Raw genomic sequence first — 230,686 nt, 5'->3', positions numbered from 1 at the left:
CGAGAACATGACCATCCTCGACGCAGGCACCCTGTACGTCGCGGTGCTCACCGGTGACGCACCGGACGCGATCGACGGCAGCGGGACGCTGCCGCCGTCGGGCAAGTTCGCCGGCAAGGGCGAGTGGATCCCGCTGCTGCGCACGGGCGAGGACGGCAAAGGCGAATCTCTCGTCGACGGTATGTCTGCCGAAGAGGTTGCCGTGTTCACTCGCCAGGCAGGTGACGCGGTCGGCGCCACCAAGATGGACCGCCCCGAGGATTTCGAGCCGAACCCGGTTACCGGCAAGGTCTACGTCGCGCTGACCAACAACTCGAACCGCGGCGCCGAGGGCAAGGCCGGTGCCGACGAGGCCAATCCCCGCAACAAGAACAAGAACGGTCAGGTCCTCGAGATCGAGGACGATCACGCGGGCACCACGTTCGTCTGGAATCTGCTGATCGTCGCCGGCGATCCGAACGAGGCCGACACGTATTTCGGCGGCTTCGACAAGACACAGGTCAGCCCGATCTCCTGCCCGGACAACCTTGCCTTCGACTCCAAGGGCAACCTGTGGATCTCGACGGACGGCAACGCTCTCGAATCCAACGACGGCCTGTTCGCCGTCGTCCTCGACGGTGAGCGTCGCGGCGAGACTCGGCAGTTCCTGACGGTTCCGGCGGGCGCCGAGACCTGCGGCCCGATCATCCAGGACGAGCGCGTGGTCGTCGCGGTGCAGCACCCGGGTGAGTTCGACGACGCGTCGGCCGACGCCCCCGGCTCGCACTGGCCCGACGGTGGCGACTCGCAGCCGCGTCCCTCGATGGTGGCGGTCTGGAAGTCCTGATTTTCCGCCCGAAAAGGCGCGCATAGCCGGTGGTCTACGGCTGTGCGCGCCTTCGTCGTTGTTAGGTTTCATTCAATCGATCGACCGCGTATGTGACTTTTCCGCATGCTCTCGGTCAGCCGCTCGAGCTGGTTGACCGGTGGTAACGGTTGTGTAAACCTCGGAAAAGACAGACCTGGCGGTCAGGACCTTCTACCACTGGGCGGGCGGCGCTTCGGGCAGCGCACGCGTCGCCGAGTCCCCACGTTGAACCGCCGGGACCGCGCTCCTTCGATCGAGAGCGAATTGTGGAATCGGCTGAATCAGTGACCTTGAGTGAGGACGACCTAGGCCAGGAGTGGGGCCCACGCGCACTCACTTCCGACGCGTTTCCGCTCACGGCGGCACAGCGTGGGCTGTGGTTCGCCCAACACCTGATGCCGGACGTCCCGATCACTATCGCGAACTACATCGATGTCCGCGGCGAGCTCGACCCTGTGCCGATGCGCGACGCGGTCCAGCAAGCGGCCGATGAACTTGGCGCGGGATCTCTACGCCTCGTCGAAATCGAGGGTGAGCCCTACCAGTACATCGATCGGTCCGCCCGCGAGGATTCCGATCAGCTCGACTTCTCGGGGGAGGCGGATCCCGTTCAAGCCGCGATCGACTGGATGCGCGCGGCGTACTCGACACCTACCGATCTGATCACCGGTCCGTTGATCAGGGCGGCCACGCTCCGGATAGCCGCGGATCGGACGTTCTGGTACTCCCACGTCCACCACATCGCGCTCGACGGCTACGGGGCGGTCCGGTTGATGAACCGGGCTGCAGAGATCTACACCGCTGTCTCGGCCGGCCAGGAACCGCCGCCGTCGAAGGCTAGCCCTCTCGAGGATGTCTACGCTGCCGAAATCGACTACCGACAGTCGTCACGATTCGACAAGGACCGGCAGTACTGGCTGGGCAAGACCCGCGAGCTGCCCCTACCGGTCAGCCCGACGGGCATCGTCGCGCCACCGGCAGCGCGGTCCCGGATCTGCGGTGGACCTCTACCGGAGACGATGGAACGGGCGTTGGCGCACACCGCAGCCCGGCTCGATTCCGCGTTCGCGCCCATCGCTGTCGCGGCGGTCTCTGCGTTTCTGGCCAGGCTCACCGGGGCCGACGACATCGTCTCGAGTCTGCCGGTGGCCGGGCGGACGACAGCAACACTCCGTCGCTCGGGTGGAATGGTGTCCAACGTTCTGCCGATTCGAGTGCAGATCGACGACGGCACGACTGTCGCGAGCCTGGTCGAGAGCGTGCAGCTGGAGCTGACCGGGGCGCTACGGCACCAGCGCTATCGCGCCGAGGACATCAGACGGGATGCCGGGGCGTCGCAGGAACATCGTGGCTTCTTCGGCCCGGCCGTCAACATCATGGCCTACGACACCGAGGTGCAGTTCGCAGACGTGACAGGGCATTTCAACGTGCTCTCCACCGGACCGGTGGAGGATCTCTCGGTCAACATCTACCCGCCGGTCGACGGCACTGGATCTCGCATCGATTTCGAGGCCAACCCCAACGTCTACAGCGCCGCGGTCTTCGAGGATCTCTACCGACGATTCATCCGCTTGTTCGCGGAGTTCCTCAGCAGCGATTCCGACGTCGCAGTGCTGACGCTGGGCATTCTGAATCCCGCAGAGTCCGAGGCCATCGTCCCTGCGCGGGGCGGCGCCGATGCCGCACCGATGCTGCTTCCGGACATCCTCGCCAGCGGAGTCCGAAACAATCCCGACGGTCTCGCCCTCGTCGAGGGCGATCGCACCATGTCCTACCGGGAACTCGACAGCGCGAGCAACGCGGTGGCCCGGGCGCTCATCGCACGCGGAGCCGGTCCCGATGCCGTCGTCGCGGTCGCGATCCCGCGGTCCGTCGAATCGGTCGTCGCGTTCTGGGCAGCTGCCAAGTCCGGCGCAGCGTTCGTGCCGATCGACCCCACGTATCCGGCCGAACGCCTCGCTCACATGCTGACCGACTCCGGCGTCCTGGTGGGTCTTCGCAGCGTGACGCTCAGCCAGTCGCTGCCCGATCGAGTCGAGTGGCTCGGGATCGACGACCCCTCGTTCGTCGAGGAAATATCCTCCTGGTCAACCGAACCGGTCACCGACGCAGATCGACGAGGATGTCTCCAACTCGACCATGTCGCGTACATGATCTACACGTCCGGCTCGACCGGAACTCCCAAAGGCGTGCTCGTCACGCATCGTGGTCTCGGCGTCTTCACTGCCGAGGAACGCCCCGAGCTCAAGCTGTCGACCGATTCACGTGTTCTCCGGTTCTCCTCGTCCAGTTTCGATGCTTCGGTATTCGAGATGCTTGCGGCATTCAGCGCGGGTGCAACGATGGTCGTCGCACCTGCGGACGTCTACGGCGGACGCGAACTGACCCAACTGATGCAGGAGCGCGCGGTCACCCACGTCGTGACCGCACCCGCCCTGTTGACAACGGTCGAGGTCGAGAAGGTCGACTCGCTCGAATCGGTCGTCGTCGGCGGCGATGTCTGCCCGCCGGATCTCGTGGAGAGACTGAGCGGACGAGCCGATCTTCGAAACAGCTACGGTCCCACCGAATCCACGATCGTCGTCACCATGTCGGATCTGCAGACCGATCCGCGAGCCATCACCATCGGCACTCCGTTGCAAGGTGCGTCGGCCGTCGTACTCGATCGGTGGCTTCGACCGGTACCGATCGGCATGACGGGCGAACTGTACGTCGGCGGCGTCGGTGTGGCTCGCGGATATCACCGAAAGCCCTCGCTGACCTCGGTTCGCTTCGTCGCCGACCCGTACGGTTCCGGCACCCGGCTCTACCGCACCGGTGACATCGTCCGCTGGCGCGTCGGGCATTCCGACGTCGCCGAGCTCGAATTCTTCGGACGCAGCGACTTCCAGGTGCAGCTCCACGGCCTCCGCATCGAACTCGGCGAGGTCGACGCGGTGCTGTCCTGGCATCAGTCCGTGGATTTCGTCGTGTCGAACCTTGTACACCGAGGCGACCGATCGTTTCTGGTGTCCTACGTCAAGATCAAACACGGGCACGAGTTCGACCAGGGCTCACTCCTCGCCCTCGCCTCCGATTTTCTTCCCTCACACATGGTTCCGTCGCACCTTGTCCAACTCGACTCCGTACCGATCACCCCGTCAGGCAAGGTCGACCGCTCGGCGCTGCCCGACCCCATCCGCGATATCGACGCCACTGCGTTCCGCCGTGCAAGCGGGCCCGTCCAGCAGGTCATCGCCGACGCCATGGCCGAGGTGCTCGGGCGTGAGTCCGTCGGCGTCGACGACTCGTTCTTCGCCCTCGGCGGTGACAGCATCGTCGCCATCGCGTTGGTGTCGAGGGCCAAGGCGTCGGGAGTGGTGTTCACGCCTCGAGATGTCTTCGAGCGCCGAACCGTTGCCGCTCTCGCGGACGTTGCCGTCAGCGGAAAGGAACGCGTCCGCCTCGACGAGTTCGACGGTGGCGGCGTCGGACGGATGCCGTTGCTCCCCATCGCACATAGCGTTCTGACCAGAGCCGAGTACCAGTCGGACGTCGATTGCTTCTTCCAATCGATCACCGTGCACGCCCCTGCCGACGCCACCCGCGATCGTATTATCGACGCTCTCGCAAAGGTTTTCGACCACCACGATCTCCTGCGAGCCACACTCATCGACGATGTGTTGGAGGTTGCTCCTGCCGGAAGTGTCGACGTCGGCGCGCTCGTGACCGAAGAAACGACGGATGATCCGAACGAGGTCGTCGCCCGCGCAGGCGCTCGACTGCGGCCACGCGAGGGCGTGATGCTTCAGGTCGTGCTCGTCACCTCCTGGGATGGTGCACGTCTGGTTCTGGTGCTGCACCACCTGGTGGTCGACGGGGTGTCCTGGCGAATTCTCCTTCCGGACTTGGCAAGCGCCTATTCCGGAGTTCCTCTGCAGCCGGTGGAGACGTCGATGCGGCGCTGGGCGCATGCCGTGGACGACCTCACAGTCGAGAGCGGGGACAAGTGGCGGACCATGGTCGGGGACGCAGATGCCGACCTGGGCGCTCGGCCACTCGATGCTCGCGACACCGGAGCAACCAGACAGCGCGTCGAACTGACTGTCCCAGCGCACGAGACCGAGGGGCTGCTCGAACGGCTCACCACCGAGTACCGCATGGGCCCGGAGGACGCACTCCTGACGGCTCTTGCCGTGGCGCTCGATCGGTGGCGGGATACACCCTCCCACCTCGTGTCGGTCGAGAGTCACGGACGCGACGAGGACGCCGTCGCCGGTGCCGATCTGACTCGTACGGTCGGATGGTTCACGACTGTTCATCCAGTGCGGGTGACCCTTCCTCGTGACGCCGATCCTGCTGCCGCGATCAAGGCCGTGAAAGAACAGCTCAGAGCCACACCGACTCCCACGCTCGGTTACGGAGTTCTGCGCGCGCGAGGCGACCTCGACGGTGTTCCGACGGCACAGATCAGCTTCAACTACCTGGGCAAGCTGCCCGAGTCGATGCACGGTCAACCGTGGGGTCCAGACTTGTCGGTGACCGCCGATGCAGGCAGTGGCCACCGACTCCGAACTCACGCGGTGCTCGAGATCGATGCGGCGGTTCGCGACGGCTCGCTGTACGCACGAATCGGATTCCCGACGGGGGTGCTCGACGAGGGTGACGTGCGCGCCCTCGCCGATCATTGGTCCGATGCGATGACCGAGCTCGCCGAGCACGGTAGATCCGAGGACGCGGGCAACCTGACGCCGAGTGACGTCCCACTCGTCACTGTCGATCAGTCACGACTCGATCAGTGGCAGAACACATATCGGTCGGTCGACGACGTGTGGCCACTCACTCCGCTGCAGCGCGGGTTGCTGTTCCATGCCGATCTGACCCGAGACGGGGTGGATCTCTACACCGCACAGATCGCGTTCGACCTCGGTGGGGATGTCGACGGAGAGCGTCTGCGCCGCGCAGCCCAGCGGCTGCTGGATCGGCACGCGAACCTGCGGACGGCGTTCGCGCACGATGCGCGCGGAATCCCGGTGCAGGTGATCCTGAGCCACGTCGAGGTTCCCTGGCGTGAAGAACGCACCGAGGATTTCGGCGCACAGAGGGCGGTCGAACGCAAGCAGCGGTTCGACATGGAATCGGCGCCCTTGATGAGATTCGTACTCCTGCGTGGCGCGAACCGCACGCAGCTGGTGCTCACCAATCACCACATCTTGTTCGACGGCTGGTCGATGCCGATTCTGATCAAGGAACTCCTCGTCTCGTACGCCGCCGACACGCACATTCCGCTGCCCGTCCGGCCGTATCGCGACTACCTCGTGTGGCTGGCAACGCGCGACACCGACGCGGTCTCGCGCTGGTCGGAATACCTCTCCGGCGCTACCGAACCCACACTGCTCGCCGGTGCGCCCACATCCGGCACGCGGCCGCCGGTGGATGTGTCCGTTCCAGTCGACGAGCTGGCCCTAGGTCCACTCGCCGAGACGTTGAACGTCACGGTCAACACCGTGGTCCAGACCGCATGGTCGATCATGTTGTCCGCGGTGCTTTCTCGCTCGGACGTCGTGTTCGGCGCCACCGTGTCCGGTCGGCCCGGTGAGCTCGCCGGCGCCACCGACATGCTCGGTCTGTTCATCAACACGCTTCCACTGCGGGTCCGCGGCGACGTTCGCGATACCGTGGCGGATCTGGCAGGACGCATTCAGCAGGAGCAGGTCGAACTACTCGACGTCCACCACGTCGGACTTGCCGAGATCCACGCTGCCGCTGGCCCAGGCGCAGGATTCGACACTCTCGTCGTGTTCGAGTCGTACCCGGTGGACCACAACGCACTCGACTCCACCACCGACATCGCCGGAATGCGTGTCCTCGGTATCGAGGTCGCCGATTCGACCCACTACCCGCTGACTCTCGTGACGGTGCTGGAACCGACGCCCACCATGACGTTGCGCTACTCACCCGACGCGTTCTCACCGAGCCAGGTCGCAACGTTCGCCGAGCGACTGCTGCGAGTGCTGGTCGCGATGGCAGCTCGTCCCCACGGCCGTGTCGTCGACATCGATGTTCTCGGCGAAGTGGAACACCGGGCCCTGAACCACGACTGGATCGCGACGTCCGTCGACTGCGGGTCGGACACCCTGGTGGACCTGCTTCGATCCGGAGCACCCGAGTACGGCAGCAATACGTGTGTCGTCTTCGACGGGCATTCGTTGACCTACGACAATTTCGCCGCTCGGGTGCAGTGTTCGGCACGGTTCCTGATCTCGCGCGGGGTCGGGCCAGAATCGGTGGTCGGCGTCGCACTGCCGCGGTCGATCGATCTGCTGGTCGCAGTGCATGCCGTCGTCCATGCAGGCGCTGCGTATCTCCCGCTCGACGCGTCCCTTCCCGCGGCGCGTATCTCGTCCATGATCCACACCGCCTCGCCGGTACTGATTCTCGGCTCGCAGATCGAGAGTTCGGTACCCGTCGTCGACCCACGGACGCTCGATCTGTCCGGGTTCGCCACGGGCCCCATCGCTCGGCATGAGCGTCGTACTCTCGTTCGCCCCGACAACACCGCGTACGTCCTGTTCACGTCGGGTTCCACCGGGAGCCCCAAAGGTGTTGCCGTATCGCATGCGTCGATTGTGAACAGACTGCTGTGGATGCAGAACACCTATCCGATCGACGAATCCGACGTCGTTCTGCACAAGACTCCGACGACGTTCGACGTGTCGGTGTGGGAATTGTTCTGGCCACACCTGGCCGGGGCGAGCACCGTGATCGCCGAGCCCGAGGGACACCGCGACCCCAAGTATCTATCGCGGCTCATCGGTGAAACAGGAGTAACCACTGCGCATTTCGTACCGTCCATGCTGGATCTGTTTCTCGAACACGGCGACAGCGCGGAATGCGGATCGCTTCTTCGGATCTTCGCCAGTGGCGAAGCCCTCACTCGCAGAACGGTGCAGCGCACGCACGCCGCGCTCGATGCTGAATTGCACAACCTGTACGGACCGACCGAAGCAGCAGTCGACGTCACGTATCACCGGACCGACGCCGCCGACTCCGGCCCGGTTCCCATCGGGGCGCCAGTATGGAACACCGCGGTGCGGGTGCTGGACGAATCGCTCCGAACTGTCCCGATCGGCACTCCCGGCGAGCTGTATCTCTCCGGTGTCCAGCTCGCCCGTGGCTACCTGGGCAGGGCAGGACTGACATCCGAACGGTTCGTCGCCAGCCCGTTCGGCGACGGCAGCCGCCTGTACCGGACCGGCGACCTGGTCCGCTGGACGGACGACGGCGAGCTGCTCTATCTGGGACGCAACGATTTCCAGGTCAAGCTGCGCGGTCAACGTCTCGAGCTCGGTGATATCGAGGAGTCGCTTCTGCGCTTGAATGGCGTGACCAACGCGGTGGTGACCGTACACGGCTCCGAATCGAACTCTCGACTCGTCGCCTACATCTGCGGATCGGCCGATCCCAGCGATGCTCGCGCCCACGCCGAGAGCGAGCTACCCGCGTTCATGGTTCCGTCGGTATACGTTCCGCTTGCTCGTCTTCCCCTGGGTCGCAACGGAAAACTGGATCGGTCCGCACTGCCCGAACCGACTGCGTCGCCGTTGGAGGACGTACCGCCCGAGGGAGACTCGGAGGTCACCGTCGCCCAGATCTTCGCCGACGTCCTCGGCGTCAGCGACGTCGGAGCCACCACCACATGGTTCGAACTCGGCGGCAACTCTCTCGCTGCAACGCAGGTAGTCGCCCGCATCAACGCCGAACTCGGCGGAAGGCTCGGCGTGCGGGATCTGTTCGAGGAACCGACGGTCCGCGGGTTGACCGCCCGGATCGTTGCCGGTCCGACGGGTCCGCCTCTCGTGCAGGCGGATCGACCCGCGTCGATCCCGCTTGCACCGAACCAGCATCGGATGTGGTTGCTCAATCGATTCGATCCGACTTCCGGTGCGTACAACATCGTCGGTGCAGTTCGGCTGACCGGCACACTCGACGCCGACGCCCTGGTGGAGGCAGTGTTCGACGTCGTCGACCGGCACGAGGCCCTCCGCACCGTCTACCCGGATTCGCCCGACGGGCCGCGACAAGTCGTCGTCGATTCGGACTACCTCGACGTACGCGTCACCGACACGACCGAGTCGACGCTCACCGGCGCACTCGTCGGCCTTGCCGCGCGCGGCTTCGATATCACCGACCGGCCTCCCGTCCGGGCGTCGGTGTTCCGCCTCGCGCCGGACAGGCACGTCCTGCTCGTCGTCACGCATCACATCGCGGCCGACGGCTGGTCGATGCGTCCTCTGGCCCGCGACGTCATGGTCGCCTACACGGCACGTGCGGCAGGTGCGGTACCGACATGGTCGCCGCTGGACGTGCAGTACGTCGACTACGCACTGTGGAAGGCCGCTGTCCTGGGTTCGGAGTCCGATCCCGTATCTCTCGCCAACCGTCAACTCGACTTCTGGACAAAGGAACTCGCCGCTCTACCCGACGTCCTTCCGTTGCCGACCGACCGAAAGCGCCCGGCGGTGGCGTCGTACCGCGGTGACGCTGTCGCGTTCTCGGTTCCCGAACCGGTCCACAGTGCGATCGTCGAGCTCGCTCGACGCACCGGCACCACCGAGTTCATGATTCTGCATGCTGCCCTTGCAGTGCTGCTCGCTCGGATATCCGGCGAGCGAGACATCACCGTCGGGACTCCCGTCGCGGGGCGTGGTGAACGTGCACTCGACGAACTCGTCGGCATGTTCGTCGGTACGCTCGCGCTCCGGGTTGCCGTCGACGCAGCAGCGACATTCACCGACACTCTGGCGCGAGTACAGGACCGCGACCTCGCCGCGTACGCACACACGGATATCCCCTTCGACCGAGTCGTGGAAGAACTCACTCCCGAGCGCTCGACCGCACACCATCCGCTGTTTCAGGTGATGCTGACACTCGACGAGCCCACGCCGTCGGTCGAACTACCGGGTCTGACTGTCGAACCCCTCGCCCCGGTCGGAGCCGTCGCCAAATTCGATCTACAGTTCGGTCTCGATTCCGTCGACCTGAGTGGAACTCTCACCTACGCAACGGATCTCTTCGATCGGGCTACCGCGCTGCGCTTCGTCGAGCTGTACGTGACGATTCTGGAGGCCTGCGTCACAGATCCCGCAGCGGTCGTCGGGGATGTTCCTCTCCCGGCGCCGAGCGCGCTTCACGGAACGCATGCCCTACGCCAACGCACGCTCCCGGATATCCTGTCCGCAGCCGTCGTCCTGTCGGCGGGAGGGACTGCGCTCGAGTTCGGGGAGACGAGCGTGAGTTACCCCGATCTCGACGACGCGTCCACTCGAATCGCTCGGCAATTGATCGCTCGAGGAGCTGGACCCGAGAGCTTCGTCGCGATTGCTCTCGGCCGGAGCGTCACCTCGATCACGATGCTGTGGGCAGTAGCCAAGACCGGCGCGGCATTCGTACCGATCGACCCTGGTTATCCGGCGGACCGAATCGCGCACATGCTCGACGATTCGGGCGCCACGCTGGGTATCACCGATACCCTGAATATCGGTGAGTTGGACTGGATCCATCCCGACGAGCTCGATCCCAAGTCCGGTTCGGCGTTCCCGATCACTCCCGACGAACGAACCACTGAGTTGCATCCAAGACATGCGGCGTACGTGATCTACACATCGGGGTCGACCGGCGTACCCAAGGGCGTCACGGTCACCCACACGGGTCTGGCCAACCTCACCGCCGAATTCACCGAACGCTTCGGACTCGACAACTCCAGTCGCTGTTTCCATTTCGCATCCACCAGCTTCGACGCCTCGGTCCTCGAACTACTGGTCGCCCTCGGTGTCGGTGCCACCATGCGTATCGCGCCCCCGGACATCTACGGTGGAGCCGAGCTCGTGTCGGCCCTCGCCGGCGTCACCCACGCATTTCTGACGCCCGCCGCTGCCGCCACCGTCGATCCTGATTCTGTGCCCGAACTGCGCACACTCATCGTCGCCGGTGAGGCCTGCGGACCCCAGTTGGCACACACGTGGGCACCTCGTGTCGCACTGTTCAATGGATACGGGCCCACCGAGACCACCATCGTGACGACGATGTCAGGCCCGATGTCGGCGTCGGATCCGATCGTGATCGGCGGCCCGACCCGAGGCGTCGACGCGTACGTGCTGGACAACAGACTGCGCCCGGTTCCGATCGGAGTTGTCGGCGAGCTCTACCTCGGCGGCGACGCGCTCGCACGTGGTTACCACCGCAATCCGGGCAAGACCTCCGCAGCGTTCGTCGCCGATCCTGTCGGCGGCAGAGGGGGACGGCTTTACCGCACAGGCGATCGGGTACGTGTCGTCGACGACGCTCTCGACTACCACGGTCGTGGGGACAACCAGGTCAAGGTCCGGGGTTTCCGCGTCGAGCTGGGTGAGATCGAGGCAGTGCTGACGAGACACCCGGCCGTCGCACACGCCGTCGCCGATGTACGCGAGGGCAGTGTTGTCGGCTACGTGGTGCTGCACCAGCACATGGACGTCGCTCTGATCGTCGAGCACGCGCGAACAGCGTTGCCGGCGCACATGGTTCCGCGGGCGGTGACCGTCATCGACGCGGTACCGATGACGCGGTCGGGCAAGACGAACCGCAAGGCGTTGCCGACCGCAGTGTTCGCGGCCGCCGAGTACACACCGCCGCGCACGAGCACCGAGGAGACCGTCGCCGACGTTTTTCGCATCGTCCTCGACATCGAGCGAGTCGGCGTCGACGACAACTTCTTCGACCTGGGTGGCAACTCACTCGTCGCCACCAGGGTCGTGGCACGGATCAACGAACAGGCAGGTACTGCACTGCCGGTACGCGCGCTGTTCGAGGCGCCGACAGTGGCGCAGCTGGCCGTCGCGGTCGAGAGCGCAGAGTCGACGTCACTGCCTGCCCTTCGACCCGGCCCGCGCCCGGACATCATTCCGTTGTCCGCAGCCCAGCGCCGAATGTGGTTGCTGAATCAGGCAGAACCCAGTTCCGCGGCGTACAACGTCGCGTTCGCAGTACGGCTGAGCGGATCTCTCGATGTCGACGCGTTGTCCCTGGCCGTCCGAGACGTCCTTGATCGGCACGAGACGCTACGGACGGTCTATCCAGTCGCGGACGAACCGCACCAGGTGATTCTTTCAGTCGACGACGTCGAGCTCGACCTGGCACCTCGAGACGTCGCCGAACAGTCCGTTCTCGCCGAATCTGCACGCGTCCTCAGCCGAGGATTCGACGTGACCGCCGGTGTACCGCTGCGCGGCAGTCTGTTCCGTACCCGCCCGGACGAATACGTGTTGTTGCTCGTCGTGCATCACATCGCCGCCGATGGCGTCTCGATGGGACCCCTCGCGCGTGATGTGGTCGCCGCATATGCGGCCCGCCTACACGGCGCTCCGACGCCGTGGGACCCACTTCCAGCGCAATACGCAGATTTCGCTCTGTGGCAGGTGGCGGTTCTCGGATCTGCCGAGGACCCGAGTTCGATACTCTCGCGTCAGCTCGAGTTCTGGCGAAGGACGCTCGACGGGCTCCCGGACGTACTCGAATTGCCCACGGACCGTCCACGACCCGCATTCGCCTCCCAGCGCGGCGCCCAGATCGACTTCGACATCGGCTCGGAGCTGTTGGCGGCCGTCCGCTCGCTCGCACACCGTCACAGCGCATCGGTGTTCATGGTGATGAACGCGGTCTACTCGATACTCTTGGCCCGCCTGTCCGGGTGTTCGGATATCGCCGTCGGAACCACCGTCGCCGGGCGTGGCGCGGGTGCCCTAGACGATGTCGTCGGTATGTTCGTCGGAACAGTCGTGCTGCGCAACGACGTTCAGTCGTCGATGCCGTTCACGGAGTTCCTGACCCAAGTACGGGAGAACAATCTCGACGCACTCGAACATGCGGACGTTCCGTTCGAGCTGGTAGTGGAAGCGGTTCGACCGACTCGCGCGACCTCGCACTCGCCGCTCTTCCAAGCTCTGCTGGCGTACCACCCCGCGCGCCCGAGTTCTATCGAGCTCCCCGGCCTCACAGTGTCCGAGTTCCCGTACGAACCTGGGGTCACTCGCTTCGACTTGGCGATGACGCTGACCGAAGCGAGCGACGGGCTCCACGGCGCGCTGCGATACAGCACAGATCTATTCGACGCCGCAACGGTGTCCGGTTTCGCCGAACGCATTCTTCGCATTCTTGCTGCGGCAGTATATGATTCGCTGCAACCCATCGGCGACATCGATATCCTCGCCGCGGACGAGCGCCGCAGACTTGTCCCGGTCGATGCCGTCGGGTCGGTGCCGGCGCTGACCCTGCCCGAGCTGATCGACGCTGCGGTACGGCAGCACCCGGACGGCGTTGCGCTGCGTTGGGACGGAAGGGACTACACATACCGAGAGGCGGACACGAAGTCGACGCAACTCGCTCGGGTTCTGCTGGGGTACGGCATCGGGCCGGAGACCATTGTTGCGATAGGACTGCCGCGTTCATTGCACTCGGTTCTCACGGTGTGGGCGGTCACCAAGACCGGTGCGGCATACGTCCCCATCGACCCGGCATATCCAGCTGAACGGCTCGAACACATGGTGCACGACTCGGGCGCCGTCATGGGCATCACCGACGCCGAACACCGCTTGGCCCTGCCGGGAGCCATCACATGGCTCGAACTCGACGACGAGGACAATCGAGCCGAGATGGATGGTGCCTCGAGCCAACCGGTCACGTCCCAGGAACTCAGCGACATCGTCGATCTCGACAGTGCTGCGTACATGATCTACACATCGGGCTCGACGGGTGTGCCCAAGGGCGTCGTCGTCTCCCACCGCGGTCTGGCAAACCTCGCGGAATCCAGGCGCTCACTGCACCGCGTCGGGAGATCTTCTCGGTTCCTACACAACACTTCCCCGAGCTTCGACATGGCCGTCGGTGAGATGGTGTCGGCATTGTCCGCCGCCGCAACGCTGGTGATCTCGCCGCCCGAAATCATCGGCGGAGACGAGTTGACGAGTTTCATTCGGGCGGAGGCCGTCACGCACACGCTGACGACACCCTCGACACTGTCGAGTCTCGATCCGACCGGCCTCGATGCTCTCGAAGTCGTCTGCGTCGGCGGTGAGGCGTGCAGCCCGGAACTGGTTTCTCGGTGGGCGCCCGGACGGATCATGCTCAACGGTTACGGCCCGACCGAGGCCACGGACATCTCGACGCTCGGCGAACTCTCACCAGACACGCCGGTAGACATCGGAACGCCCATAGCCGGACTCTCCGCGCTCGTTCTCGATGCGCGACTGCATCCGGTCCCCACCGGCGTTCCTGGCGAGCTGTACGTCGCGGGCCCCGCGCTGGCGCGCGGCTATCACGGGCGTCCTGGCCTGAGCGCCGGTCGCTTCGTTGCCAACCCGTACAGCGGTGGTCGCATGTACCGGACCGGTGACATCGTGCGATGGACAGCAGACGGCCGACTGCGCTACAGCGGACGCGGAGACACACAGGTCAAGATCCGCGGGTACCGTGTCGAACTCGGTGAAATCGACGCCGCGCTGTCGACACACCCGTCAGTCGACTTCGCAGTCACTGTCGGCCACACGGGAGCGGTTGGTCAGCAGGTCCTCGTGTCGTACGTGCTCGGCGACGCCGAGGGGCTTCGCGAGTACCTGCGTTCGCGTCTTCCCGGTTATATGATTCCTGCCGCCGTGACGGCACTGGATGCGGTACCTCGCACCCCGACAGGCAAACTCGACCTCGGTGCGCTTCCACCACCGAACTTCGACCGCCTTCGCGGCGAACACAGATCCCCGTCCACGACGACCGAACGGCTCGTCATCGAAACATTCTCGGAGGTACTTGCAGTGAGCGACATCGGAGTAACGGATGACTTCTTCGAGAGTGGCGGTTCGTCGCTGACGGCCCTGAAGGTCCTCAGCACGCTACGCACGGCGACGGGAACATCTCTGCCCCTACAGTCGTTACTAGCAGACCCGACGCCGGAATCGATTGCATCCCTGTTGGATTCCGGGACGGATTCAACCAGCTCGTTCGACATCGTGTTCCCCATCAGGACGGACGGGGAGGGTGCACCGCTGTTCTGCATCCACCCCATCGTCGGACTGTCGTGGTGCTACAACGGATTCGACAAGTACACCGACCGTCCGATCTACGGAATCCAGACCCCTGGCCAGTCCGATCTGCCGGACACACTCGATGCTCTCGCGCAGCGGTACATCGACGAGATCGAGAAGATCCTTCCCGATGGCCCTTACAACTTGCTCGGCTGGTCGCTCGGCGGAACCATCGCCCACGCCATGGCCGTACGGTTGCGGCAGCAGGGAAAGCAGGTCGATTCGCTCGTTCTGTTGGACAGCCATGCCGTCCAACGGGAGAACGTCTGGGACGCCGAGCTTCCTGCAGCAGACCTGCTCGATGCCGTCGGCATCACCATGCCCGGAATCAGCGGGCAACGCATCACCCTCGAGTCCTTGCCGTCCCTCGTTGCCGGCTCGGGCGTCATCGAGACCCACGAGGTCGAGCGACTCATCGCGGCGGCTCGCCACAACCACGAACTTGCCGTCGGCCACGTCCCGGGCGTCTACGACGGGGATGTGCTGTTCGTCGGAGCGGAGCACGAGGAACTGTACGGACTTGCCACCTGGCACCCTTACATTCGTGGTCAGATCTCGACTTACACAGTTCCGCAGTCACATTGGCAGATGACCTCGGCATCGGCGTTGCGTGCTGTCGGTCCGCTCGTCGCGCGGCACCTCGGGGCGTACAGGTGAGGTGGATTCACCGGGTTCTCGTCGTCGTGACTGCTGCTCTGCTGCTCGCACCGAACACTGTTGCGTTCGCGCAACCCGGCACAGGTTCCCTGGACCACATCGACAAGACGACCGATCGTCGGTGGGATGTCTTCGTCTACTCACCGTCGATGGTCAAGGTGATTCAGCTGCAGGTACTGCGGCCCGCCGATTCCTCGGTTCCGCGGCCCATTCTCTACATGCTCAACGGTGCGGGCGGCGGCGAGGACGGAGCGAATTGGCTGCGCCAGACCGACATGCCGGAGTTCTTCGCAGACAAGAACGTCAACGTCGTCATCCCGGTCGGCGGTTACCTCAGCTACTACACCGACTGGGAACGCGACGACCCCAACCTCGGGCGCAACAAGTGGCAGACGTTCCTCACCGAGGAATTACCCCCAGTCCTCGACGAGGCCCTCGGAGCGAACGGCGTCAACGCCATAGGTGGACTGTCGATGTCGGCGGGATCCGTCCTCGATCTGGCGATCCAGGCGCCCGGCCTGTACCGCGGGGTGGCGTCGTACAGCGGGTGCGCGCAGACGTCCGATCCGATGGCACGCAACTTCATTCGCGCCCTCGTCGCCGTCCGTGGCAAGGGGAACACCGACAACATGTGGGGTCCCGACGGTGACCCCCGCTGGGTCGAGCACGACCCGTACGTCAATGCAGAGAAGCTTCGGGGGCTCGAACTGTTCGTCTCCAACGCCACCGGGCTTCCGGGGCCGCACGAGATGCCGAATGCTCTGCGGCCGGCGGGTGCGCCGCCACTCCAGGACCAGATCGTCGTCGGCGGAGTCATCGAGGCAGTGTCGAACGGATGCGCAATCCGGTTGCAGGACAGACTCGATGAGCTCGGGATACCTGCAGAATTCGACCTCGGGTACGCGGGAACGCATTCTTGGTTGTACTGGCAGGATGCACTGCGATCGTCCTGGCCGACGTTGGAGCGCGCCTTGGATTCCTAGGGATTTTCAAGCTGGGGACTCCGTCCCCAGTGGCACGGTTAAGTGCATCAGAGTGCACTCAACCGTGCCACTGGGCCGGAGGCCTACCAGCGCGCGAGCCGCCTGATATCCCCGCCGGCCCCGCTGTAGTAGTTGATGTCGGTAGGGGCGTCGATGCCCGGGATCCGGCCGTTGTCGGTGTACTGCCAGAACAGCCACGTGGCCCATCCGCCCGGGAGTGGCCCGAGGGTGTCGTTGTAGTCCGCGATCCACAGCGGGTAGTGGTTGAACTCGTGGGTGTCGGCCATCGCTGTCCGCCAGAAGTTGGGGTATGTGTAGATGATCGGCTGACGTCCGGTGAGCGCCTGGACGGTGTTCAGGTACCTATGAGTCCAGTCGATCAATTGCTCCGGCGGCAGACCGTGCGAGTGTTCGAGGTCCAGCACGGGCGGAAGATCACCCGGACCATTGATTCCCAGTACGACGGTGGAGTAGAACGCGGCCTGCGCTTCCGGTGAAAGTCGGACGTCTGCATAGTGATACGCCCCGCGAGCCACACCGGCTACCCGCATGACGAGGCAATCCTGAACGAAGTACGGATTGATGTAGTCGAGCCCTTCGGTGGCCTTGACCATCGCGTAGTCGTGGCCCGCGCTGCGCACCTTGTGCCAGTCGATCTTGGTGCCGTCGATGTGTTGCCACGAAGACACATCTGGCCCCTGCGGGTTGGCCGACGCCATCGCCGGGAGCCCGGTTACGAGTACGCCGGCGAGGAGGAACGTGATGAGAACGCGTTTCATTGCCACCGGCCTGACGGTAGGTAGCCAGGGGCGACCCGTAAATGGTGAGTCTTCACAGGATTTGCGCGCGGGCGTTCGGCCGGTGGGCCCTTCGGACCAGTGGCACGAAAGAGCGCCCCGGACGGGCTGTTGCAAAATCAAATCCAAGCCTGAGAATCACGACTGTTGGCCAATCGACGGAGAGTGATTTGATCCCTCGAACCACTCTCCGTCGATCTGAGAGCGTTAGTTCGCGGTCCTCAGAACCGGTTGGCTTCAAAAAGCAACAGCCCGCGGAGTGCACTTAACCGTGCCACTGGGGCCGAAGGCCTCAGCCCAGCCAGTCGAGAACCGCAGCCGCCGTCCAGGATTGCTGCATGCTTCCGAGCGGTTCACCCGTGAACGGTTCGTAGTACTCGGCAAAGCTTCCGTCGCTCGCTTGGCGCAGACCTTCCTCGCGCAGGTTCAGCGATCGTTCCGCCCAGCCGCGCCGCGAGAACGCCCACGAGAACAACCACGTGATGACTGGCCAGACCGGTCCGCGCCAGTATTCGCGAGGCTTGAAGTCCCGCGACACCGGTGAGGTCGACGGTGGGACCGCGTATCGCAGATCTGGATGTCCGCAGAATCTGGTCCCCTCGAACAACCGAAGCAGTGTCCGTTCCTGCTCGCGAGCCAACCCCCCGCACAACAGTGGTGCGAACATGGCGATGGTGTCGGTCGTGATCCATCGGCCCGCTCGGAGGTCGTAGTCTCGTGCAGCGCCGGAGCGTGCATCCGTCGTCGCGATGACGCCCTTGCGGAACTTGTCGGCCCAGCCGCGGAGTTCGCGGACGTCGGAGTTCGGTTTGGAATGCTCCTCGCCGATCGTGGCCAGCACGTCGCATGCCATCGCGAAGATCGCGCTGACGAACACGTCCTCCACCGCGAAGCTCATCTTCTCGGCGAGGGCGGCGTCGTCGTATCCCGCTTGTTTCATTTCCTCGACCAGCCAGATGTAGCGGTCGTACTCGAGATTGGTCGGCCGCTGCGAGGCGTCGGTGATGACGGCATCGTCCTTGCGCACGTACGCCGGCATCGCACCGGCCACGACGCCTCGGTACGAGGCATCCCAGCGCGGGGAGTTGTCCATGCCGGACTCCCAGCCGTGGAACAGCGTGACCCGTCCGTTGCCGGCGATGTCACGTGCCTCGGCGAGCCAGCGGTGCCATCGGACCAGGCTGTCCCAACGCCGATCGAGAAACTCCTCGGCCACGGCACGCGTTGTCCTGCCGTGCCGTCGCGAATGATCGAGTATGCGCTGCACGGCAATGGCGTGGACCGGCGGCTGCGTGATGCCCGAGGTCTGCACACCCAACGGCGCGTGCACCGCCAATTCGGTCGTCTCCCACCTAGCCGGACCGGGAAAGTAGCCGTCCACACCGTTGGCGAACACGATGTGCGGGATCATCCCGTTCTTCCACTGCGCAGAGAGCAAAGTGTCGAGTTCGACGACGGCACGCTCGACGCTCAGCGGTGCCAGACCGACCGATACGAACGCGGCATCCCAGCTCCACATATGCGGGTACAACCGCGGCGCGGCGCTCGTCATCGTGCCGAGGTCGTTGCCGCGCAGTAGGTAAGCAGCCCGCGCAGCCAGCTGTGTCGAGGTGAATCCACGGTCGCCCATGCGTCTAGTTTGCGACCGTTCGCGGCTTTCCGCCTATCGAGGGTTCACAGTTGACCCAGAATTGATCTTTATCGAGGACCGAAGTTGTCCGCAATCGTCCTTAGAGTCGGTTCGACACCGACGAAAGGGACCTCGAGATGACACTCACCGGTGAGAAGGCCGACATTCTTCGAATGCTCGCCGAACAGCGCAAGAACTTCCTCATCACCGTCCAGGGCATCACGGACGAGCAAGCGCGGAAGCGAACCACGGTCAGCGAGCTGACTCTCGGCGGTCTGCTGAGCCACGTCGTAGGCAACGAGCGCGGCTGGATGAAGGTCATCGCGGACATGGACGAGACCGCCGAGTTCGACATGTCCGCCATGGCCGAGGAGTACGTCCTCAGCGACGGCTCTACAGTCGCGGGACTCGTCGAGGAGTACGCGCGCGTTGCCGAGGCAACCGAGGCGGCGGTGGCCGAGATGGATCTCGACGTCCAGGTCCCGCTTCCGACTGCGCCGTGGGCTCCGGAGCGCGCATGGCAGTCGGCGCGATTCACGCTGCTGCACATCCTCCGCGAAGTGTCCCAGCACGCCGGGCATGCCGACATCATCCGCGAGGCCCTCGACGGCGGGAACACGACGAGGCAGATGGCGATCGATGCCGGAATGACCATCGGTTAACTTGGCCGTATGACTTCAACGGCTTTGGTGACGGGTGCCAGCCGAGGCCTCGGTGCGGCGATTGCGCGTCGACTGGCACCCGATCATCATCTCTACCTGGGCGGACGGTCGTCGCAGTCGCTGGCCTCGATTACCGCGGAACTCGAAGATTCGACGCCGTGGCCGGTCGATCTGACCGATCACGACGCCGTCGCCACTGCTGCCCGCGGCATCGATTCTCTGGACGTACTCGTTCACAATGCAGGCGTGGCGGCGCTCGGCACGATAGAGGAGTCTTCGATCGACGACTGGCGAGCACAGTACGAAGGCAACGTTCTCGCTGTCGTGTCGTTGACGAAGGAATTACTACCCGCTCTACGACGGGTAGGCGGGCACGTAGTGCTTATCAATTCCGGTGCCGGTCTGCGGGTCAATCCAGGCTGGGGTGCGTACGCGGCGTCCAAGTTCGCGTTGCGGGCGTTCGGCGACGCCTTGCGCCAGGAGGAGCCGTCACTGCGCGTCACGTCCGTTCACCCCGGGCGGATCGATACCGACATGCAGCGAGCCATCGTCGAGCACGAGGGCGACGTCTACGACGGGTCGATGTTCCTGCAAGCCGATACGGTCGCTCTGGCCGTCCGCAGTGCCATCGACACTCCCGCTGATGCGCACCCGACGGAGATCGTGCTGAAGCCCCGAAAATGAGGACTGAGACCGAAGTCGGAGAATGGTCGAGTGCTGCTCCGTCGTGAACTTCCCGCAGACCGACCCGCTGTTCTTCGGGTGATTCACGACGCGTTCGCCACGGACGACACCGTTCCGATCGAAGTCGGACTGACCGAAAAACTCTTCGACGACGGGTATATCCCGGAGCTGTCACTCGTCGCGCTCGACGGCGATCTGATCGCGGGGTACGTCATCGGGTCCCGGGGTTTCGTCGGCGACATCGGAGCTGTTGGCATCGGACCGCTTGCCGTTCTGCCCGAGTACCAGGGTCGGGGCGTCGGGACGGCGTTGATGTTCGCCTTGGTGGGTGCGGCCGAGGCGGTGCACGAGCGACTGCTCGTCCTGCTCGGCGAGCCGGACTACTACGGCCGGTTCGGATTCCGGGCCGGGTCGCAGGTGGGCGTCGAGTCTCCCAACCCGGGGTGGGGTACGTACTTCCAAGCCCTCCAACTCTCCGACGGCCCGGTGAACGGCACATTTCGATACGCGAAACCCTTCGACGAGCTGTAGGAGACGACCTAGGCTGGCTGTATGCCACTGTCGAAGTCGGAGCGTGAAGAGTTTCTGTCCGAGCCACACATTGCGGCCCTGTCGGTGTTCGCCGGTACCGATCGAGGCCCGCTGACGGTACCGGTGTGGTACCAGTACGCACCGGGCGGTGAAGCCTGGGTGCTGACGGGCAAGAACTCCAAGAAAGCCGAGTTGATACGCGCTGCAGGCCGTTTCAGCCTGATGGTCGAGCAGGTCCAGCCGTCGATCAAGTACGTAGCGGTCGACGGCCCGATCAGTCGGGAGGAGCCGGGCACCCCGGAGCACCTACGGGAAGTGGCCGAGCGGTATCTCCCAGCCGCGAAGGTCGACGGCTACATCCAGTTCGCCAGCGCTGATCACGGGGAACAGACAGTGTTCTTCCTCCAGACCGAGCATTGGCTGTCCTCAGATTTGGGCGCGATCTAGCCCGGCACCGAGGGTTGCTCAGATCTCCCAGACATGGTTCGGATCGTCGAGGGCGTTCCGGATCTGGCTCAGGTCACCGGCATTCGCGAGCGGCGATGATTTCGCGATGTCGACGATACTGTCGAGAACGGCGCTGACGACTTCGCTGTTCCCCTGGTCCAACGCTCTGTCCAGGTTGGCGAAGAGTTGGTCGAACGTCGCGCGACGCTCCGTGAACGACTTCTCGAAGTAGTCCTTCAACACGGTCTCGGCCGTCTTGATCTTGGCCAACTCGACCGAAGCGTACGTCTCGATCCGTCGTTGCTTGGTGTTCTCCGTCGCGTGGATCGTGATGCATTCGCGGGCAGCGTCGACCAACTGATTCAAGGCGGCGAACCCGTCGAGCGCGGATACTGTTTTCTTACCAGACCCAAGAACTTCACCCTCGTACACCTTGCGCTCAGCCATTGTTCTTCTCTTTCGTCATCGTCCGGTACTTCACGGTCACAGCTGAACTCTCGTCCGACAGTTCACCATCGCTGTCGAGAATCGTGGCCGTAGCTACTTCACTGACTGCCTTCACGAACAAGTGCGCTTGCTGGAAACGCGGTGCATGCTCGACGGGCAGAAACGGCTCGAACTCGAGGAGGTCGAGGGCGTCTGTTGCTTGCGCGACCAGAGATTTCAGGATCGACCGCAACTCGTCGACACGGTCCTCGACGGCGTCGAGGATCACCGCAGTAGCGTCCAGTTCCGCAACCGCGACGTCGACTTCTGCCTGCTTGGCTGCCGCCTGTGTCAGCGCTTTTCGGCCCTGCCCGCTGGAGACGAGCCCTCCCAGCAGCAGCGCAGGACCAATGGTCACGAAATTCAGCACCAAACCCCCGAGTGCGACACCACCACCACCGGCGGACAGTGCGCCACCGCCAAGCCATGCCATCGTGGCGCTCTGCGCTGCGGCGCCCGACAGACCCGAAATGGCGGCACCGGTGCTGGCAGAACCAACGGCTGTCGCGACAGTCACCGCTGCAACATTGGCACCACCACTCAGCGCCGCTGACGTGACCACTCCACCGATCCAGGTCAAGGAGTCGACATTCACACCGCCCGGATCTATCACCCGTTCGGCTCCGGCCTCCAAGCCGTCGACCAAGAGCCGTTCGTTGTCCTTGACTTGCCTGGCGTGCCGGCGGAGAAAATCTACGAAACGTACGACGGTGGTAGTGAGCGCGGTTTCCTGCTCCAGTCGCCATTTCTCGAGCAGGTCGTTCGTCTCGGCGACCGCTTGCTCGCTCGCTTCCCGGCGCAAACCTGTAATAGAGGTGAGAGCCTTTGATGCGATCGTTCGCCCGCTTCAAGTCGAGCGCGCCCTTACCGCCGAGCGCCAAACCACTCCCACCCGTCAACGCACCCACCGCGATGACTGCGACGGGTATCAGCGGTAACACCATAAGGACTCCTTCGGACGTTTCGGACATTGTGGCATCACACGCCGACAGATCGTGCCCGGGCAACGCATGTGGTGACTTCGCACTAGTACGGGTCGTACTATGCATCCACCCCGCCGGACTGCTTCTTCATCAGAAACTCGCGGGCGTGCACCTGAGATGGTTAGATGGACTTGATCGAACGTACATGGCGCTCCTGAGGTTTGTGTGGGCGCCATTTCTGCTGTTCAGGGTGGGTTGTGTTGTTGGACGCAGTGTTCGGCGAGTTGCCGGTGAGATGAGGGACGCGCACGTGCTGGGCCTCTAGATTTCGGGGTTCCTACACCAACCTCAACCCGGAGGGCCGCTACACGTGCGCGTCAGTACTGCATTTAACCGTCTGCTTCAGATTCCCGGTGCATCGGTATCGGATGTGTCGATCACAGATAGCTCCGTCGAGGTCGTGTTGCGGCGTCGTGCGCGGCGGTCGAAGTGTCCGTGCGGGTACACCACTGCCGCATCGTACGACCAGGCGCCCAGACGGTGGCGGCATCTCGATTTCGGTCGCCACAAGGTGTGGCTGGTCTACTCGATCCACCGAATAGAGTGCCCGACCTGCGGCGTTCGAACCGAGGACGTGCCGTGGGCAAGGCCGAGAGCACGACACACGCGGGACTTCGAAGACACAGTGCTGTGGCTGGTGACGCGTACCGATCGCACCTCGGTCTCGACGTTGATGCGCTGTGCGTGGCGTACGGTCACCTCCATCGTCACGCGGGCGGTCGATGCGTTGATCGATTCGCGTCGGCTCGACAGGCTGTATCGGATCGGTGTCGACGAAATCTGCTATCGGCATCCGCACAAGTACCTCACCATCGTCGGCGATCACGACACCGGCAAGGTCGTGTACATCGCCGAGGGCCGAGGGCGTGAGTCGTTTTCGGAATTTTTCGAGCAACAGTCCGCCCGGGAACGAGGCGCGGTGCAGGTGGTGTCGATGGACGGGTCTCCGGCTTTCCGGGCCGCCGCCGAACATCACGTCCCGCGCGCCCGCCAATGCATGGATCCCTTTCATGTCATGCAGTGGGTCAACCGTGCTCTGGACCGAGTGTTCTCCGATGCGGCGTCGGTTCGTCGTACGTTGACGATGCAGGCGCCCCAATGGCGCAAGGCTCGAACAGCGTTGCGGCTGGGTAAGAATCGGCTGACCAAGACTCACAAGTCGCTGCTGCGAACGGTCATCAATGCCGACACCGAAGTCGGGACTGCGTGGCGTTTGAAGGAACAGTTCCGCGATCTCTACCGCAAGGTCGCGCCCTCCAATGCCGTGCGTTACTTGCGGCGTTGGATCGAGGAAGCGCGGTCCTGCGGGATCATCGCGTTCGTACAACTGGCCCGCATGATCGAGAAGAAAGCGGAGGCGATCTGTGCGGCAATCGAGCTAGGGATCTCGAATGCTCTCATCGAGGGAATCAACTCGAAGATCAGGCTGATCAACGCCCGTGGTTACGGTCATCATTCCGCTGAATCACTCAAGGCGATGATCTACCTGAACCTCGGTGGAATCGAGGTCAAACTCCCCACACAAACGTAAGGAGGGGCACGTACATTCGATCTAGGAGGTGTGGTGGCGGACAAATCGTCGATCGAGTGGACCGAGGCAACGTGGAATCCCGTCACAGGCTGCGATCGGGTGTCTTCGGGTTGCGATAACTGCTACGCGTTGACTCTGTCGAAACGCCTCAAGGCAATGGGCGCCGAGAAATATCAGAACGACGGCGATCCTCGAACATCCGGCCCTGGATTCGGAGTCACCACGCACCAGGGAGCCCTAGATCAGCCTCGCCGGTGGCGTGCGCCCCGCGTCGTGTTCGTCAACTCCATGAGCGACTTGTTCCACGCGAAAGTGCCCATTGCGTTCGTAAAAGACGTGTTCGACGTCATGCGCGAGACGCCTCAGCACACTTATCAGATCCTGACGAAGCGTTCACTTCGGCTGTCACGCATGGCGGAAAAGTTGGACTGGCCAACGAATGTCTGGATGGGTGTATCGGTTGAAGATGCGTCAGCGCTGGAACGCGTAGACCATCTGCGGACCGTGCCGGCTGCCGTGAGGTTCCTTTCGTGCGAACCCCTCATCGGACCACTCGACGGAATCGATCTGCACGACATCGGCTGGGTCATCGCGGGTGGCGAGTCCGGGGCCAATTACCGTGTCATGGACATCAACTGGGCTCGGGGCATACGTGACGACTGCCGCGACGCAGGAGTTCCCTTCTTCTTCAAACAATGGGGCGGCCGCACTCCGAAGCAACTCGGTCGCGAACTTGACGGCAGGCTCTGGGACGAAATGCCCCGCCGCGCTGTTTAGTCACCACCAAGGACGGGTCGACGGATCCCAGTGGGATTCGGGTTGCCACAGAATTTCACCGCTTACCTTCGGTTCGGAAGGCTCCAGTTCGAACAAGCCCTCCTGTCCAGACTTCTCAATTCGCTCTTCCTTGGCACGGAGGACCGCCTGTTCCATCATTCCGGGCTCGCGCTGTGCGGCCTTCTTATAGAGGTGCCGCATGATGTTGTCGCCTGCGTGGTGGTCCGTCGCGAACACCATGTCGTAGATCTCGGTCCTGTTCGGCATAAGCATCGGAATCCGGTGGGTGTAGCTGTAACCGAGGTGCTCGGCTAGCCGGTAGCGAATCAAATTGACCATCTCGGCTCGATACTCCTTCGGAGTGATCAAACGTCGTTCCTTGGCGCGTTGTATACGAAGCCAGTCGTCGGTGCCGTACAACTGCGTAACGCGTTTGCGCACCATAGCGTTATTCGTTCCTCGCGTTCCCCGTGCAATCATGACCGGGGACATCAGGATCCATTGCTTTGCTTTCGTCCCGTAAGACTTGAATTCGGCCAGTTTCTGCAACGTGGTCCAGTGAACCTCCGCCGCTTGCTGGTCGATGAAGGCAAACGTCGGCGCTTTGGAAAGACTCTTGTAGCGCGACAAAGTCACACCGATTGTGTCATTGCAATCACCGGGTACAACCTCGAACGTTGCGCGCGGGAAACGGGCTCGCAAGTCCGCCTCGAGCTGGTCCGCGTTCTGTGGCAACTCGCAAAAGATGTTCCGGGTGAAGCCCGGGCTCGTCTCCAGCGCCCGCCGAGGCGAGCCTGCAATCTCCTCCCCGGTCGATCGCGAAATGTTCTGCGCCCGTCCCGCCATGAGGTCGATGTAGATACGTTCATGTGATTTCTTCGCAGCGACGTTGAAAGCAGGCAGATACTCGCTGAGTATCTGAAGCTTGTTCTCCGTCCAGTACGACCACTCTCGCGGCGTGTTCCTCGACATCCGACCCCACCCCTATCAGTTGACGATGTTCCCCTCCTGGAATGTATCCAGTAGGTCCGACATCCGTACCCGGATGTCAGTTACAACGAACGGCAGAACGTCCACCCCTCGAAGACGTTCTGCCAGAGTTCTCCTACAGTCCCGCCGAACCGGTCCAGGGCATCGGCAGAGGCGCGGGGAGCGGTGCAGGCGCTGGGGCCGCCTTCGGAGCGGGTGCGGGGGCCTTCAACGTCCAGGTGCCGCAGTAGTCCGGGATGAACGCGACATCGGTCGACTTGATCGTGACTACGGCCTGACCGGATTCGGGGCTCACGAAGTCGTTCGCGATGATCGAGTCGAAATCGCCGTAGAAGCTGGATGCGCGTTCCCAGTAGCAGCCGTACTCATCCGTTGATCCGGCCGAGACGTAGGTGCCCGGAGCGATGTCGCTTCCCACTGCCCATGTGCCGTTTCCGAATGAGGTGGCAGGTGCAGCCGACGCAACGCCGGCACCGAGCAACGTAGCTCCCGCGAAGACGGCAGCGGAAATAAAGGACTTCGTGAACATGGTCGAGCCTTTCGGGTGAAGTACTCCGGCCCGGTTGGGCCGAAGGTGCAGGAACGAGGACGCTCCTACGCAGGCTGGACAGCGATCTTCATCTGTCCCATAATGCTTCGATTGATCTGGTCTTCGACGGACTGACCCGGGCTTCCTTGTTGCGCCGGGCGGCGACTGCGAGTCGATCGGCGATCTCGTTGAGTTCGTGTCCCGCGTGACTACGAACCCAGCTGTAACGAACGCCGCGTCCCGCGGTTCTGCGCTCGATCACGTCGACGATTTCGACGATTTGGCTGGTCCGCTTGTCGAGCAACCTGGCCCTGGGCATGGTCAGGCTCGCAAGAGCCGGCTTGCTGTCGGTCAATACATGCAGCCGACGCTCTGGAAAGGTCTTGACGGCCAGGGCTATTGCGAGAAGCTCACCTGCAAGGACAGTTGCGACATCCGAGTAGGCCTTGCTCGCGAAGCCGCCCTCTGCGCTGACGCATGCGACACCGACTCCCCGTCGAGATAGTTTGCTTGGAAGCCGGGGTGTTTTTGTCCCGGCGTTCGCGCGTCACATTGCGCGACCCGGTGCTGTCGCGCTATCCAATCGTTGAGGACGACCTGGATCTGCGGCGTGGTGACGGTGTCAGCAGCGACTGTACGGACGGCTACATGATCAGCCGAAGACCCGGCCGCATAGCCGACGACAGCCTCGATTGGTTCCGACTACATGCAGGGATGGACACATCCGATGGGATCAAGTGCTCACACAAATATGTCGACCCGGCATACATTCCCGACGCCGGTACCGAGCCGCGAACTCAGGAACTGCACGCCGAGGGCCAGACTTGGTATCAGTACTGGAGCGACGGCAACGGTTCGCGCATAGATCGCCTTCTCCGTGCATCAGATCCTGAGGACACCTCCACCGCTGAGACCTACCATCACACTCATGGTTGGATCCGATCCGACGACGCTCCGGGCACGCTCATGCGGGCGCGAATATTCGGCGACTGGGATCGGATAACGGAGGACGAAGCCATGCGTGCGATCAAGATAGAGCATCGTCCTGAGACTTGGCATCAGAACAAGTCCTACCGACGCGACGCGGTCTCTCGCTGCTGTTCGGACATCCGTCGATAGTCCCGGAGGGACGTCAGCGGTTGCTCACCCGCGTCATCCGCATACGTCGGAACCGCGAGTCCCGCCTACTGATGTGCGCGAACCACATCTTGCAACGTCAGTTGCTTGCTTACGAAACTTACAGTAAGTATTGTAAGCGCATGGGAGTGAGCGCACGGCCGCTGTTGGACAACGCGGTAGACACAGAGCTGTTCGTCGGTCGGTCAGATGAAGTGATCGCGATTTGGTCAGCACTGAACTCCGGCCTCAACGTGTTGGTGACAGGGGATCGAGGGATCGGGCGTACGTCGCTCATGAGGTTCGTCCAACTGGATAGTCGCGATCCCCGGTCGGGTACGCGCCGTGAAGGTGACTTTCCTATGTTCTTCGTGCGCGTCGAAGGGGTCGCAGACGGCGCTCATTTGTTGCGGCGAATCGTGGAGGTGGTCACCGGTGAACCTCACGCCAAGGAATCGACGATCGACTCCGACGCTCTACTGTCACGCTTAGCCGACTTTCGACAGGACCTGATCGACCGGACCGTCGAACGGTGGAGACGCGAAAACGACGACGACTCCATCACGGGCGACCGTCTACTCCCTGTCATCATTGTGGACGACGTCACCGCTTCGGCCGGGCACGCGCTGTTCGGCCGGTACCGAGACGAAGTGTGGGAAACAGGATTCCTGTGGCTGGTCGCCGTGCGATCGAACGACGTCGGAGGTCTGTTGACCCCGCCCGCTGACACGTTCTTCGAGAAGCAAATTCAGCTCGGGCCTCTAACCACAAAGGAGAGAGTCGACCTTGTCGATCGCCGAGGCGGCCGCGAGATGTCCCCCATCAGCGAAACCTTGGCCGAAACTGTCGGTGGCAATCCGCGAGACCTCGTCGCTGCGCTCAGGAGCACGTTCGAGAACCCAGATGCCATCGAGCAAAACGTGAACGCGCTCAGTTTCAGAGACACGCTCATTTTTTCACTGGGACGGTCCGCCTCGATGCTCGCGGCGGAACTGAAAGTGCGGGGTGCAGTCAGTGCGTCAGACAGCGAACTTCTTGCATCCCTGGGGTGGACGCGACCTAGAGCTGTGCAAGTTTTCAAGCAGCTCGACGACGCCGGGCTCGTAGTCAGCCGTGAAGTTTCCAGCGGACAAGGGCGCCCACGACGAATGTTCGAACTAACCCCTGCGAGTGAAATACTCAAACGGCGAGCGGAGTCGAAGAATTCTCATGACGAGTGATCTCCTCCGCAAACTCCACGCGTCACGAGCGTTCGATCCGACGCCGTCCCGATCGCAGATGGCCGAATTGCATGTACCGTTCGATCTTCTCTTGGGATCAACCGACTACGAATCCCGGTTCCGCCAGGCGGTGATGCGAGGTGACCGAATCGCGTTGATCGGAGCCAGTGGCGCCGGAAAATCGTCGACCACCGAGTTCGTACTCAATGGAACCAACGTCGGAAGCATCGCACCCCTGCGCATCCGCATGGGGATGCAAACCGATGCGATAGTCGCCGAACCGTCGACGTTCCCCAGCCTCCTCGTCAGCTCGATCGCCCGCCAACTCGACCGCGACAAGAAAGTCCGCAAAGCCGATCAGCTCGTCCGAGGTGGCACACACAAACGCCCTGTCACCCTCAGCCTTGGGGGTGGGATCAGCTGGCTCACGGGCGAATTGGCGCTCGAACTTGGCAGCGTCGTCACCGAACCACTGACCGGCGAGGACGTCGTCGAACAAGCGATCAAAGTCCTCAACCTGATCCGCCGACGCGGACTGGAACCGACACTAGTCTTCGACGACACCGACCAGTGGATCCGACGGCCAGGCATCGGGACCGACCCAGAACCTCGGATAGCGGCATTCTTCGGTCCCACACTGCGAATGATCGCCGATCGCCTGCCCGCAGCGAGTGTGATTGCCGTCCACACGGACTACGTGCAGAGCCCTCACTTCGACCAAGCGCACGACTTCCTGGACACGCGTATTACTTTGCCGAACCTGGATCGGTCACTGGTCGGAAAACTAGTCACACGCCGGGCTCGGAACGCCTGCGACGTAAGAGATCTTCGAACGGATCAGTTCATTCGGCGAAACGCGCTCGACCGCCTCTTCGACCTGTATCTCGAGAGAAACAGCGTCCGCCGAATGCTCAGAAACCTGAACGACGCACTTGTCCGCGCATGCGATGACGGTGCGAGTGCCGTGGAAACGGCGCATGTCGTGGCTGCAATCGCAGGGTGATGGCAACCCTGCTTTGCTAGCGTCCCACCGAGAGGTCGCGGACCACCCAGCGCGAGATGCGCCTCGAAATCACCGGTGGGCCTCGGGGCCTTCACCGAGGCCCCGAGGCAGTGCCAGCCCGTCCGTGGCCCAAGCGAAGTGCAGTAGTAGTCCGAATCGTGGACTGTACCGATCGGGAAAGGGCCTGCCCGACAACCGAAGACTCGGCTTGTACGACGGCGAATCGTCAATTATCGACGACCGGGGCGATCATCCTCACTCGCTTGACGGACCAGCGGCCGCGGTTGCGCGTCAGCCCACCAGACAACAGACCCGATCCCACAGTCCGTCAAGGGCGGACGCATCGTTCCGTAACTTTGCGAAGAGCACCATCCCCTCCAGCTGAGCGATGATCGCGGCAGCTATATCCGTTGAGCTGCGGTTTGTTTCGCGCGTTTCGCCGATACCCGCATCGTCGAGCACTTTTGCCAAAATCGAGATCTGTTCATCGTAAATCGCTTCCAGGTCAGACCGAATGACCGCGTCCTGGGCAGAGAGTTCCAGCGACAAGTTATCGAATAGGCAGCCGGTGATCGCGGCGGATACTTTTTCTGCGCGAACGTCGCCGCGTTCTGCTGCTGCCGAACATCTGGGCTTACGTGTCGCAACGACAGTGGCCAAGACCAAGGCTCAAAGGGAGCCGATACCACAGCCGCGGTTCGCCTTTAACGGCGTCCCTATGCTGGTCCGGCCGGGCGCGGTGTGAACCTCCGAGCGAACGCCCCACACGACGTCCATGTGGGCCTCACGTCCAGGGGTGGCTCACTCTCGCGAATACCGTTGCTGCAAGTACGCATCGACTGACTTTCGACTTGACCTCCAAGTTCCGTCGGATCCCTGGTGCGCGTCGAGTCGGCCCCTCCTGGCTGCCTGTCGCAGTGCGTTGTAGCCGATCTCGGGGACAACCAGAGCCTGCAACGGGACGAGACGAGCCGGCCCTGCGATGGACGGGACCACGAACCTGTGCAGGTTGTCGATCACCGATCGCGCGATGAGTTCGGCAAGCGGGCCGTACTCACCCTTGTCCGCGTGATCCAAGGCATCGAGGTACTTCACGCGGTCACGCTTGAACACAATTGCCGGCGGAAACCCGAGGCGGACGAGAATGAGGTTCAGGAGGAGCCTCCCGGTGCGGCCATTGCCGTCCAGGAAGGGATGAATCCGCTCGAATTCGCAATGGATCGCAGCGAGTCGGACCGGAATATCGCGCGGATCCAGGGCGCCCACGTCCAATGACGACAATTGGGCTGCAAACAAATTGACCTCGTCTACCCACGTCGACAGTCGCTCGGGCACCTCGATCCACGGTGGCGGTCTCATCCCACCGTCGAACGCACGAATGTCGTGCCGCCGAAAGCTACCAGGCCCCTCTTCCTGCGTGGCGTCGGGATGCGGGGCGACGTCCCACACCCGCTGCATGACTTGCTGATGCACCGATCGAACCTCGGTGATGGTCACCAAACCCTCGCCTGCGTACCCGTCCGGTGCAGTCGCCTGGGCGTACACCCACTGCGCCGCTTCGCCGTACCCAAGGACTTCCATGTAATCCTTCAGATCTTTCGCTCCCACAGCCTTACGCCGGTCGAGCAATGCCTCGACCTCGCGCAAGACGAGGGTGTTCCCCTCGATCGCGGTGGAGTTGTGGGCTTCGAGGTGCCAGATGTCATCCCAGATAGCGGACGATTCGGCGGGCAATGGCATGCCACCGAAGCGCTGCAGCTCACTCAGCGCCTCGGCAAACTGCCTGTAAATCGATTCGCGGCTAGGCCTGCCACGCGGCATGACAGCCCACCTTCAGAAGTTGTAGCACCTGCATGCCAGCCAAATGTACAGAACAACTTCGGAAGTTGATACACCAGCGAGCTAGCTAATTGAACAAAACAAATTCATGTCCTGCACGTCATGAGCGTGTGATGGCACTTCTGGCTACACAACTGCGAACTCGGCCACGAGATCGGACGCGATCTCGACGCTGCGGCAGGATCTCGACTATCTGGAGCGGGTACTCGCCAAGGAGTGACCCCCGTGATGACGCCCGAGTGGCAGCATCAGCGGCTTCCCCGACACCGGGTCGGCGATGATGCGGTTGTCCAGCCCGAAGACAGCGCGGACACAGTCTTCCGTCAGCACCTCCTCCGGCGTTCCCGAGGCGTGGATTCGGCCGTCCGCCAGCGCGATCAGATGATCCGAATACCGTGCCGCCAGGTTGAGATCGTGCAACACCATCACGATCGTAGTCCCACGAGTTCGATTGAGGTCGGTCAGCAGATCGAGCACCTCGACCTGATGGCTGACGTCGAGGAAGGTCGTCGGCTCGTCGAGCAGCAGTAAGTCGGTGTGTTGCGCGAGAGCCATTGCGATCCATACGCGTTGACGTTGCCCACCGGACAGTTCGTCGATCGCCCGGTCGGCAAGCTGGGCGGTCTGCGTGAGATCGAGCGCGTCGGCGACGGCTTTGTCGTCGTCCTTGCTCCACCGCGAGAACAGTCCCTGATGTGGGTGCCTGCCGCGCCCGACGAGGTCGCTGACGGTGATCCCCTCGGGTGCGATCGGTGATTGCGGAAGCAGACCGAGCATCCTCGCCAGCTGCTTGGGTGGCAGCTGATGAACATCCTTGCCGTCGAGGAGGACATGGCCCTTGTGCGGCTTCAGCAGACGCGACATCGATCGCAGCAAGGTCGACTTCCCGCACGCGTTCGCGCCGACGATGGAGGTGATCCTGCCGGCCGGTACGGACATATCGAGGTCGTCGATGACGGTTCGGTCCCCGTAGCCGAGCGTCAACTTCTCGATCGCGAGCGAGTGGTTCGTGGTCACAGTGAGCCTCCCACGCGGTTGGAGCGGATGATCAGATAGATGAGGTACGGAGCGCCGAGTACCCCGGTCACAATTCCGACGGGATATCGCGTGCCCAGTGCGTATTGGCCGACGAAGTCCGCGACCAGAACGAGAAGAGCGCCGACGAGCGCCGACGGAATCAACAGCGAACCGGCGTCGCCGACGATCCGCGCTGCGATCGGCCCGGACAGAAACGCCACAAACGCAATCGGGCCCGCTGCAGCCGTCGCGAAGGCGATCAGCCCGACGGCGGTGACGATGACGATCAACCGGGTGCGGCCCACCCGCACGCCCAGAGCAGGCGCCATATCGTCACCGAGCTGAGTGACCGCGAGATTTCGACTCTGACCGAGCAGGATCGGGGAGAGGACGGCCAGGGCGATCAAAACAGGAACGACCGCAGACCACGTCGTGCCGTTGATGCTTCCGGTGAGCCACCGCGTCGCTTCCTGCAGGTCCCACTGGGCGGCACGCGAGAGGATGTACGCGGTGACGCTGTCGAGCATGGCGGCGATACCGATTCCGACGAGGATCAGTCGCGTCCCGACGACTCCGTCCTTGAACGACAGAACGTAAACGACGAGGGCGACGACGAGACCGCTGACGATGGCGAAGATCGACACCTGGGTGGCGCCGAGGCCGAGGGTCACGATCGCGAAAGCCGCTGCGGTACTTGCACCCGCACTGATGCCGATGATGTCCGGGCTGGCCAGCGGATTGCGCAGCATCGTTTGGAACGTCACGCCCGCGATCCCGAAGCTGAGACCGGCCGCAATGGCGAGAACCGCGCGCGGAAGTCGTAGTCGGCCCACTGTGTAGCTTGCTCCCGCGACGTCCTGGCCGAGAATCACCCGGATCACATCGCCAGGTGGGTAGAACGTCCGTCCGACCATCAGGGTGACAGCCGTGCCCACGACGATCAGCGCCAGAAGGATCGCGATCGTCGTTCGTCGGCGAGCGGATCTTCGAGCCCGGCCGCGTACCACCATGTCAAGAGTCACAGAGTCGAGAGTCACAGTGCCGACACCTTCTGGCGTCGAACGATGTAGATGAAGAACGGGGCGCCGACGAGCGCCGTGATGATGCCGACGTCGATCTCCGCTGGCCGCGCGACAATGCGACCGAGAACATCTGCCGCCGTCAGCAGCGCTGCCCCACCGAGAGCCGAAAAGGGGAGGAGCCAACGATGATCCACGCCCACGAGCAGTCGGCACATATGCGGCACGACCAGTCCCACGAAACCGATGGGACCGGTCACCGCAGTCACCGCGCCGCAGAGAATCACCGCGCCCACTGCGCAGGCTCCCCGGACGAACGCGACTCGCTCACCCAGACCTGCCGCGAGGTCGTCGCCGAGGGCCAGGGAATTGAGCCCGCGAGCGGACAGCATGCAGATCGCGAAGCCGACGAGCAGGAACGGCAGCACCATCGAGATCCGGTCGAAGACTGCGCCGCCGACACCACCGATCTGCCACGACTGGATTCCACCCGCCAGATCGCTGCGCGGCAACGCAATTGCGCTGACGAAGGACAGCAGTGCTGCCGAGGTGACAGCCCCGGCCAGCGCCAGCTTCAGTGGCGTCGCACCACCGCGTCCGAGCGATCCGATGGCATAGACGAAGATCGCGGCCACCGCTGCGCCTCCGATAGCCACCCAGACGAAACTCGTCGCGGCGGCAAGGCCGAAGAAGGTGATTCCGCTGACGACTGCCAGCGAGGCACCCATATTCACACCCAGAATTCCTGGATCTGCCAAAGGGTTTCGCGTCACGCCCTGCATGACGGCCCCGGACACTGCCAGTGCCGCTCCGGCAAGGAGAGCAAGAACGGTTCTGGGCAGTCGGGCCGCAACCGCAGCTTGGTCGAACCCGTCCCGTGATCCACCGAGCGCCGCGAGGATGTCGTCGACGCCGACCTCGCGGGACCCGATGGTGATCGACGCGATGACAAGTCCGAACAGGACCACGACGAGGACAACAAGTGCGACCGGGCGAACCCACGTCGAACTTCTCGTCACCTCGGGTGCCTCGATGGTCGTCACTGCTATGCAGCGGCGGCTTTGTCGAGCAGGTCCAGATAGTCGTCGAGAACCCAAGAGATCGACAGCGGCGTCGGGTTCGACGCGGTGCCCAGGGGACCATCGCTCGGAAGCGCTACGATTGCCTTGTTTGCGACGGCCGGCATCTGGGACAGCAGGGGATCGGCCTCGAGTGCGCTGACCAGCTCGTCGCCGCCGTAGGTGACGATGATGTCGACGTCACCGAAGGCATCCGCCTGCTCGGCGCTCTGCTTCAGACTGAACTTGTCGGTGGTCGCCGACGCCGTCGCCACGCTCTCGGGCGTCGTCATCCCAAGGTCCTCGAAGAACATCGTTCGGGTGTCGTGTGTGGTGTAGAAGCTGACTTCGCTGAGGTTCGTGGTGTCGACGTGAGTCAGGAACATAGCGGACTTGCCGGTAATGCCGGGGCGCGCCGCGACGGCCTCCTCGATCTGCGCGTCGAGATCGGCGACGAGTTGCTTCCCCTCGTCGGCAAGACCGAGCGCCTCGCTGGAGACGGTGATCATCTCGCGCCACGGGGTTCCCCACGCTGTCTCCGGGTAGGCGACGACGGGTGCGATCTCGCTGAGCTGATCGTAAACCTCTTGTGTCAGGCCGGAATACGCCGCCAGGATCACGTCGGGTTCGGTGTCCGCGACGGCCTCGAAGTCGACGCCGTCGGTTTCGTCGAACAGCACGGGGGTCTCACCGCCGAGTTCGTCGAGCTTGGCGTCGACCCACGGCAGGATCCCGTCGCCGTCGTCGTCACCGAAGTTCGCAGCGGCCATGCCCACCGGAACGACCCCGAGGGCGAGTGGGACTTCCTGGTTGGCCCAGTTGACCGTCGCGACCCGCTCAGGCTTGGACTCGATCGTCGTTGTTCCCAACGCGTGTTCGACGGTGACGGGGGTCCAGTCTTTCTCGGGCTGGCCCTGGTCCGAGGACGATCCGGACGAGCAGGCCGCCAGAGCGACAGTGAGCATTGCGGCGGCGGACACTACCGCGAACCGTGACGCGTGAGACATGACTTCCTTCGGGTTTCATCGCGACAACACCCGGGGGATGATGCGGCAAAAATCTATGCAGGCAAGGGTTACCTCAGTCAAAGTAGTTGAAGCAGAAATACTTGGCAATCGAGCAATTCAGACGTTCGTTGGTGCAAAAGCGACAGATAGTGTCGGCTATCACACCGCTCGAAATTGGCCCGGCGTCATTCCAGTCACTCGGCGGAAGGCCGTGCCGAATGCACTGACCGACCGAAATCCGACAGCGGAGGCGACGTCCTCGATGCTCTCGCCCTGCGCCATCAGAGCGATCGCACGATGGGCACGTGCAGTGGAGACCCACCTGCTGAATCCCACGCCGGTCTCCTCCTGGAGCATTCGAGTGATCGTGCGCGAACTGAGACCGAGCCTGGACGCCCATTGGGCCAGGGTCGTCGGATCGGCGGGGTTCTGCAGCACCGCGTCGACGATCGGCGCCAACCGCAAAGATTCCGGAACACGAAGAAGTAGTTGCTGCTCGGCAGGCTCGAGGACATCGAGCACGAGAGCCTCCGTCGTGGCCCGCGAGGAAGGGGCAAGCGTATCCAGGCCCAGGCGGTCGAGCAGAAGCCTCAGCATGTCCGAGATATCTACTGCCACCGGCACTGTGGAGAGCGGCGGTGCTTCGTGGACACTGAACTGGGCAGCCCTTGACCAGGTTCCCGCAGCCATCCATCCCGTATGCGGAACTCCCGCCGGGATCCACAACCCGACCGACGACGTAATGGTCCACGTCCTCGACCCGACCGTTGCCGTCGACGCACCACGGGAGTTCCACAGCAGTTCGTGGGTGGGGTGCGAGTGCTCGGCCCAGCGGGTGTCCCGCGCCATCACCTCCGATGCGCCGGCGATGACGAACGGGACGTCGATCTCACCTGCGCTGTACAGCGGCAACGTGCGAGTGTCGACCGCTCCGCGATGGACGTCGCGGGCTCCGGTCGTGGTCACGAAAGCCAATCTACCGACATGCGCGATGTTACGTTTGCGGCTGTGAAATCACCTGTTTCCGATTATCTCCGGGAAGTACTCGACGACCTTGCCGACGACGCGGACGGTGCAGTTGCGGACTACATTCCCGAGCTGATGAACGCCGATCCCGATGTATTCGGTATCGCGCTCACCACCGTCGACGGTCGCACCCATTCCGTCGGCAACGACGAGGTCGAGTTCTCCATACAATCCATTTCGAAGCCCTTCGCGTATGCCGCCGCGCTGACCGATCGTGGATTCGATTCTGTCGCAGACGCTGTCGGAGTCGAACCGTCGGGAGAGGCGTTCAACGAGCTGTCGCTCGAAGGCGATTCCCGACGCCCGAAGAACGCCATGATCAATGCCGGTGCGATCACGACGCATTCACTGTTGGGCTCGGACACCGAACAGCGCGTCGAGCGGGCACTCGCCTTCTTCTCGACACTGGCGGGTCGCCGTTTGGTGGTCAGCGAATCTGTGTGCCGGTCCGAGCTGGACACTGCGGACCGCAACCTGGCCATCGCACACATGCTGCGCAATTACGGGATACTCGAAGAGGAGGCCCATGCCGTGGTCGAGGGTTATACGAAGCAGTGTTCCGTGAACGTGACGGCGCGTGACCTCTCGGTCATGGGAGCCACACTTGCCAATGCAGGCGTTCATCCGGTGTCCAAGGAGCGTGTGCTGTCGAGAGCTGTTGCACGCCAAACCTTGTCGGTCATGGCGAGCTCGGGGATGTACGACGCGGCCGGGCACTGGCTCACCGCCGTCGGAATCCCCGCGAAGAGTGGTGTCTCGGGTGGCCTGCTGGGCGCACTGCCCGGTCAGGCCGGGGTCGGCGTCTTCTCGCCACGGCTCGACAGCCACGGCAACAGCGTCCGCGGAGTCAAGGTCTTCGAGCGACTGTCCGACGATATGGGCCTGCACCTCATGGACGTCGAACCCTACGGTTCGTCGGTGGTCCGGGACATCCGCGTCGTCGACCGGGAACTAGTCGTCGAGCTTCAGGGCGTCATCCAGTTCACCGGGGCCGAGAACATCCTCGACGGGTTGGAGAACGACGACTCGGGCACCTCGACCGTCGTCATCGATGTGGGTCGAGTGGACAGGCTCAGCGACGTGGGTCGCCGCATGGTGCTCGAGGGCATGCGGCGCTTGGCGCTCGACGGACGGACCGTGGCGCTCGTGGATCCCGACGGTGTGCTCCCGGACCCCGACTTCGGCGACGGTAGGTACCCGGAGATTCGTTGGAGCATGGGGGCGAAAAGCTAATTACCGCAGTGTAATTCGAGGTCTCGATTTGACCACGAAGATAACGAGTGTGTGACGCGGGTAACACATCCGGCCTCCGCCGCGACATACTCGTCACGCGGCGCACACCAAGCGGGCGGACTGCACGCCCAGCACCAAGACTCGACCCCCGGAGGCTCAGCATGACCGTTGTCAATGATTACTCGAAGCTGGCCTTCGTCGACCGCACTGTCACCGCCTACACCACACCCGCCATCGTACCTATCGACACCGCGGGCACGCAGACTCCTGTCTTCTGCATCCACCCGATCGAGGGCCTGACCAGCTGCTACGCCGAGCTCGCCACACGCCTCGGGGCAGATCGCCCCGTCTACGGTGTTCAGGCGTCGCCGGTGGATGCGCGTCCGGCATCGATCGCAGCCCTCGCTTCCCACTACGCCGACGAGATCCTCGAGGTATCTGCGGCGGGGCCGGTCAACCTTCTGGGACTGTCGTTCGGTGGCCTACTGGCCCACGCCATCGCTGTCGAACTCCAGCGGCGCGGCGGCGACGTGGTCAGCCTCACCCTCCTCGGTAGCGATCCTCTGCACCATGACGGAGAATCGCCGCACGACATGCTGACGAAGATGGGCGACGACATCGATCGAAGCCGGGCCGAGGAACTCCTCGCCGCCGCTGCTCACAACGAGTCCCTCGCCGACCGTCACTTCCCCGGCGTCTACGTCGGCACCGCGCTGGTCGTCTCCGACGAGGACTCCGTCGGCGGGCCGGCGTGGCACCCGTTCATCAGTGGCGAGGTACTCAAGTACAGCGTGCCTCAGGTCGACGACTTTGCCGTTGTCGGAGAGCTTGTCGACCGCTTCATCTAGTCCGCCATGCGTCAGGGGACAGGGGTGGGAGCCAGCGAGTTGCCGACCGGAATGGTGGCGCAATTGCTGTGCGTCGGGCCGCCGGCGAACCGTTCCGTCAGGAACTGCAGAGCCTGAGCCTCGAAGGGTGGGAAAGCCATCTCGTGGTTCAAGCCGTCGTACTGGGCGTACTGCACATCGACACCGCGGCCGCAGTACTCGTGCGCGAGCGCCTGAACGTCGGCGGTGATCATGACGGTATCGCCGATGGGATCCGAGTGCCCGACCGCCAAGAACAGCGGAGCTCTCGGCGTCCCGGAGATACCCATGATGTTGTCGTTGATGATCTCGACCACAGCCGGAACGTCGAGCAGCGAGGTGTACGGCGCCTTCACCATGTCGGCGTCGGTCAGAGTGGGGTAGTCGTCGGCGAACTGGGCGATGCACTCCTGGTCGACCTGATCCATCACCTGTAGGCCGTAGTCCGAGACGAACTCGCTCGTGTCCAGACCGTACGCCCGCTGATAGGCGACGATGAGCGCTGGAATCACCCCTGCCCATTTCGGGCTGCCACTGACGTACGGGAGGTTGTGCGCAAAGTCGACGGGCACACCACCTGCAGCGACGCCGACGATGTTCAGCTCAGGTGCGTAGCGCGGCGCGACCTCGGCACCCCACTGCGTCGGTACGGATCCACCCGAGTAGCCGAGCAACCCAACCGGAGTCGACGACGGAAGCCCGAGAAACGACTCCGCAGCACGGACGCCGTCGAGAGCGGCGTATCCGGATTGCCGTCCGACCGTCCACTCCAGCTCTTCACCCTCGTAATCCGGTGCGACCACGGTGTAGCCGGCGGCAAGGTAACCGGCGATGACGGTTTGTTCGGCGCTCGCGATCGGGCTGGTCGCACCGCCGCTCAAGGTGTACGACGGGTCGCACTGAGATCCGAGCGCGTCGTAGGCCATGTGGTACGAAACGATCTTCGCCGGCCCGGGGATCAGCGGCCGCAATACCGTTGCGACAGTCACGACGCTCTCGCCCTGCTGGTCGGTAGTCCGATACAGCACCTGCTCGCCCTTGATGGGCGTGGTCAGAGTCGGCGTCGCGAAGGTCATGGGCCGGGTCCGCAAGACAGTTCCCGGAGCGACGTCGAGCGAACCGTCGTAGCTGTAGAACGGATCGTTCGCGGGGATCGGAGAGCCCGGACCCGGGTCTGCCTGAGCAACGTACGCGGTCGATCCGAGTACCAACGCGATCAGCGCAACCAACCGCACAAGAGAGCCTTTACCGATCTGTGACATGGCACAGATTAAAGCGCACGACGCCCGCTCGGAGAAGACGAATGTCCGAGTCTCATCCTCCAAGGATGGGTTCGATCTCCACGAATTCGACGACGGGCGGCTACTTGAGGACGATGTTGACCATCCGACCCGGGATGACGATGACCTTGGTCGGCGCCTTGCCGTCGAGCAGGGCCACGATCTTCTCCTCCGCCAACGCGGTCTTCTCGACCTCGTCGACAGACGAATCCGCGGGCACGGTGATGCGGCTGCGTACCTTGCCGTTGACCTGAATCGGATAATCGACGGTGTCGGCGACGAGCCACTTGGCGTCGACCCGCGGGAACGGCCCGTGCGCAAGCGAACGGTCGTGACCGAGCCGGCGCCACAGCTCCTCCGACAGGTGCGGTGCCATCGGAGCGAGCATCAGAACCAACGGCTCGACCACACCGCGTGGCGCGCCGTCGGGGTATACCTTGGTGAGGTGATTGGTCAGCTCGATGAGCTTGGCTCCGGCCGTATTGTCGCGCAGCGCGGTGTAGTCCGCCTCCACGCCGTCGATCACACGGTTGAGAACCCGCAGAGTGTCCTCGGTCGGCTTCTCGTCGGTGACGCGAACCGCGCCGGTCTCCTCGTCGAGAACCAGCCGCCAGACTCGCTGCAGGAACCGCTGCGCACCGACGACATCCTTCGTCGCCCAGGGGCGTGAGGTGTCGAGCGGTCCCATCGACATCTCGTAGACGCGCAAGGTGTCGGCACCGTACTCGGCGAAGATGTCGTCGGGGGAGACGGAATTCTTCAGGCTCTTGCCCATCTTCCCGTACTCACGATCGACAGGTTCACCCTGATAGAAGTAGCCACCGTCGCGCTCTTCCACTTCGTCGGCGGGAACGTAGACCCCGCGCGCGTCGGTGAAGGCATACGCCTGGATGTAGCCCTGGTTGTACAGGCGTCGGTAGGGTTCGCTCGAGCTGACGTGGCCCAGATCGAAGAGCACTTTGTGCCAGAACCGCGAGTACAGCAAGTGCAACACCGCATGTTCGACGCCACCGACGTAGAGGTCGACGCCGCCAGGATCGTTCGGTCCGTGGATCTCCGGACGTGGTCCGACCCAGTACTTCTCGTTCTCCGGATCGGCAAAGGTCTCCGAGTTGGTGGGGTCGATGTAGCGCAGCTGGTACCACGAGCTGCCTGCCCACTGCGGCATGACGTTGGTGTCGCGGCGGTAGGTCTGCAGCCCGTCGCCGAGGTCGAGTTCGACGTTCACCCAATCCGACGCCTTGGCCAGCGGCGGCGACGGCTCCGAACTCGCGTCATCGGGATCGAAGGAGACCGGCGCATAGTCCTCGACCTCGGGAAGCTCAACGGGCAGAACCGAATCCGGAAGAGCGTGTGCGTTGCCGTCGGAGTCGTACACGATCGGGAACGGCTCGCCCCAGTAACGCTGACGCGCGAACAGCCAGTCGCGCAACTTGTACTGAATCGTTCCGCGGCCCTTGCCGTCGTTCTCCAGGTGAGCCACCACGGAAGCTTTGGCATCCTCGACCGAAATTCCGTCCAGGAAGCCGGAATTGACCAGTAATCCCTCGCCGGTGTAGGCAGCGACGGTGACGTCGCCGCCGGCAATGACTTCGCGAATAGGCAAGCCGAACTTGGTCGCGAACTCCCAGTCACGCTGGTCATGCCCCGGCACCGCCATGATTGCGCCCGTGCCGTAGCCGGTCAACACGTAGTCGGCGATGAATACCGGTACCTGCTCGCCGTTGACTGGATTCTCGGCGTAGGAACCGGTGAAGACGCCGGTCTTCTCCTTGTTCTCCTGGCGCTCGAGATCGGACTTCGCCGCAATCGACGCGCGGTAGGCCGCAATGGCTTCCGCGGGGGTTGCAGCGCCGCCGGTCCACTCGTCCGACACCCCGCTGGGCCACTCGGACGCAACCAACCCGTCGACCAGTTCGTGCTCGGGGGCGAGGACGACGTAGCTGGCACCGAACAGAGTGTCCGGACGAGTGGTGAACACCTCGATTCCGGAAAACGACACCTGCGCGCCACGGGATCGCCCGATCCAGTTGCGCTGCATGGTCTTGACTTTCTCCGGCCAGTCCAGGTACTCGAGGTCGTCGATCAGGCGGTCCGAGTATGCGGTGATACGCATCATCCACTGCCGCAGGTTCTTTCGGAATACCGGGAAGTTGCCGCGATCACTGCGTCCGTCTGCGGTGACCTCCTCGTTGGCGAGTACGGTGCCCAGCCCGGGGCACCAGTTGACCATCGAGTTGGACTCGTAGACCAGCCTGAACGAGTCCAGGACCGAAGACCGCTCCGAGGCCGACAACGACGACCAGGAACGCCCGTCGTCCAATGCCCGCTCCCCGGAGGAAAATTCCGCTTCCAGCTCCGAGATCGGGCGTGCTTTGGACTGGTCGACGTCGTACCAGGCGTTGAAGATCTGCAGGAAGATCCACTGCGTCCAGTGGTAGAAGTCGACATCCGTCGTCGCCAGCGACCGTCGCCGATCGTGCCCGAGACCCAGCCGCCGCAGCTGGCGACGCATGTTCGCGATGTTGGCCTCGGTCGTCGATCGGGGGTGTGTACCGGTCTGCACGGCGTACTGCTCGGCCGGCAGCCCGAAGGCGTCGTAGCCGAGCGCGTGCAGAACGTTGCGCCCGTGCATGCGGTGGAAGCGCGCGAAAACATCCGTCGCGATGTATCCCAGTGGATGCCCGACGTGCAGGCCACTGCCCGACGGGTACGGGAACATGTCCTGGACGAAGAGCTTGTCCTTCGGAACCTCACCGGCAAGCGATCCGACAGGGTTGGGGGCGTCGAAGATGCCCTGCTCATCCCACAGGTCTTGCCACTGCTGCTCGATCCGCCCCGCCACATCCGCGGTGTAGCGATGCTCGGGGACGGACTCGGAAGGCGTTTCGACTGGATCGGTCACACCTACCAGCCTAAAGCGTGAGCTGGGGCGCCTGGTACCGCGGCCTGTACTCGACGTATCCTTACCTACCGTGATCGTCGTGTCGATACTGATGTTCGTGCTTGCCCTCGTCGTCGGCCTGGTAGCCGTCGCGAGCCTGGCGGGCAAACTGCCGCGCAACCGCTGGGCAGGGGTCCGGACAACCGAGTCGATGCGCGACGACGACACATTCGTCATGGCCAACCGTGTCGCCGGCCCCACCAACGCCGCAGCCGCCCTGCTCCTCTTCATCGGAGGCGCCGCCGCAGTGCTGCTGACCGGAGCTTTTGCCGTCGTCGCAGTCGTGGCATGCCTGATCGCCGCATTCGTGACTGCGGGTGTCGGAGGCTCGATCGGGGCCCGCGCCGCCGCTGCCGCACCCGTCCCCGAGACCGGTGGATGTGGCCACTCCTGCATTTCCTGCAGCCTCAAGGACACGTGCGCCCCAAGCTGACCTAGACCATGAAGCAGCGGACATTCGACCCGGCAGGCGTCGTTTTCGGCGTCGTCGTTCCAATTGCTGCTGCGGCTCTGGGGTTGACTGCCGTCGAGCTCTGGAAATCCAGACTTCCGGAGCAAATCGCAACGCACTGGTCCGGTACTCAGCCCGATGGCTTCATGAGCCCCAGCACGAGTGCGTGGACCCTCGCAATCGTCATCGTCCTTGTCGGCGGCGGGTGCAGTGCACTGGCGGCGCTCGCCCACGGCCTGCTCATCATGCGACGGACGATGCTGATGATCGGCCTCACCGTCGTCGGGCTCATCACCGTCCTTCAACTGGCCATCCTCGAGAAACAGCTCGACTTGACCTCGGTGGACAACGTGGAAGTGCCTGGGTGGGCGCTCGGCGTCGGTACCCTGGTGGGATTCTCCGTGGGACTCCTCGGGGCATCCCTGCTCCGCGACTACCGCGAGCGCACCGATGCCGAGTCGGTGCCACCGGCGTCCCTGCCCAGAGCAACCGACCTGGATCTTCCCATCGTCGAACCCCTGGGCGCCGGTAGGGTCGCACTCACGATCCTGTTCTCGATCACCGCAGCGGCTGCGGCATTGACCTGCTGGTTGTCGGAATCCTGGTGGCCGGTTGCGATTTTCGCGCCGCTCGCGGTACTGACGGTGTCCCTCATGCGCTACGAACTGATCGTCGATCGAGCCGGACTGCATGTGCGCAGTCTCGGGATGTCCGCGTTCGACTACTCGATCGGTGAGATAACCGGTGCGTCCGTACGTGAGGTGGATCCGTTCTCGGATTTCGGTGGATGGGGTTTACGCGCCAAAGGTCGCGGGAACTACGCAGTCGCGACAACGAAAGGTCCGGCGGTGTTCGTGACGTTCGCCAACGGACAACGATTGACGATCACGACAGCCAACGCAGAACACATAGCCGGCACCATCAACACGCTTTGTTCCCGGCTCTGATCGTCGGAAAACAAAACTGATTGCCGCTTTTTGTGGCTAGGCTGGTCGGACACAGGGGTAGCGACCGGAGGCCATGACGAACGACATAGGACCACCGGTAGACAGGCGGCAGGGGCAGGGCGCCAGTCACCGGCGTCCATCGACCGACACCGTGTGGACGGCACTGCAAGAGTGGTATCAGCAACCGTTCGACTACGAGTGGATCATCACGCACCGATCGACCCGGGGACTGCACCGCTCCATCCAGAATGTCTTCGGTGCAGCAACGCTGCTGTTCGCCGCTGCATCGATACTCATGTTGTTCAGTTCGCGCGGTCCACAAGGCATGTTGGCCCAGGCGTGGGTCGGACTTGTCCTGATGCTCCAGCTGGCCGTCGCGCTTCGGTGGTTCTTCGGTCCGCTGCCCACCCGCCGAGACTTCATCGGGTTCGCAATTTTCGGCGATGTCGGGCTTGCGTCGGTGCTTGTGCTGTACGAGCCGTTCGGTGGACTCATCGGTTCCGGACTCTTTGTCGTCACCGGCGCGTTGTGCACCTATTTCCTGAGTCAACGATGGCTGCTTGCCCACCTCGCCTGGTGCGCCGTCATCGTCTCCATCACTACGGTTCGGGCGTGCCTGTGGAGTGTCGAGGACAACCCGACGGCCATCGCCGGCGGGCTTGTCGTGTTCGCGATCAACTCGGCGATTCCCCTACTCGCTCATATCGCGTGGACGGCAATCGGCCGCGATGCCAGAAGATCTCTTCTCGATCCACTCACCGGGCTTCTGAACAGACGTGGAGTCGAGGACGCAGCTTCCGTACTCATGTCGAGTGGCCACGCGCTGGGACACTCGCTTGTCATCGTCGTGGTGGATATCGACAGGTTCAAGGCGGTCAACGACTACTTCGGACACGATGCCGGAGACGACGTCATCGTCACGGTGTCGCACCGACTGCGCGAGCTGTTCCAGCGCGACGGTGTGGTGGCGAGAACGGGCGGTGAGGAGTTCCTGATCGTGTTCTCCGGCCCGATCGAACACGCACACGATCTCATCTACGCAGTCGGGCGCTCGCTCTACCGTCCGTCGGATCCGATCCCGATCACCGTCAGCGTCGGTGCCGCCATCGTTTCCAACCCCTCGGACCGGTGGAGCGGAGGTCCCAGCATCATCACGAAGGCGACGAGAGCCGCCGACTCCATGATGTACCGCGCCAAGTACGACGGCGGAAATCGCACGGCAACAACACAACTGTGAATCGAGAATCGCCCGAGTCCGCCGCGATATGCGACGGACTCGGGTTTCCTACGTGCCACGGATGGCTAGGCTCGTTCGCCTACTCAGCCACCGGTGACCGGCGAGTTGAACGCGCAGGGAATTGCGTTGGCCGGAGTACCGACCGGATCGAGAGCATTCTTCACGATGCCGATCGCACGAAGCGATACTGAGATCGAGAGATGGTCGGACAGATCGATCCCACAGCCGTCCTGGAGCAAGATGTTCTTGACGGTCGCGTTGGGTCCGGCATCGAGGAACGTCGTCTTGTAGGGGGTGACAACCTCGTCGTATCGAGTCCCGAGCACGGTGTAGTCGATGCCCGGCTCGGTGTCCCCACCGACGGCCAGCGCCTTGACCAGGGGTGAGTCGATGACCTGATCGGACGCGGCAGGACCGGCAATAGCGCCGACGAGGCCGAGCACGTTCAGTCCGAGGTTGTTGATGGTGCGGCCGAGCGTGCCGATGCCGACGAGCGTGGTGCCGTGATTCGATCCGGCAACGCTGACGACCTTGTTGACCTTGTTCTGGCTCGGGTCCGAGGGGTTGGCTCCACCTTCGAAGCGGAGGTACTGACGGGTGACCAGACCGCCCTGCGAGTGTCCGACGATGTTCACCTTGCTGGCGCCGGTGCGGGCGAGAACCGCGTCGATGTAGGTTGCGATTTCCTTGGCGCTCTCGGCAACTGGGCCGGTTCCGCGAACGGACTTCACGTGGCTCAGGCCGCTGGCGTCACTGTCACCGTAATTGAGCGCGAACACGCAGTGTCCTGCTGCCTTCAGTGCAGGCGACATGCGAGAGAAGTTGTTGAATGCGTTCTCCCATGTTCCGTGCAGCAAGACGACCGGCTCGGGGTGCGTCGCGGTGGGCTTGCAGTTCCAGTCGTTCGCACCCTGCGGCGCGACGTTGGGGTTGACCACGTTGTAGAGGAACCCGGCGATGAAGTTGGTGAACACCGGTCCGTAGCCGGAGGTCTCACTCTCCGGGTCGTAGGTGCTGGAGGCCGTGCCGACCTGATCGACACTGGGGCGCTCGACGCCCTGGTCCTCGGCCTTGACGCGCTGCTCTTCGCTGCCCTCGGGCGGCACGACATCCGCGCCGTCCTCGGTGATCGTGGCCGGCGGGGCCGGTTCTACTACGGGCTGCGCTGTGGCGGTGACGGTTCCGGCGAGAAACAGTGCACAGGATATTGCTCCGATGGTCGCGGTCCACCGCGCTGTGCCGCCGGATCGGGCATGCTTGATCGACATAGGCCGTTCGCTTTCTTCATGTGGTCATCCAAGGACGCGACCACGAGCAATCGTGAGCGCAAAGATGCCGTTACTGCATCGATTCGTCGCATACCGAAACACACGACCTACACGAAAGATCGGTCCTGACAACGACCTTCGAGTTTCGCCTCCGGAAACCCTGCCTTCTCCGTGTGGCACAGCGTCGATGCTGTCAGCCGAGCCAGAAGGAACACTAAGTTCCCCGGAAGGGTTTTCCTATGTTGTTCGGCAAGTTCTGGAGAAGGCTATGCCATTCTTCGTCGTCGTTGGGCACCCTCACAAACGAGGTCCGAATACACCGCAGATGTCGTGAGCCAAGTGAACTATCCACAGAAATCGCCTGCGAAGGATGATGCGCACGCCCGCCGCGCGACGCTAGCGTCCAAGCGACCCCTATTGCCTTGGAGGAAAACGTGGCACGAATCGAGCACCCTGGTGGAGTAATCGCTGCGGCGTACACCGGTCGGTTGGCGACGAACCCGGTACCTGCGCTCCGGCTGCCGGAGGAGCAACTCGACCCGGAGGCCGCGTATCGCTTCATTCACGACGAACTGATGCTCGACGGTTCGTCCCGCCTCAACCTCGCCACGTTCGTCACGACGTGGATGGATCCACAGGCCGAGAAGCTGATGGCGGAAACGTTCGACAAGAACATGATCGACAAGGACGAATACCCCGCGACGGCGTCGATCGAAGAACGCTGCGTCAACATGGTCGCCGACCTGTTCCATGCGCCAGGGCTCGATCCGGAAGATCCGGGCAGCGCGACGGGTGTGTCCACGATCGGCTCGAGCGAAGCGGTGATGCTTGCAGGACTTGCTCTCAAGTGGCGGTGGCGTGCACGACGCGGTGACGCCGACACAAGTCGGCCGAATCTCGTGCTGGGCAGCAATGTTCAGGTCGTCTGGGAGAAGTTCTGCCGCTACTTCGACGTCGAGCCGAAGTATCTGCCGATGGAACCGGGCCGCTACATCATCACACCCGATCAGGTACGCGAGGCCGTCGACGAGAACACCATCGGCGTCGTTGCGATTCTCGGCACCACATTCACCGGGGAGCTGGAGCCCGTCTCGGAGATCTGCGACATGCTCGACTCGCTCGCGGCGGGTGGCGGCCCCGATATCCCCGTCCACGTCGACGCGGCCAGCGGCGGATTCGTCGTACCGTTCCTGCATCCGCACCTCGAGTGGGACTTCCGGCTTCCGCGCGTGAAATCGATCAACGCCAGCGGTCACAAATATGGATTGACCTATCCAGGCATAGGATTCGCGGTGTGGCGTACTCGTGAGGATCTACCCGAGGACCTGGTGTTCCGGGTCAACTATCTCGGCGGAGACATGCCGACGTTCACGCTGAACTTCTCGCGGCCCGGAAATCAGGTCATCGGCCAGTACTACAATTTTCTCCGCCTCGGTCGGTCCGGATACACCGATATCATGCATGCGTTGCGCGACACTGCAGTTCGGGTGAGCGGACATCTTTCCGAGCACCCGGCATTTCATGTCATCACCGACGGCAGCGCGATCCCGGTGATCTCGTTCGAGTTGACCGGGAAGCAGCATTACACGGTATTCGACGTCTCGCACGAACTGCGGGCCCGCGGTTGGCAAGTACCGGCATACACGATGCCCGACAACGCAACCGACGTCGCCGTGCTCCGTATCGTCGTGCGCGAGGGCTTCAGCGCGGACCTGGGACGTCTGCTGTGCATCGCAATCGGCGAAGTGGTCGACCAACTCGATGCGGCGGCAGCCGGGAAGGGCCATCCGGCGAGGACGCATTTCGCGCATTGATGCAGCTCCGCCGCAGTGGCGCGGTTAAGTGTCCTGGGATGCACTTATTCGTGCCACTGGGGGCGGAGCCCCCATCGGCACTGGGGGGAGCACCCATCAGTTCCGTTCTACATCGATCGGATGTGACGCCAGCATCGCCAGCGGCATCGGTTGACGCCGCAGTACATGTCCCCACAGATCTATCTTCGGTGGCCCGATGACGTCGGACGCGAGAGCGGACACCACCATCCAGTCGTCTCGTTCGAGTTCGCCCTCGAGTTGACCGAGTGTCCAGCCCGAGTAGCCGGCGAAGATTCGGAGACCTTCCACGAGCGGGGCAATATCGGCAGGGTCGGAATCCAGATCGACCATGACCACCCTCCCGTCCACGCGTCGTACCCCTGGAAGACCGTCGATGTCGACGCCGGTGCGAACGGTCGCCAGGCACAGCGCCGAGTCACGCTTCACGGGGCCGCCGACGAACAGAGCCTTCGGTCGGGCGGCGAGATCCGCCCACTTCGGCAGAACGTTCGCGATGGCGGTCTCGCTCGGCCGATTGATGACGACACCGAGGCTGCCTGCGTCGTTGTGCTCGATGATGTAGATGACGGTACGTCTGAACGTCGGTTCGACGAGTTCGGTCGACGACACCAGCAGGCTCCCTGGCCGTACTCCCTGGTCGACGGATGCCGTCTGGTCTTCAGGTTCTTCCGCGTGCGCCGCCATGGGAACATTGTGGCACCGCGCACAAGCGGATGTGACGTAAGGAATCGCACGAGTCGAGCAGGTGTCACTCCAACCCTGCTAGTTCGATCAGACATGCCAATTGGTACTCGAACAGGTCGTCTCGGCTGCTGAAGGTATCTGCACCGTACTGGTCGAAGACATCGAAACTCACCGCCCCGAACAGCGACGCCCACACCGACACTCCGCGGGCAATTGCCTCGTCGGGCAATTCCGTTCCCAATTCGTTACGAATCTCGGTGAAGCTTCCGTGCAACGACGCGAGCGACGACGGTGACGGTCGGTCGGTCAGCTGCCCCGACCGGAAGGCCGCATCGAAGATCGACACGAGCGTGACGACGACTCGCGTGCCCGGCCCGGTCGTCTGCTCGGCGGGCGCGTGGTACCCGGGAACCGGACTTCCGAACAGCAACGCGTATCGCGCCGGTTCGCTCAGACCCCACTTTCGGACGGCACGACCGAGGGCCAGGAACTTCTCGACCGGGCTCTCGGCCGCGTCGACCGCGGCATCGACCTCGTCGCCCAGTTCGGTGTAGGCGTCGACGACGAGGAGGGTCAGCAGTTCGTCCCGGCTCTTGACGTAGCGATAGACCGCCGAGGACACGACACCGAGATCACGTGCCACCGCCCGCAGGGACAGCGCTGCCGCACCATCGGCGGCGAGATGATCGCGACCGATACGCGTGATGTCGGCCAGCGTCTGCGCCCTGGCGCGCGCACGGGGAGTGGTCGTCATAGAAGACACAGTATCGGCGGGCTCATGAATCAGGCAGAAGACTCCTTGGTCCCGATCCTCGCGAAGGGGTCTATCGAGAAGATCACTTCGACCGACACCTCGAAGTACGCCGCGATCCGCAGCGCGAGATGGAGGCTCGGGCTGTATTCACCGCGCTCGAGATAGCCGACGGTCTGGTAATGCACACCGAGGGCGTCGGCCAACTCCCGCCTCGAGATCCCGCGCTCGGCACGCAGCATCGCGATGCGGTTGTAGATGACTTCAGTAGGCACGTGCAAGGGCCTTGTCTCGTCGCTCGTCCATCTTGCTTCCGGATTCGTTTCTGGCCATGCGTCCCAACACTATCGGTGCCAACACGAGTCCGACGAGGGCCCATGCCCCGAGCACACCCGCAGTCTCCAGGTGGCGCCACGACTGACCGATTTCGATGCTGACCGCGTCCGCGGGCAACAACGCCGATCGCAAACCCAGTCCGAGCCAGTAGCACGGCAGAACTTGAGCAATACTCTGCAACCATCCCGGCAGCGCGGTGATCGGATAGAAGATGCCCGAGACTCCGACGACCAGCATCAGTGGCATCGTCACGAAGAACAGTCCGCGCGCAGTCCCGACCACTGCCCCGAGCAACGCACCGAGCGGCAACGTTGCCAGCAGCCCCAGTACCAGAACCCACACGAGGACGATCCACGATCGGGCACTGTTCAAGGACACACCACCGACAATGATCGTCCCTGCACCCAGTACCGCCATGACCTGAACCAGGACGGCAGTGGCGTTGGTGCCGATACGCCCGATGAAGTACCCGATCATCCCGTTCGGAGTTGCCTTGGCACGCAACAGAGTTCCATCCTCGCGGTCGAGCACGAAACTCTCCCCGATGGTGTACACACCGTTGAAGAACACGATGGTCCCCATGACGCCGGGCAGCGCCAGCACCGCAAGTCCATAGCCGGTCGACTGAAAAGTCCCGTTGCGCATGAAGAACAACGCGATCATGATCAGTGCCGGGAAGAGGAACAGCGTAGCCAGACCCTGTGGGTCGGTGAACATCTGGCGGAGCTCTATTCGGGTGCGCCGCAACCCTGCTCGTACCGCTACGCCTTTCGCGCTCATCGAGTCACCGCTTCCACTGTGCGTGCAGCATCGATCGATGCATTGTCGTGTACGAGTGACATGTAGGTGTCCTCCAGGGTTGCGCGGCGAACTTCCAGGTCGACGACGCGGTCGCCGTACTGCGCGAACAGATCGTGTACGAACCTCGCCGACTGGGCGGTGCTGTGCACCGAGCGACTGCCGTCGACACTCCACCGCACCTCCGAATCCGAGGGCATGGTGCGGGCGAGGTCATCCGGTGAACCGTCGGCGATGATCCGGCCGCCTCCGAGAATGACGATTCTGTCGGCTAGTTTCTCGGCCTCGTCGAGATCGTGAGTCGTGACGAGGATGGTGGTGCCGTCCAGATCGGCCAATCTGTGTACGAGATCGTGGAATTCGCGTCGCGCATCGGGATCGAAGCCTGCCGTCGGCTCATCCAGGAAGAGGACCTCGGGCTTGCCGACGATTCCGATTGCCACATCCATCCGGCGCCGTTGCCCGCCGGAGAGCGAGCTGATCTTGCTCCCTGCTTGGTCGGTGAGTCCGACCAGTTCCATCAGTCCTCCGACGTCCCAGGGGCGGCGATGTTCCGCGGTACCGAATGGAACATAGAAGGAGCCGAGGTAGTCGAGCAGTTCACCGACCCGCCACCGCCCGTGATCACGCCAGGACTGCAGTACCACTCCAATGCGTGCCCTCCACAGTTCGTCCGCGTCGGCAGGGTCACTGCCGAGCACCTCGACTCGCCCCGAGGATCGCAGGCGAAATCCCTCCAGAATTTCCAGCGTCGTCGACTTGCCTGCACCGTTCGGACCCAGCATCACAAGGACTTCGCCTCGGTGCGCGCGGAATGTCACCCCCTTCAGAACATCGGTTGCCCCATACCTCATCCGCAAATCCTCGACGTCGATAGCGACGTCGCTCGATGTACTCACCCCGGCCTCCCAGCATCGTGGTTTGACGATGATTTGTAGCATAACTACTACATTCCGTATTGGCTATCCTTCTGGAGGAATCTGCCTGAATCCCTCGGACTACAGTCCCGTGAGTGAGCGACGAAACCTTCCTGGCACGGCTACGCAATTCGCCAGGAGCAGGCAAGCTCACCACCATCCGCTTCGCAGGACAGTTCGGCGACGGCCTCTTTCAGGCCGCTCTCAGTGGAGCGATCCTGTTCAATCCCGAGCGTGAATCCAACCCAGCCGCAATCGCTGCCGGATTCGCCGTGTTGCTCGTGCCGTACTCGGTGATCGGACCGTTCGCGGGCACGATGCTCGATCGCTGGGATCGGCGGGCCGTTCTGCTGTGGGCAAACGTGGTCCGCATGGTGCTCATCGTCGCCACGGCAGCGGTCCTGTGGACGGGCGGTGGAGAGACACCGCTCCTTCTACTCGCGTTGTCGACCGTCGGACTCAGTCGGTTCGTCATGGCAGGTGCATCGGCGTCCCTGCCGCACGTCATCAGGACGGCATGGCTCGTACCGATGAACTCGATCCTCGCCACCATCGGTTCCGGTTTCGCTGCAGCGGGTGCTGGAGCCGCCGTCGCCGTTATCGGTGTCGTGGGCGCGGGAGACCTCGGATCCGGCGTCGCCGTGGCAGTGTCGGCATCAGGGTCCGTCGTCGGGACGGTCGCTGCTGCCCGTTTTGCCCGAGGGTCACTCGGCCCGGCGACACTGACGGACCGTGATGATCGAGGTGCACTGGAGGCGTTCGCCGACATCGCCGCAGGCCTGAAATCCGGAGCCGTCGCAGTCTGGAAGTCGCCGACCGTGACCGCGGCGATGGCCGGGATCGGCGCGCACCGGATCGTGTTCGGAATCGACACGCTCGTCATGGTCCTGATCCTGAGAGAGACGACGTCCAGTTCGCTTCCGGGTGGTTTGGCCGGGTTCGGTATCGCCCTCGGTGCAACCGCCGTGGGAATGCTCGTCGCTGCAGTCCTGACGCCCTTTCTACTGCCCCGCCTTGGCCGTGTTCGTTCCATCGTCGGGGCGCTGACACTCGCCGCGGTGGTCCAGGTGACGTTCATCGCGGCCCTCACCCAGACGAGTCTGCTCATCGGCGCGTTCCTACTCGGCGCGGCCGGTCAGACCATCAAGCTGACCGGTGACGCGTCGATGCAGACCGACATCGACGACGATCATCGCGGCCGGGTCTTCGCGTTGCAGGACACCGTCTTCAACATCTTCTTCGTCGGCGCCCTCGCCGCGGCGGCATTCGCGGTGGGCCCGGCAAGATCCGATCTGGCGGGTGACGCGTCGGCCCACGTCGTCGTCTTGGCGGGTGGCGTGGTCTACGTGCTGGGACTCGTTGTCGTAGCTCTCAATGCCCGGCGCGCCCGGTAGCTCGTCCGGTGCTACCTTCTTTTACACACCGCACGGTACGAGAACTCTCCAACCAGGAGGAACACATATGCGCGCCAGATCGACTGTTCTGGCGTGCGCGCTCGCACTCACCGCGTCGAGCACCGTACTGGTCACACCTGCCTCCGCGGCGCCCGCTCCGCCCGTCAACGCATGCGGCGAAACCGGATTCGACCCGAAGGACTACCCGCCCGAGCCGCTGAGCCTCGATTCGCCTCCGGTGCTTCCCCCCATTCCCGACCGGTTCGTCATTCCGGTGCCGTACCCGTCCGTCGAGCTTGTTCCGTTGCCCGATCCAACACCGGACCGCACACGCGTCGAGGCCGAGCCACTACCGGACCCCTGCATGGATCCGTGCCCGGACCTCACGGACGATCCCGAGGACGTTCCGGACGGGACCGGCTCGGCCGAGCTCCCTTTTCCACGGATCGAGATCGATCCGCAGCCAGAAACGATTCCGATCCCTATCCCGGGCCCGCCCGGTGAGCCGATCGCTCCCGCGCCACCCGCCGCGGTGAATCCCGCGGAACCGGGCCCGGTCAGCAGCGCTCCGCCGCAACCGGCTGTCCGCGATGTCTCCGTCGTCTCGCAGGTCACCGGGCCCGGCTCCGACAACCGCACCGACAAGCGCTGGCAGGTCGACGGCACCGACCTCGGCATCATGTGGGAGAGCAAGCCCGGCGAGGTCGCCGTCGCGTTCGGTGACTCGTTCGGCAAGGGCTGGGAATTCGGCGTCGTCGGTGGGCCGGACTGGCGCAGCAACACACTCGGTCACAGCACCGACACCGATTTGTCCGACGGCATGTCCATCGACAGTATGGTGCAGGATTCACGCTGTCACGCAGCCGAATTGATCAGCAGCCGCAAGGTGAAGAACTGGGAGACGACAGTCATCCCGACGTCAGGATTCGCCGTCGGCGACCGTCAGTACATGTCGTACATGTCCATTCGCCGCTGGAGCACCGTGCCGGGAATGTGGTGGACCAACTACGGGGGTATTGCGTACTCCGACGACAACGGATCCACCTGGACGAAGGACCCGCATGCCCGCTGGGACAACATGTTCGGGCTCTCGAAATTCCAGGTCTCGACGATGGTTCCGCAGGGCGAGCACGTCTACATGTTCGGAACCGTCAACGGACGCGTCGGCACAGTCGGACTCGCGCGCGTGCCGAAGAACGACGTGCTCAACAAAACTGCCTACCAGTATTGGGTGAACGGTTCGTGGGCGCCGGTCGACTCCAACGAAGCAACTCCCATCGCCGACGGTATCGCCAGCGAGCTGTCGGTTCGCTACGACGCCCAGCGGTCGATCTGGCAGATGACCTACCTCGATCCGATCGCGGGCAACATCGTTCTGCGCGAGTCGGTTACACCACAGGGCCAGTGGACTCCGCCCACAACGCTGGTGCGCACCGCCGAGTACCCCAAGGCTTACGGCGGCTTCATGCATCCGTGGTCCAAGGACGGCGAGCTGTATTTCACCGTCTCCGAGTGGGACAGCTACAACGTGTATCTGATGAAAGCTGCTGTGTCTTAGGACCTTCGGGGGCTCCGCCCCCAGTGGCACGGTTAAGTGTCCTACCGTGCACTCTTTCGTGCCACTGGCCCGCAGGGCTCGAACACCCAGCTCACAGCGTTTTCCACCACTCCAGCAACGCCTTCTCGGCCTCCTCGCGGGGGAGTGGCCCGCGATCGAGACGCAGTTCCTTGAGGAACTTCCATGCCTTGCCGACCTCGGGACCGGCAGGGATCGACAGCAATTCCATGATGGCGTTGCCGTCGAGATCGGGCCGAACCCGGGCCAGATCCTCTTGCTCGGCAAGCGCGGCTATTCGCTCTTCCAAGTCGTCGTAGGTCGCTTGCAACGCTGCGGCCCGACGCTTGTTCCGCGTGGTGCTGTCTGCGCGAACAAGCTTGTGCAGCTTGGGAAGCAGATCTCCCGCGTCTGTTGCGTAGCGTCGAACCGCTGAGTCCGTCCACTGCCCCTTGCCGTAGCCGTGGAACCGCAGATGCAGGAACACGAGCTGGGACACGTCGTCGATCATCTTCTTCGAGTACTTCAGCGCGCGCATTCGTTTGCGCACCATCTTGGAGCCGACGACCTCGTGGTGGTGGAAGCTGACGCCGCCGCCCTCCTCGTGCCTGCGGGTGTCGGGCTTGCCGATGTCGTGAAGCAGGGCAGCCCAACGCAATACGAGATCGGGGTCGCCGTCTTCGAGGTCGATCGCCTGCTTGAGCACCGTCAGTGAATGCCAGTAGACGTCCTTGTGCTGATGATGCTCGTCGATCTCGAGTTTCATCGCGGGGACCTCGGGCAGAACGTATGTGGCGAGTCCGGTCTCGCACATCACATCGATTCCCTCGATCGGGAACTCACCGAGAATCAGCTTGTCCAACTCCACCTGCACACGCTCGGCAGTGATTCGCTCGATCTGCCCAGCCATCGCAGTGATCGCCTCGTGGACCCGAGGCATCAGCGAGAACCCGAGCTGCGACACGAAGCGGGCGGCGCGCAACATGCGCAGCGGATCGTCGCCGAACGACTTCTCCGGCGTCGACGGCGTATCGAGCAGTCCTTCGAGCAGCGCATCCATGCCGGAAAGGGGATCGACGAACTCCTGGGACCCGTCGGCTCCGAGACGTACTGCCATTGCGTTGACGGTGAAGTCGCGTCGAATCAGGTCTTCTTCGAGACTCGTGCCGTACTGCACCTCGGGGTTGCGCGAGACCTGGTCGTAGGAATCGGTTCGGAAGGTGGTGATTTCGATCTGCTGATCACCCTTGGCGGCGCTGACGGTGCCGAAAGCGATTCCGGTGTCCCACTGATTGTCCGCCCAGCCGGACAGCAGACGCTGCACGTCCTCCGGTCGGGCATCTGTCGTGAAGTCCAGATCGTTGCCGAGGCGGCCCAGGACGGCGTCGCGCACGCTTCCACCGACGAGGTACAACTCGTGGCCATCGGCTGCAAATCTCGCCGCCAGAGGGGCAAGCACATCGGAGAGTTTGTTCAGGGTCTTCGCAGCCGACGCCAACAGCCGACTGCGACGGTCGGCTGACTCGTCGGACGGTTGGGGGATCGGAGACTTCTCGGCCACGTCGAGAAAGCCTAGGCGGCGGGAGTGGAGCCTGCGGAACGACCCCATTCAAGGCGGGAGTGGAGCCTGCGGAACGACCCCATTCAAGGCGGGAGTGGAGCCTGCGGAACGACCCCATTCAAGGCGGGAGTGGAGCCTGCGGAACGACCCCATTCAAGGCGGGAGTGGAGCCTGCGGAACGACCCCGAATAAACCCGGTACAAAGAGTGCCCGCGGAACCATCACGGTGCGGCGAGGGGGATCACCGCTTCTTTCCATCTAGTATGGATTGGGTGTCTGCTGGCGAACGTGCGAACAGGAGCCGCCGCAACCCGCGGCGGCGGACTGCGCGCGCCGACAGCGACAAGCCGCGGCTGCGGACCGTGCGGGAAACTTCCGCTGGAGGCCTGGTCGTCGATGGTCTGGATGGTCCTCCCGCTCAGCGCTGCGCCGCTCTGATCGGTCGCACCGATCGCCGCGGACGTCTGCTGTGGTCGCTTCCGAAAGGCCACATCGAGCAGGGCGAGACTGCCGAGCAGACCGCTATGCGCGAGGTTGCCGAGGAAACGGGCATACGCGGTTCGGTGTTGGCGTCGCTGGGCAGCATCGACTACTGGTTCGTCACCGAGGGCCGCCGCGTCCACAAGACAGTCCACCATTATCTACTGCGGTTCCTCGGCGGCGAGTTGTCGGATGAGGACGTGGAGGTCACCGAGGTCGCGTGGGTTCCGCTCAGCGAACTGGCTTCACGGTTGGCGTATGCCGACGAACGAAAGTTGGCGGCGATCGCCAGCCAGCTGATCGAGGGTATGACCAAATCGGATCCCGAGACGCACGTCGGCGGGGAGTGATGGTGCGGCGCTCGAGATTCAGAGCGGCCACCATGACTGCTCTGATGTTCGTCCTGCTCGCGTCGATTCTGGTGCCCGGGTCGGCCGGTGCCCAGGAGACCCAGGACCCAACCGAGATCTCGTATCAGTCGGGCGACACCGACCTGCCGGAGACCACTCGGGGTAGCCAGTTCCTGCGGCTGTCCGTCGACGCCGTGGCACCTGGGACGGTCACGACCACCAGTGAACCGTTCGTCACCGTGCGAGCGACGGTGACGAACACCGGGGATCGTCGCGTCGACGACATCAGCGTCCGAATGCAAAGCGCCGACGCTGTCGATGCGCCCGAGCAGCTGCGCACGACCCTGTCGTTGGACCAGCAGGAGTACCTCAACGTAGGTGAATTTCAGAACGTCGCCGTGAATCTCGAGCAGGGCGCGAGCACGCAGTTCGTGATTTCGATGCCGCTTCGAAGCACTCAGGGCCCGTCACTCGGCATCGACAAGCCCGGTGTGTACCCGCTGTTGCTCAACGTCAACGGCACACCCGAGTACGGCGGAACTGCGCGGCTCGACGACGCTCGATTCCTCTTGCCGGTCACTGGGGTTCCGCGGGATCCGACCGCGATCGACCCGACGGCACCCGATGCACAGCCGTTGCCGCCCAACACGGACGATCCGGTGGCGACGACCGTGCTGTGGCCGCTGGCCGACAGGCCTCGCCTTGCTGCGGGAATCCCTGGTTCGTTGGACGAGAAAGTACGTCTCGTCGACGACGAACTCGCCGGCGAGTTGGCACCGGGCGGACGGCTCGACGAGCTGCTGCAAGCCGTCGAGTTCGCGACGACTGCCGAATTGGACCCGGAAGGACGCCTGGCCGAATCCCTGTGTCTCGCCGTGGACCCGGATCTGCTGGTGACCGTATCGAACATGACTCGCGGCTACTCGATCGTCGACGACCCCGCCGATCCGACCGGGCCCGCTCGCGAAGGTACGGGCCGCGAAGCGGCGTCGAACTGGTTGAGCCGACTGGAAACCCTGACGCAGTCGATGTGTGTGACTGCATTGCCGTTCGCGCAAGTCGATCTCGACACGTTGGGCAACGTCGGCGACGCGTCCCTGGTGTCGACCGCGCTCGAATCGCCGGCCGATGTGGTCGACGCCATCCTCGGAGTGTCCTCGGTTCGCGGCATCGTCTGGAGTCCGACGGGACAGCTCGGCGAGACCGGAGCTGCGGCGGTGCGGTCAAGCGGTGCACAGACTGCACTGCTCGCGGACAACAGCATCGCGCCGACTGCGTCCGGGGCCGTTGCCCGCGTGGTCGGTGGCAGCAGTGTCGACGCGGAACTGAATGCCACGGTGTTCGACGCTGCGACGTCGACCGCGCTGGCCGGCGTCGGGGACAACCCGACCACGCCTGCGTTCACGCCCGAGGATCAGCGCTACGACCTGACCAGCGATTCCAGGACCGCTCGGCTACAGGACGGGCTGGGCGCGATCGCGTATCACGCGTTGGCTCCGACAGGCGGTTCGCCGCGCACGTTGACGGTCGCTCCACCCCAGTACTGGACGGCTGGTGGCGACGAACCGGACGCCATTCTCGGAACCGTCTCGTCGCTGCTTCGTTCTGGTCTCGCGACGGCGCGACCCTTCGCCGAGCTTGCCGCGGCCGAGCCGACCGGACTACCTGTCGAGACCAGGACCGTCGATCAGGATGACCGTGACGTGAATCTCGAGGACCGCGTGCGCGCGCAGAGCAAGCGCATCGATGCGCTGCGGGGCTCGCTGGTCGAGGACCCTCAGTCCGCGCTGACACCGCGCCTGTACACAGCCCCGCTTCGGGAGGACTTGCTGCGTGCGATCGGCACCGCCGATCGTTCCGATGACGCGTCCAACGCAGCTCGAGTACGGATGGACGGCTCCGAGGCCGGCCTCGACGGCATCTTTCGATCCGTCACGGTCCTCGCCCCCGGCGGGGTCTACACGTTGGCGTCCGAACAGAGTCCGTTACTGCTGGTTGCCCGCAACGACCTCCCCGTCGGGGTCAACGTGCGGCTGCGGGTCGACGCCCCGCCCGAAATGACCGTCAGCGACGTCGGTGCCATGGCACTGCCTGCGCGGGGAAGCCGAACGATCACAGTTCCGGCCCAGGTCGACGACAGCCGCAACCTGACCGTCGACTTTTCCCTGACCACCCTCGACGGCCAGCAGTTGGGCGAAGCGTCGACAGTGTCCGTACGGTCTAACGCATACGGACAGGCTTTGGCGATCATCACCGCCTCCGCGGGGGTTCTGCTGCTACTACTCGCCGGCCGCAGACTTCTGCACCGGTTCAGGGGTCAGCCGGACCCCGCAGACGAAGGGTACGAACGGCCATGACGGGTAGCAATATCCCCCACTCGGGCGACATGCCCTACCGGGGGGATGGCCCGCGTACTCGGCTGCCTGCAGCCCAAGTGTTCAGACGCGTCGATCCGCCGCGTCAGGCGCCGTGGGAACGCGACGCATACGCACGGCCGCGCGAGATGCGCAGCTACCCGGCCCCACCGTCTCCTGACGGCGGGCCCGCACCGGACAATTCCGTCACTCAACTCATTCCCCGGTTCCGCGACGAGGACTACCCGCCGGTCCCGGACCAGCCGCAACCGACACCCGAGCCCGACACCCGCCCACCGGCGAAGCAGAAGAGCCTGCTCGCGTCGACTGGGTCGATCGCCGTGGCAACGCTGGTCAGTCGGATCACCGGATTCTTCAAACAGGTCGTCATGCTGGCGATCCTCGGCGGCGCGATCGCAAGCTCCTTCACGGCAGCGACGATTCTGCCGAACATGATTTCCGAGCTGGTCCTCGGCGCCGTGCTCAGCGCGATCGTCGTGCCGGTTCTGGTGCGTGCCGAAATGGAAGATTCCGACGGCGGCACGTCGTTCGTGCGCCGACTGTTCACGATCGCGTTCACGATGCTTGCCGTCGTCGCGGTGATCGCAACAATCGGCGCGCCGGTGCTGAGCCGAATGCTGATCGACGACGATGCCAAGGTCAGCAGTGAATTGACGATCGCGTTGTCGTACCTTGTCCTCCCGGCGATTCTGTTCTACGGCCTGTCCGGGTTGCTGACTGCGGTACTGAACACTCGACAGAACTTTCGACCCGGTGCCTGGGCTCCGGTGTGGAACAACCTGGTCGTGCTCGGGATCTTCTCGCTGTATTTCCTCGTGCCAGGCGAGATAACGCTCGATCCGGTCGAGATGAGCGACCCGCACATTCTGATCCTCGGTCTCGGCGTCACTGCCGGTGTGGTGACCCAGGTCGCGGCCCTGATTCCAGCTCTGCGGCGAGAGAAGATCGACCTGCGGCCGCTGTGGGGATTCGACGCCCGTCTCAAAGCCTTCGGCGGCATGGCTGCCGCCATCATCCTGTACGTCGTCATCAGCCAGGCTGGGCTTGTCTTCGCGACGAAGATTTCCGCCGGTGCCGACGAAGCCGGTCCGGCGATCTACTCGCAAGCGTGGATTCTGCTGCAGCTGCCCTACGGGATCCTCGGCGTGACGGTGCTGACGGCGATCATGCCGCGGCTCAGCCGAAACGCAGCCAACGGGGACACTCCAGCCGTCGTCGACGATCTGTCCGTCGCTACCCGAATGACCCTCGTCGCACTCGTCCCCATCGTGGTGTTCCTCACCTTCGCCGGTCCGTGGGTCGGTGAAGCTCTATTCGGTTTCGGCAACTTCGCCAGCGATGCGAGTCGACTCGGCGAAGCAGTCAGCTGGTCGGCCTTCACCCTGATCCCGTACGCACTGGTCCTGATACATCTCCGGGTCTTCTACGCACGAGAACAGGCCTGGACACCGACCTGGATCATTCTCGGTATCACCGGCGTCAAGATCGCGCTGTCCGCCTTGGCACCCGTCGTCGCACGCAACGATCAGCAGGTCGTCCTCTGGCTCGGCGTCGCGAACGGTCTCGGATTCGTCGTCGGAGCCTGCATCGGCGGATTCCTGCTGCATCGAAGCCTCGGCAACCTGCGGATGATCAACATCGGGAAGACCATATGGATGGTGCTCATCGCATCCGCAGCAGGCGGAACCGCGATGCTCGCCATCGACCGCATCGTCGGACTCGGCGATGTCACCGAACCGCTAGGAGTGATCGGAGCGTTGCTGCGCGTCGGCATTTGCGCCGTCCTCATGCTCGGGATCACCTTCGGAATCCTGTGGTTCGGCCGAATTCCAGAGGTTTTGGCGGTAACCGTCGCCGTACGCAAACTGGTCGATCGAGTGCGCGGCAGGACCGCGCCCGTCCCCGAAGCGGTCGAACCCGTCTCCACCCCGCAGACTGCAGCGATACCGGTCGTCAGCTCCGACGCTGCATGGGACACTGCACGCGACCGACTCCCGTACCCTGGACCTCGGCGAACCGGGACGCCGTCCCCGCCAAGTCCACCCGTACGGGGTGGCCGTGTGGGGCAATCCGGGGCAAATACGCGTGAAGGAGTGAGAGTGACCGACGACGAAGTGGCTGGGGGGCCGGCCGAGCCCGTGAAGAACGGAGCCGACCGAGCACCTGGTGGAGTCGAGGTGGACGAGCGCGCACACGTGCCCTCGGTTCCGCCGAAGACGGCTGCGCCCACAACACCGTCGTCCGACACCACAGACTCCGACGAGAACTCGACCGAGAAGACTTCCGTAGTCGAGGCCTCCGCAGGCAAGCCGGCGGCGGACAAAACAGCGGCGGACAAACCGGTGACGCAACAGCCGGGCGATCCCGACGAGACTGGCACCGACGAGACCCCTTCGGAGACAAGCACACTCGCCGCGGCCTCGGCGGACAAACCAACGGCACCCGCCACGCGCGACCAGGCTTCCGACGAGGCCGCCGGCGCTACGTCGAAGGTCGAGCCCGGTACTGCAGTCGGCGGCAAGACGGCTCCGCCCGCTGCAAGTGACACCTCGCGCGCCCTGCGCGGTCCCAAACTCATTCCGGGAGCATCGGTTGCCGGTGGCCGCTACCGGTTGTTGGCCCCGCACGGTGGTGCTCGCGGACTGAAGTTCTGGCAGGCACACGATGTGAAGCTCGACCGCGAGGTGGCGCTCACGTTCGTCGACGCCGACCAACGCGCCAGCGATGTCTCGGGGGCTGGACCGGAAGGTCCGCAGGCAATCCTGTCGCGCACATTGCGTCTCGGCCGTATCAACTCACCCGGACTTGCGCGCGTGCTCGACGTCGTGCGCGGAAGTTCCGGTGGCATAGTCGTCGCCGAATGGACGCCCGGTCGGTCACTGCGCGAGATGGCAGACACCGTTCCATCCCCGACTGGTGCAGCGCGAGCGATCAAAGCACTGGCGGGAGCTGCCGAAGCGGCTCACCGCAGCGGCGGCGCCCTGTCGATCGACCACCCCGATCGTGTGCGTATCAGCACGAGCGGAGACGCCGTACTTGCGTTCCCCGCGACACTCGCCGACGCCGACCCCGGTTCGGACGTTCGCGGGCTCGGCGCCATGCTCTATGCCCTGATCACCGCACGATGGCCCATCGTCGACGCAGCCGGCAACACACGTCCGGACGGACAGTTGCGTTCGGTCGGTGGAATGAAGCCCGCCGAGCGAGACGCCAACGGCAATGCCGTCGAGCCACGTCGGATTCGCTCCGATGTCCCGTTCGAAATCTCGGCTGTCGCCGTGCGAGCACTCGAACAGAACAGCGGAATCAGGACTGCGGCAACCGTCCAGCACGTCCTCGACCAAGCTGCAGTCGTCAACGACAAGACCGACCTGATGCCTGCTCTTCGCCTGGGACAGCGGGCTCCAGGAGCCAGCGGACATTCCCTCGCGGACCCGGAAGAGATTGCGGCACAACAGCAGCGATCGAGACGAACCAATATCGCGCTTGCTGTTCTCGGCGCTCTGACCGTCGTCGTACTCGGCTTTGCGGGCTACTGGCTGTTCACCACCATCGCCGGTGGCAGCTCCGACGAGCCGCTGACGCAACAGGATTTCGGTCTCACGACGCCGGAGACCGTGCCACCTGCACCAGGAGCTCCTGAAGCTGCGACCCCGGCCGCGACTTCCGTTCCCATCGACTCGGTCGAGGTGTTCTCACCGCAGGGAAGTGCCGACAATGCCTCGACGGCGTCCAATGCGACAGACGGCGATCCGTCGACGGTGTGGGCATCGGACTCGTACTTCCAGCCATTCCCGTCGCTCAAGGACGGCGTGGGCCTGCTCGCCACACTGCCGTCGTCGTCGGTGCTCACCAGTGCGTATGTGAACTCGCCGTCACCCGGCACAGTCGTCGAAATCAGGTCGGCCCCGAGCGATTCACCGAGCCTGAGCGACACAACGATCATCGGCGAGGCAACTCTCGGAAATGGTGTCACCGACATCCCTCTGCAGATGACGGAGCCGACGAGCCACGTTCTCGTATGGATTACCGGTCTCAGCACCGACAGTGGACGCAACCAGTCGTCGATCGCGGATTTCGGTTTCACCGGACAATCCTGATCACCGCCCTGTAGACATCCGTTTCACCTGCACAGTGCTTGAAAAGAAGATCTTTTCATACTGTGCGGTCTCTATGCTCTAGGCTCTCCAACAATGCGGTAACACGGGGGGAGCCGTTTTCGTATGGGGATTGCAGGTGTAAACGAAGGGGTCGGGGATCTGCTCGGTGGGCGCTCCGATGTCGAACTGTTGGCTGCGCACGTCGCAGGTGACAAGACGGCGTTCACGACGCTCGTCCATCGACATCAGGAGCACCTGTGGATGACCGCGCGCCGGACCAGCTACACGACCGAGGATGCTGCCGACGCGCTGCAAGAAGCCCTGCTGTCTGCACATCGCACAGCGGCGTCGTTCCGGGCGGATGCGGCAGTACGTAGCTGGTTGCACAAAATCGTCGTGAACGCGTGTTTGGATCGCATCCGACGAAATCGATCGAGGCCGACGGTGTCGCTACCCGACGGCGACTCGTTCGATCCTGCCGATTCGCGCGACCCGATGGCGACCGCGGAGACCTCCATCGAGGTGCACAACGCACTGATGACGCTGGCACCCGAGCAGCGCGCAGCAGTCGTGGCAGTCGACATGGAGGGGTATTCCGTTGCCGACGCGGCACGACTCCTCGGGGTACCGGCAGGAACGGTCAAGAGCCGCTGCGCTAGAGGCAGGCTCAAATTGGCGGTTCATCTCGAGTTTCTTCGGTACGACGGGAACCGATAGAACGCCGGCCGCGTCTTAACATGTGTAGGGAGACTGTGCATGGAAAGGAGATCGCGATGGCTTCACACGGCACCGACCCCCTTCCTACGCGGCCGTACTCTCTCGAACTCCTCGCCGATCTTCATGCAGGCGCACTTCCAGAGTCCGTCAGCGCGCAGCTGTGGCCTCTTGTTCGGCAGGATCCCGACGCCATGGATGTCCTCACCGCCCTCGATGCCGTCACGGCCCGCCTGGCAGCAGCAGGCCGTGGATCTGCCCAGGGAGAACCACTTCCCCCGGAGGTTGCAGAGCGAATCGATCGAGCCCTCGCCGAGGCGGCACATGAATCCGGCGCAGAAGCCACCAACGTCGTCACACTGGTTTCGCGAAAACGAGGTGTCCGATTCGCGATCGTCGCGGGCGTCGCGGCGACGGTTGCACTCGGCGTCGTGGTGACAGCGATCGTTGTGAACAGTGCAACGTCAAGTGACGAGGGTGCGCAGGATCTCGTCGCCGACGCTCCTCCAGCGGATTCACCGTCGCTGGTTGTCGACTCCGACAGCCTGGACGCGTCCGTCGCCTACGAGGTCATGGCGAATCGCGAAACCAATGATCTGCTCGAGTCCGGTGCGTTGCCCGGGTGTCTCGCCGCCAACGGTTTCGATTCCTCCACCTCTGTGCTCGGGTCTGCTCGAGTGGACCTCGACGGGCAGCGCGGTGTCATGCTCGTCCTACCGAAACCCGATCAGGAGACGGGGTTGACGCTTCTGGCCGTCGACACCGACTGCGGTCTCGGACACCCTGGCGTCCTGGTACGCCGGGATATCGATTGACGATGGCATTCCCGCCTGTTGGATACTCCGAGGTCGAGCCATACGAGCGGGAACAACACCCCTTACCCTGGTGTTGAACACACACGTCTGGAGTCGGCGACTACAGGCAGTTCGCCCTCGAACTTCAATCGGAAGGTCCGCATGACTACGCCCAAGGTTCACGATCTCATCATCGTCGGTTCGGGACCCGCCGGTTATACCGCTGGCGTGTACGCAGCCCGGGCCGAGCTCGAACCCATCCTGTTCGAAGGAACTCAGTTCGGCGGCGCGTTGATGACGACTACCGAGGTGGAGAACTTCCCGGGCTTCCGTGACGGAATCATGGGCCCGGACCTCATGGAGCAGATGCGCGAGCAAGCCAAACGTTTCGGCGCCGACATCCGCACCGAGGATGTCGAGGAGCTGGACCTGTCCGGTGAAATCAAGACAGTCTCGGCCAACGGCGAGACCTACCAGGCTCGCGCGATCATCCTGGCCATGGGTGCGGCAGCGCGGTACCTGAGCATTCCCGGCGAGGAGAAGCTGCTCGGCCGCGGAGTCAGCGCCTGTGCAACCTGTGACGGGTTCTTCTTCCGCGACCAGGACATCGCCGTCATCGGCGGCGGTGACTCCGCCATGGAGGAAGCCACGTTCCTCACGCGATTTGCCCGCAGCGTGACCATCGTTCATCGTCGCAGCGAGTTCCGCGCGTCGCGGATCATGCTCGAGCGCGCCAAACTCAACGACAAGATCACCTTCCTCACCGATACGAAGGTCCTCGAGGTTCTCGGTGACACATCGGTCACGGGACTCGCTCTCGAGAATGCGCTCACCGGCGAGAAGACGACCTTGGACGTCACCGGCATGTTCGTCGCGATCGGGCACGATCCCCGCAACGAGCTGGTCAAGGGTCAGATCGAGCTCGACGAGGCCGGCTACGTCAAGGTCGCATCTCCGACGTCGGCCACATCCGTCGCAGGAGTTTTCGCAGCAGGCGACCTGGTCGACCACGTCTACCAGCAAGCAATCACCGCTGCAGGTACAGGCTGCACGGCCTCGATCGATGCCGAACGCTGGCTTGCCGAGCAGGGCGACATCACCACCAACACCCTCGAACACGCCGACCAGCCGGTCGATGTCGTGTCGGCCTGACGCTCGACCGATCTCACTCACTCGAACCACTTCACCAACACAGGGAGCACAGCCAGATGTCCGATGACAAGAAGACCGTCACGATCACCGATGCATCGTTCGTCGACGATGTACTGACCAGCGAGAAGCCAGTTCTCGTGGACTTCTGGGCGACCTGGTGCGGCCCGTGCAAGATGGTTGCGCCGGTCCTCGAGGAAATCGCTGCCGAGCACGCCGACAAGTTGACCGTCGCCAAGCTCGACATCGATGCCAATCCACAGGCCGCACGCGATTTCAAGGTCATGTCCATCCCTACGCTCATTCTCTTCCAAGGTGGCAAGCCCGTGAAGCAGATCGTCGGCGCAAAAGGCAAGGCCGCCCTGCTCAAGGATCTCGAATCCGTTCTGTGACGTAACCGCCGTAGGACCGAGTCCACGCGAAAGACGGCGTGGATTACGGTCCTTCGGCCACTTTCTGCGACAATCGTCTGATGTGCTGGCACAGGGTCGGTACATCGACTTTTGTGTTCGACGACTGATTCTCCGGGGAGTTCCGTGAATCCCCAGGTGATGACGGCTCGACACGAAATCGTACTTTCTGCGAGAGGTCACGAGGTATGCACCGACTCAGGCACGGCGATTCCGGTCCCGCCGTCGCGGAGGTACGGGGCACCCTCATCTCCCTCGGCTTTCTACCGGATGAGCAGGACGACGACACTCGATCCGGCGATCCACTCCACTGGAGCGCGCCTGCCTCGGACTACGACTCAGCACTCGACGGGGCTGTCCGGGCATTTCAACAGCATCGGGGCCTACTCGTCGATGGCGTCGTCGGCCCGGCCACTTATCGCTCGTTGAAGGAAGCGTCGTACCGGCTCGGCGCACGCACGCTGATCTATCAACTGTCGGCGCCGCTCTATGGCGACGACGTTGCGACTTTGCAGACGCGACTCCAAGATCTGGGCTTCTACAGCGAACGCGTCGACGGCTACTTCGGTCCCAAGACCCACGAAGGCTTGTCCTCGTTCCAGCGCGAAATCGGCTTGACGCCCGACGGTATCTGCGGTCCGGCCACGCTGCGGTCCTTGGAGCTGCTCGGCGCACGAGTCACCGGCGGATCACCGCACGCGATCAGTGAAGAAGAGCTGGTCCGTCAGTCCGGTCCACAACTGACGGGCAAGCGCATCGTCATCGACCCCGACCTCGGTGGCTCAGAAACAGGAATGATCGTCGACGGGGTATTCGGTCGGATCTCGGAAGCCGAAATTCTCTGGGATGTTGCCAGCCGCCTCGAGGGCCGGATGGCAGCGACGGGGATGGAAACCTTTCTGTCCCGAGCTCGCGGAACCAACCCGAGTGTCGCGGACCGAGCCGAGACCTCGAACGCCTTCAACGCCGACCTGATGATCTCACTGAGGTGCGCGTCCAGTACCAGCTCGGCGGCCAACGGTGTCGCGAGCTTCCACTTCGGCAATTCGCACGGCTCGACCTCGCTGATCGGTCAGGTCCTCACCGGATACATCCAACGTGAGATCGTTGCTCGCACACCACTGTTGGATTGCCGTAGTCATGGGCGCACCTGGGATCTGCTGCGGCTGACCAATATGCCGACCGTGCAGGTCGACTTGGGCTATCTCACAAGCGCTTCCGATGTGGCGGTCTTGAGTGACCCTCGCTCACGAGACGTCATCGCCGAGGCGATCCTCATTGCCGTCAAGCGTCTGTATCTTCTCGGCCAGGACGATCAACCCACGGGCACATTCACATTCGCTGAACTGCTCGCCGAGGAGTTGGCTGCCGCCGACCGTCGCTGACGTGTAACCAGCCGCATGGCCAGTTACTTGTGCCGGTGGATCAACGGACGCCGACGGCGTCCTTGTGTTCGATGTCGACCATCGTCAGGCTTGCCGCGAGCAGTAGTCGTTCCAACGCGGACTCCACGTCTTCTTTCCAGCCGTGATCTCGATCGAGCTCGAGCCGTAGCCGCGGGTAACGATGATGCGGCGCGATCACGTCGAAGCCGGCCTTCTCCAGGAAGTCGGCATCGATCATGCACGTGGTATCCGAGCAGGACAGCGACGCCGTCGCACGCGGTACATCAGTTTCGTCTGCTGCGGTGCGACGAATCCCGAACGCCTCCAATGCGCGGACACCTCGGTTCACCAGATCGGACACCACTGCCTGTATCAAGGCAGCCGAGTTGCCTTCCCTGTCCACCTCGGATTCGATTCGCAGCGTCGTCAACAGAACCGCGTCGGGACTGACCGGTGAGGTCGGGAAGGTCGACGCTCGCGGGACAGCCCCGGGCGGGGCGTAGATTGCGCATCCAGCCGTGGCTCCGTGCGATGTGAGCAGCTGCCCGCACGATCCCCACTCGAGCATGATCATCGACAACCACGCTTCGTTCTCCAACTCGAGATCGAGGGTCTGGCGGTCGGCACTGTCGGTCGCTGGATCGAGAACCCAAAACCCACACCGACGGGTGTGGTTCGGCAATCGATCGAAGGAGTCCAATGTGACTCCGGTGACGAGCGTCGACACTGCTTACCTCAGCCTCCAAGCTCTTGTACCTCGTTTGTCGGGTGTCGAGGGCGTCGACACCCTCGACAAGAATATGCGATGAAACCTCAACAGGTGCCGTCGTAGGAGACATCCTCGAAAACGGTTGTGATGCACTATCTTTGAGTCCAAGCTAACCAGTTTCCGGTACGAATTCGGGCTGTATCGTCACAGTGACGTATATCCAGCGTGTGTTCGTACCTAGAATCTCGCGGCTATTTCTTCTTCTGACTTTCCATCATGTCGACAATCCTCTGAAGGTCGTCGACCGAGCCGAACTCGACGACAATCTTACCTTTCTTCTTACCGAGGCTTACGGTCACGCGAGTATCGAAGGAGTCCGACAGCCGATCCGCGACATCCTGGAGCCCCGGCATCTGGATCGGCTTTCGGCGCGGAGCAGGATTCGGAGTAATGTCGTCGTTTCGGTTCGCGAGCGTGACTGCTTCTTCCGTTGCTCGAACAGACATGCCTTCGGCGACGATTCGAGCGGCCAGCGACTCTTGAGCGTCCGTCCCAGCGTCCAGCGACAGCAAGGCACGCGCGTGTCCGGCGGACAGAACTCCTGCCGCGACCCGTCGCTGAACCGGAATGGGAAGCTTGAGCAGTCTGATCATGTTGGTCACGACGGGTCGGGAACGGCCGATTTTCGCGGCAAGTTCCTCGTGCGTGACATCGAACTCCTCGAGGAGCTGTTGGTAGGCTGCGGCCTCCTCGAGCGGGTTCAGCTGAACTCGATGAATGTTCTCCAGGAGAGCGTCACGAAGCATCGCATCATCAGCGGTCTCGCGGACAATAGCCGGGATCGACTCGAGGCCGGCTTCCTGACTCGCGCGCCATCGACGCTCACCCATCACGAGTTCGTACTTGCCGTCGTCCACAGCGCGAACGACGATCGGTTGCATCAATCCGAATTCACGGATCGAATGCACCAATTCAGCGAGGGATTCCTCGTCGAAAACGCTTCTGGGCTGCTTCGGATTGGGCTGAATGAGAGCAGGTGCGATCTCGCGATACACGGCACCTGCGGGGGAGAGGTCCTCTTCAGAACTCCGAACCGGCGGGGCAGGCGTCGGCGCAGTGGCAACCTTTTCGGCCGCAGGACTCACACGTTGCTTGTCTCGAGTAGCCGAGTTGTCCTTACCGATCACGACGTCCGCAGCTGCGCTGCCCAATCGCGGTCCTGCTTCAGGACCGGTCGGGATCAGTGCAGCCAACCCACGTCCCAAACCGCCCTTGCGTGTCTGACTCATCTTCCTACTGCTCCTGCGTTCCGTCTGATGTCGCGACCGCGGACCGCGCTGCTAATTCTCTGCCTGCATCCAAATAGCTCATCGCTCCACGTGAACCGGGGTCGTAGTCGAGGACCGTCATCCCGTAGCCCGGCGCCTCGGATACCTTGACGCTTCGGGGAATGACTGCTCTCAACACGGCATCCCCGAAGTGCTTTCGGACCTCTTCTGCGACCTGATCTGCGAGCTTCGTCCGGCCGTCGTACATGGTCAAAATCACGGTAGAAACATGGAGGGCAGGATTCAGATGCGCTTGGACCAACTCGATGTTCCGCAGGAGTTGTCCCACACCCTCGAGGGCGTAGTACTCGCATTGGATCGGGATCAGAACCTCGCTAGCTGCGACCAAGGCATTGACGGTCAAGAGGCCCAGCGATGGCGGGCAGTCGATGAGAACGAAGTCGGCATCGATGTCGTCCAAGTCGGTGAGCGCGGTCTTCAACCGACCCTCACGAGCCACCATCGACACCAATTCGATTTCCGCACCCGCCAGATCGATCGTTGCGGGAATGCAAAAGAGTCGTTCGCTGTGCGGGCTCTGTTGAATGGCCGCTCTGGCGCTGACCTCACCGATGAGGACCTCGTAGCTCGACGGCACACCCGAGTGATGCTCGACGCCGAGCGCTGTGCTGGCGTTGCCCTGAGGGTCCAGATCGACCACCAGCACGGTCAGCCCTTGAAGTGCCAGGGCTGCCGCCATATTGACGGCGGTCGTGGTCTTACCCACGCCGCCCTTCTGGTTCGCGATGGTGAGCGTTCGACGATGCGCCGGCTTCGGAAGCGCCACGCTGCCCGGGTGCAAGATTTGACTCGCTCGCTGAGCGGCGGCGCCGATCGGGGTGTCGTTCGAGGAGATGCTGTTGTACGCGCCGAAGCCAGATCCGCCCGTCTCGTCCGATGGGGACGCCTTAGGTGCGTTCTGTGCACTCGTGGCTGCGGACTCTGTTTCACGTGAAACAGTTGGATCGGATCCACCCGACATACGTGCTCCTTAATGCGGAACTGGATTGAAGTAGAAGAACTTGATCTGAGGTACGAATTACGAACGCGGAAAGCGGCGGGGCACCCTCTCAGCGCGAACAACGATGGTCGGCGTCGGCACAACGTCGACGCCACACCTCACGACCTCTAGCTTGCCAGCACCCATGCGGCTAAGGGAAGTCCGATCGCGCTCGATTTCCTCCTCGGCGCTACTTCCCTTCATTGCAAGCATCCGGCCACGCTCATGGATCAAAGGGAGCGACCATTTCGCCAGCTTCTCGAGCGGGGCCACGGCTCGGGATGTGACGACATCCGCCCCACCCGCTTCCTTCCTCACACCGGGCTGTTCGGCGCGTCCTCGAACGACGAGGACGTCCAGACCGTGAGCCTCGATGAACTCGGCTAGGTACACCGTCCGCCGCAGAAGTGGTTCGACGAGCGTCACGCGGAGATCAGGTCGCGCGATCGCGAGTGGAATTCCCGGCAGACCCGCGCCACTACCGATATCGACGACGCGTTCGCCTTCGTCGATGAGCTCGCCGATCACCGCACAGTTGAGTAGATGACGTTCCCATAGCCGCGGCACTTCTCGCGGTCCGATGAGTCCACGCTCGACACCATCCGTTGCAAGGGAGTCGTGATACTGCTTGGCCAGATCCAGGCGCGGACCGAACACACGCTCTGCGATTGCCATCAAACGATCGTCATCCAACGCCTCTGGTTCCACACCTCCTATCCTCCCGCGTGGCGGTGTACTTCGCCAAACTATCGGAGCACATGACGTGGATCTCACTCCGATTCGTCGCTCGAAACGCATATTTCTGCCAGCCGGCTTGATCGAGCTGGCCGCGTGAGGCGTAGTCACCGCACGCGATGCATGTCGCCTGGCGGAGTCGCACCACTGGCGGGGACTTGTTTCACGTGAAACACGCACTGGCCGAAGGACCAGGATTCAGGTCCGCCTTGTCCAATCAATCGACGGGATCGAACACACTCGTACATTGCCTCGCAGCCGCCGGGTCGACTAATTCGGCCGTACAGTCTGCACCGTATGCGGACCGGCCCGGTTCTGCGTCCGCGGGAACAGAGAATACTCAGCGCACGATAGTCGTGAGAATTCGCGCGAGCTGGTGACTCATATCCGTTAGGACCCCCATGTTTCACGTGAAACAGTCCGCTGGCATGACGGACGCGCGCTTTCGAACGCGCCGTGTGCCTGGGCTCATCCCGTTCCACACGCACCAAGCAAACGGACACGGATACGTGGTTTCACGTGAAACAGACGCCAGTCCGAGAGTGCAGGCACGTCTTCCTCAGGGCCGCGAGTCCCTATTGCGCTACAGAAATCGCGGGCGCACTCGACCTGGAATCCGCATTCAGTCTGTGATCGGAGAAAGAGACGACGCGTGCACTCGATAACCGACCGCGCCATCGTTCCCACCAATCGGAGTTGCAGCGGTGCACTAGTGCCCGCTCTTCCTATCGATGCTTTCGAGCTTTCGATGTGGTTTGCGACCGGGGGCGGGGTTGCCGAGGGCCACGATCATCATGCGCGTGCGCCGCGGGTGCTCGCGCACATGGCCGATCATCGACCGCACGTACGCCTGGGGTCCGTTCTGTGCGTCGACCGACTCGACCGCCCCGGCGACATCGTCGACCAGAGCGGTGAGAACGAACTGGTACGCGGCGTCCATCACTGCGTCTTTGGTCCGAAAGCAGTACAGCACTCGCAGGAAGATGTGTGCATAGTTGCCGTAGTCGAGGTGCAGGAGCGAGAACTCGCAGTGAGGCATGCAGTCCACCATCGGTCAGGCGACTACTCCAGCTGCTGACTACTCAAACCGGGTTTCGTTCCGCACCGCCGTACTACCGGTGGCACCTGCCTCGTCATCGCATATCGTTGCACACCGGAGCTCGTTCATGTTTCACGTGAAACACCGCTCGAGAGTTCTCCACGCGTTCGGCCACCGTGACGAAGGGGGTCATCGCAGCCTCCATTCCCGACCACACATGCCAGCGAATTCAGCGAAGCGGATGCGTGCACAGGACCCCCTCAGAGAATCACGCTGAACAATGAAGATCCGATTCACGGGGGAGTGGAGTGCTAACACACACCCTCACCCCTGCTCCTAGTGCAACCAAGCCAAGTCAGTCGCAACCTAGAATCGCGGCCGAGCTGGCGACATAAATCTTCAGTCCGAATCACTCGGATGAACGGTTTCACGTGAAACAACGGTCTATCATTGCCTCCCATTTTGCCGTCACAGTGACGTTTCGCGCCCTACTCCTAGGTTTCACGTGAAACAGTGCAAATCGAACTACATGGATGGCATTTCAAGCTGGACAGACGCGCCGCATCGAGACCGGGGGACTGCAGACAAAAAAAGTCCCCGACCGAAGCCGGGGACTCTTTCCTACTCTCTGCTCAAGACTTGACGACAACCACTCGGCGTGAGGGCTCTACGCCCGTACTCTCGCTGTCGACGCCATCGATCTGCGCAACCGCGTCGTGCACAATCTTCCGCTCGAACGGCGTCATCGGCGTCAACTCTTCACGCTCTCCGCTTTCGAGTACGCGCTTTGCAGCATCGATACCGAGGGTGCTCAGTTCGCTTCGACGATTGGCACGCCATCCCGCAACATCAAGCATCAGCTTGCTTCGCTCACCGGTGGACTGCTGCACTGCAAGTCTGGTCAACTCCTGTAGCGCGTCGAGTACTTCGCCTTTACGGCCGACGAGCTTCGTCAAGTCTGATCCGCCGTCGATGCTGACTATGGCTCGATCACCCTCGACATCCAGGTCGATGTCGCCATCGAAGTCCAGGACGTCGAGAAGCTGCTCGAGATAATCACCTGCGATCTCGCCCTCTTCGACGAGATAGTCTTCGGAATCTTCGTCGTCATCCTCGAGTTCGGCCGCGTCGACGTCCTCGGTTGGCACGTCCTTCAGATCTTCGCCAGACTTCTCCGTCTCGCCAGGCTTCTCCGTTTTGACTGCCACGTCTTCACTCGCTCCATCCCCAGCGTTCACTGCGTTGTCCGTGTTGGCCACTTCTTCTGTTTCTGCAGACATGTTCGGTCCTCGGTATCTGGGAGTCAGCGACGCTTGCGCTTCGACTTGCTTCGGTTTGCCTGCGGTCGCGGTTTCGGGTTCGTCGAACTCGAACCATTCGTCCCACCCGCGGTCGTGCCCGATTCCGAGGAACCACCGGCGCTGCTTACGTCATCGGCGACCGATTCCGAGGGCGTCATCTTCGACAGCTTCGGACGCGCTCCGGGCTTTGGCTTCGAGATCGGCTTTACACCTGGCTTAGGCGCATTTTCGGTTCGCTTGTCGAGAGTGACCTGTTTCTTCGCCGCTTCTTCCTTGTCGATCTTTCCGAAGACGAGGTGCTGCTGGCCATAGGTCCAGGCGTTGTTGCTGACCCAGTAGAGAAGGATTGCGATGGGGAGGAAAGCACCGAACGCAAGAACACCCAGTGGGAAGACATACAACGCCAGCTTGTTCATGATCGCGGACTGCGGATTGGCAGCAGCTGCCTCGCTCTGGCGCGCCACCGAGGCTCGCGAGTTCATATGCGTGGCAATCGCCGCGATGATCATCAGCGGTACCGACACCGCCACAATCGTCCACACCGACGGAATGCCCAATCCCAGCTCAGGGTTGGCGAACGCATCCAGCTGAGTCTTCGGCATCGTGATCCACGCCGAGATCGGCGCACCGAAGAGTCGAGCATCGAGGAACGAGTTCACATCGGCTACGTCGAACGCGTAGTTCGGCAGAGTTCTGTTGACCTCAGGATCGAGGCCCAGCTGGCCGACGCCGGTACCGGTTCGGTTGAAGGAGCGGAGCACGTGGAACAGACCGATGAACACCGGCGCCTGTGCGAGCACTGGAAGACAACCCATGATCGGGTTGAACCCGTGTTCCTTCTGCAGCTTCTGCATCTCGACAGCCATACGCTGTTTGTCTTTGCCGTACTTCTTCTGAAGCGCCTTGATCTGGGGCTGCAGCTCCTGCATCTGACGCGTCGTACGAACCTGCTTGACGAAGGGCTTGTACAGAATGAGTCGCAGAGTGAACACGAGGAACACGACGGACAGTGCCCACGCGAAACCATTGTCGGCGCCCAGCAGAGCGCCGAACACTTTGTGCCATACCCAGAGAATCCAGGAGACCGGAATGTAAATGAAATCGAGCACGGCTCTATGTACTCCTCTGTTCGTCCACTTTTGCGTGCGAGTGGATGTCTTCGGTCGAAGTCTGATCGGCATCGCTGCGAGTTCGGTGACGCCACGAACCACGCTCTGGCACCGGGTCCCACCCACCAGAGTGCCAGGGCGCACACTTGAGCAACCGCGCGACAGCCAAAAGAGATCCTTTGACTGCGCCGTGGGTCTTCAACGCATCGACTGCGTACTCACTGCAGGTGGGATAGAACCTGCAGGTAGGCAGCCGGAGCGGAGACACGTACGTTCGGTACAGCTCGATGCAGAAGATCAACGTTCGCACCGGGAGCGAACGGATGAAACGTAGAACAGTCATGAATGCGCATCTCTCGACGCAGTTGTGCTCGAGGTTTCCAGGTAGCCCAGCTTCTTCAGTCCGGACCGAACCTGCCGATGCAGCTCGATCGAGGACAACCCAGCCGCGCCGGGTAGGGCACGGATGACAACGTCAGCGTTGGACGGCACGTCCGGAAGCAACTGGGCGCAGATATGCCGAAGCCGGCGCGCAACTCGATGACGAGTTACCGCCGGCCCAACAGCCTTGCTCACGATCAGTCCGAATCTGGGTTCGCCCACGCTGCAGACAACACCTGCGTCGTCACGCGAGAATGCGTGAACTACCAGGTCTTGTCTACCCATTCGACGGCCTCGACGCACGGCGCGCGAGAAATCCGCACTGCGATGCAATCTGTGCGGCTCAGGTAACACCCCGAGCTCCGTAAACTCAGACGAACAATGATTTAGGCGGTGAGTTCCTTGCGGCCTTTGCCGCGACGCGCAGAAACAATTGCACGACCTGCACGCGTACGCATACGAAGACGGAAGCCGTGAACGCGCGCGCGGCGTCGGTTGTTCGGCTGGAACGTCCGCTTGCCCTTGGCCACGGTCAACACTCCTCGAAAAGTTTCGACGCCCACTCGGACGTCTACTGGCGGTAGTACCGAGTTCGGTCGAACTCGAATTACATCCCAGAGCGAGAATCCCGAGTGAATACAGACTGTAAGCAGCCAGCAAGCATCGGCCACCTCGCCTTGGGTGACTGTTCGAGAGTACTGATCGAGTACGCAAGGGTCAAACTCGTCTCCTCGCCACCACAAAGACTACATCGATGTAATTCATCCACAAGGCTGGGGACGAAGGCCTGTGAACAACTGCTCCACCGGAATATCCCGCATCCATTCACAGGGGCATGCCGTAGCTCGAGATTTCGCAATTTCACAACGCCGCAGGTCACCGACCATAAAACCGTCCTTAATCTCGGTTCTCGGTCGATCTGGGTCACACCGATGTCGTTCATCCACACCTGTGGATAATTGTGTGGAAACACGCACCAGGTGGCATATTCGTACGGGGCGCGCACGCACCACTTCGGTGCGACTCCCCGATACGCTCGTCGTCGGGGACGATAGTCGAACCGGGGGCGGTGTACGGGCGCTTCGACGACATCGGTTTCAAGCGCACTCTGCGCAGTTCGTAATTTTGTTCGGTTCGAATGGGAGGCACCGTGAACGAGGATCCGGGTGCGCTGGCGCGCGTCTGGCCAGAGGTTGTCACGGAGCTGACGTCCGACCGGCACAGCGGACAACCGCTGACCAAGGGACAGAAGGCGTGGCTCGCGCTCGTCGAACCCCTGACCTTGACCCAGGGGTTCGCGCTCCTGGCAGTTCCATCGTCGTTCGCCCAGGAAGCCATCGAACGAGACCTCCGAGAACCGATTCTCCACGCGTTGGGCAGACACCTCGGGCAGGGAGTCGAAGGGCTGGGTGTCCGCATCTCGGCGCCGGACGACGAGAAAACCGAGCCCGAACGCGGGTATCCCGAAACTCCGAGCTCACCGACCTACCGTCGACGCTTCCTCACCAGCACTGACGACGATCCTTCCGACTCCGAAACTGCGGACTACGAAGAGGTCGACGACGAGCGTGAGGCTCTGGCAAGTGTTCAGAATTCATGGCCGACGTACTTCACCAAGCCTCCCGAGTCGTCGAACACGACTCCGGGTGCCGGCAGCCTGAATTCCAAGTACACCTTCGATACCTTCGTCATCGGCGCGTCCAACCGTTTCGCGCATGCTGCAGCCGTCGCGATCGCGGAGGCACCGGCCCGTGCGTACAACCCTCTGTTCGTATGGGGTGCGTCCGGTCTGGGCAAGACTCATCTTCTGCACGCTGCCGGCCACTACGCGCAACGTCTATTTCCCGGTATGCGGGTCAAGTACGTCTCGACCGAAGAATTCACCAACGACTTCATCAACAGCCTTCGCGACGACCGGAAGGTTGCGTTCAAGCGTCGATATCGGGAGACAGACGTTCTCCTCGTCGACGACATCCAGTTCATCGAAGGCAAAGAGGGAATCCAGGAGGAGTTCTTCCACACCTTCAACACCCTGCACAACGCGAACAAGCAGATCGTCGTCTCGTCCGACCGTCCGCCGAAACAGCTGGCGACACTCGAGGAACGACTGCGTACGCGATTCGAGTGGGGTCTGATCACGGACGTTCAGCCGCCGGAGCTGGAAACGCGCATCGCGATTCTGAGCAAGAAGGCACGAATGGATCGACTGGACGTACCCCACGACGTCCTCGAGCTGATCGCCAGTCGTATCGAACGCAACATTCGCGAGCTCGAGGGTGCGCTCATTCGTGTCACCGCGTTCGCTTCCCTCAACGGACAGGCGCTCGATCTGACTCTGGCAGAGGTCGTCCTACGAGATCTGATGCCGGATTCGACGAGTCTCGAGATCAATGCAGCGACGATCATGGCCGTCACAGCCGAGTACTTCAATACCTCGATCGATGATCTCTGTGGGCCTGGAAAGGCCCGTGCCCTTGCCATGGCCAGGCAGATCGCAATGTATCTGTGCCGTGAACTGACCGATCTGTCACTTCCCAAGATCGGTCAGACGTTCGGTCGCGACCACACGACGGTGATGTATGCGGACAAGAAGATCCGCAAGGAGATGACCGAACGCAGGAAGGTCTACGACCAGGTGCAAGAGCTCACCGCACGGATCAAGCAGCGTTCCAAGAGGTAAGAGGGGGACTACCGCGAGTCACCAGTGACGGCACTCGGCTGGACATCGCACAACTCCCCGCAGACAGGGGCGGGCCCGAATTTCGGGTCCGCCCCTGTTGCATGTTTCGGTGATTCGAATCCGCCTCGAGGTCTGTCCTAGAGAATTTTCTTGTACTTCTGTCCATTGATTCACACCTGTGGATAACCATGTGGATAGAAGTGCGTATCTGGGGATGAACTGTGAAGCCCTGTGCACCGCTGAGATTTGTCCACACGCCGTCCCGACGCAACCGCTGATTGGTGCAGAGTTCATCCCCACGACACCACGCCTGCCGACCAGCGTGAAATGACACGTGTGCACAGATTCCACAGGACCTATTAATACGAAGAATTTCTCTTGAAAGGAATCTCTTTGAAAACAGGTGTTGGGGAGCGATCCGTTCACAGGCCGTTCGAGAGGCACCTCGCGCACCCTCGAGGACGACAGTTCGGCTTTCAAGTTGGTCGCGAAGGGCATACGGTGTGCATGACCATCGCCTGTGTCAGACTCTTCGATGCACCGGTATCGAGCGCATCAGGCACTCATCGAAGACGACTCTTCGAGATGGACCGCTGCCGAACGAGAGGAAAAACCGAGCGATGGAGCTTGGAAGTCTGAAGTTTCGCGTTGCTCGCGAAGATTTCTCCGATTCCGTTGCCTGGGTTGCTCGAAGCCTGCCGTCGAGGCCCCCTGTCCCGGTTCTCGGTGGTGTGCTGCTTGCCGCCGATGATCAAGGTCTGACCGTGTCGGGTTTCGACTACGAGGTCTCGGCTCAGGTTCGAGTGTCGGCCGAGGTCGCGACTGCAGGTCGAGTACTCGTATCCGGCAAACTTCTGGCCGACATCACCAAGTCGCTGCCGAACAAGCCTGTCGACGTCGGAGTCGAAGGTACTCGAGTGCTCATCACGTGTGGTAGCGCGAAATTCTCGCTCCCGACGATGCCCGTCGAGGACTACCCGCAGCTGCCGGAACTCCCCACCCAAACGGGGTCTATCGCAGTCGATGTGTTCTCGGAAGCCATCGCGCAGGTCGCCGTGGCCGCCGGCAAGGACGACACGTTGCCGATGCTGACCGGTATTCGAGTCGAAATCCACGGAACCACCGTCGTACTGGCCGCCACAGATCGATTCCGTCTAGCGGTCCGCGAGCTCGAGTGGATGCCCGTCGGAGGCGAGACCAAAACCGAGGTTCTGATTCCGGCCCGCACCCTGTCCGAGTCTGCAAAGACGTTGACCGGCAACGCAAATTCGCCGGTCGAGCTGGCACTGGGATCGGGGTCATCTGTTGGGGCAGACGGCCTCCTGGGAATCATCAGCGGTGGACGTCGCACCACAACGAGACTTCTCGACGCGGATTTTCCCAAGTTCCGTCAGCTGTTGCCCGCAGAGCACACCGCGGTTGCGGTAGTCGAGATCGCCCCGCTCGTCGAAGCGATCAAACGCGTCGCCCTCGTCGCCGAGCGTGGCGCACAGGTTCGCCTCGAGTTCTCCCCCGACGGAGTGTTGCTTTCGGCAGGCGGCGACGACGCAGGGCGCGCCGAGGAAGCACTCATGGCAGATTTCCAAGGTGAGGCGCTGACCATTGCATTCAACCCCGGTTACCTGATCGACGGGCTGTCCTCGTTGCACAGCGAAAAGGTCACATTCGGTTTCACGACACCCAGTAGGCCTGCGGTTCTTCGTCCGACCACGGATGATGAACTGGTACCTGACTCCTCGGGCAAGTTCGCGGCACCGCAGAGTGCTTACACGTACCTGCTGATGCCGGTTCGCCTTCCGGGCTGAAAAGGGTACGCCAGCGTGTGGACGGCCTCCGATATCGAGAAAGTCCACCACCACCCGCACACTAGAGAAGGACGCTCCGCATGCAGCTGGGACTGGTCGGACTCGGGAAAATGGGCTTCAACATGCGTGAGCGTCTGCGCGCTCAGGGACACGAGGTCATCGGATACGACCCACGGCCCGAAGTGACGGACACCCCGTCGCTCGAGGGCTTGGCCAGCTCGCTGACGGCTCCTCGCGTGGTATGGGTCATGGTTCCGTCGGGGAAGATCACTCGGGATACCATCACCGGACTCGCCGACTCCCTCGAGGAGGGTGACCTGGTCATCGACGGTGGCAACTCGAGGTTCACCGACGACGGACCGAACGCCGAGCTTCTCGCGAAGAAGGGCATCGGCTACATCGATGCAGGAGTGTCCGGCGGTGTCTGGGGCCTCGAGAACGGCTACGGCCTGATGGTCGGAGGTTCGGAGGACGACGTCGAGCGCGCGCTCCCCATCTTCGATGCTCTTCGTCCGGAGGGAGAGCGCGCCGACGGCTTCGTCCATGCGGGCCCGGTCGGTGCCGGCCACTATTCGAAGATGGTCCACAACGGCATCGAGTACGGCTTGATGCAGGCATACGCAGAGGGCTACGAGCTACTCGAGGCCGAAGAGTTGGTGCAGGATACCCACGGAGTACTCCGCGCATGGAGCAAGGGAACCGTCGTACGTTCGTGGCTGTTGGACCTTCTCGTTCAGGCTTTGGCGCAAGACCCCGAGTTTCGGGAGATATCCGGATACACCGAGGATTCGGGTGAGGGACGCTGGACCGTCGAGGAGGCGATTCGCCACGCGGTTCCCGCTCCTGTCATTTCGGCAGCCCTGTTCGCGCGGTTCGCGTCCAGACAGGCCGACTCACCGGCGATGAAGGCTGTGTCGGCTCTTCGGAATCAGTTCGGTGGGCATGCGGTCAAGCGCGCCACCACCGAAGAGACACTCCGCGCACCCGACCCAAAGAAATAAGTCTTGTTCGTTCGCTCCTTCACCCTGCGTGACTTTCGCTCGTGGGACGGCGTCACCATCGATCCGGGGCCGGGATCGATGGTGTTCGTCGGACCGAACGGACATGGCAAGACCAATCTGATCGAGTCTCTCGGTTATCTGTCGACGCTGTCCTCTCATCGAGTGTCTGCCGATGCACCGATGATCCGAGCGGGCGCCGAACGTGCATTCGCCAGCGCATCGGTGGTGAATCTCGGCCGTGAACTGACGATCGACATCGAATTGCTCGAGGGCAAAGCGAACAAGGCGAGAATGAACCGATCGCCGGTCCGACGGCCGCGGGAAATTCTCGGTGTCCTGCAGACTGTGCTCTTCGCGCCCGAGGATCTGTCGTTGGTACGCGGCGATCCCGGTGAGCGTCGACGGTACCTCGATGATCTGGCCACGACACGTCGACCTCGAATGGCCGCAATACGAGCAGATTACGACAAAGTGCTCAGGCAGCGTTCGGCACTGTTGAAGACTGCAGGTGGTGCGCTCAGGCGTGGTAGCAGGTCAAGTGACGGTGCCAGTGCTCTTGCGACGCTGGATGTTTGGGATGGACATCTCGCAGCACACGGTGCGCAAGTGCTTGCTGCGCGTATTGCGTTGGTACACGAACTCCTTCCGTTCGTGGCGGAGTCCTACTCCTCGATTGCACCCGAATCTCGTCCTGCAGCAGTCAGATACCGAAGCAGTCTCGGTGATGCGTTGCCTCCGGAGTTCGCCGATGCACACCGTACGCCCGAATCGGATGACGTCGAGGTCCTCGAGGCCGCGTTTCTTCATCAACTGATGCAGATGCGGCAGCGGGAAATCGAGCGTGGGGTGTGTCTGGTCGGACCGCATCGAGACGATCTCGAGTTGGCACTCGGTGACCAGCCCGCGAAAGGCTTTGCCAGCCATGGTGAATCGTGGTCCTTCGCCCTGTCACTTCGTTTGGCTTCGTTCGCGTTGTTGCGGTCCGAAGGATCCGACCCCGTCTTGATGCTCGACGATGTCTTTGCCGAGCTCGACCGCAAGAGACGTAGTGCTCTTGCGAAAGTTGCAGCCGATGCCGAACAAGTTTTGATTACCGCAGCGGTGGCCGAGGACGTTCCGGACGAACTCAATGCGAACAGACTCGAAGTCGAAGCAGTACAACATGAATCGGCCCGAATTTCGAAAATCGTAACTCGCGATGCGGAAGAGGGTGTGCAGCTGTGAACGACGATCGATCCGACGGCGACAACCCCAGTGCACCAACAGAACCCGAACTGAAAGGGGTTGATCTGGCGCGCCGTGCCCTCGAGGACGCGCGAGCGGCCGCGAAGGCCAGCGGTAAATCTGTCGGTCAGGGCAGATCCTCGCCGACGGGTGGAGTCAGAGCCCTTCGCGGTCGCCGAAAGCGAGGTTGGTCCGGACCGGGCCCCGATGATCGTGACCCGCAGACGCTGGGTTCCTTGACAGGATCCATCGCCAAATCACGCGGGTGGTCCGACAAGGTTTCCGAAGGAACAGTTCTCGGCCGTTGGGCCGCAGTGGTCGGGGATGACATCGCATCCCACGCGACACCGACAAAACTTGAAGACGGGGTCCTCAGTGTGAGTGCCGAATCGACCGCATGGGCGACTCAGCTGCGGCTTATGCAGGCTCAGATACTGGCGAAAATCGCTGCGGCCGTCGGTCACGGCGTCGTGAAGACATTGAAGATCCATGGCCCCACCACCAAGAGTTGGCGCAAGGGTGATAGACACGTCAAGGGCCGCGGACCGAGGGACACGTACGGGTAGTGAGAAGTCTCCGAAAAAACGGATCACATTAGTGGTCGAGAGTGATCTTGGTTGCTCTCCAGAGCCTCCATGCGTAGCGTCTCGGTGATCGATGGAACGGGCGACGAGGTCGGGATCGTCGCCGAAATGTCGTCCACTTTCGGAAAGGGATGTGTGTCTTCACCCGAATATTCGCAGGAACCGGGCGGGTCGGCTTCTGGTCGTGCGCCGGGCGATCGGGTTGTGTTGCAGGCCCGGAACGTCTCGTTCGATTGGGCGTCGTTGCCCCTGCATTACCTCGATCGTGATCCGTTGGCGACACATTTGATCAACGTGATGCATCTGCTCCTTCCTGAAGGCGAGGAGTGGTTCGTGCGCACGTTCAAAGAGGCGTTGCCGTTGATCCATGACGAACAACTTCGTGACGACGTGATCGGATTCATCGGGCAAGAAGCAGTCCATGCCGATGCACATACTCAGGTTCTCGACTCGTTGACCGGGCATGGTATCGACGTCGCTCCCTACGTTGAGCAGATGCAGTTCCTGTTCGGGCGGGCTCTGGGCAACCGTGAGGGTCACAGCCGTAACTCTCTGATCGAGCGGGTTGCGTTGATCGCCGCGGTGGAACATCTGACGGCGTTCCTCGGTGATTGGGTTCTCAACGCCCACGCACTCGACGAGGTCGAGTTCGATCCCACGATGCTCGATCTGCTGCGTTGGCACGGCGCTGAGGAAGTCGAACACCGATCCGTTGCGTTCGAGGTGATGCAGTACTTCGATGTCCGCCCGGCCCGGCGACTACGCACTTATCTCGCGATCGCCCCGACTCTGGTGTGGTTCTGGACCCGCGGGGTGCGGTTTCTGATGGAGCAGGACCCCACATTGGCGCATCTACCGCGTCGTAGACGCCGTCCGACTCTGCGCGCGTACCGCGATGTCGCACGTCGGGGACTGTTTCCGTCGCCGTCCATGATCATGTCCGCGTCACTGCGGTACTTCAAATCCGGTTACCACCCTGCGCAGGAAGGCAGCACCGAACAAGCCGTCCAATACTTGGCGTCGTCGCCGGCCGCGCGCGCTGCCGCCCGATGATGGGCCTGCGGCGTAGGTGGGCGCTTCTGACCGAGACCGTCGAGACCTTTAGGCAGGGTCGGACGATCCCACCCGATCTCTACGGTCGGGCGATACCCGATCAGACCGTCTCCTTGGTCACCGACGCATTGGACAAATGGTTCGCCCTCCTCGACCACAGCACTACCCACACCGACAGCAACAGCAGTGGGAATGCAGCGATGCCAGTTGCGCAGACCCTGGCCTTGACCGTGGCCCGGCGGGTCGTCCTTTGTGTCGACGAGCAGGTCGTGCAGTTGACGTTCACATCCCCGGACGGCACCGACCTACCGGCGTGGGTACCGGGAATGCACATCGATCTGCATCTCCCATCCGGGCGGCGACGACAGTACTCACTGTGCGGTGACCCGGCCGACCGCTCCAGCTACACCGTCGCCGTACGCCTGATCCCCGACGGCGGTGGTGGATCGCAGGAGATGCATCGACTCGACATCGGCACCGAAATTCTCGTACGTGGACCCCGCAACGGATTCCCGTTCGTCGCCCGCGGACAGGCACTGTTCATCGCCGGCGGTATCGGTATCACCGCAATCCTGCCGATGGTGCGCGCCGCCCAGGCCGCTGGAATGGACTGGCAACTGCTCTACTGCGGGCGCAACCGCGAATCGATGCCGTTCCTCGACGAGATCGAAGCCTGGAACAGCCCCCACGTCCGAATCCGAACCGACGACGTCGACGGACACCCCACCCCCGCAGACCTCCTCGCCCAGGTCACCGGCGGCGCGGTGTACTGCTGCGGACCACCACCGATGATCTCCGCAGTACGCACCACCGTCGACGCCACCGACGCCACCCACCTGTACTTCGAACGGTTCTCCCCACCCCCCGTCACCGGCGGCGTCGAATTCGAAATCCAACTCATCGACACCGGCGACATCATCACCGTCGCCCCCGACCAAACCGCCCTGCACGCCATCCGCAAAATCCGACCCGACATCGCCTACTCCTGCCAACAAGGATTCTGCGGAACCTGCCGCACCCGCGTCCTCGCCGGCACCCCCGAACACCGCGACACCCGACTGACACCCGAAGAACAACACACCGACATGCTCATCTGCGTCTCCCGCGCCACCGGCGGCCGAATCGTACTGGACCTCTAGCAACCGAGGACGGATCTGCCGTCCATCTTTGCCACCGGAATGCGAGAAAATGCGTCTGTGAGGCATTCAGAGGGTGTTTCGGGGTGTCATCGTCCCCATGCCGTCGGCAGGTACCCGTAGTATGGACCGGTAACACACATAGCCCTTCGGATCCGCTCTGCCGAAACGGTCGCCCCTGGTGGGCCGATCGCCTCGGCGGGGCGAAATCGTGCGGTGGCACCACCAGGTGCGCACGCGGCAGCACCGACTTCGGTGCGAGGGGGTCGAAGACGCTGAAGGAGAACAACCGAACCGTGGCTGCCGAGAAGTCAGGTAAGACCGAGAACAAGGATTACGGCGCTTCGTCGATCACCGTGCTCGAAGGACTCGAAGCAGTCCGCAAGAGGCCCGGTATGTACATCGGATCCACCGGTGAGCGAGGCCTGCACCACCTGATCTGGGAGGTCGTGGACAACTCCGTCGATGAGGCGATGGCGGGTTATGCGTCCACCGTCAACGTCACCATCCACGAAGACGGCAGCGTCGAGGTCGAGGACGACGGTCGAGGCATTCCCGTCGACATCCACTCCTCCGGTGTCCCTACCGTCGAGGTCGTCATGACCCAGCTGCACGCCGGCGGCAAGTTCGACTCCGACTCGTACGCTGTCTCCGGTGGTCTGCACGGAGTCGGTATCTCCGTGGTCAACGCGCTCTCGACCAAGGTCGAACTGCAGATCGCTCGCGACGGCCACCGCTACACACAGACATACGACTACGCCAAGCCTGGCCCACTCGAAACCGTCGGCGACACCAAAGACACGGGCACGAAGACGCGGTTCTGGCCCGACGGCAAGATCTTCGAGACTCTCGACTTCAGCTTCGAGACGGTGCACCGTCGCCTACAGGAGATGGCGTTCCTGAACAAGGGACTCACCATCAACTTCGCCGATGAGCGGGTCGCTGCGACCGACGCCACCGAGGACGAGCTCGGCGAAACCGCGTTGGCACCGAAAACCGCGGAAGAAGAAGAGGCCGAGGCAGCCAACGCGAAGCCGGCGAAAGCCCGCAAGCGCACCTATCACTACCCGGATGGATTGGTCGACTTCGTCAAGCACATCAACGCGAAGAAGACACCCATCCACAGCTCGGTCGTCGGTTTCACCGGCAAGGGCGAGGGCCACGAGGTCGAAATCGCGATGCAGTGGAACGCCGGCTACTCCGAATCGGTTCACACCTTCGCCAACACGATCAACACGCACGAGGGTGGCACCCACGAAGAAGGTTTCCGCACCGCGTTGACCTCCACGGTGAACAAGTACGCGCTGGAGAAGAAGCTCGTCAAAGAGAAAGATGTCAAGCTCACCGGCGACGACATCCGTGAAGGACTCGCCGCCGTCGTGTCGGTTCGTGTCGGAGAACCTCAGTTCGAGGGTCAGACCAAGACCAAACTGGGCAATACCGAGGTTCGCTCGTTCGTGCAGAAGGCATGCAACGAGCACCTTGCACATTGGTTCGAGTCCAACCCGGCCGATGCCAAGACGATCATCAACAAGGCCGTGTCCTCGGCACAGGCCCGAATGGCTGCCCGCAAAGCACGAGAGTTGGTGCGCCGCAAGAGCGCAACCGATATCGGTGGGCTACCCGGCAAGCTGGCGGACTGCCGCTCCAACGATCCGGCGAAGTCCGAGATCTACATCGTGGAGGGCGACTCTGCAGGTGGTTCGGCAAAGTCCGGTCGTGACTCGATGTTCCAGGCAATCCTTCCGCTGCGCGGAAAGATCATCAACGTCGAGAAGGCTCGCATCGACCGCGTCCTCAAGAACAACGAGGTCCAGTCGATCATCACTGCGTTCGGTACCGGCATCCACGACGAGTTCGATCTCAGCAAACTTCGCTATCACAAGATCGTGCTGATGGCCGACGCCGACGTCGACGGTCAGCACATCTCCACCCTACTGATGACGCTGCTGTTCCGTTTCATGCGTCCGCTGATCGAGAACGGTCACGTCTACCTTGCGATGCCTCCGCTGTACAAACTGAAGTGGAGTCGCGGCGAACCGGACTTCGCGTACTCGGACCGCGAGCGCGACGGTCTACTCGAAGCGGGTATTGCCAACAAGCGCAAGATCAACGTCGAAGACGGTGTCCAGCGTTACAAAGGCCTCGGCGAGATGAACGCCAAGGAACTTTGGGAAACCACCATGGATCCGTCCGTTCGAGTGCTTCGACTGGTCACCCTCGACGATGCCGCCGCAGCCGACGAGCTGTTCAGCGTTCTCATGGGCGAAGACGTCAGTGCCCGACGCAGTTTCATCGCGCGCAACGCCAAGGATGTTCGATTCCTCGACGTGTGATGCCTGAATCCGCTTTCGCCACGAAGACTTCCGCTTAAAAGGAGAATTGATGTCGGACATTACCGAGCCTCCTGTCGGGCCTCCCGGACAGACCACGAACGCCGAGGGCGGCGACCGGATCGATCCGGTCGACATCCAGCAGGAAATGCAACGCAGCTACATCGACTACGCCATGAGCGTCATCGTCGGTCGTGCACTGCCCGAGGTACGTGACGGTCTCAAGCCCGTGCACCGCCGTGTGCTGTACGCGATGTACGACTCGGGCTTCCGTCCCGACCGTAGCTACGTCAAATCCGCACGCCCCGTTGCCGAAACGATGGGTAACTACCACCCACACGGCGACACCTCGATCTACGACGCGTTGGTTCGCCTCGCACAGCCGTGGTCGATGCGCTACCCGCTCGTCGACGGTCAGGGCAACTTCGGATCCCGCGGAAACGACGGCGCGGCCGCCATGCGTTACACCGAGGCCCGGCTGACACCGCTCGCGATGGAGATGCTGCGCGACATCGACGAGGAAACCGTCGACTTCATCCCCAACTACGACGGCAAAACCCAAGAGCCGACGGTACTTCCGTCGCGGGTACCGAACCTGTTGATGAACGGTTCCAACGGTATTGCCGTCGGTATGGCCACCAACATCCCGCCGCACAACCTGCGCGAGCTCGGTGATGCAGTCTTCTGGGCGCTCGACAACTTCGAAGCGGACGAGGAGACGACCCTCGCCGCATGCATGGAACGCGTCAAGGGTCCGGACTTCCCGACGCACGGCCTCATCGTCGGCAGCCAGGGAATCTCCGACGCCTACTCCACCGGGCGTGGCTCGATTCGTATGCGCGGCGTCGTGGAGATCGAAGAGGACTCCAACGGTCGTTCGACCATCGTGATCACCGAGTTGCCGTACCAGGTCAACCCGGACAACATGATCACCTCGATCGCCGAGCAGGTTCGCGACGGCAAGCTGTCCGGCATCTCCAAGATCGACGACGAATCTTCAGACCGCGTCGGTATGCGCATCGTGGTCACCATCAAGCGCGATGCTGTCGCGAAGGTGGTGCTGAACAACCTCTACAAGCACTCGCAGCTGCAGACGAGCTTCGGCGCGAACATGCTCTCGATCGTCGACGGCGTCCCTCGCACGTTGCGACTCGACCAGATGATCCGCTACTACGTGGCCCATCAGCTCGACGTCATCATCCGTCGTACCCGCTACCGTCTGCGCAAGGCCGAAGAACGGGCTCACATCCTGCGCGGTCTGGTCAAGGCACTCGATGCTCTCGACGAAGTCATCGCGCTCATCCGTCGCTCTCCCGATGTCGATGCCGCGCGCACCGGCTTGATCGATCTGCTCGACGTCGACACGATCCAGGCCGACGCGATCCTGGCCATGCAGCTGCGTCGCCTCGCTGCCCTCGAGCGACAGAAGATCATCGACGAACTGGCCGAGATCGAACTCGAGATCGCCGAACTGCAGGACATCCTGGCTCGTCCAGAGCGACAGCGTCAGATCGTGCGCGACGAACTGGCCGAAATCGTCGAGAAGTTCGGCGATGACCGTCGTACTCGCATCATCGCCAGCGACGGAGACGTCAACGACGAGGATCTGATCGCACGCGAGAACGTCGTGGTCACGATCACCGAGACCGGTTATGCCAAGCGCACCAGGACCGACCTCTACCGTTCGCAGAAGCGCGGCGGCAAGGGCGTCCAGGGTGCAGGGCTCAAGCAGGACGACATCGTCAGCAAGTTCTTCGTCTGCTCCACCCACGACTGGATCCTGTTCTTCACCACGAAGGGCCGTGTCTACCGGGCGAAGGCGTACGAGCTACCCGAGGCCAACCGAACTGCCCGAGGGCAGCACGTGGCGAACCTGCTCGCGTTCCAGCCCGACGAACGAATTGCCCAGGTCATCCAAATCCAGACCTACGAGGATGCGCCGTATCTGGTGTTGGCCACCAAGGGTGGGTTGGTCAAGAAGTCCAAGCTCACCGACTTCGACTCGAACCGCAGTGGCGGAATCGTCGCCGTGAATCTTCGCGGTGAAGATGAGCTCGTCGGTGCGGTGTTGGCGTCCTCGGACGATGATCTGCTGTTGGTCTCCGCACAGGGTCAGTCGATTCGCTTCTCGGCAACCGACGAGGTGTTGCGTCCGATGGGCCGTGCCACGTCCGGAGTGCAGGGCATGCGGTTCAACGGCGAGGACCAGCTGTTGTCGCTGAACGTCGTACGCGAGGACAAGTATCTGCTGGTTGCGACATCGGGTGGCTACTCGAAGCGCACTGCGATGGAGGATTACCCGCAACAGGGCCGTGGCGGAAAGGGCGTGCTGACAATCCAGTACGACCCGAAGCGTGGCACCCTGGTGGGTGCTCTCATCGTCGACGACGATGACGAGCTGTACGCAATCACTTCTGGTGGAGGCGTGATCCGTACCGCAGCTAAGCAGGTTCGGAAGGCTGGTCGACAGACGAAGGGTGTTCGGTTGATGAATCTCGGAGAAGGCGACACACTGCTCGCTATCGCCCGTAACGCCGACGAACACGAACCGGAGCCGGGCGCAGTCTCTCCCGAAGACGAAGCACCTAAGGAGTCGTAGTGAGCACTCCCAACCGGCCTGGTAGCAGGCCAGTCCCGCCTAGCGAGCCTGCTGAGCAGCCGCGGACATCAGCGCGTCCGCAGCCAGCGGTCCGCCCGGGACCGCAGCCACCGCAGAACGGCGGAAATCGTCCGCCGGTGCGGCCTCCGAACGAGCCGAGTCAGACTTCCGGTCGGCCGGCTGGGCAGGCCCCGCAGAAGGGCGCTCCTCAGCGCCCGGGAACTGCAAACGGGCCTGCTGCGGGCCGTGTGGCGCCTGCCGAGCGCTCCGGGAATTCGGTCCCACCGCAGGCGAGTGCGCCGACGCGGCCGGCCGGTTCGGGTGGGAAGCCCGCCGCCGACCAGAAGCCCGCTGCTCCTCCGGCGACTGCTCCTCCGGCGACGCGTCCTGCCGCCGCGCAGCCACGAGAGCAGGAGAGGACCGGTCCACCGGCGAACGGCCAGCCGCAGCCGCCGGTGCCGCCTCGTCCGTCTGCACCAGCTCGTCCAAGCGCAGCACAGCAGCCTCCTACCGAAGCTGCTCCCCGCGTCGAGGCCGAGCGTCCTGGACCGCCTCGTCCGGATGGACCTCGTGTCGAGGAACGGCCGTTCGATCCACTTCATCCGGGGGACGTGGGGCAGCCTGCAACTGCTGCGTTCGAGAACCCGCAGTCCGGGCAGGTTAGAAGTGCACCCGCGCAGAGCAACGGCGCGCCACAGGGAGCTCCTCCCTGGCAGCGCGGTTCCAGTCAAGGTGCGCCCCAGCAGGGCGGACCCCAGCAGGGACCACAACGGTCTCCTCAGAATCAACCGCAGACGAACCTGTCGGCCCGGGGAGGCACCCTGCCTCACGGTGATCCGGCGCAGGGAGCCCTAGCGGGGAACACCGGCCCGGAGAAACCAGCAGACAAGACCCAGCGTCGTGAAGCTGCCAAGAGCAAGGCCGCGGGGATCGACGGCCCGACGCGCCACATCGAGCGCAAGGATCTGGCGAAGGACATGCCGGACTTGTCGGAGGTTCGGCACTCGGAGCCGGGGCCCGATGCCCGACCCGTCGCGCAGCCGGTTGCCATAGCCGCTCGTGAAGACGGGGAGCCTCTGCGCGCGACCATCCAGCTTCGGAAGATCGACCCGTGGTCGACGCTCAAGATTTCGCTGGTCATTGCCGTGTCGTTGTTCTTCGTGTGGATGGTCGCGGTCGGCCTGCTGTACGCGGTGCTCGACGGCATGGGGGTGTGGGATCGCCTCAACAGCGCATTCACCGAGATCGTCAATGAATCCGGCGACGGTGGGTTGGTCAGTGCGGGACAGGTCTTCGGCTATGCCGCCGTGATCGGCATCATCAATATGGTGTTGTTCACTGCATTGACGACCATCGGATCGTTCATCTACAACCTGTCCTCGGATCTGGTCGGCGGCGTCGAAGTGACGTTGGCGGACCGCGACTGAGAGCTCGTATGCGGAAGCCGTATCGAGCCGTTTTGGAGTACAGCGGTTCGATACGGTAACCTCACTCCTCGGTTCGAGAAGAGAAATCTTCTTCTTCAGCCGAGGTACGAGGGCCTATAGCTCAGGCGGTTAGAGCGCTTCCCTGATAAGGAAGAGGTCGGAGGTTCAAGTCCTCCTAGGCCCACACCGGACACGACGGCGAGGTGATACAGAAGTGAGAATTCTCGTTCTCGTCGGCGTGGTGGTGACAGTGGTAGTAGCAGTGTCGAAGGTGCGCTCGGTTCGCAGCGGAGACGGTGTCTGGCACGAGGTTTCCACCGCCTGAAAGGGTTCGCAAGCGTGTAAGGTATTGTTCGCTTGCGCAGTTCGAGAATTACAGATACACCCGGGGCCTTAGCTCAGTTGGTAGAGCGCTGCCTTTGCAAGGCAGATGTCAGGAGTTCGAATCTCCTAGGCTCCACAGAAATGAAAGAGGACGTCCAACTTCGGTTGGGCGTCCTTTTTCGTGTCTGCCTCGTCATGCCAGCCGGTGCATCGATTGTGATCCCGGCCAAGGAGGCAGCCGCGCTGTGCTGACATGTCCAGACATGACAAACATCGGTGACTCTCACCACACTGGTGCCCTAGCGTTCAGCTGATAGTCGAACGCGTCACGTCGGCGCCTACCGTCATCCGACCGCGTCTGAAACTTTGTGAACCGTGTGAAGGAAAAAGATGCGCAACCTCGATCACACCGAATTGTTGACCGAACTCGAAGAGACACTGGAACAGAACCTGAACCGCCATCTTTCGATGGCGAAGGAATGGCACCCACACGACTACATTCCGTGGGACGAGGGTCGCAACTTCGCTGCGATGGGCGGCGACGACTGGGATGAATCGCAATCGAGACTCTCGGACCTGGCTCGCACCGCGATGATCACCAACCTGCTCACCGAAGACAATCTGCCGTCGTATCACCGGGGTCTGGCCGACAACTTTTCGCTCGACGGCGCCTGGGGTACCTGGGTCGGTCGCTGGACGGCCGAAGAGAACCGCCACGGAATAGTGATGCGTGACTACCTCGTCGTAACCCGTGCGGTCGATCCCGTCGAACTGGAACGCGCTCGCATGCAGCACATGACCACCGGAGTCGATGCCCCGATGGATGGCGCGAACTTCCTGCATTCGGTGGCGTACGTGACCTTGCAGGAACTGGCCACGAGAGTGTCGCACCGAAACACGGGACTGGCGTGCGGGGACGAGGTTGCCGATAAAATGCTCGCTCGAATAGCAGCCGACGAGAACCTGCACATGATTTTCTACCGCAACCTCGGGGCGGCCGCCCTCGACCTGACCCCCGACCAGACGGTGCGGGCCATCGCCGACGTCGCAACCGACTTCGCGATGCCGGGGCTGAACATGCCCAACTTCCGCAAGAACGCGATGGCATTGGCCAAGTACGGCATCTACGACCTCCGTCAGCACCTGGACGAGGTTCTGATGCCGGTGCTGCGCAAATGGCAGATCTTCGAACGCAACGACTTCTCCGGCGAAGGCGAAAAGGACAGAGATCGCCTTGCGCTCTTCATCGACGAGCTCTCCGCCAAAGCCACCAAGTTCGAAGAATCCCGGGACCGACTTCTGGCCCGGGAGGCGGCCCGCGCCGAACTCGTCTCCTGACCCTCGCTCCGCTCCAGCGCGGGGGTCGCTCCGCTCCTGCACGGTTGAGTACGCCCTGGTGCACTTAACCGCGCCACTACGGCGGAGCCGTAGCGAGAGAGCGCTCCCGTCTCCAGCTCCAACCCCGGTGGAAAGTGTTAAAGTCCCGCACGAGCGACGTCGCCGTCGACACTGAGCGCGATGTCCTGGGGAGGTGGATAGTGCCGATGCGACCTCATCGGGCAGCGACTCCCACCTACGTCCCAAGTTCGAAGAATCCCGGGATCGACTGGTTCGAGGTGCGGACCCCATGATCGACCGAATGATGTCCGTGACATCGAAACTCGACGAGTCGGGGCTGACCCTCCTGGTGTACATCGTCGGCACCACACTTCTCTTCGGTGCCAGTGGAAGTGCGTCGTGGGGCAGTTCCGACTCGCTGGAACGCGGCGCGCTCTTCCTCGCTCTCGCGCTGGGAATCGCCGCGACCGTCATGCTGATGCGCACCAGGGGACCGAGCCCCAAACGCACCATCGGTCTGGTGACCTTCATGGGCATCCTTGCTGTGGCTCTGTCGTTCGGGGCGAGCCACACTCTTGCGGCGTTCCTCGTCTGCGTCCAAGCCACCATGTTTCTCGGCATGCACATCGGCGCGTTCTGGTCCGAACGCAACGCCGGGATCTGGGTTGCCGTACTCGCCGTCTCTGCAGTTCTCGGCGCTGCGATCGGACCCTACGAATCCTCGATCATCGCCTACGTCCTGATCGCGCTAGGCGTGGTCGGTGCCACCGAGGTGTTCGGCGCATTCGCTCGCCGTATGCGCTACAGCGCCACTCATGACGCCCTGACCGGACTCCTGAACAGATTCGGATTCGAGTCCAAGGTGGAGAAGATGCTGCCGGCATGTGCCGCACGTGGACTCTCGGTCAGCATGGCTGTACTCGATATGGACAACTTCAAGCAGATCAACGACGAATACGGTCATATCGCCGGTGACGTTCTACTGGCGCGCGTTTCGAAAGCATGGAAAGCAGAATTGAGCCGCCGCGACGTGCTCGGCAGGCTCGGTGGTGACGAGTTCGTGCTCTTCATGCCCGGCGTCCTCGAGGCGGAAGCGTGGCAGATCATCGATCGTCTGCGTCGGGCGCATCGTGCCGAGTGGAGTGTCGGCCTCGTATGTATGCCCTCGGCCAGGCGTTGGGCCGAGATCTATCGGGCAGCCGACGCTGACCTGTACCGGGCGAAGCGCAGCCGCCCGTCGAAAGTGACTCCTGTGCAGGAACCAGGTCCGGACGAAACGGAGTGGAGAATAGCGCGCTGACGCAATCTCCACACAATCCATCCACAGCCTGGGGATAGATTCTCCGGTTCCTCACTTTTTCGAGGTTGACTACCCACACGTGAATTGGATCGGTGATGGGGTAGGACATGGTGTCGTGGAGTGAGATTCAACAGTGGAACCCGTCGGAGGTCTCGCAGCTGGGGCATCGAGTGAGTGATACCGCGCGCGATCTCCGGCTCGGCGGCGATGCGCTGCAATCGATCACGCGTGAGCTCGTATGGCGCGGTGAGGCGTCCGACGCTGCCCGGAATGCGATAGCTCGTGCGTGGGAGCAGTATCGCGACTCGGCGCGCACACTCGTACGCGTCGGACGATGCCTCGCCGATGTCGCCGACGACATGTACCGCGTCCGATCAGCAGTACTCGACTGCGAATCGACTAGCGTCGAGCATGAGCTGGAGATCGACGTCGACGGCGCCGTCAGTGACGGAATTATGCTGTATGCCACCAGCTCCGAGGATGCGTGGGAGACAGCGCGCAGCCGCGCACGCCTGTGCCGCGATCTCGCCGAGCGGGTGACCGAGGTAATCCGGCGCGCCACGGAGATAGATCGGAATACGACCGCGGATCTGGCGCGGATCGGTGACGGGGTTCCCATCGAACCTGCGACGCTCACGGTGCATGACCGCACGGTGCAGGACCACACGGCACCGGCGAATGCGGCGTTCTGGGAGTTGCTTCCGCAGTCCGACCGAACCTCGCTCCTGGTGAACGATCCCGGAACCATCGGCAACCTCGACGGTATACCTGCCGACGTGCGTGATGCGGCGAACAGGAGGGTTCTCGTACGCGAGCGTGCCCGACTGCACGACGTAGCGGACGAACTGAGTCGTCGGCTCGATTCCACCCTCTTCGGTGGTCTCTTGAACAATGCCGACGCCGGATTGGCACAGACGAAGAAGCGCCTCGAGGCTCTCGACGCCATCTCGACTGTTCTCGACCAGGGAAATCGCCAGCTCTTGGTGTTGGACAACTCGAGCGCCGAGGACACGTTGGCGGCCATAGCCGTCGGCAACGTCCACACTGCAACACACGTCGCAGTCTTCGTCCCTGGTCTGGACTCCGATGTCAGCGGCGATATGCAGCGGTACGACGGCGACATGGAATCACTCGAACAGAATGTGCGCGAGCTGGTTTCACCCGGTGAGAGTGTCGCGTGCGTGACGTGGATGGACTATCAGGCCCCGCAGCTTGGGTGGAGTCTGCTCGATCCGAAGACGACAGTGCTCTCGTCCGCGGCAGCTGCGGTCGGCTCGGCCCGCCTGTCGTCGTTTCTCGACGGTCTCGATGCCTCGCGCGCGGAGGACCCGCATCTGACTCTGCTCGGCCATTCGTACGGTTCTCTGACCGCCGCTCTCGCGCTGCGAGGAATCGACGACACGGGCGTCGACGAGATGATTGCGGTGGGTTCCCCTGGACTGGGATTCGACGACGTCTCCAGGCTGTCAATTCCACCCGGTCATCTGTTCGTCGCCGAAACACGTGACGACCTGGTGGCGGACACCGGACTGTTCGGCGGGGATCCGAGCGAACTGGACGGCGTACGCCCGGTAGCCACACGTTCGCCGGACGGCACGCTGACGAACAGTCACGGTCACAGCGAGTACCTGTCTGATGGCACCGTGACTCAGCGCACCATCGCCCTCGTCGTGTCCGGCCGGACCGACGAGGTTTCCTAGCTGTTGCTACTTTCGCGCTGCGTGGGCCGAGGACCCGTTGACCGGCGTCGGAGTCTCCTCGTAGTCCTCCAGGCTCGGCGGCGCGTCGGCCGGCTCGACGAACGTGTTCCGGCGTTTGGAGACCAAAATTGCGATGCCCGCTGCCGCACCGAAGAGCGAGCCGAACACCACGAATTTTCTCGTCTTCGTGCTCAAGAGCGATCCGCGCGTTGTGTTGGTGGCACGCGGCGCGGAGGTCGCCAGCGCACGATGAGTCTTGCGACGATCAGCTTCACGCCGTGCCAGCGCGTATCCGCGCGTGGCGAGCTGTAGGCCGACCCCAGCGGATCCGGTCCCGAAGATCTTCGCTGCCTTGATCAGATTTCCGCCGGTGCTCGCTGCGACGCCCCGGAAGTGCTCAGACTTCGATGTGCTCGTCATGCCCCCACTGTTCCACAACGTGGGTGTGAATGACCGTCACCGTTTCGGCCAGTGCCTGTCAATGGCACGATGGTGGGGTGACTTCACCAAACAAGACATCGACGGCAACGCTGCACACAAACCGCGGCGACATCATCATCGAACTGTTCGGCAACCACGCGCCGAAGACGGTCGAGAACTTCACCGGTCTCGCTGACGGCACGAAGGACTACTCGACCACCAACGCCTCGGGCGGAAAGACCGGACCGTTCTACGACGGCGCCGTCTTCCACCGCGTCATCGACGGCTTCATGATCCAGGGCGGCGACCCGACCGGAACCGGCAGCGGCGGACCGGGCTACAAGTTCGGCGACGAATTCCACCCGGAGCTTTCCTTCGACCGCCCGTACCTGCTGGCCATGGCCAACGCCGGCCCGGGAACCAACGGTTCGCAGTTCTTCATCACCACCGGCAAGACGCCGCACCTGAACCGCAAGCACACCATCTTCGGCGAGGTGACCGACGACGCTTCGAAGAAGGTCGTCGACGCCATCTCCGGTACCCCCGTTGGACGTGGCGACCGTCCCGTCGACGAGGTTGTCATCAACAGCATCACCCTGGCCTGAATCGACCAACCTGCTGTAGATACCTGTACGCGGAGGACTGAAAGACGATGACGAACCCCGGCTGGGGTGGCGCGCACGGCAACGAGCCCACCCCACCTCAGTCGAGGTGTGTCCGACACCCCGAGCGTCCCACCGGTCTCGCATGTTCGAGATGTGGCAGACCGGCGTGTCCGGAGTGCCTACGGCCCGCTGCAGTCGGCCAACACTGCGTCGACTGCGTTCGCGCAGGCAACGCGTCGGTGCGTCGGGCACGAACAGTGGCCGGTGCACCGATGGGTGCCGCGTACGGCCGCGTCACGTACATCCTGATGGGGTTGAACGTGCTGGCGTTCGCGGTGACGGCGCTCCAGTCCCGCAGTCTGTTGGACAACACCGGAGACTCGTCCCTGTTCGACGCCTGGGCCCTGTTCCCACCGGCCGTGGCAACCGGCGATGTCGAGCGAATTCTCGGTAGCGGATTCCTGCATATTGGGCCGATACATCTGCTGGTCAACATGTTCGCCCTCTACATCATCGGCAGAGACGTCGAGGCCATTCTGGGGCGCGCGCGGTACGTCGCCGTCTACGCGGTGTCACTTCTCGGTGGCAGTGCGTCGGTGATGGTCCTCGAAGCGCCGATCAGTCTTACCGCAGGTGCGTCGGGAGCGATCTTCGGACTACTCGGTGCGCAAGCGGTCATTCTTCTCAAGCTGAAGCGAAGTCCGACGCCGGTCCTCGTCGTGATCGGACTGAACATCGTCATCAGCATCTCGATCCCCGGCATCTCACTGTGGGGTCACGTGGGTGGACTTGTGGCGGGAGCCGCTGCCACTGCCGGCATCCTCTTTCTGCCCAACAAGACTGGGTCCTCACAGGGGCGGATGGGTTGGATCGCCGTGGCCGGAGTTGCCGCGCTCGCTGTGGTCATCATCGGCGTGCGAGTTCTGGACCTACGGTCTCTGATGGGTCTGTAGCTCACTCACAACTGGTCACTGTGACGCTTCGGGCACGAACCCGCCGCGTTCGAGGGCATCGTAGACGTCCTGGGGGTTCGTCCCCAGATCCCACCTGCCGAAGATGACCAATCGGTCGTCGTCTTCCCCAGCGCGGCGCACGTCCATCTCCAGCATCGGTACGCGCCGTCCGAGGCGGGGGTACTTCACCGTCTTGATTCGTACGATCTCCTCGCGTCGGTACGTCTGCACGCCGGTGAGTCGTTTCATCGACACTGTGCTGTCGTTCATCCACAGACGTGGCCGCTGGTAGGCCGCGAGACCGGCAATTATCCACAGGCCGAGGGCCGCCACGGTCACCAAGAACCGGCCGGCGGGATCCGTATCCGTCAATATCGCAGCGATGACCAGTGCAAATCCGCCGAAGGCAAGTGCGAATACGGCCGGCATCGGCGTCGCCCACCGCTGTTCATCCACACCCTGTGGATCGTCGGATAAGTTATCCACAGGCTTTATCCACATTGGGGATGAATAACACGCGTGTAAGTAGCTCGACTCGAGACTGTTCGATCAACGACACCGGGTGATCAACGCCACCGCATGGTCATGACGAGGCCGACCACCATGAATCCGAAACCGATCAAGAAGTTCCATGCTCCGAGGCTGTTCATCCAAGAGATGTTCTCTGCCGCCAGGTAGTACACGAGCAGCCACAGCAGCCCGAGCAGCATGAATCCCAACATCACTGCCACGTAGAACGGACTGGACGGACCTGCCTTGACCGAACCGGGAGTGCGCGTCCCCGGTGCGATCACGTAGTCCTTCTTCTTGCGAACCTTCGACTTCGGCATGCTTTCCCCTTCTCTGTCGTTGCTGCATCAACGCCGTCGTTCGTGCAGTAACACTCTCGTACCCGGTACCTCGCCTGTGGATAGAAGGTTGTGGACAACTAGGCCTGTGTACGGCCCAGCCGCCGATCCAACCCTCGCATCGCCCCGCGGCTGGAGCAGGTAGCGTCTGGTGTTGACACATGCCCAATGTTGAGCACATGCCCTGTACACGCTAGCTCAGCGGAAACGCGGGTGAGAGCACCGGAGGAGTACATGCCCTCGGACGATCGGCACACGAGGACGACATCCTTGGTGTGGCAGGTACTCACAGTGGTGGTGTGCCTCGTTGTCGGGATGCTCCTGGCTACGACGAGGCAGTTCTCGCACGGCGACGAGATTCGCCGTAGTGACACGACGAGACTGTCTTCTCTGGTGCGGTCCGCGCAGGTCAGTGCCGATGATGCCGAGACGATCCGTGACGACCTAGCCGAGCGGGTCGACGAACTTCGAAACACTGCGGGCACGGTCGACGCCGACGTCGGCGACGCGCTGGCGCAGACTCGACCGCTGACGGCCCCCGCGGGTATGACGGCCGAGTCGGGACCGGGCGTCGTCGTGACGATGACGGATGCCCCGAGAGGTCCGGACGGGCGCTACGCATCGGACGCGTCGCCCGATGATCTCGTCGTACATCAACAGGACGTACAGAGCGTCCTCAATGCCCTGTGGGCAGGCGGTGCGACTGCGATTGCGATGCAGGATCAACGAATCGCAAGTCGAGTTGCTCCTAGGTGCATCGGAAACACCCTGCTGTTGGGTGGCCGCACGTACAGCCCGCCGTACGTGGTGACAGCGATCGGGGATCCGACCGAGCTGACGGCATCCCTCGACCGGGAGCCGGGCGTCACGGTATTTCGTCAGTACGCGTTGCGGTACGGCCTCGGCTATACCGCGGACGCATCCGAGCAAGTGGACGTTCCGGCGTACGACGGGTCGATCCGGATGCAGTACGCCCAGCCAGGGTGAACTGTCGGTCGACGGGGCCACTGCCTTACGCTGGCACTATGCGCATCATGGTCGTCGACAACTACGACAGCTTCGTCTTCAATCTGGTCCAGTACCTCGGCCAACTCGGTGTGGACGCGACCGTCTGGCGAAACGACGATCCACGCCTCGACGACAGGGATGCGGTCGCCCGCGAGTTCGACGGCATTCTGCTGAGCCCCGGCCCCGGTACCCCGCATCGAGCAGGCGCGACGATGGACCTGGTGACCGCAGCGGCGACCGCGAGGACTCCGCTGCTCGGAGTGTGCTTGGGACACCAAGCGATCGGAGCTGCCTTCGGAGCGACGGTCGATCGCGCCCCGGAGCTCCTGCACGGAAAGACCAGTTCGGTCCACCACATCGGTGTGGGTGTACTCGAGGGCCTGCCGCAGCCATTCACGGCCACCCGCTATCACTCGTTGACGGTCCTCGAGGACACGATCCCCGAAGAACTGGAAGTCACCGGACGAACCGAATCAGGTCTGGTGATGGCGATGCGCCATCGAGAGCTGCCGATCCATGGTGTCCAATTCCACCCCGAGTCGATCCTCACCGAAGGCGGGCATCGGATGCTGGCGAACTGGTTGTCGATCTGCGGTGCAGAATCGGACGACGCCTTGATCGGTCAGCTCGAGGCGCAGGTAGCGCTCGCGTTCCGCTAGCGCTACCTGCCGGGTATCCCCAGAACACCGAGGCTGATGTTCACCGTCTGTGACTTGGTGATCTCCGATCCAGCGGGTTCGGCTTGATTCACCACGCGGTTGACCATGGTCGGATCGAGAGTGCTCTCCTGCGACGTGATGATGCTCGTCGCCGAGCCGGTCCAGCCTGCCGCCTCGAGAGCGGTCTTTGCCTGTGCCGCGGTCAGCCCCAGTAGATCCGGCATGGGGATCTTGTCGCCATTGGACACGCGCAACGTGACGGTGTCACCTGCGACTGCGTTGGATCCACCGGCGGGGCTGGTCGAGACGACCTCGCCGAGCGGCTGGCTCGAGTCGATGTTCTCGACTTTCACCTGGAAACCTGCCCCCTCGACGTTGGGCTGCGCCACCTCGACCTGCTGCCCGACGACGTTGGGGACTCGCACCTGCGCAGGTCCGCTGCCCAGGGTGATCTTCACCGACGATCCGACGGTGATCCCGACGCCCGAAGACGGATTCTGCTCGACGACCTTGTCCAGATTCTCCGGCGTGGATGCTGCCCGAGCGACGGCGCCGTCGAGTTCCAGTCCCAGCGCCGACAGTGCTTGTGCGGCCTGCTGCTGGGTCTTGCCTGCGAGCTGCGGGACCTGGACCTGTTCCGGACCGCTGGACACGTCCAGGTTGACTGCGCTCTTGGTGTCGACCTCGGCACCCGCCCCCGGCCTCGTGGCAATCACGGCGCCGGGGGGAACTGTCGCGTCGGCCTTCTCCTCGATGTCGAACCGGAGGTCTGCTTCCGCGAGTCGTGCCTGGGCGTCCGATGCCGACAGACCGGTCACGTCGGGAATGGCGACGCGAGCCGGGGACGAGCCGGGGCCGAGAGACCACAGGAACCCGCCGATGATTGCGACGACCACGACTGCAGCAAGCGACAGCAGTGCGATTCGGACGCCCCTGTGTCGGGGACCTTCGTCGTCGACACCTGCGTGTCGGCCGCTGGCCGTGCTCGCAGGCTCCGACGCGGTGGACGAGCGTGGAAGTGGAGCCCGCGCATCCATCGAGCCGAGGATCGTGGTGCGATCCTCGTCGTTCATGACCGTCGGCGCGCTCGGACGTTGGCCGCCGAGCACGCGGACCAGGTCGGTGCGCATCTCGGCAGCGGACTGATACCGGTTCGCTGGGTTCTTGGCCATCGCCTTGAGGATGATCGAGTCCAGTTCGCGAGGCACGTCTGCATTGACGCGCGACGGTAGCTCGGGATCTTCGCGCACGTGCTGGTAGGCCACGGCGACGGGAGAGTCGCCCTTGAACGGAGGTTCCCCGGTCAGTACCTCGAACAGGACGCAGCCGAGAGAATAGACGTCGGAGCGGGCGTCGACCTGCTCGCCTCGGGCTTGCTCCGGGGAGAGGTACTGGGCGGTGCCGATGACGGCTGCGGTCTGCGTCATGGGACTCGAGCTGTCGGCAATGGCCCTGGCGATGCCGAAGTCCATGACCTTGACTGCGCCCGCGTTGTTGATCATCACATTCGCGGGTTTGACGTCACGGTGGACGATTCCGTTGCGGTGCGAGAAGTCGAGTGCCGCACACACATCGGCGATGACCTCCATCGCATGGCGCGGCGCCATAGGGCCTTCGCCTCGGACGATGTCACGCAGCGTGCTGCCCTCGACGTATTCCATGACGATGAACGGCAACGGACCGGCTTCGGTCTCGGCCTCGCCGGTGTCGTACACAGCGACGATGGCGGGGTGGTTGAGTGCTGCCGCATTCTGCGCCTCACGGCGGAAACGCAGATAGAACGTCGGGTCGCGCGCAAGGTCTGCGCGAAGCACCTTGATTGCCACGTCGCGGTCGAGTCGGTTGTCGCGTGCCAGGTGGACCTCGGACATGCCACCGAATCCGAGAATCTCGCCCAACTCGTAGCGGGACGAGAGGTTGCGGGGAGTCGTCATCGCTGTCCTTGTCGATCAGTGCCAGAAGAGTCTTTGTCCACGAAAGGGGTTCCGGCGGCCTGCGGTTCCTCTTCGCCGCCGCCGCCTGTCCCGGGGAGGCCCGGAATGGTGAATGGCGGGATGGTGAGCCCGCCGTTGGTGGTCGTCGTGGTCGGCTGTGTCGTGGTCGGCTGTGTCGTCGTCGGTTCTGTTGTCGTTGTGGTCGGTTCCGTCGTGGTTGTCGTCGGTTCCGTCGTCGTCGGCCGCGTTGTCGTCGGTTCTGTTGTCGTTGTGATCGGTTCGGTGGTGGTGGTGGTGGTCGTCGTGGTCCGCTGCGTCGTCGTGGCCGGGCTGAAGGGAGCCGGAGTCTCGTCTTCGCGGTTCAACAGCACGAAGCCACCGATGAGGATGGCAAGTAACAACAAGCCGGCGCCGCCCCACGCGAGAGCCTTCTGCGCCGACGACATTCCGGTGGGTTCCGGCTCCGCGGGCGCGGCGGCGCCCGTACGGGGACCGGTGTACTGATTGTGCGACGTCGGCATCATCTGAGTACTGCTCGGTGCTGAGGCCGCGACCACTCCGGGCATCATGACCCTGCCGGTGCCGGGTCCTCGGCTGGTACCTGGCGCCGGCGGTCTGCGGCCGGCACGGACTGCGGCGACAGCATCGGCGAACTCACCGCCGTTCGCATAACGCGCAGCGGGATCCTTCGCCATCGTGATCTCTATCAGCTCCCGAACACCGGGAGGGAGATCCGCCGGCAGAGGTGCCGGTGTGTCGCGGACATGTTTCATCGCGACGGTAAGCGCGCCGTCACCGACGAAGGGACGGGTCCCGGACAGAACTTCGTAGCCGACGACGCCGAGTGAATACACGTCACTCGCGGAGGTCGCTTCTTCTCCCAGTGCCTGCTCGGGAGCAATGTACTGGGCAGTGCCCATCACCATGCCGGTCTTCGTCACCGGTGACGCGTCGACTGCCTTCGCGATGCCGAAGTCGGTGATCTTCACCAGACCGGCGGGAGTGATCAGGATGTTGCCGGGCTTGACGTCACGGTGCACGACGCCTGCCGAGTGCGCAACCTGAAGCGACCGGCCAGTTTGCTCGAGCATGTCGAGAGCGTGGCCGAGCGGCAGTCGTCCGATCCGTCCGAGCACAGCGTTGAGCGGCTCGCCGTTGACCAGTTCCATCACCAGGTACGCGAGCGACTCGCCTGCTTCGTCGCGCGTCTCGCCGTAGTCGTACACCCCTGCGATGCCGGGGTGATTGAGTTGCGCGGTGGTACGAGCCTCGAAACGGAACCGCTGCAAGAACTCCGGGTCCTCGGAAAACTCTGCTTTGAGCACCTTGACTGCGACCTTGCGGTCGAGGCGATTGTCCATCGCCTCCCACACCTGGCCCATTCCGCCTGTCGCGATCAATCGCAACAGACGGTAGCGCTGTGCAATGACTGCACCGTTCTTCAGTGGCACGAGTTGCTCACCTCCCCTGCAATCCGGCAGCGATGACAGCGCGACCGACCGGAGCTGCGACCGACCCGCCGGTCGCAGCGAGGGCACGGTCGCCACCGTCCTCGACGATGACGGCGATGGCTATTTTCGGGTCTTCGGCTGGCGCGAAGCCGATGTACCAGGCATGCGGCGGCGTGTTCCGCGGGTCGGTACCGTGCTCGGCCGTGCCGGTCTTAGACGCGATCTGAACGCCGGCGATCTTGCCCTCGCCACCGGTGTTGTTCTCCGACCCGATCATCAGCGACGTCAATGTCGCGGCGGTGTCAGCGCTGATCGCCTGTCCCCTCGAGTCGAGGGCTGTGGTCGACAAGTTCGACAGGTCGGGCGCCTGCAATTGGCTGACCATGTGCGGAGCCATCCGGACGCCGCCGTTGGCGACGGTGGCCGCAATCACCGCGTCCTGTAGCGGGGTCAGCGCGACGTCGCGCTGACCGATGCTGCTCTGGCCGAGGGCTGCATCGTCTGGAATGGATCCGATGGTGCTGTCGGCGACGGGAAGCGGCAGCGACGTGGTTTCCTCGCCGATCCCGAAGGCGCTCGCCGTGTCACGCAGGGCGTCGCCACCGGTTTTGATTCCGAGTTCGACGAACGCGGTGTTGCACGAGCGGGCGAAGGCATCCCGAAGCGCCGCGGTCGCGCCGCTGCCACAGGTGCTCCCGTTGTAGTTCTCGAGGGATGTCTCGGTGTCCGGCAGCGTGATCGTCGAGGCAGCGGTCAGCTGATCGTCGGGGCTTGCACCGTTCTCCAGAGCTGCAGCGGTCACGAGAACCTTGAATGTCGATCCGGGTGGATACGTCGCCGAGATCGCGCGGTTGAGCAGGGGCTTGGCGGGATCGGCATTGAGTTGGTCCCACGCCTCGGTGGTCTGGGCACCGTCGTGGCTCGCCAGCAGGTTCGGGTCGTAACTGGGTGAGCTGGCCATCGCGAGGATGTTCCCCGTCGACGGCTCGATCGCGACCACGGCACCGGTGTATCCCCTGGAGAACAGCTGATCGTAGGCGACCTGCTGCACGACGGGGTCGATGGTCGTGACGACGTTTCCACCACGCGGATCGCGACCGGAAATCAGATCGAACAGTCGGCGACCGAAAAGGCGGTCGTCGGAGCCGTTGAGCACCTGATCTTCGGTGCGTTCGAGGCCGGTGCTCGAGTAGAGCATCGAGTAGAACCCGGTGACCGGGGCATTGGCCATCGGACTGTTGGGAGCCAACTGATTCGGCGGATACGTGCGCAGGTACTTGTATCGATCGTCGGTGGAGATCGAGGCGGCCAGCACCTGTCCGCCCGCGGAGATCTGTCCGCGCTGACGGGAGTACTCGTCGAGCAGCACCCGGGAGTTGCGAGGATCGGAGCGCAAGTCGTCGGCTTTGATCACCTGCAGGTACGTGGCATTCGCCAGCAGTGCGACGACCATCACCATGACGGCGATGGACACGCGGCGGAGAGGAGTGTTCATGAGCGTTTCACCATCTCGGTCGGCGCCTCTGCGATCGGGGCTGCCGGGGCCGGCTTCTTCTTCGGCGTCGCGGGTTCACGTGCGGCGTCGGAGATCTTGATCAGTAGTGCGAGAAGCAGATAGTTGGCGAGAAGCGACGATCCTCCGTAGGACAGATAGGGCGTGGTCAGACCCGTCAGCGGAATGAGCTTGGTGACGCCGCCGACGACAACGAACAACTGAATCGCGACCGTGAAGGACAGGCCGGCAGCGAGGAGCTTGCCGAAGCTGTCACGAACGGCGAGTGCGGTGCGAAGCCCACGGATGATGAAGACCAAGTACAGGATCAGGACGGCGGTGAGCCCGATGAGACCGAGCTCTTCACCGACCGCTGCGATGATGAAGTCCGTCTTCGCGAACGGCACCTGTGAGGGTCGCCCACTGCCCAGGCCGGTACCGGCGAGACCACCCGTAGCGAAGCTGAACATCGACTGGACGATCTGGTAACCGGTGTCGTTGTAGTCGTCGAAGGGATGAAGCCAGGTGTCGGTGCGAATCTTGACGTGGCCGAATACCTGGTAGGCGAAGAGAAATCCGACCAGCAGCAGACCGAAGCCGATGATGAGCCAGCCGACGCGTTCGGTGGCGATGTAGATCATCACCAACACGGTGCCGAAGATCAGCAGTGATGATCCGAGGTCCTTCTCGAAGACGAGGACTCCGACGGAGACGATCCACACCAGCAGAATCGGTCCGAGATCGCGTGCACGCGGAAAGTCCATGCCGAGGAAGTGCTTACCTGCGGTGGTGAACAGCTCTCGCTTGGCGACGAGTAGCGACGCGAAGAAGATCAACAGCAGTATCTTGGCGAACTCGCCGGGCTGAATGCTGAACCCGGGCAGCCTGATCCAGATCTTGGAACCGTTCACCTCGGAAAAGGCCGACGGGAGAAGCGCTGGGATCGCCAACAGCACCAGACCGCACAAACCGACGGTGTAGCTGTACCGAGCCAGGGTTCGGTAGTCGCGAAGAAGCACGAGAAGCACGATGAAACCGGCGATCGCAAGCGTTGTCCACAGCACCTGCTGGGTCGCGTCGGGCGACGGAATCTCCTGCCCTAGATATTCGGCGGATTGCTGATCCGCCAGATCGAGCCGGTGAATCAGAACCAAACCGAGCCCGTTGAGCAACGCCACGATCGGAAGCAGCAGCGGATCCGCGTACGGCGCGAACCTGCGCACTGCCAGATGCGCAATCGTGACGAGCGCGAGATAGGCAAGGCCGTACTTGGCGAGATCCCACGTGACTGCCTGTTCCTGGCTCGCCTCGACGAGCACCAGCGAGAACGTGGTGATCAGAACGGCGATGCCAAGGAGCAGCAATTCGACGTTTCGACGATTGGACTGGACGGGAGCGGGCGCGAATCCGCCCGGTGGGCTCGGAAAGGACGCCCCCACAGATGGATTGGAGCTCATCAAGTACCGGCCCTGCAGTTCTGACCAGGCAGTTGAGGCACCGTAGGCGCGGGTGTGGTGGTCGGCGCCGGTTCCGCCGGGGGAGCTGCCGGATCTGCGGGCGGTGCGGCGGGATCGGCAGGAGGCGCCGCGGGGGGCGCCGATGTGGGCGCCGGGGCTTCGGTCGTGGTGGTCACCTCAGCGACAGCCGCGCACTCGGGAAGAAGGTCGCCCGACGCGAGTCGATTCATCTGCCCGTTCGCGTCATCGAGCTTGCCCGACGGTAGTCCCGCGCGAACCTGCTCACGAGCGGCCGGCGCGAGATCGTCGATCTCGAAGACCTCGCAATTGCTCGGAGCAGTGTCCGGTGCCGTCAGGGTGAGCGCACCGTCGTCGCCGAGGCATCCGATGGAATGCACCGATTGCAACGAGTAGCCCAGGATCGAACCGGGCACGCCCCGCATCACTGCGACGCGATTGTTGTCCTCACCGACGTAGTAGTTGTTTCTGATGGCGGTGTTCGCGACGAACGCTCCGCCCACCAGCAGTGCGATGAGGGCCAACGCCACCAGGGTCCAGCGAAGTTTGTGAGACTTCTTCTCCGGCACCGGGGGAGGGGTTGCAACCCGCTTGGGCGTCGACCGAGGTGGCCGCATGGCGGCCGCGCGGCCGGCAGCGGTGTTGGGCGGCGGGGCATCCTCTTCGTCCTCGGTACTGGCTGCGCCACCGAGAATCGGTGAGCTCTGCCCGTAGTCGAGATCGATGACATCGGCGACGACGACGGTGACGTTGTCGGGTCCGCCGCTTCGCAGCGCGAGTTCGATGAGTCGGTCTGCGCATTCCGCGCAATCACCCTCGTTCATCGTGTTCTCGATGGTTTCGTCGCTGACGACATCGGACAGACCGTCCGAGCACAGCAGGTATCTGTCGCCGGCGCGAGCTTCGCGAACCGTCAGTGTCGGCTCGATTTCGTTGCCGGTGAGCGCCCGCATGATCAGCGACCGCTGCGGGTGGGTGTGCGCCTGTTCGGCGGTGATACGCCCTTCGTCGACGAGCGACTGGACGAACGTGTCGTCTCGAGTGATCTGCGTCAGCTTCGTCTCGCGCAGCATGTAGGCGCGGGAATCGCCGATATGGACGAGTCCGATCTTCCTGCCCGCGAACAGAATTGCGGTCAATGTGGTGCCCATGCCGTCGAGCTCGGGTTCTTCCTCTACCTGATCGGCGATGGACGCGTTGCCCTCTCGGGTCGCCGCCTCGAGTTTGCCGAGAAGGTCGTCGCCCGGCTCGTCGTCGTCGAGGTGGGCCAGAGCGGCGATCATCAGTTGCGATGCGACCTCGCCCGCAGCATGTCCACCCATACCGTCGGCAAGCGCGAGAAGGCGTGCGCCTGCGTAGACCGAATCCTCGTTGTTCGAGCGGACCAGTCCGCGATCGCTGCGCGCTGCATACCGGAGTACCAGGGTCACGGGCGCAGCTCTATCACGGTTTTACCGACACGGACCGGGGTACCGAGCGGGACACGTACGGCCGTGGTCACCTTGGCTCGGTCGAGGTAGGTGCCGTTGGTGGAACCGAGGTCCTCGACGTACCAGTCGCCGCCGCGCGGCGAGATGCGCGCGTGCCGCGTCGACGCGTAGTCGTCGGTCAGTACCAGCGTCGAATCGTCGGCACGGCCGATGAGCACCGGCTGAGTGCCGAGTGAAATTCTTGTTCCGGCGAGGCCGCCCTGTGTCACCACTAGATTCTTGGCAACCTTCTGTTTGTTGAACGACGGAAGAACTTTCGATCCGCCGGAGTACCGCGCGGGCATTCGCATGCCGGACGCCGCATAGATGTCACTCCGAAGAGTCCGAAGAACGGCCCAGACGAAGAACCACAGCAATAGCAGAAAACCCGCTCGGGTCAACTGCAGTATCAAGCCCTGCACAGCCCTCCACCTCCTTCGCAACCGTCCTTGATCATCGCCGTCGAGCAACGGAGGAATGAACCGTATTCCACCGAGTATGCGCATGCGAGGCGACACGACTTCTCACGCAGCATCCTAGAGTGAAGCTGCGTGTGCCGATCACCATACTGGTGACGCCGGTTAAACGATGCGGACGAGAATTTCGGAGTGTCCGGCCCTGATGACGTCGCCGTCGGCCAATTGCCAATCCTGAACCGGTGAGCCGTTGACCGTGGTGCCGTTGGTCGAACCGAGGTCCGACAGCATGGCCACACGTCCGTCCCAGCGGACCTCGACGTGGCGCCGCGACACACCGGTGTCGGGGAGGCGGAACTGCGCGTCCTGACCGCGACCGATGATGTTCTGACCGTCGCGAAGCTGAAAGTAGCGTCCGCTGCCGTCTTCGAGCTGCAGCGTTGCGGTCAGTCCCTGACTGTCGGCGTACGCCGGCTCGTCGTAGTCGTAGGCGGGTTGCTGGTATCCCGCGGTGGCGTACTGGCCCTGCGGGTAGCCGCTTTGCTGCGGCGGGTAGTCGTACGACGGTTGCTGCTGGTAGCCGGCGGGCTCGGAATACGCCTGCTGGTCGTACTCCGGCTCGGCGTAGGCCTGCTGGCCGTAGCCCTGCTGGCCATATGCCTGCTGACCGTAGGCCTGCTGGCCGTAACCCTGCTGGCCGTAACCCTGCTGGCCGTAGGCGGGATCGGAGTACGCCTGTTCGGGCTGATCGCCCTGCTCGTACGCCTTTTGGTCGTAGCTGGGGTCTGCGTATGCCTGCTGTCCGTATGCCTGCTGGTCGTACGCCTGATCCGCGTAGGGCTGCTGGTCGTAGCCCTGTTCGTTGTACGGCTGATCCTGGTGGCCCTGACCGTATGCCTGCTGGTCGTACTGGCCTTCCGCCGCTGGAGCCGGCGCGTCATAGGGTTCGCCGCCGTGTGATGCTCCGTTGCGGTAGTCCTGGCCGTATGCGCGCGGGTCACGGTTCTGCGGAGCGTAGCGAGGGTCCTGGCCTTGAGCTGGGTAGCCGTTACGGGCACGCGGATCCGGGTGAGAGCCTTCGGCTGGATCGCGGTGCGGGTCGTAGCCTGGGTTCTGCGTCATGTGGCCGGCTCCTGATGTCGACATAGGTGGTGCTGACGGGCGCGCGGGTCGCGGACCGGGTACTGCAGCCTCCGCGGGCGTGGAAGCTCGTGGCGCCGCAGTGTGATTCTTCGGTGGGTTGTTGCCGCCGGCCGCAGTCGGTGATCGTCCCACATCGGGATCCACCGAACCACTTGCCCGGAATTGGCCCGTGTGCAACGTAGGTGAGGGTTCGAACCGAACCACGATGTCACCGTAGGTCTGCCACCCCTGGTCACGGATGTAGTCCCCGAGGTGGCGGGAGAAGGCTTTGACGGTCAGATCCCGATCGGCGGCGAGTTCTTCGTGATCGGAATTGTTGATGGTGATCACATAGCTGTTGGGTGCGAGGTAATGGCCACCGTCGAGTGGCCGAACCCGGTCGGCAGCTTCCTGCTGCAGCGCAGCTTCTACTTCCTGCGGCACCACACCGCCGCCGAACACACGGGCGAACACGTCACCGACCGCGCCCTGCAGCTTTCGCTCGAAACGCTGGACAATGCCCATGGTGACCACTCCTCCCGATCTCTTCTGCCACGAGCGCGTGTCGCCTCGAGGTCGTCGTCCAAGCATGATATACGTTGCCGGTTGCGGTGAGTCCCCGCTGGAGGCGAAGCACGAACACGATTTCATCGCCGCCGGATGTGCGTGTTAATGTTCACCGGTCACTCGGGCGGGTGGCGGAATGGCAGACGCGCTGGCTTCAGGTGCCAGTGTCCTTCGGGACGTGGGGGTTCAAGTCCCCCTCCGCCCACAGCAGTTTCAAGAGTCGCAAACGACGCATTTCTCGTCGTTTGCGATTTTTTGTTTCGGCCTGATTCCGCCGTCCTGGCTCACCGGCTGCTCCCGCTTCGGAGGCGGACCCGAGTCAATAACCCACCGCAGCAATCACATTCGACCGACGGACCCGCTCTCCGAGCTGATCGCCCTGTCCGGGGCCGTGATCTGGACGAACAAACGCTGCACGATCGCCGAGCAGAGTGCATCCGAAATTCGACTCTCGACCCCCGCATGAGGCCCGCTCGATCTTCGAGAAACCCCAGGTGAAGGGCGAATATAGGTATACCTTAGTTGCGGGGTGGGCTAGGTGCTGACTTATCGTTTGTGGTTGGACCGGCGTACCCGAAGCCGAATCCACCCGCTAGACGCTTTGCGCGCTACGAACGAGCCCACCTGCTCGAGGTTAGCCGAAGAACGTTTTCGGGGGTGCTGCTTCAACGGCGAACGGCACCAATATAGCCGTCCGCGACGGCCGGCGACCCGTGCCGCGCCGCTGCGACGTACTTGAAGGCTGGACTTATCCGAAGGCTAGGTATGAAGCACACTCCGGGCCCCCAAGGCCTCTACGACCCCCGAAACGAGCACGACTCCTGTGGCGTCGCGTTCGTTGTGGACATGCATGGTCGTCGTAGTCGAGACATCGTTGAGAAGGCCATCACTGCGCTGGTCAACCTCGAACATCGGGGCGCCGCCGGCTCCGAGCCCAACACCGGTGACGGCGCCGGAATCCTGATCCAGGTACCCGACGCGTTCTTCCGCGCTGTCGTGGATTTCGAGCTGCCCGCTGCCGGCGCATATGCCACCGGAGTCGCCTTCCTTCCGCAGGGAAAGAACGATGCGGCCCGTGCATGCGAGGGCGTGCGACAGATCGTCGAAGACGAGGGCATGAAGGTCCTCGGGTGGCGTGAAGTTCCCACCGACGACTCCTCTCTCGGGGCGCTCGCGCGCGACGCGATGCCGACGTTCCGTCAGTTGTTCTTCGCCTCCCCCGACTTCTCCGTTACCGACATCGAACTCGAGCGCCGCGCGTTCGTCATTCGTAAGCGCGTCGAACACGAGTTGGGTGAAGAAGGCGCAGGCAAGGACGGCCCGGGCCGCGAGACTGTGTACTTCCCGTCGCTCTCACCTTCCACCTTCGTCTACAAGGGCATGCTGACGACGCCGCAGCTCAAGGGTTTCTACCTGGATCTGCAGGACGAGCGCGTCGAAAGCGCTCTCGGACTTGTGCATTCGCGCTTCTCGACCAACACGTTCCCGTCGTGGCCGCTCGCGCACCCGTTCCGCCGCGTCGCGCACAACGGCGAGATCAACACCGCAACCGGCAACGAGAATTGGATGCGAGCCCGCGAGGCTCTCATCGAGTCCGACGTGTTCGGTGGCGCCGAGGCGCTGGCCAAGATCTTCCCAGTCGTCACGCACGGCGCAAGTGACACAGCACGTTTCGACGAGGTCCTCGAGCTGCTCCACCTCGGTGGACGTAGCTTGCCGCACGCCGTGCTCATGATGATTCCCGAAGCATGGGAGCGTCACGAGTCCATGGATCCCGCTCGTCGGGCGTTCTACAAGTACCACTCCTCGCTCATGGAGCCCTGGGACGGACCGGCCTCGGTGTGCTTCACCGACGGCACCGTCATCGGCGCAGTTCTCGACCGCAACGGGTTACGCCCGAGCCGTCTCTGGGTCACCGACGACGGTCTCGTCGTCATGGCGTCCGAGGTCGGCGTACTGGACATCGACCCGTCGAAGGTCGTCCGCAAGGTTCGCCTGCAACCGGGCCGCATGTTCCTCGTCGACACCGCGCAGGGCCGCATCGTCTCCGACGACGAGATCAAAGACGAGCTCGCCGCCGAGCACCCGTACCAGCAGTGGCTCGACGAGGGTCTGACCTCGATCGACGACCTGCCGGATCGCCCGCACGTCCACATGCCGCACGATCGTGTGCTGATCCGTCAGCAGATCTTCGGGTACACCAACGAGGAACTGAACGTACTCGTCTCGCCGATGGCGAAGACCGGGGCGGAGGCCATCGGCTCGATGGGCACCGACACGCCTATCGCAGTGCTCTCGACGCGTCCGCGGATGCTGTTCGATTACTTCTCACAGCTTTTCGCGCAGGTCACCAACCCGCCGCTCGACGCCATCCGCGAGGAGATCGTCACAAGCCTCGGTGGCACCATCGGACCCGAGGGTGACCTCCTCAACCCAGGTCCCGATGCTTGCAAGCAAATCGTGCTCCCACAGCCGATCCTGCACAACGACGATCTGTCCAAGCTTGTCCACATCAACGACGACGGCACCCAGGAAGAACTGCGTTCGGTCGTCGTCCGCGGTCTGTACCCGGTCGCCGACGGCGGCGAGGGCCTGCGCGCGTCGTTGGAAGCCATCCGAACTCAGGTTTCCGCGGCGATCTCCGGCGGCGCACGCATCATCGTGCTGTCCGATCGTGAGTCGAGCGAGAAGCTCGCACCGATCCCGTCGTTGCTGCTGACCTCCGCGGTGCACCACCACCTCGTTCGCGAGAAGACCCGTACCAAGGTCGGTTTGATCATCGAGGCCGGTGACGCCCGCGAGGTGCACCACATGGCACTGCTGATCGGATTCGGAGCAGCAGCGGTCAACCCGTACATGGCATTCGAGTCCATCGAGGACATGATCGAACGCGGTGCCCTCACCGACATCGACTTCGACAAGGCCGTCGCCAACTACATCAAGGCCGCAGGCAAGGGTGTACTCAAGGTGATGTCCAAGATGGGCATCTCGACGCTGGCGTCCTACACCGGCGCGCAGCTGTTCCAGGTCATCGGCCTGTCCCAGGATCTCGTCGACGAGTACTTCACCGGACTGAACAGCCACCTCGGTGGCATCGACCTCGAGCAGGTCGCACAGGATGTGGCCGCACGCCACTCCGTCGCGTACCTGACCAACCGTCAGGAGCGCGCCCACCGCGAGCTCGAGACGGGTGGCGAGTACCAGTGGCGTCGGGAAGGGGAATACCATCTCTTCAACCCCGACACTGTGTTCAAGCTTCAGCACTCCACTCGCACGGGTCAGTACGACGTCTTCAAGGAATACACGAAGATGGTCGACGACCAGTCCGAGCGCCTTGCGTCGCTGCGTGGTCTGTTCCGCTTCAAAACCGAGGATCGTCAGCCGATCTCGATCGACGAGGTCGAGCCGGCGTCGGAGATCGTCAAACGCTTCTCGACGGGTGCGATGAGCTACGGCTCCATCTCCGCCGAGGCGCACGAGACACTGGCGATCGCGATGAACCGCCTCGGCGGCCGATCGAACTCCGGAGAGGGCGGCGAGGACGTCTCACGCTTCGAGCCGGACGAGAACGGTGACTGGCGACGCTCGGCCATCAAGCAGGTCGCGTCGGGCCGCTTCGGTGTCACCTCGCACTACTTGACCAACTGCACGGACATCCAGATCAAGATGGCGCAGGGCGCGAAGCCCGGTGAGGGCGGCCAGCTTCCGGCGCACAAGGTGTACCCCTGGGTTGCCGAGGTTCGGCACTCGACGCCAGGCGTCGGGTTGATCTCGCCGCCGCCGCACCACGACATCTACTCGATCGAGGATCTCGCTCAGCTGATCCACGATCTGAAGAACGCCAACCCGCAGGCTCGCATCCACGTCAAGCTCGTCTCCGAGGTCGGCGTCGGAACGGTCGCCGCTGGTGTCTCCAAGGCGCACGCCGACGTGGTGCTCATCTCGGGCCACGACGGTGGCACGGGTGCTACACCGTTGACGTCGGTCAAGCATGCAGGTGGACCGTGGGAGCTCGGGCTGGCCGAGACCCAGCAGACGTTGCTGCTCAACGGACTTCGCGATCGCATCGTCGTTCAGGTCGACGGCCAACTCAAGACCGGCCGTGACGTCATGGTCGCGGCGCTGCTCGGTGGTGAGGAGTTCGGTTTCGCCACCGCGCCTCTCGTCGTGTCGGGCTGCATCATGATGCGCGTCTGCCACCTCGACACCTGTCCAGTCGGTGTTGCGACGCAGAACCCGGTGCTGCGCAAGCGTTTCGCGGGCAAGCCCGAGTTCGTCGAGAACTTCTTCATGTTCATCGCCGAAGAGGTCCGTGAGCTCATGGCGCAACTCGGCTTCCGCACGCTCGACGAGGCCGTCGGTCAGGTCGGGTTGCTCGACACGACCGCTGCCAAGGAAGCGTGGAAGGCGTCGAAGCTGGACCTCTCGCCGATCCTCGACGAGGTCGAGTCGGCCTTCATGAACCAGGACCTCTACAACACGGGCGTTCAGGATCACGGACTCGACAAGGCTCTCGATCAGCAGCTCATCGCGCAGAGCCGCAACGCCCTCGACAAGGGCGAGAAGGTGACCTTCGAGTCGAAGATCACCAACGTCAACCGCACGGTCGGCACGATGCTCGGGCACGAGTTGACCAAGGCGTACGGCGGAGTCGGACTGCCCGACAACACGATCGATATCACGTTCACCGGTTCGGCGGGCAACAGCTTCGGTGCGTTCGTGCCTTCGGGCATGACGCTGAGGCTGCACGGCGACGCCAACGACTTCGTCGGCAAGGGCCTGTCGGGCGGACGCATCGTTCTGCGCCCGTCGCTCAACGCACCAGCGGGATTCGTCGCCGAGGACAACATCATCGGCGGAAACGTGTTCCTGTTCGGTGCGACGCAGGGTGAGGCTCTCATCCGCGGTGTCGTCGGGGAACGTTTCGCCGTACGTAACTCCGGAGCAGTGGCAGTCGTCGAAGGCGTCGGCGATCACGGTTGCGAGTACATGACGGGCGGCAAGGTCGTCATCATCGGTGAGACCGGACGTAACTTCGGTGCCGGGATGTCCGGGGGAGTCGCGTTCATCTTCGATCCGAACAAGACGTTCGAAGCGAACCTGAATACCGAACTCGTCGATATCGAGAGCATCGAGGGTGACGAGTTCACCTGGCTCAAGGAGATCGTCACACGTCACTACGACGAAACGGGATCCGAGGTTGCAGAGCGAATCCTCGCGGACTGGTCACAGCAGGTGAACCACTTCGTGAAGGTCATGCCGCGCGATTACAAGAAGGTACTGCTCGCCATCTCCGAGGCCGAGAAGAACGGCGCGGACGTGGACGAGGCAATCATGGAGGCAGCTCGTGGGTGACCCACAAGGATTCTTGAAGAACACCGTTCGTGAACTGCCGAAGCGGCGTCCCGTCGACCTGCGGCTGATGGACTGGAAAGAGGTCTACGAGGACTTCTCCAAGGACACACTGCGGACCCAGGCGAGCCGATGCATGGATTGCGGTGTCCCGTTCTGCCACAACGGTTGCCCGCTCGGGAATCTGATTCCCGAGTGGAACGACCTGGTGTACAAGGACCGTTGGCGCGAGAGCATCGACCGGCTGCACGCCACCAACAACTTTCCGGAGTTCACCGGTCGGTTGTGTCCGGCGCCGTGTGAAGCGTCCTGTGTTCTGGGCATCAACCAGGATCCGGTGACGATCAAGCAGGTCGAGGTCGAGATCATCGACAAGGCTTTCGAGGAAGGTTGGGTCACCCCGGTCTACCCGACGCACCTGACCGGCAAGACCGTCGCCGTCGTCGGCTCCGGACCTGCGGGACTTGCTGCAGCGCAGCAACTCACGCGCGCCGGCCACACCGTCACGGTGTTCGAGCGTGCCGATCGCATCGGTGGCCTACTTCGCTACGGCATTCCCGAGTTCAAGATGGAGAAGCGCCACATCGACCGTCGCCTGGCCCAGATGGAGGCCGAGGGCACGGTGTTCCGTACCGGCGTCGACGTCGGCAAGGACATCTCGGCCGACGAGCTTCGCGCACAGTTCGATGCAGTCGTACTGTCCGGTGGAGCAACCGCGTGGCGTGACCTGCCGATCGAGGGTCGCGAGAACGAGGGTATCTACCAGGCGATGGAATTCCTGCCGCACGCCAATCGTGTGCAGCAGGGTGACTTCGCCGAGCCCCCCGTCAGCGCCAAGGGCAAAAAGGTCGTCATCATCGGCGGCGGCGACACCGGCGCGGACTGCCTCGGCACCTCGCACCGCCAGGGTGCGGAGAGCGTCCACCAGTTCGAGATCATGGCTCGGCCGCCGGAAGAACGCGCGACGTCGACGCCGTGGCCGCTGTACCCGCTGATGTATCGCGTGGCCTCGGCGCACGAAGAGGGCGGCGAGCGGGTGTTCTCCGTGAACACCGAGCGCTTCCTCGGCAAGGACGGCAAGGTCACCGCACTCGAAGCACATGAGGTCGAGTTCAAGGCCGGCAAGTTCGAGAAGATCGAGGGCAGCGAATTCACGCTCGAAGCCGATCTCGTGCTGCTGGCCATGGGCTTCGTCGGACCGGAAAAGCCTGGTCTGCTCACCGATCTCGGAGTCGACTTGAACGAGCGCGGCAACGTGCAGCGTTCGAAGGAATGGGTCACCAACGTTCCAGGCGTCTTCGTTGCGGGTGACATGGGCCGCGGCCAGTCGTTGATCGTCTGGGCGATCGCCGAAGGCCGGTCCTGCGCAGCCGCCGTCGACACATTCCTTCAGGGTGCCACCGCGTTGCCGTCGCCGATCGTCCCCACTCAGGCGCCGCAGCGGTAGTTTTCTCGCACGCCGACCCACCGCTTGAATGGTCTACCGTAGCCATCTGATCGTATGGATGGACCGTTCGAGCGGTGGGTCGTCCGCATTCTCCCCGCTTGAATGGGACTTTCCAGCCATCTGATCGTATGAATGGACCATTCAAGCGATCGCCGGAACACCGGGCCATGCGCACGTTTTCCCGTGCCATAACCTCGTTTTCGTCTCGGTGTATGCGCGCTCATACTTTTAGGTAACCTCTGTTTACCGATTGGGCATCGTTTCGACATCGGAGCGTGGAATTCTCGCTCGCGAAGTCGAAAGTCCGCTAAGCAGTGAGGCCGCATCATGCGCGTGAAGAAGCTCGTCGCCACCATCGGATCGGTCGTGGCCGTTGTTGCAGGAGTCACCGCCCTGCCCACAGTCACTGCATCGGCAGATCCAGCATCCTGCCCAGGCCTGTACGTCGTCGCGATTCCCGGCACTTGGGAGACCAGTTCGGGGGCGGCACCGAAGCCGGGCATGCTGACTGCGGTGACCGATCGTATCGCCGGTTCCGATATCCGTACCGACTACGTGTCCTACCCCGCTACGGCGTTCCCGTGGGAGGGCGGAATCTACGGCGAATCCCGAGCAGTGGCGACCGCCAACGCGGGCGGCATGATCAAGGCCATGGCCGATCAGTGCGGCGCAACCAAATTCGGCATCATCGGCTACAGCCAAGGTGCCGACGCGGCAGGTGACTTGGCAGCGTCCATCGGCACCGGCCTCGGCGTCGTGCCTGCAGATCGCGTCGCTGCGGTGGGTCTGATCTCCGATCCCAAGCGTTCCGACGCGGACGCGCTCGTCGGACCCCAGGTAGTCGGCACCGGAGTCGGAGGCCCCCGCGTCGGAGGATTCGGCTTCGTCAGCCCGGTCGTTCGTACGTTCTGCGCCGTCGGTGACCTGTACTGCTCGACACCCAAGGACGACTACGTCGCTCGGCTCGCCGGCTTCCTGGCCGTGTCCTCCGATCCGAACCCGGCCGTTGCCGCGCAGGCGCAGCAGGATGCGGAAGTTCTACTGGGCGACATCGCGTCGGCAGGAGGCCTGCCGACACTGCAGGGCCAACTGTCCGATCAGGCGAACCAGCAACGCAGACGTGAGATCGAGGCGTTCTACCGCTCCGGTGTCCATCAGGAATACGGTTCGTACGCCGTCGATTCCAACGGAACCAGTGCAACGACGTGGCTCGCCAACTACCTGCGGGACAGTATCTAATCAACCAAGTGTGGCTGTAACCGCTTGCCGCGCAACAACAGGTACACGACGAACGCCGATATCCCCATACCTGCCGCACACCAGGCCGCCGCGAGATTCAAACCGTCGACGAAGCCCGATGCGGCGAGTTCGCGGAGGGCGTCGTTCAGTGGTGCGGGCAGGTACTCGGCGACCGCCATGCCGCCTCCGACGGTTTCCGACGCAGGGCCGGCGATGTCGGGGGGAGTTTCCGGAGGGAGTGAGTCCTGGAGGCGGTTTCGGTAGACCGTGGTGCCGATCGTGCCGAGGATAGCGATGCCGACTGCACCACCCAGCTCGGCGCCCGTCTCCGACAATGCCGATGCCGTGCCTGCCTTTTCAGGAGCTGCGGCGGTGAGGACGATGTCGGAGTTCAAGGTAGATGCAGCGCCGACTCCGAGTGTGATGAGTGACATCCCGATGATCATCAACGGTATGCCGGAGTCCGCTCCCACGAAGCTCAGTGTCAGCGAACCGACCGCGATGAGTACCAGCCCACCGGCGATGATGGTGCCCGTCGGGACGATCTTGCTCAGCGTCGGCGACAAGATCGCACCCACCCCGGCAGTGCCCGCAGGAATCAGCAACCACAGTCCGGCGGCCAGCGGCCCGAGGCCGACCAACAGCTGCAGGTACTGCGAGGCGAACAGACTGAACCCGGTGAGGGCGAAGATCACCAGGAACTGTACGAGAACTGCTGCACTGAACGCTCTTTCGGTGAACAACGTGATGTCGATAAGGGGATCGGTGGCACGCCGCTGTCGGACGACGAAGAGGTAGCCGAGAACAAGGCCCCCGAGTGCCGTGGAAATCGTTGCAGTGTCGAAGCCCTCCTGTGCGCCATGCTTGATCGCGTAGACGATGCCGAGCATCGCCGCGATCGACAGAACGACACTGGTCGGATCGAACTTGCCTGGATTCGGATCCTTGAACTCCGGGACGAGTAGTGGTGCAGTGACCAGCAGTAGAGCCATGATCGGTATGTTGACGAGGAACACCGATCCCCACCAGAAGTGTTCGAGCAGGAATCCGCCGATCACCGGACCGATGGCACCACCACCCGCGAAGCCCGCCGTCCACATTCCGATAGCTTCCTTGCGTTGGCCGGGATCGTGAAACATGTTGCGGATCAAGGACAGCGTGCTCGGTGCGATCGTTGCTCCGCCGACACCGAGGAGTGCGCGCGCGACCAGGAGCATTTCGGGGGAGGTCGAGAACGCGGCCAGCACCGACGCCGCGCCGAACACGACCGCACCGATCATCAACAACCTGCGTCTGCCGATACGGTCGCCGACAGAGCCCATCGTGATGAGCAACCCGGCCAGGAAGAACCCGTAGAGATCGAGGATCCACAGTGTCTGGTTGCTGGTCGGTTCGAGATCGGCGGCGACCGCGGGAAGCGCCAGGTAGAGCACTGAGATGTCCATCGATACGAGCAGGATGGGAATGACGAGGACACTCAGCCCGAGCCAGTCCTTGCGCGTCGCCTTCTCGTTCACGACTCCCCTTCTTCCCGACCACGACGTTCGCGATACGAATGCGTACCTGACGGTACCGTCGGCGCTTCGGGGTGCTCGAGTCGAGGGCTACGCGTAGTCGGGTGACACCGTCTCGCGGGAGTTGTCGGTAGCTCGGTAGACGAGTGCGGAAACTACCAGCAGTACGACCGTCATGGGGACGGCGAGCCCACCGGTCGACGTCATGGCTGAATAGCCGATCTCACGAGCACCGGCGGCGGTGTAGGCCATCGGCATGAAGGCCGACAGGTGTACCCAGATTGCTGCGCTGCTCGCGTAGGCGGCGCCGCAGACGACCACCTGGACAACGAGTAACGCGATGTTGACGGCTTGTCCGACGGTGGCGCCGAGCAGACGTTGGATCGCGCCCGCAGCCGTGAGGTAGGCAGCGGCGGATACGACGAGAAAGATGCCTGCGGCCAACAGTGCTCCGATGCCCGCTTCCGGCGCAGTGAATGCGAACGCCAGTGCCGCGCATACTCCGACGGCCAGGATTGCGACGGCGGCGGCGATCCACCGGAAGCGAGAGTCGCGGCTCAGTACTCGTACCAGGCTGACGGCACCGATCGCTCCCACAGCGACGAGAGCGGCGATGAGGTAGGGCGCGACCGGCGTGCTGGACGTGGACGCGGCGGTGTCGGTTGAGGTTGCGGGTGCGGACAGTTCCTTGGCAGTCGGAAGCCCGGTCGTCGCGTCCTGGACGTTGGTTGAAATGCCGTCGACGATACCCGTGACGGGTTCTACTGCGGTGATGAGCTGATCGGTTCCGGCGCGGAGTTGGCCGCCACCGTCGTCGAGTTGGCCGAGTCCGTCACGAAGCTGGACTGTGGCGTCACCCAGCTGACCGGTCGCCGTCAGGAATTGGCTGGAGGGGTCGTTGAGCTCGCCGGACAGCTGTTGCGCGCCGCTCTTGAGGGTTTGGAGATCCGCGAGAGTCGACGGTCCGAAACCCTGCGTGTTCAGAGTGTCGATGACGCCGCGGATCTGGCCGGAGATGGCGTCGGAACCGGGGTGGGGGAAGGCGTCGACCTGGGAGGCCGCGGCGTCCAGCGCAGCCGTGAATTCGGCCTGCTGCGCACCGAACGCGGACAGGCGGTCGACGAGCTGGTCGACTCCACCACTGATCTGCGACGCGCCATCGCCGAGTTGGCCTATGCCGGCGCGATACTGGCCGAAACCATCGGCGAGCTGAATTGTGCCGTCGTGAGCCTGGGTGATGCCGTCGGAGAGCTGCACGACGCCGTCGTTGAGTTGATTGCCGCCATCGGTCAACTGCGTGATTCCGCCGGCCAGAAAGCTCAGGGGTAAACCGGCTTGCTGCAGGCTGCTCCGCGACTCCGCCAGCGGGTCTCCGGCTGCGGTGTTCTGGGTGGCTGTCGCGGGTGGCGTGGACGTTTCGGTGGCAGGGCTCAGGTCGTATCCGGCACCGAGCGCGAACGCACCGGCAGCCACCAGAGGAAAGGCAATGGCGACGAGAGCAGCGGACGGCCTGCGGAGAACGCGGAATTTACCCATAGTGGTTCTGAGGCTAACCGGCGTTCGGGTGCGCTTCGACCAGCTCACCGCACATATTCCGTCAAAATGACGGTGTGAGCTGGCAGTTTAAGAGGTCTATGAGGATCTGGCGCGCGACGGGGGAATCTAGCGGTTGCGCGGCAGTAGATCCCACACATGCTGCGTCTCGTTGATCGACGCAACCGAGCGTTTACCGTTGCGTGAGTACAGGATTCGTGTGATCGAACAGTAGTCGATCGGAAATCCGAGCACCTTCGGAGTCGTGAGAATGTCCTGCAGCACGATGTTGATGACACCTCCGTGCGCGAAGACCACGACGGTATCGGTGTGCTCGACGCCGTGGACCGCCGCCGCGACCCCCTCGAGGACACGAGCGCGGAACGCCACCTCGTCGACCTGCTCGGGGAGGTGGCCGTCCTTGATGCGCGCAAAGGCGTCGGCGAATTCGGTGCGCGCGTCCTCGATGGGGACGTAACCGCCGAAGTCGCGGTCGTACTCGGTGAGGCGCTCGTCGGAGTCGAGATGCAGACCGCGGTGCGTGGCAAGCGAGGCCCCGGTCTCCAGCGCGCGCAACTGGGTGCTGGCGACGGCACGCGCGACGCCGAACCGCGCCAGGGCGTCGGGAATGCGTGCTGCCTGCTGGTGCCCGAGTTCGGCGAGCGGTGGGTCGGCGGACTCTTCGGAACGGAGCGGAAGCGCGTGGCGTACCAGAATCAGCTGCACGGACTTACTCAACCACAGCGAGGTTTCGACGTTCTGGCGCTCCGCGCCAGTGGCACGATTGAGTGCACCCCGATGCACTTAATCGTGCCACTGGTGGCGGAGCCACCTCACCTGACGACCAGGCCGCGGCCGTTGCGGATGACCATCGATCGAAACGCCTCGACCTGGCTCGCGTGCTGGCGGGTGGACCAGACCATCCCGATGCGTCGTCGTGCTGCTGGATCCGCGATTCGCACCTCGACCGTTTCCCGGCCGTGGCTGCGCATCCGCGGAAGGATGCTGATCCCGAGCCCGGCGCCGACGAGTCCGCGCAGCGTATGGATGTCCTGGCCCTCGAAGGCGATCTCGGGAGCGATGCCGGCGCCGGACCAGAGCTCGTCGCAGATCGACCGCATGCCGAAACCGTGACCCATCGCGACGTAGTTCTCTTCGGCCGTGTCGGCGAGGTCCACCGAGCGTGCGCCGGCCAACGGATGGTCGGCAGGAACGACGAGGACCAGACGTTCGTCGTAGAGCTGGAACGAGTTCGTCGCCGTGTGCTCGGTGCTGAGAGAAACGAACGCGAGGTCGGCTGCTGCGTCGTCGAGACGGTCGAGGCACCGTGCACGCGCCCCCTGATCGAGTTCGAAGGTCACCGCGGGGTGCTCTCCGCGAAACTGCTTGATCAGGGCAGGCACGATGTCCTCGCCGAGCGTGTTCTGGAAGCTGATCGAGATGCGCCCGCGCGCTGTGGCGTCGTGCTTGCTCATGGCGTCCAACCCCGCCTCGAGGTCTACGGCGACACGGTGCAGGTACGGCATCAGAATTCGTCCCGCGGTGGTCAGGGCGATCCCGCGACCTCGCCGCTCGACGATCTCCACACCGAGGATCTTCGACGCCCGGGCGATCTGTCGGCTGACGGTGGGCTGCGGGATGCCGAGGAGATCCGACGCTTCGGTGATGTGCTCGGTGTCGGCGACAGCGAGGAGCGTCGGAATGAGGGCCAGCAGGTCCCTCGCCTCGTCGCGCATCGCTGAATCATATCGCTGACGTATCGAATTGACCCGGTTCATGCATTGGACGTAGGTAGTTTCGAGTCATAGCGTCGAAGCAATGAGTTCGATGTCCGAATCTTCGCTCGAGTGGGAGGGCCACCCACGCGGCTCTCGCCAGTACAAGCGACTCGTCGCAGCACTGCTGTTCGCGGGTATCGCGTCGTTCGCTCAGCTCTATTCGGTCCAGGGCATCCTGCCGCTCATCGCATCGAGCCTGGAGATCACGCCGTCGCAATCCTCGCTCGCTGTCGGACTGGCAACCGTCGGAGTCGCGGTGTCGGTGCTGCCCTGGTCGGTGGTCGCCGACCGGATCGGCCGGGTACGCGCGATGAGCATCTCGGTCGTCACAGCGACAGTGCTGGGTCTGATCGTACCGCTGTCGTCGTCGCTTCCGGTGCTTCTGTCGATTCGCTTCTTCGAGGGCGCGGCTCTCGGTGGGCTGCCTGCCATCGCAATCGCGTACCTCAGCGAAGAGGTGCACCGTAAGCACACCGCGCTTGCAGCAGCGACCTACGTGTCGGGGACGACGCTCGGCGGTCTGCTCGGACGGATCGTGGCGGGTCCGGTTGCAGAATTCACGAACTGGCGCATCGGCACTCTGACAGTGTCCGTGATCGCTGCCGTCGCTGCCGGGCTGTTTCTGCTACTCGCCCCGAAGCCTCGACGCTTCCTCGGGACCGCGTCCGACGGTCCGTCGCTGAGTGCGAGATTGTGGGCGAACCTTCGTGAACCGGGAATGCTCGCGCTGTACGCGCAGGGCTTTCTCCTGATGGGCGGCTTCGTCGCGATCTACAACTTCCTCGGGTTCAGGCTGGAGGGTGTGCCGTTCGGGTTGCCGCAGTCGATCATCAGTCTCATTTTCATCGCGTATCTGAGCGGGACGGTGTCCTCGCGGGTCGCCGGTTTGCTGGCGGTCAAGCGTGGCCGTGGACCCGTCCTAGCAGGATCCACCGTCGTCATGATTGCGGGCGTTTCGTTGACGATCAGCAGCAATCTCGTCGTGATACTCCTCGGACTGGTCGTGCTCACCATCGGGTTCTTCGCAGCTCATGCCATTGCCTCGGGGTGGACCGGACAGCGGGCGATCGTCGGCCGAGCGCAGGCGACGTCGCTGTACAACCTGTTCTACTACGGCGGATCGAGCGTCGTAGGGTGGTTCGGCGGCGTGATCTACCAACAGTTCGGGTGGACCGCGATGGCGTCGTTCGTGATGGGCTTGGCGGTGCTCGCCGCGGTGATCATGCTGGTGGCGGGATCAGACCGCCGCAACGAGCGCGACCGTCAACGGCACGACGGAAATGCAGCAGATCGCGACCACCAGAAGTGCAATGACGCGTCGGCGATCCCATCTCTGCTGGGCGCCCGCAGCAGCGGACACGAACAGAACGAAACCTACGCACACCGATGCGATGGTGACCGCCACCGGGAGAGAGATCATTAGCCGACTTTGCCCCAACCGACGTACGCGTCGATTTCGAGGTAGCCGGTGACTCGAGCCTGGTCGCGCACCGGATACGGGTCTCCGGTGTAGAAGGTGGAGATGCGGTCGATGTCGACCAGATCGGGATCGTCCTGCAACGTGATGGTGCCGTGCACGGTCACGTGGGTGTACCAGCTGGCTTCGTCGAGCACCGATATCGAAACCTTCGGGTTGCCGCGGATGTGTTCGAGGCGCTTGCGGTCGGCCTGGAAGTTCAGCACGATCTTGCCGTCCTCCCACAGGTACCAGGTCGGCGCGGTGATCGGTGTTCCGTCGGCGCGTACGACAGCCATGACGGCAGGGTTCGGCTTCTTCAGGATTTCGATTGCATCTTCGGGCAACGGTGGCTTCGGCATGTCGTCGAGCCTACCGAGGAGTCGAGATCGACGTTGTGCACGGATTTCGGTGGAAACCCAAGCACAACGTCGATCTCGGCTTCGTGGGGCTACAGCGTGGGGAGCTTGACGACCTGGCCGGCGTACGACAACCCGGCGCCGAACGCGAGGAGCAGCGCGGTGTCGCCGGCCTTCGCCTTTCCGGTACGCAGGAGCTCTTCCATCGCCAGCGGGATCGACGCGGCCGAGGTGTTGCCCGTTTCGGCGATGTCGTTGGCGACGGTGGTTCCCTCATCGAGGTTCAGGCTTCTGGCCAGCAGCTCGGTGATTCGGCTGTTGGCTTGATGTGGGATGAACGCGTGCAGCTCATCGGTCTTGATGCCCGCGGCGTCGAGCACCCGCTGCGCAGCTTTGCCCATCTCGAAAGCAGCCCAGCGGAAGACGGAAATCCCGTTCATCCTGATCCAGGGACGCTCGAGACCTTCAGTGGTGATGTACTCGTACCAGTCGGTTGTCTGGACGATGGCATCGGACTGTGAGCCGTCCGAGCCCCATACAGCAGGCCCGATCTCGGTCTCGTCACTCTGTCCGACGACGACAGCACCCGCACCGTCGGCGAAGATGAATCGCGTAGTGCGGTCGTACGGGTCGGTGGTCACGGAGAGCTGCTCCGCGCCGATGACGAGGACGTATTGCGAGGTACCGGCCTTGACCAGGTCGGACGCTACGGCCAACGCGTAGCAGAAGCCAGCGCACCCGGCGCAGATGTCGAATGCGGCGGGACCTTTGGTGCCGAGTCCATGCGCAACCTTCGCGGCAGCTTGGGGAGTCAGCTCGAGATGCGTCGAGGTGGCGACGATGACGGTGTCGATCTGCTCGGCCGAGATACCGCTCGCCTCGAGGGCTTTGCGACCCGCCGCGATGGACATCTGCACGACGTTCTCTTCAGGTTCGGCGAACCGCCGGTTCTTGATGCCCGACCGAGTCTGGATCCACTCGTCACTCGAATCGATGAACTCGCAGATCTCGTCATTGGTGACCACCCGCTCCGGGCGGTAGACACCCAGACCCAGCATTTTCGACTGCCGGCCCTGCGTAGTGCTGATCGCACCCATCCAACATTCCTCTCCTTCGCTACCGTGCCATCGCCGAGCTTCGGCTCGGGTCTTGGGCAACGGGCTAGGTGAACACGTTACGGGTCGAGTTGTTTCGGACGTCACACCAGTTCGGCGATCAGCCCTGCGACCACGGTGGGTTGATCGATCATCGCGTGGTGATGTGCGCCGTCCACCACGGTGAACTTCGCATCGAGGTAGCGCGCAAGACGTCGCTGTTTGTTCAGCCACGCACGTCCCCACGGGGTCCGGCGCCCGGTATGTGCGGCTGCAACGGTCACGGGCAGAGTCTTCTGGTGCATGGACGTCCGACGCCGGATCGTGTTCAGTTCGGCCGCCATATCCGGATAGACGAAGTTCTCGACGAGGGCAGCTTCCAGGTACGACGGTGTGCGGTAGATCTGCTCGATCCAGTCGTACGTCTCGATCGGGATTCCGTCGGGTGGGATCGACTGGTTCAGAATTCTCCTGGAGGTAGTGGCCAGGAGTCGTTGCATGCCGCTCGCGGTCGACACCTTTGCAAGGCCGTAGGCCGCAGCGACGCGTATTCGTTTCGGGATCACAGCCCACGGGTCGCGCTCGGCACTCGAATCGAGCAGCAGCACCCCCGCCGTCCGCTCGGGCTCGATCCGAGCGAACGCCTCCGCATAGAAACCGGCAAGAGAATGCCCGACGACGACAGCAGGCGTCGTCAGCTCCAGCGCGTCGAGGACCCCGAGGATGCGGTGTGCTTCACCGGCGACGGTCGGTGTCGTCCCGTGCGGGAACGGTTCACTGAGTCCGAACCCGGGTCGGTCGAATACGACGACCGTGTGAAATGCCGACAGAATGCGGGCGCAGTCGTCCCAGTCGAACCAGTTGCCTCCCAAACCGCCACACAGCACCACCGTCGGGCCGGCGCCGGTGACCACGACATGAGTCTCGAGCCCGTCGACCGTCAGGAAGCGGCCCGGCGGCTGCAGAGTCGAGTGAGGCCGTTGTTTCATGTGAAACATCTACTGTCGCGGTTTGGCGAGCGGGAACGCGAGGGTCTCCCGGATGCTGCCTCCCGTGATGAGCATGACGACGCGGTCGACGCCCATACCGAGGCCGCCGGTCGGCGGCATGCCGTATTCGAGCGCCTGGAGGAAGTCCTCGTCGAGCGACATCGCTTCCTCGTCGCCGCCTGCGGCGAGCAGCGACTGCTCGGTAAGACGCTGGCGTTGATCGACCGGGTCGGTCAGCTCGCTGTAGGCGGTGCCGAGTTCGACCCCCCAGGCGACGAGGTCCCACTTCTCGGCGACGCCGGGGATGGACCGGTGTGGTCTGGTCAGCGGCGACATCGACGTCGGGAAGTCCTTGTAGAACGTCGGGAACTCGGTGTAGTCCTCGACCAGGTGCTCGTACATTCCCTGTGCGACCGCCCCAGCATCCCAATCCTTTTCGTACGGAATAGCGTTCTCGTCGCAGATGCGTTGCAGGTCCTCGAGGGAGGTGTGCGGCGCGACATCGATGCCGAGCTTCTCCGCTACGGCTCCGTGCAGTGTCTTGACGGGCCACTCGCCGGAGATGTCGATCTCGATCATCTCGCCGTTGGGACCGTCGGGCCGCAGGACGATCTCGCGTCCATGTGCCGCCACGGCCGCCCTCTGAATAAGCTCGCGGCACAGCACCATTGCGCGTTCGTAGTCACTGTGCGCCTCGTACGCCTCGAGGATCGTGAACTCCGGGTTGTGTTTGAAGTCAGCTCCCTCGTTGCGGAACACTCGGCCGATCTCGAAGACCTTGTCCATTCCGCCGACACACAGCCGCTTCAAGTACAGCTCCGGGGCGATGCGCAGGTACAGGTCGAGGTTGTAGGCATTGATGTGAGTGATGAACGGCGCTGCGTTGGCGCCACCGTGCACCTGCTGCAGGATCGGGGTCTCGACCTCCATGTAGCCGCGATCGGACAGCGAATCACGCAGGGACTTCACGACATTGCTGCGCGCGATCATCAACTCACGCGCACTGCGGTTGATCGCGAGATCCACGTATCGCTGACGGACACGCGACTCCGGATCGGTCAGCCCCTTCCATTTGTCCGGCAGGGGGTGCAGACACTTGGCGTTCATTCGCCAATCCGACGCGAGCAGCGAGAACTCGCCCTTCTTGCTGCGACCGATGACTCCGCTGACCTCGATGAGATCGCCGAGGTCGAAGTCGGAGTCGAAGCTGTCCATCCTGTCGCCGACCTGTGCGCGGTCGAAGAGCACCTGGATGTCGTCGGTCCAGTCTCGAATCAGGGCGAACGCGACGCCTCCGTAGTCGCGAATTCGCAGTATTCTGCCCGCAATCCGAACTGTCGTGCCCTGCGGTGCGGCGAGTGCCTCGGCGACGGAATGCGTCGGGGGATGCGCGACGGGATAGCCCTCGATGCCCTCACTGGTCAGACGTTCCAGCTTGGAGATGCGCACTCGCACCTGATCGGGACGCTTGGGACCGGTCCGCGGCTGCTCGTCGTCGCGCAGATCCAGGCCACCGCCTTGCGGTCCGCTGCCGTCCGCATGGATGTCTTCGCTCCCGACGAGAGCTGCGGGCACCGCGACATGGCTGCCGGTGTGCTTACTGGCGCGCCGGAAGCTGGGGAGCGTCAGGAATCCCTCTGCGATCGCCGATGCGATACCGACCTTGGGGAGCTCGCGATTGTCGGCGAAGCAGAGGTACCTCGGTTCCCAGTCGGGTTGGTATTTCAGGTTGGAGCGATACAGCGCCTCCAACTGCCACCAGCGAGAGAAGAACACGAGCACCGAACGCCAAATCCGCAGCACTGGACCAGCCCCGATGCGGCTTCCCTCTTCGAAGACAGCACGGAACACGGCGAAGTTCAGGGAAATCTTGGAAATGCCGAACTGGTCACCTCCGGTCGCCAGGTCCGTCACCAACAGCTCGATGACACCGTTGGGGGACTGCGGGTCACGTCGCATCAGATCGAGCGAGACGCCGGTGCGCCCCCAGGGCGCGAGCGAGAGAACGGCCACCGTCTTCTCGTCCTGCCGCGCCTGAACGAGCAGGCAGTCGCCGTCGAGTGGATCTCCGAGACGGCCGAGGGCCATCGAGAATCCACGCTCGGTCTCGGTATCGCGCCAATTGTCCGCGCACTCGATGATTTCGGCCATCTCTTGCGCCGGAATATCGCGGTGGCGCCTGATCGATGTCGTGACGCCGGCGTTGCGGGCACGGTTGACGGCTTGACGAACCGGACGCATCTCGCGGCCACTCAGGTTGAACTGCTTCGTATAGAGGATGGCCTCGTCGCCGAGTTCGAGGACGTTGAGTCCCGCGCGCTTGAACGCCGTTGCGCCGTTTTCGCTGGCGCCCATGACCGCTGGACTCCACCCGTACTTCTCGGCAAGTTCCAGCCAGGCCTCGATGGCATGTGGCCAGGCCTCGGGATTTCCGATGGGATCTCCGCTGGCAAGACAGACACCGACCTCGACGCGATACGTCACCGCGGCCTTTCCGCTCGGCGCGAAGACGACGCCCTTGTCGCGGCGGGTGGCGAAGTATCCGAGCGAATCGTCTGCTCCCCATTTGTCGAGCAGGCCTCGAAGGGCGGACTCGTCGCTGCCGGTCAGTGCGTTCGACGACCGCTGCGAGCGGAACAGCGTCACGACCGCAGCCAGCAACGCGAGTGCGCCGAACAATCCCAGGAGGGTGTTGACGAATCCGTGTGGGCGACCGTCGAACTGCTCGTTGTCGACCGTCGCGAGTGCGGTGACCCGGTTGAACGCCCACAGGAACGTCTGACTCTCCGGGAGTGTGCCGGGGAACAGCGCGACGAGACCCCACCCGACGAGGGTGCCGACTATCGCGCCGAGTATCAGGACCCCGAGAGCTTTCCACGCGGCACCGCGCCGAACCCGTGTGTAGAACTCTTTGCGTGCTGCGATGAGGATGCCGAGAATGACGATGTGGACGCCCAGCGCAACCCACGCGTTGGCGTCCTTGCCGTTGAGATCTTCACTCAGATTGTTCAACGAGACGAGTACGAGATACAGCGTCAGGAACCACCATGCGATGCGTTTGCGGCTCGCGAGGGCTGCCGCGGTGAGGCCGACGACCAACGCCCAAGCAAGCGAGGTGTCCGGCGCGTCGATGTAGTAGTTGTCGACGTACTCGCGGGGAACGCGAATCACCACACGCAGCGCGGGCGAGAGACTCCAGAGGAACACGAGTACCGCGAAGACTCCGAGGACAAGCCCGGAAATGTGTGGAACCTGCCGCAGTGGGCCGTGTTCGGGCGGCATGAAAGCTCGTGGAGCTTTCTTCTCGACGTGCTTGTCGACCTGCTCCGATTCCTCCGTCGAGACCGATGTTCTGGTCAATGCCCACTCCTGCCGTCAGCGCTACCTCGTATACAAGGCCAACGGTAGCGCTGACGGCAGCGATAGTGCTGTCCATTCGGAGTGTGGACTGCGGTTATCACCCTTTGCGGGTACCAGTGTCAGTGTTCCCGTACGGCGTGGTCCCGTACTGCGGTGTGCTTGCCTGCCATGGCGAGTGCCGTCCGCAGGCCACGACGTTTGCCGGTCTCCGGATCGACGCCGAACACCTCCTTCATGCCGCCGCGGATGCGGAACTTCAGCTCGGAGGACGTTTCGGGTGCGTCGTCGGCGGTCGCGGAGAGGAACCGGTTGGGGAGCGAGAGCTTGAGGATGGTCCTGAGCGTCTGGCCGTACTGGTGCGGCAACGATCCCGTTGTGTACGGCAGGTCGTACTTGTCGCACAGAGCTCGAATCTTGACCGAAATCTCGGCATACCGATTGCTCGGCAGGTCCGGGAAGAGGTGGTGCTCGATCTGGTAGCACAGGTTGCCGCTCATGAACGCGAGCACGGGGCCGGCACGGAAGTTGGCGCTGCCCAACATCTGACGCAGATACCACTCCGGCTGAGTCTCGGTCTCGTATTCCTCGAGCGTGAACTTCTCCGCCCCGTCCGGGAAATGCCCACAGAATATGACGCCGTACGTCCAGTAGTTGCGAATGAAGTTCGCCGTCGCATTGGCCGTCAACGTCGATTTCCATGCCGGACCGGTCAGCAGCGGGAAGAGGATGTAGTCCTTGCCGACCTGCCTGCCGACCTTACGGAGCACATCGATCGCCATCTCCTTCTTGTCTTCCCACTTCACCTCACCGGTACGCAGCTTGTCGGTCTCGAGGTGATGCAGTGCGACGCCCCACTCGAAGAACGTCGCAAGAAGTGCATTGACCAGGGGCTGCCCGAGGTACTTGGGGTGCCACTTCTGGTCGCGGGTGATCCGCAGGACACCGTAGCCGACATCGTTGTCCAGGCCGACGATGTTGGTGTACTTGTGGTGGGTGAAGTTGTGCGAGTGCTTCCAACCGGACGACGGGCAGGTGTTGTCCCACTCCCAGTTGCTGGAATGGATCTCCGGATCGTTCATCCAATCCCATTGCCCGTGAATGACGTTGTGACCCAGCTCCATGTTCTCGATGATCTTGCCGACCCCGAGCATCGCCGAACCCAACAACCACGCCGGGCGCTTCCTGCTCGCGAACAGAACCAGTCGACCCGCGACGATCAACGAACGCTGGAACGCAATGGTCCGTTGGATGTATCGGGCGTCCCGTTCCCCTCGTGAATCCTCCACATCGCGCCGAATAGCGTCCAATTCCGCACCCAAGGCCTCGATATCCGCCTCGGTCAGATGGGTGTACTCCTGAATGTCCGATATAGCCATGCTTTCCCTCCCCAGGTTCCATGCGGCACGGGCCCCAATGTGGCCCCCGACACACTCCCAAAGGTACTGGCCATCGGCCGGGGCGTCGAGCCGGGCGGGTTGGGGCCGGGGTTTGGGTGCGGTGCGGGGACCGAATGATGCTCCTATGTTTGTCAACCGTGCTGTGGGTGTACAAGTAGGCCGAATACTTCGCGGGCTATGGCACGTTTGAGGCAGCGCATAATTTCGCGTGGTGTTTTGCCTTCTGCCAGTCGACGGTCGCGGTAGCGCTTGGTTCGTTCGTCGCTGCGTAATCGGACCAGGGCGATGATGTAGAGAGCGCGGTTGGCTTGACGGTCGCCTCCGCGGTTGAGTCGGTGTCGGTGCGTTCGACCTGAGGACGCCTGGATCGGTGCGACACCGCACAGGTGCGCAAAGGCTGCTTCTGTGGTGATGCGATCCGGATTGTCGCCGACGGTGATCAGCAACTGAGCCGCGGTGTTGACACCGATGCCGAATCGAGCGAGGAGCTGGGGTGCGTGTTCGGCGACGAGTGCTTCGATGTGTTTGGTGAGGTCGCGTTCTTCGGTGGTCAAACTGTCGATTCGGATCGCAATCGTTCGCAGCGCGTTCTGCACGGCTTCGTCGAGTGTGAGAACTCTGTGGGTAGCGGGCGCGAATCGTCTACAGGTGGCGAACAGGACCGCATCGGTGAGGTCTCGAAGCTCGGTGCGAATACGGTCGGGGGCGTTGACGATCATCGACTTCAATTGGGTGATTGCTTCGGCACGCGACTTCACACAGGAGTGACGTGCGTTGTGCAGGAAACGAATTGCTTCGACATTGCCGTCATGCGCTTTGGGTGTCGTGGTGGCTTTTCCGGTCAGCGCAGCGCGTGCGGCCGAACGCGCATCGATCGGATCGGATTTGCCCTGGGCTCGGCGCGCACGACGGTCAGGGCGGTCGACGTCGACGACCTCTACCTCGGCGTTGTGCAATGCGGTCGCCAACGTCGATCCGTAGCTTCCGGTTCCTTCCACTCCGACACGTTCGACAGTGCCCGCCGCGGTGATCCAGGCGATCAACTCGGTGACACCGGCAGCGGTGCTGGCGAACTCTCGGTCGTCGAGGTCACGTCCGAGGTGGTCGGTGAGTGCGACGTGGTGCGTGTCCTTATGAGTGTCGACGCCGACGAAGATGCGGGCGCTGACATCGGGCAGGTTTTCGGTCATGCTGGTCATGGCTATCCCCTTCGAGGTGGAGGCCACGCACCGGCCGGGCGGCGGACAAGACTGTGATGGGACTCTTTGGACAGGCTCCTATGAGGTCACTTCGCCCACCGGTCGCGTGTGTGTACAACCGCCAGTGAGATGGGGCCGACACATCATTCGTAGGACAGTCTGAGACGTCGGTCTGTTTCAGAGTCAGGCCCCAACTCACTGGAGAAGTCCAGTATCAACCGGACACACCCATACTCACAGTCTGTTTCGGTCACTTGGGGTGAACGAAAGTCTGTTTGAGTCACTCTGAGTGTGCGACTGTCTCATTCGGTCACTGGTGTACTAGCGAATGTCTCATTCGGTCACCCCGGAACGGAGCGAATGTCTCATTCGGTCACTCCACGGCACCCGAGAAGTTATCCACAACCTAGGAAGTTATCCACAGGGGGTGCGGTCGGCCGACCGTATTTGTCACACACCTGGGTTTCGATGTGTGCCATGAAACGTGGGGGATGGGCAGACGACGATTACGCGCTGCGACAGAAATCGAAGAACGGGGTCATCAGGACTTCCGTACTCAAGGCGATGGGGGTGGGAGCGAAGACGATCGTCGACAGAACCTCGGGTGGACCTTGGCAGCGGATATTGCCGGGACTGATCCTGCTGCACAACGGGCAACCGTCCCGACAACAACGCGACACTGCCGCCAGCATGTACGGCGGCGACGGCTCGATGCTGAGTGGCCGGGCTGGTCTCGCGCTCCACGGGTTCGGTGCGCCAAAATCGTCGGCGGATATTTTGGTGCTGATACCTCCGGTGCGGCACCGCAAGGATGTGTCCTTCGTCGTCACCGAGCGAACGGAACGAATGCCCGCAGCAACGACCAAAATGGGTCTGCCGGTGGCACCGATAGATCGATGCTTGCTCGATGCAGCCCGCCGAATCCGCGATCGACGTGCATGTATCGCCTTGATCGCCGAGGTCGTTCAACGCGGAGTCGTCGACGTCAGCTCACTTCTGACAGAACTGGACGACGGTTGCGGCCGAGGCAGCGCTGTTCCGCGTCGTGCGCTTTATGAGCTCCTCGGTGGCGCGCATTCCACGGCTCCACGGCCGAGGTGGACGCCGAGAAACTGTTCGAGCGCAGTGGCCTGCCACCGAGCGAGGCCAACGTCGATCTGTACACCGAGGGCGGTGTATTCATCATGAATACAGACAGGTGGTTCGACGATGTCGCGCTTGCCAGCGAAATCAATTCGTACCTACACCACGCGAGTCCTGCGGATTACGAAAAGACGGTCAAGCGGCGGGCTGGAGCGGAAGGCCACGGCGTGATCGTCACGGCCTACACACCGAAAATGATTGTCGAAGACCCACAGCAGGTGATCGAAGACCTCCGTCGAGCGTATCGGAGAGCGCAGGAACGTCCACGCCCCAATATCGTTGCCGTGCCGCGCGGGACACGCTACCGTGCGGCGTCGTAGATCCAGATCATCTGCCGCCCGGTCTGGTGCGATGTAGTGACAGGGTGATCGACAACGCGATCCAAGCGGTAACCCAAACGCTCGGGTACCGCTTGGCTGCGCGCATTCGCTGCATCACAATGGATTTCGACGCGAGATACCCCGTCCATTCTGGCAGCGATCATCGTTAGCGCCGAGCTGGCTCTCGTCGCGATTCCTTGGCCCTCGGCAGCTCCGGTGAGCCAGTACCCGATCTCGAGCACGTCTTCGGCCGTTCGGTGGATACCGATTTTTCCCAGAACCTCGTTATTCGACGGGTCGAAGACGATGTAGTCGTAGACACTGCCCGAGTTCCACTGCACCGCCGCGTCGGCGATTCTGCTGCGTTGCGCATCGACGCTCGCAGCACTGTCGACGGCCCACTCCATCCATGGGGCCAAGCGCGAAATGTTCGACGCGATGGCGTCGGCCACGCCCTGAGCGTCGTCGTCCGTTTCGCGTCGGATGACGAGTTGGTCGAGTTCGATGCGCTCGGGCGGTGTTGTCGTCATGACAGCAGTGTGAGGCCGATTCGTTCGCAAAGCGACTGGATTTCGGCGAACCTCAGGTGACCGAATGGGACATTCGCTCCGCTCGCAGGTGACCGAATGAGACATTCGCTAGTACACCAGTGACCGAATGAGACAGTCGCACACTCAGAGTGACTCAAACAGACTTTCGTTCACCCCAAGTGACCGAAACAGACATTCGGTCACCGGAGAGGGGGCGCATACACCTACGAAGCCCGCCAGGAACGCCAGGTCAGACCCGCGACCACGATGACGGGACCGTCAGGCCTCGCTGATGCGTACTGGCCGTACTTGGCCACGAGAGCGTCGATGGCTGCTGTGCCCGCGTCGGTATCCGCCTCGATGACTCGAGCGGAGCCGCTGGCCCGGACCCACCACAGCTTGTCCCAGTCGTCTTCGTAATTGTCGACGATCATGCTGACTGCGGGGTCGGCCCGGATGTTCTCGAGCCGCTGAAGTTTGCGGGTGGATTTCGGTTTCCAATCGATCGCGGTGACGAGCGTATCGCCGGTTCGTGCGAAAACGATGGGTACCAGGTGTGGGGTGCCGTCTGGGTTGATCGTGGACAGGAGTGCGCGGGGAGCAGCAGAAAAGCGCTCGATTTCGTCGTCGATCTTCACAGCTTCGTTGTCCTGACGTCATATTCAGTGCGTTTATGCGGATGCGCTGTGGGCGCCGTTCTGGAGAAGGATCGTTTCGAATTGTGTGGCGGTCATGGGAAGCCCCAGCAGATGACCTTGCCCGAATGTGACGCCCATGTCGACGCAGGACTCGAGTTGGTCGATAGTCTCGATGCCTTCGGCGACGGTGTCCTTTCCGAGATCGTGGGTCACTTCGACGACTGCCTTGCACAGGGCGGTCATCGCGCGACGACGTTGAAGGTCTTTGCTGTCGAGATGCTGGGTCAGTGATTTGTCGATCTTCAGAATGTCGACGGGCAGTGTGGCGAGGCGTTCGAGGGAGGAGAATCCGGAACCGAAGTCGTCGATCGCGACGAGTGATCCGTGTCGTCGAACGTCCATGAGTTGGTAGTAGACGGCGTCGACGTCGTGCAGGGATTTCGATTCGGCCAACTCGAGGACGAGTCGTCCTGGTTCGATGCCGAGCGAGTCGACGATGCTGTTGACGTCCGTCGCGAGGGTACCCGCGGCGAAGTGCAGTGGGCTGACGTTGACGCCGACTTGCACGTTGAAGTCTTTGTACTGCCAGGCAGCCAAGGTCCGTCCGACCTGGGTGAGGATCCAGTTGCTGAGCGGGATGATGAGATCCGCGTCCTCGGCGAGGCCGATGAAGCTGTCCGGCATGAGCAACCCGAGTTCGGGATGGTTCCAGCGGATGAGGGCTTCGGCTCCGACGACAATTCTCGTAGACAGCTCGACGATCGGCTGGTAGAGCATTTCGAGCTCGTGTTCGGCCATCGCGACGCCGCGCAGTCGCTCCACCAGCTCCAGCCGATTTCGGTTGCTGTCGCGCAGTTCTGGTGAGAACACTTGATGGCTGCTGCGGCCCAGCGATTTGGCGGCGTGCATTGCTGTGGTCGCGTCGTGAACGAGTTGCATGGAGTCGACCGTGCTCTGGTTCGAGGTGGCGACGCCGACGCTGGCAGTGATGGTGAGGTGTCGGTCGCCGATTTCGAACGAGGGATCGAGGACACTGGAGAAACCTGCCGCCATGGCGCGTGCGGCAATCGGTTGACAGCCTCGGGCAATGACGACGAACTCGTCGCCTGTCAGCCTGCCCAATGTGTCGGTGGGTCGGGTCGAGGCTTTGATGCGAGCGGCGACCAACTGTAGGAGTTCATCGCCGGACGTCGGGCCGAGCGCGTCGTTGACTTCACGGAATCCGTCGATGTCGACGAGTAGAACGCTGACTTCGTTGTCCGGTGCCCGCACGGCGAGTTCGCGAGCAAGCAGGGATTCGATCTCTTCCCGGTTCGGGAGTCCGGTCAATGGGTCCCGACCGGGGGCTACGTCGTCGGTGTGGAGTTCGGCGACGTCCTCGTGAGTCAGATATAGGCCGGCTCCGTCGGCGAGTCTGATTGCGCGTAGTCGAAAGTGGAATGCGCCTGACTTGTAGTTCATCGAGAAGACTCGCTGATCGCCGGAGACGACGCCGTTCAGACCGTCCAAAATCGCAGCAGCGGACTCGTTGCCCTGCGCGGCCGCACGGTGGCACAGGTCGAAGTAGTTGCTGCCGGGACTGAAGGACTTGCCTGCCGGTCCGTCGGCCCAGAACCTTGTCCACACCCGATTGACCAGCACGATCGTGCCGGTGAGGTCGAGTACGACAGTGCCGGCGGGCACTGCATCCAGCATGTTCTGTGCGAGCTCGTCGGTCCATTCGGTGCGGGTGGTTCCGAGCCGCTCGGCGGTGATGTCGGAGGTCCAGATCGCATAGCCGCTGGCTCCGCGCACCGTGCTGTACTGCAGCCATTTCTGCAGGCTGTACGAGAAGTCTTCGAAGACAGCAGCGTCGGCGGCGGCGCAGGCAGTCGTGAACTCGGTCCACGAGGTTCCCGTGAACCACGCATCCATGCAGTGACCGACGACTCGATCGGCAGGCGCGGCGAGCAACGACATCGCTGCGGGGTTGGCGTAGGTGACAGTGAATGCGCCGTCGACCATCAACAGGGGATCCGTCATCGAATCCAGATCGCTGTAGGAGCATGCGAACGGATTCACCGAGATACGACGGGGCGCTGACGGCACTGTGCTCACGCTTCCCCCCTACGGCCGGGCGACCGGACCCAAGAATAGCCCCTAGGTTTGCTTTCGCGCTAGAAACAGGGCGACGCCCTTGTTTCCTTCTACCCCAACATAGGACCTACGTGTGTCGTTGGGCCGAACGCCGGACCTTCAGTGACCAGGGAGCGTCCGCGATGTCCGGCCGTGTTCCGAGCACCCAGCGGGCGGCGTCTCGGCCCTGGTCGAACAAGGACTGTGCGACGGTGGTGAGCCCTGCCTCTTGTGCTGCCTCGGAGTCGTCCCAGCCGGTGACCCTGACATCGGCCCCGACATCCAGCACACCGAGGGCGAGATCGTCACTGGTGCACAGGATCGCGTCGTACCCGCGTGTGATCAGTTCCTCGGCCGCTCGACGACCCTCGTCGCGTGAGTTGACGGGAACGAACGCGACGGGAATGTCGGCCCAGTCGACACCGGCGTCGACGACGGCTTGTCGGTATCCGGTCAGGCGCGCGGCGGTGACCGGGAAGGTGGCGTCGTCGGGGTCGGGACCGAAGACGATGTGGGTCTGGCGATCCCGATCACGTGGAAAGCTGATCACCGCAGGATGTTTCGCACCTTCGATTCCTACTGCTCCGACCGCGTGTGCAGCGACGACGTCGTCGATCCCGATCAGTTGGGTCCCGGGAAAGACCGGCCCGCCCTGAATGCAGATGGGTTTTCCGGTACCGACCACCACGCCGAGCATGGGGTCGTCGACGACGGTCGTCCACAGCACGAAACCGTCGACGTGGGCATCTCGTATCCGGTCCAGATCGGTCCCCATCCTCGAGTTGGGGAGCAGTACGAGTCCGGAGTTGGTGTCGAGGCAGGCCTCCGCGACACCGGACAGGAAGGCTCGCGCCTGTGCATTCTCGAACGAGTAGGTGAGTTTCTCGGTGAGTACGACGCCCAGATTGTTGCTCTTTCCACTGCGCAGACCCTGTGCTGCCGGGTTCGGGCCGGCGTACCCGAGTAGGGCTGCGGCGTCGCGGACCTTGCCCCTCGTCGCCTCGGACACCCTGGCCGGTTGGTTGTAGGTGTACGAGACGCTCATGACGGAGACGCCTGCGGCGGCGGCGACGTCTGCCATGGTCGGGCGGGTTCCCATGGGTCAACACTAGCGTCTCCCGGCGAGTTGTGTAACGATACACAGCATGGTTCACACGAGGATGCCGGGTTCGAACGCGCTCCGTCTGAGCGTGCTCGCGGCCGCTGCGTTCGTCTACGTCACTGCCGAGACGCTTCCGGTGGGGCTTCTGCCGGAGATTTCGACGGACATGAACGTCAGTGAGTCCAGTGTCGGGTTGCTCCTCACCTTCTATGCGTACGGCGTCGCTGTGATGACGATGCCGTTCATGACGTTCGTTCGGCGGTGGCCACGTCGGCGAATCGTCGTCGTCACGGTTGCAGCTCTGGCTGTGTCGCAACTGATATCGGCCATCGCCGTCGGATATCCGATGCTCGTCGTCGCGCGGATGATCTGTGCTTCGACGCACGGAGTGTTCTGGGCTGTCGTCGCACCGGTGGCGGCGTCCCTCGCTGCACCGGGCAAGCAGGGCAAAGCGATTGCGACGGTGTACGCGGGAACGTCGTTGGCGCTGGTGGCCGGCAATCCTCTCTCGGCCGCACTCGGGCAGTGGCTCGGGTGGCGAACGGCCTCGATGTGTATCGGGCTGGTTGCTGCGGCCATTGCCATCACCCTGTGCTTCGTGTTGCCTGCGATGAAGGTCGAATCGGTCCGATCCAGGGCTCCGAAGACCCGAACCCTCGATCGGTCCTTGCTGCTGATCTGCGTCGTCACGTTCCTCGCTGTGCTCGGTCACTTCATCGCGTACACCTACTTCTCGTTGCTCGTCGATCGTGGACTCGGTTCGATGGGTACGACGTTGACGCTGATGCTGTTGTTCTACGGTCTGTGCGGCGTCGTCGGAATCTGGGTGGTCGGGAAGACGTTCGATCGGTGGCCGCGCCGATCGACCATCGGTGCGTTGAGCGTCGTCGCGGGGGCGCTGCTCGTGCTGTGGACGACCGTGCAGTCGGTACCGGGATCACTTGCGGTGCTTGCTGTCCTCGCAATCGGGCTCTGGGGATTCGCATTCACGACCGTTCCGGTGTGCCTGCAGTCCTCGGTGCTCAACACCTCCCGCAACGACCCGGATCGTGCATCGGCGATCTACGTCGTCGCATTCCAGTTGGCCATCGCGTCGGGTGCTCTGGTGGGTGGCATAGTCGTCGATCGCAGCAGTATCGCGGTCGTCACGATAGTCGCAGCTCTGCTGGTTGCCGCAGCTCTGCTGACGGTTGTGCTCGCTCGCGATGCGTTCCCTGGGCAGCGGCGCAAACGGTCCGAACAGGCACGCCAGCCGGCATGAGCAACCTGTGGACCAGCTCGGACAGGATGCCGATACCGTCGGTGGACAGTATGGACTCGGGGTGGAACTGGATCGACTCGAACCCGCTGCCCCGCAGGGCATTGACCTCGGTGCCGTCCGCCGAGACCAGGGCGCCGTCGATCGAACCCGCGGTGGCCGCGAAGGTGTTGTAGAAGCCGACGGTCCTACTCACCCCGAAGACGTCGGCCACCTTTTGCACGCCTTGTTGCGGACGGGCGAGTGCGACGACTTCCAACCCCAGCAGCCTGGCCAGCACCTGGTGGCTCAGGCAGATGGCGAGGAGCGGGGATCCGCTCGTAAGTCGCTCGCGCAGAGCAGATTCGACCGCGCTGATCCGGGCATTCGACGACTCGCGGGGATCACCTGGTCCCGGCCCGCAGACCAACAGGTCGGCGTCGCTCGACACGTAGTCCTCCCACCGTACGACGGACACAGCCATGCCGAGATGCCTCAACTGGTGCGCGAGCATCGCTGTCCATTGGTCCTCGAAATCCACCACCACCGCTGTCTTGCCACTGAGTTCGGTGTCCACCTTCGGCTGTTCGTCGAGCCAGAACGACGCCAGCTTTTCGTTTCTGCGCGTGAGTGCGTCGGACACGCCTGGAAAGTCCGACAACCGCACCGCCGCCGAGGCCGGCGGTCTAGGTGCCTCGACGCCGAGAGCTGCCAGCACGCCGCCCAGCTTCGATCTCGTCTCGGCCACTTCGTGTTCGGGAACCGAGTTGCGCACCAGCGTCGCGCCGGCCGAAATCTTCAACTCACCGTCGGGGGCGATTTCGCAGGTCCGAATGAGAATCGGCGCGTCGACGGTGGACACACCACGAGCTCCCTCGAACAGTGCCAGCACTCCTGAGTAGTACCCGCGTCCCGATGTCTCGTAGCGTTCGATGACGCGAGCCGCGTTCTCGATCGGCGAACCGGTGACAGTCGGCGCGAACATCGTCCGACGCAAGATCTCGCGCGGGTCGAGCGAGCTTTCTCCCACGAGGACGTACTCGGTGTGCGTCAGATGCCCCATCTGCTTGAGGCGGGGCCCGATGACGCGGCCGCCTTCCGCACATATCCGGCTCATCATCTTCAGTTCCTCGTCGACCACCATGAACAGCTCGGCGTTCTCCTTCGCGTCGTCCAGGAAGTCGAGAACGCCCGCACCGGAGGGTCCTTCGACTGGATGCCGATAGGTGCCGCTGATCGGGTTCATGGTGGCGGAGGTCCCGTCGAATCCGACGTGACGCTCGGGCGTCGCACCGACGAGGGTGATCGACGGCGTGTGTACGAAGAAGGTCCAGTAGGAGCCGGATTCGCCGCTTAGCAGTCGCCGGAAGATCTCGAGTCCACTTCGCGACGCGTCGGCGAGCCGCGCACGAAAGTCGCGACGGATCACGAAGTTCGCACCCGCGCCGGTACCGATCTCGTCGGCGAGAACTCGCGAGACGATCGATCCGTACTCGTCGTCTGCGGGTTCGAAACGGCCGTCGGTCACCCTCAACTCGGCCGGCGACATCGCGGCCAGTACCTCGTCCACGCTTACTCGTGCGTGCTCGCGCACCCGGAGGCAGTGCAAGGCGGCATCGTCGTCGTGGCACACGAACCCGCGTTCGGAGATTTGGCGAAACGGCACGAGGGCGAGTACGTCGGGTCCGTCGGCCCCCGGATCGAGCGGGATGTCGGCCAGTGAATCGACGGTGACAACGTCACCGATCAGGACATCGACGCCGTGCTCACGGCTCAGCAGTGCACAGTGTTCGGAGCCGGACAGTGCTCTGGTCAACAGGTCGTTCATCGAATGCCTCTCGGGTGAGAACGGACTTCGAGAGTGACCAGGACATGAAAAATGGCCACCTCGAAAGGCGGCCACAGGTAGAAATACGCGAGGTGTGGGCGCCTAGGAGCGCCACCACCATGATCCTGCTACGGAGCGGTTCGCGTACATGGCCGCTTACTGTACACACCCGCGGCAGGATAAGGTCACCCTCGGACCGCTCGCGCGGTCACGTGGGGTGCAAGGGAACCCGGTGCGAATCCGGGACTGACGCGCAACGGTAACTGTCTCGTTCACGAACAGAAGTCCGATCGCTTGCTCACCACGATCTTTCGATCAAGGCTCCGCGAGACGAGCCCCTAGTAGGAAGTTCCCGCCCTTCTCATGGCCAAGCGCACCTCCCTGTCCGTCGTTGCACTCGCAGCGGCGATGATCCTGTCGAGCTGCTCCTCGGGCTCGACGACCACCGAAGCCCAGACAACCGACGACAACTCCAACTACCCGCTGACCATCACCAACTGCGGGCAGGATGTCGTCGTCGACGCTCCTCCGCAGCGTGCGGTCTCGCTCAATCAGAGTTCGACCGAGATCTTGCTGAGCCTCGGGCTCGCTGATCGGATGGTCGGAACCGCGACGTGGACCGATCCGGTTCGCGACAACTTGGCGTCGGACAATGCCAAAGTTCCGCGTCTGGCGGACAACAAGCCTGCCCTCGAGGTCGTCCTCGACGCCGAACCGGACTTCGTGTCGGCGTCGTTCGGCGGCACGCTCGGCCCGGGGGGCGTCGCCGATCGCAGTCAGTTCGAGCAACTCGGCGTCCCCAACTATCTCTCGCCGACGGACTGCAATGGCAAGACCGACGAGAGCGTCAACTCCGACGGGGCGCGGACCGATCCCCTCGAAATAGCCACGGTCTATCAGGAGATTCGCGATCTCGCGGCCATCTTCGACGTACGTGAACGCGGCGAGCGCTTCATCGGTGAACTGCAGGATCGCTTCGATGCGGCATCGGGGGCGGTCACGGCATCCGGCACCTCGCTGGTCTACTGGTTCGCCGACACCGCGACCCCGTACATGGCCGGTTGCTGCGGATCCTCCGGCATCATCACCAATTCGGTCGGCGCACAGAACATCTACTCCGACACCACCGACGAATGGCCTCAGGTGAGTTGGGAGTCGGTCGCGGATCGCAACCCCACCGCATTCGTGCTCGCCGATCTGAGCCGTCGCACACTGGCCGGCGACGCCCTCGATTCGAAGATCGAGTTTCTCGAGTCCGATCCGGTGACGCAGAGACTGCAGGCGGTCGTCGACAAGCGCTATATCGTCGTCAACGGCGCCGATCTGAACCCGTCGATCCGCACAGTCGACGGCGTCGAAAAGGTGGCGGCCGCACTGCAGGGCTGGGGCTTGGCGAATTGACAGCCAGGCGGAGCCTTCTGCTGCCGTTGCTGCTTGTCGGTTCCGTAGTTCTGACGCTGTCGATCGCGTTCGCGATCACGATCGGTCCGGCGAATCTGTCGGTGTCCGATGTGTATCGCATCGTGCTCGAGCACCTGGGGTTCGGGAACTCGAACGTGAGCCGAATCAAGGACGGCATCGTCTGGGAACTTCGGCTTCCTCGAACTCTGCTGGCTGCGATCTGCGGTGCCGGTCTGGCGTTGTGCGGGGCGATCATGCAGTCGCTGCTTCGTAATCCACTGGCGGATCCGTTCGTTCTCGGCATCTCTTCGGGCGCCTCGACGGGTGCCGTGCTGGTGGCGGTGCTCGGTATCGGCAGCGGTGTGTTGTCCTTGTCCACAGGTGCGTTCTTCGGCGCAGTGTTTTCGTTCGTACTGGTGATGTTGCTTGCAGCAGGAGCCGGAGGCGGTACAGATCGAGTAGTTCTCGCCGGAGTCGCAGGCACTCAGCTCTTCTCGGCGCTGACCTCGTTCATCGTAATCTCATCGGCGGACGCCGAGCAGACGCGTGGGATTCTGTTCTGGCTGCTCGGTTCGCTCGCCGGCGCAGACTGGGCAGATGTCGCGATGTGTGGATTCGTCTGTGCCGTAGGCATTGTCATATGTCTTCTGTACTCGTCTGCGCTCGACGCCTTCACGTTCGGTAACGATGCCGCAGCCACCCTCGGTGTGTCGGTGAAGTGGATTCGGCTATTGCTGCTCGTGCTCACGGCCTTGATTACCGCGACGCTCGTCAGTGCCGCGGGCGCCATCGGATTCGTCGGCCTCGTCCTACCGCACGCGGCACGATTCCTAGTCGGAGCCGCCCACCGCAGACTGCTGCCGACGACGGTGCTCGTCGGAGCCATCTTCATGGTGTGGGTCGATGCAGTCGCGCGAACTGTCTTTCAACCGCAGGAGATTCCGGTCGGAGTGGTGACTGCGCTGATCGGCGTACCTGCATTTGCGATGATTCTGTACCGGATGCGGAGGACTCGATGACTATTCGAGCCAACGGAATTCACTGGTCGAGGGGTTCGCAGTCGATCCTCGGCGGCGTCGACTTCGACCCGAAGCCCGGTGAGACGGTGGGCCTGATCGGACCCAACGGATCGGGAAAGTCCTCGCTGCTACGAATTTTGGCGGGCATCGTCGCACCCGACGAGGGGACGGTGACACTGGACGGCTCGGCGATGAAGTCGATGCGACGTAGGCAGATAGCGCGACGGATCGCGATGGTCGATCAGCACTCGGACACCGACGTCGACATTTCGGTGCAGGGCGTGGTGAGTTTGGGGCGGATCCCGCACCAGGGCATGTTCGGCGGTGATTCGGCGGTGGACGCTCGCGCTGTCGCGCGTGCGCTCGAACAGACCGGGATGACGTCGAAATCTCATCGGATGTGGCACACACTGTCCGGCGGAGAGAGGCAGCGCGTTCAGATTGCGCGGGCTCTGGCTCAGGAGCCGACGGAGTTACTGCTCGACGAGCCGACCAATCACCTCGACATCCAACATCAATTGGACATCCTGGCGTTGGTGTCGGATCTGCCGTTGACGAGTTTCATCGCGTTGCACGACTTGAATCTGGCGGCGATGTTCTGCGGCCGCATCGTGGTGCTTCGCGAGGGCACGATCGTGGCCGTCGGGACTCCGGCGGAGGTGATCACGAAAGAACTCGTTCAGGATGTGTACAACGTGCAGGCCGACGTAGGGCTCGACGACACTGGTACGTATCCCCAGGTCACGTACCGGAGAAGGCGGGTTCCACCCTCAGTGGCACGAATGAGTGCATCGGAACGCACTTAACCGTGCCACTGCGGCGGAGCCGCCTTGGCCCGGCTGCGGCGGAGCTAGTTGTCTTCCGAGTCTTTCTGGTTCCGCGCTGCCCGACGCTGCTCTTCGGCGCGAGCCCGGCATTGGCGCAGGAATTCCTCGTCGGCATCGGGGCTGGTTGCGACGGCTCGGCCCGGCTTCGCGTCGTACTCGGGGAAGTCAGAGTTGCTTCGCTGCCTAGAACCGGCGCCGCCCCAAATGCCACCGTCGATGGGCCGTCCGACCAACAGCCACACGATCGAACCGGCGAGCGGAATGAAGATCACCAGCAGTAGCCACATCATCTTGGGAAGGTGACGCACACCTGAGTCGTCGGCGGTGATGACGTCGATCAGGCAGAACACCCACAGGATCATGATGATCAAGCCGAGATATGGCACGTATGACCTCCCCAACGCGAGCGGGGCGCCTGCGCTGCAGGCTCCCGCAAGAAAGACCGGTCGGTCTTTCGCGTGGGGAACTATACATACGCGCGCGACGTCGCGCAGTTCGAATCAGACGAGCCGGTGCAGAGACCGCTCGATCGCCTCGACCCCCCGCTCCAGATCGGCCTCGCTCATCGTCAGCGCCGGTCGGAACCGTACGGCGCTGACGCCGCATCCAAGCGCGAGTACGTGCTCGGTGTCGCGAAGGTCGTCGACGAGCCGATCGCGCAGCGCCGCGTCGGGCAGCGTGAAGGCACACATCAACCCTCGTCCGCGCACCTCGGTCACGATGTCGTGGCGAGCGGCCATCTCGTGCAGGCGTCGCAGAAGTGCGTCGCCGAGAACTGCGGCCCGATCGATCAGATTCTCCGATTCGACGACCTCGAGGATTCGCCGCGCCCGCACCATGTCGGTGAGGTTGCCTCCCCACGTCGAGTTGATGCGTGACGACACCGCAAATACGTTGTTCTCGACATCGTCGACGCGGCCTCCGGCCATCACTCCGCAGACCTGCACCTTCTTGCCGAACGCCAGGACGTCCGGCACGACACCGAGTTGCTGGAACGCCCATGCGGTTCCGGTCATGCCCGCGCCGGTCTGCACCTCGTCGACGACGAACAGGGCGTCGAACTCGTGGCACAGATCGCGAAGTTGCTGCAGAAACTGCGGACGGAAGTGATTGTCACCGCCCTCGCCCTGGATGGGCTCGACGATCGCACACGCGATGTCGTGCGGGTTGGCCTCGAAAGCGAGTCGCGCCGCAGCGAGGGCGTCGGCTTCGAGTGCATCCATGTCTGCACCGGCGCGGATGTACGGCGACGGGATGCGGGGCCAGTCGAACTTGGGGAATCGTGCGACCTTGTTCGGGTCGGTGTTCGTCAGCGACATCGTGTAGCCCGAACGGCCGTGAAACGCATGCTCGAGGTGCATGACCTGGGTACCGAGTGCTGGGTCGATGCCGTGGGCCTCGTTCCAGCGGCTCTTCCAGTCGAACGCGACCTTCAGAGCATTCTCGACGGCCAGCGCCCCACCTTCGACGAAGAAGAGATGCGGTAGGCGCGGATCACCGAGGACTCGGGCGAAGGTGTCGACGAACTGCGCCATCGCCGTGGTGTAGATGTCGGAGTTGCTCGGCTTGTTCATTGCGGCCTGCAGCAGATCGGCCTTGAACGTCTCGTCCTCGACGAGCGCCGGATGGTTCATTCCGAGCGCGTTGGAGGCGAAGAAGGTGAACAGATCGAGGTATTCGGTGCCGTCACGGGCATCGACGAGCGTCGAACCGCGCGACGCGTCCAGATCGAGCACCATCGCAAAGCCGTCCGCCAGCATGTGACGGCCGATCGTGGAATGCACCGCACCCGGGGGGACGACCGTGGGTTCGGTGACGACCGTGGGTTCGGTCGGGATGGCGGGAGAGTGCAATACCTGCGTCATGATTGCCAAGATACCCGTTAATATTCCGTATGCAACCGGCTATGGCAGGAAATTTTACTGTCGCACTGCCTTCGACTAGATTGGGAAGAGCTGCCGACTCGCCCCGTCTGGCTCCAGCTCGACTTCACACGGAAGGTGGAAGTACATGTCCTCACCCGTCACCCACGATGAGTTGAGCGTTCGGACTCGTTCGATCCTGGATCGGCTCGGCGTGAGCGTCGATCTGGACGTCTCGCAGTCGCAGCTGCCGATCGTCGCGCGTTCGCCCATCACCGGTGGCAATCTGGGCTCGCTCGCCGCGGCAACCGTTGCGGACGTCGATGCCGTCATCGCCGATGCGAAATCCGTCTTCGCAGGGTGGTCCACGGTCCCTGCACCGGTTCGCGGCGGACTGATCCGGGAGCTCGGGGAACTGCTACGCGAGTACAAGGACGATCTGGGAGCGCTTGTCTCCATCGAAGCAGGCAAGATCGTGTCCGAGGGCCTCGGTGAGGTTCAGGAAATGATCGATATCTGCGACTTCGGGGTCGGTCTGTCCCGCCAGCTCTACGGAAACACCATCGCCACCGAGCGACCCGGCCACCGCATGATGGAACAGTGGCACCCCCTCGGCGTCGTCGGCGTGATCACGGCGTTCAACTTCCCGGTCGCCGTCTGGTCGTGGAACGCGGTGCTGGCCCTGGTCGCCGGCGACACCGTCATCTGGAAGCCGTCGGAGAAGACGCCGTTGACCGCGCTCGGAGTCCAGGCATTGTTCGAAAGGGCTGCTGCCAAGGCCGGCGTCGATCCCAAGGTCGCTCAGCTCGTCATCGGCGACCGGGTTGCGGGTGAAGCTCTCGTCGACGATTCGCGGGTGGCGTTGCTGTCGGCGACCGGTTCGACGCGCATGGGCCGCGCAGTCGCTCCCCGCGTCGCCGAGCGATTCGGCCGAGTGTTGCTCGAGCTCGGGGGCAACAACGCTGCGATCGTGACGCCGTCCGCGGACCTCGACCTGACCACGCGCGGCATAGTGTTCTCCGCCGCAGGCACTGCGGGACAACGGTGTACGTCGCTGCGCAGGGTCATCGCGCACTCGTCCATCGCTGAGGAACTTGTCGAGCGCATCACGCGAGCGTACGAATCGCTGTCCATCGGTTCGCCTCTGGATTCCGACACGTTGGTGGGGCCGCTGATCGACGCCCCGGCGTTTGCGGGATACGCGAAGGCTGTCGACGCGGCGGTGGGCGCGGGTGGCACCGTTCGGGCCGGTGGTCAGCGAGTCGACATCTTCGGTGAATACGCCTATTACGTGCAGCCGACTGTCATCACGATGCCTGCGCAGACCGATATCGTCAGACACGAAACGTTTGCACCGATCCTCTATGTGCTCACCTACGACACCCTCGAGGAAGCTATCGCGTTGCACAATGATGTGCCGCAGGGGCTTTCGTCGTCCATATTCACGACCGATCTACGCGAGGCAGAGCAGTTCCTGTCGGCAGCGGGATCCGACTGCGGAATTGCCAACGTCAACATCGGTCCGTCGGGCGCGGAAATCGGCGGTGCGTTCGGTGGCGAGAAGGAAACCGGTGGTGGGCGCGAATCCGGTTCGGACGCATGGAAAGCCTATATGCGTCGGGCGACGAATACGGTCAACTATTCCAACGAGCTGCCGCTCGCTCAGGGTGTGGAGTTCGGGTAGGTCAGTGCAGCAATCCCGCGACGAGGGAGTCCACGATGTCGTCGGTCGAGGTGTCCGGATCGATCGGGTATGTGAGTCGATCGAACAGCAGCCCGTCGATCGCGTAGTGGAAGAGCGCGACCTCGCGTGCACCGCCCGGTAGGCCGGCGGCGAGGTTGAACTCGACGTCGCTGCGAAAGTTGGATCGCTGCCAGCTGCCGAGAACGTCCCTGATTTCCGGGCGCCGTGATGCCTCCAGGCGGAGTTCGAACAGAGCGAGCGTGATGTCGCGATTGCCGAGCAATCGGGCGACGATGTCGCGCATGTAGTCGCCGAACAGCTCGGGACTCGGGGTCTTCGAGGCCAGTGTTCGATGGATCGTCGGGTCGGGCGCGAGCCGATCTCCGATGCGTTCGATCATGCCGGCGATGACGTCCGATCGCGATCGAAAGTAGTTGGAGCTGGTACCTTTCGGTACCTTCGCTTCCTCGTCTATCGCACGGTGTGTGAGCCCGCGTGCGCCCTCCCGCGCAAGTATGCGCAGACCGGCGTCGGCGAGCTCGGATCTGCGCTGAGGGTTGCGTGCCATGCGAAAAGACTAGCTGAACCACGACAGATGTCGTAGTCTGAGTTCGCATTCACTACAGCCGTCGTGATCGGAGAACACCATGCGTGAATTGGTCTACTACGTGGCAGTCAGTCTCGACGGATACATCGCCGCGCCCGACGACACCTTCGATGCGTTCCCGCAACAGGGCGACCACATCGACATGATCCTGGCGGAGTACACCGATACGATCCCGACGATCGGTCTGCAGATGACAGGCCTCGAACCGCCGCTGACGCGATTCGACACCGTCGTCATGGGGTGGAACACCTACGACGTCGGACGGCCGCACCCGTCGAACGGCCCGTACGGCCATCTGAGGCAGTACGTGTTCTCGAACGATCACATCGGCGCCGGCGTCGAACCTGCGGTAACCGTGACGAATCGGAGCCCGGTCGAGACTGTGCGAGAGCTCAAGCAGGACAACGGCAGTGCCATCTGGCTCGCCGGAGGAGGGGTTTTGGCCTCGGCGCTGATCGACGAGATCGACCGACTGATCATCAAAGTCAATCCGATACTGCTGGGCTCGGGAAAGAAAATCTTCGCAGACCGGGACTACGCGGTCGGTCGCGCCGACCTCGTCGCCAGCACGCCTTTCGGGTCCGGTGTCGTCGTCAACGAGTACACCATTGTCCGCTGAGTTCGTCAGTCGATCGAAATGCTGTGCGCACGAAGCTGTTCGACGATGCCAGCGGGGGGCCAGGCGGGGACGCGATACCGGACGGGGTCGAGCCCGTCCATCGGTCGCATGCCCGTGATCGACGATACGTCCTCGAACTGCACGTAGAACGGCGGCGAACCGTCGCGGTAGAACGCGACGAGATCGGTCTGGGGCAAAGTGCAGTCGACACCGTCGGCCCAGATCGTCACCGTCCGGGGCCCGAACGAGGTTGCCTTGACGGTCGCCGCCGCGACGTCGGAGCTGATCCGATCCAGCTCGTATTGTCGTGTGAGCCAACTCTCCTGCGCTGCATATTCTTTGGCTATGTGCACGCAGCGGGCCCGACTGCTACCTGGGTCCTCGGGGCGGACCTGATCGTATGTGACGACGGTACCCGCGTCGTCGACGGTGTACGCCTGCGGAGACAGTGATCGTGACGTATGCGTGTACTGGTCTTCGATCAGGCGGAAGTGCCTGGCGAGCAGCGCGGAATCGTCGCTCGGCACGACGTAGAGGGTATCGACGTCCGGTACGAAGGCTACCGGTGCACAGCCGAAGCGGCGACGGTGAGATTGGAGCCAGCCCGGATCCAGCAGCCACGAGGTGAAGTACTGCCCGCCCTTGTCGACGAGCCGTTGAGTCGCGCGACCCTTCGTCGGATCAGCGTGCTGCGTGATCGTCGCGAGATTGGATCGCGCTGCGGCGAACACGGTGGACGGGTCGACGCCCCACTTGCCGATCGTCTCCCACGACACGACTTCGCGATGGGCAGGCATGTCGACCACGACGAGCTCGTCGACGAGAGGGAAGACGCGACGGGAGAGCAGCAGACCCGACGGGGATCCGAGCGTGTAGGTCGACGGCTTCAGAACCGGCCTGAGCCGCGGAAGGGCGTCGTTCCAGTTTCCCGGCCACCCGTTGGAGGACATCGTCGTCGCCACGAAATGTGCGACGTGGGACTCCAGATCCAGTTCGGACGCATCTGCCGTGTCCCGAAGGAGATGGTCCAGTGGGAGCACGGCGCTGCCGTTGTACCTGACTGCGAATGCGGAGGTATCGAGATGCGGATCGGACCCACCCTCGCTCTGGACACGCTCGATGACCAGGCGTGCCAAACGCTCCTTCGGATTCTCGTTTCCCCCCACCTGGGTGATGGTAAGGGATGCGCGCGTCAGGTGGGCAGGTGATTCGACCGGTTTGGAGAAATCCCGATACGAATCTGCCAGCTGGGGAGTGGGCACACCACCTACTGTCCGCTGACGTCAGCAGCGATTGCCCCGATCATTCCGAGAAACTGGTGCCCACCGGATGGGTGCTCGACGAGCCGGGCGGACGGTAGTCGTGCTGCGTGCAGCGAGAGGTGGGTGAAGTCGACTACCTCGTCGTCCCGACAATGGTGCAGCGACAGCGCTGCCTCGGGCTCGGGCCCGGAGAACGCGTATTCGGGCACGTCCCAGCCGTCGGGGCCCCAGTCGGGCATCGCCAGCAACGTCGCTCTCGTCGGGACATCCCACCTCTTTTCGGCGAGTACCCGCAGCAGAATCGACGCCCCGAAGGAATGTGCGACGACGATGTCCTCCGGATCCAGTTCGCGCATGTATGACCGCACCGGCCCCGCCCACGACTCGTACGACATGTCCTCGTCTGGGAGCTGCGGCATTGTCGGAGCGATACCGAGTGCGTCGGACAGTCCGTCGACCAACACGCGATCCTCGACGTATCCGCCTGCGCCGTGAAAGAACATCAGCCGAGCCATTGCTCTCGCTACCTCCCCACGTACGCGGCCAGGTGTTGGCCGGTGACGGTGGAACCTGCGGCGATCAGATCGGCAGGCGTCCCCTCGAACACGATTCGACCACCGTCGTGACCTGCGCCGGGGCCGATGTCGATGATCCAATCGGCATGCGCCATGACGGCCTGGTGGTGCTCGATCACGATGACGGACTTGCCCGAGTCGACAAGCCTGTCCAGCAGTCCCAGGAGTTGCTCGACGTCGGCGAGGTGCAGGCCCGTCGTCGGCTCGTCGAGGACATAGATGCCGCCTTTGTCGCCCATATGGGTTGCAAGCTTCAGGCGCTGCCGTTCCCCGCCGGACAGAGTCGTCAACGGCTGCCCGATCTTGATGTAGCCGAGCCCGACGTCGACCAGTCTCGTCAGAATCTTGTGTGCTGCAAGCAGCTTCGAGTCGCCGTCGCGGAAGAACTCCTCGGCCTGTGCTGCGGACATCGCCAGTACCTCGCTGATGTCCTTGCCGCCGAAGTGGTAGTCGAGAACCGCGGCCTGGAAGCGCTTGCCTTCGCATTCCTCGCAGGGGATGGCGACGCCGGCCATCATGGCAAGATCACTGTAGATGACGCCGTTGCCGTTGCACGTCGGGCAGGCGCCCTCCGAATTGGCGCTGAACAGAGCAGGTTTGACGCCGTTCTCCTTGGCGAACGCCTTGCGAATCGGTTCGAGCAGCCCCGTGTACGTTGCCGGATTGCTGCGGCGTGATCCGCGTATCGCGCCCTGGTCGATGGCGACGACGTCGTCGAGACCGGACATCGAGCCATGGATCAGCGAGCTCTTACCCGACCCGGCGACACCGGTCACCACGACGAGCACACCGAGCGGGACGTCGACGTCGACGTTCTTCAGGTTGTGCGTGTCGGCTCCGCGAATTTCGACGACTTCGGTGTATTCGCGTACCGAATCCTTCACGGCAGCTCGGTCGTCGAAGTGATGACCGGTGATGGTGTCGCTCGAGCGCAGACCCTCGACGGTACCCTCGAAACACACGTTTCCACCGTTGGTCCCCGCGCCGGGACCGAGGTCGACGATGTGGTCCGCGATGACGATGGTCTCGGGTTTGTGTTCGACGACGAGGACGGTGTTTCCCTTGTCGCGCAACTGCAGAAGCAGATCGTTCATGTTCTCGATGTCGTGCGGATGCAGGCCGGTGGTCGGCTCGTCGAACACGTAGGTGACGTCGGTCAGCGAACTACCGAGGTGCCGAATCATCTTGGTGCGCTGTGCCTCGCCGCCGGAGAGCGTGCCGGCGGGCCGTTCGAGCGATAGATAGCCCAGGCCGATCTGCACGAACGAGTCCAACGTCTCCGACAGCGACTCCAGCAACGGGGCCACCGACGGCTCCTTCAGGCCACTGATCCAGGTCGCGAGATCACTGATCTGCATGGCGCAGGCGTCGGCGATGTTGATTCCCTTGATCTTCGACGATCGAGCCCCGTCGTTGAGACGCGTGCCATCGCAGTCCGGGCAGGTGTCGAACGTGACCGCGCGTTCGACGAACGCCCTTATGTGCGGCTGCATCGCGTCGACATCCTTGGACAGGAACGACTTCTGGATCTGCGGAACCAAACCCAGGTAGGTCAGGTTGATGCCCTCGACCTTGATCTTCGTCGCCTCGCGGTAGAGCAGGTCGTTCAGTTCGCGTTTGGTGAACTTCGCGATCGGCTTGTCGGGGTCGAAGTAACCGCAGCTGCGGAAGATGCGACCGTACCAACCCTCCATGCTGTAACCCGGGATCGTGATGGCGCTGTCGTTGAGGGACTTGCTGTCGTCGTACAGTGCTGTCAGATCGATGTCGCTGACCGAACCTCTGCCCTCGCATCGCAGACACATGCCGCCGGTGACACTGAACGTCCGCTTCTCCTTGGTTTCCCGGCCACCTTTGTTCACCGTCACGGCACCTGCACCGGACGCCGATGCGACGTTGAACGAAAATGCCTGTGCCGTACCGATATACGGCTTTCCGATCCGGCTGAACAGGATCCGAAGCATCGCATTGACATCTGTGGCGGTCCCGACGGTGGAGTGCGGATTGGCACCCATCCGCTGCTGGTCGACGATGATGGCGGTGGTCAGACCGTCGAGAAGGTCGACATCGGGCCGGGCGAGACTCGGCATGAACCCTTGGACGAAGGCGCTGTAGGTCTCGTTGATCATGCGCTGTGACTCGGCGGCGATCGTCGAGAACACGAGTGAACTCTTCCCCGAACCGGACACCCCGGTGAAGACCGTCAACCGGCGCTTGGGGATCTCGACGCTGATGTCCTGAAGATTGTTCACTCGTGCGCCCTTGACCCGAATGAGATCGTGGCTGTCGGCAACGTGGGGTTGGGGTGCTGCGGTCGACGTCCGTGCGACCATGATCTCGTCTGTCTCCATCTTCTTGGGCGTGCTCGAGTCTGCGAGGTCTTCTATAACGGGTTTGATCTAACCAGGACGCGGGAGCCCGGTCAGCTCAACGGACTTCCTGTATTCGTAGAAGGTTGCCCGCTGGATCTCGGACTGCGCAATCGCGCACGCCGTACGGCTGCTCGGTCGGCTCCTGGACCACGTCGGCGTCGGCTGCCTGGAGCTTGTCGAAGGTGACGTCCAGGTCGGGCGTCGCGAGCAGAAGGCCTGCGTACGTGCCCTTCGCCATCATCTCGAGGATCGTCCGACGCTCGTCGTCGGTGATGCCGGGATCGACGGCGGGGGGCGTCAGGACGATGGAGGTGTTCGGCTGGCCGGCTGGTCCGACGGTGATCCAGCGCATGCCGTCGTATCCGACGTCGAGGCGTACCTCGAACCCGAGCAGGTCACGGTAGAACGCCAGTGCGGCGTCGGCGTCGTCGTGGGGGAGAAACGAGGAATGAATTGTGATGTCCATGTCCGAGAACGCTAGTGGCGCATCCCGGTCCCCGCTTCTCGATTCCTGATCAAAAGCGAGCCTGATCAAAAGCGAGCCTGATCGAAACGAACTCGGCGCCCATCCGAGATGGATGGGCGCCGGGTTGGACAGCTGGGTGCTACCGAGCGGGGGTAACCGTCGTCGTGGTCGGGACGGCTGCCGTGTTCGGCGCGACCGAGGCGGCGGCTCCCGGAGTCACGGCGACGGAAGCTGCGGCGGGATCCTGAGCGGGCAGCTGGCCGTCGACCGGGAGGACCGGATCGACGGGGAGGGCTGGATCGACGGGGACGGCCGGGGCAACCGGAAGCGCGGCGCCAGGCTGAACTGCGACGCCCGGAGCGGCGACCCCCGTCGGGGCTGCCGTCGTCGTGCTGGCGGCCGCGGTAGTGGCAGTCGTGGTTTCGGACAGCACGACCATGCGCGCCTCCTGCTGCACTTCCTTGGACTTGATCGGCTTGCCTGCCTCGGCGTCCTTGGCAAGCTGGGTCAGCCAGGCCGCTGCGTACTGGGCCGACGTGAGGGGCTTGCCGTTGGATGCGTCGGAATCGCGCCAGTAGTCGAAGTGGGCACCCGTTCCTGGTTCGAGGGTCTGGCCGTACGGATCGTTCATGGCGACTGAAACCGTGTCGGTGTTGGATCCGATGAATCCGATGATCTCCTTGGCGACCTTCGACGGTAGGTAGGCGAGATTGACGGCTGTTTCCGCGGGAAGCGGCTCGCCGTTCTCGTCGGTCTTGGCGGCAACCTTGCTGGTCGGGTCGGCCGGTGTGTAACCGGGCTCGGACACCTTGATCAACACTTCGAGGAACGTTTCGTCACCGGCGAGCCAGTTGTCCTGGCTGGTGATGTCGGCGAATGCTGCGACGGCGATGCGGCCCAGGGTCATGGCCAGGTCGGCGCCCGTCGCGGGGGTGAGAGTGTTGTCGCGTTGCATGGTGTCGACGTCCAGCTGGCGTCCTACGTTCGCTGCGAGATGCAGCAGCGACGTGTTCTGGGGCATCGCGCACGTCAGGTCTCGCTGCGAGCAGAACGACGCAACTTTGCCGTCGAGCGCGCCGAAGCTTCCCGAGGTGGACGGCAGTGCGCCTGCGCCGCCGGGTCCACCGGTTCCGTTCTGGTATTTCGTGTCGAATCCGTCGGGATTGGTTCCGGATTCCGAACCCGGGAACGGACCTTCACCGTCGGTGCGTCCCGCGTCGGCGAGAATGACGACGCCGACGACGTTGTTGGGGTCGACGATTGCGTACTGGCCGTTCTCGGGTGTCTGGTTGCCGATCTCCATGGCTGCGCGCCGCGTGACGTCCGCGCCTTCGCTGTAGCCGACGATGGCGAAGCGGGTATCGGGGCACGAGGCGGCAATTGCGTTCATGACCGACTTGGTGTTCTCGACGCCGGTGCCGACGGAATCCTCGTAGCTCGACATGTCGGCGGGGTACTCGATGTACACCGCGGCGTACGAGCCTTCCTGCACTGCGCCGTTTGGAGCGCCGACCATCTGATCGATCCAGTCGCTCTGAAAGTCGTCGGCAAGCGCGGCCGGGAGGGGCTTGCCGTCGGGCGTGGTGAGCATCTTGGTTTGACCGGTGCGAGGAGAGTCTCCACGCCCGCCGACGGCGATGCTGACCATGTCGTAGCACGTCGCAGTCGATACGAGTTCGACCTGGGCGTCCGATGTCGACAGCTTGTCGGTCGTCAGTACCGCGGCGCCGACGGCCATGGCTCCCAGGGACACGAACGCGACAGCACTCGTGGCGAGTCGTCGCCGGTTCGCCGGTCTGCGGGTCGTGAAGCGTGAAGACAATGGACCATCCCAATCAGTCGTTTCCCGTTGCGATTTCGAGCTTGTGCTTACGGGTGGTTCCGGGTTGCACGCGCATTCCGGCACCGACACCGTGCGGTGGGTTACTTGGGATTCGCCGCAGGAACGCCGGGCGTTACACATTGGAAAGGTGTCGAATTCGGCGTCCGAGACCGGATCGAGACGCTTATACCCTAGGGGGGTATGGTAGACAGAGTGAAGAGGAGAGGGGTGCAGAACGTGACGACGACGATCAAGCTCGCGGGCTTCGTGCTCGGAATTACAGCGGTGTTCTTTCTTGCCTATGTGATCGGTACTGCGGTCGGACCTGTGGGCGTGGAAACGCCTGTGAATCATGAGCATGCGCAGGTCGAGCATGTGGAGGTCGAGCACCGATGACCGAGACGGAACTGATCCTGGGCGGTATGACGTGCGCGTCGTGCGCCAACCGGATCGAACGTAAACTCAACAAGCTCGAGGGCGTGACCGCGACGGTCAACTACGCCACCGAGAAGGCACGCGTCACGTCCGACGGCGTCCCTGCCGAGGATCTGATCAAGGCTGTCGAATCGGCGGGCTACACGGCGTCGCTCCCGGCGGAAGAGCCCGAACCCGAACCTGAGACAGACCCGATGAAGCAGCGCCTGCTGGTGTCGGCGGCGCTCTCGATTCCGGTGATCGCGATGGCAATGATCCCGTCGCTGCAGTTCACCAACTGGCAGTGGTTGTCGCTGACGCTCGCTGCGCCGGTCGTGGTGTGGGGCGCGTGGCCGTTCCACCGGGCTGCGTGGACCAACCTCCGCCACGGCACGTCCACCATGGACACCCTCGTTTCCATGGGAACGCTCGCCGCACTCGGTTGGTCGCTATACGCACTGTTCTTCGGCACCGCGGGAACCCCGGGCATGAAGCACCCGTTCGAACTGACGATCGCCCGGATGGACGGATCCGCCAACATCTATCTCGAGGCGGCAGCTGGGGTCACCACATTCATCCTGGCCGGCCGCTACTTCGAATCGCGGTCGAAGCGTCGAGCAGGAGCTGCACTGCGCGCGCTGCTCGACCTGGGAGCCAAGGACGTCGCAGTGATGCGCGGTGGCGTCGAGCAGCAGGTACCCGTCGGTGAACTCGCGGTCGGCGACGTGTTCGTGGTCCGTCCCGGCGAGAAGATCGCGACGGACGGTGTCGTCGAATCGGGTGCATCTGCCGTCGACGTCTCGATGCTGACGGGCGAATCCGTGCCGGTGGAGGTCGGCGAGGGAGATTCGGTCGTGGGGGCGACGGTCAACGTGGGCGGACGGCTCGTCGTGAAGGCCACCCGGATCGGCTCGGACACACAGCTCGCGCAGATGGCGAAGCTCGTCGAGGACGCGCAGACAGGAAAAGCGCAGGCGCAGAAGCTGGCCGACCGTATTTCGGGCGTTTTCGTCCCGATCGTCATCGCCATCGCCGCCGCGACCCTCGGGTTCTGGCTCGGCACAGGCGGATCTGTTGCCGCCGCATTCACTGCGGCAGTAGCCGTTCTCATCATCGCGTGCCCCTGTGCGCTCGGTTTGGCGACCCCGACTGCGCTGATGGTCGGCACCGGCCGCGCCGCTCAACTCGGCATCCTCATCAAGGGACCCGAAATTCTCGAATCGACGCGGCGCATCGACACCGTCGTTCTCGACAAGACCGGTACGGTCACCACCGGTGAGATGACACTGCTGGCAGTCCATCCCGCAGACGGTGAGGATCCCGACGAGGTTCTCTCGCTCGCAGGTGCCCTGGAGTCCGGATCCGAGCACCCTATCGCGCGAGCGATCACCAGCGCGGCAACGGACAAGGCCCTGGTCCCCGGCGTCGAGGAATTTGCCAACCAGGCAGGTCTCGGCGTCACCGGCATCGTCGACGGTCGGGCCGTGGTCCTCGGCCGCGCGACACTGCTGGCCGATTGGTCCTCGCCGCTTCCTGCCGAACTTCTCCAGGCCATGGCCGACGCCGAACGCGACGGTCGTACTGCCGTCGCCATCGCGTGGGACGGCAAGGCTCGCGGCGTGCTTGTCGTCGCGGATGCCGTCAAGCCGACGTCGAAGCAGGCGATCGCCGAACTGCGCGCTCTCGGCCTCACTCCGGTGATGTTGACCGGGGACAACGAGGCGGCCGCGAAGAAGATTGCCGCCGACGTCGGCATCGACGAGGTCGTCGCCGGGGTCCTACCGCAGGGCAAGGTGGAGGTGATCGAGAGGCTGCAGGCAGAGGGCAAGGTGGTGGCGATGGTCGGCGACGGCGTCAACGATGCCGCGGCACTGGCCACAGCCGATCTGGGATTGTCGATGGGAACCGGCACCGACGTCGCCATCGAGGCAAGCGACCTCACCCTCGTACGCGGTGACCTTCGGGCCGTCGGCGACGCGATCAGACTCTCGCGTAAGACGCTGACGACCATCAAGGGCAACCTGTTCTGGGCGTTCGCATACAACGTCGCAGCAATCCCACTCGCTGCTGCGGGCCTGCTCAATCCGATGTTGGCGGGTGCGGCGATGGCGTTCTCCTCGGTGTTCGTGGTGACCAACAGTCTGCGATTGCGGCGCTTCTCTGCTGCATAGGTCAAGATGGAGGCATGGCTGACGCAGAGGACGTACCGATCCGCGACGAGTCGATTCGGCTCGGGCAATTCTTGAAGCTGGCGAACCTCATCGAGTCCGGTGCCGAGGCGAAGAGCTTCATCGCCGACGGCCTTGTCAGCGTCAACGGGGAGGTCGACGTCAGGCGTGGGCGCCAACTCCATCAGGGTGACGTGGTCTCGATCGAGAACGGTCCCGCAGCTCGTGTCGCCAAGGAGGCGGCCCTGTGAGCGGGACTGTCGGCAAGAGCGGACTGCGCAGGGCTCAGGTACCCAGCGCATTCGACCAGGATGCCTCGTCCTACGACCGTCTCGTCGGGGCCAACCCCGGTTACCACGAGCATCTCGCCAAATCGGCGGAGCGCCTGCGACTTCCTGGGCTCGGCGACGGCCTACGACTGCTCGACATCGGTTGCGGCACAGGTGCATCGACGGCCGCGCTGTTGAAGGCCGCGCCGCACGCGGAGATCGTCGCGGCGGATGCGTCGGCGGAGATGCTCGAGGTCGCGCGCGCTAAGAAGTGGCCGCCGAACGTGACGTTCGTGCACTCTCGTGTCGAGGACCTCCGTGACAACGGCGTCGACGGCCCGTTCGACGGCATTCTCGCGGCCTACCTGATCAGAAACGTGGATGATCCGGACACCGAGCTGAAGTCGTTGCTTTCCCTGCTGAAGCCGGGGTCGTCCATTGCGTTCCACGAGTATTCGGTCAAAGAGTCACTACGTGCCAGGATCGTCTGGACGCTCGTGTGCTGGGCCATCATCATTCCGCTCGGCTACGCAGCCACCCGCGACCTCACTCTCTACAAGCACCTGTGGCGCAGCGTGGCCAGCTTCGACGGCGTCCGCGAGTATTCGCGCCGAATGCAGCGAGCCGGCTTCACCGGTGTCAGCAACGAGACCATGACGGGTTGGCAGAACGGCGTCGTACACACCTTCCTGGGAGCACGACCGGAGGAGACGACATGAGTGACCGTCGGCGCGTGGTGCATACGGCTCCCCCCGGATATTCGTCCGCGGAGTCGCTGTCCGCAGTTCCGCGGGTCGCCGTGGTCGGCGGTGGCATCGCCGGTCTCAGTGCGGCAACAGCTTTGGCCGAGCGTGGAGTATCCGTCGTAGTTCTGGAACAGGAAGGGTATCTGGGTGGACGCGTCGGCGGATGGTCGACGACGCTCGACGACGGCTCCCCGGTGACGATGAGCCGCGGCTTCCACGCCTTCTTCCGGCAGTATTACAATCTGCGGAACCTGTTGGAGCGCAGTGATCCTGGCCTGACGCGGTTGCATGCGGTCGAGGACTACCCGCTGATCGACGGCGACGGCCGAATCGACGGATTCAAGGGTCTGCCGCCGACGCCGCCGTTGAATGCGTTTGCGTTCGTCAAGCGAAGTCCGACGTTCAAGTGGCGCGATCTCGGCAACCTGAGCGGATTGGCGGCGCTGCCGTTGATGACGGTCAGTGTGCCCGAGACGTTCGACAAGCTCGACGACGTCTCGGCCGCCGAGTTCCTGCGTCGCATCAACTTCCCCGAAGCCGCACGGCATCTCGCGTTCGGCGTGTTCTCGCGCAGCTTCTTCGCTGATCCGGAAAAGATGTCGGCGGCCGAGCTGGCGATGATGTTCCACATCTACTTCCTCGGATCCTCGGAAGGCCTCGTCTTCGATGTTCCGACCGGTCCCTATCCCCAGACGCTGTGGGATCCGTTGGGGGAGTACCTGTCCGGGCTCGGAGTCGAGATCCGAACCGGCGTGTCGGTCGAGAAGATCGAGCGTGGGTTCACCGTCGACGGGGAGAAGTTCGACGCAGTCGTGCTCGCGACCGACGTCGGTGGGCTTCGGAAGCTGGCCGGCAATCTGGGGACCGACGAGTGGCGCAGTGACGTAGCGGCGTTGGAGAACACACCTGCTTTCCTCGTGCACCGCGTCTGGCTCGACAAGCCTGTGAACGCTGATCGGCCCGCGTTCATCGGGACCGGCGGAATGCCGCCGATCGACAACATCAGCATTCTCGAACGATTCGAGGACGAGGCTGCCGAGTGGGCCGCCCGCACTGGTGGATCGGTCGTCGAACTGCACGCCTACGCTGCGACCGATTCCGAGGAACTCACGCGCGAGCAGTTGATCGCGCGGATGCACGAGATCTATCCGGAAACCGCGTCGGCTGTGGTGGTGTCCTCGCGCTCTGAGTGGCGGGACGACTGCCCGATGTTCGGGCTCGGCCATTTCGCTCGTCGGCCCACTGTGCGTACCCCCGAGCCCGGTTTGGTTCTCGCGGGCGACGGGATCCGCATCGATCTGCCGGTGGCTCTGATGGAACGGGCAGCGACGACGGGTCTGCACGCGGCCAACACCCTGCTCGCGAGCTGGGGAGTTGCCGGGCACGACATCGTGACAGTCCCGGTCAAGGGGCGGTTCCGGATGTTCGACAAGATCGACTCGTGGACGGCAGGGTTGCAGAAGGCCTGATGCGGCCCTCGAGGGGGAGCTAGCACCATTTTTGCCGACCTGGCACCCCTGTTCGCCTCCGAGCGTGTGTGCTAGCTCGGCAAAAAGGGTGCCAGGTCCACTGCCCGGGTCGACCTACAGCCCGGGCCGACCTACAGCGCTACAGGCCTCTCGACCGCAAGTCGTACCGACGCTCGGCGTAGTCGAGGTCGTCTTTCCACAACCGCGCGGCGGTCCAGCCCATTGCCGGCCTGATCAGGGGCGCTACCTTGCGAGCAAAACGAAAGCCAGGGCGGTCCGAGCTCGCAACCGTCGCCTCGATGACCGCGGTCCGAGGCTTACCGTCGGGACCGGGAGCCATGGGTGTCGCGTGCGTCTCGACGACGCTTCCCGCGCCCTCGCCTTCGAGGATCCGCATGACGATGGTTCGTGGACCTGGGCAGACGAATTCTGCGCGCACCGGTACGCCGATTCCGCGGCTGACGCGGAAAGTGACGTCGACGAGGAACCGGTCGTCCTCGTCGGGGACATCGATGTCCGTCGGCGCCTCGATGACCTTCAATCTCGCAAACGAATACGGATGGAACCACGCGCCGTGCCACGGGTCGAGGCGATTGGCGACGACGTCGTCCGGCTCACAGATGCCGGTCAGGGTGACTACTGCGTCCACGCTCGTCGACGACGGCGGTCTGATCGGGACCACGGGCACCGGCGTCGGCTCCTCACCGCCGAGCTCGTCGAGACGTACCCACACCAGGATTCCGTCGTCGAATGCCGGTAGAGGCCGCCAGCCCGGACGACCTTTCGGCCCGAGGGGCATGCCGTGCCACAGGCAGATCAAGGTGTCGCACTCGATCTTTGCCTTGTCCAGGGGTGCACCGAGGTGAGGGCACGCACCGGGGGCGATGTGGATGCCGCCGGTCTCGTCGCGCCACGCCACGAGTTCGGTGGTGCCGATGTTGCGGCCGAACGGTTCTTTGGTGCCGATGTCGCGGCTCGCGGCGAAGACGAACCAGTTACCCGACGGTCTGGTCTTCGCCCTCTTGAGGGCGGATTCGATGACTTGGGGGTTGGCGCCCTTCCAGGTGGGCTTTTGCTTCGCCCACGCTTCGGAGGGCAGCGGTTGCAGCGGTAGGTTCTTGGGCCACCGGTTACGGAGGGCGTCGAGTGCGACCATGCCTCCAGTATGCGGAACGAGCGTCTGGGGCGCCCGTGAACAGGAGGCATCCTTGCAAAAGGGAATGCCCAGGCGTTCCTTCCTACAACCTAGATGTTCGTTTACAACGTCGATCCGGGTTGTAAACGAACATCTCGGTTGTGAGGAGTGGGCTCGATCCACGGATCCCTACAGCCGATGACATGGACCAGCCTCCGTCGCCAGTGATTGACAGGATGCTGTCAACTTCCTAAGCTGACAGCACACTGTCAACCACGGAGGTAGCTATGAAGACCATCGCGCTCTACGCAACGGATACCATGGCCGATTGGGAGTACAGCTACATCGTGGCTGGGATTGCGATGGCTCGGGAGCAAGGCTCGGATCGGTATCGACTCCAAGTCCTGTCCGACGGCGGGGGCGCTGTGACCACTCTCGGTGGCATACGGATCCTGCCCGACGGTGATCTCGCGGATCTGACCGACGTAGCGGCTCTGATCCTTCCTGGAGGCGGCTCGTGGGGGCAGGGTCATGCGAAGGTTCTCGATCTCGCCGTGGACCTACTCGCGAAGGGCGTTCCTGTCGGCGCTATCTGCGGTGCGACGCTTGGGCTGGCTCGTGTCGGTGCGCTCAATTCCGTACCCCATACGAGCAATGCGCCCGAATTCCTCGCTGCGGCAGCCGAATACACAGGTGGCGAGCTCTATCGAGACGAACGAACTGTCGTGGGCGGCAATCTCGTCACCGCACCGGGAACGGCGCCACTCGAATTCTCCAAGGCGCTCTTCGAGATCCTCGAACTCTTCCCGCAGCCCATCATCGACGCCTGGTACGGGCTGTACAGCACAGGGGAGAAGAAGTACTTCGAGCAACTGCAAGGCGCCCAGTGAGAACGACTGCCGGAGATGCCTTGACGTCCATCGTCCTGCCGGCCTTCGAGCTCAACGGTGAATTCCTGGCGGCAGCAAAGGATATCGCCGAACCTGCTGGTCTGACGCCTGCGTGGTGGCAGGTGCTCGGCGCGACGCTGGACGAGCCGATACCGGTGGCCGAGATCGCGCGTCGAGTAGGGCTCGGCCTTGCCCGACAGAGCGTGCAGCGGACCGCGGACATTCTCGTCGAGAAGGGCTGGGCGGAGTACGTCGAGAACCCGAACCACGCCCGCGCCAAGCTGGTGCAACCTACGCCGGAAGGACACAACACGCTCGCGAAGCTGCGGAAGAATCAGCATGCTTATGCCGACGCCGTGGGCAACGAGGTGGGTGAGGACGAAATCTATCGGGTGCTCGAGGGTATGCAGAAGATCATTGCCGCGTCGAGGCGCTACCGAGGCAGCAGCGACGAGTAGTACTCCTTTTGGGAGGGGTAGTAGTCGTCGAAGTTGGGTAGCGGCAGGCCGTCACGGGAGGCGATCAGCATGTCCAGGTAGTACTCCCACCCGGGTCCGATGTCTCCCAGCCCCTCGGCGTCGCGAAAGTGCTGAATGAATGTGATGGTAGTTCCGTCTCCGACTTCGGCGAGTACTGCTTCCAAATCCCAGCCATCGGAGGTCACGGCCAACCGGCGTGGTGGCTCACAGGCCTCGACATGCATGTCCATCCACGGCGTACCCTCCTCGAAGGTCAATTGAACCCGAATCGCATTGTCGAAAACCCGTTCCCACGGGCCGTACCACAGCGCGGTGCGGTCGGATTCGGTGAGGCTGGCCCACACGTCCTCGCGGGGCGCGGCGATGGCTCTGGTGATCTCGAGGTCGATACCGGTGTCGGTGCTGCGAAGAATGCCGCTCGGAGTTGGGCTCATGGGGTGCATTATGCACCGGGCCTGCCTGGCCCGCGAACGATTCAATGTCGGAGATCGTGGCTGTCGACAGGGTGCGTCATGAGTCTTGGCGGCTCGCCACGATTGCGAAGTTCAGCGGAATTCTCGGCGACTCAGGCGGCAGCGTCCACCCCTCGGCGCAGGATACGAGCTGGGGGAAGGCTGCCCAGTCCATATAAGGAAGTTCGGCGACCGCGTCGATGTGAAGCCCGGCGTGTAGGAGTGAACTGATGATCTCACCGAGGTCATGACGCCATTCGTGGTTGAGCGTGTGCTTTATTCGCCCGGTCGACTCTTCGGTGTAGGTCCCGGAGTCCTCGTACGTGCGCGGCTGCCCGTCTCCTAGATAGTCGTCGGTGATCTCCCACGGTGAAAATGCCATTGCGCCGAGGATCGGATGGTCATCGCGGATCAGAAATATGCCGCCAGGCTCGAGAAGGTCGTGTATCGACTGAGCCCAGCTGGCAAGCTCCGGTAGCCAGACGATTGTTCCGGCACTGGTGACGATCGTATCGAATCGTCGTCCGATCAGTGCCGAGGCGAATCGGGCATCACCTTCTACCCAGGTGATGTCGCGGTTGTCGGCGGCCGCGATGCGAGCAGCGTGTTGCAGAGAGTTCGGCGACAGGTCGAGTCCGTGCACGTTGATCGCGCCAAGCCGTGCCCACGAGATGGTGTCGGTTCCGATATGGCACTGCAAGTGCAGAAGTGAACGATCTACGACCCCGGACTTCGGCAGATGAGGGGCAAGGATCGATAGGTCGTTCAGCACCACCGAGGAGATGTCTGCTCGGTCGGCTATGAAGTTGTCGACTCCGTACAGATCGGAACGGGCGTGAACTTCGGCCCGATCATCCCAGTTCGCCTTGTTGGCGGCGATGGCTTCCATCTCGTTCATCAATGCTCCCTCGACGTCGATGTGTAGCACCGCATCTTTGTATCACACGCGTGATATATAAAAATGGAGCTTAGACTTGATCTGTGCCCGTGCAGGTTGATGCCGATCAACGTCGACGTATCGTGGCCGAAGCGGCACTTCGACTTGCCGTCGACGAGGGCCTAGCTAGCGTGACATTCCGCAAGGTCGCTGCGGCCGCTGGCTTGAATATTGGGTCGGTCCGTCACTACTTCCCAGATCACGAGTCGCTCGTGGTCGCGGCCGTGACCGAGGCGGGCGACCATATGGGCAGACGCCTCGCACTTCATCCCGCTCCTGGACGGGCAGCAGGCGATGCCGCGCGGAAACACTTGTTTGATGTTGTAGCCGAACTGATTCCACTGGACGATGAGAAGCATCGAGAAGCGATCATCCTGATGGAGGTTATCGCGGCCTCCCGCATGAATTCCGCGTTCGAGCCCGTTGTCCGGCAGATGGCGACCGACCTGAACGCGGTTCTCGTAGATGCTCTCGAGCAGATTGGCGTTGCTGACCCGCGCCAGGAAGCGGTCCGTCTCGCCGCTCTCATCTCGGGTCTGTCACTCAACGCAATCACGCCTCATGGTTCGCTCGATCGGGCGACGATTCGAGCGGTGCTGCACGGCCACATTGCGGCCCTCTGACGGTGATCTGCGGGCTTCGCCTTGTCACGAAACACCCAGGAGGCGAAGGATTCCGGTTGTCGAAGCAGCGGCGACGACGATTGCGACAAATGGCGCCTTTTTCCACGCCAACAGGGCCGCGACCGCGACGCCTGCCGGAAGAGCGACTCCCGCGAACCCGTTGTCGACGACGAGTGCGGACGTGGCGACCAAAGCCACGAAGATGACGGCGACGCTGACGGACGTGAGCTGCTCGACGCGGGGCGAGAGGGTCATCCGGGTTCGGAGTAGGGGACCGGCAACTCGAAATGCCATCGTGCCTACGGCGAGCGCGACGATGGGAAGGACGAGATTCATGCGTTCACCTTCGTTGCGACGTAGGCCGGTATCACTCCGAGAAGCGCAAGGAGGACCGGGAGGCCCGGTGGAAGGACGAGCGCTGCGGCCACTGCGATCGCCGCGCCGATCAACGCTGCGTTCCTGGTGAGAGCGTCCCGCAGGGCGGGCATGATGAGGGCGATCAGCACTGCTGGAAACGCTGCATCGAGCCCGAGGGCGGCGGTGTCGGTGATCTGGCCGCCGAGAAACGCGCCGATCAACACACCGGTGTTCCAGGCGACGAACAGTCCGATTCCGCACAGCCAGAACGCAGCGCGCCGCCGGGTGCGCTCGCTTTCCATCGCTGTGAATGCCACGGCTTCGTCGGTGATCAGATGCGATCCGAGGAGCTTTCGCGGCCAGGACGTGCCGTCGAACGTGTCGCTGATAGAGAAGCCGAGCGGGACGAGTCGAGTGTTGACCAGCAACGCGCTGGCGACCGCAGCCAGTGGATTACCTCCTGCGGCAAGCACTCCCACGAGAATGAACTGTGCTGCACCGGCGAACACGAACACCGACATGGCGACGGGAACCCAGATCGGCAAACCCGCACTCACCGCGATAGCGCCGAACGATGCGCCGACGAGACCGTCGGCGAGACACACGAGCGCGATGTCGCGGGACGGAGACGAGGGCGGTGTTCGCAATATCGAACGCATGGACGCAATAGTGAACGAAAGTCGGCCGTTCGTCAAGGCGAACGATCGCCCGATAGAATGACCCCATGATTCAGCCTAGTGCTCCCATCGCTGCCATTGCGGCCTCACTCCAGCGTGAGCGCAAGCGCGTCGGGCTCTCGCTGGCGGAGGTCGCACGCCGAGCGGGAATCGCCAAGTCGACGTTGTCGCAGCTCGAGGCCGGCACCGGGAACCCCAGCGTGGAGACCCTGTGGGCGTTGAGCGTGACACTCGATGTGCCGTTCGCTCACCTCGTCGAGCCGGCCAAGCCTCGGGTCCAGTTGATTCGCGCCGGCGAGGGCCCCGGGATCGCGTCGGACACCGCCGACTACGTCGCCACCCTGCTGGCGTCGTGTCCACCGAATGCGCGCCGAGACATCTACCTCATCACCGCGCAGGTGGGGGAGCCGAGAAGGTCGGATCCGCACTCTCCTGGCGTCGTCGAGCACGTGGTTCTGTGCGCGGGCCGTGCCCTGGTGGGGCCGACCGACGAACCCGTCGAACTCCACCCCGGGGACTACATCAGCTACCCGGGCGACCTGCCGCACACCTTCGAGGCGTTGGATTCGAACACAACTGCGGTGCTGGTGTCGGAGCATGTGTAGGAGGGCGCTCCGCGCCCAGTGGCACGATTAAGTATGTTGGAGTGCACTTTTTCGCGCCACTGGGGGCGGAGCCCCCACTGATCCCGCGTCACCAACACGCCTACGTCGACCCGGCGTAGGCCATCAGGATCACTGAGCGACCGAACCGAATACACGTGCGACGCACAGCCGGAAACGACGAGCGCGAATCGAACATCTTTGGCATGGTGGAGACCATGCAGCGGCGCACGGGCGAGTGTCGGTCCGCGCGACCGATCTCAGGGGCAACCCCTGGGTGGGAAAGAAGAACTGGGCACTGCGTCCGACGCCGGTCCGCACGCTCCGCGTGCACGGCGGCGCCGAGTACGAGAGATTCAGGTCGCCCGTCGCCGCTGCACTCTGGATCGCGATGACGGAGCGCCAGTTCAACCCACACATGGCGGCGTTTCTCGCGCAACTCGTGTGCGATGTGCCGTGGACCCGCGAACGTCTGGAAGAAGCGTTCATGCCGATCCTGGGGGAGAGGGCGTCGCGGCTCGCCGACCGGTTGATCGAGCTGTACCCGTCGCCGCCGTTCGACGACACGTCCGTGTACCGGCTCATCGCGGAGCTCCCACGAATCCCCGAGGCGACATCGCACGAACCTGTACGTCGGAGCGACAGCCCGAAACCATGGCGCTTCGACGTACCTCGCTACGTCACCACTGGCGACCTGGCCGAATCGCTGAATCTCACGATCCCCGAGATCGAGTGGTTCGCCGACGCCCACTCGCGTCTCACCACGGCGTCTGCGCCGCTGCGGCACTATCGAACCACCGCGATTCCCAAGCGTGTCGGAGCTCGTCTGCTCGAGATTCCGAAGCCACGACTGCGCGAAATCCAGCGAAAGATACTGCGACGCATCCTCGATCACGTTCCGGCGCACGGTGCGGCCCATGGATTTGTCAAGGGTCGCAGCCCGCGTACGTTCGGGATACCGCATGCAGGCAAAGACGTAGTGATCTCGGTCGACCTGAAGAACTTCTTTCCATCGATCGGGATCAGCCGGGTGATCGCGATTTTCGATGCGCTCGGTTATCCCCGCAGCGTGGCATGGAATCTCGCGTTCCTGTGCACGACGAGCACCTCTGCCGGCCAGCTGAACGGATTGCCCTATGCCACAGCGTCATTGCTCCGAACCAGACATCTTCCCCAAGGGGCGCCGACGTCTCCGGCGCTGGCAAACCTCGCTGCACGGATGCTCGATATCCGTCTGACCGGCTTCGCTCGGTCGATGGGGCTGCGGTACAGCAGATATGCGGATGATCTCGCGTTGTCCGGCGACGCGGACGTCGACAAAGTCCTGTGGGTTGCGAGGCGGATCGTCACCGACGAGGGGTTCTCCCTGAATCCGCTCAAGACCCGGGTGCGGCGCGCGCACGAACGCCAGCAGCTCACCGGCCTGGTCGTCAACGATTGGCCCGCTGTGCCGCGGCGTGAATACGACGAGCTCAGAGCAATCCTGCACAACTGCGCACGTACCGGTCCGACCAGCCAGAACCGCTCCGACATGGAGGATTTCCGAGCACACCTCTACGGGCGGATAGCTCGCATCGGTGAGACGAGCCCGACAAGGCGTCGTACATTGCTCGAGATGGCGGAACGAGTGGACTGGACCTGAACGCCCGTCAGGACGCGCGGATCAACTCGACCTCGCCGATGCATCGGCATCCGCCGGTGATCTCCTCGCACTCGAGAACGAGTGAGTGACGGACGTACTCGAGGTCCACGCAGGCCGGCTCGGTGCATTCGGCGTCGCCGACCGCGTGGATCACCAGTGTTCCTTCGCAGCTGTCTTCGCTGTTGTGCCGCATGAACGCTCCCTTCCGTGTCTCCTCATTCCTATCACCGGCCTACGACAAGTCCGGGAGAAGAGATGCGTGTTCGACGCCTGAGCTGGTTGCCCGGACCGGTGATACCGCTAGCATCACCGCATGGCTACCCCACACGACAAGATGTTCTTCGGCGACAGCATCATCGACAGCCGCGAGGCGACGCTGGGGGTAGCCACGTCGGCGGTGCTGTACGGACTGAGCGTCTACACGGTCTTCCCGGTTCACGTTTCCGGTACTTCGCGTACCGCCTTCCGGTTGCGTGACCACTACCAGCGCCTACTCGAGTCGTGCAAGATCATCGGTATCGACAGCTTTGCGCCGCAGTGGACGTTCGATCGGTTCGTGAGCGTGGTGCGCGAGGTCGTCGCAGCGAACGATCCCCAGAGCGAGGTGTACGTGCGCGCGACCGTGCACGTCGACGAATCGATACCGGGAACTCGGGTTCGAGGGCTGAGTACGACGATGTCGATATTCCTCTACGACGCCGTCCCGATCGTGCCGCAGGACGGTATGCGACTCAAGACAAGTGTGTGGCGTCGTATCCCGGACAATGCGATTCCATCACGCGCGAAGGTGAACGGGGCCTACGTCAATTCTGTTCTGGCAAAGCAGGATGCGATCGACAGCGGATTCGACGATTGCATCTTCCTCGATATCAACGGCCACGTGTGCGAACTCAGCGCGGCCAACATCTTCCTGGTGCGTGGCGGTGTGTTGATCACACCCGACGTCACCAGTGACATCCTCGACGGCATCAACCGTCGAACCATCCTCACGCTGGCACGTGAGGAAGGGATCGAGGTGCACGAGAGGACCGTAGATCTCACCGAGTTGTACATCGCGGACGAGGTTTTCGTATCCGGCACCTCTGCTGGTGTAGCGCCGGTCCACCAGATCGATGGCAGGACGATCGGCGATTCGCCTGCGTTGGGTCCGGTGGCGTCCACGTTGCGCAAGAGGCATCAGGCGGCGTTGACCAGCGTTGAAAGCCACGACTGGGTCACTGTGCTGTGACCTCGAATGTTGCTCAGGTCGTCACGGTAGGTGTCAGCCGGGGCAGGTAGCGGCAAGCCCGGTGACGAGGCCGTTCAGCGCGGTCTGTTCGAGCGGGTCGGCGGACGGGTCGATTGCCGACGCCGTCCAGCCGAGGGTCACCTGGCGTTCGCCGTCGGGACTCGAGAAGGACAGTGTGCGGTAGCCGAAACCGTTGCCGCGCTGCCCATAGACGAGTTCGGCTGTACCTGGGTTGCACGCGTCGCCACCGACCAGTAGCCCGAGACCGTAACCCGACGGGGTCAACGCTTGCATCTGCTCGACGAGTGCCCGCGGCAGAAGCGTCTCGTCGTACAGAGCCCGGAAGAAGGTGTTGATGTCGCCGACTGTGGAGATCACCGCGGCACTCGCAGACCACACCGAGGGATCGAACTCGGTGATGTCGACGTGGTTGTCGGCCTCGAGGATGTAGCCGTGTAGCGGCCGGCGGGCATCTTCGGCTCGGTGGGGTAGCTCGTCGAATCCAGCGACAGGGTTCGAAGATGCGCTGTCGCAGCGATTCGGCGATGATGACGCCGTCGAGCTCGTCGACCACCATTCCGAGTACGACGTAATTGGTGTTCGAGTAGTCGAATTCGGCGCCTGGTTCCAGTGGCCACGGCTTGGCCAGCGCCGTCTGCAGCAATTGGTCGTCGGTGTACTCGGTATCCGCAGCGTCGAGCAAGCCCTGGGCGTCGGGCGGAACCAGGGAGTCGAGGTAGTTCGGCAGACCGCTGGTGTGATCGAGCAGCTGGCGGATGGTGACGGGCTTGGGCAGTAGCCCGGGAAGAACCTCGTCGATGCGCGTCTCCAGCTCCAGCGCGCCCTCTGCGACCAGTTGAAGCACGACCGCCGCAACCATCGACTTGGTGATGCTGGCAATGCGGATCGGGTCGTTCGCCGACGCATGTTCCTCGGATCCACGCTCGACGACACCTGCCGCTCCCTGCCACTCGCTCGTACCGTCGCGGAGTTCGATGACGGCAGCGGGAGCGCCTTGGGTAACCAACGCGTCGACGACGGTCTGCGCGTCCTCGGTTCTGATGGTGCCGACGGCGCTCGTCGTCTGCGGAGCGGGAGGAGTGCTCTCCGCGGCGCACGACACGAGCACGAGAGCTGCAGCAAGAGGTAGCGCGGCCGATCGCAGGTTCACCTGCTCACGATGCAACAGTTCCGTGAGATCTCCAACCTGAGGGCTCCGCCCCCAGTGGCACGGTTGAGTGCACCCCGATGCACTCAACCGTGCCACTGAGCCGGAGGCTCCACCTACAACTCGGCCACGGCTGCCGCGACCAGATCAGCGTTGCCGGCCGCGAGGGAGCCGTCGGGCAGGGTGAGGGTGTCCTCCAGACCGATTCGCGTCGGGAGCCCGAGGCTGCCAGCCAGCCGGAGCGTGTTCCAGCAGCTAGCGCCCTCGCCGTGCAACAGGATGGGCACACCTGCATCGACGGTCATCGCAACAAGGTCCTCGGCCACGGTCGGAGTGTCGTTCGATTGCACTTCGAGGAGCGCCCGCATGCAGTGTCGGCGCAGATCGGAATCCATCCACGCGCGAGCTGCACGGACGTTCCACAACCCTGCTTCGACGCCGACCCCTTTGTCGAGCAGAACGCGCGCCACCTCGTACGCACCCTCCTCGTGCCAGTTGACCGACGCGAAGTCCGGCAACGTCGTCCACGACGCGATCGCCTTCAACCGCGACGTCGGGTCCGGACTGCTCCAGGCACCCGTAGTGACGCCCACCGGTACTCCTGCCGCGCGCGCCGCCCGCACTGCGGCCTCGACGCGGTCTGCTGCGAGAGAATCTGTACCGTCGCTGTTCTTGGGGTGAACATGGATCGCTTCGGCACCAGCGCGCACCGCAGCGATCGACTCTGTGGATATCTGGTCCGCTGTGACCGGCACCGCGGGATGCTCACCGGGTGTTCGGGGACCGTTGATGCACGCCTTCAGTTTCATGCGCGCGCGGCGGCGTCGAGGAGGACCGCGGCTGCTTGCCGGGCAGCAATTGCAGACTCGGGTGATTCCGAGATCGCTGCAGTGGTCTGGGCACCTTCCGCGAGCAGGGCGATCTGCAACCCGAGGCTCGCGGGGCACCCCGCTTCGACGACCAAATCAGTGACATATTCGACGAATTCGCGCTTGTGCTGATGTGCAGCATCGGCGACTGCGGGCATCGTCGCACCGAGTTCCCCGAACGAATTGATGAACGCGCAGCCGCGGAAGTTGTCCTCACGGAACCATGCGTCCAGGAAGTCGAAAATCGAAAGAATCTTGTCGCGAGGGGAGTCGTGTCGGTCGGCTTCGGCGAGGATGCGCTCGTTCCAGACGGCCGTGCGTCCGGCCAGTACCTGCCCGACGATGTCCGACTTGGACGGGAAGAGCGCGTACATCCGCTTGAGGGAAATACCGGCGGCGGTGCGTAGTTCGTCCATGCCGACGGCCTGAACGCCGCGCGCGTAGAAGAGTTCGTCGGCGGCGTCGAGTACGGCTACTCGGGCGCTGTCCATCTCCATTGTCACCAACTCCTTGCGCAGAGAACCAACGTTCTCTACGGTAGACCATAGCGCGAGAACGTACGTTCTCGATCAGGTCACGACGAAGGGCAACAGCAATGGCTTTCATCAATGTCGGAACAGAGAACAGCACCCCGATCGACGTCTACTACACCGATCACGGCAGCGGCCAGGCCGTCGTCCTGATCCACGGCTACCCGCTCGACGGTAACTCCTGGGAGCGTCAGTCGCGAGCACTGCTCGACGCCGGCTACCGCGTCATCACCTACGACCGCCGCGGATTCGGGCAGTCCAGCAAGCCCACCGTCGGCTACGACTACGACACCTTCGCGGCCGATCTCAACGCCGTCCTCACCGAACTCGATCTGAACGACGTCATTCTCGTCGGATTCTCCATGGGCACAGGTGAATTGGCTCGGTACGCAGCAAAGTACGGAACCGACCGAGTCGCGAAGTTCGCCTTCCTTGCCTCACTCGAGCCATTCCTACTGCAGACCGACGACAACCCGACGGGAGTTCCGCAGTCGGTGTTCGACGGTATCGACGCGGCGGCACGCGAGGACCGCTTCGCCTGGTTCGACAACTTCTACCGTGACTTCTACAACCTCGACGAGAACCTCGGTACCCGGATCAGCGAGGCGACCGTACGTGCGAGCTGGAATACGGCGGCCGCGAGCGCACCGGTCGCGGCGTATGCGGTGGTACCCACTTGGATCGAGGACTTCCGCGGTGACGTGCAGAAGGTGCGCGAATCCGGCAAGCCCACGCTCATCCTGCACGGCACCAAGGACAACATCCTGCCGATCGACTCGACGGGTCGCGAGTTCAGCAAAGCATTCCCCGAAGCGAAGTACGTCGAGGTCGAAGGTGCCCCGCACGGTCTACTGTGGACGCACTTCCAGGAGGTGAACGACGCGCTCCTCGCGTTCGTTCGCTAGCCGCTCACGGAATTACTCTGCGACGTCGAAGATCCGAGAAGATGTCGGTGAACATCTTCTCGGTCTCGACGTAGCGGTGAAATCCGAGACGTCTGGCCTTCGAACCGTCGGAGAAGAAATCGTAGTCCCACCCGAATACGAAGTCTCCGAACGGCCACGCTGCCACGTCTGCATACGCGGTCGGTGCGAGGTCGTACCTGTCGACCATGGTGTTCCACAGCGGTTCCTTGTCCGCCATCGTCTCGGTGAGCGACATCTGCAGTGGTCCGGCGACGTCGATCTCGAAGAATTCTGCGATGCTCGGCCATAGGGTCTCCCAGCGGAACAGGTCGCCGTTGGTGATGTTGAATGCTTGGTTCTGGCAGTCGGGAGTTGTTGCGGCCCACACGGTTGCTTCGGCCAGCAGCCCTGCGTCGGTCACCTCCATGATTGTTCCGTAGGCGCCGCGCTTTCCCGGAAACCTCAGGGGTACACCGAGTTCCTTCGACATAGCGGCGTACACGGCGATGACGGTCGCGAGATTCATCGGGTTCCCGAGCCCGAAACCGCAGACCACGGATGGCCGGATCGCCGTCCACGTCCATGTGCCCCTGGCGCTGCGATCCTCGAGAAACTTCTGTTGCTCGGTGTTGAACTCGGGCGGCATGTGCCCGGGATCGGATTCCTTCGCCGGCGTCGAGAACGGCCCCAAATGTGCGCCGTACACCTTGTACCCCTGCATCAGGCTGATGTGCCGCAGGCCATCCGATGTCGCCTCGACCGCATCGACGACGTTTCGCAGCATCGTCACGTTCGGCTCGACGAGCTCTGCCCACGTCGACCGGTCCTGGTACGCGGCGTAGAAGATGTGGGTCGCGTCCTGGATCGACGCCAGTGCGGTCCTTGTTTCGGCGGCGTCGAGAAGATCGACGGCGATGTGTCGCACCCCGGGTTCATCGACGCCTCCCCGCCTGGACAGGCCTATGACGTCCCAGCCGCCCTGCTGTTTCAGATGCTCGACGAGATTGCCTCCGATCACACCACGTGCACCCACGACAACTGCCACCTGTCTGCCTCGCATGAAGTCCTCCTGATCGGTATATCGCAATGTTACGATGAACCGAGTGAACCATACGTATCGGGAATTTGCGATATGGCGGTATGATGACCGAGTGTCCAAGAATCCCGTCGAGGACGATCTCGCGATTGTTTTCAAAGCGCTGTCCAACCCCACGCGCGTGGCAATCCTGCGATGGCTCAAAGACCCGTCGGACTTCCCCCCGCAACTCGAGCCTGCCGAAGAAGTAGGAGTGTGCCTCAAGCATATTCAGGCCCGAGCAGGTGTATCTCAATCGACGGCGTCCCAGTACATGGCAACCTTGCAGAACGCCGGTTTGGTCACCAGCACGCGCGTCGGACAGTGGACGCACTACAAGCGAAGCGAAAGAAGAATCCAGGAACTCGCTGCAGACGTATCGAGCGAGTTGTGATGACGGAGGCGCCGAATCCTCGCAACGTGGTGGTGACCTCGGAGTCGGTTCGTCTCGGAGTGCTGCTCGCCGCTGTCGGTGGATTCGTGGACGTCTACACGTTCATGACTCGCGACGGCGTATTCGCGAATGCGCAGACCGCTAACGTGGTGTTGTTCGGAATCGACATCGCGTCAGGTCAGTGGCGGTCGGCGATGGGGTACCTACCTCCGCTGGTCGCGTTCGCGCTCGGCGTCTTCACCGCGGAGGTCGTATCGAGGCCAGCTGTCGCACGGATCGTGAAGCGACCGGTCCGCGCAGTGCTCGTGATCGAGATCGTCGTGATCGCACTTGTCGGCTTCGTCCCACTGTCGGTACCCAATGCTGTTGTCACGATCTCTATTTCATTCGTTGCCGCATTGCAGGTGACGACGTTCCGGGTGCTGGTGGACCAGGCGTTCAGCACCACGATGACGACCGGCAATCTGCGCAGCCTGTCGCAGGCGGTGTTTCATCGGGTCACGGACGGAGACAAAGCGGCAGGGGCGCGGGCAATCAACTTCGGATCTGTCATCGCGGGTTTCCTCGGCGGTGCAGTGCTCGGAGCCGTGATGGTGAGAATGCTCGACACGGGAGCCGCGTGGGTGGCGTCGGGAATGTTGGTGGTTGCGTTGGCGCTGTTCATGTTCGACGAGTGGCGCGGGGTGCCTCGGGTTCGGCATCCGCTCGCCTAGTGGCACGGTTGAGTGTCCTCTGGTGCACTTAACCGCGCCACTGGGCGGGGACCGCTAGACGACGACCACTCCGTCGGAATCGCTGTAGACGATCTCGCCTGGGTTGAAGGTGATGCCACCGATTTCGACGGGCACGTTCTTCTCGCCGGATCCGGTTTGCGTGCTCTTGCGAGGGTTGGTGCCGAGTGCTTTGACGCCGATGTCCAGGGTTCGCAGGATCGCCGAATCGCGGATCGCGCCGTTGACGATGACGCCCGCCCAGCCGTTGGTAACGCCTCTACCTGCGATGATGTCACCGACCAGCGCTGTGTGAATACTCGCATCGCCGTCCACGACGAGTACCCCACCGTTGCCTGGCTCGCCCAGGGTCTGCTTGACCAGCAGGTTGTCCTGGAAACACTTGATCGTGGTGATCGGTCCCGCGAACTCGGAGTTCTTTCCGAACTGGATGAATTGTGTATCGCAGCTTCGGATTCCGGGCCCGATCTCGTCGGCCAGGTCTGCGGTTGCCTTGAATTCGACGGAAGTCATGGACGAGAGCTTAGTCGAGCCGTCCGTGGCGCCTCTCGTACTCGTCGCGGGTGCGGTCCAGCTTGGCCTGAGTGTTCGCATTGAGCAGCTGCGGATCGAGGTCATGGATGAGCAGGCGGTGCCGACGGTAGACGTTCATCAGCGCGATCGCGAAGTAGACGAGCGGAATGAACAGCAGTGCCATCATCGCCAGGCCGATCCACAGCGGTCCGGGAACGAGCAAGAAGAGTGACAGCAGCGGAATGACCGGCAGCGTGAACCGAACCAGATATCGCGCCTGAGCCCCGTTGCCGACGAGGTCCTCACGTACCCAGTCCTGCATCGACGCGGGCAGAACTCGGCCGAACTGGTACCCCAAGTACTGCCAGAACGTCGGCTTCATACCGCGGACTTTACGCCCTCACCTCATGCAGGACGACGGCGCCGATCGACAACGCCACTGCGTCCTCGACCAGCGCGGCCGCAATAGGTGGTACCTGCTTCGACGCCCAAACGCGGTACGCGTGACCTGCATACGATGCCGCGATCGCCGAGAGCCCGCCGATGACGGCCGCCGGGATCGGGTCGTCGCCGCGGCGTCGGGCAACGACGAACGCTGCGCCACTTCCCACCGCGATCCGGCCGCCGAGTGCGGGCGGGCTGAGCCGCGATGGCGTCGTCGGCAGTTTGTCCATGACGAGTTCGCCTGCAGTGACGACGGCCGAGGCCCCCGCGGCGAGACGCTCGCGGTCGCTTCCTTCGAACCACGTGAGCAGCCCGACGGAGATGCCGACCGAGCTGCGCAGGCCGCTCGCCTTGCCGATGGAAGCGGACAGCATGGCCGAGCGCAGCGTCGGAGTCATCTTCGAAGTATTCACCCGGGTGAGTACTTTGGCCAGTGACAGATCGATCTACTCCCCGGTTGTTCGGTTGCAGTCGCGAGAGACGCACAACCGGGGAGTAGATCGCCTACTTGCCTTCGGCGTTGGCGACGATGGCGTCACGTACATACTGCGCGAGCCCCGGCGCTACGTCGTCGTAGTGCTTGGTGAACCGCTCGTCGGCGATGTACATCTCCGCCAGGCAGACGTGCATCTCGTAGCCGCAGTCGTAGTGCTGCTCGATGCCGGCGCGGTGTCGTTCGGCGAGTACCGCTGCTTGTTCGGAGTCGGCAGGTACACCGGACGTCATCGCCGCCGCGAAATCGGCCTCCAACGCGTCGGTTTCGGACTTGATGCGCTTCCAGTCGTCCTTGGTGAACGAGGCGGTGCGTGTCTGCGATTGCTTCCACGCCTCGGTCTCGCCCCAGCGCTCCTCTGCCTCCTCGGCGTACTCGTCGCCGAGCCAGTTGTCGCCGAACACCTCACGCTGTTCTTCCGGGGTCAATTGAATTCCCATTTTCTTCGCCTCCATCATTTTGTCCACGGCCGCAGCCATCTGATGCAAGCGATCGATCCGCGTATCCAGCAATGCACGTTGACGCTGCAGGTGCGCCATTGCATCGACGGTCGGATCATCGAGGAGGGTGGCTATGTCGTCCAACACGAAACCGAGTTCGCGGTACGTCAACACCTGGTGCAGTCGCTCGACGTCGGCCGACGAGTAGCTGCGGTAACCCTTCGGGGTCCGCCCGGACGGCACCACGAGCCCGATCTCGTCGTAGTGGTGCAATGTCCGGACGCTGATCCCGACGAGGCGGGACACTTCGCCCACCTTCATTCCCTCTGAATCGCTCACAGAAGACAACAGTGGTACCTCCCGTGGCGTGAGGGTCAAGTCTTGTCAGCGAACGACTCGTTCGCATCCTTCGGCAGGGGCGCCGGCGAGGCGCTGCGAGATCCAGTCGAATGCACCGGGCCTGCCGCCGTTCTCGGCGCCCGTGTGGTCACCAGGGATCTCCTCCAAATGGACCGAAGCGCCCATCGCACACCACTGGTCCTGGACAGCCTCCGCGCCTTCCTTGGGAATGAGGAAGTCCTGCAGGCCCTGGTAGATGTAGATCGGTGCCTCGGGCTTGATCTGTCCCATTCGATTCTCTTCGACCACGGCCCGAGTGATGGGGTGATCGAACACGTTCGGAACGTTCGACAGATTCTGCTGATCGAACAGCAGCAGTCCGCTGTAGGACAGCACGTCGACGCATTGGTCCTTCTGCACGAGTGCCAGTCGCTTTCCGTTGTCGTTGGCCAGTGAACGCATCTCCGGGTACTCCCGGCTCAGCCCGATGGTCGCTGCCGTGAACAGACCGGACCCGATTCCGCCGTTCAGCGAGCGCTGCAGAATCTTGTAGTCGGTGGGAGGGCCACCGAACGCGACACCGACGATGTTCAACTCGGGCGCGTACGTGGGCGCCAACTGCGCTGCCCAGCCCGACGCGATAGCTCCACCGGAGTAGCCGGTGATTGCGACCGGTGCGTCGGGCGCGACTCCTGCACTGTGGGATGCCCGCAACCCGTCGAGCACGGTGTGGCCGGACACGAGGCCTGCCGAGTACGCCTGACGCGGACCTTGATAATCGGTGGCGACGACAGCATAGCCCCGACCCAACAAATCTTGAATCCGATCGATTTCCTTGTTGGTACCTCGCGGCAGCGTCGACGACGGTGCGCACGCACTGCCGAGTGAATCCGTCGCCTCGTTGTACGCGACGACCGGACGCTGTCCTCCACCCGTCCACGGCGCGTCGGGAACGATGACGGTCGTCGCCGCGGCGATTGGGTTGTTCTTCGAATCGGTCGACCGGAACAGCAGCTGCGTGGACGTCGTACCTGGTTGTACTGCAACACCTCTCGTGTTCAAGACCGTTCCTGGAGCCTGAGCTTCGAATCCCGCAGGCGGAGCGAACCACGGGTCACCGAGAGGGGTGGGGAGGTAGGCGGCAGGATCAGTCGGCGGAGCGACGAGATCGCCAATGGGGTCGGCCTGTGCCCACGGAGCCAATGCGACCATAAGTGCTGCCGCGCCTGAAAGAACGATCGTCGTGCGCACTGTGCTTTTCACGCTGACAAACCCACCCTGCTTCGTCTAGAGCGCCCCGACGCCTAGGAAAGACCGAGTCCCATCGTGCCATATGTGGCAAGAGTCTCCCTGGAGCGTGGGGTCGGGGTGCTGCGGTGTTGCGGTGTTGCGGCCAGGTGACCGAATGAGACATTCGGTGCGGCGGGGGACGCCGCGCGCACGTTCCAAGCGAGCGCGCAAGTTGCAACGCGTGCTTTGGCTGCAACCCGCGCGTTCGGGGGCCGGGGTGACCGAAAGAGACTGTGAGTATGGGTGTGTCCGGTTGATACTGGACTTCTCCAGTGAGTTGGGCCTGACTCTGAAACAGACCGACGTCTCAGACTGTCCTACGAATGATGTGTCGGCCCCATCTCACTGGCGGTTGTACACACACGCGACCGGTGGGCGAAGTGACCTCATAGGAGCCTGTCCAAAGAGTCCCATCACAGTCTTGTCCGCCGCCCGGCCGGTGCGTGGCCTCCACCTCGAAGGGGATAGCCATGACCAGCATGACCGAAAACCTGCCCGATGTCAGCGCCCGCATCTTCGTCGGCGTCGACACTCATAAGGACACGCACCACGTCGCACTCACCGACCACCTCGGACGTGACCTCGACGACCGAGAGTTCGCCAGCACCGCTGCCGGTGTCACCGAGTTGATCGCCTGGATCACCGCGGCGGGCACTGTCGAACGTGTCGGAGTGGAAGGAACCGGAAGCTACGGATCGACGTTGGCGACCGCATTGCACAACGCCGAGGTAGAGGTCGTCGACGTCGACCGCCCTGACCGTCGTGCGCGCCGAGCCCAGGGCAAATCCGATCCGATCGATGCGCGTTCGGCCGCACGCGCTGCGCTGACCGGAAAAGCCACCACGACACCCAAAGCGCATGACGGCAATGTCGAAGCAATTCGTTTCCTGCACAACGCACGTCACTCCTGTGTGAAGTCGCGTGCCGAAGCAATCACCCAATTGAAGTCGATGATCGTCAACGCCCCCGACCGTATTCGCACCGAGCTTCGAGACCTCACCGATGCGGTCCTGTTCGCCACCTGTAGACGATTCGCGCCCGCTACCCACAGAGTTCTCACACTCGACGAAGCCGTGCAGAACGCGCTGCGAACGATTGCGATCCGAATCGACAGTTTGACCACCGAAGAACGCGACCTCACCAAACACATCGAAGCACTCGTCGCCGAACACGCACCCCAGCTCCTCGCTCGATTCGGCATCGGTGTCAACACCGCGGCTCAGTTGCTGATCACCGTCGGCGACAATCCGGATCGCATCACCACAGAAGCAGCCTTTGCGCACCTGTGCGGTGTCGCACCGATCCAGGCGTCCTCAGGTCGAACGCACCGACACCGACTCAACCGCGGAGGCGACCGTCAAGCCAACCGCGCTCTCTACATCATCGCCCTGGTCCGATTACGCAGCGACGAACGAACCAAGCGCTACCGCGACCGTCGACTGGCAGAAGGCAAAACACCACGCGAAATTATGCGCTGCCTCAAACGTGCCATAGCCCGCGAAGTATTCGGCCTACTTGTACACCCACAGCACGGTTGACAAACATAGGAGCATCATTCGGTGCGGGGCGCACGGCATGGAAGAACCGAACGCCCCTGTGATCCCAGCCACGGAGGGGGTAGGTTGTCTGTAACTCCAAGAACTACTCACCAGTAGGGGTATGAAATGCCAGCTCCGAGCGCTGCGACCTTCTCGCGACTCGCCGATCTGATTGCCATTGCGGACGCCGATGCTCGGCCGACGAAGACCATCGCGGAGGTGTTCACCGGCAAGGAGCTCGCTACCATCCCCGTCGGCACCGCTGAGGACGTCGACGACGCCATCGCCCGCGCTCGCGTCGCACAGAAGGCGTGGGCCAAGCGTTCGGTCGCCGATCGTGCGGAAATCTTCCATCGGTACCGCGATCTGGTGCTCGCGCACCGCGGCGAACTGATGGACATGGCGCAGGCCGAGACCGGAAAGTCCCGCTCTGCGGCGCAGGAGGAAGTGCTCGACATCGCGATGACGGCGCGGCACTACGCCCGCACCGCCGCCAAACTGCTCGCACCCAAGCGTGTGACCGGAATGCTTCCGGTGTTGACGAAGACCACCGTGAGGTACCAGCCGAAGGGCATCGTCGGCATCATTTCGCCGTGGAACTACCCGATGACCCTCGCGGTGTCCGACGCCATTCCGGCGCTGCTTGCCGGCAACGGTGTCGTTCTCAAGCCCGATTCCCAGACGCCGTATTGTGCTCTCGCCGTCGTCGAACTCTTGTACAAGGCGGGGTTGCCGCGCGACTTGTTCGCTGTCGTGCCGGGACCGGGAACTGTCGTCGGCACCGCGATCGTCGAAAACACCGAGTACGTCATGTTCACCGGCTCCACCGCTACCGGGCAGCTCCTCGCCGAGCAGGCCGGTCGCCGACTGATCGGCTTCTCCGCTGAGCTCGGTGGCAAGAACGCCATGATCGTCGCCGAAGGCGCCAACCTCCGCGAAGTGTCCGACGCCGCAGTGCGCGCCTGCTTCTCCAACTCCGGACAGCTGTGTATCTCGATCGAACGAATCTACGTCGAGCAGTCCATTGCCGCTGAGTTCACAGCGAAATTCGGCGAGCGTGTGCGCAACATGACCCTCGGCGCAGACTACGAGTTCGGCATCGAGATGGGCAGCCTGATTTCCGAGAACCAGGTCAAGGTGATTTCTGCGCACGTAGACGACGCGAAGGTGAAGGGCGCCACGGTCGTCGCCGGAGGACACGCACGTCCCGACATCGGTCCGTTGTTCTTCGAGCCGACCGTGTTGACCGGGGTGTCTGCCGACATGGACTGTGCCGCCGAAGAGACCTTCGGGCCCCTCGTGTCGATCTATCCTGTCGCCGATGTCGAGGAAGCGATCGCCAAGGCCAACGACACCGAGTACGGGCTCAATGCCAGCGTCTGGGCGAAGACCAAAGCGCAAGGTGAAGCCATCGCGGCACGTTTGCACTCGGGAACCGTCAACGTCGACGAGGGTTACGCGCCTGCGTGGGGAACGACCGCTGCGCCGATGGGCGGGATGGGTGTCTCCGGAATGGGCCGTCGCCACGGTGCCGACGGGTTGCTCAAGTACGCCGAGTCGCAGACTATCGCTACGACGCGCCTGCTCAACCTCGGCGGACCGCGTGGACTGCCGCCGAAGATGTGGGCGAAGATCATGCCGCCGTTCGTGAAGGCGCTCAAGTACATCCCAGGACGGTAGGTCCGCTCGCCCTGGGGTGCACGGTGCGCGTCAAGGTGACCGAATGAGACAGTCGCTCTCCTGAAGTGACCGAATGAGACAGTCGCACACTCAGAGTGACCGAACTAGCCATTCGCTCCCCTGAAGTGACCGAAACAGACAGTCGGTCACACCCAAGGTGACCGAAACAGCCATTCGGTCCAGAACCCCGGCCCCCGAAACCGCCGATGGCCCGTACACGAGGTGTGCGGGCCGTCGGCGTCGGCGGACCTAGTTCACGTTGAGGCCCGAGTTCACGAACTGCTGGTGCGGATCGGGAACGTGCGCGTCACCGAGCACCCGAGCGATCTGGTTTTCGCTGAGCCCGAGCCGCCGGAGCCGCTCGCACACTGCGTCGAAGTCGAGCATCTTGGCGTCGAGTTCGTGTTGGAGCGCGACGACCTCGCTGCGGATGGCTTCCGCTTGGTCGAGTGCTTCGAGGGTGTCCTTCGGCTCCGGCAGGAGGAGGTTCAGCAGTCGATCGCGTGCGTCGGTGCTGAGTCCTTCGAAGGGAGCCGAACCTGCAGGTGCTTCGTGCCGGCCGACAACCTTCTTCGGCTCGTCCAGCTCGGCCGCAACGTACTCGCGGTCTTTGCCGAACGACGGGATCTCGGCGGCCTGTTCGCCTTCGGCAGGAGCCTGAGCGAAGTCGATCGTCTTGCGCAGAGGGCGGTTCGGGATGAAGACCACTGCGATGAGCGTGACGATGGCGACGAATCCTGCGATGAGGAAGATGCGTCCCGTGGCGTCACCATATGCGGTGCGGATGACCGTGAGGACGGGTGCGGGGAGCGAGGACAGGTCGAGCGATCCGCTGCCGCCTCCCGCACTGTTGACGCCCAGCTCGGCGAGGCCCGCTGCGGACTTGTCGGCAACGCGGGTTGCGAGGAGTGATCCCAGAACCGAGACGCCGATCGCGCCACCGAAGGTGCGGAAGAATGCGACCGTCGACGATGCTGCACCGATGTTGTGCACGCTGACCGTGTTCTGCACTGCGAGGACGAGGTTCTGCATCAGCATGCCGGTTCCGAGGCCGACGATGGTGATGAAGATGCCGACGGTCCACAGGCTCGTTGCGTGGTCGATCGTTCCCAGCAGCAGGAATCCGATGACAAGCAGCATCGATCCGGTCACGATGAACGGCTTCCACTTTCCGAACTTGGTGATGAGCTGACCCGATCCGACCGATGCGACGAGCATGCCGAATACCAGTGGGATGGACAGCAATCCGGCTTCGGTGGGGGAGTATCCGCGCGCGGTCTGGAAGTACTGGCCGAGGAAGGTGGTGGCTCCGAACAGGCCGACACCGACTGCGATGGACGCAATGATGGCCAGGCCGGTCGTACGCTCGGTGACGATCTTCAGCGGGATGATCGGCGACTTGTGCCGAGCCTCGACGATGACGGTGAGGACGAGAAGCAGTACGCCGCCGCCGACGAGGTATGCCGTTTCGCGCGAGAGCCACGCGTAGTAGTCGGCCTTGCCTGCGAACGAAACCCACACCAGCAGAACGGACACGCCGGCGGTCAGCAGCAGCGCGCCGAGCCAGTCGATGGAGACGTTCTCTTTGCGATCGGTCTTGATGTGGAGTGTCTTCTGCAGCAGTCCGAGGGCGACGACGGCCAACGGAACGCACACGAAGAAGCACCAGCGCCATCCCAGCGGGCTGTCGACGATGACGCCGCCGAGGATCGGTCCACCGGACATCGACACGGCCATGACTGCGCCGGTGTAGCCGGAGTAACGACCACGATCACGTGGTGAGACGATCGTGCCGATGATGGCGATGACGAGTGCCGTCAGGCCACCCATGCCGATGCCCTGGACGACGCGCGCGGCCAGCAGTACCGGGACGTTGTGGGCGAAGCCGGCAATCAGCGATCCCGCGACGAAGATGAGGATCGCGCTCTGAACGAGGACCTTCTTGTTGAACAGGTCGGCGAGCTTGCCCCAGATGGGCGTCGATGCCGCGTTGGCGAGCAATGCGGTGGTGATGACCCAGGCGTATGCGGTCTGTGATCCCTGGAGGTCACCGATGATGGTGGGCAATGCCGTCGACACGATCGTGGTGCTCAGCAGCGCAGTGAACAGCGCGGCGAGCAGGCCGGTGAGGGCTTCGAGGATCTGCCGGTGGGACATGGCGTCGGGATCGGCCTGTTGAATATTCGGCGGAGCTTCGGTGGTTGACATTGTCTTATCTCGCAATCAGTTTCAAGTGCGCGGTGTCGTGCGCGTCTTCGTTGAATGTGCTGTTGAGCTTCTGGATGGAGTCGAGCGCGGCAAGTGCTTCCGTCTCGCTCCATTCGCTCAACATCTCGCGCAGTCGATTCGCGCGAAGGTCCCAGATGACCCTGAGCTTTTCCCCGCCTTCGGACGAGACGCGAACTCGCGATGCACGCTTGTCGTCAGGGTCGGGGGTCCGATCGATGTAGCCGAGGTCCACGAGGTCTGCGATCTGCCGGCTGAGGGCGGACTGGCTGACGCAGAGCCTGTTGGCGAGGTCGGTCTGTCTGCATTCACCCTCGGTCGCGAGGATGGCCAGTACTCCGGTCAGCGCCTGCGGCAGCGGTGAAGCCTCATCTCCGGTGGTCACGGCCCGCTTGAGCGCACGTCCGAAGAGAAAGACCTCTTCGACCAGCGCTTCGGCGGTGGTTGTTCTTACTGCCATGAGTGCTCCAACGGTTGGGACAATTACTTGCTGTCCGCAACCATATAGATAAATAGATGAGGTAAACAACTATTTTACCTATCTCGTGGGTCACATGACCTACGAGCAGCGGAGTCAGTCCCTGACCACCCGATCGAAGATCCCCCGCCCGATGGTGATGGTGACGCTCTCGCCGACCGACGGCCGTGGCCCACGCACCGCGCATCGGAACGAGACACCGTGCGAGGAGACGACGACGTCGCTGCTCTCGCGTCCGAAGAGCGAGGACGTCACGACCCCGCCGTCGGCATCGGAACCGCTGCCGGCATCCGAACCTGAACCGAGCGAGATATCGGCAGGCAGGATCGACAGCGTTCCCCGGCCTTCACTGGCATTGTCGATGATGTCGACGGGCACGGTCAGCGGATGCTCCTCGGCACGGAACAGGCCACCGTCGACGACGCCGTCGATCACGTTGGCGTCGGACAGAAATTGCGCCACGAACGCGGACGCCGGACGCGTGACCAGCTCCTCCGGGGTACCGATCTGCGCGATGGCTCCGCCGTCGAGAATCGCTACGCGATCGGCGAGTGCCAAGGCTTCCGACCGGTCGTGCGTCACATGGACCACCGTCAGCCCGGCAGCACGCGTCAGGGAACGCAATTCCAACCGCAGCCGGTCGCGCAACGGCTCGTCCAACGCCGACAGCGCCTCATCGAGCAACAACGCCCGCGGAGACCTCACCAACGCGCGAGCGAGTGCGACGCGTTGCCGCTGGCCGCCGGACAGAGTCGCCGGGTTTCGAGACTCGAGCCCAGGAAGGCCGACCAGCTCGAGAACGTCGGCGACGCGTGTGCGGCGCTCCCCGCGCGAGACACCAGCAAGTTCGAGCGGGTACGACACGTTCTTCCCGACGCTGCGATGCGGCCACAGTGCATGTTGCTGGAACACCATCCCGAGCCCCCGATGCTCCGGCGCCAGCGAACGTCCCGCTCCAGCAACCACATCGTTCCCGATGGTCACCGTGCCCGACGTCGGCTCCAGGAATCCGGCGACGGTGCGCAGGAGCGTCGTCTTGCCCGACCCCGACGGTCCGACGAGAGCGAGAAATTCACCGTCGGCGACGTGCAGATCGATGCCGCGCAGTCCGACAGCGCCTCCGGGATAGTCGAGATGGATGGAGTCGAGCGAAATGGCGGACATCAGGGGACCTTCTTTCGGTCGGTGACACCCGCGACGAGACCGAGTCCCGCGATTCCGACGAGCGCGACGAGTAGCGACAGCGCGGCCGCGGCGTTGTAGTCGCCCGCCTGTTGCAGGTTGAAGATCGACACACCGAGCGTCTGTGTTCCCGGTGCTACCAACAGAACCGACATGGTCAGCTCGCGCACAGCGGTCAACGCCACCAGTACACCACCGGTCACGGCAGCGGGAACGGCCAACTTCCACGACACGTCGTACAGTGCGCGAATCGGGGACGCGCCCGAGGACCGGGCTACCTCCTCGAATGCGATGGGTGTCGCGCGCAGCGGTGCTCGCACCGCCTGCACCACGATCGCCAGAAACGCCATGACGTAGGCGCACAGGATGACCCACCGTGTATCGAACAGCCCGGTGTAGCGTCCGACGATCAACCAGCCGACCGCGATGACCAGTCCCGGGATGGCTTGGGGCAGCATCGCCACCAGGTCGAGGCCGACGTTGTCGCAGGACTTCGTTCGGGTCGTGAGCACTGCCAGCGCCAACCCCACCAGGCCGCAGATCACCGCGGCACCGAGCGCGAGAAATACTGAATTCTGGATCCCTACCAGGGTTCCTGGCGCAGTGACGGCCCCGATGATGCTGTCGAGCGTCAGGTTGTCCCATGTGAAGGGAACGCCAGGGGCGGGTAGTAGTGCCTGGGTTGCCAGCGCCAGGATCGGCAGCGCAGTCACTGCAAGTGCGAGGAGCCATGCCGCGGCAGCCGCTGGAATGTGACTGCGGCCCAGAGTGATCCGCTGGGTCGCAGTCGTCGGGCCGTCGATGTGGGAGGCTCGCCGCGACAGCAACCGGTCGACGGCGACAGCCGCCACCGCCAGGAGCAACAGCACGATCCCGATAGTCGAGACCACCTCGAGAGGTTTCGCCACGGTGCCGGACTGGATGAATCGGTACACCATCGTCGACAGAGTGACGTAGCGATCGGGTAGACCTACCAGAGCAGGGATTCCGAAATCAGCGAGGTTCGACACCGCGACCAACGTGAACGACGCCACCCCGGCGGTCCGGAGCAGCGGTAGCGTCACGTCGGTCAGTGCGCGCCTCGGGCTCGCACCTGCCATTCGCGCAGCCTCTTCCAGATCGCCGGGGATGCGTCGTGCGGCTGCTGCCATGATGAGGTACGCCAGCGGGTACGAATGGATCGTCAGCAGGAAGATCACTCCGTCTCCGCCGTAGATGTCCCACAACGGTGCGCCGACGCGGCTCGTCCAGAACTTGTTGATCACCCCGCTGGGTCCGAGCAGGCCGGTCCACGCGATAGCGCCGACGAACGGTGGAATCAACAACGGGCTCAACAGGATCAGCCGAAGTGCGGTTCGGCCGGGAAGGTCGGTCCGATCGAGGACGAGCACCATGGCTACTGCCGCCACGACGGCGAAGAAGGCCGACGCGCCGGCCGAGACGAGACTGTTGACCGCGGCGTCGACGATTCCGGCGTCGAGAAGTTCCTGTATATGGTTGCCGCCGAGGCCGATCGAGACGACTGCGGCGATCGGGACGAGTACGACGGCCCCGACCGCCAGCCACAGAGCGATCCGGATACCGGCCAGACCGTTGAGTGTGAACCTAGCCGACAAGCTCGTTGAACCTCTTCACAGCGTCGGGCTGGGACGCGCTGATCTCGGCGAGATCAGGGTTGAGCAGTTTCAGATCGGCGAGAGCCGGTGCACCGATTGGAGTTCCGACGTCGCCACGCACCGGGAGATATTGCTGCTGCACGGCGATTTCCTGACCGCGCTTGCTCACCAGGAAATCGACGTACTTCTTCGCGGCGTCCTGGTTGGCCGCGTCCTGGAAGATCCCGGCAGGCTGTGAGATGTACGGAACGCCGTCTGTCGGGTACTCCAACGCGATCGGCGATCCCTTCTCGGCCAGCTCACGCACGAGGTAGTCGACGACGATTCCGATCGGTTGCGTCCCTGCCGCAACGGACTGCCCGACGGGTCCGTTGCTCTCGGCGACCACCGGTTCGTTGGCCGCGAGCGCCTCCAGCCACGGCTCGCCGAGCGCGTCTTCACCGAGCCACACTGCGGTGTTGAAAGCGGCAGCACCGGAAACATCGGGATTCGGAAGGGTGATCTGGCTCTTGTACTTCGGGTCTGCAAGGTCTTGCCACGACGTCGGCGGCTGCGTGACTGCCTGGGTGTTGTATGCGATGACCGTCGGGATGATGCGGGTGCCGACGTAGTAGCCGTCGGGGTCGACGACGTTCGGATTCAACGCCGAGGCATCCGCGGGGGTGTACTGAAGCAGGAGGTTCTCGTCCTTGTATCCCTCGAATGTCGGCGCGTCTGCGGCGAGCAGGACGTCGGCGCCGATCGTGCCGGTCTCACGCTCCGATGCGATGCGCGCGTTGAGATCTCCCGTTCCCGCGCGGTAGACCTGAACGTCGATGCCGGGGTTCGCGGCCGTGAACTCGGCGTTGAGAGCATCGATCTTGGCCTGCGGTTCGGAGGTGTATACGGTCAACGTGCCGCCTGTGTCGTCGCTGGAACCGGATGTGGCAGGCTCCGCCGGCTCGGAACATGCTGACAGACCGACGATTACGGCGATCGATACGACTGCGCCCACGACTGGGCGGCGGAAGCTGTTCACGGGTGTCTCCTGAAGAACGTCGGAAGCGTGATCGTCGCCGCCGCAGACGACATCCTTCGGACTCTTCGGACAACGCAGCGTAGCGACTGAGTGAACGTCGACCGTCAGGCAGTAGTGGCCAGCGCCGCGGCGAGTCCGAACACCGACGTGAGTATGCACACATCCACGGCCGCCCGAACGATCGACTCGTCCGCCTTCGTTCGATGCGCTGCCACCGAGACGAGCCAGGTTGCGCGTAGGCGTCGGGCGATCAGTACAAGGATCACGAGCATCACGGTCTTCGCGAGCACGATCCGCCCGTAGCCGGTGTCGAGCAGCCCGAAGAGACCACCGACCTTCACGGCCGCGTTGACGGCTCCGCTCGCTGCGAGGATCCACACCGACCACCAGGCAAGCCGGGAGTACACCGGCAGCATCGCAGCCCATGCGCCCTTGTTGCGTACGGTCAGCGCCAGTGCGGCGAGTACGCCGAGCCAGACCGCGGCCGCAACGGAGTGGATGGAGACGAACAGTGCGCCGAACAGCTGCTGGGACATGTGCCCGGTGATCGGGCGGGCCACAAGGGCAACGACGGCCAGCACGACAACCGGAATAGGCGACGCGTCGGAACCGGTTCGATAGGCCCACAGCGCGTACAGGCACGCTGCCGCGGTGCAGAGCATGGTCACCAGACCGAGCTGCCCGACGGTGATCTCGGTCAGATATGTGCCGAACGAGGACATCGACAATCGATCGATGCCTGCGCCGAACGATTCGGCAGCGGACACGACGAGCAGTGCGGCCTCGACGGCCGTCCACGCACCTGCGACCGATGCCGCGCTGCGCCAGACAGGTGGTCTGCTCCGCGCTGGAAACAGGTCGGTTCGCAGCAGCCCGAGCCCCAGGGCCGTTGCCCCGAGGCAGTCCGCGATCACACGCAGCAGAGACGACGGATCGGGGCCTTCGGGGCGGGCGAGCAGCCACGCCACGCCGACCCCGGCGATGCCCGTCACGCCGGCGGTGAGTACCCACCACCGGCGAAGCACGGTCAGCTACTGCTCCTTCGGCTTACGCAACGCGAAGGCCAGGCCGCCGCCGAAGACGAGTCCGCCTGCAACGAGGAACGGCCACAGAGGAATGCCGCCACCGTCCTCCGAGTCGGTCGCGGCCGACGCGTCGGCCGGTGCTCCCGGAGAGCCGGATCCCGCTGTGGTCAACGTGAATCCGAGTGTGCCGCTGATGGGATGTCCGTCAGCCGACGTCACGCGGTAGGCGATGGTGTAGTCGCCCGCGGGTCCGAGTTCCCCGACGTCGACGACGATGCTCTGACCTTCGATCCGAGGGTCACCTTTCGACCACAGATTGCCGTCGGGGCCGACGACGTTGAGTGTGGCGAACTGCGACTGAGGTACCTCGTTGAACGAGACCGACACCTGCGTCGGCCCTGTTTCGAGCTGAGATCCATCGGCTGGATCCGATCCGGTGACAACGGAATGCGCCGACGCCATCGGCGCTCCGATCAGAAGCGCCGATGCGGCAAGAACTGCGACCAGTACGGCCCTCAGGGAGGTGGCTCGCCTCATGAGCGCCGGCCTCGAACGGCTGCGCCGATACCCAGTGCCGCGCCGAGTGCGCCGAGAACCAGTGCGACACCGGCCATCCAGCGGGCCGTGTTGTCGGATTCTGCGACGCTCGGTGCCTCGGCTTCAGCGGTGACGGTGGCTGCTCCGTGGCCGTGGGCCTCGGCGCTGGCCGCGGTCAGGGTCAGCAGCGGGGCCGGATGCTCGGGCTCGCTGCCGTCGGCGGCAGGCTCCTCGTTCCATTCGACGACTTCGCCGTCGTTGTAGGTCTGGGTTGCGGGGAAGCTCACCGATTCCTGCTCGGGCAGTGGTCCAGCCGAGAGAAGGAACTGCTGGAACTGCCCGGGCAGCACCTCCGCTCCTGGTGTTGCAGTCCAGGTCACTGCGGTGGCGAGGCCCTCGGCGTTCTTGTCGACGGTCGAGGTCCATCCCGGAATCGGCTGCGTGCGGGCCGAATTGAGCCCGGGGAGTTCGACCTTGACCGAGGACGTCGCCGCGGTGTCGGATTCGGTCGGAACGCGGAAGGCAAGGACGCTGTAGCCGCCCTGCTCGGCGCCGGGTGCGTACACCGACACGTGTGCCGATGCGGCGCCGGCGCCGAAAACGAGCGCCAATGATGTGGTGCCGGCGATGAAGGAGGCACGACGAACGAAGCTGTTCATATTTGAGTAGTTCTTTCTCGAAAAGTGAAGTGGCAGAGAACTGATCGGATTACACCGACACAGGTGGGCCACGTCTCGAGATCGAGGTACCGAAGAACTGGAGTGAGGACTTCTCGGAGATGCCGACGAAGAAGGGACCGGTGGTGATGCCCGGCAGTGGGAGTGGTGGGTCGAGGACGGCACGGACGATCGACGTGATCGGACCGTACAGGGCCTCGGCGACGCAGACGAGGACCGCGGTCGCTGCGGATGCCGCGAGGTGGAACCCGATCATGGTGGCACTGGGCACGATCGAGTGCCCGTGCATCATCTCGATGGGATTGCCGATGGCAAGGGCGATGTGCGACGCCGACTGGCCGAGAACGAGACCGCCCGACACAGCTGCGAACTGCGAACGCCAGGAGCGGGGACTCGGCATCGAGGCGATCGCACCGACGCCGACAGCGACGATGAGCAGGAACACCGTCGCCGACCCCGTTGGGTAACCCCCGCCGGCCACACCGTGGGCGGCGACGGCCAGGGTGACCGTCAACGCTCCGACAGCTCCGCCGCGAAGCGAGGCGGCGGGAGAGGTCATGGGGTCAGGTCGGTGTCAGCGGACGCCGAGACGAGCCAGCAGATCGGCCTCGATGCCGTCGAGCTCTGCGGAGATGGCGTGGTGAGCTGCTTTGCGACGAGCCGGCGGCATCTGCTCGGACGTACGCACCGCGGTCCCGAGGTCGGTGAGACGCTGCGAGATGGCGTCGGCGAACTTGCCGGTCTCGGCGTCGGAGCCGGCGGCAGCGACCTGCGCGAGAGACTTCTCGGAACTGGCGATGCGCGCGGACAGCTTGGCGCCGTAGCCGCTGTACTCGCCGAGTTCGGCTGGGTTGATGCCGAGCCTGCCGGCTTTGCGCTCGTCGAGCTTGTTACGCAGCACTGCCGCACCGCGGTAGACGATGGGAGTCAGTACCGGGATCAGGACACGCGCGATGGAGATGTACTTACGAACCTGGGCTGCGTTGATCGATCCCTGCGTGGCGGCCTTCTGCTGCGCCTTGAGGGTGGCGATCTGTGCCTTCTCGACGTTCTTCTGCGACTTCGCCTCGATCGTGCTCAGCTTGTTCTGTGCTTTTGCGATGGACTTCAGCTGCTTGCGCTCGTTCTTCGCACCGAGCTTCGCCTCCAGCGTCGCCTTGTGCTTGAGTGCCTTTGCCTCGGCCCTCCGAGTGGCACGTCCTTTGCGCTTGCGGAACAACCCCATCGACAAGGCCCCTTACGTCAGCTTCTCCTAGCATCGGCGCGGCATTCGCGCTGGCTTCGATACAGCCTATCGGTTCGCGACGGTGGGTCGCATCGGGCGTGTCGGTAGGGGGACATAGGCTCGGGACTGTGAACAGCCAGCCCGTCGCGGCGCGAGTGTCGTCTGGGAGAGAGCCGTCGGTACTCATCGACGCCGGATCTCTCACCCGATGCAGACACCGGCTGTACCTGGACACCGCGTACTCCGCATTGCAGCGCCGCGAGCCGGAGAACCCGGGAGTTCGGCAGCGCCGCGAGGCCGCGCAGGCGCACCGCGAGGCCATTCGTGCGTTGTTCGCGGCTGAGCTCGACGGGTGGGTCGAGATCGACGCCACGGACGCCAGGACGGCCTCCGAGCGCACGCTCGCCGCGTGCAGGCGCGGAGAGCCGTGGATCTGGAACGCCGTGTTGCCCGCCGAGCGTGACACTGGGCGTCGTGGGCGCAGCGAGCTGCTGATGAGAGCGCCGTCGGGCACTGGCTACATCCCCATCATCGTCGTCAATCACAAGGTCACCGATCCGGGCCGAGGAGCGGTGACGTCGCCGTTGACAGACTGGGCGCCGGGCGTCGACGAGACGCGCAAAGTTCGCAGTCAGCTTCGGGACCAACTGCGTCTCGCCCACCTTCATCGCATGCTCGATTTCGAGGGCTTGGCGTCCGAGAACGCGGTCGGAGGGGCGGTCGGGTATCGCGCCGAGTGCATTCTCGTGCACGATCTGAATGCGGTCCTCGGGGAGTACGACTCCCGTTTCGCCGACCGACTCGCCATCGCTCGCGGTGAGACCTACACCGTTCCATCCCAGGTGAGCGAATGCCGTTCGTGTTCGTGGTGGACCGACTGCAAGCCTCAGCTCGCAGCCACCCGCGATGTATCGCTCGTGGCGTCGGGAATGCGAGCCGAGGTGTTGCGGGAGAGCGGCGTATCCACCATCGACGAGCTCGCGAGGTGGACCGGCCCCGAACCGGACAACTGGCCGTTCGGCAGTTTCGACGACGCCGTGGCGGCAGCGACAGCGTGGCGAGCCGATGTCCCGCTGCTGCGTCGAACCGACAACGTCGTCGTGCACAGGGCCGACGTCGAGGTAGACGTGGACATGGAGAGTTACCAGGAACACGGTGCCTACCTGTGGGGCACGCTGCTCACCGAGGTAGGCGGCCCACCACCGGTGTATCGCGGGTTCGTCACGTGGGATCCGCTGCCTACCGACGACGAGGGCCGCTCCTTCGCCGAATTCTGGGGCTGGTTGATGGGGAAGCGGGCCGATGCCGCCGCACGCGGTAAAACCTTTGCGGCATACTGCTATTCGCGTCAAGCGGAGGACAAGTGGCTCCTCGACTCGGCCCGACGGTTCGGCGACGTTCCCGGCGTCCCGACCGAAGCGGAGATTCGCGAGTTCATCGACAGCGAGCAGTGGGTGGACATCTACCAGACCGTCAGCGATCAGTTCATCTGCCCGAACGGTAAGGGGCTCAAGAAGATTGCGCCGATCGCCGGCTTCCAGTGGCGAGACGACGAAGCCGGTGGCGAAGCATCGATGGGGTGGTACCGCGACGCGGTCGGCTACGACGCAGAGCCCGACCTCTCCCAGCGTGAGCGGCTTCTGGTCTACAACGAGGACGACGTCCAGGCCACCAAGGTGCTGCGAGAGTGGATGAGTGATCGCGCCGAGGTCGAGATCCCGACGCTCGAGTCACTGCGCGTCGGGTAGGCCTGAGCTCCTAGCCCGCCCCAACGCCCGTGCCCACCGCTTGAATGTCACTCACTAGCTATTCGATCGTATGGATGAACCATTCAAGCGGTGGTCAGGAGCGGAAACTACCTACCGCGGCGCCATCCGGATCGCGCCGTCCATCCGGATCGTCTCACCGTTGAGGTAGTCGTGTTCGGCGATCATCTGGACCAGCTGGGCGTACTCGGTCGGCTGAGCCAGGCGTGACGGGAACGGCACACTGGCTTCGAGGCCCTTGCGGTACTCCTCGGTGACGCCCGCGAGCATAGGAGTGTCGACGATGCCGGGGGCGATCGTGTTGACGCGGATGCCGACCTGGGCGAGATCGCGAGCAGCGGTGATGGTCATCGCGTGGACGCCACCCTTCGACGCGGTGTAGGCGATCTGGCCGATCTGCCCTTCGAACGCTGCGACCGACGCGGTGTTGACGATGACGCCTCGCTGGCCAGCGTCGTCGACCGTCGACAACGACTGCATGCGGTTCGCGGCCAGGCGCATGACGTTGAACGTGCCCAGCAGGTTGATCGTGATGACTGTGCGGAAGAGCTCCAGGTCGTGCGGGCCCTTCTTCGACAGGATTCGTCCCGCCCAGCCGACGCCGGCGCAGTTGACGACGATGCGCAGCGGGACACCCGACTCGGTGATCTTGTCGAGCGCGGCCTCGACCTCTTCTTCGCTGGTCACATCGGCTGGAATCAGGGTCACGCCGTCGGGAACGTTGTCACCTGCCCGTTCGATCGACTGGGCCAGGTCGAGGCCGAATACCGTGACCCCGGCGTCGGCGAGGCGCTTGGCCGTCGCCGCTCCGAGGCCTGACGCCCCTCCGGTGACCAATGCTGCTGTTCCCGAAATTTCCACGTACACATCTCCTCGACTAGGGCGATGGACGCCCGGCGCAACCGAAGAGCGCCGACCGCCCAGGACTCGCATTGCACCATAACCGCAGGGCAGTGAGCTCTGACCGACCGAGGGTGGCAAATGACGTGGATCACTCACTTCGATGCGCTAGTGCGCGGCCTCGGCGATGCTGCCATCGTGCTCGTACTCGATTCGGTAGGTTTCCCCGGCGTCGACCAGCATGGTGGCGAGTAGGGGGCGCCCCGCCGGGAGAAGTCGGATCGTCGCCGATCCGTGGTCGATCCGATCGATGTGTTCGGCCGTCGACGTGACCAGCGCGTCACGTACGCCCGGCGCCAGGTCTTCGGCACGATCGTCGAGGAGCACCACGTTGACGCCGCGGCCACGTGCGGTGCGAACCGACTGCCGAAGGCGAGGGTCGACGAGCGCCCGTGCACGCAACGAGTCCCTCAGCTCGGCTTCGAGCAACGTGCACGCCAGAACCTCTTCGGCGGACAGGTCCGGACCGTTGACGGTCCGCTCGAGCAAGGGGCGTGCCATCTCGTCGAGGCGTTCGAGTTGCGAGTCGCGCTCGTCCAGGACTGCGGCAGCGGCTGCCTCGAAAGCCACACGGGCGGTCGACCGGCGGCGTAGTTCGAAGATCGATCGGCTCAGCGGGCGAAGCGTGTACGCGAAGAAGCTCGACATCAGCAGGGGTGCGGTGTTGACCACCCCGTGTGATATTCCGCGGCCCACACCTTGGCCGGTCGAGACGCACCACCACAAGGTCACTCCCGCAGTCGCTACAAAGCCCATCCACGCAAACGGAGTGCGTCCGCGAACGCACATCACCGTGTAGAGGGCGACGCTGGTGCCGAGTGTCCAGGTTTGCAGTGTGCTGCTGGGAGGTGCCGGGATCACGCTGAACACCAGCCCGCAACTCAGCGGTCCGATCGCTGACACCGGAATCGCATATCGCAACGGAAGCGGATCGCCCGCCGTGGCGGTCAGTACGATCGCTCCCGTCGAACACAGTGCAGCAGCGGCGAATACCGGCCCTGGATGCACGACGCCGGACAATGTGGATGCCGCGCACGTGAAACACGTCAGCACGTACAGCGCAACCAGTGCGAACGCGAAACGCGAACGCATTCCGATCAGATCACGGATGTCCTGGCCCTCGGGATCGTCGGTCACGAGCGTGCTGTCCAGTGCAGTTCGACGGCAGTGCCCGTGCCACCTCGGCTGGACAGGACCTGGGCTGATCCTCCACGGAGACTGCGCATTCTGCCGAGAATGCTGACTGCGATACCCATGCGATGAGGTGCGACATCGGTGGGATCGAATCCGAGTCCGTCGTCGGTCAACGTCACATCCATCGTCGTCTCGGTGAGGACGATCGTGGACGAGCGAGCTGCGGTGGGTCCCGCGTGTTCGACGCTGTTTCTGACCGCCTCGGCGAGTGCCGCGCTGACCGTTCGCACCACGTCGGCGGGAAAGCCGGTGGTGCAACAAGATTCGACGGTGATGTCGATGTCCTCGTCGACGTTGGTCGCCGCTGACCTGAGTTGCGCTATGGTTTCGGCCACATCGAACGACGTGGCCGTCGAATTGTCTCGGAGCGAATCCAGCTGTGCGAGTGTCAGTTGCGTCTGGCGTACGACGCCGTCGGTGCGGCCCTGGCGCGCGACGGCCAACAGCGAGGACAGCACACCGTCGTGGATGAGTGCGTCGAACCGCTCTCGCTCGACGGTACGTGCGCTCATCGCTGCTGCCGTCGCGGCCTGTCGATGCGTCGACTCGATGGTGTCGTCGAGGATGCGGGCCGTTCGGCGAACTCCGAGAGTCGCGGCAACGAAGATGGAACAGAACAACAGTGCGAACAGAATGTCTGCGAACAGTGGCCCTTCGAGCAGCGGGCCGCGAAGTATGTTGATGCTCAATTGAACCGAGACGACGGCGACGAGCAGCTGTGCGAACGCAAGCCATGCGGGGAGCGAGGCGGCAGCCGCGAGGCCCGCCAGCCCGGGAAATGTTGCTAGAGGCATGCCGTTCGGGTCGGTGACGCTGCTGTCCCACACGAACCACCAGGAAAGCGCAGCTGCGAGGAAGGCGATAGTCGCGAGCGCGCCGGTGAGTCGAATCCACCGTGTGTCCCGTGCCAACGATGCGACGCCCATGGACAGTCCGGTGCCGAAGACGGCGATCACCGTGACAGGAGTCCACCATGCCGCCGTTACGAAGGTGGTTCGGATGAAGTCGGGCAGCACAATTGCGAAATAGACCAGATAGCCGGCCGAGACGAACCTGGCGATGGTGCGGAGCAGCCGATCCGATGATCGATGATCGTTGGTAGCTTCGTCTGTGGTAGTCATACGCCCCTGGTCCTATCAGGCGAATCCTACGACGAGCGCTACTTCGGGTTCAACACATTCGGCTGTTCGAACGACAGCGCCTGCCGCGCTTTCCGGCGGCGCACGAGGACGACGGCGATCCAGATCGCGGTCGACAGTGCCGATACCACCGCAGCGCCGATGACGGGCGCCGCCGTACCCGGCATGATGCCTTCGAGGAACAGCATGACGCCGAAGACGAAGAAGAGGATCGCCGCGCCGAACTGGATGACCCGCTCGGGTAGGTGCTTGCCCAGTACCGCGCCGACGACGATGGCGAGAGCGTCGGCTGCAACCATGCCGACAGTAGACCCGATCCAGACACCGACCCAGTCGTTGTCGGTGGCGAGAGTGACAGTGGCCAACATGGTCTTGTCGCCGAGTTCGGCGAGGAAAAACGCGGACGCGATCGCGATGAAGGCCGAGCGCGTCACTTTCGACGCCTTCTCGCCCTCGACCTCGGACAGGCTGTCGCCCCTGAGAGTCCACAGGCCGAAGATGACGAACGCGATGCCGCCGACGATCGAGATCGCTGCGGTCGGGATCGACAGTCCGAGGAAATGACCGACTGCCACCGACACCAGGTGGACCACCGTGGTGGCGACGGTGATGCCGCCGATGACGGCGTACCACTTGTAGCGCAGCGCAAACGTCATCGCCATGAGTTGGGACTTGTCACCCAGCTCGGCGACGAAGATGACAGCGAAACTGAGTAGTAGTGCAGAAAGCATGGTGTACGAGGCTCCTCGGTCGTCTGGAATGACCGAAGGTCTCGCCCACCATCTCGACTCACTCGAGTTGGTTCACAGTGCCGGGCCGGTGTGAACGGCCAGTATGTCGACACAGTGATTGGGGGCTACTCCCCTTCGCTGCCACCAAGATTAGGAGGAGTCAACCGAAAAGTCCAATGCGACAGTAAGTTTGGGTCCCCGAAATCTGTTCTACGGGAACCGGTCACGACGCCAGGAGCATCGCCAAAACTGCGGTGTCGGGATCGCTGATCGGGTCGAGCCCGACTCGGCTCACCATCGACGTCACGGTGCCGTCGGATTCCGCTTCCACCCAGGCCGCGCGGTGATCCAGGCCGAGATGGGGGAGCCCGGGAAGGAGCACGCAGCCGGAGGCCGCGCCCGCACATTCGGGGAGCGTCGGAGTGGTTTCCGACGGTGGATGCAGCATCAGAATTGCCGGTGGCTGGTGAAGTGCGAAGCGCCCTGGTGTGACGGCCATCTCACCCACGACGGGTCCCTCGGCCAGAATCAGCCCCACCGTGCCCGGCGCGGGATCGTCCGGGAGTTCCTCCCGGGCACCGAAGACCGTCGACGTGGCGAGCAGGCCTGGCATCGATGCGATCTGAACCGCCAGTGCGAGAAACTGCGCCCATTCCTTGGTGGTGTCCGGCCACCGCCCGGAAATGACGAATCCGCGGAGTAATCCGGCGGCATGGAAAGGGGAAACCCCGATGAGATCTCGATCGTTCATCTCGTAGCTCCCTTGGGTCGTTCCAGACTTCAGTTCTGGTACACCACGTTGGGTAGGAGAAGCATGGATCAGAACGGTGCTGGCACACAAGACGGTACGAGTGCTAACGGCTTGCCTATCGCTTGAATGGTCCATCCATACGATCAGATGGTGTCGAAGCCGCATTCAAGCGGACGCTCAGGGTCGGAACACACCACTGGGCCACCGCGACGTGCGCGATGGCCCAGTGGAGCGAACGAACTTACGGGAAGATGAGACCCGGAGTCTTCGAGGTCGCTGCCTCGAAGCGTGCCTGAACGTCGGCCCAGTTCACGACATTCCAGAACGCCTTGACGTAATCCGCCTTGACGTTCTTGTACTGCAGGTAGAAGGCGTGCTCCCACATGTCGACCTGGAGCAGCGGGATGATGCCCAGTGGCACGTTGGCCTGCTGATCGTAAAGCTGGAACGTGAGGAGGTTCTTGCCCAGCGAGTCGTAACCCAGGACAGCCCAGCCGGAGCCCTGCAGGCCGTTGGCTGCTGCGGTGAACTGCGCGCGGAACTTGTCGAACGAACCGAACTGGTCGTCGATAGCTGCGCCGAGTTCGCCCTCGGGCTTGTCGCCACCGTTGGGGGAGAGGTTCTTCCACCAGATGGAGTGGTTGACGTGGCCGCCGAGGTGGAACGCAAGGTTCTTCTCGAGCAAGAAGATCGAGCCGTGGTCCTCGTTCTCACGGGCAGTAGCAAGCTTTTCCAGCGCGGTGTTGGCGCCGGCGACGTACGTTGCGTGGTGCTTGGAGTGGTGCAATTCGTTGATCTCGCCCGAGATGTGTGGCTCGAGGGCGGAGTAATCGAAATCTAGGTCGGGCAGTGTGTACTCGGACACGTGTTTCCCTTCTCTGTCGACGCAGCGCATACCGTGAATCCCACGGCGCGCTCGTCTACTGCGGATCGTCTCTCGGGTTCAACCCAATCTCATTAGTACCCCTAGTGCAACAGTTGTAACCGAGATCCATTTCTCGGAATAAAAACACGCGTGCGTGACACCGGAAATTAGGTCACAGCGAGGTCACAGCGAGGCTCTACGATTCGTCCAGCAGATGAACAGGAAACTAGGCTGGCCGCGTGAGTCCCTTGTCTAGGCCGAGCGAGCGAGTCGACAGCCAGTCGGCCGACTCGGCCATCGATGCGCCACGCGTCGACATCGGCGGAGCCAACTTACTTCGGCTGATTGCGGTGCTGGCCGTGCTGTACTCACACATCTCGTTCTATCTGATCGACGATCGGGGCGAGGGCTGGTGGGTCATCGACGTCGTCTACCGCGTCCTCATCCAGGAGGCCGGGCTCAACAACCATCTCTCGTTCGTCGGTGTCGCGATCTTCATGCTGCTCACCGGGCTTCTCGTCACGAGATCGGCGATGAGGCAGTCCCGACGAGATTTCGCGGTCAGCCGCCTCTCACGGCTCGTTCCGGCGCTGTGGGTTTCGGTGGCACTCGCCATCGTCCTGGTCAGGCTCGGCATCAACGGCATGTTCAGCGGGCAGAGTGGCATCAGCAACTACGAGGCCGCGCTTAGCTTCGTCCTCGGCGGGTTCTTCCTGAAGCCGGAGGTAGCCGTCCTGGGCGTCACGTGGACTCTGACGGTGCAGCTGCTGTTCTACCTGTACTGCGTCGCAGCGCGTGGAGTCCTTCGCACACGGCCGATCCTTGTGCCGCTGCTCGGTGCTGCGCTGTGCGTCGTGGTGTTGCTGTACAACTTCTACATCCCGCAGCCGTGGTCGGTGCCGATGCTGTCGAAGATCGCGGCAACGCTGCCGACGCTGTTCCTCGGTCAGATCATCTACCTCGGCTGGGCGAGGATCGTCTCGTGGCGGTGGGTGGTGCTTGCGGTTCTCGCGCAGGTCGAGGTCGTACGGCTCGCCACGAACGTGCACGCCTACTGGGCGGGCGATCAGTACATGTGGACGATCATCGTCGTGACCGGCCTCGTCCTGCTACTGGGGAGGTACGACGGTCGCATCGCGCATTGGCGTGTCGTGCACTGGACGGGCACGCGAAGCTATGCCATCTACCTCGTGCATACGCTGATTCTTTACCGGGTTTACGAGAACGTCGTGCCGTACACCGGTCCGACGGGCGCCGTTCTCGCGTTCTTTCTCGTGACCGCAGCCGTGTCGGAGGTCGTGTATCGGTGGGTCGAGGTGCCGGCTGCCACCTGGCTCAACGGCCGATTCCGAAGCGCACCTGTGCGCGCGTAGGACGCCTAGCTACTTGGGGGTGACCCCGATCAGCGGGGCGAGCTGCGAGGCAATCGGATTCAGGTTGAGCTTCTCCGGGTCCAGCTTCGGCTTGTCGTCCCACGGTTGCGGTGTTTCGGGGTCGACGAAGACGATTCGACTCGCGGAACGGACGCCGGTGACGCGGCCGTGCGGCGTCGTGCAGTTGGCATCCAGATTGAGAGGATAATTGCTCTCGGTCGGGTCGAAGTTCGGATCCTGCGTCTTCTCTTCGCGCAGAATTTCCTGCGAACGTTCGTATCCGATGGTGCATGAGGGCGGATTGTTCGTTTCGAGCACAAGGCTGAGATGTGCGGTGCCGTCCCCGGGAACGACCGTGCTGCCGCCCGCCGCAAGAGTCGGTAGAAAAGCCAGAAGCGGCACAAGCGCGAACGAGCTCGGCGCCATCTGCTCGGTGACCGACTCGATGTTCGTGAGAACCGACGTCAGTGACGGCCCTCCCTCGGCGATGAGCGATCCGATCTGGTCGCTTGCGGCCGTGGCGGTGCCGATCAGGCGTCGTATATCGGGGTCGTTGCTTCTCAATTGCGCAGTCACGAGGTCCAGATCGGCGCTGAACTGGCGAATCGCGGAGGACTGCTCCGACTGAGTATCCAGCACTGTCCGACTGTCCTGGATCAAGGCGAGAGTCTGTGGCAGGGCGGCATCGGCCGACTCCGACAGTGTTCCGAGCGAATCGAGGAGCACGTTCAGGTCGGTACCTCGACCGTCGAACGCGGTACCCAACTCGCTCACTACCGTCTCGAGACCTGCGATCGGGACGGAGCTGACCAGCTGATCGGTGCTGGCCAGGAGGTCCTCTACCGGAACCGGGATTTCGGTATCAGCTGCAGCGATCTCCGAACCGTCCTCGAGGTAGGGGCCGGAGTCGGTAGTCGGTCGTAGGTCCACGTACTGCTCGCCGATCGCCGAGCGACTCGCGACGACGGCCTTCGTCGACGCTTCGATGTTCGGCCCGCCGTTGTCCAGTAGCAGTTCGACGGCGACGCCGTCGGATGTCAGCGACAGCGCGCCGACCGTCCCCACCGGGACACCGCGGTAGGTGACTTCGGCGTTGGAAAAGATGCCGCCCGAGTCCGCGAAGTGCGCACTGACTCGGTACTGGCCGAACCCGAGCAGATTGTCCAGGCGCACGTATTTCGCTCCAACGAAGGTCACGCCCACAGTTGCCACCAGCGCGAGCGCGACGAGTTGGAACTTCACTTGTCGACCGTTCACAGGTCACCTTCGGGAGATGACCGATGAAGCCCGTGGATCGGATACATGGGGGCCTTTGCGCGGGAGGGCATTCGGACGTGTGTCCGAAGTGAGTGCCATCACACTTGCATCTTATTGGCACAGTGTCAATAAGATGCCTCCTCGGTCGTTCCGCAGCCGACGAGGTGCAGTCACAGCTGTGGCACGACCTCCGACGCCACCAGCTCGAGATGATCCAGATCACTCAGGTCCAACATCTGCAGGTAGACGCGCGATGCACCCAGCTCGCCGAAGCGGCCGATCTTGTCGACCAATTCGGCGGGAGAGCCTGCGGCTCCGTTTTCGCGCAACTCCGAAACCTGTCGTCCGATGACCGCGGCGCGTCGTGCGATCTCATCCTCGGACTTGCCGCAGCACAGCACGAGCGCGGCCGAGTAGACGAGCGACTCAGGGTCGCGCCCAGCTACCGTCGCCGCGGCACGTACACGCTCGAATTGCGTCGCGGTGGCGTCGAGTGATGCGAAGGGGATGTTGAATTCGTCGGCGTACTTGGCGGCCAGAGCCGGGGTGCGCTTCTTGCCGCCGCCGCCGATCAGAATCGGTGGGCGCGGAGATTGCACCGGCTTGGGAAGGGCAGGTGAATCGGTGATGGGGAAGTGCTTGCCGTCGTGAGAGAAGGTCTGACCCACGGGTGTTTCCCACAGTCCAGTGATGACTGCTAGGGACTCTTCCAGCTTGTCGAAGCGTTCACCGAGGGCAGGGAACGGGATGCCGTAGGCCTTGTGTTCGTCCTCGAACCACCCGGCGCCGAGCCCGAGATCGACCCGACCACCGCTCATGGCGTCGACCTGGGCGACGCTGATCGCGAGCGGACCTGGGTAGCGGAACGTCGCGGAGGTGACCAGGGTGCCGAGTCGGATGGTGGACGTTTCCCGCGCGATGCCGGCCAGAGTGATCCAGGCGTCGGTCGGACCGGGGAGACCCTCGGAGTTCATGGCGAGGTAGTGATCGGAACGGAAGAACGCTCCGTAGCCGAGCGTTTCTGCCGCCTGCGCGACGCGGAGAAGGTCGTCGTAGGTGGCACCTTGCTGAGGTTCGGTGAACACGCGTAGTTCGATAGCGGGCATATTCCGAGTCTAGGAGCCCGTCGGACGCGGTCTGGCCTGTGGATAAAAACCTGCATTTGTCCCGTTTCTGTGGATCGGTCTGTGGATAATGTGGATAACCTCTGTTGTTCGACGACCGGTTCGGCCGATCCGTGGGTGGCAGCACCAGTCGATCGCGTGACAAGATCGAGCATGTGTCTGCTTCGGATCTGTCCTCCGTGCCCGCCGCCGAGCTCCCTGCCGAGTTGAGTGAGTCGGTGATTCTGCTCGACGTTCGCGAGGACGAGGAATGGCAGCACGGCCATGCTGCGGGTGCCGTCCACATTCCGATGGCCGAGATTCCCTCCCGTATCGGTGAGGTGGAACCGGATGCAGAGCTGTTCGTCGTCTGCCGTTCAGGCGCACGCTCGCTTCGTGTTGTGGAGTATCTGGCACGGATCGGTTACGAGGCGACCAACGTCGACGGCGGCATGGTCGCTTGGGACGCAGCCGGGCGTCCGATCGTGCGTGACGACGGTGCGGAGGCGAGGATCTTCTAGTGTCCGCATTTCAGGTCTGTGCGCGCTGTGCGACCCGGTGGCCCGTCGGGACTCGTCCGGCGGTGTGGTGCAGTCGGTGTCACGGCATACTGCTGTCGCCCGTCTCCGTACAGGCTCCTGCGGCGGGACAGCGAAACTTCAAGTGGGTCGCTCGCCGCCCGCGAAGCAAGTCCCCACGCCCTCGTCGGCCACAGCAGCCGCGGATCTCCCGAACCCCGAAGTACGACGAGATGCCGCGATGGGGACTGATCGATCGGCCGATCACCACTCACATCGAGCGTGAGCCACGACTGCAGCGCTGGGCGGGAGCGGCCTCGGGCCTGCTGGTGCTCGTCGTCGCACTGCTCGTGCTGGCGGCGTTCGCCGAGCTCTTTCGATACGGAATCCTGCTGTACAACCGGACTCGGTTGGTAAGCCAGACGACGCTTGTCCTGTCCGACGCAGTGGTGCTGTTCGCCGAGGTCGCTTCCGTGTGTATCGGCATCGCGGCGGCTGTTGCGTCGGTGTGCTGGCTCGTGGACAGGCGTCGGTCGATATTCGACCGCGCAGGAGTGCGTGATCCACGCAGGGCCCGAGGAATCTTCGTCGGAAGTCTCGTTCCGGTGCTCTCCCTCGCCATGCCCGGCGTGTTCCTCACCGAGTTGGTCGACGTACGGGGTCGCGCAGACCAGGGCAGGTTGCGCGTCCTGGTGCGTATCTGGTGGGCCGCGTGGGTCGTCAACTGGGTCCTGGTGCTCGCCGCGACGCTGTGGCGTTTCCGGGATTCGTTGCAAGCGCAGGCCAATGGTGTTTTGTTCTCGGCGTTCGTTGCGCTCGCTGCCGCCGTAGTTGCCATTCTGACGCTTGTTCTGGTGCGAAGCGTCGATGGTCTCCGGTGGCGCGGTGGTGCGCGCGCCGCGCCGACAAGATGGGTCGTTGCTGTTCCCGGTGCTACTGCGGTTTCCGATGTCTCGGCGGTTCCACGTGAAACAAAAGAGGTAGCAACAGAGGCTTCACGTGCGGCGGAGCAGCCAGAGAAGGCGGCCGTGTCATGAGTGGGGATAGGCGAGGTCCTTTCGTTGTCGCACATCGAGGGGCGTCGGAAGAGAAGAAGGAGCACACCCTCGCGGCATACGACCTCGCGCTGCGTGAGGGGGCCGACGGTCTCGAATGCGACGTCCGGCTCACCCGCGACGGCCACATCGTGTGCGTGCACGATCGACGAGTCGACCGAACCTCGACCGGCACCGGCATCGTCAGTGAGCTCGACTACGAGACACTGAAAGGCTTCGACTACGGCGACGGTGCCGAACCTGCCGACCTGTTGACCCTCGCTGATCTGATTTCACTCGTGCTCGACTGGAATTCCAAGCCAACCAAACTGTTCATCGAGACGAAGCACCCGGTGCGCTACGGATCGCTCATCGAAAGCAAGGTGCTGGCCGAGCTTCACCGCTTCGGTATCGCGCAGCCTGCATCCGCCGATCACTCGCGAGCGGTGATCATGTCCTTCGCGCCGACTGCGGTGTGGAGAGTGCGTCGGTCGGCGCCGATGCTACCCACCGTTCTTCTCGGCGACACCTCGCACTACCTCGGAGGTGGAGCTGCGACGACGGTCGGCGCCACGGCAGTCGGCCCGTCGATCAAGAGCCTGCGCGAGCATCCGTCGATAGTCGATCGGGCTGCCGCGTCGGGACGCGCGACGTACTGCTGGACGGTGGACGAGAAGGCCGACGTCGAGCTGTGCCGCGAACTCGGCGTCGGGTGGATAGCGACGAACAACCCCGGCCGGACCAAGGCGTGGCTCGAGTAGTAGCCCGCGGAGTGACCCAGCCTGATGCTCAGCGTGTAGGTTTCGGACGTGGGTAAGAGCAAAAGAAACAGTGGTCCGAAGCAGGACAGCAACCGAGCAGCGAAGCTCGCACAGCGTGAGGCCGAGCGCGAAAGCCTTCAGGCCGCGCCGGTCCGTCCGTTCCAGGGCGTGCAAGCCGAATGCGATCTCGTCGCGATGCGTGAATTCGTACCGTCCGCCACGGCACCCGTCGTCATCGACGGCCGTTCGATGACGATTGCCACGGTGCTGCCCGGCGCTGTAGCGGCGTTGGTGCGCGAGGAAAGCGGCGATGTGCGGGGATTCGCGGGCTTGCAGGTGCAGGTGCACTCCCCGAACGTCGCAGCCGATCTCTCCAGTGCGCTCACCTGGGCGTCGATCGCGCAGCCGGGTGAGTCACTCGAATCGGCAGGCCCCGACGGAAACACGCCGGCGCTGAAGGAAGTTCTCGATCCGACGGTCGAGCTGGATATCACCGTGCATCAGGATTTCAACTGGTGGCTCCCCGAGAACTCCGAGCCTGCAGCAGATGTCGCGGCGACGGTGGAGCGTGCCAATCAGGCGATCATGCCATCGGCTCGGTTGGAGGGCGAGGGATTGACGGCTGCTTGGTGGGTCGATGCAGGCGACAAGGCACACCTGCGGTGGGTTCGCCCGGAAAGCGAGGACGAGCTGATGCTGGCTCTCGCTCGTCTGCATGCTGCGGGGGATCTCTCGCTGGGAGAGGGCTCGCGGTACGCCGGTTCGTTCCGGACGCACGGCCTGCTGGTTCCGGTGTTCGATCTCGATTCCGAGATGCACCCGACCGAGTGGGTTTCGCCCACAATCGAATTCGGCAACAAGCTTGCCGAGGCTCTCAGCGTCGACGCCCCGCTGACGTCCGAGCAGCGGCGATCGCGTGACGGTCTGCGGTCTCGCCAGGTAACTCTGCGCTGATCGGCCCAGCGGCTCCGCCGCAAATGTCCCAGCGGCTCCGCCGCAAGTGGCACGGTTAAGTGCATTGCGGTGCACTTAACCGTGCCACTAGAGCGCAGCGAACCTACTTAGATCGAACCGCCGGCAGCGCGGGGTGCACCTGCGTCGGATCCGGCAGCGCCACCGAACTCACGGGCGACGAACTCCTCGAGATCGAACAGGTTGTGGCCCGCGCGGTCGGCAATGTTGAGCAGCGTCTTCATGCTGGCAACTTCCTCGACCTGCTCCTTGAGGAACCACTGCATGAACTGCTCACCCAGGTAGTCACCCTCTTCGCGGGCAGTGCTCGCGAGGCCGATGATCTGCTCGGTGACGGTCTCCTCCTGTGCGAGGGCCAGGGCGATCGGCTCACGCGCATCGGTGAAGACGGACTTGGCGGCATCGACGCCGGTGAGTTCGACGGTGATGTCTCGGTCCAGGAAGTACTGGACGATCATCATCGCGTGGTTGCGCTCTTCGACCGCCTGCGCGTAGAAGTGCTTTGCCAGCTGCGGCAGGTCGTGGTTGTCGAAGTACACGGCCGTCGCGATGTACTGGTGCGACGCGTTGAACTCGTTGCGGATCTGATCCCGCAGAAGTGCGTGGAACTTGGAGTGTGTTGTTTCGCTGATGTCTGCGCTCATGAAAGCGAGATTATGCTGGTCAGAGGGCATTGTCATCCAAGTTCACCCTTATTGAGGTTTAGGTTGCCTAAATAAGACCGCCCTAAATCTTGACTATGACCAGCGAGTTGGTCACAATGCGCCTGCCTCTTTCGGCGGGTTTGTGGTGCGGTTCACGCGGGCCGAGGTTTCGCGCGCAACGTATTCCTCGACGTCGAACAGTTGTCCTCCGGCCCGGTGCACGATGTTCAGCAAGCTGCGCATACTTGCGACTTCCTCGACCTGCTCCGACAGGAACCACTGGATGAACTGCTCACCGATGTAGTCGCCGTCCTCCCGTGCCGTGCGCGCGAGATCCGTGATCTGCTCGGTGACGATCTTTTCCTGTGCGAGGGCCAGCTCGACAGGTTCAGCGATCTTCACGAACTCACTGATGACGTCGCCGACACCGGGGACGGCGACCTTGACGTCCTTGTCGATCAAATACTGAATCATCATCATCGCGTGGCTGCGTTCTTCGTTCGCCTGCGCGTAGAAGCGTCGGGCCAGCTGGGGAAGATCGTTCGTGTCGAACCACACCGCGATCGCGATGTACTGCTGCGACGCCGTGAATTCGTGACCGACCTGCGCACGCAGGAGGTCGTGAAATCGAGAGTGGATTTCGGTCGTGGTCATTGCGCTGACGTTACCGTTCGGGGCGGCCGATCAGGGGCCCGACGTTCGAAGGTCTTCGGGAATCTGCCGATCCTCGGCAAGCGCGCCGAAGAACTGCAAGGCGCGATCGGAGTCCCACAGCAGAACATTGCCGACGTCGGTGTTCTCGAATCCCGACACGGGAACAGTCGTCGTGACGAGGTCACTTCGCATCGCCCAGGCGAGGGCCGCGAGATTCCAGATGTGGTCGCCCTCGTCCACACTCAGCGAATTCGCGGTGTCCTTGACCAGTGGCCACAGGCGCAGGGGGTTCAGGAACGTCGAGGGGCTCGTTGCTTTCGACAACAGCGCCGACATGAACTGACGCTGGTTGTTCATGCGGTCGAGATCGGCGAGTGCTGTCGCGCGGGACCGGACGAACCCGAGTGCATCGGAACCTGCGAGTTCCTGGCACCCGGCAGGAAGATCGATGCCCGCGAGGGGGTCGGAAATTGCGTTCTGGAGGCAGACATCGACGCCACCGATCGCGTCGACGATGCCGGCGAATCCGCCGAATCCGATTTCGGCATAGTGGTCGATTCGGATACCGGTTGCCCCCTCGACGGTTTGGACGAGAAGCGGCGCGCCTTCGAACGCGAACGCTGCATTGAGCTTGTCCTGGCCGTATCCAGGAATGGACACGTACGAGTCGCGCGGCAGACTCACCATCGTCGTCGAGCCGCCACCCTCGGGAATGTGGATGAGGATGATCGTGTCGGTCCGGCTGGGTCCGGTCTCGCCCCCGGTCGACAGCGCTGCCTCCTCCTCCGGGGTCAGACCGGTCCGCGAGTCCGAGCCGACGAGCAACCAGTTGGTGCCGGGGGTATCGGCGATTCGACCGTCGTAATCACTCAGCGCATCGACCCGTGTCAGCGAGCTGTCGACGTAATAGACGAGACCACCGAAGACCAACAGCAGAGCCAGAAACGTCAGTCCGAACCGTCTGCCCCAACGCCGCTTCTTGCGTTGACGTGGCGGTTTGGCGGGAGCCGGGCGTCGTAGCGCGCGTTCCGGGGGTGGTGGCCGTCGACGAGGGGGCTGAGCTTCGGGAGTCGAGCGCTCGGTATAAGGCTGGGGAGTCTGCGTCGGCGCGTACTCGTTGCGCTCGTTCGGTCGATACTGCTGGGTTGGGTTCGGCCCGCGCGCGACGGCACCAGGTTCGGGTGCTTGTGACCATGCCTGCTGGCCGGGAGGCGTCGGACGGCCGTCGCGGCGGATGATCGCAGTCCCCTCGGGAGGAAGCGGAGGTGGCCGATATCCCGGTGGTGGTGGGCGATGCCCGGGTGGTCGCTGACCGGGTGCGGGCGGGCGATAGCCGGGAGGGTGCTGGTTGTCTCGGCCGGCGGGCGGTTGGTTGCCTCGGCCGGCGGGCGGTTGGTTGCCTCGGCCGGCGGGCGGTTGGTCGCCTCGGCCGGCGGGCGGTTGGTCGCCTCGGCCGGCGGGCGGGGATGTTCGACGGCCTGGCGGAGGACCCTGTCCGGGGTTCCGGCGATCATGCTGGTCGTCGCTCACGGATCGACTGTACATAGCCGAAGGCGGCGAGGAGGCTCCCAGCGGACGCTATGGCAGCCACGACAGATGGTCACGCAGGAGGGTGTAACCGACGAAGGCGACGATGTCGATGAGCGCATGCGCGATCAGCAGCGGCCAGAGGCGGTTCGTCTTCTGCCAGTAGCGGCCGAACACGAGTCCCATGAGCAGATTCCCGACGCCCGCGCCTAGGCCTTGATACAGGTGGTAGGACCCGCGGAGCAGCGCCGACAGCAGCAGCGACGAGTTTTCGCCCATCCCGAGACGGCGCAACCTCGAGATCAGGTAGGCGACGACGATTATCTCCTCGGCCCCAGAGTTCGCGAATGCGTAGGCGATCAGGGCGGGGATGCGCCACCAGTGGTCGTCGATCGTGCTCGGTACGACGGTGAGGTTGAGGCCGACTGCGTTCCCGACGAGGTAGAAGAGCAGGCCCGGCAGGCCGATCAACGCCGCGAGACCCAGTCCTTGCAGAAGGTCTGTCTTGGCACGAGGCCTTCCGAGGCCGACCAGCCGCGGTCCGAGCCCGGCACGCCAGAGGAGGTAGAGCCCGAGCGCGCCCCACGCGCACAGCCGGAGTATCCGTAGAACCTGGTAGAGCAGGTCGATGATGCCGAGCGAGGAACTCGACGTGTTCAGCGCGACGGTCTGGTCGGCGAGGCTGCCGGCGAGCAACGCGTCCTCGACGAGCGAGAGGATGCTGCTCAGGCCGCTGAGGCCGAATGTGACCAGTAGGACGACGGAGATCTCGATGATGATCGCGCGTCGTTCACCCGGGCCCAGTGGAGGGCCGTCATCTCGCTTGTCGGGTTTGATCCAACCCTTCACATCGATCACCGAACAAGTATGGGCTAGCTCCTTGCGCGCAGCCCATTGAGGAAGGGGCATCCGGCGAGCACTCGAATCGCTCGACTGAGCGCCATCGTGTCGTCGACAGGTTCGGCGAAGCCCAGGCGTACATCGTTGTCGCCGTAGTCGCTTTCGATCCTCAGTCGAATGCCGTAGCGGTCGATGCCCAGCGGCCTGATGCGTCCCTGCCGGAGCGATGGCGGGAGGCGTCGCGCAAGCTGGTTGACGAGATCGGTGTGGTCCTCGTCGAGGTGCTGGAGCCAGCTGGTTTCCATCTCCCAGAACGGATCGGGGGTGGCCGCGAGCAGATCTTCCACGGCGACAGGCTCGGCTCCGGTGCTGTCGGCGACGACGGCGGAGGAGAGGATAAGTCGAAGGAGAACGGTGCTGTGTCCGACGTCGAGCAACGCGCCATGCGGATGCTCGGCGGCTACTGCGGCCGCCATCGGACGCATGAGTGATGCTGGGACAGGACGCAGTTCGCCGCGCAGCCAGACGAGCGATCGGACCGGTTCACGCAGCGGCAGCGGTGCATGATCGGTCAGTTCGAGGACCGCCGGAACGCCCGCACGGGTCGAGCGCCACGCAATGACGCCTGCCGCGGATTCGGTCGGTACTGCCAGAACTATCTCGCCGTTGGAACGAAGGTGATGAAGAGTTGTCAGAACAGGATCGCTGCCCTCGATCGCCAACGCCGCATCTTCTGCGCGCGCACATGCGCTGCGAACTCTTTCTGCGGTGGACGGTCCGGTAGTCGTGGCGCCGAGCATGGGCTCCTCCGATGCGGTAGCTAGTAGGTGAGGCAAACCTAAGTTAGTTGACACTTGGCTGTATCGCAAGTGCTGGACGAAATCCAATCCGCGCTAGCGTGTGTCGAGTGTCCGTTCCCTTGACCCTGGGCGTCCCCCATCGGCCCGAACCGCAGGCTCTTGTCGCGGGACTGCTGCATCAGCGCTGTCGAAACATCGACGAACTCAACGGGCGGCACTCCGCCCTCACAGCGGGCCCACCGGTGGTGGCTGCATCGGTGTTGGCGGCACTGCCGTCGGGCATCGATCTGGGCAGGATCGTCGTGGATCTCGATATCGATCCCGCGGAGCTAAGCGGAGGTGCTGCCACCTATGAGGTCGCCCGCTTCCACATCGACGTCGACGCCGACACGGTCGAGGAAGCGACTCGACTGCGATTGCCGTCGCCGCTGGTGATCTTTCCCGAGCTGACGGACGCATCGCTGATGGATCTCGTTACCGTCATTGTCGACGCGCACCGCACGCCCGGCTTCGCGGCGTCGGCTTCGCCGCGTCACATCGCCGACATCCTCGCCGTAGTCGCGCACGCCGACGTAGGTGTGTGCGCACGGGCTGGCAACGGACAGGACGTGCTCGCAGTTCTCTCGGCGACGGTCGCTGCACTACGCGGGGACGATATCCAGACCGCACTGTCCGATCCCAACCTCGGATCTTTGGCAAGGCTGCGGCCGGAGGCCGCCGAGGCGCTGCGCACCGTTCTGCTCGGAATCGAGATCGACGACGCTGCCTCCGCCCATCGCGAACTCGTGGCTGCACAACTGGTTCGACCGTTCTCGCCAGACGGTCCGCCGCCGACCACGTAATCTCGTCTGCGTGCCAAGAATCGCGTATTTCGGTCCGTCGGGAACGTTCACCGAGATGGCTCTCGGCCAGTTCGAGGCCGACGGGGTGCTTGCCGAGCTCGGTTTCGTCGGCCCGATCGAGCGAGTTCCACTGTCGAGCCCGCCTGCCTCTCTCGACGCCGTCCGCAAGGGCGACGTCGATGCAGCGGTGGTGCCGATCGAAAGCTCCGTCGAGGGCTCGGTTTCCCCGACGATCGACGCTCTCCGTGTCGGCAGCAGGCTGCAGATAGTCGCCGAGACCGAGGTGGACGTCGCATTCTCGATTCTCGGCGCGCGTGGGATCGAGTTGACGGACGTGCGGAGCGTACGGGCGTATCCCATTGCGGCGGCTCAGGTTCGAGTGTGGCTGGAAACGAACATCCCCGACGCGGAAGTACAGTTCGCGTCCTCGAATGCGGCTGCGGCGCAGGACGTTGCTGACGGTCTCGCCGATGCGGCCGTGTCGACCCCGCTCGCGGGCGAGTTGTTGGGGCTCTCGACGCTCGCAGGCGGAGTCGCCGACGTCGAGAATGCCCGCACGAGGTTCGTTCTCGTCGCGACGCCCCGGCCCGCGCCGCCGCGCACCGGGGCGGACCGCACCGCTCTCGTCCTGATGCCGGAGAATGTCCCCGGAGTTCTTCATGCGGCGCTGGGGGAGTTGGGGATTCGCGATATCGATCTCACCCGTATCGAATCACGGCCTACGAGAACGCAATTCGGCACCTACTGGTTCTACGTCGACTGTGCGGGTCACATCGACGACCCGGCCATGGGCGAGGCAATGCGCGCGCTGCGCCGAAAGATGCAACTCAGGTTCCTCGGCTCCTGGCCGGTGGCGACGGGAACAGGACGTCGTCCTCCGTCGTTGGACGAGGAGATCGATTGGCTGAACAGGCTTCGCAAAGGAGAGGGGGACCGATGACGGGGAAGCTCGTACTCGTGCGCCACGGACAGACATTCTCGAACGTGGACAAAGTCCTCGACACCAGTCTTCCCGGGGCGTCCCTGACCGAGCACGGCCACGAGCAGGCACGCCGCTACGGAGCATCTATCTCCGAAACGCCGGTGGGCATCGTGGTGTCTTCGTTCGCGCTGCGAGCTGTTCAGACTGCCGAGCACATCGCCGCCGCGACATCCGTCGAATATCGGCAACGTGAGGGCATCCACGAAACGCAGGCGGGCCATTGGGAGGGCCGGGTCGACGATGTCGCGCACAAAGGGTTCACCGAGATCTACGGGCGTTGGCACTCGGGCGATCTCGACGCTCGTGTGCCCGGCGGTGACAGCGGCCGGTCGGTGCTGGATCGGTACGTTCCAGTGCTCGACGGCCTGCGCGAGGAATTCCTGACGGACGCCGACGCTCCCGATGTGGTGGTGGTCAGCCACGGCGCAGCCATCAGGCTGGTGGCCGCGGTGTTGGGAGGTGTCGACGGTGGATTCGCCGCGGACAATCACCTGGACAACACGCAGACCATCGAACTTCTACCCGGTGCCGGTGGGACGTGGACCTGTATTCGCTGGGGCCTGTTCGTCCCACCCTTCGAGGGCAAAGGCAGCCGGATCGCAGACAATCCGATCAGCTAGCTGCTCGCGTACGCCGTCAATTCCCTCAGCGCCGACTTCATCCTCACGTCGGTACCTGCAGACAGCGTCGACCAGCGGCGGCCGTCGGCTGCCGTGCTCGATGTCGCCACAATTCGGCCACGGTGAGTGTCGAAGAATGCCACAGGATGCGCGCCCGTCGTCCGATTGCCGGACCGAATGGTGACGGCCGTGATCTCGGCATGACCCGAGCATGTGCTCATCGCCGACGCGACTGCGAGGGCAACATCCTGGTCTACGCCGATCCGGGTCAACCGTGCCGCCGTTCCACTTGCGTCGGCGGGAGACGCGTCGAGCGCCTCGGACAGCAGATCGGTCGGCGCGGACAGCCCGCGGAACTCCATCGCGCGGCCTTGGCCGAGAGCGCCGATCAGTTCCGTGGCCGCGTCGCTGCGCACCGACCGAACGGTGAGCGGACCACCGTTCCTGATTGCGATGACCGTACCGGCGTCACCCTCGGCCAGACACACTCTGACCACGGGGGCGTCGTCGGTGAACGGCCGCGGCACCAGTCGGGCCGAGACGTACCAGCGTGGCTGCTCCAGAATGCGCAACCATGCCTCCACGTCCTGGTGAATCCGACCGTTGCGAATCAGCCCGTCCTCGACGAGGCGGTCATGCCCGCGGCTGCGCGCGTCGCTGCTCTCTTCGAAGGTCGCGAATCGCGGAAAGACGTCGAGAACCACCGGCAACTCGACGATGTTCAGGGTGTCGACGAGGAAATCGAGCCGGTCGGCATCCAACTCGACTGACGGCAGTGTGTGACCGACCGGCTGGGTTCCCAAGTCGATCAACGATCGTTCCATGCGGGTTCCGCACCGATGACCGATGGTGCCACCGTGCGGCCGTCGGCAAAATGCTCGAATTGTCGTAGATAGCCGGGAGTCTCGTGCTCGTCGTCGTCGCTTCCGCCGGATTGGTTGCCGCCCATCGGTGCGCCGCCGTGAGCGCCGCGGGCTGCAGCTGCGGGATCCGGTTGACTCCCACCGAACAGGGATCCCGACCCCAGTCCGGGGGCACGCTCGCCGCCCCCGGCCGTGCCGGAGGAGCCGGCTGCCGGACCGCCGAGCGTCGATGAACCCAACGCGCCCAGACCGTTTCCTCGACCCGCGCCGCCGCCTGTGCTCGCGAATGAGCCAGCAGAGACTGCTCGTGTCGCCGCTGGTCCGGTGGACGTGGATTCGGCCCGGATCGGCGCCGACGACCCGCCCTGCCCGGCGGCGCCCGAACCCATCAGAGTGGACGCCGCTGCGCTACCGATGTTCGACGCCGCGGATGCCACCGACGTCACCGAGGAACCGGCAACCGACCCGGCGGTGCTGGCGATCTGTCCGGCGGCACTGGCCAATGCCGGATTCTGCAGGGCAGCGGTGGCGGCCGCGACGGCAGCCTGCGCAGGCGAGGTGCGGGTGCTGAACCCGAATATGTCGGTCTCCGAGTAAGACGTGGAGTCGGCGATAGGGCGGCCCTCGCTGTCGTACCTGTCGACGCTGCGGTCGTTGACGATCTCAGGTGGATGATCGAACGAGACCTGCACTGCCAATGGCGTCGTTGCAGCCTCGTAGGCCTCCATCACTATCGCTGCTCGAATGTCGAGCGCGCGGTCGGTGACCTCGAGGGCCTCCGCGCTTCCGTTCAGAGCGCCGCCGGTCGAGTACGCGGTGTATTTGGCCGACTTGACCGCGGCGATCTCCACGGGATTCGGCATTGCCAACGCAGCGGTTGCATACGCAGCCGCCTCTCCGGCCGCCAGCCCGGACACTTGTGCTGACTTAGCCGCCACACTTTGCGTCCACGTCAGAAAGCCGCCGAGGCGCTCTTGCGCGGCGTTGGCTGCTTCGCCTTCCCATCCCGCTGCCAGCACCGCTATCACGCGACCTACGGTGATCGACGCGTCGGTGTAGGCCACCGCGACGGACTGCCAGGCTCCGGACGCAGCAGCGAGCGGGGCCGGCCCCGCGCCTGCCAGCAGCGACGCCGAGTTGACCGTCGCGGTACGCGGTAACCACACCACACCGGTTACGCCGAGTGTCATCTGTTTTCTCCCCTGTGGATCACGTGTGCCGCTCCCGATCGTTTCGTCGTGAGGGTGAGGTCAGAGCCCGAGGGCTCGGCCGTGTTCGAAGTCGACATCCCGGTACGCCGCCGCCTGCGCGCGCAGGGCAGCAGCCGTCTCGATGAGTTCACCGATCGCATCGGCCGCGGCAGGTGCGAAGGTGGACGCCGAGTTTCGGAAGAACCGGTTGGCGAGCAGGGATACTTCCTCGCTTCCCGACGGGAGTGTCTGGATCGGCAGCGAGGCTGCCGTCAGATTGGCCTGCAACCGCGCCGCAGCAGCATCGAGATCTGCTGCGGCAGCTTCGAGAGCTACCGGATCGACCCGCACTGTGCCTGGCATGTGCTCTCCTCGACTGTTCCATCGGCTAGGTGTCGTGGGCACAGCGTTCGAAATTGCGCCCTCGTAGGAATTGGACGACGGCAGCCATCGATCGGTTCCATCTCCAGCGGAAAAAGCTCAGATGATTTTTTCGGCGACGGTGCGGAGCGTCCAGCGTCCCGATCGGCAGTGCACAGTCGTGGTGGTGAGCGGCGGAATGTCGACCCGCCAGAAGGAACGCGCGGGAGCGTCGAGTGCAGTCACGACGACGGCTCTGACCACCGACGGATGAGTCACTGCGCAGACCCGGCGCGGCTCGGTGCCGATGCGGTCCATCCAGCGTCGGACGCGTCTGAGCACACTGTCGATCGACTCCCCGTCGGGTGGCGTTGTGGATGTGTCGGTCAGCCAGGCCCCGAGATCGCTTTCCGTAAGCTCGTCCATCGTCAGGCCCGCCCACTGGCCGTACGCGATGTCGGCAAGTTCGGGCACTATCGCGCCCTGCAGGCCCAATCCCTCGGCGGTCTGACGGGCACGGAGTTCAGGGGCGATCTCGACGGCATCCGCGCGTGCCGTGTACGCGATGCCGTGAAGTGCCTGCAGGCCGATCTCGTCGACCGATTCGTCCGAATTGAATCGCGCGCGGCGCAACGCCTCCGTAGTTGCATGGCTGACCAGCGTCACGCGTGTCACCGAGCCACTCACCGCAGTGATGTTAGTGGTCATTGACAGCTGTAGGCGAGGAGTGCCACAGTTCGCAGGTAAGTGCGACGTGTGCAGGTAATTCGGTGTGAATCCGAAGCGGTTGCGCCACTGTGATCGGCCGCCAGCCGGAAGTCAGAAAACTCACCCGTCGTAGTCGTTTCTACGGGACGCATTCATCCCAGGAGGCACTACTCGATATGGCTACTGTTGTAACCAAAGGAAACTCCACGGAGTCGGCGGCCCTCGCCCTCGTCGTGGCAGCGGTGATTCTGCTTGCATTTCTCGTGCTCTACCTGGTCGGATTCGATCAGGGTGCCATCTCGCGCAGCGGGATGTACATGCACGAGCTGATGCACGACGGACGTCACCTGCTGGGTCTTCCATGCCACTGACCAAGACACTTCTGCAGGGAACCTTCGGCGCGCTGCTGATTCGCGGGCTGCTCGCCGGTCTGATCGCGGGCCTGCTTGCCGGTACCGTCGCGTTTGCAATCGGGGAGCCGCATATCGACGCAGCCATCGCGATCGAGGAATCCGCCGGCGGTCATTCGCATGCCGAGGACGCCGCTGCGGCTCATTCCCACGACGAAGAAGACGCGCTCGTCAGCCGTGATGGCCAGCGTGCCGGGCTGTTCCTCGCCACGGGTCTCGCAGGTCTGGCCCTCGGCGCCATCTTCGCGACGGTTCTGCACTACGCCCGACGGTTCACGAACCTGTCCGGATCGGTACTGGCACTTGCAGCTGCCGGGCTTGGCTGGGTAGCAATCGAAGCCGTCCCCTTCTTCAAGTACCCGGCCAATCCTCCCGCCGTCGGAGATCCCGAGACGATCAACCAGCGAACCTGGCTATGGATCGCGACGGTGATCCTCGGACTGGCTGCCGTTGCAGTCGGGGTGTACGTCGCCAAACTCCTGGCCGCCAATAGTTCGATTGCGGTCAGAGTTGCGGTGCCGCTCGCCGCGTTCGGAGTCGTCGTCGCGCTCGGCTACTTCCTGCTTCCGAGCATCAACGAGGTGGGCGAGGATTTCCCGGCTACCTTGCTCTGGGAGTTCCGTCTGTCCTCACTCGCCACCCAGGCAACGTTGTGGCTCGGCCTAGGACTGGTGTTCGCGTACCTGACCGATCGGGCATCCTCGTCGTCCCGGGAGTCGGTCGGGGTCTAGGCGGGGTCGGGCCCACACCGCTTGGATGTCACATACCACCTATCTGATCGTATGGATGGACCATTCAAGCGATAACCCGGCTGGCAGAGCGATAACCGGGCTGGCAGAGCGATAACCGGGCTGGCACGCGGAAGCTACCCGAACCCCAGCTCGTGGAGACGATCGTCGTCGATACCGAAATGGTGGCCAACCTCGTGGGCGACGGTGATGGCGATTTCGCGCTTGGCGGTGTCGGCGTCGTCGACCATCTCGAGGATCGGCTTGCGGTAGATGGTGATGACGTCGGGAAGGTGCCCGCTGTATTCGTAGCGTTCGGTGAGCGCGATGCCCTCGTAGAGCCCGAGAATGTCCTCGGTCGGGTGTTCGTCCTCGACGAGGATGACGACGTTGTCCATGCGATCGGTGATGTCCGGCGGGAGCGTGTCGAGTGCGTCGCTGACGGCTTCTTCGAACTCGGCGCGAGTCATGTCGGTGGGAATGTCACCCTCCCGGGGTGATCGGCGCCGCGCCAGGCAGCGGTGTGGGTAGTGCACGACCGTCGGGTGCTGCGGGTGGTGGTGCGGGAGGTTGGCCGTTGATGAGAATGTCACCCTTCGCGGAGCCGGTGATCGTCGCGAAGCCGCCCTCGTCGAGTTCCTTGCCGATGGAACAGCTCACCTGTCGGCTGCCGGCGAGCCAACTCGTCACGTCGATCGTCGACCAGAACAGCGTGAGTGTCTTGTCGCGCAGCGCGGTCTCCGAGCCGAGGTAGCCGTTGACGGCGGCGGTGCATGTCGGTTCCAGATATGCGTCCTGATCGGCCTCGCTGGGGATTCCGGTCGGGAACTGTTGTTGCAGATCGATGATCGAAGTAACTTCGAATGCGTGTGACTGGCTGCAGTCGACGGGGTCGGCGGGCACGTTCTGGTTGATTCCGATGCAAGTGCCGACGTCCCAGACTTTCGACTGGTCCTGATCGAGTACGGAACCGGTCATCTGTTGGGGCACTCCGGTGTTGGACGACTGCTGGATACCGCACCGCAATGTGCGTTCGCCGGCCGCCCAGCCCGTCTGGCTGGGGAACATCAGGCCGACGCTGAACTTGCCGTTGGGATCGAACTTGGTGCCGAGGTAGTCGTCGACGACGTCGACGCAGTGCTCGTCTCGCAGCTCACCGAATCGGAGTGCACCGGGATATGCCGAACCGGGCGCGAACTCGAGGCCCGGGTACGCAGTCATGTCGACGTCCTTGGCGACCTCGAATCGGTGCGGGTCCGCGCATGAGACCTCGGTGAGGTCCTGACGGTCGGTCGCGGGGTCATCCGTCGGCGTCCAGTCCAGGCACGTCCCGGGATCGGCCGCGCCGAACGTTTTTCCGGTGACCGGACCGCTGGTCGCAGGCCCTGCTTCGGAATGTGTGGTGATCTTCTCCGGCTGAGAGAAGCCGTCGGAAACGAAGAGTGTGACGGCGGCTGCAGCGACCGCGCCGACGGCGACGAGCGCAAGGACACGACGCGCGACGTGCGCGGTGACCGTGCGCTGCTCACGTTCCTTCGGCTCGCGCTCGTTCGGATCACTGGGGGACATCTCCTCCATCATGCCCGAGTACGTTCGTCTTCTATGACGGCACCACAGAATGACGACGCGGACGTGGCCGAGTTGGCTGGTCGGCTGTTCACGATGGCACGGACAGGCGATACCGAGGCGTTGACGCAGTATCTCGATGCCGGAGTTCCGGTCGACCTGAACAACGACTCCGGCGATACTCTCGTCATGCTCGCGGCGTATCACGGCCACGCCGCGACCGTGGGAGCACTGGTCGAGCGGGGTGCCGATGTCAATCGGCCCAACGACAAAGGGCAGACGCCGCTCGCGGGAGCAGTGTTCAAGGGTGAGGACGCTGTCGTGCAGGCCCTCGTCGACGGCGGGGCAGATCCGAACGGTGGGCACCCGTCGGCGATCGATGCGGCTCGGATGTTCGGACGCGAGGACTACCTGGGGTTGCTCGACAAGTAAGGTTTGTCTCCGTGATCGACCTCAAGTTCCTCCGCGAGAATCCTGACGTTGTCCGTGCTTCGCAGCGCACCCGTGGCGAGGATCCCGGGCTCGTAGACCTGCTGCTCGAGGCTGACTCTGCTCGTCGTGCCGCTGTGTTGGCCGGCGATCAGCTCCGCGCGGAGCAGAAGGCGCTCGGCAAGAGGGTGGGCAAGGCGTCTCCCGACGAGCGTCCGGCGTTGCTGGCGGGCGCGTCCGAGCTCGCTGCCAAAGTCAAGGCAGCCGAAGCTGCTCAGAACGAGGCCGACGCCGCACTGGATTCCGCAGCGAGAAAGATCTCCAACATCGTCGAGGACGGCGCTCCCGCAGGCGGTGAAGACGATTTCGTGCTGCTGGAGACCGTCGGTGAGATTCCGACGTTCGACTTCGAGCCGAAGGATCACCTCGAGCTCGGGGAGTCGCTGAACCTGATCGACATGGAGCGCGGCGCGAAAGTGTCGGGTTCACGGTTCTACTTCATGACGGGCTACGGCGCGCTGCTGCAGCAGGGAATGCTCCAGCTGGCTGCGCAGAAGGCCGTCAAGAACGGGTTCACGATGATGATCCCGCCGGTGCTCGTGCGGCCCGAAATCATGGCCGGGACGGGCTTCCTCGGCGCCCACTCCGACGAGATCTACCGACTCGAAGCCGACGATCTCTATCTCGTCGGAACCTCGGAGGTCGCGCTGGCCGGGTATCACTCGGGCGAGATCATCGACCTGTCCGACGGCCCGAAGCGGTACGCGGGCTGGTCGTCGTGCTTCCGCCGCGAAGCGGGCAGTTACGGCAAGGACACCCGCGGCATCATTCGCGTGCACCAGTTCGACAAGATCGAGATGTTCTCGTACATCAAGCCGGAGGACGCGGCGGCCGAGCACAAGAAGCTACTCGAATTCGAGCGGGAAATGCTTGCGGCGGTGGAGCTTCCGTATCGGATCATCGACGTCGCAGGCGGGGATCTCGGTTCGTCGGCGGCGCGAAAGTACGACTGCGAGGCCTGGGTGCCTACCCAGAACGCCTACCGCGAACTGACGTCGACCTCGAACTGCACCACCTTTCAGGCGCGTCGTCTGGGCGTCCGGTATCGAGACGAGAACAACAAGCCACAGATCGCCGCCACACTCAACGGCACCCTGGCGACGACGCGGTGGATCGTCGCGATTCTCGAGAACCACCAGCAGGCCGACGGCACCGTTCGGGTGCCGGAGGCGCTGGTCCCGTTCGTCGGGACGGATGTGCTGCGCTAGCCGAGCCTCGTCGACTGTCCCCGCACGGGGTCAGATCGTCGGTTTGACGTCGTCCGCCCATGCGATCCTCTTGGGATTGCCGTGGCATTCGACGATGGCGCTGTGGTCGCTGTCGAAGTAGTCCCACGCCCAGGACAGAAATGCGTCGACCCTGCTGTGGGCGCCGCTGAGCAGCGCGGCGTGGACGCCGAGCCACGCAGCGAACGCGAGTGGACCCTCCACCTGGTGACGGTGTTGACCGACCTCGGCGACGGCAGCACCCCGGCCGATCATCGCCATGATGCCCTTGTCGCGGTACGCGAATGTCTTTCTCGGTTTGCCCTTGATGGTCAGCAGAATGTTGTGGGCCGTCCACCCACCTGCCTGCTGCGCGACGGAACCCAACTGCGGCAGTGTCTTTCCGTCGGCATCAGGGATGTTCGCGACATCGCCGACGGCATAGACGTTCTCGAACTTCGGGACAGTCAGGTCGGCCAGAACGTCGATGCGGCCGCCATGACCGAGTTCGGCCTGACAGGTGGACGCGATCGGTGACGCCGACTCGCCGCCTGCCCAGATGACGGTCCGAGACGAGATTCGCGATCCGTCGGACAGCAGGACCCCTTCGGCGTCGACAGCCTTCACTCCGATCCCGAGCCGCACTTTTGCGCCGTGCTCGATGAGCTTGTCGTGGGCGTACTTGTGCGATCGATCGCTGTACGGTGCGAGCAGTGCGGGCCCGTGATTGATCAGCCATGCTTCGCCGCGCCCGCCCGGGTGATCCATCTTGCGCAGCGCAGTGAAGAGCTCGGCGAAAGCACCCGCGGTTTCGACGCCGGTGGGTCCACCGCCCACGATGACCACGTCGAGCGGATCGTGCTCGCCTCTCAGGAGATCGCTGACGTGGTGGCGCAGAGTCTCGGCATCGGCGACCGAGTACAGCGGGAACGAATACTCCTCGGCGCCGGGCGTACCGAAGAAGTTCGCCGTCGCGCCCGCTGCGAGAACGAGGTGATCGCCCGAGATCCGTTGGCCGTCCGCCAGTAGCGAGCGATCTGTGAAGTTCAGCTCCGTGATCTCGGCCTTCACGACGCGGACCGTTTTCATGGACTCGAATATCGATGCCAGCGGCCGCGCGATGTCTTCGGCGGGCAGCTGGGAGGTGGCGACCTGGTACAGCAGCGGTTGGAACTGGTGGTAGTCGTTGCGGTCGATGATCGTGACGTCGACGCCTTTTTTACCGAGCTCGTGTGCGCACGCAATTCCCGCAAGTCCGGCGCCGGCCACCACCACGTGTGTCATGTGTTCCACAGTAGTTCCGCCACCGTGCCTCTGGCGGGTTTATCCTCTGCGGATGGTGCGTCTGCGGTCGTGGCTGCTGAGCGACATCACCGAGCAACTGTCCGGTCATATGGGTCCGTATCGCAAACCCACCAAGGCCGAGCACACGCATCCGTGGTGGAAAGTGATGTGCTTGACCGGTGTCGACTACTTCTCGACGCTCGGCTATCAACCTGGAATTGCGGCGCTCGCGGCCGGAACCCTGGCACCGCTGGCCACCGTCGTATTGATCTTGCTGACGTTGTTCGGTGCGCTGCCGGTGTATCGGCGGGTCGCGCGGGAGAGTCCGAACGGCGAGGGTTCGATTGCGATGCTCGAGAAGCTGCTCCCCAAATGGGGTGGCAAGATTCTCGTCCTGGTTCTCCTCGGGTTCGCAGCCACCGACTTTCTGATCACGATGACGCTATCGGCTGCCGATGCCTCGGCGCACGTCGTCAAGAATCCTTTTGCGCCAACCAGTCTGGACAGTGCCCAGGTCATCATCACCCTCGCGTTGCTGGCGTTGCTCGCCGCCGTCTTCCTGAAGGGTTTCACCGAGGCGATCGGCATCGCCGTCACCCTCGTCGGCAGCTTTCTTGCGTTGAATCTCGTCGTGGTGATCGTCGGGTTCTGGGAGATCGGCTCCAATCTTTCGTTGCTGACCGACTGGCAGCGCGCGATGACCACCGAGCACAGCAACCCGCTGATGATGATCGCTATCGCACTCGTCGTGTTCCCCAAGTTGGCGCTCGGGCTGTCTGGATTCGAGACCGGTGTAGCGGTGATGCCGCAGATCGACGGGGGCACCAAAGAGCAACTCGACGGCCGAATCCGAGGTGCCAAACGCCTGCTCACTACCGCTGCACTGATCATGAGCGGCTTCCTGCTCACGTCGAGCATCATCACCACCGTCCTCATTCCCGAACAGGAGTTCCAGAACGGCGGCGAGGCGAATGGTCGTGCGTTGTCGTACCTTGCTCACGAATACCTCGGCGGCGCATTCGGCACCGTCTACGACTTCAGCACCATCGCCATACTGTGGTTCGCGGGGGCGTCGGCGATGGCGGGTCTGCTCAACCTGGTTCCCCGCTACCTGCCGAAGTATGGGATGGCTCCGGAGTGGGCGCGCGCCGTTCGTCCGCTGGTGCTCGTGTTCGCAGTGATCGCGGTGGTCGTCACGCTCTACTTCAAGGCCAGCGTCGACGCCCAGAGCGCCGCCTATGCGACGGGTGTTCTCGTGCTCATCACCTCGGCGTCGGTTGCGGTGTCGTTGTCGGCAGCAAGACACGGTCAGCGCGGCCGGGTATGGCTGTTCGGAGCGGTGGCAGTAATCTTCGTCTACACGACGGTCGCGAACATCTTCGAACGCCCCGACGGCGTCAAGGTGGCGTCGTTCTTCATCGCGGCAATTTTGGTGGTGTCCTTCTGGTCCAGGGCGACCCGATCGTTCGAATTGCGGGCCACATCAGTGGAATTCGACGAGGTAGCACTCCGATTCGTCTCCGAGGCGGCCGCGCGCGGATCCATTCAGATCGTCTGCCACGACTCCCGGCATCTGGATCCGAGTGAGTATGCGGCCAAGGAGGCGCAACAACGCGCGGACAGTCGCATTCCCGCCGAGGAGCCGATTCTGTTCCTGGAAGCCAACATCAAGGACGCATCGGAGTTTCAGACCGACCTGATCGTGCACGGCAAGCAGAAGGGCGAGTATCGCGTGCTGTGGGTCGATGCTGCGGCCGTGCCCAATTCCATTGCCGCAGTGCTACTGAAGATCCGGGACACCACAGGGGTCGAACCCGATGCCTACTTCGAATGGTCCGAGGGGAATCCGGTGGCGAACCTGCTGCGCTTCCTGCTGATCGGCGTCGGCGAGGTTGCGCCCGTCACTCGGGAGGTCCTGCGGCGCGCGGAGCCGGACAGCGAGCGTAGGCCGAACGTGCATGTGGGGTGAGAACGGGCGGCCCCTGTGCGCTTGAATGTGACTTGCAGGCCATCTGACCGTATGGATGGACCATTCAAGCGATCAGAAGAACTGCCCCACAACGAATCCAGCGACAAGCACCGCTGTACCTCCGATCTCGGCGACGATCAGCGCCCACATGAACGCTTCCGTCCCGTGCACCGGATTCTCGAACTGATTGTCCGTGTCCTGGCGTAGTCCGTGGACCATGTAGCTGACGATGGCCGCGACGAAGAAGAACGTGACGAACAGCCCGGCGACGAGGTTGACCGCCGTCGGAAATCCGGAAAACGCCGTCAGAGCTGCGAGTATCAGCGTCGCGAACGAGTACATCAGAGCTGCCCGATGTGCAATGTCGACGTACGGATGGGCCAGAGCGGTCGGTGACGCCATCATCTGCCGGAATTTCCACACTCCTAGCGCAAGCGCCCAGAGCAGGATCAATCCCGACAACAGAAGCAGAATCTTGGTGTCTATGCCCAGCGTGGTCACAGTAAACCTCCCCGCCCGTCATCGTAGGGGAGAGCCACGGCTGAGGACTATCTCACAATTAGTTGGGTGTGCTTCTATTGGATGTCCAAGTTTGCAAGGATGATGCAATGACGAGCGCCCGAGATCAGGTTGTGCGTGACAAAACCGAAACGCCCGATATTCACACCACGGCGGGCAAGCTCGCTGACCTGCGGAAACGTTTGGCGCAAGCCTCGATTCCGTCGGGTGAGGCTGCCGTGGACAAAGTGCATGCCAAGGGCAAGCTCACCGCTCGCGAACGCATCACGGCACTGCTCGACGACGGGTCCTTCGTGGAAATGGACGCCCTGGCCCGCCACCGCAGCCAGAACTTCGGGATGGCCGACAACCGCCCCTTCGGGGACGGTGTCGTCACCGGCTACGGCACCATCGACGGCCGCGATGTATGCATCTTCTCCCAGGACGCCACCGTCTTCGGCGGCTCCCTCGGCGAAATCTACGGCGAAAAAATCGTCAAGGTCATGGACCTGGCCATCAAAACCGGCCGCCCCCTCGTCGGCATCAACGAAGGCGCCGGCGCCCGCATCCAGGAAGGCGTCGTCTCCCTCGGACTGTACGGCGAAATCTTCCACCGCAACGTCCAAGCCTCCGGCGTCATCCCACAGATCTCCCTGATCATGGGACCCGCCGCAGGTGGACACGTCTACTCCCCAGCGTTGACCGACTTCGTCGTCATGGTCGATGGCACCTCCCAGATGTTCGTCACCGGCCCCGACGTCATCAAAACCGTCACCGGCGAAAACGTCACCATGGAAGAACTCGGCGGCGCCCACACCCACATGGAGAAATCCGGCGTCGCGCACTACGTCGCCTCCGGTGAACAAGACGCCCTCGACTACGTCCGAGACCTGCTGAGCTACCTACCCTCGAACAACCGCGCAGCCGCCCCGCGCACCATCCCGTCGGATCCGATCGACGGCGCCATCGCCGACAACCTCACCGACGAGGACCTCGAACTCGACACCCTGATCCCGGACTCCCCGAACACCCCCTACGACATGCACGAGGTCATCCGCCGCATCCTCGACGACGACGAATTCCTCGAAGTCCAACAAGGCCGCGCCCGCAACATCATCGTCGGCTTCGGCCGCATCGACGGCCGCTCCGTCGGGATCGTGGCCAACCAACCGACCCAGTTCGCGGGCACCCTCGACATCGACGCCTCCGAAAAAGCCGCACGATTCGTCCGCACCTGCGATGCCTTCAACGTCCCCATCATCACCCTCGTCGACGTCCCCGGATTCCTCCCCGGCACCGGCCAAGAATTTGGCGGCATCATCCGCCGCGGCGCGAAACTGCTCTACGCCTACGGCGAAGCCACCGTCGGCAAGATCACCGTCATCACCCGCAAGGCCTACGGCGGCGCCTACGACGTCATGGGATCCAAACACATGGGCGCCGATGTGAACCTGGCCTGGCCGACCGCGCAGATCGCCGTCATGGGCGCCTCCGGCGCTGTCGGGTTCGTCTACCGCAAACAACTCCTCGAAGCCGCCAAGAACGGTGAAGACGTCGACGCACTGCGGTTGAAACTCCAGCAGGAATACGAAGACACTCTCGTGGGCCCCTACGTCGCAGCCGAACGCGGCTACCTCGACGCCGTCATCCCCCCGTCCCACACCCGCGGACAAATCGTCTCCGCACTACGCCTGCTCGAACGCAAACAAGTCACCCTGCCACCCAAGAAGCACGGAAACATCCCACTATGAGCGTTGATGCTGTGAGCGCCGAAGCGGTGTTGGGTTTCCGGGGAAACCCATCCGATACCGAGATCGCGGCCATTGCTGCAGTACTGGTAGCCGCATCGTCGGCCGCCCGAGACGTTCCCCACCCGCCGATGTCGTCTCTCGGCGGGTGGGGCGACCCAGCAGATCAGCTCCGCTACGGACTCTCTGCGGCGCCAGCTCATTTCGTTCATGCTCACTTCTCGCGATAAAGGACCATCGGCAGCCATGTCATCGACCAATAATGTTGCACGCAAACGTATTTCGAGGGTTCTTGTCGCGAACCGCGGCGAGATCGCAGTCCGGGTGATCAGGGCAGCAGCAGACGCGGGACTGACCAGTGTCGCCGTCTACGCCGAACCTGACGCCGATGCACCCTTCGTACGGTTGGCCGACGAAGCGTTCGCCCTCGGCGGTCAGACCTCGGCCGAGTCGTACCTGGTGATCGACAAAATCTTGGACGCCGCCGCCAAGTCCGGGGCAGATGCCATCCACCCCGGCTACGGCTTCCTCTCCGAAAACGCCGACTTCGCCCAGGCCGTCATCGACGCCAACCTGATCTGGATCGGACCGTCCCCACAGTCCATCCGCGACCTCGGCGACAAAGTCACCGCCCGCCACATCGCCGCCCGCGCCAAAGCACCCTCGGTCCCCGGCACCTCCGAGCCGGTCAAAGACGCGCAGGAGATCCTCGCCTTCGCCGACGAATTTGGCCTCCCTATCGCCATCAAAGCTGCCTTCGGCGGCGGCGGACGCGGCATGAAAGTCGCCCGCACCCGCGAGGAAATCCCCGAACTGTTCGACTCGGCCACCCGCGAAGCGGTCTCCGCGTTCGGCCGCGGCGAATGCTTCGTCGAGCGTTACCTCGACAAGCCCCGCCACGTCGAAGCTCAGGTCATCGCCGACCAGCACGGCAACGTCGTCGTCGCAGGCACCCGCGACTGCTCGCTGCAGCGCCGCTTCCAGAAACTCGTCGAAGAAGCACCCGCCCCGTTCCTCACCGACGCCCAGCGCGCCGAGATCCACTCCTCCGCCAAAGCCATCTGCCGTGAAGCCGGCTACTACGGCGCCGGCACCGTGGAATACCTCGTCGGCCAAGACGGACTGGTGTCCTTCCTCGAGGTGAACACTCGCCTGCAGGTCGAACACCCCGTCACCGAGGAAACCTCCGGCATCGACCTGGTGCTGCAGCAGTTCCGCATCGCGGGCGGCGAGGAACTGACCATCACCGAAGACCCCACCCCGCGTGGGCATTCCTTTGAGTTCCGCATCAACGGTGAAGACGCCGGCCGCGGGTTCCTGCCCGCACCCGGACCGGTCACCACCTTCATCGCCCCCTCCGGTCCCGGTGTCCGCGTGGACTCCGGTGTCGAATCGGGCAGCGTGATCGGCGGCCAGTTCGACTCCATGCTCGCCAAGCTCATCGTCACCGGCGCCACCCGCGAAGAAGCCCTCGCCCGTTCGCGTCGCGCACTGGCCGAGTTCACCGTCGAAGGTCTCGCGACGGTCATCCCGTTCCATGCTGCTGTGGTCTCCGATCCCGCGTTCATCGGCGACGGTGAGTCCTTCGATGTGCACACCCGGTGGATCGAAACCGAATGGGACAACCAGGTTCCCCCGTTCACCGCAGGCGAACCACTCGACGAGGACGAGGTACTGCCGCGTCAGGCTGTCGTCGTCGAGGTCGGTGGCCGCCGCGTCGAGGTCTCGCTGCCCGGTCAGTTCTCCCTCGGCGGCGGGGCAGCAGCATCAGGCGGTGCGATTCGTCGTAAGCCCAAGGCCCGCAAGCGCGGCGGCGCTGGCGCGGGAGCTGCTTCCGGTGACGCGGTCACCGCACCGATGCAGGGCACCGTCGTCAAAGTTGCTGTCGAAGAAGGCCAAGACGTCGCCGAAGGCGACCTCATCGCCGTCCTCGAAGCGATGAAAATGGAAAACCCCGTCAACGCCCACAAAGCAGGCACAGTCACCGGCCTGACCGTGCAACCAGGATCCGCCATCACCCAGGGCACCGTCCTCGCCGAAATCAAGTAGAGGGCGGGGACTGCCTCGGGGCGCGCCTGCAGGTCAGGCAACGTCCCCGATGCAGTATCCGCCTTGGCCGACGGTGAGGGTGAACACCTGGTTCTGCTCGAATCCGGACACGTTGGTGACGTCTGCGTAGACGGTCTTGTGCACCCCGTTAGTCGACGCGACGTAGACGCTGGCCGGGTTGAACGACGCCGACCCGGTGAGCCGGCCAGGATTGTTCGCCAGCGGCGGAACCGTCGGGACGCCTGTTCCCTGCGGGTCCCAGATGGCGCGTTGGGAGCACACGAGTGGGTAGTCGCCTTCCAGGTCGTCCGGGTTGATCGGAGCACCGGTGAATCGGCGTAGATATCGCTCGACGGCGTAGGTGGCGTCGACGTCCGAATAGGCCGGCTCGGTACCCGTCGGGTAGACCTGCGGGCACGAGTAGCCGGAGGCGATCTCGCTCCGTTTC

Annotated in this window: 202 protein-coding genes, 3 tRNA genes and 1 pseudogene (2 of these 206 only partly in view); 93 read left to right on the top strand and 113 right to left on the bottom strand. The window is 63.4% G+C overall.

Annotation, left to right across the window (positions count from 1 at the left end):
• From WDS16_RS22475 to WDS16_RS22465, 3 genes are all read left to right on the top strand, one after another.
• Positions 1 to 826, top strand: the end of a protein-coding gene (locus tag WDS16_RS22475) for a PhoX family phosphatase (protein ID WP_338887846.1). It extends 1,217 nt beyond the left edge of the window; only the last 826 of its 2,043 coding nucleotides appear in the window; its start codon lies beyond the left edge, outside the window; the stop codon is at positions 824 to 826.
• 287 nt (positions 827 to 1,113) lie between these two features.
• Positions 1,114 to 15,597: an amino acid adenylation domain-containing protein gene (locus WDS16_RS22470; protein ID WP_422395700.1), complete on the top strand. Its 14,484-nt coding sequence runs from the start codon at positions 1,114 to 1,116 to the stop codon at positions 15,595 to 15,597.
• Entirely contained in the window at positions 15,594 to 16,580 is a 987-nt protein-coding gene (locus tag WDS16_RS22465; RefSeq protein ID WP_422395699.1) for an alpha/beta hydrolase, read from the top strand. Before WDS16_RS22470 ends, WDS16_RS22465 begins: the two co-directional genes overlap by 4 nt.
• Before the next feature lie 83 nt (positions 16,581 to 16,663).
• Here WDS16_RS22465 and WDS16_RS22460 read toward each other — a convergent pair whose 3' ends face one another.
• Together WDS16_RS22460 and ggh are read right to left on the bottom strand one after the other, a co-directional pair.
• Positions 16,664 to 17,359, bottom strand: a complete 696-nt coding sequence (locus WDS16_RS22460; protein ID WP_338893571.1) for a glycoside hydrolase family 25 protein — start codon at positions 17,357 to 17,359, stop codon at positions 16,664 to 16,666.
• A gap of 310 nt (positions 17,360 to 17,669) precedes the next feature.
• The gene (ggh, locus tag WDS16_RS22455) at positions 17,670 to 19,007 is read right to left on the bottom strand and encodes a glucosylglycerate hydrolase (protein WP_338887842.1); all 1,338 of its coding nucleotides are present in this window, start codon (positions 19,005 to 19,007) and stop codon (positions 17,670 to 17,672) included.
• Positions 19,008 to 19,144: 137 nt separating this feature from the next.
• Between ggh and WDS16_RS22450 the strand changes: the two genes are divergently transcribed.
• Genes WDS16_RS22450 through WDS16_RS22435 form a run of 4 tightly spaced genes read left to right on the top strand, consistent with a single transcriptional unit; the run spans position 19,145 to position 21,331 of the window.
• On the top strand, positions 19,145 to 19,669 hold the full coding sequence (locus WDS16_RS22450; protein WP_338887840.1) for a DinB family protein: 525 nt from the start codon (positions 19,145 to 19,147) through the stop codon (positions 19,667 to 19,669).
• Between the two features lie 9 nt (positions 19,670 to 19,678).
• The gene (locus tag WDS16_RS22445; protein ID WP_338887839.1) at positions 19,679 to 20,353 is read left to right on the top strand and encodes an SDR family oxidoreductase; all 675 of its coding nucleotides are present in this window, start codon (positions 19,679 to 19,681) and stop codon (positions 20,351 to 20,353) included.
• 30 nt (positions 20,354 to 20,383) lie between these two features.
• Positions 20,384 to 20,884 carry an N-acetyltransferase gene (locus WDS16_RS22440; RefSeq protein WP_338887837.1) on the top strand — a complete coding sequence of 167 codons (501 nt, stop codon included), beginning with the start codon at positions 20,384 to 20,386 and terminating at the stop codon, positions 20,882 to 20,884.
• A gap of 21 nt (positions 20,885 to 20,905) precedes the next feature.
• Positions 20,906 to 21,331, top strand: coding sequence for a pyridoxamine 5'-phosphate oxidase family protein (locus tag WDS16_RS22435; RefSeq protein WP_338887836.1), 426 nt, complete (start codon positions 20,906 to 20,908; stop codon positions 21,329 to 21,331).
• 18 nt (positions 21,332 to 21,349) lie between these two features.
• Here WDS16_RS22435 and WDS16_RS22430 read toward each other — a convergent pair whose 3' ends face one another.
• Together WDS16_RS22430 and WDS16_RS22425 are read right to left on the bottom strand one after the other, a co-directional pair.
• The gene (locus tag WDS16_RS22430; protein WP_338887834.1) at positions 21,350 to 21,778 is read right to left on the bottom strand and encodes a hypothetical protein; all 429 of its coding nucleotides are present in this window, start codon (positions 21,776 to 21,778) and stop codon (positions 21,350 to 21,352) included.
• Entirely contained in the window at positions 21,771 to 22,619 is an 849-nt protein-coding gene (locus WDS16_RS22425) for a hypothetical protein (RefSeq protein WP_338887833.1), read from the bottom strand. Before WDS16_RS22425 ends, WDS16_RS22430 begins: the two co-directional genes overlap by 8 nt.
• 491 nt (positions 22,620 to 23,110) lie before the next feature.
• On the opposite strand from WDS16_RS22425, the gene WDS16_RS22420 reads away from it, so the two are divergent.
• The gene (locus tag WDS16_RS22420) at positions 23,111 to 24,331 is read left to right on the top strand and encodes an ISL3 family transposase (RefSeq protein ID WP_422395698.1); all 1,221 of its coding nucleotides are present in this window, start codon (positions 23,111 to 23,113) and stop codon (positions 24,329 to 24,331) included.
• A gap of 33 nt (positions 24,332 to 24,364) precedes the next feature.
• Positions 24,365 to 25,108, top strand: coding sequence for a phage Gp37/Gp68 family protein (locus tag WDS16_RS22415; protein ID WP_338887831.1), 744 nt, complete (start codon positions 24,365 to 24,367; stop codon positions 25,106 to 25,108).
• Here the strand turns inward: WDS16_RS22415 and tcmP are convergent, their stop codons facing one another.
• The 3 genes and pseudogenes from tcmP to WDS16_RS22400 form a co-directional block, all read right to left on the bottom strand.
• Positions 25,109 to 26,080 (bottom strand): three-Cys-motif partner protein TcmP, encoded by a 972-nt coding sequence (gene tcmP, locus WDS16_RS22410; protein ID WP_338887830.1) that lies wholly within the window; start codon positions 26,078 to 26,080, stop codon positions 25,109 to 25,111.
• 133 nt (positions 26,081 to 26,213) lie between these two features.
• Complete coding sequence (locus tag WDS16_RS22405) at positions 26,214 to 26,627, bottom strand: hypothetical protein (protein WP_338887828.1); 414 nt, start codon at positions 26,625 to 26,627, stop codon at positions 26,214 to 26,216.
• Positions 26,628 to 26,715: 88 nt separating this feature from the next.
• A pseudogene (locus WDS16_RS22400) lies at positions 26,716 to 27,102 on the bottom strand (RNase H family protein); the annotation flags it as partial.
• Between the two features lie 173 nt (positions 27,103 to 27,275).
• Here WDS16_RS22400 and WDS16_RS22395 point away from each other — a divergent pair.
• From WDS16_RS22395 to WDS16_RS22385, 3 genes are read left to right on the top strand one after another with little or no spacing between them, the layout of a single operon-like run.
• Complete coding sequence (locus WDS16_RS22395) at positions 27,276 to 27,746, top strand: hypothetical protein (RefSeq protein ID WP_338887827.1); 471 nt, start codon at positions 27,276 to 27,278, stop codon at positions 27,744 to 27,746.
• Between the two features lie 20 nt (positions 27,747 to 27,766).
• Positions 27,767 to 28,963 carry a hypothetical protein gene (locus tag WDS16_RS22390; RefSeq protein ID WP_338887825.1) on the top strand — a complete coding sequence of 399 codons (1,197 nt, stop codon included), beginning with the start codon at positions 27,767 to 27,769 and terminating at the stop codon, positions 28,961 to 28,963.
• Positions 28,953 to 29,966, top strand: coding sequence for a hypothetical protein (locus WDS16_RS22385; protein ID WP_338887823.1), 1,014 nt, complete (start codon positions 28,953 to 28,955; stop codon positions 29,964 to 29,966). The genes WDS16_RS22390 and WDS16_RS22385 overlap by 11 nt, the downstream gene beginning before the upstream one ends.
• A 291-nt stretch (positions 29,967 to 30,257) precedes the next feature.
• Here WDS16_RS22385 and WDS16_RS22380 read toward each other — a convergent pair whose 3' ends face one another.
• From WDS16_RS22380 to WDS16_RS22350, 7 genes are all read right to left on the bottom strand, one after another.
• Complete coding sequence (locus WDS16_RS22380) at positions 30,258 to 30,626, bottom strand: TetR family transcriptional regulator C-terminal domain-containing protein (RefSeq protein WP_338887822.1); 369 nt, start codon at positions 30,624 to 30,626, stop codon at positions 30,258 to 30,260.
• A gap of 141 nt (positions 30,627 to 30,767) precedes the next feature.
• Positions 30,768 to 31,787, bottom strand: a complete 1,020-nt coding sequence (locus WDS16_RS22375; RefSeq protein ID WP_338887820.1) for a Fic family protein — start codon at positions 31,785 to 31,787, stop codon at positions 30,768 to 30,770.
• A 207-nt stretch (positions 31,788 to 31,994) separates the two neighbouring features.
• Entirely contained in the window at positions 31,995 to 32,822 is an 828-nt protein-coding gene (locus WDS16_RS22370; RefSeq protein WP_338887819.1) for an ABC transporter ATP-binding protein, read from the bottom strand.
• Positions 32,819 to 33,832 carry a FecCD family ABC transporter permease gene (locus WDS16_RS22365; RefSeq protein ID WP_338893570.1) on the bottom strand — a complete coding sequence of 338 codons (1,014 nt, stop codon included), beginning with the start codon at positions 33,830 to 33,832 and terminating at the stop codon, positions 32,819 to 32,821. Before WDS16_RS22365 ends, WDS16_RS22370 begins: the two co-directional genes overlap by 4 nt.
• Before the next feature lie 23 nt (positions 33,833 to 33,855).
• Positions 33,856 to 34,875 carry a FecCD family ABC transporter permease gene (locus WDS16_RS22360; protein ID WP_422395854.1) on the bottom strand — a complete coding sequence of 340 codons (1,020 nt, stop codon included), beginning with the start codon at positions 34,873 to 34,875 and terminating at the stop codon, positions 33,856 to 33,858.
• Between the two features lie 11 nt (positions 34,876 to 34,886).
• On the bottom strand, positions 34,887 to 35,906 hold the full coding sequence (locus WDS16_RS22355) for an iron-siderophore ABC transporter substrate-binding protein (protein ID WP_338887818.1): 1,020 nt from the start codon (positions 35,904 to 35,906) through the stop codon (positions 34,887 to 34,889).
• Positions 35,907 to 36,065: 159 nt separating this feature from the next.
• Positions 36,066 to 36,872, bottom strand: a complete 807-nt coding sequence (locus WDS16_RS22350) for an AraC family transcriptional regulator (RefSeq protein ID WP_338887817.1) — start codon at positions 36,870 to 36,872, stop codon at positions 36,066 to 36,068.
• A 42-nt stretch (positions 36,873 to 36,914) separates the two neighbouring features.
• Between WDS16_RS22350 and WDS16_RS22345 the strand changes: the two genes are divergently transcribed.
• Together WDS16_RS22345 and WDS16_RS22340 are read left to right on the top strand one after the other, a co-directional pair.
• Positions 36,915 to 38,165: a glutaminase gene (locus WDS16_RS22345; protein ID WP_338887816.1), complete on the top strand. Its 1,251-nt coding sequence runs from the start codon at positions 36,915 to 36,917 to the stop codon at positions 38,163 to 38,165.
• Positions 38,166 to 38,326: 161 nt separating this feature from the next.
• Positions 38,327 to 39,013 (top strand): thioesterase domain-containing protein, encoded by a 687-nt coding sequence (locus tag WDS16_RS22340; protein ID WP_338887814.1) that lies wholly within the window; start codon positions 38,327 to 38,329, stop codon positions 39,011 to 39,013.
• A gap of 11 nt (positions 39,014 to 39,024) precedes the next feature.
• Here WDS16_RS22340 and WDS16_RS22335 read toward each other — a convergent pair whose 3' ends face one another.
• Positions 39,025 to 40,293 carry a lipase family protein gene (locus tag WDS16_RS22335; protein ID WP_338887812.1) on the bottom strand — a complete coding sequence of 423 codons (1,269 nt, stop codon included), beginning with the start codon at positions 40,291 to 40,293 and terminating at the stop codon, positions 39,025 to 39,027.
• A gap of 100 nt (positions 40,294 to 40,393) precedes the next feature.
• The gene (gene leuS, locus WDS16_RS22330) at positions 40,394 to 43,216 is read right to left on the bottom strand and encodes a leucine--tRNA ligase (protein WP_338887810.1); all 2,823 of its coding nucleotides are present in this window, start codon (positions 43,214 to 43,216) and stop codon (positions 40,394 to 40,396) included.
• Positions 43,217 to 43,286: 70 nt separating this feature from the next.
• Between leuS and WDS16_RS22325 the strand changes: the two genes are divergently transcribed.
• The 3 genes from WDS16_RS22325 to WDS16_RS22315 all read left to right on the top strand — a co-directional run bounded on the left by WDS16_RS22325 (position 43,287) and on the right by WDS16_RS22315 (position 45,890).
• Positions 43,287 to 43,688 (top strand): SdpI family protein, encoded by a 402-nt coding sequence (locus tag WDS16_RS22325; RefSeq protein WP_338887809.1) that lies wholly within the window; start codon positions 43,287 to 43,289, stop codon positions 43,686 to 43,688.
• An 8-nt stretch (positions 43,689 to 43,696) separates the two neighbouring features.
• The gene (locus tag WDS16_RS22320; protein WP_338887808.1) at positions 43,697 to 44,653 is read left to right on the top strand and encodes a DUF1648 domain-containing protein; all 957 of its coding nucleotides are present in this window, start codon (positions 43,697 to 43,699) and stop codon (positions 44,651 to 44,653) included.
• Between the two features lie 73 nt (positions 44,654 to 44,726).
• Positions 44,727 to 45,890, top strand: coding sequence for a GGDEF domain-containing protein (locus tag WDS16_RS22315; protein ID WP_338887807.1), 1,164 nt, complete (start codon positions 44,727 to 44,729; stop codon positions 45,888 to 45,890).
• An 83-nt stretch (positions 45,891 to 45,973) separates the two neighbouring features.
• Here WDS16_RS22315 and WDS16_RS22310 read toward each other — a convergent pair whose 3' ends face one another.
• Entirely contained in the window at positions 45,974 to 47,158 is a 1,185-nt protein-coding gene (locus tag WDS16_RS22310; RefSeq protein ID WP_338887805.1) for an esterase/lipase family protein, read from the bottom strand.
• Between the two features lie 422 nt (positions 47,159 to 47,580).
• On the opposite strand from WDS16_RS22310, the gene WDS16_RS22305 reads away from it, so the two are divergent.
• A complete protein-coding gene (locus WDS16_RS22305; RefSeq protein ID WP_422395697.1) occupies positions 47,581 to 48,972 on the top strand; it encodes a glutamate decarboxylase in 1,392 nt (463 codons plus the stop codon).
• A gap of 96 nt (positions 48,973 to 49,068) precedes the next feature.
• Here WDS16_RS22305 and WDS16_RS22300 read toward each other — a convergent pair whose 3' ends face one another.
• The 5 genes from WDS16_RS22300 to WDS16_RS22280 all read right to left on the bottom strand — a co-directional run bounded on the left by WDS16_RS22300 (position 49,069) and on the right by WDS16_RS22280 (position 52,461).
• Positions 49,069 to 49,677 (bottom strand): YqgE/AlgH family protein, encoded by a 609-nt coding sequence (locus tag WDS16_RS22300; protein ID WP_338887802.1) that lies wholly within the window; start codon positions 49,675 to 49,677, stop codon positions 49,069 to 49,071.
• 64 nt (positions 49,678 to 49,741) lie between these two features.
• On the bottom strand, positions 49,742 to 50,431 hold the full coding sequence (locus WDS16_RS22295) for a TetR/AcrR family transcriptional regulator (RefSeq protein WP_338887800.1): 690 nt from the start codon (positions 50,429 to 50,431) through the stop codon (positions 49,742 to 49,744).
• A 29-nt stretch (positions 50,432 to 50,460) separates the two neighbouring features.
• On the bottom strand, positions 50,461 to 50,703 hold the full coding sequence (locus WDS16_RS22290; protein ID WP_338887799.1) for a helix-turn-helix transcriptional regulator: 243 nt from the start codon (positions 50,701 to 50,703) through the stop codon (positions 50,461 to 50,463).
• Positions 50,693 to 51,544 (bottom strand): ABC transporter permease, encoded by an 852-nt coding sequence (locus WDS16_RS22285; RefSeq protein WP_338887797.1) that lies wholly within the window; start codon positions 51,542 to 51,544, stop codon positions 50,693 to 50,695. Before WDS16_RS22285 ends, WDS16_RS22290 begins: the two co-directional genes overlap by 11 nt.
• Positions 51,541 to 52,461: an ABC transporter ATP-binding protein gene (locus WDS16_RS22280; protein WP_338887796.1), complete on the bottom strand. Its 921-nt coding sequence runs from the start codon at positions 52,459 to 52,461 to the stop codon at positions 51,541 to 51,543. Before WDS16_RS22280 ends, WDS16_RS22285 begins: the two co-directional genes overlap by 4 nt.
• Positions 52,462 to 52,574: 113 nt before the next feature.
• Between WDS16_RS22280 and WDS16_RS22275 the strand changes: the two genes are divergently transcribed.
• Both WDS16_RS22275 and WDS16_RS22270 read left to right on the top strand, forming a co-directional pair.
• Positions 52,575 to 53,873 (top strand): hypothetical protein, encoded by a 1,299-nt coding sequence (locus tag WDS16_RS22275; RefSeq protein WP_338887795.1) that lies wholly within the window; start codon positions 52,575 to 52,577, stop codon positions 53,871 to 53,873.
• A gap of 67 nt (positions 53,874 to 53,940) precedes the next feature.
• The gene (locus WDS16_RS22270) at positions 53,941 to 55,431 is read left to right on the top strand and encodes a DUF4185 domain-containing protein (protein WP_338887794.1); all 1,491 of its coding nucleotides are present in this window, start codon (positions 53,941 to 53,943) and stop codon (positions 55,429 to 55,431) included.
• Positions 55,432 to 55,522: 91 nt separating this feature from the next.
• Here WDS16_RS22270 and WDS16_RS22265 read toward each other — a convergent pair whose 3' ends face one another.
• Positions 55,523 to 56,989, bottom strand: coding sequence for a CCA tRNA nucleotidyltransferase (locus WDS16_RS22265; RefSeq protein ID WP_422395696.1), 1,467 nt, complete (start codon positions 56,987 to 56,989; stop codon positions 55,523 to 55,525).
• A 272-nt stretch (positions 56,990 to 57,261) separates the two neighbouring features.
• Between WDS16_RS22265 and WDS16_RS22260 the strand changes: the two genes are divergently transcribed.
• The 8 genes from WDS16_RS22260 to WDS16_RS22225 all read left to right on the top strand — a co-directional run bounded on the left by WDS16_RS22260 (position 57,262) and on the right by WDS16_RS22225 (position 68,746).
• On the top strand, positions 57,262 to 57,819 hold the full coding sequence (locus tag WDS16_RS22260) for an NUDIX hydrolase (protein WP_338887792.1): 558 nt from the start codon (positions 57,262 to 57,264) through the stop codon (positions 57,817 to 57,819).
• Positions 57,819 to 60,176 carry a DUF6049 family protein gene (locus tag WDS16_RS22255; RefSeq protein WP_422395695.1) on the top strand — a complete coding sequence of 786 codons (2,358 nt, stop codon included), beginning with the start codon at positions 57,819 to 57,821 and terminating at the stop codon, positions 60,174 to 60,176. The genes WDS16_RS22260 and WDS16_RS22255 overlap by 1 nt, the downstream gene beginning before the upstream one ends.
• Positions 60,173 to 64,294, top strand: coding sequence for a lipid II flippase MurJ (locus WDS16_RS22250; protein ID WP_338887789.1), 4,122 nt, complete (start codon positions 60,173 to 60,175; stop codon positions 64,292 to 64,294). Before WDS16_RS22255 ends, WDS16_RS22250 begins: the two co-directional genes overlap by 4 nt.
• Before the next feature lie 123 nt (positions 64,295 to 64,417).
• Positions 64,418 to 65,011 (top strand): RNA polymerase sigma factor SigM, encoded by a 594-nt coding sequence (gene sigM / locus WDS16_RS22245; protein ID WP_338887787.1) that lies wholly within the window; start codon positions 64,418 to 64,420, stop codon positions 65,009 to 65,011.
• Positions 65,012 to 65,067: 56 nt separating this feature from the next.
• Positions 65,068 to 65,823 carry a hypothetical protein gene (locus WDS16_RS22240; protein WP_338887785.1) on the top strand — a complete coding sequence of 252 codons (756 nt, stop codon included), beginning with the start codon at positions 65,068 to 65,070 and terminating at the stop codon, positions 65,821 to 65,823.
• Between the two features lie 141 nt (positions 65,824 to 65,964).
• Positions 65,965 to 66,954, top strand: a complete 990-nt coding sequence (gene trxB / locus WDS16_RS22235) for a thioredoxin-disulfide reductase (protein ID WP_338887783.1) — start codon at positions 65,965 to 65,967, stop codon at positions 66,952 to 66,954.
• A gap of 56 nt (positions 66,955 to 67,010) precedes the next feature.
• On the top strand, positions 67,011 to 67,343 hold the full coding sequence (gene trxA, locus WDS16_RS22230; RefSeq protein WP_338887781.1) for a thioredoxin: 333 nt from the start codon (positions 67,011 to 67,013) through the stop codon (positions 67,341 to 67,343).
• Between the two features lie 206 nt (positions 67,344 to 67,549).
• Complete coding sequence (locus WDS16_RS22225) at positions 67,550 to 68,746, top strand: N-acetylmuramoyl-L-alanine amidase (RefSeq protein WP_338887779.1); 1,197 nt, start codon at positions 67,550 to 67,552, stop codon at positions 68,744 to 68,746.
• A 40-nt stretch (positions 68,747 to 68,786) separates the two neighbouring features.
• On the opposite strand, the gene WDS16_RS22220 is transcribed toward WDS16_RS22225, so the two are convergent.
• The 10 genes from WDS16_RS22220 to rpmH all read right to left on the bottom strand — a co-directional run bounded on the left by WDS16_RS22220 (position 68,787) and on the right by rpmH (position 76,878).
• Positions 68,787 to 69,473, bottom strand: coding sequence for a GNAT family N-acetyltransferase (locus tag WDS16_RS22220; protein WP_338887778.1), 687 nt, complete (start codon positions 69,471 to 69,473; stop codon positions 68,787 to 68,789).
• Positions 69,474 to 69,706: 233 nt separating this feature from the next.
• Complete coding sequence (locus WDS16_RS22215; protein WP_338887776.1) at positions 69,707 to 70,744, bottom strand: ParB/RepB/Spo0J family partition protein; 1,038 nt, start codon at positions 70,742 to 70,744, stop codon at positions 69,707 to 69,709.
• 4 nt (positions 70,745 to 70,748) lie between these two features.
• Positions 70,749 to 71,765, bottom strand: a complete 1,017-nt coding sequence (locus WDS16_RS22210; protein ID WP_338887774.1) for a ParA family protein — start codon at positions 71,763 to 71,765, stop codon at positions 70,749 to 70,751.
• Between the two features lie 57 nt (positions 71,766 to 71,822).
• A complete protein-coding gene (rsmG, locus tag WDS16_RS22205) occupies positions 71,823 to 72,458 on the bottom strand; it encodes a 16S rRNA (guanine(527)-N(7))-methyltransferase RsmG (protein ID WP_338887772.1) in 636 nt (211 codons plus the stop codon).
• 769 nt (positions 72,459 to 73,227) lie between these two features.
• Complete coding sequence (locus WDS16_RS22200; protein ID WP_338887771.1) at positions 73,228 to 73,557, bottom strand: hypothetical protein; 330 nt, start codon at positions 73,555 to 73,557, stop codon at positions 73,228 to 73,230.
• Between the two features lie 632 nt (positions 73,558 to 74,189).
• Positions 74,190 to 74,837 (bottom strand): protein jag, encoded by a 648-nt coding sequence (locus WDS16_RS22195; RefSeq protein ID WP_338887770.1) that lies wholly within the window; start codon positions 74,835 to 74,837, stop codon positions 74,190 to 74,192.
• A 23-nt stretch (positions 74,838 to 74,860) separates the two neighbouring features.
• On the bottom strand, positions 74,861 to 75,967 hold the full coding sequence (gene yidC / locus WDS16_RS22190; RefSeq protein ID WP_338887769.1) for a membrane protein insertase YidC: 1,107 nt from the start codon (positions 75,965 to 75,967) through the stop codon (positions 74,861 to 74,863).
• 4 nt (positions 75,968 to 75,971) lie between these two features.
• Positions 75,972 to 76,310, bottom strand: a complete 339-nt coding sequence (gene yidD, locus WDS16_RS22185) for a membrane protein insertion efficiency factor YidD (RefSeq protein ID WP_338887767.1) — start codon at positions 76,308 to 76,310, stop codon at positions 75,972 to 75,974.
• The gene (gene rnpA / locus WDS16_RS22180; protein ID WP_338887766.1) at positions 76,307 to 76,702 is read right to left on the bottom strand and encodes a ribonuclease P protein component; all 396 of its coding nucleotides are present in this window, start codon (positions 76,700 to 76,702) and stop codon (positions 76,307 to 76,309) included. Before rnpA ends, yidD begins: the two co-directional genes overlap by 4 nt.
• Positions 76,703 to 76,734: 32 nt before the next feature.
• Complete coding sequence (rpmH, locus tag WDS16_RS22175; RefSeq protein ID WP_026347786.1) at positions 76,735 to 76,878, bottom strand: 50S ribosomal protein L34; 144 nt, start codon at positions 76,876 to 76,878, stop codon at positions 76,735 to 76,737.
• Positions 76,879 to 77,498: 620 nt separating this feature from the next.
• On the opposite strand from rpmH, the gene dnaA reads away from it, so the two are divergent.
• The 15 genes from dnaA (at position 77,499) to WDS16_RS22100 (ending at position 96,852) form a co-directional block, all read left to right on the top strand.
• Positions 77,499 to 79,028: a chromosomal replication initiator protein DnaA gene (dnaA, locus tag WDS16_RS22170; RefSeq protein ID WP_338887744.1), complete on the top strand. Its 1,530-nt coding sequence runs from the start codon at positions 77,499 to 77,501 to the stop codon at positions 79,026 to 79,028.
• A gap of 620 nt (positions 79,029 to 79,648) precedes the next feature.
• Positions 79,649 to 80,833, top strand: a complete 1,185-nt coding sequence (dnaN, locus tag WDS16_RS22165) for a DNA polymerase III subunit beta (RefSeq protein WP_338887742.1) — start codon at positions 79,649 to 79,651, stop codon at positions 80,831 to 80,833.
• Positions 80,834 to 80,913: 80 nt separating this feature from the next.
• Positions 80,914 to 81,834 (top strand): phosphogluconate dehydrogenase (NAD(+)-dependent, decarboxylating), encoded by a 921-nt coding sequence (gnd, locus tag WDS16_RS22160; RefSeq protein ID WP_338887740.1) that lies wholly within the window; start codon positions 80,914 to 80,916, stop codon positions 81,832 to 81,834.
• 3 nt (positions 81,835 to 81,837) lie between these two features.
• Positions 81,838 to 83,058, top strand: coding sequence for a DNA replication/repair protein RecF (recF, locus tag WDS16_RS22155; RefSeq protein ID WP_338887739.1), 1,221 nt, complete (start codon positions 81,838 to 81,840; stop codon positions 83,056 to 83,058).
• Positions 83,055 to 83,624 (top strand): DUF721 family protein, encoded by a 570-nt coding sequence (locus tag WDS16_RS22150; protein ID WP_338887737.1) that lies wholly within the window; start codon positions 83,055 to 83,057, stop codon positions 83,622 to 83,624. Before recF ends, WDS16_RS22150 begins: the two co-directional genes overlap by 4 nt.
• Before the next feature lie 84 nt (positions 83,625 to 83,708).
• Entirely contained in the window at positions 83,709 to 84,695 is a 987-nt protein-coding gene (locus WDS16_RS22145) for a metal-dependent hydrolase (protein ID WP_338887735.1), read from the top strand.
• Positions 84,695 to 85,834, top strand: a complete 1,140-nt coding sequence (locus WDS16_RS22140) for a PDR/VanB family oxidoreductase (protein ID WP_422395853.1) — start codon at positions 84,695 to 84,697, stop codon at positions 85,832 to 85,834. The genes WDS16_RS22145 and WDS16_RS22140 overlap by 1 nt, the downstream gene beginning before the upstream one ends.
• 293 nt (positions 85,835 to 86,127) lie before the next feature.
• On the top strand, positions 86,128 to 88,167 hold the full coding sequence (gene gyrB / locus WDS16_RS22135) for a DNA topoisomerase (ATP-hydrolyzing) subunit B (protein WP_338887731.1): 2,040 nt from the start codon (positions 86,128 to 86,130) through the stop codon (positions 88,165 to 88,167).
• A 49-nt stretch (positions 88,168 to 88,216) separates the two neighbouring features.
• Positions 88,217 to 90,763 (top strand): DNA gyrase subunit A, encoded by a 2,547-nt coding sequence (gyrA, locus tag WDS16_RS22130; RefSeq protein WP_338887729.1) that lies wholly within the window; start codon positions 88,217 to 88,219, stop codon positions 90,761 to 90,763.
• Between the two features lie 137 nt (positions 90,764 to 90,900).
• Positions 90,901 to 92,190 carry a DUF3566 domain-containing protein gene (locus WDS16_RS22125; protein ID WP_338887727.1) on the top strand — a complete coding sequence of 430 codons (1,290 nt, stop codon included), beginning with the start codon at positions 90,901 to 90,903 and terminating at the stop codon, positions 92,188 to 92,190.
• A gap of 110 nt (positions 92,191 to 92,300) precedes the next feature.
• Positions 92,301 to 92,374: transfer RNA gene (locus tag WDS16_RS22120), tRNA-Ile, on the top strand.
• Between the two features lie 203 nt (positions 92,375 to 92,577).
• Positions 92,578 to 92,650: transfer RNA gene (locus tag WDS16_RS22115), tRNA-Ala, on the top strand.
• Positions 92,651 to 92,904: 254 nt separating this feature from the next.
• Positions 92,905 to 93,852 (top strand): acyl-ACP desaturase, encoded by a 948-nt coding sequence (locus WDS16_RS22110; RefSeq protein WP_338887725.1) that lies wholly within the window; start codon positions 92,905 to 92,907, stop codon positions 93,850 to 93,852.
• A gap of 301 nt (positions 93,853 to 94,153) precedes the next feature.
• Positions 94,154 to 95,152, top strand: a complete 999-nt coding sequence (locus WDS16_RS22105) for a GGDEF domain-containing protein (RefSeq protein WP_338887723.1) — start codon at positions 94,154 to 94,156, stop codon at positions 95,150 to 95,152.
• Positions 95,153 to 95,259: 107 nt separating this feature from the next.
• Positions 95,260 to 96,852 (top strand): alpha/beta hydrolase, encoded by a 1,593-nt coding sequence (locus WDS16_RS22100; protein ID WP_338887720.1) that lies wholly within the window; start codon positions 95,260 to 95,262, stop codon positions 96,850 to 96,852.
• Between the two features lie 6 nt (positions 96,853 to 96,858).
• On the opposite strand, the gene WDS16_RS22095 is transcribed toward WDS16_RS22100, so the two are convergent.
• Positions 96,859 to 97,272, bottom strand: a complete 414-nt coding sequence (locus tag WDS16_RS22095; RefSeq protein WP_338887718.1) for a hypothetical protein — start codon at positions 97,270 to 97,272, stop codon at positions 96,859 to 96,861.
• Positions 97,273 to 97,349: 77 nt separating this feature from the next.
• On the opposite strand from WDS16_RS22095, the gene WDS16_RS22090 reads away from it, so the two are divergent.
• Positions 97,350 to 97,877, top strand: coding sequence for a peptidylprolyl isomerase (locus tag WDS16_RS22090; RefSeq protein ID WP_338887716.1), 528 nt, complete (start codon positions 97,350 to 97,352; stop codon positions 97,875 to 97,877).
• Between the two features lie 47 nt (positions 97,878 to 97,924).
• The gene (locus WDS16_RS22085; RefSeq protein WP_338887715.1) at positions 97,925 to 98,830 is read left to right on the top strand and encodes a rhomboid family intramembrane serine protease; all 906 of its coding nucleotides are present in this window, start codon (positions 97,925 to 97,927) and stop codon (positions 98,828 to 98,830) included.
• 15 nt (positions 98,831 to 98,845) lie between these two features.
• Here WDS16_RS22085 and WDS16_RS22080 read toward each other — a convergent pair whose 3' ends face one another.
• Both WDS16_RS22080 and crgA read right to left on the bottom strand, forming a co-directional pair.
• Complete coding sequence (locus WDS16_RS22080; RefSeq protein ID WP_338887713.1) at positions 98,846 to 99,331, bottom strand: PH domain-containing protein; 486 nt, start codon at positions 99,329 to 99,331, stop codon at positions 98,846 to 98,848.
• 65 nt (positions 99,332 to 99,396) lie between these two features.
• The gene (crgA, locus tag WDS16_RS22075; protein WP_338887711.1) at positions 99,397 to 99,660 is read right to left on the bottom strand and encodes a cell division protein CrgA; all 264 of its coding nucleotides are present in this window, start codon (positions 99,658 to 99,660) and stop codon (positions 99,397 to 99,399) included.
• A 252-nt stretch (positions 99,661 to 99,912) separates the two neighbouring features.
• On the opposite strand from crgA, the gene WDS16_RS22070 reads away from it, so the two are divergent.
• Positions 99,913 to 100,665: a DUF881 domain-containing protein gene (locus WDS16_RS22070; protein WP_338887710.1), complete on the top strand. Its 753-nt coding sequence runs from the start codon at positions 99,913 to 99,915 to the stop codon at positions 100,663 to 100,665.
• 38 nt (positions 100,666 to 100,703) lie between these two features.
• Positions 100,704 to 101,345: an aminodeoxychorismate/anthranilate synthase component II gene (locus WDS16_RS22065; protein ID WP_338887708.1), complete on the top strand. Its 642-nt coding sequence runs from the start codon at positions 100,704 to 100,706 to the stop codon at positions 101,343 to 101,345.
• Positions 101,346 to 101,347: 2 nt separating this feature from the next.
• Here WDS16_RS22065 and pknB read toward each other — a convergent pair whose 3' ends face one another.
• From pknB to WDS16_RS22030, 7 genes are all read right to left on the bottom strand, one after another.
• Complete coding sequence (gene pknB / locus WDS16_RS22060; RefSeq protein ID WP_338887707.1) at positions 101,348 to 103,279, bottom strand: Stk1 family PASTA domain-containing Ser/Thr kinase; 1,932 nt, start codon at positions 103,277 to 103,279, stop codon at positions 101,348 to 101,350.
• Positions 103,276 to 104,730, bottom strand: coding sequence for a serine/threonine-protein kinase (locus WDS16_RS22055; protein ID WP_338887706.1), 1,455 nt, complete (start codon positions 104,728 to 104,730; stop codon positions 103,276 to 103,278). Before WDS16_RS22055 ends, pknB begins: the two co-directional genes overlap by 4 nt.
• Positions 104,731 to 104,737: 7 nt before the next feature.
• A complete protein-coding gene (locus WDS16_RS22050; protein ID WP_338887705.1) occupies positions 104,738 to 106,225 on the bottom strand; it encodes a penicillin-binding protein 2 in 1,488 nt (495 codons plus the stop codon).
• Complete coding sequence (locus WDS16_RS22045; RefSeq protein WP_338887704.1) at positions 106,222 to 107,679, bottom strand: FtsW/RodA/SpoVE family cell cycle protein; 1,458 nt, start codon at positions 107,677 to 107,679, stop codon at positions 106,222 to 106,224. The genes WDS16_RS22050 and WDS16_RS22045 overlap by 4 nt, the downstream gene beginning before the upstream one ends.
• Positions 107,679 to 109,127 carry a PP2C family serine/threonine-protein phosphatase gene (locus WDS16_RS22040; RefSeq protein ID WP_338887703.1) on the bottom strand — a complete coding sequence of 483 codons (1,449 nt, stop codon included), beginning with the start codon at positions 109,125 to 109,127 and terminating at the stop codon, positions 107,679 to 107,681. The genes WDS16_RS22045 and WDS16_RS22040 overlap by 1 nt, the downstream gene beginning before the upstream one ends.
• Positions 109,124 to 109,588, bottom strand: coding sequence for an FHA domain-containing protein FhaB/FipA (locus WDS16_RS22035; protein WP_020112263.1), 465 nt, complete (start codon positions 109,586 to 109,588; stop codon positions 109,124 to 109,126). Before WDS16_RS22035 ends, WDS16_RS22040 begins: the two co-directional genes overlap by 4 nt.
• A 159-nt stretch (positions 109,589 to 109,747) precedes the next feature.
• Positions 109,748 to 111,229 (bottom strand): FhaA domain-containing protein, encoded by a 1,482-nt coding sequence (locus tag WDS16_RS22030; RefSeq protein ID WP_338887695.1) that lies wholly within the window; start codon positions 111,227 to 111,229, stop codon positions 109,748 to 109,750.
• Between the two features lie 164 nt (positions 111,230 to 111,393).
• On the opposite strand from WDS16_RS22030, the gene WDS16_RS22025 reads away from it, so the two are divergent.
• From WDS16_RS22025 to WDS16_RS22010, 4 genes are all read left to right on the top strand, one after another.
• Positions 111,394 to 111,476, top strand: a tRNA-Leu gene (locus WDS16_RS22025).
• Between the two features lie 560 nt (positions 111,477 to 112,036).
• A complete protein-coding gene (gene gltB / locus WDS16_RS22020; RefSeq protein ID WP_338887694.1) occupies positions 112,037 to 116,626 on the top strand; it encodes a glutamate synthase large subunit in 4,590 nt (1,529 codons plus the stop codon).
• A complete protein-coding gene (locus WDS16_RS22015) occupies positions 116,619 to 118,070 on the top strand; it encodes a glutamate synthase subunit beta (RefSeq protein WP_338887692.1) in 1,452 nt (483 codons plus the stop codon). Before gltB ends, WDS16_RS22015 begins: the two co-directional genes overlap by 8 nt.
• Positions 118,071 to 118,397: 327 nt before the next feature.
• Positions 118,398 to 119,309, top strand: a complete 912-nt coding sequence (locus WDS16_RS22010; RefSeq protein ID WP_338887690.1) for a cutinase family protein — start codon at positions 118,398 to 118,400, stop codon at positions 119,307 to 119,309.
• On the opposite strand, the gene WDS16_RS22005 is transcribed toward WDS16_RS22010, so the two are convergent.
• The 4 genes from WDS16_RS22005 to WDS16_RS21990 all read right to left on the bottom strand — a co-directional run bounded on the left by WDS16_RS22005 (position 119,306) and on the right by WDS16_RS21990 (position 124,092).
• The gene (locus WDS16_RS22005) at positions 119,306 to 120,826 is read right to left on the bottom strand and encodes an MFS transporter (protein WP_338887689.1); all 1,521 of its coding nucleotides are present in this window, start codon (positions 120,824 to 120,826) and stop codon (positions 119,306 to 119,308) included. The two genes, WDS16_RS22010 and WDS16_RS22005, sit on opposite strands and share 4 nt — an antisense overlap.
• 87 nt (positions 120,827 to 120,913) lie before the next feature.
• Complete coding sequence (locus WDS16_RS22000) at positions 120,914 to 122,359, bottom strand: phage infection protein (protein WP_338887687.1); 1,446 nt, start codon at positions 122,357 to 122,359, stop codon at positions 120,914 to 120,916.
• Positions 122,360 to 122,485: 126 nt separating this feature from the next.
• Positions 122,486 to 123,082, bottom strand: coding sequence for a histidine phosphatase family protein (locus WDS16_RS21995; RefSeq protein ID WP_338893567.1), 597 nt, complete (start codon positions 123,080 to 123,082; stop codon positions 122,486 to 122,488).
• Positions 123,083 to 123,189: 107 nt separating this feature from the next.
• Complete coding sequence (locus WDS16_RS21990; RefSeq protein WP_338887685.1) at positions 123,190 to 124,092, bottom strand: LysR family transcriptional regulator; 903 nt, start codon at positions 124,090 to 124,092, stop codon at positions 123,190 to 123,192.
• An 82-nt stretch (positions 124,093 to 124,174) separates the two neighbouring features.
• Here WDS16_RS21990 and WDS16_RS21985 point away from each other — a divergent pair, with 82 nt between their 5' ends.
• Complete coding sequence (locus tag WDS16_RS21985) at positions 124,175 to 125,557, top strand: MFS transporter (RefSeq protein WP_338887683.1); 1,383 nt, start codon at positions 124,175 to 124,177, stop codon at positions 125,555 to 125,557.
• On the opposite strand, the gene WDS16_RS21980 is transcribed toward WDS16_RS21985, so the two are convergent.
• The 6 genes from WDS16_RS21980 to WDS16_RS21955 form a co-directional block, all read right to left on the bottom strand.
• The gene (locus WDS16_RS21980; protein WP_068379039.1) at positions 125,554 to 125,952 is read right to left on the bottom strand and encodes a TIGR03618 family F420-dependent PPOX class oxidoreductase; all 399 of its coding nucleotides are present in this window, start codon (positions 125,950 to 125,952) and stop codon (positions 125,554 to 125,556) included. The genes WDS16_RS21985 and WDS16_RS21980 overlap by 4 nt on opposite strands.
• An 89-nt stretch (positions 125,953 to 126,041) precedes the next feature.
• Complete coding sequence (locus tag WDS16_RS21975) at positions 126,042 to 127,046, bottom strand: beta-ketoacyl-ACP synthase III (protein WP_338887679.1); 1,005 nt, start codon at positions 127,044 to 127,046, stop codon at positions 126,042 to 126,044.
• A 101-nt stretch (positions 127,047 to 127,147) separates the two neighbouring features.
• Positions 127,148 to 128,041, bottom strand: coding sequence for an alpha/beta hydrolase (locus WDS16_RS21970; protein WP_338887677.1), 894 nt, complete (start codon positions 128,039 to 128,041; stop codon positions 127,148 to 127,150).
• Complete coding sequence (lysX, locus tag WDS16_RS21965) at positions 128,042 to 131,314, bottom strand: bifunctional lysylphosphatidylglycerol synthetase/lysine--tRNA ligase LysX (RefSeq protein ID WP_338893566.1); 3,273 nt, start codon at positions 131,312 to 131,314, stop codon at positions 128,042 to 128,044.
• Between the two features lie 197 nt (positions 131,315 to 131,511).
• A complete protein-coding gene (locus WDS16_RS21960; RefSeq protein ID WP_338887676.1) occupies positions 131,512 to 132,768 on the bottom strand; it encodes a fatty acid desaturase in 1,257 nt (418 codons plus the stop codon).
• A gap of 152 nt (positions 132,769 to 132,920) precedes the next feature.
• The gene (locus WDS16_RS21955) at positions 132,921 to 133,988 is read right to left on the bottom strand and encodes an IS110 family transposase (RefSeq protein ID WP_338887609.1); all 1,068 of its coding nucleotides are present in this window, start codon (positions 133,986 to 133,988) and stop codon (positions 132,921 to 132,923) included.
• A 477-nt stretch (positions 133,989 to 134,465) separates the two neighbouring features.
• On the opposite strand from WDS16_RS21955, the gene WDS16_RS21950 reads away from it, so the two are divergent.
• Both WDS16_RS21950 and WDS16_RS21945 read left to right on the top strand, forming a co-directional pair.
• The gene (locus WDS16_RS21950) at positions 134,466 to 135,176 is read left to right on the top strand and encodes a hypothetical protein (protein ID WP_338887674.1); all 711 of its coding nucleotides are present in this window, start codon (positions 134,466 to 134,468) and stop codon (positions 135,174 to 135,176) included.
• Entirely contained in the window at positions 135,173 to 135,451 is a 279-nt protein-coding gene (locus WDS16_RS21945) for a hypothetical protein (RefSeq protein WP_338887673.1), read from the top strand. Before WDS16_RS21950 ends, WDS16_RS21945 begins: the two co-directional genes overlap by 4 nt.
• On the opposite strand, the gene WDS16_RS21940 is transcribed toward WDS16_RS21945, so the two are convergent.
• The 4 genes from WDS16_RS21940 to WDS16_RS21925 form a co-directional block, all read right to left on the bottom strand.
• Complete coding sequence (locus WDS16_RS21940; protein ID WP_338887672.1) at positions 135,433 to 135,981, bottom strand: GNAT family N-acetyltransferase; 549 nt, start codon at positions 135,979 to 135,981, stop codon at positions 135,433 to 135,435. The genes WDS16_RS21945 and WDS16_RS21940 overlap by 19 nt on opposite strands.
• A 224-nt stretch (positions 135,982 to 136,205) precedes the next feature.
• Positions 136,206 to 136,619 carry a TIGR03668 family PPOX class F420-dependent oxidoreductase gene (locus WDS16_RS21935; protein WP_338887670.1) on the bottom strand — a complete coding sequence of 138 codons (414 nt, stop codon included), beginning with the start codon at positions 136,617 to 136,619 and terminating at the stop codon, positions 136,206 to 136,208.
• 33 nt (positions 136,620 to 136,652) lie between these two features.
• Positions 136,653 to 138,716 (bottom strand): EAL domain-containing protein, encoded by a 2,064-nt coding sequence (locus WDS16_RS21930; protein WP_338887668.1) that lies wholly within the window; start codon positions 138,714 to 138,716, stop codon positions 136,653 to 136,655.
• 106 nt (positions 138,717 to 138,822) lie between these two features.
• Complete coding sequence (locus WDS16_RS21925) at positions 138,823 to 139,833, bottom strand: LacI family DNA-binding transcriptional regulator (RefSeq protein ID WP_338887667.1); 1,011 nt, start codon at positions 139,831 to 139,833, stop codon at positions 138,823 to 138,825.
• 46 nt (positions 139,834 to 139,879) lie between these two features.
• Between WDS16_RS21925 and WDS16_RS21920 the strand changes: the two genes are divergently transcribed.
• Positions 139,880 to 141,097, top strand: a complete 1,218-nt coding sequence (locus WDS16_RS21920; RefSeq protein WP_338887665.1) for an MFS transporter — start codon at positions 139,880 to 139,882, stop codon at positions 141,095 to 141,097.
• On the opposite strand, the gene WDS16_RS21915 is transcribed toward WDS16_RS21920, so the two are convergent.
• On the bottom strand, positions 140,982 to 142,901 hold the full coding sequence (locus tag WDS16_RS21915; RefSeq protein WP_338887664.1) for an anthranilate synthase family protein: 1,920 nt from the start codon (positions 142,899 to 142,901) through the stop codon (positions 140,982 to 140,984). The two genes, WDS16_RS21920 and WDS16_RS21915, sit on opposite strands and share 116 nt — an antisense overlap.
• Before the next feature lie 363 nt (positions 142,902 to 143,264).
• Between WDS16_RS21915 and WDS16_RS21910 the strand changes: the two genes are divergently transcribed.
• The 3 genes from WDS16_RS21910 to WDS16_RS21900 are packed head-to-tail and all read left to right on the top strand — an operon-like array spanning position 143,265 to position 146,127.
• Positions 143,265 to 144,302, top strand: coding sequence for an ABC transporter substrate-binding protein (locus WDS16_RS21910; protein ID WP_338887663.1), 1,038 nt, complete (start codon positions 143,265 to 143,267; stop codon positions 144,300 to 144,302).
• The gene (locus WDS16_RS21905; protein ID WP_338887661.1) at positions 144,299 to 145,321 is read left to right on the top strand and encodes a FecCD family ABC transporter permease; all 1,023 of its coding nucleotides are present in this window, start codon (positions 144,299 to 144,301) and stop codon (positions 145,319 to 145,321) included. The genes WDS16_RS21910 and WDS16_RS21905 overlap by 4 nt, the downstream gene beginning before the upstream one ends.
• On the top strand, positions 145,318 to 146,127 hold the full coding sequence (locus tag WDS16_RS21900; protein ID WP_338887660.1) for an ABC transporter ATP-binding protein: 810 nt from the start codon (positions 145,318 to 145,320) through the stop codon (positions 146,125 to 146,127). Before WDS16_RS21905 ends, WDS16_RS21900 begins: the two co-directional genes overlap by 4 nt.
• Positions 146,128 to 146,171: 44 nt before the next feature.
• On the opposite strand, the gene WDS16_RS21895 is transcribed toward WDS16_RS21900, so the two are convergent.
• Both WDS16_RS21895 and lat read right to left on the bottom strand, forming a co-directional pair.
• The gene (locus WDS16_RS21895; protein WP_338887659.1) at positions 146,172 to 146,534 is read right to left on the bottom strand and encodes a PLD nuclease N-terminal domain-containing protein; all 363 of its coding nucleotides are present in this window, start codon (positions 146,532 to 146,534) and stop codon (positions 146,172 to 146,174) included.
• 114 nt (positions 146,535 to 146,648) lie between these two features.
• Complete coding sequence (lat, locus tag WDS16_RS21890) at positions 146,649 to 148,013, bottom strand: L-lysine 6-transaminase (RefSeq protein WP_338887657.1); 1,365 nt, start codon at positions 148,011 to 148,013, stop codon at positions 146,649 to 146,651.
• A 145-nt stretch (positions 148,014 to 148,158) separates the two neighbouring features.
• Between lat and WDS16_RS21885 the strand changes: the two genes are divergently transcribed.
• Positions 148,159 to 149,694 carry an aldehyde dehydrogenase family protein gene (locus WDS16_RS21885; protein ID WP_338887655.1) on the top strand — a complete coding sequence of 512 codons (1,536 nt, stop codon included), beginning with the start codon at positions 148,159 to 148,161 and terminating at the stop codon, positions 149,692 to 149,694.
• Position 149,695: 1 nt separating this feature from the next.
• On the opposite strand, the gene WDS16_RS21880 is transcribed toward WDS16_RS21885, so the two are convergent.
• On the bottom strand, positions 149,696 to 150,262 hold the full coding sequence (locus WDS16_RS21880; protein WP_338887654.1) for a TetR/AcrR family transcriptional regulator: 567 nt from the start codon (positions 150,260 to 150,262) through the stop codon (positions 149,696 to 149,698).
• 79 nt (positions 150,263 to 150,341) lie between these two features.
• Between WDS16_RS21880 and WDS16_RS21875 the strand changes: the two genes are divergently transcribed.
• Positions 150,342 to 150,920, top strand: a complete 579-nt coding sequence (locus WDS16_RS21875) for a dihydrofolate reductase family protein (RefSeq protein ID WP_338887653.1) — start codon at positions 150,342 to 150,344, stop codon at positions 150,918 to 150,920.
• Between the two features lie 5 nt (positions 150,921 to 150,925).
• Here WDS16_RS21875 and WDS16_RS21870 read toward each other — a convergent pair whose 3' ends face one another.
• From WDS16_RS21870 to WDS16_RS21850, 5 genes are all read right to left on the bottom strand, one after another.
• Positions 150,926 to 152,182 carry a hypothetical protein gene (locus WDS16_RS21870; protein WP_338887651.1) on the bottom strand — a complete coding sequence of 419 codons (1,257 nt, stop codon included), beginning with the start codon at positions 152,180 to 152,182 and terminating at the stop codon, positions 150,926 to 150,928.
• Between the two features lie 5 nt (positions 152,183 to 152,187).
• On the bottom strand, positions 152,188 to 152,697 hold the full coding sequence (locus tag WDS16_RS21865; protein ID WP_338887650.1) for an alpha/beta fold hydrolase: 510 nt from the start codon (positions 152,695 to 152,697) through the stop codon (positions 152,188 to 152,190).
• A gap of 8 nt (positions 152,698 to 152,705) precedes the next feature.
• Positions 152,706 to 155,108: an excinuclease ABC subunit UvrA gene (locus tag WDS16_RS21860; RefSeq protein ID WP_338887649.1), complete on the bottom strand. Its 2,403-nt coding sequence runs from the start codon at positions 155,106 to 155,108 to the stop codon at positions 152,706 to 152,708.
• Between the two features lie 76 nt (positions 155,109 to 155,184).
• Positions 155,185 to 155,595: a VOC family protein gene (locus WDS16_RS21855; RefSeq protein ID WP_338887648.1), complete on the bottom strand. Its 411-nt coding sequence runs from the start codon at positions 155,593 to 155,595 to the stop codon at positions 155,185 to 155,187.
• Between the two features lie 139 nt (positions 155,596 to 155,734).
• Positions 155,735 to 157,417, bottom strand: coding sequence for a cutinase family protein (locus tag WDS16_RS21850; RefSeq protein ID WP_338887647.1), 1,683 nt, complete (start codon positions 157,415 to 157,417; stop codon positions 155,735 to 155,737).
• Positions 157,418 to 157,630: 213 nt separating this feature from the next.
• Between WDS16_RS21850 and WDS16_RS21845 the strand changes: the two genes are divergently transcribed.
• Genes WDS16_RS21845 through WDS16_RS21825 form a run of 5 tightly spaced genes read left to right on the top strand, consistent with a single transcriptional unit; the run spans position 157,631 to position 162,483 of the window.
• A complete protein-coding gene (locus tag WDS16_RS21845) occupies positions 157,631 to 157,813 on the top strand; it encodes a hypothetical protein (protein ID WP_338887646.1) in 183 nt (60 codons plus the stop codon).
• Entirely contained in the window at positions 157,810 to 160,002 is a 2,193-nt protein-coding gene (locus WDS16_RS21840; RefSeq protein WP_338887645.1) for a heavy metal translocating P-type ATPase, read from the top strand. Before WDS16_RS21845 ends, WDS16_RS21840 begins: the two co-directional genes overlap by 4 nt.
• Positions 160,003 to 160,016: 14 nt before the next feature.
• Positions 160,017 to 160,250: an RNA-binding S4 domain-containing protein gene (locus WDS16_RS21835; protein ID WP_338887643.1), complete on the top strand. Its 234-nt coding sequence runs from the start codon at positions 160,017 to 160,019 to the stop codon at positions 160,248 to 160,250.
• Positions 160,247 to 160,987: a class I SAM-dependent methyltransferase gene (locus WDS16_RS21830; RefSeq protein ID WP_338887642.1), complete on the top strand. Its 741-nt coding sequence runs from the start codon at positions 160,247 to 160,249 to the stop codon at positions 160,985 to 160,987. Before WDS16_RS21835 ends, WDS16_RS21830 begins: the two co-directional genes overlap by 4 nt.
• Positions 160,984 to 162,483, top strand: a complete 1,500-nt coding sequence (locus WDS16_RS21825; protein WP_338887640.1) for a hydroxysqualene dehydroxylase — start codon at positions 160,984 to 160,986, stop codon at positions 162,481 to 162,483. Before WDS16_RS21830 ends, WDS16_RS21825 begins: the two co-directional genes overlap by 4 nt.
• Before the next feature lie 139 nt (positions 162,484 to 162,622).
• Here WDS16_RS21825 and WDS16_RS21820 read toward each other — a convergent pair whose 3' ends face one another.
• Positions 162,623 to 163,639, bottom strand: a complete 1,017-nt coding sequence (locus tag WDS16_RS21820; protein WP_338887638.1) for a DUF5914 domain-containing protein — start codon at positions 163,637 to 163,639, stop codon at positions 162,623 to 162,625.
• A 266-nt stretch (positions 163,640 to 163,905) separates the two neighbouring features.
• Between WDS16_RS21820 and WDS16_RS21815 the strand changes: the two genes are divergently transcribed.
• Positions 163,906 to 164,508, top strand: a complete 603-nt coding sequence (locus tag WDS16_RS21815; protein WP_338887637.1) for a DJ-1/PfpI family protein — start codon at positions 163,906 to 163,908, stop codon at positions 164,506 to 164,508.
• The gene (locus WDS16_RS21810) at positions 164,505 to 164,966 is read left to right on the top strand and encodes a helix-turn-helix domain-containing protein (protein ID WP_338887636.1); all 462 of its coding nucleotides are present in this window, start codon (positions 164,505 to 164,507) and stop codon (positions 164,964 to 164,966) included. The genes WDS16_RS21815 and WDS16_RS21810 overlap by 4 nt, the downstream gene beginning before the upstream one ends.
• On the opposite strand, the gene WDS16_RS21805 is transcribed toward WDS16_RS21810, so the two are convergent.
• On the bottom strand, positions 164,942 to 165,421 hold the full coding sequence (locus tag WDS16_RS21805) for an SRPBCC domain-containing protein (RefSeq protein ID WP_338887635.1): 480 nt from the start codon (positions 165,419 to 165,421) through the stop codon (positions 164,942 to 164,944). The two genes, WDS16_RS21810 and WDS16_RS21805, sit on opposite strands and share 25 nt — an antisense overlap.
• Before the next feature lie 76 nt (positions 165,422 to 165,497).
• A complete protein-coding gene (locus WDS16_RS21800) occupies positions 165,498 to 166,337 on the bottom strand; it encodes a class I SAM-dependent methyltransferase (RefSeq protein ID WP_338887634.1) in 840 nt (279 codons plus the stop codon).
• 83 nt (positions 166,338 to 166,420) lie between these two features.
• Here WDS16_RS21800 and WDS16_RS21795 point away from each other — a divergent pair, with 83 nt between their 5' ends.
• On the top strand, positions 166,421 to 166,999 hold the full coding sequence (locus tag WDS16_RS21795) for a TetR/AcrR family transcriptional regulator (RefSeq protein ID WP_338887633.1): 579 nt from the start codon (positions 166,421 to 166,423) through the stop codon (positions 166,997 to 166,999).
• A 24-nt stretch (positions 167,000 to 167,023) separates the two neighbouring features.
• Here the strand turns inward: WDS16_RS21795 and WDS16_RS21790 are convergent, their stop codons facing one another.
• Positions 167,024 to 167,335 carry an AzlD domain-containing protein gene (locus WDS16_RS21790; protein WP_338887631.1) on the bottom strand — a complete coding sequence of 104 codons (312 nt, stop codon included), beginning with the start codon at positions 167,333 to 167,335 and terminating at the stop codon, positions 167,024 to 167,026.
• A complete protein-coding gene (locus WDS16_RS21785) occupies positions 167,332 to 168,015 on the bottom strand; it encodes an AzlC family ABC transporter permease (protein WP_338887629.1) in 684 nt (227 codons plus the stop codon). Before WDS16_RS21785 ends, WDS16_RS21790 begins: the two co-directional genes overlap by 4 nt.
• A 65-nt stretch (positions 168,016 to 168,080) precedes the next feature.
• On the opposite strand from WDS16_RS21785, the gene WDS16_RS21780 reads away from it, so the two are divergent.
• Positions 168,081 to 168,638, top strand: coding sequence for a helix-turn-helix domain-containing protein (locus WDS16_RS21780; RefSeq protein ID WP_338887628.1), 558 nt, complete (start codon positions 168,081 to 168,083; stop codon positions 168,636 to 168,638).
• A gap of 274 nt (positions 168,639 to 168,912) precedes the next feature.
• Complete coding sequence (locus WDS16_RS21775; protein ID WP_338887627.1) at positions 168,913 to 170,277, top strand: reverse transcriptase family protein; 1,365 nt, start codon at positions 168,913 to 168,915, stop codon at positions 170,275 to 170,277.
• A gap of 7 nt (positions 170,278 to 170,284) precedes the next feature.
• Here WDS16_RS21775 and WDS16_RS21770 read toward each other — a convergent pair whose 3' ends face one another.
• Entirely contained in the window at positions 170,285 to 170,470 is a 186-nt protein-coding gene (locus WDS16_RS21770; RefSeq protein WP_338887626.1) for a hypothetical protein, read from the bottom strand.
• A 120-nt stretch (positions 170,471 to 170,590) separates the two neighbouring features.
• On the opposite strand from WDS16_RS21770, the gene WDS16_RS21765 reads away from it, so the two are divergent.
• Positions 170,591 to 171,505: an aminotransferase class IV gene (locus WDS16_RS21765; protein WP_338887625.1), complete on the top strand. Its 915-nt coding sequence runs from the start codon at positions 170,591 to 170,593 to the stop codon at positions 171,503 to 171,505.
• A 13-nt stretch (positions 171,506 to 171,518) separates the two neighbouring features.
• On the opposite strand, the gene WDS16_RS21760 is transcribed toward WDS16_RS21765, so the two are convergent.
• The 3 genes from WDS16_RS21760 to WDS16_RS21750 all read right to left on the bottom strand — a co-directional run bounded on the left by WDS16_RS21760 (position 171,519) and on the right by WDS16_RS21750 (position 174,039).
• Positions 171,519 to 172,676: a serine hydrolase gene (locus WDS16_RS21760; RefSeq protein WP_338887624.1), complete on the bottom strand. Its 1,158-nt coding sequence runs from the start codon at positions 172,674 to 172,676 to the stop codon at positions 171,519 to 171,521.
• A gap of 113 nt (positions 172,677 to 172,789) precedes the next feature.
• Complete coding sequence (locus WDS16_RS21755; RefSeq protein ID WP_338887623.1) at positions 172,790 to 173,482, bottom strand: 3-keto-5-aminohexanoate cleavage protein; 693 nt, start codon at positions 173,480 to 173,482, stop codon at positions 172,790 to 172,792.
• Positions 173,479 to 174,039 carry a TetR/AcrR family transcriptional regulator gene (locus WDS16_RS21750; protein ID WP_422395694.1) on the bottom strand — a complete coding sequence of 187 codons (561 nt, stop codon included), beginning with the start codon at positions 174,037 to 174,039 and terminating at the stop codon, positions 173,479 to 173,481. The genes WDS16_RS21755 and WDS16_RS21750 overlap by 4 nt, the downstream gene beginning before the upstream one ends.
• 98 nt (positions 174,040 to 174,137) lie before the next feature.
• Between WDS16_RS21750 and WDS16_RS21745 the strand changes: the two genes are divergently transcribed.
• Complete coding sequence (locus WDS16_RS21745) at positions 174,138 to 174,977, top strand: alpha/beta hydrolase (protein WP_338887621.1); 840 nt, start codon at positions 174,138 to 174,140, stop codon at positions 174,975 to 174,977.
• 4 nt (positions 174,978 to 174,981) lie between these two features.
• On the opposite strand, the gene WDS16_RS21740 is transcribed toward WDS16_RS21745, so the two are convergent.
• Positions 174,982 to 176,037, bottom strand: coding sequence for an SDR family oxidoreductase (locus WDS16_RS21740; protein ID WP_338887619.1), 1,056 nt, complete (start codon positions 176,035 to 176,037; stop codon positions 174,982 to 174,984).
• Positions 176,038 to 176,128: 91 nt separating this feature from the next.
• On the opposite strand from WDS16_RS21740, the gene WDS16_RS21735 reads away from it, so the two are divergent.
• Together WDS16_RS21735 and WDS16_RS21730 are read left to right on the top strand one after the other, a co-directional pair.
• Entirely contained in the window at positions 176,129 to 176,446 is a 318-nt protein-coding gene (locus WDS16_RS21735) for a metalloregulator ArsR/SmtB family transcription factor (protein WP_338887617.1), read from the top strand.
• A complete protein-coding gene (locus WDS16_RS21730; RefSeq protein WP_338887615.1) occupies positions 176,446 to 177,159 on the top strand; it encodes a YoaK family protein in 714 nt (237 codons plus the stop codon). The genes WDS16_RS21735 and WDS16_RS21730 overlap by 1 nt, the downstream gene beginning before the upstream one ends.
• Before the next feature lie 54 nt (positions 177,160 to 177,213).
• Here WDS16_RS21730 and rraA read toward each other — a convergent pair whose 3' ends face one another.
• The 5 genes from rraA to WDS16_RS21705 form a co-directional block, all read right to left on the bottom strand.
• Positions 177,214 to 177,690: a ribonuclease E activity regulator RraA gene (gene rraA / locus WDS16_RS21725; RefSeq protein WP_338887612.1), complete on the bottom strand. Its 477-nt coding sequence runs from the start codon at positions 177,688 to 177,690 to the stop codon at positions 177,214 to 177,216.
• A gap of 10 nt (positions 177,691 to 177,700) precedes the next feature.
• The gene (locus tag WDS16_RS21720; RefSeq protein ID WP_068376863.1) at positions 177,701 to 178,072 is read right to left on the bottom strand and encodes a DUF5313 family protein; all 372 of its coding nucleotides are present in this window, start codon (positions 178,070 to 178,072) and stop codon (positions 177,701 to 177,703) included.
• A gap of 10 nt (positions 178,073 to 178,082) precedes the next feature.
• A complete protein-coding gene (locus WDS16_RS21715) occupies positions 178,083 to 178,532 on the bottom strand; it encodes a hypothetical protein (RefSeq protein WP_338887611.1) in 450 nt (149 codons plus the stop codon).
• 106 nt (positions 178,533 to 178,638) lie between these two features.
• Positions 178,639 to 179,388 (bottom strand): MerR family transcriptional regulator, encoded by a 750-nt coding sequence (locus WDS16_RS21710; RefSeq protein WP_338893565.1) that lies wholly within the window; start codon positions 179,386 to 179,388, stop codon positions 178,639 to 178,641.
• A gap of 63 nt (positions 179,389 to 179,451) precedes the next feature.
• Complete coding sequence (locus WDS16_RS21705) at positions 179,452 to 180,669, bottom strand: lipase family protein (protein ID WP_338887610.1); 1,218 nt, start codon at positions 180,667 to 180,669, stop codon at positions 179,452 to 179,454.
• Between the two features lie 497 nt (positions 180,670 to 181,166).
• Between WDS16_RS21705 and WDS16_RS21700 the strand changes: the two genes are divergently transcribed.
• Positions 181,167 to 182,234: an IS110 family transposase gene (locus WDS16_RS21700; RefSeq protein ID WP_338887609.1), complete on the top strand. Its 1,068-nt coding sequence runs from the start codon at positions 181,167 to 181,169 to the stop codon at positions 182,232 to 182,234.
• Between the two features lie 126 nt (positions 182,235 to 182,360).
• Positions 182,361 to 183,914: a succinic semialdehyde dehydrogenase gene (locus WDS16_RS21695; RefSeq protein ID WP_338887607.1), complete on the top strand. Its 1,554-nt coding sequence runs from the start codon at positions 182,361 to 182,363 to the stop codon at positions 183,912 to 183,914.
• Positions 183,915 to 184,163: 249 nt separating this feature from the next.
• Here the strand turns inward: WDS16_RS21695 and WDS16_RS21690 are convergent, their stop codons facing one another.
• From WDS16_RS21690 to WDS16_RS21645, 10 genes are all read right to left on the bottom strand, one after another.
• A complete protein-coding gene (locus tag WDS16_RS21690; RefSeq protein WP_338887605.1) occupies positions 184,164 to 186,122 on the bottom strand; it encodes an MDR family MFS transporter in 1,959 nt (652 codons plus the stop codon).
• A gap of 4 nt (positions 186,123 to 186,126) precedes the next feature.
• The gene (locus tag WDS16_RS21685; RefSeq protein ID WP_338887603.1) at positions 186,127 to 186,600 is read right to left on the bottom strand and encodes a MarR family winged helix-turn-helix transcriptional regulator; all 474 of its coding nucleotides are present in this window, start codon (positions 186,598 to 186,600) and stop codon (positions 186,127 to 186,129) included.
• 114 nt (positions 186,601 to 186,714) lie between these two features.
• Positions 186,715 to 187,782: an ABC transporter ATP-binding protein gene (locus tag WDS16_RS21680; RefSeq protein WP_338887601.1), complete on the bottom strand. Its 1,068-nt coding sequence runs from the start codon at positions 187,780 to 187,782 to the stop codon at positions 186,715 to 186,717.
• Positions 187,782 to 189,380: an ABC transporter permease gene (locus WDS16_RS21675; RefSeq protein WP_422395852.1), complete on the bottom strand. Its 1,599-nt coding sequence runs from the start codon at positions 189,378 to 189,380 to the stop codon at positions 187,782 to 187,784. The genes WDS16_RS21680 and WDS16_RS21675 overlap by 1 nt, the downstream gene beginning before the upstream one ends.
• A 25-nt stretch (positions 189,381 to 189,405) precedes the next feature.
• A complete protein-coding gene (locus WDS16_RS21670) occupies positions 189,406 to 190,434 on the bottom strand; it encodes an ABC transporter substrate-binding protein (protein ID WP_338887598.1) in 1,029 nt (342 codons plus the stop codon).
• Positions 190,435 to 190,538: 104 nt separating this feature from the next.
• Entirely contained in the window at positions 190,539 to 191,459 is a 921-nt protein-coding gene (locus WDS16_RS21665) for a CopD family protein (protein ID WP_338887596.1), read from the bottom strand.
• Positions 191,460 to 191,465: 6 nt separating this feature from the next.
• Positions 191,466 to 191,996: a copper resistance CopC family protein gene (locus WDS16_RS21660; protein ID WP_338887593.1), complete on the bottom strand. Its 531-nt coding sequence runs from the start codon at positions 191,994 to 191,996 to the stop codon at positions 191,466 to 191,468.
• On the bottom strand, positions 191,993 to 192,655 hold the full coding sequence (locus WDS16_RS21655) for a YcnI family protein (RefSeq protein ID WP_338887591.1): 663 nt from the start codon (positions 192,653 to 192,655) through the stop codon (positions 191,993 to 191,995). The genes WDS16_RS21660 and WDS16_RS21655 overlap by 4 nt, the downstream gene beginning before the upstream one ends.
• 49 nt (positions 192,656 to 192,704) lie before the next feature.
• Positions 192,705 to 193,232, bottom strand: a complete 528-nt coding sequence (locus tag WDS16_RS21650) for a hypothetical protein (protein ID WP_338887589.1) — start codon at positions 193,230 to 193,232, stop codon at positions 192,705 to 192,707.
• 15 nt (positions 193,233 to 193,247) lie between these two features.
• A complete protein-coding gene (locus WDS16_RS21645) occupies positions 193,248 to 193,898 on the bottom strand; it encodes a DUF6474 family protein (protein WP_338887587.1) in 651 nt (216 codons plus the stop codon).
• A 128-nt stretch (positions 193,899 to 194,026) separates the two neighbouring features.
• Between WDS16_RS21645 and WDS16_RS21640 the strand changes: the two genes are divergently transcribed.
• A complete protein-coding gene (locus WDS16_RS21640; RefSeq protein ID WP_338887585.1) occupies positions 194,027 to 195,646 on the top strand; it encodes a TM0106 family RecB-like putative nuclease in 1,620 nt (539 codons plus the stop codon).
• Positions 195,647 to 195,757: 111 nt separating this feature from the next.
• Here the strand turns inward: WDS16_RS21640 and WDS16_RS21635 are convergent, their stop codons facing one another.
• The 6 genes from WDS16_RS21635 to WDS16_RS21610 all read right to left on the bottom strand — a co-directional run bounded on the left by WDS16_RS21635 (position 195,758) and on the right by WDS16_RS21610 (position 201,244).
• Positions 195,758 to 196,525, bottom strand: a complete 768-nt coding sequence (locus tag WDS16_RS21635; protein WP_338887583.1) for an SDR family NAD(P)-dependent oxidoreductase — start codon at positions 196,523 to 196,525, stop codon at positions 195,758 to 195,760.
• A 147-nt stretch (positions 196,526 to 196,672) separates the two neighbouring features.
• Entirely contained in the window at positions 196,673 to 197,701 is a 1,029-nt protein-coding gene (locus WDS16_RS21630) for a hypothetical protein (RefSeq protein ID WP_338887581.1), read from the bottom strand.
• Positions 197,698 to 198,879, bottom strand: a complete 1,182-nt coding sequence (locus WDS16_RS21625) for an ATP-binding protein (RefSeq protein ID WP_338887580.1) — start codon at positions 198,877 to 198,879, stop codon at positions 197,698 to 197,700. The genes WDS16_RS21630 and WDS16_RS21625 overlap by 4 nt, the downstream gene beginning before the upstream one ends.
• Before the next feature lie 38 nt (positions 198,880 to 198,917).
• The gene (locus tag WDS16_RS21620) at positions 198,918 to 199,628 is read right to left on the bottom strand and encodes a TMEM165/GDT1 family protein (RefSeq protein ID WP_338887578.1); all 711 of its coding nucleotides are present in this window, start codon (positions 199,626 to 199,628) and stop codon (positions 198,918 to 198,920) included.
• 223 nt (positions 199,629 to 199,851) lie between these two features.
• Positions 199,852 to 200,379, bottom strand: a complete 528-nt coding sequence (locus WDS16_RS21615; protein ID WP_338887576.1) for a peptidase — start codon at positions 200,377 to 200,379, stop codon at positions 199,852 to 199,854.
• Between the two features lie 241 nt (positions 200,380 to 200,620).
• Entirely contained in the window at positions 200,621 to 201,244 is a 624-nt protein-coding gene (locus WDS16_RS21610; protein WP_338887574.1) for a superoxide dismutase, read from the bottom strand.
• Positions 201,245 to 201,540: 296 nt separating this feature from the next.
• Between WDS16_RS21610 and WDS16_RS21605 the strand changes: the two genes are divergently transcribed.
• Positions 201,541 to 202,617, top strand: a complete 1,077-nt coding sequence (locus tag WDS16_RS21605; protein ID WP_338893564.1) for an acyltransferase — start codon at positions 201,541 to 201,543, stop codon at positions 202,615 to 202,617.
• Between the two features lie 9 nt (positions 202,618 to 202,626).
• Here WDS16_RS21605 and WDS16_RS21600 read toward each other — a convergent pair whose 3' ends face one another.
• Positions 202,627 to 203,874, bottom strand: a complete 1,248-nt coding sequence (locus WDS16_RS21600; RefSeq protein ID WP_338887571.1) for an MlaD family protein — start codon at positions 203,872 to 203,874, stop codon at positions 202,627 to 202,629.
• A 170-nt stretch (positions 203,875 to 204,044) separates the two neighbouring features.
• Positions 204,045 to 204,980, bottom strand: a complete 936-nt coding sequence (locus tag WDS16_RS21595; RefSeq protein ID WP_338887569.1) for an LLM class F420-dependent oxidoreductase — start codon at positions 204,978 to 204,980, stop codon at positions 204,045 to 204,047.
• 197 nt (positions 204,981 to 205,177) lie between these two features.
• Between WDS16_RS21595 and WDS16_RS21590 the strand changes: the two genes are divergently transcribed.
• The 4 genes from WDS16_RS21590 (at position 205,178) to WDS16_RS21575 (ending at position 208,244) form a co-directional block, all read left to right on the top strand.
• The gene (locus WDS16_RS21590; protein WP_422395851.1) at positions 205,178 to 205,498 is read left to right on the top strand and encodes a rhodanese-like domain-containing protein; all 321 of its coding nucleotides are present in this window, start codon (positions 205,178 to 205,180) and stop codon (positions 205,496 to 205,498) included.
• Between the two features lie 230 nt (positions 205,499 to 205,728).
• Positions 205,729 to 206,532, top strand: a complete 804-nt coding sequence (locus WDS16_RS21585; RefSeq protein ID WP_338887567.1) for a DUF4328 domain-containing protein — start codon at positions 205,729 to 205,731, stop codon at positions 206,530 to 206,532.
• A complete protein-coding gene (locus tag WDS16_RS21580; protein ID WP_338887566.1) occupies positions 206,529 to 207,290 on the top strand; it encodes a glycerophosphodiester phosphodiesterase family protein in 762 nt (253 codons plus the stop codon). The genes WDS16_RS21585 and WDS16_RS21580 overlap by 4 nt, the downstream gene beginning before the upstream one ends.
• 48 nt (positions 207,291 to 207,338) lie before the next feature.
• Positions 207,339 to 208,244, top strand: a complete 906-nt coding sequence (locus WDS16_RS21575; protein WP_338887564.1) for a DUF5926 family protein — start codon at positions 207,339 to 207,341, stop codon at positions 208,242 to 208,244.
• A gap of 107 nt (positions 208,245 to 208,351) precedes the next feature.
• On the opposite strand, the gene WDS16_RS21570 is transcribed toward WDS16_RS21575, so the two are convergent.
• The 5 genes from WDS16_RS21570 to WDS16_RS21550 all read right to left on the bottom strand — a co-directional run bounded on the left by WDS16_RS21570 (position 208,352) and on the right by WDS16_RS21550 (position 212,727).
• Complete coding sequence (locus tag WDS16_RS21570) at positions 208,352 to 208,906, bottom strand: ferritin (RefSeq protein WP_338887562.1); 555 nt, start codon at positions 208,904 to 208,906, stop codon at positions 208,352 to 208,354.
• Positions 208,907 to 209,017: 111 nt separating this feature from the next.
• Positions 209,018 to 209,560, bottom strand: a complete 543-nt coding sequence (locus WDS16_RS21565; RefSeq protein ID WP_338887560.1) for a ferritin — start codon at positions 209,558 to 209,560, stop codon at positions 209,018 to 209,020.
• Positions 209,561 to 209,590: 30 nt separating this feature from the next.
• Complete coding sequence (locus WDS16_RS21560; protein WP_338893563.1) at positions 209,591 to 210,799, bottom strand: LCP family protein; 1,209 nt, start codon at positions 210,797 to 210,799, stop codon at positions 209,591 to 209,593.
• Between the two features lie 339 nt (positions 210,800 to 211,138).
• Positions 211,139 to 211,996: a CPBP family intramembrane glutamic endopeptidase gene (locus tag WDS16_RS21555; RefSeq protein ID WP_422395693.1), complete on the bottom strand. Its 858-nt coding sequence runs from the start codon at positions 211,994 to 211,996 to the stop codon at positions 211,139 to 211,141.
• Positions 211,960 to 212,727, bottom strand: coding sequence for a DUF2470 domain-containing protein (locus tag WDS16_RS21550; protein WP_338887556.1), 768 nt, complete (start codon positions 212,725 to 212,727; stop codon positions 211,960 to 211,962). Before WDS16_RS21550 ends, WDS16_RS21555 begins: the two co-directional genes overlap by 37 nt.
• 107 nt (positions 212,728 to 212,834) lie before the next feature.
• Here WDS16_RS21550 and WDS16_RS21545 point away from each other — a divergent pair, with 107 nt between their 5' ends.
• Genes WDS16_RS21545 through WDS16_RS21535 form a run of 3 tightly spaced genes read left to right on the top strand, consistent with a single transcriptional unit; the run spans position 212,835 to position 215,171 of the window.
• A complete protein-coding gene (locus WDS16_RS21545; protein WP_338887554.1) occupies positions 212,835 to 213,569 on the top strand; it encodes a hypothetical protein in 735 nt (244 codons plus the stop codon).
• A gap of 10 nt (positions 213,570 to 213,579) precedes the next feature.
• Positions 213,580 to 214,509 carry a prephenate dehydratase gene (gene pheA / locus WDS16_RS21540; protein WP_338887552.1) on the top strand — a complete coding sequence of 310 codons (930 nt, stop codon included), beginning with the start codon at positions 213,580 to 213,582 and terminating at the stop codon, positions 214,507 to 214,509.
• On the top strand, positions 214,506 to 215,171 hold the full coding sequence (locus WDS16_RS21535) for a histidine phosphatase family protein (protein ID WP_338887550.1): 666 nt from the start codon (positions 214,506 to 214,508) through the stop codon (positions 215,169 to 215,171). The genes pheA and WDS16_RS21535 overlap by 4 nt, the downstream gene beginning before the upstream one ends.
• Here the strand turns inward: WDS16_RS21535 and WDS16_RS21530 are convergent.
• From WDS16_RS21530 to WDS16_RS21515, 4 genes are all read right to left on the bottom strand, one after another.
• Positions 215,168 to 215,983 (bottom strand): ESX secretion-associated protein EspG, encoded by an 816-nt coding sequence (locus tag WDS16_RS21530; RefSeq protein ID WP_338887547.1) that lies wholly within the window; start codon positions 215,981 to 215,983, stop codon positions 215,168 to 215,170. The genes WDS16_RS21535 and WDS16_RS21530 overlap by 4 nt on opposite strands.
• Positions 215,980 to 217,224 carry a PPE domain-containing protein gene (locus tag WDS16_RS21525; RefSeq protein ID WP_338887544.1) on the bottom strand — a complete coding sequence of 415 codons (1,245 nt, stop codon included), beginning with the start codon at positions 217,222 to 217,224 and terminating at the stop codon, positions 215,980 to 215,982. The genes WDS16_RS21530 and WDS16_RS21525 overlap by 4 nt, the downstream gene beginning before the upstream one ends.
• A 60-nt stretch (positions 217,225 to 217,284) precedes the next feature.
• Complete coding sequence (locus WDS16_RS21520) at positions 217,285 to 217,587, bottom strand: PE domain-containing protein (RefSeq protein ID WP_338887542.1); 303 nt, start codon at positions 217,585 to 217,587, stop codon at positions 217,285 to 217,287.
• 117 nt (positions 217,588 to 217,704) lie between these two features.
• Positions 217,705 to 218,271, bottom strand: coding sequence for a histidine phosphatase family protein (locus WDS16_RS21515; RefSeq protein WP_338887541.1), 567 nt, complete (start codon positions 218,269 to 218,271; stop codon positions 217,705 to 217,707).
• Between the two features lie 197 nt (positions 218,272 to 218,468).
• On the opposite strand from WDS16_RS21515, the gene WDS16_RS21510 reads away from it, so the two are divergent.
• Both WDS16_RS21510 and WDS16_RS21505 read left to right on the top strand, forming a co-directional pair.
• Entirely contained in the window at positions 218,469 to 218,663 is a 195-nt protein-coding gene (locus tag WDS16_RS21510; RefSeq protein WP_338887540.1) for a CbtB domain-containing protein, read from the top strand.
• Positions 218,654 to 219,433 (top strand): CbtA family protein, encoded by a 780-nt coding sequence (locus WDS16_RS21505; protein ID WP_338887539.1) that lies wholly within the window; start codon positions 218,654 to 218,656, stop codon positions 219,431 to 219,433. Before WDS16_RS21510 ends, WDS16_RS21505 begins: the two co-directional genes overlap by 10 nt.
• Before the next feature lie 134 nt (positions 219,434 to 219,567).
• Here the strand turns inward: WDS16_RS21505 and WDS16_RS21500 are convergent, their stop codons facing one another.
• Positions 219,568 to 219,900, bottom strand: coding sequence for a metallopeptidase family protein (locus WDS16_RS21500; protein ID WP_082897933.1), 333 nt, complete (start codon positions 219,898 to 219,900; stop codon positions 219,568 to 219,570).
• 13 nt (positions 219,901 to 219,913) lie between these two features.
• The gene (locus WDS16_RS21495) at positions 219,914 to 221,011 is read right to left on the bottom strand and encodes a septum formation family protein (RefSeq protein ID WP_422395692.1); all 1,098 of its coding nucleotides are present in this window, start codon (positions 221,009 to 221,011) and stop codon (positions 219,914 to 219,916) included.
• A 21-nt stretch (positions 221,012 to 221,032) separates the two neighbouring features.
• On the opposite strand from WDS16_RS21495, the gene WDS16_RS21490 reads away from it, so the two are divergent.
• Positions 221,033 to 221,428, top strand: coding sequence for an ankyrin repeat domain-containing protein (locus WDS16_RS21490; protein ID WP_338887532.1), 396 nt, complete (start codon positions 221,033 to 221,035; stop codon positions 221,426 to 221,428).
• 11 nt (positions 221,429 to 221,439) lie between these two features.
• Positions 221,440 to 222,693, top strand: a complete 1,254-nt coding sequence (serS, locus tag WDS16_RS21485) for a serine--tRNA ligase (RefSeq protein ID WP_338887531.1) — start codon at positions 221,440 to 221,442, stop codon at positions 222,691 to 222,693.
• 30 nt (positions 222,694 to 222,723) lie between these two features.
• Here the strand turns inward: serS and WDS16_RS21480 are convergent, their stop codons facing one another.
• A complete protein-coding gene (locus WDS16_RS21480; protein WP_338887530.1) occupies positions 222,724 to 223,974 on the bottom strand; it encodes an NAD(P)/FAD-dependent oxidoreductase in 1,251 nt (416 codons plus the stop codon).
• Positions 223,975 to 224,026: 52 nt separating this feature from the next.
• Between WDS16_RS21480 and WDS16_RS21475 the strand changes: the two genes are divergently transcribed.
• The gene (locus WDS16_RS21475; RefSeq protein ID WP_338887528.1) at positions 224,027 to 225,943 is read left to right on the top strand and encodes an amino acid transporter; all 1,917 of its coding nucleotides are present in this window, start codon (positions 224,027 to 224,029) and stop codon (positions 225,941 to 225,943) included.
• A gap of 72 nt (positions 225,944 to 226,015) precedes the next feature.
• Here WDS16_RS21475 and WDS16_RS21470 read toward each other — a convergent pair whose 3' ends face one another.
• Complete coding sequence (locus WDS16_RS21470; RefSeq protein WP_338887526.1) at positions 226,016 to 226,444, bottom strand: hypothetical protein; 429 nt, start codon at positions 226,442 to 226,444, stop codon at positions 226,016 to 226,018.
• 107 nt (positions 226,445 to 226,551) lie between these two features.
• Between WDS16_RS21470 and WDS16_RS21465 the strand changes: the two genes are divergently transcribed.
• Genes WDS16_RS21465 through WDS16_RS21455 form a run of 3 tightly spaced genes read left to right on the top strand, consistent with a single transcriptional unit; the run spans position 226,552 to position 230,238 of the window.
• Entirely contained in the window at positions 226,552 to 228,192 is a 1,641-nt protein-coding gene (locus WDS16_RS21465) for an acyl-CoA carboxylase subunit beta (protein ID WP_338887524.1), read from the top strand.
• On the top strand, positions 228,189 to 228,419 hold the full coding sequence (locus WDS16_RS21460) for an acyl-CoA carboxylase epsilon subunit (protein WP_338887522.1): 231 nt from the start codon (positions 228,189 to 228,191) through the stop codon (positions 228,417 to 228,419). The genes WDS16_RS21465 and WDS16_RS21460 overlap by 4 nt, the downstream gene beginning before the upstream one ends.
• A gap of 16 nt (positions 228,420 to 228,435) precedes the next feature.
• Positions 228,436 to 230,238 carry an acetyl/propionyl/methylcrotonyl-CoA carboxylase subunit alpha gene (locus WDS16_RS21455; RefSeq protein WP_338887521.1) on the top strand — a complete coding sequence of 601 codons (1,803 nt, stop codon included), beginning with the start codon at positions 228,436 to 228,438 and terminating at the stop codon, positions 230,236 to 230,238.
• A gap of 33 nt (positions 230,239 to 230,271) precedes the next feature.
• Here WDS16_RS21455 and WDS16_RS21450 read toward each other — a convergent pair whose 3' ends face one another.
• On the bottom strand, positions 230,272 to 230,686 hold the 3' portion of the coding sequence (locus tag WDS16_RS21450; protein WP_338887520.1) for a hypothetical protein. The gene runs 407 nt beyond the window's last position; 415 of the gene's 822 nt are visible here — the last part of the coding sequence; its start codon lies beyond the right edge, outside the window; its stop codon occupies positions 230,272 to 230,274.

The organism is Rhodococcus sovatensis, assembly GCF_037327425.1.
In the GTDB taxonomy this organism is placed as follows: domain Bacteria; phylum Actinomycetota; class Actinomycetes; order Mycobacteriales; family Mycobacteriaceae; genus Rhodococcoides; species Rhodococcoides sovatense.
The sequence above is the reverse complement of the archived record's forward strand: the minus strand, read 5'-3'. Positions and strand labels throughout refer to the sequence as shown.

What these genes read in the sequence shown, in the direction of transcription:
- WDS16_RS22460 (WP_338893571.1), bottom strand. Translation starts at nt 17,359, where the DNA reads ATGAAACGCGTTCTCATCACGTTCCTCCTCGCCGGCGTACTCGTAACC.
- ggh (WP_338887842.1), bottom strand. Translation starts at nt 19,007, where the DNA reads ATGGGCGACCGTGGATTCACCTCGACACAGCTGGCTGCGCGGGCTGCT.
- WDS16_RS22450 (WP_338887840.1), top strand. Translation starts at nt 19,145, where the DNA reads ATGACACTCACCGGTGAGAAGGCCGACATTCTTCGAATGCTCGCCGAA.
- WDS16_RS22445 (WP_338887839.1), top strand. Translation starts at nt 19,679, where the DNA reads ATGACTTCAACGGCTTTGGTGACGGGTGCCAGCCGAGGCCTCGGTGCG.
- WDS16_RS22435 (WP_338887836.1), top strand. Translation starts at nt 20,906, where the DNA reads ATGCCACTGTCGAAGTCGGAGCGTGAAGAGTTTCTGTCCGAGCCACAC.
- WDS16_RS22430 (WP_338887834.1), bottom strand. Translation starts at nt 21,778, where the DNA reads ATGGCTGAGCGCAAGGTGTACGAGGGTGAAGTTCTTGGGTCTGGTAAG.
- tcmP (WP_338887830.1), bottom strand. Translation starts at nt 26,080, where the DNA reads ATGTCGAGGAACACGCCGCGAGAGTGGTCGTACTGGACGGAGAACAAG.
- WDS16_RS22405 (WP_338887828.1), bottom strand. Translation starts at nt 26,627, where the DNA reads ATGTTCACGAAGTCCTTTATTTCCGCTGCCGTCTTCGCGGGAGCTACG.
- WDS16_RS22395 (WP_338887827.1), top strand. Translation starts at nt 27,276, where the DNA reads ATGATCAGCCGAAGACCCGGCCGCATAGCCGACGACAGCCTCGATTGG.
- WDS16_RS22385 (WP_338887823.1), top strand. Translation starts at nt 28,953, where the DNA reads ATGACGAGTGATCTCCTCCGCAAACTCCACGCGTCACGAGCGTTCGAT.
- WDS16_RS22375 (WP_338887820.1), bottom strand. Translation starts at nt 31,787, where the DNA reads ATGCCGCGTGGCAGGCCTAGCCGCGAATCGATTTACAGGCAGTTTGCC.
- WDS16_RS22365 (WP_338893570.1), bottom strand. Translation starts at nt 33,832, where the DNA reads ATGGTGGTACGCGGCCGGGCTCGAAGATCCGCTCGCCGACGAACGACG.
- WDS16_RS22355 (WP_338887818.1), bottom strand. Translation starts at nt 35,906, where the DNA reads ATGTCTCACGCGTCACGGTTCGCGGTAGTGTCCGCCGCCGCAATGCTC.
- WDS16_RS22340 (WP_338887814.1), top strand. Translation starts at nt 38,327, where the DNA reads ATGACCGTTGTCAATGATTACTCGAAGCTGGCCTTCGTCGACCGCACT.
- WDS16_RS22335 (WP_338887812.1), bottom strand. Translation starts at nt 40,293, where the DNA reads ATGTCACAGATCGGTAAAGGCTCTCTTGTGCGGTTGGTTGCGCTGATC.
- WDS16_RS22320 (WP_338887808.1), top strand. Translation starts at nt 43,697, where the DNA reads ATGAAGCAGCGGACATTCGACCCGGCAGGCGTCGTTTTCGGCGTCGTC.
- WDS16_RS22315 (WP_338887807.1), top strand. Translation starts at nt 44,727, where the DNA reads ATGACGAACGACATAGGACCACCGGTAGACAGGCGGCAGGGGCAGGGC.
- WDS16_RS22310 (WP_338887805.1), bottom strand. Translation starts at nt 47,158, where the DNA reads ATGTCGATCAAGCATGCCCGATCCGGCGGCACAGCGCGGTGGACCGCG.
- WDS16_RS22300 (WP_338887802.1), bottom strand. Translation starts at nt 49,677, where the DNA reads ATGGCGGCGCACGCGGAAGAACCTGAAGACCAGACGGCATCCGTCGAC.
- WDS16_RS22295 (WP_338887800.1), bottom strand. Translation starts at nt 50,431, where the DNA reads ATGACGACCACTCCCCGTGCGCGCGCCAGGGCGCAGACGCTGGCCGAC.
- WDS16_RS22285 (WP_338887797.1), bottom strand. Translation starts at nt 51,544, where the DNA reads ATGAGCGCGAAAGGCGTAGCGGTACGAGCAGGGTTGCGGCGCACCCGA.
- WDS16_RS22270 (WP_338887794.1), top strand. Translation starts at nt 53,941, where the DNA reads ATGCGCGCCAGATCGACTGTTCTGGCGTGCGCGCTCGCACTCACCGCG.
- WDS16_RS22255 (WP_422395695.1), top strand. Translation starts at nt 57,819, where the DNA reads ATGGTGCGGCGCTCGAGATTCAGAGCGGCCACCATGACTGCTCTGATG.
- WDS16_RS22250 (WP_338887789.1), top strand. Translation starts at nt 60,173, where the DNA reads ATGACGGGTAGCAATATCCCCCACTCGGGCGACATGCCCTACCGGGGG.
- sigM (WP_338887787.1), top strand. Translation starts at nt 64,418, where the DNA reads ATGGGGATTGCAGGTGTAAACGAAGGGGTCGGGGATCTGCTCGGTGGG.
- WDS16_RS22240 (WP_338887785.1), top strand. Translation starts at nt 65,068, where the DNA reads ATGGCTTCACACGGCACCGACCCCCTTCCTACGCGGCCGTACTCTCTC.
- trxB (WP_338887783.1), top strand. Translation starts at nt 65,965, where the DNA reads ATGACTACGCCCAAGGTTCACGATCTCATCATCGTCGGTTCGGGACCC.
- trxA (WP_338887781.1), top strand. Translation starts at nt 67,011, where the DNA reads ATGTCCGATGACAAGAAGACCGTCACGATCACCGATGCATCGTTCGTC.
- WDS16_RS22225 (WP_338887779.1), top strand. Translation starts at nt 67,550, where the DNA reads ATGCACCGACTCAGGCACGGCGATTCCGGTCCCGCCGTCGCGGAGGTA.
- WDS16_RS22215 (WP_338887776.1), bottom strand. Translation starts at nt 70,744, where the DNA reads ATGAGTCAGACACGCAAGGGCGGTTTGGGACGTGGGTTGGCTGCACTG.
- WDS16_RS22210 (WP_338887774.1), bottom strand. Translation starts at nt 71,765, where the DNA reads ATGTCGGGTGGATCCGATCCAACTGTTTCACGTGAAACAGAGTCCGCA.
- rsmG (WP_338887772.1), bottom strand. Translation starts at nt 72,458, where the DNA reads ATGGCAATCGCAGAGCGTGTGTTCGGTCCGCGCCTGGATCTGGCCAAG.
- WDS16_RS22200 (WP_338887771.1), bottom strand. Translation starts at nt 73,557, where the DNA reads ATGCCTCACTGCGAGTTCTCGCTCCTGCACCTCGACTACGGCAACTAT.
- WDS16_RS22195 (WP_338887770.1), bottom strand. Translation starts at nt 74,837, where the DNA reads ATGTCTGCAGAAACAGAAGAAGTGGCCAACACGGACAACGCAGTGAAC.
- yidD (WP_338887767.1), bottom strand. Translation starts at nt 76,310, where the DNA reads ATGACTGTTCTACGTTTCATCCGTTCGCTCCCGGTGCGAACGTTGATC.
- dnaN (WP_338887742.1), top strand. Translation starts at nt 79,649, where the DNA reads ATGGAGCTTGGAAGTCTGAAGTTTCGCGTTGCTCGCGAAGATTTCTCC.
- gnd (WP_338887740.1), top strand. Translation starts at nt 80,914, where the DNA reads ATGCAGCTGGGACTGGTCGGACTCGGGAAAATGGGCTTCAACATGCGT.
- WDS16_RS22140 (WP_422395853.1), top strand. Translation starts at nt 84,695, where the DNA reads ATGGGCCTGCGGCGTAGGTGGGCGCTTCTGACCGAGACCGTCGAGACC.
- gyrA (WP_338887729.1), top strand. Translation starts at nt 88,217, where the DNA reads ATGTCGGACATTACCGAGCCTCCTGTCGGGCCTCCCGGACAGACCACG.
- WDS16_RS22110 (WP_338887725.1), top strand. Translation starts at nt 92,905, where the DNA reads ATGCGCAACCTCGATCACACCGAATTGTTGACCGAACTCGAAGAGACA.
- WDS16_RS22105 (WP_338887723.1), top strand. Translation starts at nt 94,154, where the DNA reads ATGATGTCCGTGACATCGAAACTCGACGAGTCGGGGCTGACCCTCCTG.
- WDS16_RS22100 (WP_338887720.1), top strand. Translation starts at nt 95,260, where the DNA reads ATGGTGTCGTGGAGTGAGATTCAACAGTGGAACCCGTCGGAGGTCTCG.
- WDS16_RS22095 (WP_338887718.1), bottom strand. Translation starts at nt 97,272, where the DNA reads ATGACGAGCACATCGAAGTCTGAGCACTTCCGGGGCGTCGCAGCGAGC.
- WDS16_RS22085 (WP_338887715.1), top strand. Translation starts at nt 97,925, where the DNA reads ATGACGAACCCCGGCTGGGGTGGCGCGCACGGCAACGAGCCCACCCCA.
- WDS16_RS22080 (WP_338887713.1), bottom strand. Translation starts at nt 99,331, where the DNA reads ATGTGGATAAAGCCTGTGGATAACTTATCCGACGATCCACAGGGTGTG.
- crgA (WP_338887711.1), bottom strand. Translation starts at nt 99,660, where the DNA reads ATGCCGAAGTCGAAGGTTCGCAAGAAGAAGGACTACGTGATCGCACCG.
- WDS16_RS22070 (WP_338887710.1), top strand. Translation starts at nt 99,913, where the DNA reads ATGCCCTCGGACGATCGGCACACGAGGACGACATCCTTGGTGTGGCAG.
- WDS16_RS22065 (WP_338887708.1), top strand. Translation starts at nt 100,704, where the DNA reads ATGCGCATCATGGTCGTCGACAACTACGACAGCTTCGTCTTCAATCTG.
- pknB (WP_338887707.1), bottom strand. Translation starts at nt 103,279, where the DNA reads ATGACGACTCCCCGCAACCTCTCGTCCCGCTACGAGTTGGGCGAGATT.
- WDS16_RS22050 (WP_338887705.1), bottom strand. Translation starts at nt 106,225, where the DNA reads ATGAACACTCCTCTCCGCCGCGTGTCCATCGCCGTCATGGTGATGGTC.
- WDS16_RS22045 (WP_338887704.1), bottom strand. Translation starts at nt 107,679, where the DNA reads ATGAGCTCCAATCCATCTGTGGGGGCGTCCTTTCCGAGCCCACCGGGC.
- WDS16_RS22030 (WP_338887695.1), bottom strand. Translation starts at nt 111,229, where the DNA reads ATGGGCATTGTCCAGCGTTTCGAGCGAAAGCTGCAGGGCGCGGTCGGT.
- gltB (WP_338887694.1), top strand. Translation starts at nt 112,037, where the DNA reads ATGAAGCACACTCCGGGCCCCCAAGGCCTCTACGACCCCCGAAACGAG.
- WDS16_RS22010 (WP_338887690.1), top strand. Translation starts at nt 118,398, where the DNA reads ATGCGCGTGAAGAAGCTCGTCGCCACCATCGGATCGGTCGTGGCCGTT.
- WDS16_RS22000 (WP_338887687.1), bottom strand. Translation starts at nt 122,359, where the DNA reads ATGGGTAAATTCCGCGTTCTCCGCAGGCCGTCCGCTGCTCTCGTCGCC.
- WDS16_RS21990 (WP_338887685.1), bottom strand. Translation starts at nt 124,092, where the DNA reads ATGCGCGACGAGGCGAGGGACCTGCTGGCCCTCATTCCGACGCTCCTC.
- WDS16_RS21985 (WP_338887683.1), top strand. Translation starts at nt 124,175, where the DNA reads ATGAGTTCGATGTCCGAATCTTCGCTCGAGTGGGAGGGCCACCCACGC.
- WDS16_RS21980 (WP_068379039.1), bottom strand. Translation starts at nt 125,952, where the DNA reads ATGCCGAAGCCACCGTTGCCCGAAGATGCAATCGAAATCCTGAAGAAG.
- WDS16_RS21975 (WP_338887679.1), bottom strand. Translation starts at nt 127,046, where the DNA reads ATGGGTGCGATCAGCACTACGCAGGGCCGGCAGTCGAAAATGCTGGGT.
- WDS16_RS21970 (WP_338887677.1), bottom strand. Translation starts at nt 128,041, where the DNA reads ATGTTTCACATGAAACAACGGCCTCACTCGACTCTGCAGCCGCCGGGC.
- lysX (WP_338893566.1), bottom strand. Translation starts at nt 131,314, where the DNA reads ATGCCGCCCGAACACGGCCCACTGCGGCAGGTTCCACACATTTCCGGG.
- WDS16_RS21960 (WP_338887676.1), bottom strand. Translation starts at nt 132,768, where the DNA reads ATGGCTATATCGGACATTCAGGAGTACACCCATCTGACCGAGGCGGAT.
- WDS16_RS21955 (WP_338887609.1), bottom strand. Translation starts at nt 133,988, where the DNA reads ATGACCAGCATGACCGAAAACCTGCCCGATGTCAGCGCCCGCATCTTC.
- WDS16_RS21950 (WP_338887674.1), top strand. Translation starts at nt 134,466, where the DNA reads ATGAAACGTGGGGGATGGGCAGACGACGATTACGCGCTGCGACAGAAA.
- WDS16_RS21945 (WP_338887673.1), top strand. Translation starts at nt 135,173, where the DNA reads ATGAATACAGACAGGTGGTTCGACGATGTCGCGCTTGCCAGCGAAATC.
- WDS16_RS21940 (WP_338887672.1), bottom strand. Translation starts at nt 135,981, where the DNA reads ATGACGACAACACCGCCCGAGCGCATCGAACTCGACCAACTCGTCATC.
- WDS16_RS21925 (WP_338887667.1), bottom strand. Translation starts at nt 139,833, where the DNA reads ATGGGAACCCGCCCGACCATGGCAGACGTCGCCGCCGCCGCAGGCGTC.
- WDS16_RS21920 (WP_338887665.1), top strand. Translation starts at nt 139,880, where the DNA reads ATGGTTCACACGAGGATGCCGGGTTCGAACGCGCTCCGTCTGAGCGTG.
- WDS16_RS21915 (WP_338887664.1), bottom strand. Translation starts at nt 142,901, where the DNA reads ATGAACGACCTGTTGACCAGAGCACTGTCCGGCTCCGAACACTGTGCA.
- WDS16_RS21910 (WP_338887663.1), top strand. Translation starts at nt 143,265, where the DNA reads ATGGCCAAGCGCACCTCCCTGTCCGTCGTTGCACTCGCAGCGGCGATG.
- WDS16_RS21900 (WP_338887660.1), top strand. Translation starts at nt 145,318, where the DNA reads ATGACTATTCGAGCCAACGGAATTCACTGGTCGAGGGGTTCGCAGTCG.
- lat (WP_338887657.1), bottom strand. Translation starts at nt 148,013, where the DNA reads ATGACGCAGGTATTGCACTCTCCCGCCATCCCGACCGAACCCACGGTC.
- WDS16_RS21885 (WP_338887655.1), top strand. Translation starts at nt 148,159, where the DNA reads ATGTCCTCACCCGTCACCCACGATGAGTTGAGCGTTCGGACTCGTTCG.
- WDS16_RS21880 (WP_338887654.1), bottom strand. Translation starts at nt 150,262, where the DNA reads ATGGCACGCAACCCTCAGCGCAGATCCGAGCTCGCCGACGCCGGTCTG.
- WDS16_RS21875 (WP_338887653.1), top strand. Translation starts at nt 150,342, where the DNA reads ATGCGTGAATTGGTCTACTACGTGGCAGTCAGTCTCGACGGATACATC.
- WDS16_RS21865 (WP_338887650.1), bottom strand. Translation starts at nt 152,697, where the DNA reads ATGGCTCGGCTGATGTTCTTTCACGGCGCAGGCGGATACGTCGAGGAT.
- WDS16_RS21860 (WP_338887649.1), bottom strand. Translation starts at nt 155,108, where the DNA reads ATGGAGACAGACGAGATCATGGTCGCACGGACGTCGACCGCAGCACCC.
- WDS16_RS21855 (WP_338887648.1), bottom strand. Translation starts at nt 155,595, where the DNA reads ATGGACATCACAATTCATTCCTCGTTTCTCCCCCACGACGACGCCGAC.
- WDS16_RS21840 (WP_338887645.1), top strand. Translation starts at nt 157,810, where the DNA reads ATGACCGAGACGGAACTGATCCTGGGCGGTATGACGTGCGCGTCGTGC.
- WDS16_RS21835 (WP_338887643.1), top strand. Translation starts at nt 160,017, where the DNA reads ATGGCTGACGCAGAGGACGTACCGATCCGCGACGAGTCGATTCGGCTC.
- WDS16_RS21825 (WP_338887640.1), top strand. Translation starts at nt 160,984, where the DNA reads ATGAGTGACCGTCGGCGCGTGGTGCATACGGCTCCCCCCGGATATTCG.
- WDS16_RS21820 (WP_338887638.1), bottom strand. Translation starts at nt 163,639, where the DNA reads ATGGTCGCACTCGACGCCCTCCGTAACCGGTGGCCCAAGAACCTACCG.
- WDS16_RS21815 (WP_338887637.1), top strand. Translation starts at nt 163,906, where the DNA reads ATGAAGACCATCGCGCTCTACGCAACGGATACCATGGCCGATTGGGAG.
- WDS16_RS21805 (WP_338887635.1), bottom strand. Translation starts at nt 165,421, where the DNA reads ATGAGCCCAACTCCGAGCGGCATTCTTCGCAGCACCGACACCGGTATC.
- WDS16_RS21800 (WP_338887634.1), bottom strand. Translation starts at nt 166,337, where the DNA reads ATGAACGAGATGGAAGCCATCGCCGCCAACAAGGCGAACTGGGATGAT.
- WDS16_RS21790 (WP_338887631.1), bottom strand. Translation starts at nt 167,335, where the DNA reads ATGAATCTCGTCCTTCCCATCGTCGCGCTCGCCGTAGGCACGATGGCA.
- WDS16_RS21785 (WP_338887629.1), bottom strand. Translation starts at nt 168,015, where the DNA reads ATGCGTTCGATATTGCGAACACCGCCCTCGTCTCCGTCCCGCGACATC.
- WDS16_RS21780 (WP_338887628.1), top strand. Translation starts at nt 168,081, where the DNA reads ATGATTCAGCCTAGTGCTCCCATCGCTGCCATTGCGGCCTCACTCCAG.
- WDS16_RS21770 (WP_338887626.1), bottom strand. Translation starts at nt 170,470, where the DNA reads ATGCGGCACAACAGCGAAGACAGCTGCGAAGGAACACTGGTGATCCAC.
- WDS16_RS21765 (WP_338887625.1), top strand. Translation starts at nt 170,591, where the DNA reads ATGGCTACCCCACACGACAAGATGTTCTTCGGCGACAGCATCATCGAC.
- WDS16_RS21755 (WP_338887623.1), bottom strand. Translation starts at nt 173,482, where the DNA reads ATGAAACTGAAGGCGTGCATCAACGGTCCCCGAACACCCGGTGAGCAT.
- WDS16_RS21750 (WP_422395694.1), bottom strand. Translation starts at nt 174,039, where the DNA reads ATGGAGATGGACAGCGCCCGAGTAGCCGTACTCGACGCCGCCGACGAA.
- WDS16_RS21745 (WP_338887621.1), top strand. Translation starts at nt 174,138, where the DNA reads ATGGCTTTCATCAATGTCGGAACAGAGAACAGCACCCCGATCGACGTC.
- WDS16_RS21740 (WP_338887619.1), bottom strand. Translation starts at nt 176,037, where the DNA reads ATGCGAGGCAGACAGGTGGCAGTTGTCGTGGGTGCACGTGGTGTGATC.
- WDS16_RS21730 (WP_338887615.1), top strand. Translation starts at nt 176,446, where the DNA reads ATGACGGAGGCGCCGAATCCTCGCAACGTGGTGGTGACCTCGGAGTCG.
- rraA (WP_338887612.1), bottom strand. Translation starts at nt 177,690, where the DNA reads ATGACTTCCGTCGAATTCAAGGCAACCGCAGACCTGGCCGACGAGATC.
- WDS16_RS21720 (WP_068376863.1), bottom strand. Translation starts at nt 178,072, where the DNA reads ATGAAGCCGACGTTCTGGCAGTACTTGGGGTACCAGTTCGGCCGAGTT.
- WDS16_RS21715 (WP_338887611.1), bottom strand. Translation starts at nt 178,532, where the DNA reads ATGACTCCGACGCTGCGCTCGGCCATGCTGTCCGCTTCCATCGGCAAG.
- WDS16_RS21710 (WP_338893565.1), bottom strand. Translation starts at nt 179,388, where the DNA reads ATGAAGGTGGGCGAAGTGTCCCGCCTCGTCGGGATCAGCGTCCGGACA.
- WDS16_RS21700 (WP_338887609.1), top strand. Translation starts at nt 181,167, where the DNA reads ATGACCAGCATGACCGAAAACCTGCCCGATGTCAGCGCCCGCATCTTC.
- WDS16_RS21695 (WP_338887607.1), top strand. Translation starts at nt 182,361, where the DNA reads ATGCCAGCTCCGAGCGCTGCGACCTTCTCGCGACTCGCCGATCTGATT.
- WDS16_RS21690 (WP_338887605.1), bottom strand. Translation starts at nt 186,122, where the DNA reads ATGTCAACCACCGAAGCTCCGCCGAATATTCAACAGGCCGATCCCGAC.
- WDS16_RS21685 (WP_338887603.1), bottom strand. Translation starts at nt 186,600, where the DNA reads ATGGCAGTAAGAACAACCACCGCCGAAGCGCTGGTCGAAGAGGTCTTT.
- WDS16_RS21680 (WP_338887601.1), bottom strand. Translation starts at nt 187,782, where the DNA reads ATGTCCGCCATTTCGCTCGACTCCATCCATCTCGACTATCCCGGAGGC.
- WDS16_RS21660 (WP_338887593.1), bottom strand. Translation starts at nt 191,996, where the DNA reads ATGAGGCGAGCCACCTCCCTGAGGGCCGTACTGGTCGCAGTTCTTGCC.
- WDS16_RS21655 (WP_338887591.1), bottom strand. Translation starts at nt 192,655, where the DNA reads ATGAACAGCTTCGTTCGTCGTGCCTCCTTCATCGCCGGCACCACATCA.
- WDS16_RS21650 (WP_338887589.1), bottom strand. Translation starts at nt 193,232, where the DNA reads ATGACCTCTCCCGCCGCCTCGCTTCGCGGCGGAGCTGTCGGAGCGTTG.
- WDS16_RS21645 (WP_338887587.1), bottom strand. Translation starts at nt 193,898, where the DNA reads ATGGGGTTGTTCCGCAAGCGCAAAGGACGTGCCACTCGGAGGGCCGAG.
- WDS16_RS21625 (WP_338887580.1), bottom strand. Translation starts at nt 198,879, where the DNA reads ATGACTACCACAGACGAAGCTACCAACGATCATCGATCATCGGATCGG.
- WDS16_RS21620 (WP_338887578.1), bottom strand. Translation starts at nt 199,628, where the DNA reads ATGCTTTCTGCACTACTACTCAGTTTCGCTGTCATCTTCGTCGCCGAG.
- WDS16_RS21615 (WP_338887576.1), bottom strand. Translation starts at nt 200,379, where the DNA reads ATGAACGATCGAGATCTCATCGGGGTTTCCCCTTTCCATGCCGCCGGA.
- WDS16_RS21595 (WP_338887569.1), bottom strand. Translation starts at nt 204,980, where the DNA reads ATGCCCGCTATCGAACTACGCGTGTTCACCGAACCTCAGCAAGGTGCC.
- WDS16_RS21585 (WP_338887567.1), top strand. Translation starts at nt 205,729, where the DNA reads ATGCCGCGATGGGGACTGATCGATCGGCCGATCACCACTCACATCGAG.
- WDS16_RS21580 (WP_338887566.1), top strand. Translation starts at nt 206,529, where the DNA reads ATGAGTGGGGATAGGCGAGGTCCTTTCGTTGTCGCACATCGAGGGGCG.
- WDS16_RS21570 (WP_338887562.1), bottom strand. Translation starts at nt 208,906, where the DNA reads ATGAGCGCAGACATCAGCGAAACAACACACTCCAAGTTCCACGCACTT.
- WDS16_RS21565 (WP_338887560.1), bottom strand. Translation starts at nt 209,560, where the DNA reads ATGACCACGACCGAAATCCACTCTCGATTTCACGACCTCCTGCGTGCG.
- WDS16_RS21555 (WP_422395693.1), bottom strand. Translation starts at nt 211,996, where the DNA reads ATGCCCCTTCCTCAATGGGCTGCGCGCAAGGAGCTAGCCCATACTTGT.
- WDS16_RS21550 (WP_338887556.1), bottom strand. Translation starts at nt 212,727, where the DNA reads ATGCTCGGCGCCACGACTACCGGACCGTCCACCGCAGAAAGAGTTCGC.
- WDS16_RS21535 (WP_338887550.1), top strand. Translation starts at nt 214,506, where the DNA reads ATGACGGGGAAGCTCGTACTCGTGCGCCACGGACAGACATTCTCGAAC.
- WDS16_RS21525 (WP_338887544.1), bottom strand. Translation starts at nt 217,224, where the DNA reads ATGACACTCGGCGTAACCGGTGTGGTGTGGTTACCGCGTACCGCGACG.
- WDS16_RS21520 (WP_338887542.1), bottom strand. Translation starts at nt 217,587, where the DNA reads ATGCCAGGCACAGTGCGGGTCGATCCGGTAGCTCTCGAAGCTGCCGCA.
- WDS16_RS21510 (WP_338887540.1), top strand. Translation starts at nt 218,469, where the DNA reads ATGGCTACTGTTGTAACCAAAGGAAACTCCACGGAGTCGGCGGCCCTC.
- WDS16_RS21505 (WP_338887539.1), top strand. Translation starts at nt 218,654, where the DNA reads ATGCCACTGACCAAGACACTTCTGCAGGGAACCTTCGGCGCGCTGCTG.
- WDS16_RS21500 (WP_082897933.1), bottom strand. Translation starts at nt 219,900, where the DNA reads ATGACTCGCGCCGAGTTCGAAGAAGCCGTCAGCGACGCACTCGACACG.
- WDS16_RS21495 (WP_422395692.1), bottom strand. Translation starts at nt 221,011, where the DNA reads ATGATGGAGGAGATGTCCCCCAGTGATCCGAACGAGCGCGAGCCGAAG.
- WDS16_RS21490 (WP_338887532.1), top strand. Translation starts at nt 221,033, where the DNA reads ATGACGGCACCACAGAATGACGACGCGGACGTGGCCGAGTTGGCTGGT.
- WDS16_RS21480 (WP_338887530.1), bottom strand. Translation starts at nt 223,974, where the DNA reads ATGACACACGTGGTGGTGGCCGGCGCCGGACTTGCGGGAATTGCGTGC.
- WDS16_RS21475 (WP_338887528.1), top strand. Translation starts at nt 224,027, where the DNA reads ATGGTGCGTCTGCGGTCGTGGCTGCTGAGCGACATCACCGAGCAACTG.
- WDS16_RS21465 (WP_338887524.1), top strand. Translation starts at nt 226,552, where the DNA reads ATGACGAGCGCCCGAGATCAGGTTGTGCGTGACAAAACCGAAACGCCC.
- WDS16_RS21460 (WP_338887522.1), top strand. Translation starts at nt 228,189, where the DNA reads ATGAGCGTTGATGCTGTGAGCGCCGAAGCGGTGTTGGGTTTCCGGGGA.
- WDS16_RS21455 (WP_338887521.1), top strand. Translation starts at nt 228,436, where the DNA reads ATGTCATCGACCAATAATGTTGCACGCAAACGTATTTCGAGGGTTCTT.